Source organism: Brevundimonas sp. NPDC092305, assembly GCF_044755415.1.
Classification (GTDB): domain Bacteria; phylum Pseudomonadota; class Alphaproteobacteria; order Caulobacterales; family Caulobacteraceae; genus Brevundimonas.
The window spans coordinates 1,221,603-1,442,745 of the sequence record NZ_JBIVQY010000001.1 but is presented as its reverse complement, the minus strand read 5'-3'; the positions used below and the strand labels follow the sequence as shown (position 1 = coordinate 1,442,745).

At 66.9% G+C, this 221,143-nt stretch carries 221 protein-coding genes, 3 tRNA genes, 1 other RNA gene and 4 pseudogenes (2 of these 229 only partly in view); 123 read left to right on the top strand and 106 right to left on the bottom strand.

What is annotated here, in order from left to right:
* Window positions 1-459 carry the 3' portion of a hypothetical protein gene (locus tag ACIQC9_RS07210; protein WP_400613914.1) on the top strand. Its footprint begins 132 nt before the window's first position, so the window shows 459 of its 591 coding nt (coding positions 133-591); its start codon lies beyond the left edge, outside the window; it ends in the stop codon at window positions 457-459.
* Here the strand turns inward: ACIQC9_RS07210 and tgt are convergent.
* Window positions 453-1,574, bottom strand: a complete 1,122-nt coding sequence (gene tgt / locus ACIQC9_RS07205) for a tRNA guanosine(34) transglycosylase Tgt (protein ID WP_400615413.1) — start codon at window positions 1,572-1,574, stop codon at window positions 453-455. The genes ACIQC9_RS07210 and tgt overlap by 7 nt on opposite strands.
* A complete protein-coding gene (gene queA, locus ACIQC9_RS07200; RefSeq protein ID WP_400613912.1) occupies window positions 1,571-2,659 on the bottom strand; it encodes a tRNA preQ1(34) S-adenosylmethionine ribosyltransferase-isomerase QueA in 1,089 nt (362 codons plus the stop codon). Before queA ends, tgt begins: the two co-directional genes overlap by 4 nt.
* 103 nt (window positions 2,660-2,762) lie before the next feature.
* Between queA and ACIQC9_RS07195 the strand changes: the two genes are divergently transcribed.
* From ACIQC9_RS07195 to ACIQC9_RS07180, 4 genes are all read left to right on the top strand, one after another.
* Window positions 2,763-3,176 carry a hypothetical protein gene (locus ACIQC9_RS07195; RefSeq protein WP_400613909.1) on the top strand — a complete coding sequence of 138 codons (414 nt, stop codon included), beginning with the start codon at window positions 2,763-2,765 and terminating at the stop codon, window positions 3,174-3,176.
* A gap of 55 nt (window positions 3,177-3,231) precedes the next feature.
* Entirely contained in the window at window positions 3,232-3,702 is a 471-nt protein-coding gene (locus ACIQC9_RS07190) for a hypothetical protein (protein ID WP_400613907.1), read from the top strand.
* Between the two features lie 45 nt (window positions 3,703-3,747).
* Complete coding sequence (locus ACIQC9_RS07185; RefSeq protein WP_400613905.1) at window positions 3,748-5,418, top strand: lysine--tRNA ligase; 1,671 nt, start codon at window positions 3,748-3,750, stop codon at window positions 5,416-5,418.
* Between the two features lie 104 nt (window positions 5,419-5,522).
* Window positions 5,523-6,005, top strand: coding sequence for an SH3 domain-containing protein (locus ACIQC9_RS07180; protein ID WP_400613903.1), 483 nt, complete (start codon window positions 5,523-5,525; stop codon window positions 6,003-6,005).
* A gap of 55 nt (window positions 6,006-6,060) precedes the next feature.
* Here the strand turns inward: ACIQC9_RS07180 and ACIQC9_RS07175 are convergent, their stop codons facing one another.
* From ACIQC9_RS07175 to ACIQC9_RS07155, 5 genes are all read right to left on the bottom strand, one after another.
* The gene (locus tag ACIQC9_RS07175) at window positions 6,061-6,690 is read right to left on the bottom strand and encodes a helix-turn-helix transcriptional regulator (protein ID WP_400613901.1); all 630 of its coding nucleotides are present in this window, start codon (window positions 6,688-6,690) and stop codon (window positions 6,061-6,063) included.
* A gap of 52 nt (window positions 6,691-6,742) precedes the next feature.
* Entirely contained in the window at window positions 6,743-7,171 is a 429-nt protein-coding gene (locus tag ACIQC9_RS07170) for a hypothetical protein (RefSeq protein ID WP_400613899.1), read from the bottom strand.
* An 89-nt stretch (window positions 7,172-7,260) separates the two neighbouring features.
* Window positions 7,261-7,593 carry a hypothetical protein gene (locus ACIQC9_RS07165; protein WP_400613897.1) on the bottom strand — a complete coding sequence of 111 codons (333 nt, stop codon included), beginning with the start codon at window positions 7,591-7,593 and terminating at the stop codon, window positions 7,261-7,263.
* Between the two features lie 117 nt (window positions 7,594-7,710).
* A complete protein-coding gene (locus ACIQC9_RS07160) occupies window positions 7,711-8,109 on the bottom strand; it encodes a PaaI family thioesterase (protein ID WP_400613895.1) in 399 nt (132 codons plus the stop codon).
* Window positions 8,106-8,585 (bottom strand): PaaI family thioesterase, encoded by a 480-nt coding sequence (locus tag ACIQC9_RS07155; RefSeq protein WP_400613893.1) that lies wholly within the window; start codon window positions 8,583-8,585, stop codon window positions 8,106-8,108. Before ACIQC9_RS07155 ends, ACIQC9_RS07160 begins: the two co-directional genes overlap by 4 nt.
* A 49-nt stretch (window positions 8,586-8,634) precedes the next feature.
* Here ACIQC9_RS07155 and ACIQC9_RS07150 point away from each other — a divergent pair, with 49 nt between their 5' ends.
* Window positions 8,635-9,672 (top strand): ligase-associated DNA damage response exonuclease, encoded by a 1,038-nt coding sequence (locus ACIQC9_RS07150; RefSeq protein WP_400613891.1) that lies wholly within the window; start codon window positions 8,635-8,637, stop codon window positions 9,670-9,672.
* Here ACIQC9_RS07150 and ACIQC9_RS07145 read toward each other — a convergent pair.
* Window positions 9,651-11,282, bottom strand: coding sequence for a response regulator (locus tag ACIQC9_RS07145; protein WP_400613889.1), 1,632 nt, complete (start codon window positions 11,280-11,282; stop codon window positions 9,651-9,653). The genes ACIQC9_RS07150 and ACIQC9_RS07145 overlap by 22 nt on opposite strands.
* 193 nt (window positions 11,283-11,475) lie before the next feature.
* Between ACIQC9_RS07145 and queC the strand changes: the two genes are divergently transcribed.
* From queC to ACIQC9_RS07130, 3 genes are read left to right on the top strand one after another with little or no spacing between them, the layout of a single operon-like run.
* Window positions 11,476-12,195: a 7-cyano-7-deazaguanine synthase QueC gene (gene queC / locus ACIQC9_RS07140; protein WP_400613887.1), complete on the top strand. Its 720-nt coding sequence runs from the start codon at window positions 11,476-11,478 to the stop codon at window positions 12,193-12,195.
* Complete coding sequence (queE, locus tag ACIQC9_RS07135; protein ID WP_400615410.1) at window positions 12,192-12,827, top strand: 7-carboxy-7-deazaguanine synthase; 636 nt, start codon at window positions 12,192-12,194, stop codon at window positions 12,825-12,827. The genes queC and queE overlap by 4 nt, the downstream gene beginning before the upstream one ends.
* Window positions 12,827-13,195 carry a 6-pyruvoyl trahydropterin synthase family protein gene (locus ACIQC9_RS07130; RefSeq protein WP_400613885.1) on the top strand — a complete coding sequence of 123 codons (369 nt, stop codon included), beginning with the start codon at window positions 12,827-12,829 and terminating at the stop codon, window positions 13,193-13,195. Before queE ends, ACIQC9_RS07130 begins: the two co-directional genes overlap by 1 nt.
* On the opposite strand, the gene ACIQC9_RS07125 is transcribed toward ACIQC9_RS07130, so the two are convergent.
* Window positions 13,196-13,465 carry a hypothetical protein gene (locus ACIQC9_RS07125; RefSeq protein WP_400613883.1) on the bottom strand — a complete coding sequence of 90 codons (270 nt, stop codon included), beginning with the start codon at window positions 13,463-13,465 and terminating at the stop codon, window positions 13,196-13,198.
* Window positions 13,466-13,623: 158 nt separating this feature from the next.
* Here ACIQC9_RS07125 and ACIQC9_RS07120 point away from each other — a divergent pair, with 158 nt between their 5' ends.
* Complete coding sequence (locus tag ACIQC9_RS07120; RefSeq protein WP_400613881.1) at window positions 13,624-15,264, top strand: tyrosine-type recombinase/integrase; 1,641 nt, start codon at window positions 13,624-13,626, stop codon at window positions 15,262-15,264.
* Between the two features lie 120 nt (window positions 15,265-15,384).
* On the opposite strand, the gene ACIQC9_RS07115 is transcribed toward ACIQC9_RS07120, so the two are convergent.
* A complete protein-coding gene (locus ACIQC9_RS07115; protein WP_400613879.1) occupies window positions 15,385-16,116 on the bottom strand; it encodes a hypothetical protein in 732 nt (243 codons plus the stop codon).
* Between the two features lie 446 nt (window positions 16,117-16,562).
* On the opposite strand from ACIQC9_RS07115, the gene ACIQC9_RS07110 reads away from it, so the two are divergent.
* From ACIQC9_RS07110 to ACIQC9_RS07100, 3 genes are all read left to right on the top strand, one after another.
* Complete coding sequence (locus ACIQC9_RS07110; RefSeq protein WP_400613876.1) at window positions 16,563-17,954, top strand: TIR domain-containing protein; 1,392 nt, start codon at window positions 16,563-16,565, stop codon at window positions 17,952-17,954.
* Window positions 17,954-19,054 (top strand): AAA family ATPase, encoded by a 1,101-nt coding sequence (locus ACIQC9_RS07105; protein ID WP_400613874.1) that lies wholly within the window; start codon window positions 17,954-17,956, stop codon window positions 19,052-19,054. Before ACIQC9_RS07110 ends, ACIQC9_RS07105 begins: the two co-directional genes overlap by 1 nt.
* A gap of 161 nt (window positions 19,055-19,215) precedes the next feature.
* Complete coding sequence (locus tag ACIQC9_RS07100; RefSeq protein ID WP_400613872.1) at window positions 19,216-21,384, top strand: hypothetical protein; 2,169 nt, start codon at window positions 19,216-19,218, stop codon at window positions 21,382-21,384.
* 79 nt (window positions 21,385-21,463) lie between these two features.
* Here ACIQC9_RS07100 and ACIQC9_RS07095 read toward each other — a convergent pair whose 3' ends face one another.
* From ACIQC9_RS07095 to ACIQC9_RS07055, 9 genes and pseudogenes are all read right to left on the bottom strand, one after another.
* Window positions 21,464-21,898, bottom strand: coding sequence for a TIR domain-containing protein (locus ACIQC9_RS07095; protein ID WP_400613870.1), 435 nt, complete (start codon window positions 21,896-21,898; stop codon window positions 21,464-21,466).
* A 3-nt stretch (window positions 21,899-21,901) separates the two neighbouring features.
* Window positions 21,902-23,062 carry a S8 family peptidase gene (locus ACIQC9_RS07090; protein ID WP_400613868.1) on the bottom strand — a complete coding sequence of 387 codons (1,161 nt, stop codon included), beginning with the start codon at window positions 23,060-23,062 and terminating at the stop codon, window positions 21,902-21,904.
* An 8-nt stretch (window positions 23,063-23,070) separates the two neighbouring features.
* The gene (locus ACIQC9_RS07085; protein WP_400613867.1) at window positions 23,071-24,060 is read right to left on the bottom strand and encodes a caspase domain-containing protein; all 990 of its coding nucleotides are present in this window, start codon (window positions 24,058-24,060) and stop codon (window positions 23,071-23,073) included.
* Entirely contained in the window at window positions 24,057-24,446 is a 390-nt protein-coding gene (locus ACIQC9_RS07080) for a TIR domain-containing protein (protein WP_400613865.1), read from the bottom strand. Before ACIQC9_RS07080 ends, ACIQC9_RS07085 begins: the two co-directional genes overlap by 4 nt.
* A 10-nt stretch (window positions 24,447-24,456) precedes the next feature.
* The gene (locus ACIQC9_RS07075) at window positions 24,457-24,870 is read right to left on the bottom strand and encodes a hypothetical protein (protein ID WP_400613863.1); all 414 of its coding nucleotides are present in this window, start codon (window positions 24,868-24,870) and stop codon (window positions 24,457-24,459) included.
* Window positions 24,871-24,968: 98 nt separating this feature from the next.
* Window positions 24,969-25,445 (bottom strand): toll/interleukin-1 receptor domain-containing protein, encoded by a 477-nt coding sequence (locus ACIQC9_RS07070; protein ID WP_400613861.1) that lies wholly within the window; start codon window positions 25,443-25,445, stop codon window positions 24,969-24,971.
* Between the two features lie 497 nt (window positions 25,446-25,942).
* Window positions 25,943-26,833, bottom strand: a complete 891-nt coding sequence (locus ACIQC9_RS07065; RefSeq protein ID WP_400615408.1) for a YadA C-terminal domain-containing protein — start codon at window positions 26,831-26,833, stop codon at window positions 25,943-25,945.
* A gap of 18 nt (window positions 26,834-26,851) precedes the next feature.
* Window positions 26,852-27,163, bottom strand: a pseudogene (locus ACIQC9_RS07060) (hypothetical protein); the annotation flags it as partial.
* Between the two features lie 1,099 nt (window positions 27,164-28,262).
* Window positions 28,263-29,174: a nuclear transport factor 2 family protein gene (locus tag ACIQC9_RS07055; RefSeq protein WP_400613858.1), complete on the bottom strand. Its 912-nt coding sequence runs from the start codon at window positions 29,172-29,174 to the stop codon at window positions 28,263-28,265.
* A gap of 129 nt (window positions 29,175-29,303) precedes the next feature.
* Between ACIQC9_RS07055 and ACIQC9_RS07050 the strand changes: the two are divergent.
* The 3 genes and pseudogenes from ACIQC9_RS07050 to ACIQC9_RS07040 all read left to right on the top strand — a co-directional run.
* Window positions 29,304-29,881, top strand: a pseudogene (locus ACIQC9_RS07050) (carboxypeptidase); the annotation flags it as partial.
* A gap of 215 nt (window positions 29,882-30,096) precedes the next feature.
* Entirely contained in the window at window positions 30,097-31,383 is a 1,287-nt protein-coding gene (locus ACIQC9_RS07045; RefSeq protein ID WP_400613856.1) for an erythromycin esterase family protein, read from the top strand.
* 42 nt (window positions 31,384-31,425) lie between these two features.
* On the top strand, window positions 31,426-32,505 hold the full coding sequence (locus tag ACIQC9_RS07040) for a hypothetical protein (protein ID WP_400613853.1): 1,080 nt from the start codon (window positions 31,426-31,428) through the stop codon (window positions 32,503-32,505).
* Window positions 32,506-32,565: 60 nt separating this feature from the next.
* On the opposite strand, the gene ACIQC9_RS07035 is transcribed toward ACIQC9_RS07040, so the two are convergent.
* Both ACIQC9_RS07035 and ACIQC9_RS07030 read right to left on the bottom strand, forming a co-directional pair.
* Entirely contained in the window at window positions 32,566-34,491 is a 1,926-nt protein-coding gene (locus ACIQC9_RS07035; protein WP_400613851.1) for a hypothetical protein, read from the bottom strand.
* 29 nt (window positions 34,492-34,520) lie between these two features.
* The gene (locus ACIQC9_RS07030) at window positions 34,521-35,489 is read right to left on the bottom strand and encodes a hypothetical protein (RefSeq protein WP_400613849.1); all 969 of its coding nucleotides are present in this window, start codon (window positions 35,487-35,489) and stop codon (window positions 34,521-34,523) included.
* 113 nt (window positions 35,490-35,602) lie between these two features.
* Between ACIQC9_RS07030 and ACIQC9_RS07025 the strand changes: the two genes are divergently transcribed.
* Window positions 35,603-36,505: a dihydrodipicolinate synthase family protein gene (locus ACIQC9_RS07025; protein ID WP_400613846.1), complete on the top strand. Its 903-nt coding sequence runs from the start codon at window positions 35,603-35,605 to the stop codon at window positions 36,503-36,505.
* 89 nt (window positions 36,506-36,594) lie between these two features.
* On the opposite strand, the gene ACIQC9_RS07020 is transcribed toward ACIQC9_RS07025, so the two are convergent.
* Window positions 36,595-37,098, bottom strand: coding sequence for a cytochrome C (locus ACIQC9_RS07020; RefSeq protein ID WP_400613844.1), 504 nt, complete (start codon window positions 37,096-37,098; stop codon window positions 36,595-36,597).
* Window positions 37,099-37,578: 480 nt separating this feature from the next.
* On the opposite strand from ACIQC9_RS07020, the gene ACIQC9_RS07015 reads away from it, so the two are divergent.
* Window positions 37,579-40,710, top strand: a complete 3,132-nt coding sequence (locus ACIQC9_RS07015) for a TonB-dependent receptor domain-containing protein (RefSeq protein WP_400613842.1) — start codon at window positions 37,579-37,581, stop codon at window positions 40,708-40,710.
* A 291-nt stretch (window positions 40,711-41,001) separates the two neighbouring features.
* Window positions 41,002-42,588 (top strand): glycosyl hydrolase family 18 protein, encoded by a 1,587-nt coding sequence (locus tag ACIQC9_RS07010; RefSeq protein WP_400613840.1) that lies wholly within the window; start codon window positions 41,002-41,004, stop codon window positions 42,586-42,588.
* Between the two features lie 143 nt (window positions 42,589-42,731).
* On the opposite strand, the gene ACIQC9_RS07005 is transcribed toward ACIQC9_RS07010, so the two are convergent.
* Window positions 42,732-43,769, bottom strand: coding sequence for a hypothetical protein (locus tag ACIQC9_RS07005; protein WP_400613838.1), 1,038 nt, complete (start codon window positions 43,767-43,769; stop codon window positions 42,732-42,734).
* Window positions 43,770-43,904: 135 nt separating this feature from the next.
* Here ACIQC9_RS07005 and ACIQC9_RS07000 point away from each other — a divergent pair, with 135 nt between their 5' ends.
* The 7 genes from ACIQC9_RS07000 to ACIQC9_RS06970 all read left to right on the top strand — a co-directional run bounded on the left by ACIQC9_RS07000 (window position 43,905) and on the right by ACIQC9_RS06970 (window position 56,935).
* Complete coding sequence (locus ACIQC9_RS07000; protein WP_400613836.1) at window positions 43,905-45,026, top strand: sensor histidine kinase; 1,122 nt, start codon at window positions 43,905-43,907, stop codon at window positions 45,024-45,026.
* Complete coding sequence (locus ACIQC9_RS06995) at window positions 45,026-45,808, top strand: LytR/AlgR family response regulator transcription factor (protein WP_400613834.1); 783 nt, start codon at window positions 45,026-45,028, stop codon at window positions 45,806-45,808. Before ACIQC9_RS07000 ends, ACIQC9_RS06995 begins: the two co-directional genes overlap by 1 nt.
* Before the next feature lie 363 nt (window positions 45,809-46,171).
* On the top strand, window positions 46,172-46,519 hold the full coding sequence (locus ACIQC9_RS06990; protein ID WP_400613832.1) for a hypothetical protein: 348 nt from the start codon (window positions 46,172-46,174) through the stop codon (window positions 46,517-46,519).
* A gap of 6 nt (window positions 46,520-46,525) precedes the next feature.
* The gene (locus ACIQC9_RS06985) at window positions 46,526-47,206 is read left to right on the top strand and encodes a hypothetical protein (protein WP_400613830.1); all 681 of its coding nucleotides are present in this window, start codon (window positions 46,526-46,528) and stop codon (window positions 47,204-47,206) included.
* Window positions 47,207-47,375: 169 nt separating this feature from the next.
* Window positions 47,376-54,668, top strand: a complete 7,293-nt coding sequence (locus ACIQC9_RS06980) for an autotransporter domain-containing protein (RefSeq protein ID WP_400613828.1) — start codon at window positions 47,376-47,378, stop codon at window positions 54,666-54,668.
* A 132-nt stretch (window positions 54,669-54,800) separates the two neighbouring features.
* Window positions 54,801-56,336 carry an alpha/beta hydrolase gene (locus tag ACIQC9_RS06975; protein WP_400613825.1) on the top strand — a complete coding sequence of 512 codons (1,536 nt, stop codon included), beginning with the start codon at window positions 54,801-54,803 and terminating at the stop codon, window positions 56,334-56,336.
* A 176-nt stretch (window positions 56,337-56,512) separates the two neighbouring features.
* Window positions 56,513-56,935 carry a hypothetical protein gene (locus ACIQC9_RS06970; RefSeq protein ID WP_400613822.1) on the top strand — a complete coding sequence of 141 codons (423 nt, stop codon included), beginning with the start codon at window positions 56,513-56,515 and terminating at the stop codon, window positions 56,933-56,935.
* A 120-nt stretch (window positions 56,936-57,055) separates the two neighbouring features.
* Here ACIQC9_RS06970 and ACIQC9_RS06965 read toward each other — a convergent pair whose 3' ends face one another.
* Both ACIQC9_RS06965 and ACIQC9_RS06960 read right to left on the bottom strand, forming a co-directional pair.
* Entirely contained in the window at window positions 57,056-57,724 is a 669-nt protein-coding gene (locus ACIQC9_RS06965; protein WP_400613820.1) for a hypothetical protein, read from the bottom strand.
* Window positions 57,725-57,867: 143 nt separating this feature from the next.
* On the bottom strand, window positions 57,868-58,701 hold the full coding sequence (locus ACIQC9_RS06960) for a LytR/AlgR family response regulator transcription factor (RefSeq protein WP_400613819.1): 834 nt from the start codon (window positions 58,699-58,701) through the stop codon (window positions 57,868-57,870).
* 368 nt (window positions 58,702-59,069) lie between these two features.
* Between ACIQC9_RS06960 and ACIQC9_RS06955 the strand changes: the two genes are divergently transcribed.
* On the top strand, window positions 59,070-59,822 hold the full coding sequence (locus tag ACIQC9_RS06955) for a response regulator transcription factor (RefSeq protein ID WP_400613817.1): 753 nt from the start codon (window positions 59,070-59,072) through the stop codon (window positions 59,820-59,822).
* 20 nt (window positions 59,823-59,842) lie between these two features.
* On the opposite strand, the gene ACIQC9_RS06950 is transcribed toward ACIQC9_RS06955, so the two are convergent.
* A complete protein-coding gene (locus tag ACIQC9_RS06950; RefSeq protein ID WP_400613815.1) occupies window positions 59,843-60,988 on the bottom strand; it encodes a patatin-like phospholipase family protein in 1,146 nt (381 codons plus the stop codon).
* 232 nt (window positions 60,989-61,220) lie between these two features.
* Between ACIQC9_RS06950 and ACIQC9_RS06945 the strand changes: the two genes are divergently transcribed.
* The 9 genes and pseudogenes from ACIQC9_RS06945 (at window position 61,221) to ACIQC9_RS06905 (ending at window position 68,744) form a co-directional block, all read left to right on the top strand.
* Window positions 61,221-61,421 (top strand): hypothetical protein, encoded by a 201-nt coding sequence (locus ACIQC9_RS06945; RefSeq protein WP_400613813.1) that lies wholly within the window; start codon window positions 61,221-61,223, stop codon window positions 61,419-61,421.
* Window positions 61,418-62,047: a hypothetical protein gene (locus ACIQC9_RS06940; RefSeq protein ID WP_400613811.1), complete on the top strand. Its 630-nt coding sequence runs from the start codon at window positions 61,418-61,420 to the stop codon at window positions 62,045-62,047. The genes ACIQC9_RS06945 and ACIQC9_RS06940 overlap by 4 nt, the downstream gene beginning before the upstream one ends.
* A 140-nt stretch (window positions 62,048-62,187) precedes the next feature.
* On the top strand, window positions 62,188-63,180 hold the full coding sequence (locus ACIQC9_RS06935) for a hypothetical protein (protein ID WP_400613809.1): 993 nt from the start codon (window positions 62,188-62,190) through the stop codon (window positions 63,178-63,180).
* Window positions 63,181-63,248: 68 nt separating this feature from the next.
* Window positions 63,249-63,794, top strand: coding sequence for a hypothetical protein (locus ACIQC9_RS06930; protein WP_400613806.1), 546 nt, complete (start codon window positions 63,249-63,251; stop codon window positions 63,792-63,794).
* A 142-nt stretch (window positions 63,795-63,936) separates the two neighbouring features.
* Window positions 63,937-64,515, top strand: a complete 579-nt coding sequence (locus ACIQC9_RS06925) for a hypothetical protein (RefSeq protein ID WP_400613804.1) — start codon at window positions 63,937-63,939, stop codon at window positions 64,513-64,515.
* Between the two features lie 57 nt (window positions 64,516-64,572).
* Window positions 64,573-65,415, top strand: a complete 843-nt coding sequence (locus ACIQC9_RS06920) for a LytR/AlgR family response regulator transcription factor (protein WP_400613802.1) — start codon at window positions 64,573-64,575, stop codon at window positions 65,413-65,415.
* 117 nt (window positions 65,416-65,532) lie between these two features.
* Complete coding sequence (locus tag ACIQC9_RS06915; protein ID WP_400613800.1) at window positions 65,533-66,231, top strand: hypothetical protein; 699 nt, start codon at window positions 65,533-65,535, stop codon at window positions 66,229-66,231.
* A gap of 147 nt (window positions 66,232-66,378) precedes the next feature.
* A pseudogene (locus tag ACIQC9_RS06910) lies at window positions 66,379-67,065 on the top strand (FAD/NAD(P)-binding protein); the annotation flags it as partial.
* 1,175 nt (window positions 67,066-68,240) lie between these two features.
* Complete coding sequence (locus ACIQC9_RS06905; RefSeq protein WP_400613797.1) at window positions 68,241-68,744, top strand: DUF1543 domain-containing protein; 504 nt, start codon at window positions 68,241-68,243, stop codon at window positions 68,742-68,744.
* A 323-nt stretch (window positions 68,745-69,067) separates the two neighbouring features.
* Here ACIQC9_RS06905 and ACIQC9_RS06900 read toward each other — a convergent pair whose 3' ends face one another.
* Window positions 69,068-69,733 carry a hypothetical protein gene (locus tag ACIQC9_RS06900; RefSeq protein WP_400613795.1) on the bottom strand — a complete coding sequence of 222 codons (666 nt, stop codon included), beginning with the start codon at window positions 69,731-69,733 and terminating at the stop codon, window positions 69,068-69,070.
* Between the two features lie 273 nt (window positions 69,734-70,006).
* Between ACIQC9_RS06900 and ACIQC9_RS06895 the strand changes: the two genes are divergently transcribed.
* From ACIQC9_RS06895 to ACIQC9_RS06830, 14 genes are all read left to right on the top strand, one after another.
* Entirely contained in the window at window positions 70,007-70,456 is a 450-nt protein-coding gene (locus ACIQC9_RS06895) for a LexA family protein (protein WP_400613794.1), read from the top strand.
* 2 nt (window positions 70,457-70,458) lie between these two features.
* Window positions 70,459-71,730, top strand: a complete 1,272-nt coding sequence (locus ACIQC9_RS06890; RefSeq protein ID WP_400613792.1) for a Y-family DNA polymerase — start codon at window positions 70,459-70,461, stop codon at window positions 71,728-71,730.
* Window positions 71,731-72,083: 353 nt separating this feature from the next.
* Window positions 72,084-72,449: a helix-turn-helix domain-containing protein gene (locus ACIQC9_RS06885; protein ID WP_400613790.1), complete on the top strand. Its 366-nt coding sequence runs from the start codon at window positions 72,084-72,086 to the stop codon at window positions 72,447-72,449.
* Between the two features lie 80 nt (window positions 72,450-72,529).
* Window positions 72,530-73,204, top strand: coding sequence for a DNA repair protein RadC (radC, locus tag ACIQC9_RS06880; protein WP_400613788.1), 675 nt, complete (start codon window positions 72,530-72,532; stop codon window positions 73,202-73,204).
* Between the two features lies 1 nt (window position 73,205).
* Window positions 73,206-74,129 carry a toprim domain-containing protein gene (locus ACIQC9_RS06875; RefSeq protein WP_400613786.1) on the top strand — a complete coding sequence of 308 codons (924 nt, stop codon included), beginning with the start codon at window positions 73,206-73,208 and terminating at the stop codon, window positions 74,127-74,129.
* A gap of 51 nt (window positions 74,130-74,180) precedes the next feature.
* Window positions 74,181-76,274 (top strand): ParB N-terminal domain-containing protein, encoded by a 2,094-nt coding sequence (locus ACIQC9_RS06870; RefSeq protein WP_400613784.1) that lies wholly within the window; start codon window positions 74,181-74,183, stop codon window positions 76,272-76,274.
* 119 nt (window positions 76,275-76,393) lie between these two features.
* Window positions 76,394-76,777 carry a single-stranded DNA-binding protein gene (locus ACIQC9_RS06865; RefSeq protein ID WP_400613782.1) on the top strand — a complete coding sequence of 128 codons (384 nt, stop codon included), beginning with the start codon at window positions 76,394-76,396 and terminating at the stop codon, window positions 76,775-76,777.
* A gap of 37 nt (window positions 76,778-76,814) precedes the next feature.
* Window positions 76,815-77,234, top strand: coding sequence for a single-stranded DNA-binding protein (locus ACIQC9_RS06860; RefSeq protein ID WP_400613779.1), 420 nt, complete (start codon window positions 76,815-76,817; stop codon window positions 77,232-77,234).
* A 114-nt stretch (window positions 77,235-77,348) separates the two neighbouring features.
* Window positions 77,349-77,825 (top strand): GcrA family cell cycle regulator, encoded by a 477-nt coding sequence (locus ACIQC9_RS06855; protein ID WP_400613777.1) that lies wholly within the window; start codon window positions 77,349-77,351, stop codon window positions 77,823-77,825.
* Between the two features lie 388 nt (window positions 77,826-78,213).
* Complete coding sequence (locus ACIQC9_RS06850; protein ID WP_400613775.1) at window positions 78,214-79,023, top strand: DUF2493 domain-containing protein; 810 nt, start codon at window positions 78,214-78,216, stop codon at window positions 79,021-79,023.
* A 409-nt stretch (window positions 79,024-79,432) separates the two neighbouring features.
* Window positions 79,433-80,572 (top strand): DUF3363 domain-containing protein, encoded by a 1,140-nt coding sequence (locus ACIQC9_RS06845; protein WP_400613773.1) that lies wholly within the window; start codon window positions 79,433-79,435, stop codon window positions 80,570-80,572.
* A gap of 559 nt (window positions 80,573-81,131) precedes the next feature.
* Window positions 81,132-81,551 carry a GreA/GreB family elongation factor gene (locus ACIQC9_RS06840; RefSeq protein WP_400613771.1) on the top strand — a complete coding sequence of 140 codons (420 nt, stop codon included), beginning with the start codon at window positions 81,132-81,134 and terminating at the stop codon, window positions 81,549-81,551.
* Window positions 81,532-82,122 (top strand): hypothetical protein, encoded by a 591-nt coding sequence (locus ACIQC9_RS06835; protein ID WP_400613769.1) that lies wholly within the window; start codon window positions 81,532-81,534, stop codon window positions 82,120-82,122. Before ACIQC9_RS06840 ends, ACIQC9_RS06835 begins: the two co-directional genes overlap by 20 nt.
* Before the next feature lie 326 nt (window positions 82,123-82,448).
* A complete protein-coding gene (locus ACIQC9_RS06830; RefSeq protein WP_400613767.1) occupies window positions 82,449-84,047 on the top strand; it encodes an FMN-binding glutamate synthase family protein in 1,599 nt (532 codons plus the stop codon).
* Window positions 84,048-84,138: 91 nt separating this feature from the next.
* Here ACIQC9_RS06830 and sigJ read toward each other — a convergent pair whose 3' ends face one another.
* Window positions 84,139-85,005 carry an RNA polymerase sigma factor SigJ gene (sigJ, locus tag ACIQC9_RS06825; protein ID WP_400613765.1) on the bottom strand — a complete coding sequence of 289 codons (867 nt, stop codon included), beginning with the start codon at window positions 85,003-85,005 and terminating at the stop codon, window positions 84,139-84,141.
* Between the two features lie 156 nt (window positions 85,006-85,161).
* Between sigJ and ACIQC9_RS06820 the strand changes: the two genes are divergently transcribed.
* On the top strand, window positions 85,162-85,617 hold the full coding sequence (locus ACIQC9_RS06820) for a carboxymuconolactone decarboxylase family protein (protein ID WP_400613762.1): 456 nt from the start codon (window positions 85,162-85,164) through the stop codon (window positions 85,615-85,617).
* Window positions 85,618-85,794: 177 nt separating this feature from the next.
* Window positions 85,795-86,448: an alpha/beta fold hydrolase gene (locus tag ACIQC9_RS06815; protein ID WP_400613760.1), complete on the top strand. Its 654-nt coding sequence runs from the start codon at window positions 85,795-85,797 to the stop codon at window positions 86,446-86,448.
* 48 nt (window positions 86,449-86,496) lie between these two features.
* Here the strand turns inward: ACIQC9_RS06815 and ACIQC9_RS06810 are convergent, their stop codons facing one another.
* The 9 genes from ACIQC9_RS06810 to ACIQC9_RS06770 form a co-directional block, all read right to left on the bottom strand.
* Window positions 86,497-86,826, bottom strand: coding sequence for a YnfA family protein (locus tag ACIQC9_RS06810; protein ID WP_400613758.1), 330 nt, complete (start codon window positions 86,824-86,826; stop codon window positions 86,497-86,499).
* Window positions 86,827-87,639: 813 nt separating this feature from the next.
* The gene (locus ACIQC9_RS06805; protein WP_400613756.1) at window positions 87,640-88,284 is read right to left on the bottom strand and encodes a methyltransferase family protein; all 645 of its coding nucleotides are present in this window, start codon (window positions 88,282-88,284) and stop codon (window positions 87,640-87,642) included.
* Between the two features lie 586 nt (window positions 88,285-88,870).
* Window positions 88,871-89,179 carry a hypothetical protein gene (locus tag ACIQC9_RS06800; RefSeq protein WP_400613754.1) on the bottom strand — a complete coding sequence of 103 codons (309 nt, stop codon included), beginning with the start codon at window positions 89,177-89,179 and terminating at the stop codon, window positions 88,871-88,873.
* 302 nt (window positions 89,180-89,481) lie between these two features.
* On the bottom strand, window positions 89,482-89,922 hold the full coding sequence (locus ACIQC9_RS06795) for a hypothetical protein (protein WP_400613752.1): 441 nt from the start codon (window positions 89,920-89,922) through the stop codon (window positions 89,482-89,484).
* Complete coding sequence (locus tag ACIQC9_RS06790) at window positions 89,922-90,200, bottom strand: hypothetical protein (RefSeq protein WP_400613750.1); 279 nt, start codon at window positions 90,198-90,200, stop codon at window positions 89,922-89,924. Before ACIQC9_RS06790 ends, ACIQC9_RS06795 begins: the two co-directional genes overlap by 1 nt.
* A gap of 287 nt (window positions 90,201-90,487) precedes the next feature.
* A complete protein-coding gene (locus ACIQC9_RS06785; protein WP_400613748.1) occupies window positions 90,488-91,285 on the bottom strand; it encodes a hypothetical protein in 798 nt (265 codons plus the stop codon).
* 38 nt (window positions 91,286-91,323) lie between these two features.
* Window positions 91,324-91,806, bottom strand: a complete 483-nt coding sequence (locus tag ACIQC9_RS06780) for a hypothetical protein (protein WP_400613746.1) — start codon at window positions 91,804-91,806, stop codon at window positions 91,324-91,326.
* Window positions 91,807-92,936: 1,130 nt separating this feature from the next.
* Window positions 92,937-93,791 carry a hypothetical protein gene (locus ACIQC9_RS06775; RefSeq protein WP_400613743.1) on the bottom strand — a complete coding sequence of 285 codons (855 nt, stop codon included), beginning with the start codon at window positions 93,789-93,791 and terminating at the stop codon, window positions 92,937-92,939.
* Between the two features lie 75 nt (window positions 93,792-93,866).
* Window positions 93,867-94,955, bottom strand: a complete 1,089-nt coding sequence (locus ACIQC9_RS06770) for a helix-turn-helix transcriptional regulator (RefSeq protein ID WP_400613742.1) — start codon at window positions 94,953-94,955, stop codon at window positions 93,867-93,869.
* Window positions 94,956-95,203: 248 nt separating this feature from the next.
* Here ACIQC9_RS06770 and ACIQC9_RS06765 point away from each other — a divergent pair, with 248 nt between their 5' ends.
* From ACIQC9_RS06765 to ACIQC9_RS06750, 4 genes and pseudogenes are all read left to right on the top strand, one after another.
* Window positions 95,204-95,629, top strand: a complete 426-nt coding sequence (locus ACIQC9_RS06765) for an OmpA family protein (RefSeq protein ID WP_400613740.1) — start codon at window positions 95,204-95,206, stop codon at window positions 95,627-95,629.
* A gap of 264 nt (window positions 95,630-95,893) precedes the next feature.
* Window positions 95,894-96,355, top strand: a complete 462-nt coding sequence (locus ACIQC9_RS06760; protein ID WP_400613738.1) for a hypothetical protein — start codon at window positions 95,894-95,896, stop codon at window positions 96,353-96,355.
* A 1-nt stretch (window position 96,356) separates the two neighbouring features.
* The gene (locus tag ACIQC9_RS06755) at window positions 96,357-96,611 is read left to right on the top strand and encodes a hypothetical protein (protein WP_400613736.1); all 255 of its coding nucleotides are present in this window, start codon (window positions 96,357-96,359) and stop codon (window positions 96,609-96,611) included.
* A gap of 21 nt (window positions 96,612-96,632) precedes the next feature.
* Window positions 96,633-96,869 (top strand): annotated as a pseudogene (locus ACIQC9_RS06750) (OmpA family protein); the annotation flags it as partial.
* Window positions 96,870-96,977: 108 nt separating this feature from the next.
* On the opposite strand, the gene ACIQC9_RS06745 reads toward ACIQC9_RS06750, so the two are convergent.
* Window positions 96,978-101,657 (bottom strand): hypothetical protein, encoded by a 4,680-nt coding sequence (locus ACIQC9_RS06745; protein ID WP_400613733.1) that lies wholly within the window; start codon window positions 101,655-101,657, stop codon window positions 96,978-96,980.
* Window positions 101,658-102,072: 415 nt separating this feature from the next.
* On the opposite strand from ACIQC9_RS06745, the gene ACIQC9_RS06740 reads away from it, so the two are divergent.
* Window positions 102,073-102,282 carry a helix-turn-helix domain-containing protein gene (locus tag ACIQC9_RS06740; RefSeq protein ID WP_400613731.1) on the top strand — a complete coding sequence of 70 codons (210 nt, stop codon included), beginning with the start codon at window positions 102,073-102,075 and terminating at the stop codon, window positions 102,280-102,282.
* Between the two features lie 15 nt (window positions 102,283-102,297).
* On the opposite strand, the gene ACIQC9_RS06735 is transcribed toward ACIQC9_RS06740, so the two are convergent.
* Entirely contained in the window at window positions 102,298-102,501 is a 204-nt protein-coding gene (locus ACIQC9_RS06735; protein ID WP_400613729.1) for a helix-turn-helix domain-containing protein, read from the bottom strand.
* 58 nt (window positions 102,502-102,559) lie between these two features.
* Between ACIQC9_RS06735 and ACIQC9_RS06730 the strand changes: the two genes are divergently transcribed.
* From ACIQC9_RS06730 to ACIQC9_RS06710, 5 genes are all read left to right on the top strand, one after another.
* Window positions 102,560-103,108, top strand: coding sequence for an RNA polymerase sigma factor (locus ACIQC9_RS06730; RefSeq protein ID WP_400613726.1), 549 nt, complete (start codon window positions 102,560-102,562; stop codon window positions 103,106-103,108).
* Between the two features lie 13 nt (window positions 103,109-103,121).
* Window positions 103,122-104,090 (top strand): FecR family protein, encoded by a 969-nt coding sequence (locus ACIQC9_RS06725; protein ID WP_400613724.1) that lies wholly within the window; start codon window positions 103,122-103,124, stop codon window positions 104,088-104,090.
* A gap of 80 nt (window positions 104,091-104,170) precedes the next feature.
* A complete protein-coding gene (locus tag ACIQC9_RS06720) occupies window positions 104,171-107,104 on the top strand; it encodes a TonB-dependent receptor domain-containing protein (protein WP_400613722.1) in 2,934 nt (977 codons plus the stop codon).
* A gap of 21 nt (window positions 107,105-107,125) precedes the next feature.
* A complete protein-coding gene (locus ACIQC9_RS06715) occupies window positions 107,126-108,685 on the top strand; it encodes a hypothetical protein (protein ID WP_400613720.1) in 1,560 nt (519 codons plus the stop codon).
* Between the two features lie 64 nt (window positions 108,686-108,749).
* Window positions 108,750-109,610 carry an alpha/beta hydrolase family protein gene (locus ACIQC9_RS06710; RefSeq protein WP_400613718.1) on the top strand — a complete coding sequence of 287 codons (861 nt, stop codon included), beginning with the start codon at window positions 108,750-108,752 and terminating at the stop codon, window positions 109,608-109,610.
* Here ACIQC9_RS06710 and ACIQC9_RS06705 read toward each other — a convergent pair.
* The 4 genes from ACIQC9_RS06705 to ACIQC9_RS06690 all read right to left on the bottom strand — a co-directional run bounded on the left by ACIQC9_RS06705 (window position 109,543) and on the right by ACIQC9_RS06690 (window position 113,043).
* Entirely contained in the window at window positions 109,543-111,297 is a 1,755-nt protein-coding gene (locus ACIQC9_RS06705) for an asparagine synthase-related protein (RefSeq protein ID WP_400613717.1), read from the bottom strand. The genes ACIQC9_RS06710 and ACIQC9_RS06705 overlap by 68 nt on opposite strands.
* 1 nt (window position 111,298) lies before the next feature.
* Window positions 111,299-111,943, bottom strand: coding sequence for a lasso peptide biosynthesis B2 protein (locus tag ACIQC9_RS06700; protein ID WP_400613716.1), 645 nt, complete (start codon window positions 111,941-111,943; stop codon window positions 111,299-111,301).
* Between the two features lie 418 nt (window positions 111,944-112,361).
* A complete protein-coding gene (locus ACIQC9_RS06695; RefSeq protein WP_400613715.1) occupies window positions 112,362-112,484 on the bottom strand; it encodes a hypothetical protein in 123 nt (40 codons plus the stop codon).
* 97 nt (window positions 112,485-112,581) lie between these two features.
* Window positions 112,582-113,043: a helix-turn-helix domain-containing protein gene (locus tag ACIQC9_RS06690; protein WP_400613712.1), complete on the bottom strand. Its 462-nt coding sequence runs from the start codon at window positions 113,041-113,043 to the stop codon at window positions 112,582-112,584.
* A 250-nt stretch (window positions 113,044-113,293) separates the two neighbouring features.
* Between ACIQC9_RS06690 and ACIQC9_RS06685 the strand changes: the two genes are divergently transcribed.
* Genes ACIQC9_RS06685 through trbB form a run of 4 tightly spaced genes read left to right on the top strand, consistent with a single transcriptional unit; the run spans window position 113,294 to window position 117,152 of the window.
* Window positions 113,294-113,917 carry a hypothetical protein gene (locus ACIQC9_RS06685; protein WP_400613710.1) on the top strand — a complete coding sequence of 208 codons (624 nt, stop codon included), beginning with the start codon at window positions 113,294-113,296 and terminating at the stop codon, window positions 113,915-113,917.
* A complete protein-coding gene (locus ACIQC9_RS06680) occupies window positions 113,904-115,793 on the top strand; it encodes a type IV secretory system conjugative DNA transfer family protein (protein WP_400613708.1) in 1,890 nt (629 codons plus the stop codon). Before ACIQC9_RS06685 ends, ACIQC9_RS06680 begins: the two co-directional genes overlap by 14 nt.
* Window positions 115,780-116,205, top strand: coding sequence for a hypothetical protein (locus tag ACIQC9_RS06675; RefSeq protein ID WP_400613706.1), 426 nt, complete (start codon window positions 115,780-115,782; stop codon window positions 116,203-116,205). Before ACIQC9_RS06680 ends, ACIQC9_RS06675 begins: the two co-directional genes overlap by 14 nt.
* Window positions 116,202-117,152 carry a P-type conjugative transfer ATPase TrbB gene (trbB, locus tag ACIQC9_RS06670; RefSeq protein WP_400613704.1) on the top strand — a complete coding sequence of 317 codons (951 nt, stop codon included), beginning with the start codon at window positions 116,202-116,204 and terminating at the stop codon, window positions 117,150-117,152. Before ACIQC9_RS06675 ends, trbB begins: the two co-directional genes overlap by 4 nt.
* A gap of 313 nt (window positions 117,153-117,465) precedes the next feature.
* Here trbB and ACIQC9_RS06665 read toward each other — a convergent pair whose 3' ends face one another.
* The 3 genes from ACIQC9_RS06665 to ACIQC9_RS06655 form a co-directional block, all read right to left on the bottom strand.
* On the bottom strand, window positions 117,466-118,092 hold the full coding sequence (locus tag ACIQC9_RS06665) for a hypothetical protein (RefSeq protein WP_400613702.1): 627 nt from the start codon (window positions 118,090-118,092) through the stop codon (window positions 117,466-117,468).
* Between the two features lie 64 nt (window positions 118,093-118,156).
* A complete protein-coding gene (locus ACIQC9_RS06660; protein ID WP_400613699.1) occupies window positions 118,157-118,504 on the bottom strand; it encodes a hypothetical protein in 348 nt (115 codons plus the stop codon).
* A 31-nt stretch (window positions 118,505-118,535) separates the two neighbouring features.
* Complete coding sequence (locus ACIQC9_RS06655; RefSeq protein ID WP_400613697.1) at window positions 118,536-119,036, bottom strand: hypothetical protein; 501 nt, start codon at window positions 119,034-119,036, stop codon at window positions 118,536-118,538.
* A gap of 170 nt (window positions 119,037-119,206) precedes the next feature.
* On the opposite strand from ACIQC9_RS06655, the gene ACIQC9_RS06650 reads away from it, so the two are divergent.
* On the top strand, window positions 119,207-120,658 hold the full coding sequence (locus tag ACIQC9_RS06650) for a hypothetical protein (RefSeq protein WP_400613695.1): 1,452 nt from the start codon (window positions 119,207-119,209) through the stop codon (window positions 120,656-120,658).
* Here ACIQC9_RS06650 and ACIQC9_RS06645 read toward each other — a convergent pair whose 3' ends face one another.
* Window positions 120,659-122,257, bottom strand: coding sequence for a hypothetical protein (locus tag ACIQC9_RS06645; protein WP_400613693.1), 1,599 nt, complete (start codon window positions 122,255-122,257; stop codon window positions 120,659-120,661).
* 269 nt (window positions 122,258-122,526) lie between these two features.
* Here ACIQC9_RS06645 and ACIQC9_RS06640 point away from each other — a divergent pair, with 269 nt between their 5' ends.
* Window positions 122,527-124,173: a DNA cytosine methyltransferase gene (locus tag ACIQC9_RS06640; protein WP_400613691.1), complete on the top strand. Its 1,647-nt coding sequence runs from the start codon at window positions 122,527-122,529 to the stop codon at window positions 124,171-124,173.
* Here the strand turns inward: ACIQC9_RS06640 and ACIQC9_RS06635 are convergent.
* On the bottom strand, window positions 124,170-124,787 hold the full coding sequence (locus ACIQC9_RS06635; protein WP_400613689.1) for a BglII/BstYI family type II restriction endonuclease: 618 nt from the start codon (window positions 124,785-124,787) through the stop codon (window positions 124,170-124,172). The genes ACIQC9_RS06640 and ACIQC9_RS06635 overlap by 4 nt on opposite strands.
* Before the next feature lie 71 nt (window positions 124,788-124,858).
* Between ACIQC9_RS06635 and ACIQC9_RS06630 the strand changes: the two genes are divergently transcribed.
* The gene (locus ACIQC9_RS06630) at window positions 124,859-125,668 is read left to right on the top strand and encodes a BglII/BstYI family type II restriction endonuclease (protein WP_400613687.1); all 810 of its coding nucleotides are present in this window, start codon (window positions 124,859-124,861) and stop codon (window positions 125,666-125,668) included.
* Window positions 125,669-126,004: 336 nt separating this feature from the next.
* Here the strand turns inward: ACIQC9_RS06630 and ACIQC9_RS06625 are convergent, their stop codons facing one another.
* The gene (locus ACIQC9_RS06625) at window positions 126,005-128,098 is read right to left on the bottom strand and encodes a P-loop NTPase fold protein (RefSeq protein ID WP_400613684.1); all 2,094 of its coding nucleotides are present in this window, start codon (window positions 128,096-128,098) and stop codon (window positions 126,005-126,007) included.
* 466 nt (window positions 128,099-128,564) lie between these two features.
* Between ACIQC9_RS06625 and ACIQC9_RS06620 the strand changes: the two genes are divergently transcribed.
* The 12 genes from ACIQC9_RS06620 to ACIQC9_RS06565 all read left to right on the top strand — a co-directional run bounded on the left by ACIQC9_RS06620 (window position 128,565) and on the right by ACIQC9_RS06565 (window position 138,747).
* Window positions 128,565-128,885: a TrbC/VirB2 family protein gene (locus ACIQC9_RS06620; RefSeq protein WP_400613681.1), complete on the top strand. Its 321-nt coding sequence runs from the start codon at window positions 128,565-128,567 to the stop codon at window positions 128,883-128,885.
* Window positions 128,885-129,160: a VirB3 family type IV secretion system protein gene (locus ACIQC9_RS06615; RefSeq protein ID WP_400613679.1), complete on the top strand. Its 276-nt coding sequence runs from the start codon at window positions 128,885-128,887 to the stop codon at window positions 129,158-129,160. The genes ACIQC9_RS06620 and ACIQC9_RS06615 overlap by 1 nt, the downstream gene beginning before the upstream one ends.
* Window position 129,161: 1 nt before the next feature.
* Window positions 129,162-131,720, top strand: coding sequence for a conjugal transfer protein TrbE (gene trbE, locus ACIQC9_RS06610; protein WP_400613677.1), 2,559 nt, complete (start codon window positions 129,162-129,164; stop codon window positions 131,718-131,720).
* Window positions 131,665-132,285, top strand: a complete 621-nt coding sequence (locus ACIQC9_RS06605; RefSeq protein ID WP_400613675.1) for a conjugal transfer protein TrbJ — start codon at window positions 131,665-131,667, stop codon at window positions 132,283-132,285. Before trbE ends, ACIQC9_RS06605 begins: the two co-directional genes overlap by 56 nt.
* A gap of 12 nt (window positions 132,286-132,297) precedes the next feature.
* Window positions 132,298-133,701 (top strand): P-type conjugative transfer protein TrbL, encoded by a 1,404-nt coding sequence (trbL, locus tag ACIQC9_RS06600; RefSeq protein ID WP_400613673.1) that lies wholly within the window; start codon window positions 132,298-132,300, stop codon window positions 133,699-133,701.
* A complete protein-coding gene (gene trbF / locus ACIQC9_RS06595) occupies window positions 133,702-134,385 on the top strand; it encodes a conjugal transfer protein TrbF (protein ID WP_400613671.1) in 684 nt (227 codons plus the stop codon).
* Complete coding sequence (trbG, locus tag ACIQC9_RS06590; RefSeq protein WP_400613669.1) at window positions 134,364-135,377, top strand: P-type conjugative transfer protein TrbG; 1,014 nt, start codon at window positions 134,364-134,366, stop codon at window positions 135,375-135,377. Before trbF ends, trbG begins: the two co-directional genes overlap by 22 nt.
* Window positions 135,374-136,522 carry a TrbI/VirB10 family protein gene (locus ACIQC9_RS06585; RefSeq protein ID WP_400613667.1) on the top strand — a complete coding sequence of 383 codons (1,149 nt, stop codon included), beginning with the start codon at window positions 135,374-135,376 and terminating at the stop codon, window positions 136,520-136,522. Before trbG ends, ACIQC9_RS06585 begins: the two co-directional genes overlap by 4 nt.
* Window positions 136,519-137,022 (top strand): S26 family signal peptidase, encoded by a 504-nt coding sequence (locus ACIQC9_RS06580; protein WP_400613665.1) that lies wholly within the window; start codon window positions 136,519-136,521, stop codon window positions 137,020-137,022. Before ACIQC9_RS06585 ends, ACIQC9_RS06580 begins: the two co-directional genes overlap by 4 nt.
* A complete protein-coding gene (locus ACIQC9_RS06575; RefSeq protein WP_400613663.1) occupies window positions 137,016-137,615 on the top strand; it encodes a lytic transglycosylase domain-containing protein in 600 nt (199 codons plus the stop codon). Before ACIQC9_RS06580 ends, ACIQC9_RS06575 begins: the two co-directional genes overlap by 7 nt.
* Window positions 137,616-137,892: 277 nt before the next feature.
* Window positions 137,893-138,312: a helix-turn-helix transcriptional regulator gene (locus ACIQC9_RS06570; RefSeq protein WP_400613661.1), complete on the top strand. Its 420-nt coding sequence runs from the start codon at window positions 137,893-137,895 to the stop codon at window positions 138,310-138,312.
* A 78-nt stretch (window positions 138,313-138,390) separates the two neighbouring features.
* Complete coding sequence (locus ACIQC9_RS06565; RefSeq protein WP_400613660.1) at window positions 138,391-138,747, top strand: hypothetical protein; 357 nt, start codon at window positions 138,391-138,393, stop codon at window positions 138,745-138,747.
* 210 nt (window positions 138,748-138,957) lie between these two features.
* On the opposite strand, the gene ACIQC9_RS06560 is transcribed toward ACIQC9_RS06565, so the two are convergent.
* Genes ACIQC9_RS06560 through ACIQC9_RS06545 form a run of 4 tightly spaced genes read right to left on the bottom strand, consistent with a single transcriptional unit; the run spans window position 138,958 to window position 140,929 of the window.
* The gene (locus ACIQC9_RS06560) at window positions 138,958-139,593 is read right to left on the bottom strand and encodes a DUF1353 domain-containing protein (RefSeq protein WP_400613658.1); all 636 of its coding nucleotides are present in this window, start codon (window positions 139,591-139,593) and stop codon (window positions 138,958-138,960) included.
* A gap of 10 nt (window positions 139,594-139,603) precedes the next feature.
* Window positions 139,604-139,912 carry an excalibur calcium-binding domain-containing protein gene (locus tag ACIQC9_RS06555; RefSeq protein WP_400613655.1) on the bottom strand — a complete coding sequence of 103 codons (309 nt, stop codon included), beginning with the start codon at window positions 139,910-139,912 and terminating at the stop codon, window positions 139,604-139,606.
* A 2-nt stretch (window positions 139,913-139,914) separates the two neighbouring features.
* Window positions 139,915-140,148, bottom strand: coding sequence for a hypothetical protein (locus tag ACIQC9_RS06550; RefSeq protein ID WP_400613654.1), 234 nt, complete (start codon window positions 140,146-140,148; stop codon window positions 139,915-139,917).
* 55 nt (window positions 140,149-140,203) lie between these two features.
* Entirely contained in the window at window positions 140,204-140,929 is a 726-nt protein-coding gene (locus ACIQC9_RS06545) for a hypothetical protein (protein ID WP_400613652.1), read from the bottom strand.
* Window positions 140,930-141,459: 530 nt separating this feature from the next.
* Between ACIQC9_RS06545 and ACIQC9_RS06540 the strand changes: the two genes are divergently transcribed.
* Both ACIQC9_RS06540 and ACIQC9_RS06535 read left to right on the top strand, forming a co-directional pair.
* On the top strand, window positions 141,460-141,993 hold the full coding sequence (locus ACIQC9_RS06540; RefSeq protein ID WP_400613650.1) for a hypothetical protein: 534 nt from the start codon (window positions 141,460-141,462) through the stop codon (window positions 141,991-141,993).
* A complete protein-coding gene (locus ACIQC9_RS06535) occupies window positions 141,990-143,345 on the top strand; it encodes a class I SAM-dependent DNA methyltransferase (RefSeq protein ID WP_400613648.1) in 1,356 nt (451 codons plus the stop codon). The genes ACIQC9_RS06540 and ACIQC9_RS06535 overlap by 4 nt, the downstream gene beginning before the upstream one ends.
* Before the next feature lie 205 nt (window positions 143,346-143,550).
* Here ACIQC9_RS06535 and ACIQC9_RS06530 read toward each other — a convergent pair.
* Both ACIQC9_RS06530 and ACIQC9_RS06525 read right to left on the bottom strand, forming a co-directional pair.
* Window positions 143,551-143,627 (bottom strand) — tRNA-Val (locus ACIQC9_RS06530).
* Window positions 143,628-143,641: 14 nt separating this feature from the next.
* Window positions 143,642-146,950 (bottom strand): autotransporter outer membrane beta-barrel domain-containing protein, encoded by a 3,309-nt coding sequence (locus ACIQC9_RS06525; RefSeq protein WP_400613646.1) that lies wholly within the window; start codon window positions 146,948-146,950, stop codon window positions 143,642-143,644.
* 200 nt (window positions 146,951-147,150) lie between these two features.
* Between ACIQC9_RS06525 and ACIQC9_RS06520 the strand changes: the two genes are divergently transcribed.
* From ACIQC9_RS06520 to ACIQC9_RS06505, 4 genes are all read left to right on the top strand, one after another.
* Window positions 147,151-148,041 (top strand): SPFH domain-containing protein, encoded by an 891-nt coding sequence (locus ACIQC9_RS06520; RefSeq protein ID WP_400613644.1) that lies wholly within the window; start codon window positions 147,151-147,153, stop codon window positions 148,039-148,041.
* Window positions 148,042-148,073: 32 nt separating this feature from the next.
* The gene (locus tag ACIQC9_RS06515; RefSeq protein ID WP_400613642.1) at window positions 148,074-148,229 is read left to right on the top strand and encodes a hypothetical protein; all 156 of its coding nucleotides are present in this window, start codon (window positions 148,074-148,076) and stop codon (window positions 148,227-148,229) included.
* A gap of 133 nt (window positions 148,230-148,362) precedes the next feature.
* Entirely contained in the window at window positions 148,363-149,613 is a 1,251-nt protein-coding gene (locus ACIQC9_RS06510) for a glycosyltransferase (RefSeq protein WP_400615406.1), read from the top strand.
* A 53-nt stretch (window positions 149,614-149,666) separates the two neighbouring features.
* Window positions 149,667-150,179 (top strand): SixA phosphatase family protein, encoded by a 513-nt coding sequence (locus ACIQC9_RS06505; RefSeq protein ID WP_400613640.1) that lies wholly within the window; start codon window positions 149,667-149,669, stop codon window positions 150,177-150,179.
* Window positions 150,180-150,197: 18 nt separating this feature from the next.
* Here ACIQC9_RS06505 and ACIQC9_RS06500 read toward each other — a convergent pair whose 3' ends face one another.
* From ACIQC9_RS06500 to ACIQC9_RS06485, 4 genes are read right to left on the bottom strand one after another with little or no spacing between them, the layout of a single operon-like run.
* On the bottom strand, window positions 150,198-151,019 hold the full coding sequence (locus ACIQC9_RS06500) for a hypothetical protein (RefSeq protein WP_400613637.1): 822 nt from the start codon (window positions 151,017-151,019) through the stop codon (window positions 150,198-150,200).
* Between the two features lie 32 nt (window positions 151,020-151,051).
* Window positions 151,052-153,166, bottom strand: coding sequence for a DNA topoisomerase IV subunit B (locus ACIQC9_RS06495; protein ID WP_400613635.1), 2,115 nt, complete (start codon window positions 153,164-153,166; stop codon window positions 151,052-151,054).
* Complete coding sequence (locus ACIQC9_RS06490) at window positions 153,132-154,478, bottom strand: O-antigen ligase family protein (RefSeq protein ID WP_400613632.1); 1,347 nt, start codon at window positions 154,476-154,478, stop codon at window positions 153,132-153,134. Before ACIQC9_RS06490 ends, ACIQC9_RS06495 begins: the two co-directional genes overlap by 35 nt.
* Window positions 154,479-154,536: 58 nt before the next feature.
* A complete protein-coding gene (locus ACIQC9_RS06485; RefSeq protein ID WP_400613630.1) occupies window positions 154,537-156,855 on the bottom strand; it encodes an ATP-dependent helicase in 2,319 nt (772 codons plus the stop codon).
* Between the two features lie 115 nt (window positions 156,856-156,970).
* Here ACIQC9_RS06485 and ACIQC9_RS06480 point away from each other — a divergent pair, with 115 nt between their 5' ends.
* Both ACIQC9_RS06480 and ACIQC9_RS06475 read left to right on the top strand, forming a co-directional pair.
* Window positions 156,971-157,168 carry a hypothetical protein gene (locus tag ACIQC9_RS06480; RefSeq protein WP_400613628.1) on the top strand — a complete coding sequence of 66 codons (198 nt, stop codon included), beginning with the start codon at window positions 156,971-156,973 and terminating at the stop codon, window positions 157,166-157,168.
* Window positions 157,169-157,171: 3 nt separating this feature from the next.
* Window positions 157,172-157,492, top strand: a complete 321-nt coding sequence (locus ACIQC9_RS06475) for a hypothetical protein (protein ID WP_400613626.1) — start codon at window positions 157,172-157,174, stop codon at window positions 157,490-157,492.
* Here ACIQC9_RS06475 and ACIQC9_RS06470 read toward each other — a convergent pair whose 3' ends face one another.
* Genes ACIQC9_RS06470 through ACIQC9_RS06460 form a run of 3 tightly spaced genes read right to left on the bottom strand, consistent with a single transcriptional unit; the run spans window position 157,493 to window position 158,919 of the window.
* Entirely contained in the window at window positions 157,493-158,209 is a 717-nt protein-coding gene (locus ACIQC9_RS06470) for an SIMPL domain-containing protein (RefSeq protein ID WP_400613625.1), read from the bottom strand.
* Between the two features lie 42 nt (window positions 158,210-158,251).
* Window positions 158,252-158,494 carry a ribbon-helix-helix domain-containing protein gene (locus ACIQC9_RS06465; protein ID WP_400613623.1) on the bottom strand — a complete coding sequence of 81 codons (243 nt, stop codon included), beginning with the start codon at window positions 158,492-158,494 and terminating at the stop codon, window positions 158,252-158,254.
* On the bottom strand, window positions 158,491-158,919 hold the full coding sequence (locus ACIQC9_RS06460; RefSeq protein ID WP_400613621.1) for a YbaY family lipoprotein: 429 nt from the start codon (window positions 158,917-158,919) through the stop codon (window positions 158,491-158,493). The genes ACIQC9_RS06465 and ACIQC9_RS06460 overlap by 4 nt, the downstream gene beginning before the upstream one ends.
* A 147-nt stretch (window positions 158,920-159,066) precedes the next feature.
* On the opposite strand from ACIQC9_RS06460, the gene ACIQC9_RS06455 reads away from it, so the two are divergent.
* On the top strand, window positions 159,067-159,999 hold the full coding sequence (locus tag ACIQC9_RS06455) for a DMT family transporter (RefSeq protein ID WP_400613619.1): 933 nt from the start codon (window positions 159,067-159,069) through the stop codon (window positions 159,997-159,999).
* Here ACIQC9_RS06455 and ACIQC9_RS06450 read toward each other — a convergent pair.
* Complete coding sequence (locus ACIQC9_RS06450) at window positions 159,996-160,175, bottom strand: DUF4169 family protein (protein WP_400613617.1); 180 nt, start codon at window positions 160,173-160,175, stop codon at window positions 159,996-159,998. The genes ACIQC9_RS06455 and ACIQC9_RS06450 overlap by 4 nt on opposite strands.
* Before the next feature lie 74 nt (window positions 160,176-160,249).
* On the opposite strand from ACIQC9_RS06450, the gene ACIQC9_RS06445 reads away from it, so the two are divergent.
* Window positions 160,250-160,483: a DUF2171 domain-containing protein gene (locus ACIQC9_RS06445; RefSeq protein WP_400613615.1), complete on the top strand. Its 234-nt coding sequence runs from the start codon at window positions 160,250-160,252 to the stop codon at window positions 160,481-160,483.
* Between the two features lie 54 nt (window positions 160,484-160,537).
* On the opposite strand, the gene ACIQC9_RS06440 is transcribed toward ACIQC9_RS06445, so the two are convergent.
* The 3 genes from ACIQC9_RS06440 to fumC are packed head-to-tail and all read right to left on the bottom strand — an operon-like array spanning window position 160,538 to window position 163,798.
* Window positions 160,538-161,617: an alpha/beta hydrolase gene (locus tag ACIQC9_RS06440; protein WP_400613612.1), complete on the bottom strand. Its 1,080-nt coding sequence runs from the start codon at window positions 161,615-161,617 to the stop codon at window positions 160,538-160,540.
* A 49-nt stretch (window positions 161,618-161,666) separates the two neighbouring features.
* Window positions 161,667-162,407: an AAA family ATPase gene (locus ACIQC9_RS06435; protein ID WP_400613610.1), complete on the bottom strand. Its 741-nt coding sequence runs from the start codon at window positions 162,405-162,407 to the stop codon at window positions 161,667-161,669.
* Between the two features lie 2 nt (window positions 162,408-162,409).
* Window positions 162,410-163,798 (bottom strand): class II fumarate hydratase, encoded by a 1,389-nt coding sequence (gene fumC, locus ACIQC9_RS06430; protein ID WP_400613608.1) that lies wholly within the window; start codon window positions 163,796-163,798, stop codon window positions 162,410-162,412.
* An 84-nt stretch (window positions 163,799-163,882) separates the two neighbouring features.
* Here fumC and ACIQC9_RS06425 point away from each other — a divergent pair, with 84 nt between their 5' ends.
* A complete protein-coding gene (locus ACIQC9_RS06425; RefSeq protein WP_400613606.1) occupies window positions 163,883-164,500 on the top strand; it encodes a peptidylprolyl isomerase in 618 nt (205 codons plus the stop codon).
* Window positions 164,497-164,850 (top strand): RusA family crossover junction endodeoxyribonuclease, encoded by a 354-nt coding sequence (locus ACIQC9_RS06420; RefSeq protein WP_400613604.1) that lies wholly within the window; start codon window positions 164,497-164,499, stop codon window positions 164,848-164,850. The genes ACIQC9_RS06425 and ACIQC9_RS06420 overlap by 4 nt, the downstream gene beginning before the upstream one ends.
* Here ACIQC9_RS06420 and ACIQC9_RS06415 read toward each other — a convergent pair.
* Window positions 164,847-165,599: a C13 family peptidase gene (locus ACIQC9_RS06415; protein ID WP_400613602.1), complete on the bottom strand. Its 753-nt coding sequence runs from the start codon at window positions 165,597-165,599 to the stop codon at window positions 164,847-164,849. The genes ACIQC9_RS06420 and ACIQC9_RS06415 overlap by 4 nt on opposite strands.
* Before the next feature lie 48 nt (window positions 165,600-165,647).
* Complete coding sequence (locus ACIQC9_RS06410; protein ID WP_400613598.1) at window positions 165,648-166,139, bottom strand: SspB family protein; 492 nt, start codon at window positions 166,137-166,139, stop codon at window positions 165,648-165,650.
* Between the two features lie 142 nt (window positions 166,140-166,281).
* Between ACIQC9_RS06410 and ACIQC9_RS06405 the strand changes: the two genes are divergently transcribed.
* Window positions 166,282-167,376 (top strand): exo-alpha-sialidase, encoded by a 1,095-nt coding sequence (locus tag ACIQC9_RS06405; protein WP_400613596.1) that lies wholly within the window; start codon window positions 166,282-166,284, stop codon window positions 167,374-167,376.
* A 4-nt stretch (window positions 167,377-167,380) separates the two neighbouring features.
* Here the strand turns inward: ACIQC9_RS06405 and ssrA are convergent.
* The 3 genes from ssrA to miaA form a co-directional block, all read right to left on the bottom strand.
* Window positions 167,381-167,741: a transfer-messenger RNA gene (ssrA, locus tag ACIQC9_RS06400) on the bottom strand.
* A gap of 3 nt (window positions 167,742-167,744) precedes the next feature.
* Entirely contained in the window at window positions 167,745-167,993 is a 249-nt protein-coding gene (locus tag ACIQC9_RS06395) for a hypothetical protein (RefSeq protein ID WP_400613594.1), read from the bottom strand.
* Between the two features lie 88 nt (window positions 167,994-168,081).
* Window positions 168,082-168,951: a tRNA (adenosine(37)-N6)-dimethylallyltransferase MiaA gene (gene miaA / locus ACIQC9_RS06390; RefSeq protein ID WP_400613592.1), complete on the bottom strand. Its 870-nt coding sequence runs from the start codon at window positions 168,949-168,951 to the stop codon at window positions 168,082-168,084.
* A gap of 71 nt (window positions 168,952-169,022) precedes the next feature.
* Between miaA and ACIQC9_RS06385 the strand changes: the two genes are divergently transcribed.
* Entirely contained in the window at window positions 169,023-170,087 is a 1,065-nt protein-coding gene (locus ACIQC9_RS06385; protein ID WP_400613590.1) for an Mrp/NBP35 family ATP-binding protein, read from the top strand.
* Window positions 170,088-170,147: 60 nt separating this feature from the next.
* Complete coding sequence (locus ACIQC9_RS06380) at window positions 170,148-171,239, top strand: NADH:flavin oxidoreductase (RefSeq protein WP_400613588.1); 1,092 nt, start codon at window positions 170,148-170,150, stop codon at window positions 171,237-171,239.
* Window positions 171,240-171,277: 38 nt separating this feature from the next.
* Here the strand turns inward: ACIQC9_RS06380 and ACIQC9_RS06375 are convergent, their stop codons facing one another.
* From ACIQC9_RS06375 to ACIQC9_RS06345, 7 genes are all read right to left on the bottom strand, one after another.
* Window positions 171,278-171,598 (bottom strand): YbjQ family protein, encoded by a 321-nt coding sequence (locus ACIQC9_RS06375; protein ID WP_400613586.1) that lies wholly within the window; start codon window positions 171,596-171,598, stop codon window positions 171,278-171,280.
* Between the two features lie 13 nt (window positions 171,599-171,611).
* The gene (locus ACIQC9_RS06370) at window positions 171,612-172,127 is read right to left on the bottom strand and encodes a dihydrofolate reductase (RefSeq protein WP_400613584.1); all 516 of its coding nucleotides are present in this window, start codon (window positions 172,125-172,127) and stop codon (window positions 171,612-171,614) included.
* Window positions 172,124-172,423, bottom strand: a complete 300-nt coding sequence (locus tag ACIQC9_RS06365) for a phosphoribosyl-ATP pyrophosphohydrolase (protein WP_400613581.1) — start codon at window positions 172,421-172,423, stop codon at window positions 172,124-172,126. The genes ACIQC9_RS06370 and ACIQC9_RS06365 overlap by 4 nt, the downstream gene beginning before the upstream one ends.
* 2 nt (window positions 172,424-172,425) lie before the next feature.
* Complete coding sequence (locus tag ACIQC9_RS06360) at window positions 172,426-173,280, bottom strand: alpha/beta hydrolase family protein (RefSeq protein WP_400613578.1); 855 nt, start codon at window positions 173,278-173,280, stop codon at window positions 172,426-172,428.
* A 21-nt stretch (window positions 173,281-173,301) separates the two neighbouring features.
* Window positions 173,302-174,147 carry a thymidylate synthase gene (locus tag ACIQC9_RS06355; protein WP_400613575.1) on the bottom strand — a complete coding sequence of 282 codons (846 nt, stop codon included), beginning with the start codon at window positions 174,145-174,147 and terminating at the stop codon, window positions 173,302-173,304.
* 82 nt (window positions 174,148-174,229) lie between these two features.
* Window positions 174,230-174,484, bottom strand: coding sequence for a hypothetical protein (locus ACIQC9_RS06350; RefSeq protein WP_400613573.1), 255 nt, complete (start codon window positions 174,482-174,484; stop codon window positions 174,230-174,232).
* Window positions 174,485-174,487: 3 nt separating this feature from the next.
* Window positions 174,488-175,036, bottom strand: a complete 549-nt coding sequence (locus tag ACIQC9_RS06345) for a DUF924 family protein (protein ID WP_400613570.1) — start codon at window positions 175,034-175,036, stop codon at window positions 174,488-174,490.
* Between ACIQC9_RS06345 and ilvC the strand changes: the two genes are divergently transcribed.
* Window positions 175,035-176,084, top strand: coding sequence for a ketol-acid reductoisomerase (ilvC, locus tag ACIQC9_RS06340; protein ID WP_400613567.1), 1,050 nt, complete (start codon window positions 175,035-175,037; stop codon window positions 176,082-176,084). The two genes, ACIQC9_RS06345 and ilvC, sit on opposite strands and share 2 nt — an antisense overlap.
* 11 nt (window positions 176,085-176,095) lie before the next feature.
* Here ilvC and ACIQC9_RS06335 read toward each other — a convergent pair.
* Window positions 176,096-176,172 (bottom strand) — tRNA-Pro (locus tag ACIQC9_RS06335).
* 154 nt (window positions 176,173-176,326) lie between these two features.
* On the opposite strand from ACIQC9_RS06335, the gene ACIQC9_RS06330 reads away from it, so the two are divergent.
* Window positions 176,327-176,400 (top strand) — tRNA-Gln (locus ACIQC9_RS06330).
* Window positions 176,401-176,511: 111 nt separating this feature from the next.
* Here ACIQC9_RS06330 and ACIQC9_RS06325 read toward each other — a convergent pair.
* Both ACIQC9_RS06325 and ACIQC9_RS06320 read right to left on the bottom strand, forming a co-directional pair.
* A complete protein-coding gene (locus ACIQC9_RS06325; protein ID WP_400613565.1) occupies window positions 176,512-176,739 on the bottom strand; it encodes a hypothetical protein in 228 nt (75 codons plus the stop codon).
* 100 nt (window positions 176,740-176,839) lie between these two features.
* Window positions 176,840-177,334: a sensor histidine kinase gene (locus tag ACIQC9_RS06320; RefSeq protein WP_400613564.1), complete on the bottom strand. Its 495-nt coding sequence runs from the start codon at window positions 177,332-177,334 to the stop codon at window positions 176,840-176,842.
* Between the two features lie 243 nt (window positions 177,335-177,577).
* Here ACIQC9_RS06320 and ACIQC9_RS06315 point away from each other — a divergent pair, with 243 nt between their 5' ends.
* A complete protein-coding gene (locus ACIQC9_RS06315; RefSeq protein ID WP_400613562.1) occupies window positions 177,578-178,033 on the top strand; it encodes a response regulator in 456 nt (151 codons plus the stop codon).
* A gap of 24 nt (window positions 178,034-178,057) precedes the next feature.
* Here ACIQC9_RS06315 and ACIQC9_RS06310 read toward each other — a convergent pair whose 3' ends face one another.
* From ACIQC9_RS06310 to ACIQC9_RS06300, 3 genes are read right to left on the bottom strand one after another with little or no spacing between them, the layout of a single operon-like run.
* Window positions 178,058-179,386 (bottom strand): hypothetical protein, encoded by a 1,329-nt coding sequence (locus ACIQC9_RS06310; RefSeq protein WP_400613560.1) that lies wholly within the window; start codon window positions 179,384-179,386, stop codon window positions 178,058-178,060.
* A gap of 58 nt (window positions 179,387-179,444) precedes the next feature.
* Window positions 179,445-179,768: a hypothetical protein gene (locus ACIQC9_RS06305; RefSeq protein WP_400613557.1), complete on the bottom strand. Its 324-nt coding sequence runs from the start codon at window positions 179,766-179,768 to the stop codon at window positions 179,445-179,447.
* A 36-nt stretch (window positions 179,769-179,804) separates the two neighbouring features.
* Window positions 179,805-180,356: a GNAT family N-acetyltransferase gene (locus ACIQC9_RS06300; RefSeq protein ID WP_400613555.1), complete on the bottom strand. Its 552-nt coding sequence runs from the start codon at window positions 180,354-180,356 to the stop codon at window positions 179,805-179,807.
* Window positions 180,357-180,436: 80 nt separating this feature from the next.
* Between ACIQC9_RS06300 and ACIQC9_RS06295 the strand changes: the two genes are divergently transcribed.
* Window positions 180,437-180,901, top strand: a complete 465-nt coding sequence (locus tag ACIQC9_RS06295) for a DUF1036 domain-containing protein (RefSeq protein WP_400613553.1) — start codon at window positions 180,437-180,439, stop codon at window positions 180,899-180,901.
* Between the two features lie 11 nt (window positions 180,902-180,912).
* On the opposite strand, the gene ACIQC9_RS06290 is transcribed toward ACIQC9_RS06295, so the two are convergent.
* Entirely contained in the window at window positions 180,913-183,141 is a 2,229-nt protein-coding gene (locus ACIQC9_RS06290; protein ID WP_400613551.1) for a S9 family peptidase, read from the bottom strand.
* Window positions 183,142-183,210: 69 nt separating this feature from the next.
* On the opposite strand from ACIQC9_RS06290, the gene ACIQC9_RS06285 reads away from it, so the two are divergent.
* Window positions 183,211-184,014, top strand: a complete 804-nt coding sequence (locus tag ACIQC9_RS06285) for a trypsin-like serine peptidase (RefSeq protein ID WP_400613548.1) — start codon at window positions 183,211-183,213, stop codon at window positions 184,012-184,014.
* Here the strand turns inward: ACIQC9_RS06285 and ACIQC9_RS06280 are convergent.
* Window positions 184,011-185,795 (bottom strand): acyl-CoA dehydrogenase, encoded by a 1,785-nt coding sequence (locus tag ACIQC9_RS06280; protein ID WP_400613546.1) that lies wholly within the window; start codon window positions 185,793-185,795, stop codon window positions 184,011-184,013. The two genes, ACIQC9_RS06285 and ACIQC9_RS06280, sit on opposite strands and share 4 nt — an antisense overlap.
* 98 nt (window positions 185,796-185,893) lie before the next feature.
* Here ACIQC9_RS06280 and ACIQC9_RS06275 point away from each other — a divergent pair, with 98 nt between their 5' ends.
* Together ACIQC9_RS06275 and ACIQC9_RS06270 are read left to right on the top strand one after the other, a co-directional pair.
* Entirely contained in the window at window positions 185,894-186,451 is a 558-nt protein-coding gene (locus ACIQC9_RS06275; RefSeq protein ID WP_400613544.1) for a cytochrome b, read from the top strand.
* Window positions 186,448-187,365, top strand: coding sequence for an L-threonylcarbamoyladenylate synthase (locus tag ACIQC9_RS06270; RefSeq protein WP_400613542.1), 918 nt, complete (start codon window positions 186,448-186,450; stop codon window positions 187,363-187,365). The genes ACIQC9_RS06275 and ACIQC9_RS06270 overlap by 4 nt, the downstream gene beginning before the upstream one ends.
* A gap of 7 nt (window positions 187,366-187,372) precedes the next feature.
* On the opposite strand, the gene ACIQC9_RS06265 is transcribed toward ACIQC9_RS06270, so the two are convergent.
* The 4 genes from ACIQC9_RS06265 to ACIQC9_RS06250 form a co-directional block, all read right to left on the bottom strand.
* Window positions 187,373-188,413: a patatin-like phospholipase family protein gene (locus ACIQC9_RS06265; protein WP_400613540.1), complete on the bottom strand. Its 1,041-nt coding sequence runs from the start codon at window positions 188,411-188,413 to the stop codon at window positions 187,373-187,375.
* Between the two features lie 19 nt (window positions 188,414-188,432).
* Window positions 188,433-189,278 (bottom strand): 3-hydroxybutyrate dehydrogenase, encoded by an 846-nt coding sequence (locus tag ACIQC9_RS06260; protein WP_400613538.1) that lies wholly within the window; start codon window positions 189,276-189,278, stop codon window positions 188,433-188,435.
* A 78-nt stretch (window positions 189,279-189,356) separates the two neighbouring features.
* Window positions 189,357-190,127 carry a peroxide stress protein YaaA gene (gene yaaA, locus ACIQC9_RS06255; RefSeq protein ID WP_400613535.1) on the bottom strand — a complete coding sequence of 257 codons (771 nt, stop codon included), beginning with the start codon at window positions 190,125-190,127 and terminating at the stop codon, window positions 189,357-189,359.
* A 54-nt stretch (window positions 190,128-190,181) separates the two neighbouring features.
* Entirely contained in the window at window positions 190,182-191,009 is an 828-nt protein-coding gene (locus ACIQC9_RS06250) for an NAD(P)H-hydrate dehydratase (protein ID WP_400613532.1), read from the bottom strand.
* A 123-nt stretch (window positions 191,010-191,132) separates the two neighbouring features.
* Here ACIQC9_RS06250 and ACIQC9_RS06245 point away from each other — a divergent pair, with 123 nt between their 5' ends.
* Both ACIQC9_RS06245 and glnA read left to right on the top strand, forming a co-directional pair.
* Window positions 191,133-191,471: a P-II family nitrogen regulator gene (locus ACIQC9_RS06245; protein ID WP_400613530.1), complete on the top strand. Its 339-nt coding sequence runs from the start codon at window positions 191,133-191,135 to the stop codon at window positions 191,469-191,471.
* A gap of 71 nt (window positions 191,472-191,542) precedes the next feature.
* Entirely contained in the window at window positions 191,543-192,949 is a 1,407-nt protein-coding gene (gene glnA, locus ACIQC9_RS06240) for a type I glutamate--ammonia ligase (RefSeq protein ID WP_400613528.1), read from the top strand.
* 75 nt (window positions 192,950-193,024) lie between these two features.
* On the opposite strand, the gene ACIQC9_RS06235 is transcribed toward glnA, so the two are convergent.
* From ACIQC9_RS06235 to ACIQC9_RS06220, 4 genes are all read right to left on the bottom strand, one after another.
* On the bottom strand, window positions 193,025-194,023 hold the full coding sequence (locus ACIQC9_RS06235; protein ID WP_400613526.1) for a hypothetical protein: 999 nt from the start codon (window positions 194,021-194,023) through the stop codon (window positions 193,025-193,027).
* 69 nt (window positions 194,024-194,092) lie between these two features.
* Window positions 194,093-194,977: a twin-arginine translocase subunit TatC gene (gene tatC / locus ACIQC9_RS06230; protein ID WP_400613523.1), complete on the bottom strand. Its 885-nt coding sequence runs from the start codon at window positions 194,975-194,977 to the stop codon at window positions 194,093-194,095.
* Window positions 194,974-195,498, bottom strand: coding sequence for a Sec-independent protein translocase protein TatB (gene tatB, locus ACIQC9_RS06225; protein ID WP_400613520.1), 525 nt, complete (start codon window positions 195,496-195,498; stop codon window positions 194,974-194,976). Before tatB ends, tatC begins: the two co-directional genes overlap by 4 nt.
* A gap of 28 nt (window positions 195,499-195,526) precedes the next feature.
* The gene (locus ACIQC9_RS06220; RefSeq protein WP_400613518.1) at window positions 195,527-195,745 is read right to left on the bottom strand and encodes a twin-arginine translocase TatA/TatE family subunit; all 219 of its coding nucleotides are present in this window, start codon (window positions 195,743-195,745) and stop codon (window positions 195,527-195,529) included.
* Between the two features lie 105 nt (window positions 195,746-195,850).
* Between ACIQC9_RS06220 and rnhA the strand changes: the two genes are divergently transcribed.
* Window positions 195,851-196,291, top strand: a complete 441-nt coding sequence (rnhA, locus tag ACIQC9_RS06215) for a ribonuclease HI (RefSeq protein WP_400613516.1) — start codon at window positions 195,851-195,853, stop codon at window positions 196,289-196,291.
* Here the strand turns inward: rnhA and ACIQC9_RS06210 are convergent.
* From ACIQC9_RS06210 to ACIQC9_RS06200, 3 genes are all read right to left on the bottom strand, one after another.
* Entirely contained in the window at window positions 196,288-196,743 is a 456-nt protein-coding gene (locus ACIQC9_RS06210) for an NfeD family protein (protein ID WP_400613514.1), read from the bottom strand. The genes rnhA and ACIQC9_RS06210 overlap by 4 nt on opposite strands.
* A 4-nt stretch (window positions 196,744-196,747) precedes the next feature.
* On the bottom strand, window positions 196,748-197,716 hold the full coding sequence (locus tag ACIQC9_RS06205; protein ID WP_400613512.1) for an SPFH domain-containing protein: 969 nt from the start codon (window positions 197,714-197,716) through the stop codon (window positions 196,748-196,750).
* 68 nt (window positions 197,717-197,784) lie between these two features.
* Complete coding sequence (locus ACIQC9_RS06200) at window positions 197,785-198,207, bottom strand: NUDIX hydrolase (RefSeq protein WP_400613510.1); 423 nt, start codon at window positions 198,205-198,207, stop codon at window positions 197,785-197,787.
* Window positions 198,208-198,262: 55 nt separating this feature from the next.
* Here ACIQC9_RS06200 and ACIQC9_RS06195 point away from each other — a divergent pair, with 55 nt between their 5' ends.
* The 10 genes from ACIQC9_RS06195 (at window position 198,263) to ACIQC9_RS06150 (ending at window position 206,894) form a co-directional block, all read left to right on the top strand.
* Window positions 198,263-199,669, top strand: coding sequence for an FAD-binding oxidoreductase (locus ACIQC9_RS06195; protein WP_400613508.1), 1,407 nt, complete (start codon window positions 198,263-198,265; stop codon window positions 199,667-199,669).
* Between the two features lie 83 nt (window positions 199,670-199,752).
* Window positions 199,753-200,028: a hypothetical protein gene (locus ACIQC9_RS06190; protein WP_400613506.1), complete on the top strand. Its 276-nt coding sequence runs from the start codon at window positions 199,753-199,755 to the stop codon at window positions 200,026-200,028.
* 79 nt (window positions 200,029-200,107) lie between these two features.
* On the top strand, window positions 200,108-201,052 hold the full coding sequence (gene fabD, locus ACIQC9_RS06185; protein WP_400613503.1) for an ACP S-malonyltransferase: 945 nt from the start codon (window positions 200,108-200,110) through the stop codon (window positions 201,050-201,052).
* 19 nt (window positions 201,053-201,071) lie between these two features.
* A complete protein-coding gene (gene fabG, locus ACIQC9_RS06180; protein WP_400613501.1) occupies window positions 201,072-201,812 on the top strand; it encodes a 3-oxoacyl-[acyl-carrier-protein] reductase in 741 nt (246 codons plus the stop codon).
* 172 nt (window positions 201,813-201,984) lie between these two features.
* Window positions 201,985-202,224, top strand: coding sequence for an acyl carrier protein (locus ACIQC9_RS06175; protein ID WP_105564338.1), 240 nt, complete (start codon window positions 201,985-201,987; stop codon window positions 202,222-202,224).
* Window positions 202,225-202,333: 109 nt separating this feature from the next.
* Window positions 202,334-203,614, top strand: coding sequence for a beta-ketoacyl-ACP synthase II (gene fabF / locus ACIQC9_RS06170; RefSeq protein WP_400613499.1), 1,281 nt, complete (start codon window positions 202,334-202,336; stop codon window positions 203,612-203,614).
* Entirely contained in the window at window positions 203,615-204,799 is a 1,185-nt protein-coding gene (mltG, locus tag ACIQC9_RS06165; protein ID WP_400613497.1) for an endolytic transglycosylase MltG, read from the top strand.
* Window positions 204,800-204,813: 14 nt separating this feature from the next.
* The gene (locus tag ACIQC9_RS06160; protein ID WP_400615404.1) at window positions 204,814-205,680 is read left to right on the top strand and encodes a YicC/YloC family endoribonuclease; all 867 of its coding nucleotides are present in this window, start codon (window positions 204,814-204,816) and stop codon (window positions 205,678-205,680) included.
* On the top strand, window positions 205,670-206,311 hold the full coding sequence (gmk, locus tag ACIQC9_RS06155) for a guanylate kinase (RefSeq protein ID WP_400613495.1): 642 nt from the start codon (window positions 205,670-205,672) through the stop codon (window positions 206,309-206,311). Before ACIQC9_RS06160 ends, gmk begins: the two co-directional genes overlap by 11 nt.
* A 64-nt stretch (window positions 206,312-206,375) precedes the next feature.
* Window positions 206,376-206,894: a hypothetical protein gene (locus ACIQC9_RS06150; protein WP_400613493.1), complete on the top strand. Its 519-nt coding sequence runs from the start codon at window positions 206,376-206,378 to the stop codon at window positions 206,892-206,894.
* Here the strand turns inward: ACIQC9_RS06150 and rsmA are convergent.
* From rsmA to ACIQC9_RS06120, 6 genes are all read right to left on the bottom strand, one after another.
* Window positions 206,888-207,709 (bottom strand): 16S rRNA (adenine(1518)-N(6)/adenine(1519)-N(6))-dimethyltransferase RsmA, encoded by an 822-nt coding sequence (rsmA, locus tag ACIQC9_RS06145; RefSeq protein WP_400613491.1) that lies wholly within the window; start codon window positions 207,707-207,709, stop codon window positions 206,888-206,890. The genes ACIQC9_RS06150 and rsmA overlap by 7 nt on opposite strands.
* Window positions 207,710-207,718: 9 nt before the next feature.
* Window positions 207,719-208,720: a 4-hydroxythreonine-4-phosphate dehydrogenase PdxA gene (gene pdxA / locus ACIQC9_RS06140; protein ID WP_400613489.1), complete on the bottom strand. Its 1,002-nt coding sequence runs from the start codon at window positions 208,718-208,720 to the stop codon at window positions 207,719-207,721.
* On the bottom strand, window positions 208,717-210,075 hold the full coding sequence (locus ACIQC9_RS06135) for a peptidylprolyl isomerase (RefSeq protein ID WP_400613487.1): 1,359 nt from the start codon (window positions 210,073-210,075) through the stop codon (window positions 208,717-208,719). The genes pdxA and ACIQC9_RS06135 overlap by 4 nt, the downstream gene beginning before the upstream one ends.
* A gap of 75 nt (window positions 210,076-210,150) precedes the next feature.
* A complete protein-coding gene (locus ACIQC9_RS06130) occupies window positions 210,151-212,589 on the bottom strand; it encodes an LPS-assembly protein LptD (RefSeq protein WP_400613485.1) in 2,439 nt (812 codons plus the stop codon).
* A gap of 44 nt (window positions 212,590-212,633) precedes the next feature.
* A complete protein-coding gene (locus tag ACIQC9_RS06125) occupies window positions 212,634-213,758 on the bottom strand; it encodes an LptF/LptG family permease (RefSeq protein ID WP_400613483.1) in 1,125 nt (374 codons plus the stop codon).
* The gene (locus ACIQC9_RS06120) at window positions 213,755-214,891 is read right to left on the bottom strand and encodes an LptF/LptG family permease (RefSeq protein ID WP_400613481.1); all 1,137 of its coding nucleotides are present in this window, start codon (window positions 214,889-214,891) and stop codon (window positions 213,755-213,757) included. The genes ACIQC9_RS06125 and ACIQC9_RS06120 overlap by 4 nt, the downstream gene beginning before the upstream one ends.
* A 133-nt stretch (window positions 214,892-215,024) precedes the next feature.
* On the opposite strand from ACIQC9_RS06120, the gene ACIQC9_RS06115 reads away from it, so the two are divergent.
* The 5 genes from ACIQC9_RS06115 (at window position 215,025) to ACIQC9_RS06095 (ending at window position 217,887) form a co-directional block, all read left to right on the top strand.
* Window positions 215,025-216,500 (top strand): leucyl aminopeptidase, encoded by a 1,476-nt coding sequence (locus tag ACIQC9_RS06115; protein ID WP_400613479.1) that lies wholly within the window; start codon window positions 215,025-215,027, stop codon window positions 216,498-216,500.
* Window positions 216,500-216,961: a DNA polymerase III subunit chi gene (locus ACIQC9_RS06110; RefSeq protein ID WP_400613477.1), complete on the top strand. Its 462-nt coding sequence runs from the start codon at window positions 216,500-216,502 to the stop codon at window positions 216,959-216,961. The genes ACIQC9_RS06115 and ACIQC9_RS06110 overlap by 1 nt, the downstream gene beginning before the upstream one ends.
* A 155-nt stretch (window positions 216,962-217,116) precedes the next feature.
* The gene (locus ACIQC9_RS06105) at window positions 217,117-217,287 is read left to right on the top strand and encodes a hypothetical protein (protein ID WP_400613475.1); all 171 of its coding nucleotides are present in this window, start codon (window positions 217,117-217,119) and stop codon (window positions 217,285-217,287) included.
* 22 nt (window positions 217,288-217,309) lie between these two features.
* The gene (locus ACIQC9_RS06100; protein WP_400613473.1) at window positions 217,310-217,603 is read left to right on the top strand and encodes an I78 family peptidase inhibitor; all 294 of its coding nucleotides are present in this window, start codon (window positions 217,310-217,312) and stop codon (window positions 217,601-217,603) included.
* Window positions 217,600-217,887, top strand: coding sequence for a hemolysin (locus tag ACIQC9_RS06095; protein WP_400613472.1), 288 nt, complete (start codon window positions 217,600-217,602; stop codon window positions 217,885-217,887). Before ACIQC9_RS06100 ends, ACIQC9_RS06095 begins: the two co-directional genes overlap by 4 nt.
* On the opposite strand, the gene ACIQC9_RS06090 is transcribed toward ACIQC9_RS06095, so the two are convergent.
* On the bottom strand, window positions 217,888-218,145 hold the full coding sequence (locus ACIQC9_RS06090; RefSeq protein ID WP_400613470.1) for a DUF2164 domain-containing protein: 258 nt from the start codon (window positions 218,143-218,145) through the stop codon (window positions 217,888-217,890). It lies immediately after the preceding gene.
* Window positions 218,142-220,028: an ABC-F family ATP-binding cassette domain-containing protein gene (locus ACIQC9_RS06085; protein WP_400613468.1), complete on the bottom strand. Its 1,887-nt coding sequence runs from the start codon at window positions 220,026-220,028 to the stop codon at window positions 218,142-218,144. Before ACIQC9_RS06085 ends, ACIQC9_RS06090 begins: the two co-directional genes overlap by 4 nt.
* A gap of 81 nt (window positions 220,029-220,109) precedes the next feature.
* Between ACIQC9_RS06085 and ndk the strand changes: the two genes are divergently transcribed.
* Window positions 220,110-220,529, top strand: a complete 420-nt coding sequence (gene ndk, locus ACIQC9_RS06080; protein ID WP_400613466.1) for a nucleoside-diphosphate kinase — start codon at window positions 220,110-220,112, stop codon at window positions 220,527-220,529.
* A gap of 105 nt (window positions 220,530-220,634) precedes the next feature.
* Complete coding sequence (locus tag ACIQC9_RS06075; protein ID WP_400613464.1) at window positions 220,635-220,844, top strand: glycine zipper 2TM domain-containing protein; 210 nt, start codon at window positions 220,635-220,637, stop codon at window positions 220,842-220,844.
* 68 nt (window positions 220,845-220,912) lie between these two features.
* Here ACIQC9_RS06075 and ACIQC9_RS06070 read toward each other — a convergent pair whose 3' ends face one another.
* Window positions 220,913-221,143 carry the final stretch of a M13 family metallopeptidase gene (locus ACIQC9_RS06070; RefSeq protein ID WP_400613462.1) on the bottom strand. 1,830 nt of this gene lie beyond the right edge of the window, so the window shows 231 of its 2,061 coding nt (coding positions 1,831-2,061); its start codon lies beyond the right edge, outside the window — the gene reads right to left on this strand; its stop codon occupies window positions 220,913-220,915.

Below are 221,143 nucleotides of genomic sequence, written 5' to 3'. Positions count from 1 at the left end.
CCGCCCGTGCTTCTGGCGGCGGCCAGCGATCCCTATGGCTCGCGCAATATGGGACGGTGCGAGAGCATCGCCCGCGAGGTCTACGATCTGAATGATGCGCTGGGCCCCGACATGGACGAGCCGGCCGAACCCGATGCGGCGTGGGGCGACAGGGTGGCGGGCGCGGCGGGCGAGCTGTCTGTCGGCCTGCTCATCGACACCGCGGTCGATTTTCTGCCGGTCCGCGACTGGGTTCGTCAGCTGTCAGGCGCAGAACGCCACGATCAGGCGGTAAAGGGCGCGATCCAGAACGGTCGCGTGCGTCGCGCCTTCCTGAAGGGGTCGGGCATGCGCATGAACTGCCTCCCGCCGGCCGCGCCCAGCTGGTTCGAGCCTCGCGAGGCGGAAACGCGGTACCAGCCCATACGACGCGAACCTCCGCCGCCGCGGCACGTCCGGCCGCCATGGGCGCGCTACTGACTGTTCGAAACGTGCCGGGCGTGGAACTCACGACGGAACTGGTCGAACCGGCCGTGGGCGATGGCGTCCCGCATGGCCGCCGTCAGCGCCTGGAAGAAGGCGATGTTGTGCCAGCTGAGCAGGATCTTGCCGAGAATCTCGTCCGTCCGGATCAGGTGATGCAGATAGGCCTTCGAATATTCCTGTGAGGCGGGGCAGGGGACCTCGGCGTCCAGCGCCGACTGATCCTCGGCGAACCGGGCGTTCTTCAGGTTCAGCGGCCCGTCCCAGGTCCAGGCCTGACCGTGCCGGCCCGCCCGGGTGGGCAGCACGCAGTCGAACATGTCTACGCCACGCCAGACGGCTTCCACCAGATCCACCGGCTTGCCGACGCCCATCAGATAGCGGGGCCGGTCTGCGGGCAGCATGTCAGGGGCGTAGTCCAGCACCTCGCACATCGCTTGATGGCCTTCGCCCACGGCCAGACCGCCGATGGCGTAACCGTCGAAGCCGAGCTCCTGCATACGCTCGGAGGACTCGCGGCGCAGGTTTTCGAAGGTCGATCCCTGCTGGATGCCGAACAGCGCCTGCGTCTCGCGCGTGCCGAAGGCGTCCTTCGATCGCTTGGCCCAGCGCGCCGACAGCTCCATGCCTTCGCGCGCGCGCTTCTCCTCGGCAGGCCAGGCGACGCATTCGTCCAACTGCATCACAATGTCCGAGCCGATTCGGTCGGCCTGGATCTCGATCGACCGCTCCGGCGTCAGGACATGCTTTGATCCGTCGACGTGGCTGGAGAAGGTCACGGCCTCCTCCGTCAGCTTCGAGATGCCTGACAGGGACATCACCTGAAAGCCGCCGCTGTCCGTCAGGATGGGCTTCTCCCAGTGCATGAACTTGTGCAGCCCACCCAGCCGCTCCATTCGCTCCGGCCCCGGCCGCAGCATCAGGTGGTAGGTGTTGCCCAGAAGGATATCCGCGCCGGTCTGTTTGACCTGATCCACGGTCATCGCCTTGACCGTCGCGGCGGTGCCCACCGGCATGAAGGCAGGCGTGCGGATATCGCCGCGAGGAGTCTTCAGCACGCCGGTGCGCGCGCGGCCGTCGGTGGCGGAGATGTCGAAGGGAAAGGGCATCAGGCGGCGCGGAATAGCAGGCTGCCGTCCCCGTAGGAATAGAACCGGTAGCCGTCCGCGATGGCGTGGGCGTAGGCGGCCTTCATGGTATCCAGCCCGGCAAAGGCGCTGACCAGCATGAACAGGGTCGACTTCGGCAGGTGGAAGTTGGTCATCAGCACGTCGGCTGCACGGAAGCGGTAGCCCGGCGTGATGAAGATGGCCGTGTCGCCATGGAAGGGCCCGACCACGCCGTCCTCGCCCGTCGCGCTCTCCAGCAGACGCAGCGAGGTGGTCCCGACGCAGACGATCCGGCCGCCAGCGGCGTGGACTGCGTTCAGGGCGTCGGCGATGTCTGTGGAGACCTCGCCCCATTCCGAATGCATCTTGTGATCGGCGGTGTCGTCCGCCTTGACCGGCAGGAAGGTGCCCGCGCCGACGTGCAGGGTGACAGCGTGGGTCGAGACGCCTTTCGCGCGGATCGCTTGCAGCAGGGCGGGTGTGAAGTGCAGCCCCGCCGTCGGCGCGGCGACTGAACCGTCGTGCTCGGCGAAGACCGTCTGGTAGTCCGACCGGTCGCGGTCGTCCTCGGCCCGCCTGGCGGCGATATAGGGGGGCAGGGGCATGACGCCCACATCGCGGATCGCGTCGTCGAGCGCCGGGCCAGAGAGATCGAACCGAAGGGTCACCAGCCCGTCCTCGCCCTTGGCGGCCACGGTCGCATCGAGACGGCCCAGCTCACAGGCGCCGCCGACGGCGGCTCCGAACCTGATCCGGTCGCCAGCCTTGATGCGCTTGCCGGGCTTCATGAACGCAGACCAGACATCCGGCGCATCACGATGGTGCAGGGTGGCCTCGACCTCGACGGACAGTGTGTCGCCCTCGGCCCCGATCCGCTGACGAGCACCAGACAGGCGGGCGGGGATCACACGCGTGTCGTTGAACACCAGCGCGTCGCCGGGCTGCAGGAACTCCGGCAGGTCGCGGATCACACGGTCTTCGAGACCGTCGCCACGAACGACGAGCAGGCGCGCGGAATCCCGCGGCTCGGCGGGTCTCAGCGCGATGCGGTCGTCCGGCAGGTCGAAGTCGAAATCGGCGGTCTTCATCAGGCGGCGCAAAGGCCACGGTCATGAGGCGCGGTCAAGGCAGGGCGTCGGTGAGACCATATGCCAGCCTGACGACGGGCCTCTCCGCTGCCATCTACACCCTATGAAACTGATCACCGGCCTTGCCGCCTCCGCCCTGTTCGTCCTCGTCGCGGGTTGCGAGGACGCCGTTTCCACCCTGCAGGAGATCGAGGACACCGCCGCCAAGGCCTCGGCCACCGCGACCGAGCTCAACGATCGGTCGGAGCAAATCCAGCAAGCGGTCAATGATCCTGTCGGCGCCTTGCGCGGGGCGGTGACTGCCAATCTGACCAGAATGCCGACCAATCAGCCGGGTATCTATGTGCTGACCGACCTGCAGACCGGATGTCAGTTCCTGGCGACCTACGAGACCGATGGAACGACCGTCGCCTCGGTTGCGCCGAGGGTCGAGCCGGCGGCGGGCGGCGGGACGCGTCAGCTCTGCATCGCCATCCCCGGAGCCGCTCAGAATGAGGGGGCGCAAGCGGAAGGCTGAGACCGGGCGTCAAGCGGAGCCGTGAACCGAAACCTATGCGGCGGGTTGGGCGGGAATGAAAGCCTTCGATCTTCTGCCCTCCGCCCTTATCGGCGCCGTCGCCAGCGCCCGATCCATGACACCAATGGCGGCTCTGGCCGGCGCGCATCTGGCCCGACGGAAGACGCCCGGTACGTTGCGTCTGCTGACGCATCCGGTGTTTACGGGCGGCGCCCTGTTCATGGGCGCAGGGGAGTTGTTCGGCGACAAGATGAAGTCCGCGCCGGACCGCACCGTCTTTCTCGGCCTGCTGGCCCGGGTCATGAGCGCCGGCATCGCAGGCGCGGCCCTGGCGCCGAAGGGGCGTGAGCGGCTAGGGGCGGGGCTGGCCATCGGAACCGCCGTTCCTCTGGCCTATCTGACCCTCGCGGGCCGCAAGCGGGCCATGAGCGAGATGGGTCAGACGAAGAGCGGGTTGATCGAGGACGCCCTCATCGTCGCGGCCGGGATAGCCGTCGTCGTATGGGCCACAGAACGGCGCCGCTAGCCCCCTGCGTTGACCAAGCGGCCGTGACGCGGCAAAGCCTGCGCCATGCTGCAAAACCTTGAAACCCTCGCGCGCGACGCCCGGTCGTGGCCGTTTGAACAGGCCCGCAATCTTCTGAACCATGTTCTGAAGAAGCGTCTGTCGGACGCCGAGCGTGAAGCGGCCAAGCTGCTGATCGACGCCGGCAGGACGGACGAGGCGCTGGCGACGTTCGAGGCGCTGCGGAAGCCGGTCGTGCTGGAGACGGGCTACGGGCCGTCCGGCCTGCCGCACATGGGCACGTTCGGCGAGGTGGCGCGCACGACTATGGTGCGTAACGCCTTCCGCGCCCTGACCGGCGACCATTGGCCGACGCGGCTGGTGGCCTTCTCGGACGACATGGACGGGCTGAGGAAGGTGCCGGAGGGCATCCCCAATCCGGAGATGCTGGTCGAGGACCTGCACAAGCCGTTGACGGTGGTGCGCGATCCGTTCGGGACGCATGACAGCTTCGGCGCGCACAACAACGCGCGGCTGCGGGCCTTCCTCGACAGCTTCGGCTTCGAGTACGAGTTCCTGTCGTCCACCGAACAGTATCGTTCAGGACGGTTCGACGAGGTGCTGCTGCGCCTGCTGGAGCGGTTTGACGCGGTGCAGGCGATCATGCTGCCGACGCTGGGGCCGGAGCGGCGCGAGACCTATTCGCCGTTCCTGCCGATCAGCCCGGTCACCGGCCATGTGCTGCAGGTGCCGACGCTGGAGCGGAACGTCGAGAAGGGTACGATCGTGTTCGACGACCCAGCCGGCGGACGGACCGAGGTTCCGGTGACCGGCGGCCATGTGAAGCTGCAGTGGAAGCCGGACTGGGCAATGCGCTGGACGGCGCTGGACGTCGACTACGAGATGTCGGGCAAGGATCTGATCGAGAGCGTGCGCGAAAGCTCCAAGGTCTGCCGTGCGCTAGGCGGCGTTCCGCCCGAGGGGTTCAACTACGAGCTCTTCCTCGACATCGAGGGCAAGAAGATATCGAAGTCCAAGGGCAATGGCCTGACGATGGACGAATGGCTTCGCTACGGCACGCCGGAGTCGCTGAGCTGGTACATGTTCCAGTCGCCGAAGTCGGCCAAGAGCCTGCACTTCAACGTCATTCCGCGGGCGATCGACGACTATCTCAGCTTTATCGACCAGTTCCAGACCCAGGAGCCGGGCAAGCAGATCGACAACGCCGTCTGGTCGATCCACGCCGGCGCGCCGCCCAGGGTAGCGTCGCCCGTGTCGTTCAGCCTGTTGCTGAACCTCGTCGGCGTCGCCAACGCGTCGTCGAAGGACCAGCTCTGGGCCTATATGGGCAAGTACCTGCCCGAGGCGACGCCGCAGACCGAGCCGACGCTCGACCGGCTGATGGGCCATGCGCTGAATTACTACGAAGATTTTGTTCGACCCTCGAAATCTTACCGCCTGCCCGATGAGAAGGAGACGGCCGCCCTGCTGGATCTGGCCGGACGGCTGAAGGCGCTGCCTGCGGATACAACCGATGGCGAACTCATCCAGAACGAGGTCTATGCGGTCGGAAAAGCCCATGAGTTCGAGCCCCTGCGGGCATGGTTCGGGGCGCTTTACGAAGTGCTGCTGGGCGCATCGCAGGGTCCGCGGTTCGGGTCGTTCGCGGCCATCTATGGGCTGCCGCAGACGATCGAGCTGATCGAGCGGGGCGCGCGTGGCGATCTCGCGGCCTGATTTGTAATCTAGATGAACTGAATATAACGGCGCCGCCACGGGAGCTTCAGCTTGGCCCGGGCATTCTGCATGGCATCGACCAACTCGATGACAGGAGATGAGCCATGTCGAAGATGAAATTCACCACCGCTATCGCCGCAGCCGCTGCGCTGGCTTCGCTTGCACCCGCCGCCATTCCGACCATGGCCATGGCGCAGTCGAACGGCATCACCAGCTGTGACGCCCCCGGCGGTCGTCAGCAGACTGGAGCCCTGATCGGCGCGGTTCTGGGCGGCGTTGTGGGTTCGAACCTCGCCCGCAACGAGCGCACCATCGGCACCGTCGTCGGCGCTGGCGCCGGCGCTGCGGCCGGTTCGTACATCGGCTGTAACCAGCAGCGCGCCCGTCAGAATGCCTCGTATAACTATGACGACGGCAGCCAGCTGCGGGCCATGTCCAACCTGAACGTCCGTTCGGGTCCGGGCACCAACTACCGGGTCGTCAGCCGTCTGTCGGCCGGCCAGCCCTTCAGCGCCACGAACTCGCAAGGCGAATGGGTGCAGATCGCGGGTGGCGGCTGGGTCAACGCCCGCTACGTCACGCGCTAAACACGGCTTTGCCGGAGTTGAAAGGCCGCCCTTCGGGGCGGCCTTTTGCGTGGGGCTACTGGCTGACCCAGAGGATACGGCTCATCCAGTCGATGTCGCGCCGGGCGAGTATGCGCGGTTCATACGCCGGGTTGATCGAGGCCAGCGTCACGCTTCTCGCACTTATGGCGGCGATCTCCTTGGCGAGGGTTTCGCCGGTGGTGGTTCGCACCACGACGCGATCGCCGCGGCGCACGTTGACGATGTCGCGATCCACCAGCACACGGTCGCCGGCGCGGTAGAGCGGCGCCATCGAGTCGCCGCTGATTGTCAGGCTGAACAGGGTGTCCTTGGGGCGGGGCAGATCGGTCTGATCCCAGCCATCCCCGGTCGGCAGACCCGCGTCGTCAAAGAATCCGTCCTGTCCCGCCTGCGCCAGACCTAGCAGGGGCGCGGTCGACGGACGTTCCGGCGCGTCCTGCGCCAGTTCCGCGAAGTCGGCCAGCGACAGCCCGGTGACGTCGAGAACCCGTGTCAGGCTTTCCGTCGATGGCCAACGGGGACGCTCACCGGGACCAAGGCGTTTGGACGGGTTGAAGCTGGTCGCATCCAGTCCAGCGCGCCTGGCAAGGCCAGAGGCGCTCAGGCCCTCACGTCGGGCGAGGCCATCGATGGCCTTCCAGATCTGGGCATGGGTGAGAGGCAAGAGGCGGTATCCCGGCGATTCGGCCGAGCCTAGAACCTCTGCCTAGGAATATCTACCTGTCCTGCGACGCGATCCGGTTCTCTTGCCAGACCCAGAACGTTCCGATGCCCAAGGCCAGCAGGGTGCCGTACTGGGTGATGTTCAGGACCGTGTAAAAGGCATCGGTGGTCGGAGAGACCACGAAACGGTTCATGGCGTGGCTGGCGACGGCCAGCGCCTGCAGGGCTGTCGCCCAGACCACCCATGTGGACCGACGCCAGCAGAGAGCGATGTAGACGATCAGCAGAACGCAATCGATCGCGAATAGAGCCCAGGGGAAGACGGACGGGGTGGCCTGAAGCTGCACCACGAGCGACGCCAGCCAGGCAAGCACATAGCTGCCCGCGAAGGTGCGCTCGGTTGCTCCGCCCTTCCAGAAGGCGAAGGCGCAGATGGAGATCGCGAAAAGCGCTCCGATCTGAGCGGCCAGACTGAAAAACATAGAAAAACCCCCGCGCCTGTCGACGCGAGGGTCATCATGAACGTGCTTGGCCGATTTCGGAAGTTCCGAGCTCGACTATTACGCCGAATTCAGGCGACGCGGAGTTGGCCGGTCGGCTGCTCCGGGCGGTCGCCCTTGTTGATCGGGCCGGCGGCGAAGACGCCGTAGCCGAGGCGGCGATGATCCTTGGCCATCTCGGTGTGGCACTCGACCACGGCCTGACGGGCGGCGCTGAGAGCGGCGATCGCTTCCATGGCCTTGGCCTGCGAGGCAGTGCAGGCGACGGGCGAGACGCCCAGCTGCGAACGGGCGCCGATCATCGATTGCACCAGCGTAGTCGCGCGCACGATGGCTTCGTCGACAGCTTGTTCGGTCGCATTGAGGTCGCCAGCGACGTGGGCGATGACTTCAGCCTGAACCACGAGATTATCCCCTTACAAAACTAGGTAAGCGGTGCCTTAACACATTAACCAGAGGGTCGGCAAGGTTTTGTTCACCATGTAGTTGCACCTTTCGTTAACTACTCGCCTGTTCGGCGATCACGAATCTCCATCGGCCATCTGGAAGTGGGCGGTCATGGTCGCGATCGGCTGCGCCGGATCGGCCTGCCAGGCCTCGATCGAGACATGGGCGACGCGACGACCGGCCCGACTGATGCTGGCGCGGGCGTGGACCTCCACCGGTCGTCCCGGCCGCAGGTAGGAGATGGTCACATTGATTGGCCGTGGAGGCGTTGCGCGAGGGAAGGCCGTCGCGACCTGGGCCATCGCGGTCAGCTCCAGCATCGCCGCCGTCGCCCCGCCATGCAGTTTGGGTGGAAAGGGGTTGCCGATCAGGTGATCGGAAAACGGCATGGTGACGGTCAGGACGCCGTCCCGCTCGGCCGCCGTCAGTCCGAGAAAACGCGCATACGGAATGCTGGCCAGATAAGCGCTCACAGGCCGCCCTCCCTAGTCTCGCCGGCCAGCATGTAGCTGCCCTGCGCCGCCGCCACGGGGTTGGACGCCTCGTCTTCGAAGGCCCACGCCCGCACGAAGGCGATCGACCGGGTCAGGCGATAGCAGCGCGCCTCGGCGATCAGGCCGCGGCGGGGCAGGGCCGGACGCATGTAGTCGACGCGCAGATCCAGCGTGGCGATGCTCTCGAACCGATCCAGCTTCGTCCACACGGCCAGTCCGCCCGCATGATCCAGCAGGGCGGTCACCAGACCGCCGGCCAGCACCTCGCTGTGCGCATCGCCTGCCAGATCGTCTCGCCAAGGTACGCGCAATCGGACTCGATCGCCGTCGACGCCGTCAAAGGCGAAACCCAGCGCATGGGTGTGGGCCGCGGCCGAGGCGAGCTGCGGCATAAGGTCGGAAATCTGTGGAGTGCTCATCCCGGCAACATCGGCCGCACCGGCGACGCGACGCAAGCGCGGCTCGTGCGTTTCCGAAATTCCGCATGAGGCCCATATCCAGATCATGATCCGCTTCGAGGACCTTCTCAGGCCCACGCCCGCCGGCCTCTACTGCCCACCCGGCGACTTCTACGTCGATCCGGTCAGGCCGGTGGACCGGGCGGTGATTACCCACGGCCACTCGGATCACGCGCGTCCGGGCCATGGCGCCGTTCTCGCCACGCCCCAGACCCTCGGGATCATGGCCGAGCGCTATGGCGAGGAGTTCACCGGCCGCCGTCAGTCGTCAGCCTATGGCGAACTGGCCTCGCACAATGGCGTGGAGATCACGCTTGTCCCCGCGGGGCATGTACTCGGCTCGGCCCAGGCCGTCATCCGTTGGAAGGGCGTCACCATGACGGTGTCCGGCGACTACAAGCGTCGTCGCGATCCGACCTGCGTTCCGTTCGAGCCGGTGAAGAGCCACGTCTTCATATCCGAGGCGACGTTCGGCCTGCCGGTCTTCAATCATCCACCAGACGGCGAGGAGATCGGCCGCCTCGTCCAGTCCCTGCGCCAGTTTCCCGAGCGGGCTCACCTGGTCGGCGCCTATGCGCTGGGCAAGGCGCAGAGGGTGATCCGCTTGTTGCGGGAGGCCGGCTGGGACAGGCCGATCTATGTCCACGGCGCGCTGGAGCGGCTCAACAGGCTCTATGAACGCGAGGAAGTTGAGCTGGGGCCTCTCAGTCCCGCCACGGGCCTGAAGGCCAATGCCTTGGGCGGCGAAGTGGTGATCGCGCCTCCGTCGGCCACGCAGGACCGCTGGGCGCGCCGTTTCGCCGATCCTGTACTGGCCTTCGCCTCAGGCTGGATGGGTGTTCGGGCTCGCGCACGTCAGCGAGGCGTGGAGTTGCCGCTGGTGCTTTCGGACCACGCGGACTGGACGGAGTTGACCGACACCTTCACCGAGCTGACGCCAGAGGAGATCTGGATCACGCACGGTCGCGAGGAAGGACTGTTGCGCTGGTGCGAGCTCAGGGGCCAGAAGGCCCGGGCGCTGCGACTGGTCGGTTATGACGAGGAAGACGACGAGGTCGAGGATCAGGCGACCGAGCGGGCCTGACCATCTGTGTCCACGCCGGCTTCCGCAGCAGCGGCCGCCTGCTCCAGCGCGGCATTCATCGCCATGCGCAGGCGTTCCGGCTTGATCGGCTTCTCGACGACCGCGGCCATCCCGATGGACATGTAACGCCTGGCGTCCTCCGGATCCGCATTGGCGGTCAGGGCGACGATCGGGATGGCGTTGACGGGACCCTCAAGCGCCCGAATGGCCTGGGTCGCCTGAACGCCGTCCATGCGGGGCATCTTGATGTCCATCAGGATCATGTCGAAGCGGCGTTCCTGCACGACCTGAAGGGCTTCAAGCCCGTCTTCGGCGGTTTCCGAGGTGCAGCCGAACATCTCGCATAGCGCCTGGGCGACCACGCGGTTGGTGGCGTTGTCGTCGACGATCAGCACATGCGGCGCGGCGCTGAGATCCAGATCCGTCAGCGTCTCGACGTTCGAAGGCTGGGCGGGCTCCATGTCAACGCGCTCGACGTCCAGATCGAACGAGAAGGTCGCGCCCCGGCCCGGGTTGTTCTCGGCCCAGATGCGTCCCTGCATCCGGTCCACGACCTGCCGACAGATCGACAGGCCGAGGCCCGCGCCGTCGGGGCCCGAGCCGTGCACGAACGGCTCGAAGATTTCATCCACCCGATTGCCGTCCACGCCGGGTCCGTCATCCCGCACGCGGGCTTCCAGCGCAATGCGATCGCCCTTGGCGACGGCCTTGAGGCTGGCCTCGACCACGCCGTTGCGGGCGAACTTCAGGGCATTGCCGATCAGGTTGTTGAAGACCTGCTTGATCCGGACCCCGTCCACGAGGGCGGCCAGCTCCGTGTCGCCTTCGTAGCCCACCATCAGGGTGATGTTGTCCTGTGAGGCACGGGGCGCCCACATGGCCTGGACTTCGTCCATGAGCGCGCGCAAGGGCGTGGGTTGCGGCGTCAGCTCCAGCTCGCCCGCCTCGGCGCGGGAGAGGTCCAGTGCGTCCTGAAGGATCCGCAGAAGGGTCTCGGAAGACTCGACGATTGTGGTGACATGCGCTTGGGCCTGAACGTTGAGCGGCTGTCGACGCAGCAGTTCGGCGACGGCCAGGACGCCGTTCATCGGCGTGCGCAGCTCGTGGCTCATGATGGCGAGGAACTGGCTCTTGGCGCGGGCGGCCATCAGGGCCTGCGTACGGGTGTCCGTCAGCACGCGCGCCTGCTCGGCCAGCTCTTCATTCTGGCGACGCTGACGATCGTTCACCGCCTGCAGCAGGGAGACGGCCGTTCCGACCCCGTGATAGCGACCCTGCCGGGTCACGATGAACCCTCGCATCAAGGCGCCGGGCCCGCTCTTCAACAGGGTGTCGCAGAAGGCGTCGATCGATACGCCGGCCTCGACCACCGCGGGCTCGGCGTCCATCAGATGGATGATCGGGCGTTTGGCGTAGAGGGAGTGACCGAATGCGCCGGCGATTTTCAGCAGGAAGGCGTTGCGTTCGATAAGACCGACTGGCCTGTCACCCTCGACGACGGGGATGACCAGAGTGTCGGGTTCGCGTTCGAAACGCGCGAAGATCTCTTCGCCCAGCGCGTTCGGAGAAGCGGGTGTAGCGCGCTCCGTTAAGGCTTCGATCGTCGGCATACCGGCCGGCACTCCACTGGGACCTGTGGACAGATGACGGAAAGCGCTTGAGGAAGGGTTAAAGTGCAGGAACCGCCGTTTTTCGGCCGTTTTTGAATCCTGTCGCAGCGTGGTGTAGAAGGCCCGCCCGTCGGTTCGCCGGCCCCATCCCTTTGTGCATGCGCGCGTCCGACCGGGCGACCGCAGGTTTGTCATGACCGAAATCGGCCTGAACCCCGCTGCGACCTCGGCTCTCGTCCTGTTTTCGGGCGGGCAGGACAGCGCCACCTGCCTGGCCTGGGCGCTGCAACGGTTCGCCCGGGTGGAGACTGTTGGCTTCGACTATGGCCAGCGTCATGCGGTCGAGATGCAGGCGCGTCTGGACGTACGAGAGGGTATGATGAAGGTCCTGCCGCAGTGGGCGGACCGGCTGGGTCCGGACCACGTCGTGGACCTGACCGGCTACGGCCGTATCGCCGAGAGTGCGCTGACCGCCGACCGGGCGATCGAGATGGATGCGCGCGGCCTGCCGACCACCTTCGTTCCGGGGCGCAACCTCGTCTTCCTGACCTGCGCCGCCGCACTGGCGGATCGTCGTGGGCTGGAGGTGCTGGTCGGCGGCATGTGCGAGACCGATTACTCGGGCTATCCAGATTGCCGCCGCGACACGATCGAAGCCATGGCGCGCGCGCTCAGCCTCGGTCTGGACAAGCTGGTCGTCATCGACACGCCGCTGATGAGCCTGACGAAGGCGCAGACCTGGGAACTGGCCGACACGATCGGCGGACAGCCGCTGGTCGATCTGATCGTGGACGCCTCGCATACCTGCTACCGCGGGGATCGCGAGCACCGGCATGTCTGGGGCTATGGCTGCGGCGACTGCCCGGCCTGCGAACTGCGGGCGGCGGGATATGCGGAATGGGTCGCCGGATGACCTATTCGGCCAAGGAAGTCTTTCTGACGGTGCAGGGGGAGGGTGGTCAGGCCGGCCGCCCGGCGGTTTTCCTGCGATTCGCCGGCTGCAATCTGTGGAATGGGCTGGAGCGGGACCGCGCGACGGCCGTCTGCACCTTCTGCGACACCGACTTCGTCGGCGTGGACGGCGATGGCGGCGGCAAGTTCGCGACCGCTGATCTTCTGGCTGACCATGTCGCTTCCTTGTGGCGGGGGCGCGAGGGCGATCCCCGTCTGGTCGTCTGCACAGGCGGGGAGCCCCTGCTGCAGCTGGACGCCCCCCTGATCGAGGCCCTGCATTCGCGCGGCTTCGAGATCGCCATCGAAAGCAACGGCACGCTGGAAGCGCCCACCGGCATCGACTGGATCTGCATCAGCCCGAAGGCCGATGCGCCCGTGCTCCAGACCGCAGGGCAGGAGCTGAAGCTGGTTTTCCCGCAGGCCAGGGCCATGCCCGACCGGTTCGAACACCTCGATTTCGAGCGTTTCTGGCTCCAGCCCATGGATGGTCCGGATCAGGCGGCCAACACCGCCGCCGCCATCGAATACTGCCTGACGCACCCGCAGTGGCGGCTCAGCGTCCAGACCCACAAATACATCGGCGTCCGCTAATGCCCGTCTTCGAGATCACCAAACAGGCCACCTTCGACGCGGCCCACCACTTCCCCAACGAGCCGGAGGGCAGCATCTATCGCCGTGTCCACGGCCATTCGTTCACGGTGGAAGCGACGGTGCGCGGTGAAACGCTGGATCCGGTCCACGGCTGGGTCGCCGACCTTGGCGCGCTGGATACGGCGCTGAAGGCGGCTGCCGAACAGCTGGATCACGGCATGCTGAATGATCACGCCGGGCTGGAGCTGCCCAGCCTTGAGAACCTGTGCCTGTGGTTCGCCAGTGAGCTGAAGCCGGAATGGCCCGGCCTGTGCCGCATCCAGGTGGCGCGGCCGACCATCAACGAGCGTTGCGTTCTCAGTTTTTAGTCAGCAAGCCCGGCCCTGTCGCTGGCGTTGCTCGCAGCGGCGTTGTTCGCGTTCCCATTCGCGCTTTTCGCGCTCGGATTTCGCCTTGGTCTCGGCATCCGATGTGGTGACGGCGTCCACGCCCGCGCCGATCACGGCGCCGGTCGCCTTGACGCCCGTGCCCACGACCGCGCCGGCTGTTCCCACCACAGCGCCGACGATGCAGCCCTGAAGCATCAGGGCTCCCGCGATTGCGGCGGAAAAGGCGGCGATGCGCTCGAGGTTCAACATGGACGGCTCTCCCGACACATCAGGATTACGGAACGGGGCGGGTGGTGGGCGGCGAGGGGTTCGAACCCCCGAACCCCTCGGTGTAAATCGCCCTAGAGTTGTTTCCGGGCATTTCTGCCTATTTCCGGTATCTAGTAAACTCATGAATTAAAATAGAAATGTGTTTCACGACTATTCAGCGGTTTTCGCCAGACATTGTCCTGAAAATCCCTCTGGCGTTGCATTTTCGCTCACCTCTGGTAGGTATTCGCTGCCTGAAAAATGGGGATGTGACGTTGGCCAGCTCAGCGAAGCTCAACACCGATCGCCAGCTGGCTGCTCTCCGTCCGGACGACCGTGCGCGGGACCATAACATCGTTGGAAGTCCCGGGTTGACCCTACGGGTCTACAACTCCGGCGCCAAGCAGTTCGAGCTGCGATACACCGGGCTTAACGGCTCCCGTCGTCGACTTCTTCTTGGCGTCTACCCTGACCTGTCCCTGGCGCTTGCTCGCAAGAAGGCGGCCGCTGCGCGGGTGCAGATCGTTGAGGGGCGCGACCCCGCGGAGGAACGCCAGCTGGAGCGGCAGCGTGCTCGCACAGACGAAACACTCGATGAATTGGCCGAGGAGTATTGGGAGGCTGCGAAGGTCGGGCTCCATGGCGGCCGCAAACGGCCCAAGCGGGCGATAACGATCGAAAACGAGAGGAGCATCTGGAGAAACCACATCACGAAACCGCTGGGGCGGATGCGCTACCGCGAACTCCGCCGCGCCGGGGTCAAGGTGTTCGTCCGATCGCTCGTCGTCGACAAAAAGCTCGCAGCCGGCAGCGTGGCGTCCATCGCGGGGCTGCTCCAGTCGGTCCTGAACTACGCCGTCCTCGAAGAAAAGCTGGAGGCGAACCCCGTCGCCGGTCTGGCGCGACCGCTGGCCATGGTCTCGCGGGACCGGATGTTCGATGACGCTGGTCTTAAGGTGATCTGGGATGCCGCGATAACCGCCGAAACGCCGCTCACGGACGAGGAGATCAGGAAAAACGTCGCGCGACCGGAGCCCGTGACCGGACTGGCGATGCAATTGCTCATGCTCACGCTCACGCGGCGAAACGAGGTCGCCGGAGCCATGAAATGCGAGGTTGATCTTTCGGCCGGGCAATGGACCATCCCGACCGCGCGGGCGAAGGCGAAACACATCCACGTCGTGCCGCTCACGCAGGAGGTTCGCGAGGTATTCGCGAAGGCCTTCGCCCTCGATCCGGCGAGCCCTTTCGTCTTCCCGTCAGCCCATGTCGCGGACCAGCACATCGAGACCCGAGCGATCACCCGGGCTTTCGCCCGGATTTGCACGAGGACCAGGATGCCCCAGCGGTCGCCGCACGACGTGCGGCGTACCGGGGCGACAGCGCTGACCGGTCGATACGGGGTCAGCCGGTTCATTGTCGGCCTCGTGCTCGGGCATACGCCGAACGACGGGGCGGCGGTGACGGCCGTGTACGACCGCCACACCTACTTGCCGGAAAAGCTCGCGGCGCTGACGGCATGGGCAAACCATCTGACGGGCAAGTCCGTCACGCCGATGGGAGACCAATCCACCGTCGAGGGAGCGGTCAGGACGGCGGATCTGACGCCGGCGAAACAAGAGGCCCACGAGCTGGTTCGCCGAGGCGATCTGCACCAAGCCGTCCTTCTTCTCGGCATGAAGGCGGCGCGGCGCTCCGACGCCTCAGAGGTGCATCTGGAGATTCTGACCCGCGCGGGACTGGATTACGCCGGTCGCGGCGATGTCTCCGAACTGCAGCGCTGGATCGACGGCTTTTGATACTGGTCGCTTCAGCCTCATCTTCAACGGGGTGAACGCCGTCAGCTGCGTATCGATCGCGGCCTGATCGCGGAAGTTTGCTCTTCGACAAGAATCGACGCGCGGAGCGTCGTTGGCGAGCTAGAGGGGAACCGGTTCGACTGCAACAGCATACGTGGCGCCCCCGGAGAAGGACTGCAATTGCTCGCCGACAGTCGGCATTCGCCCCGAGCTTAGCCGGAACCTGAAGGAGGACCTCAGTGCGCGTTGAAGCACCGTATCGTAGGTCACTGTGATCGTGAGATGCGCCACGTGTTGCCGGCCAGTGACCTTTGCGACGTTGTAGCTGATAGCGTCCAGCACCCATCGGCGCATGAGGGCGGTCGAGAGCGTGAGGGTTTCGGCCTCCGCCTTTGCCAGCGAAACGATAAGCTGTTCTTCGTGAAGAGCGGTGGGGGCGAGGCGAGGGTGGGCGCTCTCCCATCGGAGCCCAGCCGGCCCCGCGAAGCACTTTCTCGGGAGCTTCCCGACGCTCTCGACCAAAAGGATTTCAGCCGCCAGCGGAGGCTCCTGAAGGTCTAACTCTAAGTGAACAAGGAGATTCAGCGCCGGACCGTTGCCGTGGTTCTCGAGGGCGAACGCGTTGTTGCGATCAGACATGGCGTCATAACCGTTTCCCATGTCGAAATAGTAGGCGAGGTCTCCACGCTGCGGCGTGATGGTGAGAACCGGCGCGCTGGCGAGCTCTCGAGCCCGCTCCATCTCCTTGGCGGAAAGAGCTGCGCTTCGCGCGCTAAGGGCGGCGAAGATGGCCGCCGCTGCAGTGGCTACTGCGCTGACCAACTGGACCAGGGTTTCGATGGGCGGCGTCATGGCAGAGCCTCAAAACTGGTCAGGATCGTGGATTGACCCGCTTCGAGTATAAATCCGGGTCCGTCTTGCTCGACACGAATTCCCGATCGGTTTTCCTCGTAGGTACCCGGTTGAGCCAAAACAGGCATTGGCAGGGTCAAGACAGGCTAGATCACATCTAACCGCAGCGGCGATGCGCCATTGGCGATGGCCCGACAGTCGCTGGAGTTGGCGACACCACGTGCGAAGGGTGAGAGCTCATGGTTGTCCTTCCAAGGGTCGTCATCCGCGCCTTCGGGTCTTCAAATCGCGGCGGATCGCCGGGCGAACTGCGTTTTGCGGTCATTTCGCCCTTCCATTAACCACCAACCCGTTCTCTGGCGGTCCATACGGTCTTCAACCTGCGACAACCACAGCCTGCTTTTCGTGCGGGATAGAATGTGTATTGGGTGGCGAGGGGAGGGGCCATGACAGGACTCAGCGCGTACGTCTTCATTTCGCATGCGAGTGCGGACAACGCCCGGCTGCGTCCGGTCGTCATGGCCCTCCTCGAGGCGGGCGTGCCCCTGTGGATCGACAAGCCGGAGGACGCCGGCCTCGACCTCGCGCCGGTTCATTTCGTCGGGTCGATCAGCAAGGCCGACCGATGGACCTCCGTCGTCGATCAGGCGATCGCTCGGAGCTGCGCCATGTTGGTCTTCCCGTCCGCCGCGGCCGCGCGAGCCCGGGAGGTCCGGCGGGAAACCGAGCGTGGGCTGGCGATGATGGAGCAGAATCCGGAGCGTTACTGCGTCTTGCCAGCATTTCTCGACCGGGCGGACGAGGCGTTCGACCGCGCGCTGACAGGCGGCGTTCAGGGATTCAACGCTTGGGTGGAGGCTGACGGGTCAGGCCTCTATCGGATCGCGCCCGCGGCGGAAGGGGACGTCGCCCGCCTCGCCCGATATCTCAGCGACAGGGTCCGGGCGGCTGACGCTCGATCGACGGCCCCCCTGGGCGGGAGCCCACTCCCCGCGGAGTATCACATCCCCTATCTGGTGGACCGGTTCCAGCAACGCGACGTCGCCGCTGCGTCGATCCGAAGACATTCATCCCCAATCCTCGTCGTACGGGGGCGGCCGGAGGACGAGCTCGGGCGCTTTTCGAGCACCACTCTGGTGCGCCGTGTGCTTCCGGAAATCGCACACGCAGTGTGTTCGGCCGAAAGCCTGCAGATACTTCGTGTTCGGTGGCCGACGGCGTCTCTCGATGACACTCAGGCGTTTGCGGAGGGCCTTCTGTCGACCTTGGGCGAGCGGTTCCAGCTCGATAGTCGACGTCTGCGGCTCGGAGGTCGCGAAGATGGCGTGGACGAACGTTGCCGGCGACTAGCGGCGTCGTTCGCGGAAAACGGAATCTGCCGCGTCGTCGCCGCGCGCAGAACACTTGCGCCGGGGGACAAGGCTGGCGCGGCGGCCGCAGTCCGGGCGTGGAACGACTTCTGGAACACCTTCCCGCTCGATGTGGCCAACGCCGCATCGCTCACGCTTCTCCCCGTGCTGGAGATCGTGCTCGATCCGGCCCAAGCGTGCTCCACCGGCTGGCTGGAGCGGCTCAAGGCCTCACTGAAGAAGACTCCGGATCCGGCTGCAGGCTCTGGTCTGTGCATCGTCCCGGAGTTGGGCAATGTGACCACCCTATGCGCCCGGGAATGGGTCGAGACCGACGTCCTGTTCGCCGATCAGCCGGAAGGCGTCCGAGGCCGGATGGCCGATGACTTCGCAGGTCTGTTCGCGACCGATCGAGCCGAGGGCGCCATGCCGATGAAAGCCTGGGCGACCGTCGCGTCGCCCATTCTATTGAACGCAGGGTATGTGTGATGAGCGATGAAGACAGTTCCCGCTTTCTGGATTTCTACAGAGGATCCGGCGTCGCGCGCGGCGAAGACTTCCCCATTCGGTCGCTGGAGGTCAGCGAAACCCTGATCGCCGCCCAGACCCGTCCCGAGGGATACCGACTCGGCGGCTCACCTCGCGGTCAGGCGATCATTACCGCAGTAAACGTGGCCTTGGCCCTTCGAACGCCTCTCTTGGTCTCGGGCGAACCCGGGTCCGGCAAGACCCAGCTCGGCTATGCGATCGCTTGGGAGCTCGGCCGTCCCGAACCGCTGAAGTTCACGACCAAATCCACCAGCGTAGCCCGAGACATCCTCTATGAGTACGACGCGGTCCGGCACTTCCGGGCAAGCCAAACCGGCGCGGTCGTCGATGTCCGCGATTATATCAACTACGCCCCTCTCGGGTTGGCGATCCTGCTTGGTTCGCCCCTCGCCACCCGCCGCCATTTCCTTTCGCCCGCGGTCTTCGAAGAGTCTCATGATGCTGATCTTCTGCCCGTACAGGCGGAGCTTCATCGGTTGCTGCGAGCCGAGGCGCCGCGCCAGGCCGTAGTTATCATCGACGAAATCGACAAGGCGCCGCGGGATTTTCCCAACGACCTGCTCGACGAGCTGAATACCCTCGGGTTCCGTATTCCCGAGCTGCAGGGCCTCCAGACGCCCCAGCTCGAGGTCGGGCTGCGGCCGATCGTTCTGGTGACCACCAACGGCGAACGAGCCTTGCCGGACGCTTTCCTGAGACGCTGCGCCTACATCCACATGACCTATCCGACCGGCGAGGAGCTGGACGATATCCTGATGTCGCGGCTCGGCGGGGTCTTCGACGAGGGCTCGATCTTCCGGCGCGACGTGCGGATCCTTTTCGAACGAATTCGCGAAGCCGACGAGATGCAGAAGCCGCCGGGCATCGCTGAACTTATTCAGTTTCTTCAGGCCACTGCGGCGCTCGGGGCGGATCCGAACCGGTCGCTCGCGGACCAGAGGATGATAGCCCTCGACGCGGCCCCGCTCCTGGCGAAATCCCAGGGTGACCAGGCTATTCTGATCGATGCGATCGCATCGGTGCCTCCGGCGCGTCGCTAGCCCCGCTCATGACGTCCACGGACTATGAGCGTTATTATGATGACGCCCTCGCAGCCTGGGCTTCGTCGACGGGGCGCGCGGCCCACGCGCTCAGTCGCGGACTGTTGCAGAATATCGAGGCCAGCGGGTTTGTCCTTGGACTGGACGGTCGTCTCCGCGTCATGGCCATCCTCGCCGAACTTGAAGCTGGCGGGCAGGGGACGAGTTCCCGGATCCTCTGCGATCACATCGCGCCCCTGATCGTTCGGGACCCTGATGGACGGGACCGCCTGCAGGCCGTGGTCGATCGGTGGTGGCGCGCTTCGGTCGGCCATCCCGAGACCTTCGGGCGAATCCATCCGCTGCGGTTATTTCTGAACAGGATGTTCCGATCGCGGGTGCAGCGATGGGTGTTCATCTTTCAGCTGTTCATGACCGGGATCGCCGGCGTCGGGATTGCGGTCGGGCTGCTTGGGGAGGCGTGGACACGGGTGAACGTCGCCGACGGAGTGGTCGCCGGTCAGGGCGGCGACGCGCCACGGGTCGCCCTCGACCAGGCGCCATCCGTAGCGACCCTTCTGAGCGGGGAGACGCCCGTACCGGTGTTGACCGCGGCCGCCGCCATGGGCGTGCTCTCACTCGGCTGGGCGGCGACAATCCTCCTGCGACGATCCGGTCTACGCCGGGGGCGCCGGGCTGACCGATCTCGGCTGACAGAGCTTTATCTAGACAGCGCAGGGGCGCGGCTCGAAGCGAGACGACTCGACAGGGTGGCCGACCGATTCCGGACCCCGGGCCTGGGACCCTCCCGGATCGACGTGCCGGCCAGCGTGATGGCGAGCGCGCGCGCGGCGGGTGTCTTCACCGTCGTCGAGCGTATAGGCAGGTCGCTGCCGGACTACACGATCCTGATCGACAGGCGGTCCGGACTGGACCATGCGGCTCGGTGGGCCGAGGCGGTGTCGGACGCGTTGGCGCGCGCCGGGCTCGGCGTCAGGCGATACTTTTTCGAAGGCGCGCCCGACCGCGTGCGCGATGACAGGGGTGGTCGGCCGGCGGCCTTACGGACCCTCCGAATCTCCGAGGAGGAGCGGCTCATCCTGTTTGGGGACGGTGTTGATCTCGCGTCAGCGCTCGGCCCGCGCTGGTTCGAGGGACTGGATCCGTGGGAGCGACGCGTTTTTATCGATTCCAGCCAGGCGGGCGTCGGGGGCGCGATCGGGATCCGATCCGAGGCCGGACCAGACGAGGGCGCGAGCGCGCCGGCGACGCTCGGAGGTCTGGCAGAGGCCGCTCGCCAGCTCGCTAGTGATGTCGCGCCCGGAAACCTGCGAGGCGGCGGAGCGAAACGCTGCCCTTTGCCGCCCTTCCTGTTTAGCGATCGCGCGGGACTGACGACCGACACGCCGCCATCGCCTGAGGATCTTGATCGTCTCGATCGCGAGCTGGCGTCCTGGCTCGGGCCGGCCACCTATCGCTGGCTATGCGCCTGTGCGGTCTATCCGACGATCCATCCCGATCTCACCGCGTCGCTCGGAAGATTGCTGCAGGACCACTTGGGCCGACCCGTGAGTTTGTCGACCGGAGCGGGTCGGCTGAATGGACTTCCATGGCTGCGCGTAGGCGACATGCCGGACTGGCTGCGGGTCCGGCTGATCGGCCGCCTCGGCGCCGGCGACAGCACGATTATTCGGGCCTGTATCCGGCGGATGCTCGACGGACTGCGTCGCGGACCCGGAACTGCAGGGCCCGCCGGCGTACGGTTCGGTCGCCCCGATCAGGATGGCGTCCATTCGGACCGACCGTTCATCGAGTTTATGGCGCGCCGGGTGCAACACCCCGATCGACCGTCCCTGGCCGCCACGCGCGCGCTTGGCGCCCTGCTCGCGCCGCTCGGGCTCGGTCGCGACGATCGGCGTTGGCGGGCCGCCATTTTCGGACTTGGCGCCGCGGGCGCGATCGGCGCGGGAGCCGGTTTCGTCTGGGCGAGGGACATCGCCGGCGCACCTGGCCTGCTATTCGCCGCCATTCTGGGATCGGCCGCCATCGGGCTGCTCGCCTTCACCGCGGCCATGATCAGCGCGCTCTACGCTGGAACCCTAGAGCTGGAGGAGAGCCTGAAGGCCTTCATCGACGAGATCGCGGCCGCGATAGCCCGGCTGAGGAAGCGCTCGGGCGGGCGACGGGGGTGGGCCTCGCAAGTGATATGGGTCATTGAGGCGGCCTTCGGTCACGCTGCCGACCGAGCCGACCGGGACACGCGGGTCCGGATATTTCTCGTTCACATCATGTTTGCGGTCGTGTTTATCCTGATCGCTTTGGCCGCGACAATGGCCGCCCTGGTCGACTAGCCACAACGGGCTCTTCTGGACGTCTTTGGACAGCGAGGGCGCGCCGGACGTGGCGACCTGCGGAGCACTGACCAAGCGGTCAGCGATCGCGAAACAGCCGCCAGATCCCGGAGGCCACGGAGGCCGCCCTCCAACCCACGATCGTGGCGGCCGCCTGGCTTACGACCGTCGACGTCCGTCGGGCGCCGCGCAGATCGACCGCAAGGATCGGTTTACCAAGAGCCTCCGCCAGTTCGATCTCGACCTGCATCCAAGGGCTGAGAGACGCGTAGATCCCCGTCGGGATCACGACGACATGACAGCGGGCGATTTTCGACTTGAGTCTGCGGCTGAGCGCCGCTCCGCTGCGGACGCCGGGTATGCGGCGTTCCCGGGACACGGAATGATCGCAGAAGAGCAGCCGCGCGCGACCGGCGCGCCAGTCCGTCTCCCTCAGCCAGCGCCTCAGGGTTTCGTAGTGATGGCTGTGCCGCCACGAATGACTGATGAACACATGAATGCGATGTTCGACCATGCGTCAGACGGGGGCGAGCAGACGCCCTTGTCCCAGGTCGGCGCCGTCCACGCCGGCGACGAATCCGTCGGTCCGGGTCGTGCTGATCAGGCGCGCCGCGATCATTTTTCCCGTCGGCCGCGTGGGGCCGGCCAGAAGCGACTGCAGCCACAGGGCGGCCACCCCCGCAGCATGAGGCCCCGCCATGCTGGTCCCGCTCATGGCCACGAGGCCGCCGCCGGGTTCGGCGGACACGATGTCCACGCCCGGGGCGACCAGGACGGGCTGACTGTTGGAGAAGGTCGCGATGTCGTATCCGCCGGCGCCCGGGCCGAAGGCGCCGACGGAAACCACGTCGGCGGCGGCGGCGGGGAGGGAGGCGGCGATGCGATGGTCAGGTCGCTGGTCCCTCCGGCTCTCGTTGCCGGCGGCCGCGATCACGACCGGCGAGGCGCCGAACGGCGCATTCGCCTTGATGATTGCCATGAGGGCGTCGAACATCCGCAGGTTCTCGCGGTAGGCCTCAAGCGCGACCGAGGTGGCAAGATCGATCGGCCAGCCGTCAGCGACCAGTCGGTTGACCATTCCGGGGAAGTCGAAGCCGAGGGACATCGAAACCACTTGGGCACCCGCCCCCATCGCCCAATGGAGGGCGTCGAACACCATGTCGGATCCGCCCTTTCCGTCGTCGCCAAGAACCTTGCCGACCAACGCGCGGCCGACACCGCGCGCCACGCCGATCCGTCGACCCTCCACGTCCCGTCCAAAGATCGTTCCTGCGCAATGGGTGCCGTGACCGTGGACATCTCCATCCCCGTGTCCGGTGAAGTCGCGCTCGATCAGTTCGACGCCCTGGAAGGCGGGATGCCGGCGGTCGATCCCGGTGTCTAGGACGGCGACGGTCGCGCCCTCGCCGGAATAGCGGGTGGCGTCGGCCCCGATCGCGGCCAGACCCCAGCTGTCGCCGGCGGCGGAAGATGAGGCCGCGAGCGGCGCGATCAGACGCGTCGGCATGACCGGCGCCACCGCCCGGACCGTCGGGTCGCGCCGGATATCCGCGACCGCGGCCGGCGGGAAAGCCTCAACAAGGAGACGCAGGTCGGACGACGGTGCTGCGGCGTTGCGGACGCCTACGGCAACGCCCGACGGCTGTGAATTGGTCTGAAGAACAATGTAGCGGGTCACGGAGGATCCTAGAGCCTGCGGGTTTCAGCGAGTTTTCGGTAATGGGCTCCGAGCGCGGTCAGTCGGCAGCCGGCCGAATGCATCGCGGCGTAGTACATGTGGTCCGCGCCCTCCGGCACGACCAGACCGTGACGATTGCAGGCCTGGAGCTCCTTGAAGATCCGCACCTTGTCCGGGTCCACGGCGATGTGATCGTACTCCGGCGCGTTGCGGCGATCCTCCTCGAAGGACGGATCGAGCGCGTAGGTGGCGGCGCGATCGGGGAAATACTCCGGGAGCCGCCGTAAGACATCCATGGGCACCTTGGGCGCGACCTGTCTCAGGGTGATGAAGGTCTGGACGTTGGCCTTGTAGATCGGGCGCTGCTCCCAGGGACCGAGGGTCTGGTCGACGTGGGAATACAGCGCCGCAGGGGTGATGTTGCCGCAGATGTCCGAACAACCGCCCTGCAGGCCGTCCAGGAGGATGTCGGTGAACAGGCCGTGCCGCACCCCGTCTTCCGCCTCGCCCTCGCGATGGCTGGCGGTCAGGATGGTGACCCCGGTGCCGATCACCGACGGAGAGCCCGCCGCCAGCCCGGGGATCTCGCCAGCGTAGCCGGAATGGCAGCAGTCCAGAATGATCACCGTGGACTTGATGCGCGGATAGGCGTCATTGGCCAGACCTAGGACTTCGGCGAGGGACAGGCCCCAGGCGCCGCGGCGCCCATCCTGGCTGACGATGTAGCCGGCGTTGGTCTCTGGGTTGATCAGGCCGTGACCGGCGAAATACAGGACTGCGGTTTCGGCCTCGGCCTTGAACAGATCGGCGACGGCGACGCTGAGCGCGGCGCTGTCCACATCCTGGTCCGCGCTCGTCAGGCTGCGAACGGAAAAGTTTGGCGACCCGTCGCCGTTGCTCTCCAGAAGCTGCGCCACGGCCACGGCGTCATTGACGCAACCGCGCAAGGGGCGCTCCGCATAGGCGTCGATGCCGATTACAAGGGCGCGTTTGGTCATCGTCCGCCCCCGACGAGGATCTTCAGGTTATCCCAGGTCCAGTTGTAGATCTGGTCTTCGGCCTTAGCGGCTATTGGCTTGATGCACGTCTTGCCGCTGTAGCCGTTCAGCAGAAAGTAGGGGACGCCCTCGTCCTGCGCGATCCGGAGCTCCGCGCTCACGCCAGCGGCCGTATTGGTATGCTCGCCGCAGATGACGCAGACGACATCCACCGCCTTGATGCGGGTCCTGGCCTTGGCCTTCCAGTTTTCGTCGATGTGCTCCTTGATCGACCAGTCGGCCAACTCAAACGGGCTGTCCGAATTCCTCGCCTGGCCGACGAGGAACACCTTCAGTGTCTCGTCGTGATCGTAGTCGAAACTGATGAAGACCTTTGTCTTGGCCAAGGCTGCCTCGTTAGGGTGACGCGCGCGTCGTTCGGGTGATGGGATTGAGGTGAAGGAAGGGAATGCCGTGGTTCCGGGCATGGTCGGCGATGTCTCCGACGCCGCCGCGGCCCGCCGCAGGTTCCCCGTCCCAGACCAGGATAAGCAGATCGCTCCGGTTGGCCACATGGAGGCCGGCCTCAAGGAAGGCGGTTTCGGGGTCCACCGCCCCGGCGAGCTGGATGGGCTGCGAGTGGTCCAGCAGCCGGCGATAGGCTTTGAGACCGTCACCGGTGAAGAAGCGGTCGTAGTCCGGCAGGGGAATGATTGCGGTGACCGGAATTCCCGCGCCAAGACAGGCTTTGGCGAAGAGCTGGTCGCTTCCGACGGCCAGACTGGTCAGGGCTTCGGTGAAGGGGCCACGGCTCTTGATCGCGTCGATCATGGCGGACCGGGTCCAGTCCCAGTCGAGGCCCGGTCTCTGCTGATGGCCGCTGACCCCTACCCGGCGTCGAGCGGTCACCGTGGCGGTTCGCGTCTGGATCATTGGCGGAGGGCGCGGCGCAGGTCCGCATAGAAGTCGCTGGCGACTTGCCTGCGCGCGACGCTCTCGCTCAGCAGGATCAACTTGCGCCGGAGGCTCAGGTCGGCCGCCTTCGAGATGCGGGCATACTCGTCCAGCTCCGCGTCGGTCCGCATGTATGGCCATTTACGCAGGAACTCCGGCGGCACGGCGTTTTGTCCGGAGTAGGTGGCGAGAGGATAGTTTTTCTCAGTCGCCACCCCGACTTCCCAAGGCACCCATTGTGACGCCAGTGTCGCCGGCAGTACGACCGCGAGCAACTGCGTGCAGTCCGCCATCCGGCTACGGATATGATCGGCCAGATCCTCGCCGCGGGCGAACAGGCCGTCGGCCACGTCCAGATAGCAGGCGATGTCGTGGCGTTCCCTGAGCCTGCGCGCGATGTTCTCGCTCAGCCCCGAGTCCGCCTTCTGGTGCGAGATGAAGACCTTGACCATGTGAAACCTGTGCACTTCCGCCGAAGCGATACCGCGCCTCCGACTTTAGCCACGCCTAGCCCAGAAAGCAGCTTCATGGCGAGTAGATTTCTTCACGCATGTATCTAAGATTGTGCAAATCGTCAGGAGACCGGGCCGAAGTTGCAGGGCCCAAGCACAGACAGGGCGAAGTGTGGACGTCGCGACGCCCTGCAACCTCGCGTCGATGGGACAATCAAATTGCCTTAGGGTTGTTTCGGGGCGGTTCACCCGCGAACTCTGGCCTGTTTGGAGCGTACCAGACCCCGCTCTTCGCCATGACACGCCGACTCAGCGTTGCGGCGGTGGTCGTGCTTGGTCTCCATTTTGCGAGCTCTTACGGATTCATAGTCATCTGACGCGGACGTCGTCGACCAATGAGACTGAGCCGGCTCGCTGTCTTTCAAAGGGGGGAAGACGGGGGCCGGGAGGCCCCGCCGCGCCTAGCGCGACAGGGTCCTCGATCGTCTGGCGTCCGATCAGAAGTTGATTCCAACACCGACTGCGCCGCCCGAGCCGCCCCGGTCGGCGAAGCTCGCCGAGCCGCGGAAACTGATCCGGCCCGAAGCCAGACGGTGCGACACGCCGATGGACATGGCCGATTCGCCACGCCAGTGGCCCAGGCCGGCACCGATGGTGGTGCCGCCCGGTTCGAAGGCCTGCGGAATGGTCGCCGCCGCCATGGCGGCCGCCGTGCCGGAACTGGCGAAGGCGCGCATCTCTTCCGTGCCGCCGCCGGTGATGCCGGCAATCTGTTCATCGATATAGGCCTTCGCTTGATCCAAGGTCCGGACGTCGCCCGCGTCGGCATAGGTGCGTGCGACGCTCAGGGTGTTGGCGTCCCCCTGATCGGCGTAAGTGCGCGCCGAGGTCAGGGCTTGAGTGGCGGCCGCGTCCGAATGGGCGTTAGCTGAAGCCAGGGTGCGTACATCAGCCTCATCGGCGTATGAACGCGCAGAGCCTAGCGTCTGTGCGGCGCTGGTGTCGGTGTACGTCCGGGCAGACGAGAGGGTGCGTGCAGCGGCTTCGTCGGCGTAGGTGCGGGCCGTGGTCAGGGTCTGCGTGGCCGTAGTGTCCGTGTAGGCCCGCGCGGATGTCAGGGTCCGGGTAGACGCGTCATCAGTGTAGGACTGAGCGGAGGCGAGGGTCCGGGTCGCTGACGTGTCGGCGTAGTCTTGCGCCGACGTAAGAAGATCGGCCGTCGCCCGGTCTGTGTAGGTTTGCGCGGAGGTCAGGATGCCGTTAACGGCGGTGTCGGTGTAGGCTTTGGCCGTGGCGGTGGCGGTGTCGATGCGACCGTTCATCTGCCCGACGGTGGCGGCGTCTGTGGGAGCGACGCCGTCGGAGAGATTCACGAGGCGTCGTGTCATCCCGATCTTACCGAAAGAAACCGTATATTCTTCCGTGGCTTGGCTTTCTCGGCCGATAGCTACGCTGTTCTCTGCCTCCGCTAGAGCCCCGAGCCCTAATGCAACGGCCGATCCTGCAGCGGATGAGCTGGCGCCGATTGCTACTGATCCATCGGCAGCCTGTGCGTTAAGACCGACGGCAGTAGATGCGGTGCCGCCAGCATTGGCGAAAGCGCCGACCGCAGTCGTGCCGAGACCGGTTGCGCTCGCCTGGAGACCACAACTCAGCGAGTAGTCTGCAGAAGTGTTTGTCGTGCAGGCGACCTGCGCAGCCGCAGTTGTCGATCCCATAACAAGGCCCACCAGAGTGAACCCGAGTGAAAACGTGAGTTTCATTGAACTGTCCCAAAGAGCCGGGGGACTACAGGCCACAGCTGTCGCCGCCACACAGGTGCGATGAACCGGGCGAAATGGCGACGACGTTTCTGCAACTTGCCCGGTCTGAATTCCGCCGCGTCCCGTAGGTCGTCGCGCTTCAGTTCCTTCAGTTGAAGGTGGCGCAATCGGATGGGCGGAACGGATCAGTTTCGGCTCCGACGGCAGAGGGGTGCAACCGCCTCAAGCGATGCTGGCGGAACCGCCGTCGGGAGCGGACGACGAGCGGCTTAGAGCTCATCCTCGCCATCCGTCCGGCCCCACGCAGCGAGTTCGACGAGCACGCGTGCCGGAAGGAGTCTCAAGTTCGCGGTTCCACGCCTGTTTCGTCGCATTTCCATCTCTTCGCTTCCTGTCGCCGCGCGCCGACTGCCTGCGGGCGCGGGCGCCCTCATAGCGGCCGCTCGAGATCCGCATCGATATCAGAGCGCGCCATGTCACGTCCCCGTACATCTCCCCCTTCTGCCGCCGCCCATTGCGCCGCACTCCCGACGAGCAAGGCGAATCCGGGCGCGTGAACACCTTCACCAACACGTCGTCCGGCATCGTCAGAGCCAACGCCGGCGGGCTTACGGGCGGCCTGTACGGACGGGGCTTCCGGCTTCGGAGCGGCGCGGATCATCAGCGACCGGACGGTTCGCGTCGGCAACGCGGGCCTGATTGAAGCGACGAGGCCTGGGTCTATCGCGGAGACGGCCCAAGGCGTGAGCGGTGTCGGGTCGGCCAGTTTCGTCCTGAACGATACGGGCGTGGTCGGAGGCGGGGCGACACCGTCGTCGCTAAAGGCGAGGACGCGAGCGACGAGACGCTCCGCAGCGAGCGCGGCCATGCTGGATGTTCGGTTCTCTGCATAAGGATTTGCGGTCACGGCGAACTCGAAACATCGAGAGAGGTCAAGGTCGCCATGTGTGAAACGTCAGCCGGCTGAGGCAGCACCGACGGCCCCGGCTGAGCTCTATCAAACCTCCCGACCGCACTCGATACGTCTCATTCGCGGAGAGAGGGGGTTGGGGCGTCACGGGTTGGGAGAAACCGGAACCAGTTGGGCCAGCACGATTTTCCAGCCCGCCTCCTGGCTCTGCCACAGTCGAACATAATAACCTTGGCGCGCCTGACCGTCACGGGTCCAGACGGCCTTTCCATAGGTCCAGACCAGGTCCCCATACGTGGAAGCGCCACCGCCTTCGGTCGGACCGAAGCGAAAGGTCGAGGGCCACGCGTTTAGCGCTTGGGCGAACGCGTCCCTTCCAATCGCAGGCGGTTGGGACGCGACATAAAGGCGGCCGTTATCGGCCAGCTGGGCGAGGTGGGCCGCCCTTTGATCGGTCACGGCAGCCCTCGCGAGTTCGGCCTCCAGTTCCCGCACGGCGTTCATTGCGCCTTCGGACGCAAGCGGCGCGGTGTCCGTCGGGCCTGGCCGGAGCACCTGGATCAAACCCGGGCCCGGCGGCAGAATCACCGGCTCACTTTCCTGTCCCGGAACATTGGCCGCGCTGGCGACCGAGCCGCCGTCGTAGACCCACTTCCACGATCCGTCGGTCTGTTCTTTCCAGATGGTGAAGTAGTGCCCGCTGCGGCGACCGGCGACCTGAACGCCGCCGGTGGTGAAGCCCAGCTCACCCGAGCGCGAGATCCCGGCGGAGGTCGGCCACCACTCCAGCAGCGGCTCGTCGGCGGGACGAGGCGTCCCGGGCGGGTAGGCGTCGGGCACGCGCTGCACGCCCTGCGGGCCGATGACGATCGCTTCGGGCGCCGCCCATGTGTTGAAGCTGGCAGCTATGCCCAGGCGCGCCCCGTCGGCGGCGAAGGCCCGCTCCGCCGCGATGACAGGCGCGGCATTAGGGGTCTGGGCGAGAGCAGGTGATGTGACCGCGAAGACGGGCAGGGTGAGCAGGGCAAGTCGGTGCATGGCGATCTCCGTCGCCATGCTGCTCACACCTTCTCGCAGACCGCCATCACGTCGCGACGGATATTCGTCGAGTCGAGCCTTAATCGCCGCGCGTCCTCAAGACAGCTTCATCGCCATGGGCTCCGGAACCTCGTGAGGGGGCGTCCGCCCGTCTACGGCTCACACTCGACCCTGACGCTGGAGCGGCCAGAGGCCTACTGGGTGCCGTCGTACCGGCCGGACATCATCGAGCGGCTGCGGGCGCACGGCGTAACGATGGAGACTCTGGCGGAACCGCGGGTCGTGAACGTGGAGATGCTGAAACTCGACGACCCGAAGCTGGCGACGCGCGCCAACGAGGGCTACGTCCAGATATCGGTCACGCAGGTGACGCGGGAGACGCGTGACTGGACCTTCCCGACCGGCTCGGTGCGGGTGCGACCGATCAGCCGCTGGGCGACATCGTGGTGCTGCTGCTGGAGCCGCAGTCTAGCGAGAGCTTCTTCGCCTGGGGAATGTTCCCCGAGGTGCTGAGCCGGGTCGAATACATCGAGGGCTATGCAATCGCGCCGTTGGCCGAACGCATGCTGGCGGCGGATCCGGCGTTGAAGGCCGAGTTCGAGGCGAAGCTGGCGGCGGACCCGGATTTCGCGGCCAACGGTGATGCGCGATTGCAGTGGTTCTACGAACGGACGCCGTTCTATGATGACCGCTATCGGCTGTACCCGATCGGGCGGGAGGGGTGATGAGCGGAACTCGCCCTTAGCTTCGGGAATGGTTTCTCGTCCTGTCCGCGAGCGCCTTGTGCCAGTTCGGTCATATGGCGGCGACATGCGTCCCTGCCTTGCCTGGGTCTTCGGCTGGACTGGCCCTATTGAGCGCCCGTCGCAATCTGGTCGCCTGAGGCTTGCTATCACGACCGGCGCTCATTTCGATCCACTCAAATCTTGAGGAGCTTACGATGTTTCGCCTGACAGGTGTCGCCCTCGGCCTGTGCCTAAGTCTAATCGCAACGTCGTGTTCGGCTGTCGAACTCTCCTCGTGGCTCTCGCGACACGCTATAGCCCTAGAGTCGGTGGAGCCTGGTCGCGGCGGTCGCGATCTGTCCGCGCTTGCCGCCCTCATTGGGGAACGACGGGTTGTGGCGGTCGGCGAAGCCGCCCATGGCGCGCACGAGATTTTCGCGTTCAAACACCGTCTCTTCCGGTATCTCGTAGAAACTGCGGGCTTCAAGGTCATGGCGTTCGAAATGAGCTACGCCGAGGGGGCGGCGATCGATCGCTATGTCCAGGGTGGTCAAGGGAATCCCCGGGCCCTTCTTGCCAGTCAGAGACTCTGGCCGTGGCGAACAGAGGAGATCGTTTCGCTGGTCGAGTGGATGCGGTTCTACAATCTGTCGGCTCCGGCGGACAGGCGGCTGTCTTTTCACGGTGTCGACTCGGGCAACGGCATGGCGCTGGGCCTTCCGATACTGATCCGAGACTTCGCTGAAAGACGGGAAGACGTCGGTGACCTCGTCGCCTTGAAAGACCTTGTCGAGGGTCCCGCGGCGCGGGACCAGGAACGCGCGCTGGCTCTCTTTGATCGGATCGCAGCCCGGATCGATGCGCCGGCTTCGACGGTGACCGCCTCGGAGCGCGCCCACAGGCTTAAGCTTCTTCGGACGGCGCGTCAGAACTACGAATACTACTTCGTCGACATCGTCTACGAGGTCAGGGACAGGCACATGGCGGATAATCTCGTTGCGCTTGTCGACGACAGGGAAGGGGGCGCGAACAAGGTCTTTTTCTGGGGACATAACGCTCATGTCAGCAGGGATTCCCATCACTACCGTTATCTGGGCGATGAGATCGACTGGCGGAAGGTGAAGCCGGCGGGCGCCCATCTGTCCGCAAGGTTCGGAGATGATCTGTTCGTGATCGGCAGCGAGTTCCTCTCGGGCGATACGCTCGCGCCCCGCCGTTCGGCAGACGGTCAGATCGCCTCGATCGAGCCGTTCAGGGTGCCGCCCGCGCCCGCGGGGTCTTTGCCGGCCGTTCTCGGGGCTATCGAATCGGGGTCCGTCATTGTCCCGATACGTCACCCCACGGAGATTATCCCGCTCGCGATGCGAACCCCGATTGATGCTGACAGCTACGGCGGCGCCATGCCCGGCGAAGAGCGAAGCCTGGTCCCGACGGTGTTGTCCGATAGCTATGACGCACTGGTCGTGCTGAAGACCATATCACCCAGCCATCCACTGGACTGAGCGCCTTTGCCGGGAAGCGTCGGACATCATCCTGATAAAACCTTGGTCGCCGGCATTCTTCAGTCGAGACCATCAACGATCGATCGGCGTCTGGTCCGGTCTCGCGCAATCAGACTTCGACTGGAGACGTCCATGGTCTGCCGACGTACATTCCTCAGCGCCGCCGGTGCTTCGGCTGTCATCCCGATAGCTCCGCCGTCGTCTGCCCATTCCGGAGGCGCCGGCTCTCTTAAACTGAGGTTCGTCTCCAATTCCTTGGCGGATTATCTGCACCTGCTCTTCTTCCGCGCCGCCAAACCGCGGCTGCCGGCCTTCACCGCCCCGGGTTTCGAGACCGCCCCGACGCTAGACAGCCTCGTAGCTGTCCCAGAGCTCGTGGCGGCCGCCGGCCTGCGGGAGTACCGCGAGCTTGCGCCGTTCGTTTCCGAGACGTTCGCGGCGTTGCCTCAAGCCCGTATATTGTGCCCCAAGCCCCTCATCCTGTCCTACCGCGCCTCCCCGCCAACCTTGTCGGATGTATTGGCAGTCATCAGCGCCGGAGAGCCTTGGTACGAAGCGTTCGGGACCTACTGGCAGGCTGGGGTAAAGCCTGTCGTAGAAGCCCAGATCGCGGCCTGGCGACGTCAGAACGACGCGGGCCGCCCGCTCGATGGATTGCTCAGGATGCACAGGCTCCCGCTCCGTGCAGATGGACTGGTCCTGGCCGCCATGCCGTTTCATCCCGCAGGCAGCGCCAACTATACGCCGGCCGGGGTCTACACAGGGCTCTTCCGGACGCCCGATCTCGGTCGGGTGCTTGGCCATGAGGCCAGTCATCTTCTCTGGAGCAAGGCCGTCGGCACGGACTGGAAGAGCCATCCGCTCGCGCCGTCGGTCCGGGCGAGGTTCGAGCCCGCAGATGTCGACGTCGAGGAGACGATGTGCCTGCTTGTCCAGACCCGGTTGTCGCAGGACATCGGCGTGCAGCCATCGGACTATCGTGTGTCGTCAGACCTTGAGGCCGGTCTGCAGCGCGATCTCATGATCGCCCTAGAGCGGGACTGGACAGATTATCTCTCGGACGCCGGTCGGTGGCCTAACCTCATAGATTATGTTCTCGATACCGCGTCGACATTAACTTGAGGCCACGGACCAGCACCGTCAGGGTGCTGGTTACGGGTTTCGGCGTGACGTGGGTCGATCTCAGAACGCCGTCGACAAGGAGAGTCGGAAGGCTCTGCGCGGGGCCCGGTCCAGTGTTTCGGACGTCTGTGCGACCCAGACATTCTGATCGAACAGATTGGTCAGGCGCGCACGAACCGTCACCGCCCTGTCCCCAACTTCGACTTCGGACCTCAGACCCAGGTCGACTGACACGGTCGCCGGGGTTCGAAGCGTGTCGAGAGACCTCAGCCGGCGGTCGGACGCATAGACGACCTGTCCGTCCAGCGACAGGTTCGGTGACCACGGGGTCCGCCAGGTCAAGGCCGTCATCGCGCGGAAGTCCGGTACGCCCGTCGCTTCGGACGACCAGTCCCCGCGATCAACCGGTTCACCGCTTCGGCGGGCGTCGATCCAGGTCATGCCGGCGACAACCCGGAGGTCGTCCGTCAGCGATCCCGTGAGGGAGAATTCGGTTCCGGCGTGCTTTAGCTGGCCGATCAGACGGTAGGCGCCGGCCTGGTCGTAGCCTGCCGCCGGCTTGTCGATCTCGAAGGCCGACGCGATCAGGGTCAGCCCGTCCGTCAGCCGTCCGCGCAGCCCGATTTCCTTTTGGGTCGAAAGGCCGGCCTCCAGAATCTCGCCGCGATTGACCGCCGCGTTCGGGGCCACCCCGGATTCTTCCAGCCCCCGCGTCAGGGTCGCAAAGCCGGTCCACCGTTCGCCTGCGCCATAGATGACCGAGCCGTGATAGAGCCACGGATCATCGCCGCCTTTCGAAACCGCACTGTCCGCGAACACCGAACGTCGATAGCGGGTCTTCTGCACTTCCGCTCTCCAGCGGAGTGGGCCGAAATCGCTTTCGATCCCGACGGCGCCCGTGAGCTGGGTGACGACGTCCGCCGTGCCGGGAACGGAATCCGGAAGGGGCGGGAGTGGCGCGGACTGGACGCCGTCATCGAGAACGACGTCGCCAAGGGAGATCACCGACGCCGGCCCGTATTCGCTCCGGGTCTTGCGCGCGCGCACCTCTGCGTAGGCGCGCAGACGGGTTGTGAGGTCCCAATCCACGCCGCCTGACCCGGACGAGGAGGCGTTGATCCGGGGTCGATTTGAAACGGTCTGTCCCCGGGCGATCCGATCCGGCCCGACGGTGAGGAGGGTATAGTCCGACGCATCAAGCTCGAGCCGGGAGTATACGACGGAGCCCCGTAACCGCATCCCGGGCGCCGCGGCCGCGTCTCCGATCAGGCCGGCGACAAGATCGCGCCCGTCGTGATCGCTCCAGGCCGGAACGTAGCGCTTCGGGTGTCGCAAGGCGCCGGGGAGGACGTTGTCATCGAGCTTCACGCCGTAGCTACCCTCCAGGTCGAACACATTCATCGAGGCGAAGCCCTTGAGGCTGCCGGCGCCGGTGACGCGTTCAACAACGGTTCCGAGACGTTTCGACCGCGACGACAGCCCGGAAGACGACTCTCCGTCGAAATACTGCCCGCCAACGGACGCGCCGGTGGTTCCGTCTGCGGATTGCGCGGACAGGGTAAGGCTCGACAATGTGCCGCCGTACTCAAGCCGGGCGGCTTCCGCCGACACGGCGGGCTGGGTCAACGGCGAGCGGAGCCGGTAGTTCACCACGCCGGACGGCGCGGCGAAGTCGGTGTCGAGAGCATTGAGTCCGATCTGCGTGAAGACTCCGGCGAGAACGGGGTCGACGAAATTCGCCGATTTGACGAAGTAGGCGCCGTCCAGACGGAAATTGCCGGCGTCCTGCAGATTGAAGCCGCGGACCTGACTGTCGCTGTACAGACCGATCTGTTCGGTGCCGATCCGGACGCCGAAGGCGTCACCGGCCGCGGTCGACGCCCGGGTGTCCGCCGGGGTCGGCGCGGACTGGGCGAGCGCCGGGGGGGCCAGGCAGAAGGCGGCGAGGCCGACGAGGCCGGACAGGGGGGAATTGGACGGGATCATCGACGCCTCGGTCAGAACGGGGCGGCCTCTCACAACGAGCGGCGGCGCGAAAATGGCCGGACCCGGGCCGCCGGTCCAGACTGCGACGAAACGTCGAGGCCGAGACGAGACGCACGGCACGCGCCCGGCGGACGGCGCAACGACCGATCGGGTTTGCGAAAGGCCGAGGCTAGCGGGCCCGGACAGGCGGTGAGGCGGTCAGGGGCGCGCCGGGTGAATATCGGGCCTTGAAGGCGACCCGGATCATACGACACGGTCACGCCGCGCTCGACGAGGGCCTCGGGCGCGCTAAGGGGCATCGCCCCGCACCGCCGGGCGTCCGGGTCCTGCACGCAGCGCCAGCTCTCGCCGCCCGACCTGACGAAGGCCAAGCCGGAGGTCCGGTCGGCGGGCAGGTGCTTGATCATCGAGTCGACAGGCGGGGACATGGACGAAAACCCGCGGCGATCGGCGTGACCCAATCCGGTGAGGGCGACGACGAGGCCAGCGCCCCTGTCCTGTCGCGCGGCGATCAGATGGTGCGCCATGCCGGCTTCGCGGGCGGCGCTGGTGCCCGGCTGATCGATGGGCGCGTCGAAGGCGACCAGTGTCACGTCACGGCCTGCGGCGCGCCAGCGCCGGACGTCCTCGATCAGAGCCAGCATGGCGGCGCTGAACCGGGGGTCGGTTTCCCAGGCCGGGGTCGCGGTCAGGGCGTCGCGCGCCTCCTCGCCCCCGTCGGAAGCCAGATTGGCGTCAAGGGCGGTCTGCATGGCGGCGGGGTGCTCCACCCCGACGAGCACCGGCCGTCCGTCCTTGAGGGACGCGCAGGCGATCGCGGAAAAGGCGGCGGGCAGTTCGACCGTGCCGTGCGTTTCGCCGACGATCAGATAGTCGGTGCGGGCGAGCGGCACGATGTCTTCAAGACCGGGCATCGGGTCGCACAGGCCGTCGGGCGCAGCGGGCGCCTGGACGCCATCGCCGAGCGCGAGAAGGAGCGGAATGAGGACTGGGATCATGCTCTCATCCAATGACGGGCATGGCGCTTCAGCCGTAGCGGTTTGCGATCGGAATGCGACGAACCGGTCGCCGGGACGCCCGACGCGTGACGGACCGTGATAGACGGCGGACCATGACCCTGTTCACCGGACTGTCAGCCTTCCCGATCACGCCGGCTAACTGCGAAGGCGATCTGATCCCGGGGGACCTTGCAAGACTTGTCGCACGGGCGTCCGCGGCCGGCGTCGACTCCATCGGCCTGCTGGGCAGCACCGGGTCCTACATGTATCTCGACCGGACCCAGCGGCGACGCGCGGTCTCAATCGCGCGGGAAACGGCCGGGACGACGCCGCTTATCGTCGGGGTCGGCGCCCTGCGGACGGACGATGCGGCCGCCTTCGCAAGGGACGCCGCGCAGGAGGGCGCTGCGGGCCTGCTTCTGGCGCCGGTGAGCTATATGCCGCTCAGCGAAGCGGAGGTATTCGCCCATTTCGAGACGGTCGCCGCAGAAACGGGCCTCCCGGTCTGCATCTACAGCAATCCGGTGACCACGGGGTTCACCTTCAGCCCGGACTTCGTCGGGCGGCTGTCGGCGATACCCGGCGTTTCCGCCGTCAAACTCCCGATGCCCGGGGACGGAAACGTCGCTGCCGACCTCGCCCGCTACAGGCACGCCGCGCCCGATCTGTCGATCGGTTACAGCGGAGACTGGGGCGGCAAGGCGGCCCTCCTGGCGGGCGCGGACTGCTGGTACAGCGTGCTGGGCGGCCTGCTTCCCGAGCTCGCCGTGGCTCTGGCCGCGGCGGCGCGGACCGGCGACGCGATCCAGGCCGAGCGCCTCGACCTGCGCCTTTCCGCTCTGTGGTCCCTCTGGCGGACCCATGGAAGTCTCCGCATCGTCTACGCCATGGCCCGGATGCTCGACCTGACCGACGCCGATCCCCCGCGGCCGATCGCGCCGCCGGATGCCGAAACCCTGGAGCGGGTGAGGTCGACCTTGCAGGCTGTCCTGGCGCGGGCTGGGGCGGGCTGTTGATCGGCTGGGTCCGCGCGGGCCCGGACGCTGAAACGGGACCGACCGCCCTCGTCACCCCGAAACTCTCATGGAGCCAAGGCCTCCTCCGGTCAGGGCGTCTTCGCCGCCGGCAGTCCTTCCGGTCGGGGCGGGAGCGGCGCGGGCGCAGGCTGACCCGCGTCGCCCGGGAGGGACCGGATGTAGCGGTAGACGGCGCGCTTGTCGGCTTCGGACATCTGGCGGACGCTGGGCCAGGGCATGGGCGGCAGGCTCGTCCCGGTGTCGAGCAGTTGAACCCATTCGTCCTCCGACCGCTCGGCGACCGTAAGGCGCAGGTTCTTGCCGAAGCTCGTGCCCCAAGGGCCAGAGTGTGGTTCTGAGCTTCCCTTGAGCCATTCCGCCTCAGCCGGCCGGGCGCCGCCGGAGCGGGCATAGCCCGCCGTGTGGCAGTCATTGCAACCGCCGACCACCACCAGATACCGGCCAGCCTCGAGGTCGGACGCGGCGACCACGTGGGCCGCGGTCGGACCCTCTTGCTCGGAGAGGGCGGGTCGGCAGCCCGCCACCAGGATGACCGCCACCAAAAGCGCGCCGGCTAGAATGACCTTGTTCATGCGGAAGGTCCCCCAAAACGGCGCCATGAGGGACGAACCACCCGGTCCCGTCAACCGGTGGAGAGTGGTGATCCCCGTTTGATCCCACACCAGCGCAGGCCGCCGGCCTGATCGCTCGCGCCGCCGGAGCCAGGCCGCGCGCGAGGCGGAGAGGCGCGGGCGCCGGTCGTCGCTTTTTCGTCGATCCGCAGCCCGACGGTCGAACCTCGGCAGCACGGCCTGCCCACATCGGCGACAGCTCGATGAAAGATGCTCCGGCGTCGGGGGAAGGGGCGTCGCGCCCCGGCGATCTGTCCAAGTCGATACCCGGCGCCCGGGTTCGTCCGGTCGAGTCAAACCCGGCGGCGTCACCAGCCTGATCGTCGGGGAGGTGAGGAGCGTCTGCGAGGAGGATTCTGGCGTGTGCCAGGACGGCGCCGGCGACGGCGGATCAACAGGGGCTGTTCGACAATGTCGTCGGGGCCAAGTGGGAGACTAAGTTTGAACAAGACCAGCAATCGCCGGCGCCTCATGGCGTCGTCATTCTTCGGGGCGGCAGCCGTCCTCTCGGCGGCGGCCCTGCCGCCCGCCCTGCTCGTCGCGCCGACCGCAGCGTTTGCGCAGGACTACACCAGCGGGGCGCTGACCGGATCGGTCCAGGACGTGTCCGGCGCACCGGTGGCTTCGGCGTCCGTCGCGGTGCGGTCCGTGTCGCAGGGCTTCACGCGCAGCGCGACCACGAACGCCGACGGCCAGTTCAGGTTCGCGCTCCTTCCGGCGGGCGATTACCAGGTGACGGTCACGGCCGACGGCGTTCCCCCCTACGAGGACACCGTTCGGGTCAACGCAGGCGCGGAGTCGGGCTTCACCTTCACGGTCGGCGCGTCTGACGCCACGTCCATCGACGATATCGTCGTGGTCGGAACGCGCGCCAATCTCGACTTCACCCAGACCACCAAGGGTCTGACCATCGATGTCGAGGAGCTGTCGTCTCGCGTGCCGGTGGCTCGCGACGCGACGTCCATCTCCCTCCTGTCGCCATCCGTCGTGACCGGCACGGGCAGCGCGGCGTTCCAGAACCTTCCGTCGATCGGCGGATCGACGGTCGCCGAGAACGCCTACTACGTGAACGGCCTGAACATCACCAACTTCGACACCTATGTCGGCGGCGCGACCGTTCCGTTCGATTTCTATCGGACCATCGAAACCAAAACCGGCGGTTACCCCGCCGAGTACGGACGCGCGACGGGCGGCGTGGTGAACGCGGTGACCAAGTCGGGCACCAACGATCTGATGATCGCCTTGCACGGGGACTTCGCGCCGGCCAGCCTCTCCAGCCACTCGCCGGACAGCGACACCTATTCGATCGGCTATGTCCCCGGCGCCTACACGGAAAGCTCGGTTGAGGAGCTGACCGTCGAGATCGGCGGACCGATCATCCGCGACCGCCTGTTCGCCTACGGCCTGTATCAGGCGCGGGACGTATCGGACCAGTATGCCCTGGACTCGACCTACACCGAACGGGAATCGGACGACCCGTTCTGGGGCGTGAAGCTGGATGGCTACCTCGCCGAGGGCCACCACCTCGAATACACCTACTTCAACACCGAAAGCACACGGACCGTCTCGGCCTACGCCTTCAACCGCGACACCGGGGCCATCGGCGCGGCGGCGCCCCTGTCCTACAATCTGCGCGGCGGCGAGAACTACATCGCCAAATATACCGGAACGCTCACCGACTGGCTGACGATTTCGGCGGCGTATGGCGTCAGCGACACCGAAACCTCCACGGTTCCGGAAGACACGACCAGTCCGCGTATCACCGACTCGCGCTTCCAGAACGATCCCACCAATCCGAGGTCGCCCTTCATCTCGAGCGCGCAGAAGGTCGCCGGCAGCAACCAGCAGACGGCGAAGCGGGAATTCTATCGTGTCGACGCCGACATGTATTTCGACTTCCTCGGCGAGCACCATGTCCGCATGGGTCTCGATCAGGAGAACAATACGCTAAACCATGTCAGCGACCTGAACGGCGGCCGCATCTACAACCTGCGTCGCGGGGCCGGGGTGGACGTCGGCTACGGCGTCCCGCTCGGCCAGGACTTCGTTCAGGTGCAGTACCAGCGTCTGGGCGGGCTCGACATCGATAGCGAGAACAAGTCCTACTACATCCAGGATTCCTGGGATGTGACGGACAATTTCTCGCTTCAGCTCGGCCTGCGCTACGACGACTTCCTCGTCCAAGGCCTCTCTGAGGAAAACAGCTTCGATCTGTCCGGCAACTGGGGGCCGCGGATCGGATTCACCTGGGATCCGTTCGGAAACGGCGACGACAAGGTCTACGGCAACTTCGGCCGGTATTTTGTTCCGCCGGCGTCGAACCTCGCCTACCGCGGCGCCGACTTTGGCTTCAGCGAATATTTCCTGATCCCCAATGGTCAGGCCGAAGGCGTCGTCCCGACCCTCGGCGCGCAGATCACTGCCGCAACCAACCCGACTATTGCTGACACCTACAATATCGTCGCCTGCCCCGAGGGCGGCTTCGGGACAGCCGGCGTCGAGGGCTGCACGGTCACCTTGGGCCGCGGCATCGCGGAACGGGCCTTCTCCAAGACGTCGCAACAGCTGGAGGCAACGAACGAGGAGGAGCTGATCCTGGGCTACACCCGCCGGGTGGACGACTCCTGGACCATCGGCGCCGCGCTGACCTACCGCCGCCTGAACAAGGTGTCGGAGGACATCACCCTCGATCAGTTCGTCGTCCAGTACTGCGAGGACAACGGCTATGACGTCGCGGCGTGCGAAGCGCGCTGGGACGGGTCGTGGCAGTATGTCGTCATCAATCCGGGCGAGGATATCGACATCTACACCCGCGGGGCCCTGCCGGGCGACGCCAATCCGACCTGTTTCGGAGCGGTCGCGGGCACGCCCGAGCTGACCAACTGTGGAACGCTGATCCACCTGACCGCGGAAGAACTCGGCTATGAAAAGCCCGAACGGGAATATCTCGGCCTCGAGCTGAATTTCGAACGCGCCTGGGACGGCAAGTGGGGGCTCCAGGGCTCCTATGTGCTGTCGAAGTCCGAAGGCAACTATGAAGGCACGGTCCTGTCCGACAACGGGCAGGCGGACGCCGGCAGCACCATCCTGTTCGACTACCCCGGGCTGGCGGACTACCAGTACGGCCTGTTGCCGAACCACCGCGCCCACCAGTTCAAGATCTTCGGCTCCTACCAGCTGCTCGACAATCTCCTCATCGGAGCGAACGCGTCGATCATCTCGCCGCAGAAATACAGCTGTCTCGGCGTTCACCCGGACGACCAGGGCGCGGCCAACTATGGTGCGGCCGCCCGGTTCTGCGCCGGGACGCCGGCCCCGCGTGGATCTCTGATCGAATCCGACTGGATCAAGAAGGTCGATCTGACGCTCAGCTACACCGTGCCCGAGATGTCGTGGATGCCGGGCGAACTTGTGCTCCGGGCCTCCGTCTTCAACCTGTTCAACGAAAAGGGGATCACCCAGCTCGACGAGGTCTATGACGAGGACGGCGCGACGCCCCTCCCGACCTACGGCGCGGCGCTCGCCTACCAGCAGCCCCGCTACGTGCGCTTCGGCTTCGATCTACAGTTCTAACCCCGAGAACGTGTAGGACATGGACGGCGGCGGTCTGAGGACCGCCGCCGTTTTGTTTGGCGGTGAGCAGTCCGGCGAGGATCATCACTGCTGTTGATCGGCCCGGGCCTGACAGGCGCCTCATGCGGGGAGCCCGGACCGTGCACCGCGGGATTCACGACGCCCGGCGCTCTCGGCCGATGGACCTCGTCGCAACCTCGTCGCCCCACGCCCGCCAGTTTGCGACGGATCGGGCTCGCCCGCGAGCGCGCGGGGGCCCAAAAAAACAGCGCATGTCCAGGCGCTAAAGGCATGGCGCTGACGTCTGTTGAGGTTCCCATGGTCCCGAGGTTCGCCCTCATCGTCGCGCTGTCCCTCCTGGCGGCTTGTGGAGGGGGAGGCGGCGGCGGAAAGGCCGATCCCGGCGGCGGCGACCCGTCGCCGGTCGCCGTGAGCGTGACGCCGGCGTCAATTTCCCTCACCGCTACGAGCGGCCGGCAGTTCAGCTGTGTTGTCACCGGTTCGACCCAGACGGGATGCACCTGGTCGGTCATCGAAGCCGGCGGAGGCCTGATCACGACGGCCGGGCTCTATACGGCGCCCGGAACGCCTGGCGTCTATCACGTGCAGGCCAGGAGCGTCGCGGACCCGGCCAGGACCGCAACCGCCGAGGTGACGGTGACGGCGGCGCCCGCCGCAAAGCCCTGGGTCACCGGGTACTACGTCGGCTATTACTGGGACTGGGATCTCGCCCAGCCGCCCCAGTCTCTCGACATGTCGGCCATGACCCATCTCGTCCTCGGCAGGGTCGCGCCCGGGTCGGGGTCGCTGGGGGGCGCGGCAGGCGCGCTGGTCCTGGGCGGCGGCCAGTCGTTTCATGGCGAAGGGCGGGCCCCGGACGGGAGCGGCCGCGACGTGGAGGACTATATGGTCGCCCGCGCGCACGCCGCCGGCACGAAGGTGCTGCTGATGCTCGGCGGCGACGGCGACGACGGAAAGGGCTTCCTGCGATCGACCACCGACGCCCTGCGTCCCACCTTCGTTCGTCGGGTCGTCGACTATCTGGTCGAGCACGACTACGACGGGGTCGACGTCGACTGGGAGAACGAACTCGACGGAAACTCCGGCATGGGCGTGACGGCGGAAGAAGCCCGCCGCCGGCTCAAGGCGCTTCTTTCGGAGTTGCGGCTGGAAGCGGCGTCACGCGAGCGATATCGGGGCCTGGAGCGGCGTTTGCTGATCACCCATCCCGGTTATCCCGAGAACATCAACTTCCTCCTGCCGGGCGGCAAGGTGGAGCCCTGGAAGGTGGAGGTCGCCGCCCTGGTCGATCAGTACAACCTGATGAGTTACGGCGTCGGGACGGCGTTCAACGGCGCCGAATGGGAATCCTGGTTCAGCGGGCCCATCTTTGGCGCGGGCCCCAATCGCCCGATCGATCTGGACAGCAGCATCAGGGCCTATGTCGCGTCCGGCGTGCCCCGCGGCAAGCTGGGCGTCGGAATCGGCTTCTACGGCATGTATTACGGGCCCTCGATCACCGGCCCGCGTCAGGACACCAACCGGAACGACATCTGGAACTTCGACGACAACGCGCTCGCCTGGTTCGAGCTGGTGCGGAAGGGCTATCTGTCCCATGGGCAGTATCACTGGGACGCCGAGGCGCGGGTGGGCTACCGGACCTATGGTCCTGGCGGTTATGTCCCGGCGAACGACCCCGCCTCCGATCCTGCCGGTTTCCTGACCTATGAGGACGAACGCTCGATCGCGGCCAAGGGCGCCTGGGTGCGGGAGACCGGCCTTGGCGGAACCATCATCTGGACGGTCAACTACGGCTATGACGTCTCGACCGGGGGGAACCCGCTGCTCGCCGCGACGAAGACGGCGTTTTTGCAGTAGGGGCGCTCGCTCCGGGACCGCGGGCCGGTGTTGGCCCCCGGCTCCGACGCCGACGCCCCGTAGGCGGGCCGAAATCGCGGGTAGACGACGGTTGACTCCGGTACGCCGCGCGCGAACGCGATGCGGGCCCGCCGGACCTCGCCTCAGCCGAACGCCTTGACCAGCGAACCGGCCCCGACCCCGGCGCGCCAGTCGGTGCGAGGTCCGGCCGAGAGCCAGGAGCCGATCGTCGTTCGCAGGATGGGATGGGTCCTGGAGGGATCGCCGCGGCTCAGGGGGGCGCCGTCGGCCGCGAGCGCCGCCAGCACGGCGCCGTCGGTGACGTCCAGATGACCCATTCCGGGCAGGCGGAGGGCTCGGGCCGCGGGGCTGCCCCGCGAGATGTTCCCCCAGACCCTGGCGCGCCGCTCGTCAGCGGACGCCGGCTCATCCGGATTTTCCCCGACAAGGTAGAGCATGGGTTTGCCGGGCGAGGCGTCCGCCGCCGCGCCGAGATAGTCGCCGTCGATATTGACCGCCGAGCGCGCCGCCGGATGGGCGAGCGCAAGCACGGCGGCGGCCCCGCCGATCGAGTGGCCGATCAGGTCCGCCCCGGGAGTCTCGATGTCTGACCGGGTCGCCGGCGCGACCGCGCCCAGTCCGTCGAGGACCGCCGCGATCTCGTCCGCTGCCGTCCGCGCGCGCGGGCCGTCGCCCCGGGGGGAGCCGAGGGGGTTGAGTCCGATGACGATCCTGCCGTGGCTGGCCATGTCTTCGATCAGCAGTCGATAGTCCCGCGACCCGAAGGTCGCGCCCGGCTGGAACACCGCCACGGGGAAGCGGTCGTCCGCGGGTGCGCCGGTCCAAGCGCCGTGGGCCGGCGCCGCGACGAGGGCCTCGCCGACCGAGGCCCCGAACCGTCGGCGCAGGCGCTCCGCATAGGCGTCCGGCAACACCTCGGTGTCCGCGTTCGCCTGGCCGTTCATCGCCGGCCGCCAGATCCAGGCGTCGACGCCGTTGATCCGCGTTTCGGCCAGGAAGAGCGACCAGGGGCCGGACGGGCGGCGACCCTGGAAAAGCGTGACGAGCGCGTCGGCCTCTCCCGCGGGCGGCGCGTCTGGCCGGCGACCGCAGCCGCCCAGCAGCGCCGCCATCCCGAGCACCGTCGCGCGGCGTGAAGGCCTGTCGAGATTGTGATCCATGGTCCGCTATCGCCGGGCGCTCGCCGCATATCGAACGGCAGTCGACGAATTTTCTGCGAACCGTCCGGGGCGGCGTCCAGAGGCGGGCCGGTGATGGTAGAGAGGGGCGTCAAAACTCTCGAGATGGGGCGTCGCGTGCGCAGCGCAGAACCAGACAGTCATCACGTCGGCGCCGCCCCGGAAAGCCGGGAGGCCCTGAGGCTGGCGATGCTGCTGTGGTCGGGCAGCATCGTGCTCGGCGCCGTCAGCGTAACGCTGAACCAGGCCGTGACGACCGGCGCGGGACCGCAGCTGTCGGACGCTTGGAAATACGTCTGGATGGCGTCGACCCTGGTCCTCGCAATACCCCTGTCGCTGGGTCTGTTCCGGCTCGTCATCCTGCTCGCGGGACTGCGCACCTTTCCGCGTGTTCTCGTCGTCGCGCCGTTCGTCCTGATCGCCGCCGTCCTCCAGGCCGTCTTCGACCACGAAATCGGAGCCGTTCTCGGGAGGCTGGCCGGCGCGGCGCCGTTTCGGCCCCTGTTCAGCCCGGCGCTCATCTTGAACGTGAACAGCTATCTCGGCCTCTATGCGCTCTATGTCTGTCTGATCGAACTGGTGACCATGCGCGCGCGCGCGCAGAGGTCCGCCCTGAGAGAGGCGGAGGCCCGGGACCTCGCGCGCAAGGCGCAGCTGGATCTCCTGTGGTTTCAGCTCAACCCCCATTTCCTGTTCAACACGCTGAACAACATCATTTCGCTGGTCGTCACGGCCAAGCCCGCGCGGGCGACCGCCATGCTGCGACGCCTGTCCACCTATCTCCGGGCGACCCTTGATCTTCACGGGAGCGCGATGCTGTCGCTGGAGCGCGAGATGGAGGCGGTGGAGGCCTACATCGAGATCGAGGCCGTGCGGTTCGACGGCGCCCTCGCCCTGGACATCGACTATCCCGCAGCGCTCCGACAGGCGACCGTCCCCGCCTTGATCCTTCTGCCGATCGTCGAGAACGCTGTAAAATACGCCGCCGCGCCTTCGGGTGGGGACAGCCGGATCGCCATCACCGCCGGCCGGACGGCGACCGGTCTGTGGATCGAGGTCCTGGACACAGGCCGCGCCCCGGGCGTCGCCGCGATCGAGTCCGGAACCGGACTGGGCCTGCGCAATGTCCGGGAACGGCTTTCCGCGCAATACGGGGATGCGGCGCGTCTCGAGGCGGGTCCGTCGGGTCCCGGTTTCCGCGTCCGGCTGGAGACGCCGCTTCAGGGAAGGGGGGACTGATGCGAGCCCTGATCGTGGACGATGAACCGCCGGCGCGCGAGTTGCTGCGCTCCCTGCTTGAGGCGTCGCCCGGCGTCGAGGTGGTCGGCGCCGCGCGCAGCGCGGAGGAGGCGGATGCCGCCATCGCCGCGCTTCAACCCGACGTCGTCTTTCTCGACATCCAGATGCCGGGCCAGAGCGGCGTGGACCTCGCCCGAAGCCTTGAGGGCGCTCACCCCGCCGCGGTCGTCTTCGTCACCGCCTACGATCAGTACGCGCTCGAGGCCTTCGACGTCTCCGCCGTTGACTACCTCCTCAAGCCGATCGACCCCGAGCGGCTGGCGGTTTCCCTCCGGCGGGCGAGGCGGTGGACGGGACGAGCCGGGGACGGCCCGCGAAGGTCCGAGGACGCCGCCAGTCCGGCCGCGGGCTGGACGACCGGGGTGTGGGTGCAGAAGCGCCACGGCCAGGTCCGGCTGTCGGTCGAGGACATCGACTGGATCGAGGCCGCGCGCGACTATGTTCTCCTGCACACCCAGCGCCAGTCCCATATGCTGCGGGCGACCATGGACACGCTCCAGGCGACGCTCGATCCGGACGTCATGATGCGGATCAGCCGGTCGAACTTCGTCAACCGACGCTCGATCCGCAGTTTCCACGAACACGGCAAGCGCAATCTGGTCGTCGTGCTGGAAGACGGAACGGGCTTGCGGGTCGGGTCGACCTACCATCGCCAGATCTGGCGCCGCCTGGTCAGGGACGGATCGCCCGGCGAGGGACGCGCGCGATCAGACCAGGGTTAGGGCGGTTTCGCGGCGCGCAGGGACGGCCCGCAGAAACCCGGTCGCTGAGCGCTTTCCAGGCAAGCGGAGCGGGTGCAGCACTCGACATCAGGCGCGTCAGCATCAGTTCGCCTCCGGCGTCCAATGCCGACCGACCCGGACCGGGCCGGCGGCGAGGCGCCGGACTGGTCTCCGGAACGCGCCGCGCAACCCCTTCAAGGACCCGTCATGGCATCCGGTCTCATTCTTCTCGCGGCGGTCGCTGTCCTCGGCTTTCCTGGCGCCGCTCAGGACGCGCCAACCGCGGGCGCACCCTCCGCTGCGCCCGCCCCGGACGTTCCGTTCGAAGTCGTCCGGCGGGGGGACGGGGAGCTCTCGTGCGACGTGCTCATCGCGGAGATCAATTCGCTCAACGCCGAGGTCCAGGCCCTCCAGATGCGGATGACCTTGATGGGCTCCGACCTCAGCCAGTCCGCCATGGCCGCGACGCGCCGACCCGCCGCGGCGGGCGGCGGTCTGACCGGAGCGCTCACGAGCTTCATCCCCGGAGGCTCTCTCGTCTCCGGGGCCGCGACCATGATGCGGCAGCAGGCCCAGCAGGCGGCGGCCCAGCGTCAGCAGCAGCAGATCATGGACGGCGCCGCCTCCCTGACGGAATCCATGACGGCCATGGCGCCCATGGCGAACCGGGCCGCCCACCTGTCCGAGATCGCCCGCGACAAGCGCTGCTGAAGACGCATGTCGCCCTATATCCGCACGACCGCGGATCCCGCTGTTTCGGCCCGGTTCAATGTCTCGCCCGGCTGGGCGGCCGGCTGCGCGGAGATGGTGTTCGCAGACGAACCGGCGGCGATCATCACCCTGTCGCCCGATCGTACCGCGCGGGTGTTGACGGCGCGGTGGGGCATGCCCACGCCGGGACGGGAAGTCCGGACCCGGGCGATCCAACGCGCCTATCGCGATCGCGTTCGACTGACCGACGCGGAGTTCGAGCAGTTCGCCGCCAACGAACCCGATCCGGGGGTCGGCTTCATCGATGCGAGCGCCTTTGTCTGGCGTCCCCATCTGGAGCCGCGCGGTCGCTGCGTAGTGCCGTTCTCGGCGCTCGGGGCGCTGAGGCCGGACGCCCTGCCTGAACCCGCGGATGACTATGTCCGGCCCGCCGCCGGTTCCGTCGGCTATCTCGGCGGGGTCTTCGAACAGGGATGGCGGGGCGTCCGCCGCGCGGATCGGGGACGGGAGACGCTGGACCTGTTCGCCCTCGTGAGCGTCGAGCGGATCGTCCAGGCGGACCTCGCCCGCCGACGCTTCACGCCCATCGTCCTGAAGAACGACGAGGAGGTCGCCGCCTGGCTGACCGCCCCGTGGTCAAGGGCGAAGGCGCTGCGCCGCGCGCCTGCGGAGATGCTGCCCGCCTGAGATCGCGCCGGCCCGAGGCGACCTCGCCGCGCGCCGGACCGCTTCGCGGAAAATCCGTCGCGCGGCCGGACACATCTGGGGCGGTTCGCGGCATGGGCAGCATTCAACGCCATCCCTCCGTCGAGTCGGACCGGATGGCTCACGATTTCACGTCTGGAACGAGCCGAACATGCGCAAGACCAAAGCCGCCCAATCTCCCGTCCGCAACAAGGGCCGCGCCCGGTTGCTCACCAGCGTCGCCGCCTTGGCCGTGGTCACGGCGACGCCGGCGCTGGCGCAGCAGGTCGTTCTCAACGAGGGCGAGACTGTTCAGGGGAACGTGGATCTTAGCCCGTTCAAGAACCTCGTTGTCGACATCTCACGGATGAACGGCAGCACGGGCGAACTCAATCTGGGCGAGTTCGAGGGCCGGCAGAAGCTGCTCGACGGCCAGATCGAGAGCAATACCGGCGAGAACGACCTCTGGCTGCGGGCGACAGGCGCCCAGACCCGAAACATCGTCTTCGGGACGCTGGCTGACAATCGCACCCGCCAGTTTCCGACCGCCGGCGGATTCACGTTCGAAAGCGTGGTTTATGAAGCGTCTGGCGATGACGCAGTTCTCACGCTGCAGAACAAGGCCCGCTCGGCCGACAATCCACTCCACGCCCTGAGGTACGATCCCCTGTTGCTGGCGGGGGAGGGAACGATCATCCTGGACTTCGCCCTGCAGGCGGACCAGGCCGATCCCAACGCACCCGACCGCGCCATCACCGTCGTCTCCGCGAACGGCGAGAGGACGCTCGACGTTATCGTGAACAACCGGATCGACAGCAACACCGGTGTCAACGCACAGGGCCAACTTGATCCGGACATCGGGCTGATTGACGTTCGGCAGGCCGAGCGCCTGACCTTCGCTGAGGGTGCGAACGTCAGCGGGGGTCTGGCGACCCTCGTACTGGCCGGTGAGGCTGACGTGAATATCGATTATGGGGCTCGGCTTTCGATCAAGCAGCCGAACCAGCAGGGGAGCCACGCGGGGCGCATCATCAGAACATCGGGCACGGTCCGCAACGCCGGCGTCCTTGACGCGCGCGCCAACGACCGGACGCCCGATCTTCCGAACCGCATCGGCGACCGTGGCGTGGGCGTCTTCATGGAGGGCGCTGAGTTCTACAACATCCTCACTGAAGGCGAGAACCTCGTTGGCCAGGTGCTCGGCGGTCAGGCGGCCGTCGTTTCCTCAACCGGCGACAACTACGTCTACAACGTCGGCAAGATGGATGCGGTGAACGGGGCCGCAATCTTCTCGGTCGACGGCTCGATCGTGGTTCGTAACGCGATCCACAAACACGCCAACGGCACGACCCGGGCGGGCGAGATCGACGGCGGCGGTCTGAGCGGCGATAAGGTCGCCTTCCAGGACATCGGCTACAGTCAGGATCTGGTCGTCAACTCCGGAATAATGAATGGCGACGTGTTGCTCGGCGAGGGGTCGGACACCTTCCTCTATACCGAGGCGACCAATGGCGTGACGCAACTGATCGACGGCGGCGATGGAAACACCGACGCCTACGGTCGCTCGGTGTCAGCCAGTGGCGTGGTGACGTTCGCGAACGATCTCAACACTGGCGACGTCCAGAACTTCGAACTGCATGGCGTCGAGCTGAACGGCTCCGGTCTTGAGGTGACGCTCGAGGGCGCGAACGGCGAGGTCCTGACAGACGGGATCAAGGTTCTGGGCCGAGGAATCCTTAATAACCGCGCTCGGATTGCTGACACCAAACCCGAGGGCGTCGGCTTGTTCTTTGAACGGTTCAACCAGCTCGAGACCGACATCGACTTCACGAACTTCGCTGATGTGTCCGCCGAGGGGATCGGGCTCATCTCGCAGAACGGCTTGAGCAGTTTCCGGAATGCAGCCGGAACGATCTCCGGTGCATTCGCGGGGGTGGGGATCGTACATGAGTATACAGGATCGCTGTTCAACTTCGTCAATGAAGGGGTGATTGCGTCCAGTGAGGGTTACGGCGACGCTGGCGGAGGCTTGGTGTTCCTCGCATCCGGGTCCGACCTGCCGGCTGGGCAGACGCACATCGCTGCTCTGAGAAACTCCGGGACGATCCGGGACACTCACAACGCCGCCGATCCCACCCTTGTGTCGTCTCGGGCGGTGCATCTCTATGGCGACGTTGAGGGTGGACTGACGACTTTCGACAACACCGGGCTCATCGAGACGACCGGAGCCGGCGGTGTGGGCGTCGTTGCGCGCTACATGAACCTCCAGTTCACCAACAGCGGCACGATCCAGGCCCTCGGCGTCGGGGGGGGCGGCCTGATGATAAGCGATCTCGACGTCACGGACAGAACGACGGTCCTCGTAAACACCGCATCTGGCAAGATCAGCGCCAGTGCCGGGGGAAGCACCGGCGGTCGGGACGGTCGCGCTTTCAGTTTCGGGGTGGGTGCGAGAGACCTTTCCAACAACGCGCTGTTCAGATTCGATAACGCGGGACAGGTCGAGGCGATGGGCTCCAACTCCATCGCCGTAGCGGCCATCGGCATCGGGGATGGGTCCTCCGCGCATTTCACCTTGAACAATTCGGGCGTGATCCGGGGCGGCGACGACACCCTCGTCGCCGAGGGTGAAGAGGTGGGCGACAATCACCTCGGTCTCTATTCAACGATCGGCGACGTTGACGACGACCGGACTGTCGCCGGCGCCATCCAGACCTGGCGGACGACCGATATCATCCGGAACGAAGGGACGATCATCGGATCGATCGATCTCCACTGGGGCGAGGATCGGTTCGAGCATTACGGCGAACTCGACGGCGATCTTCGGATGGGCGACGAGAATGACACCCTCGTGCTCGGAGACGGCACGATCGCCGCGGGTCATCGCGCGTCGGGCGGGGATGGCGACGACGTCATCCTGGCCGATATGTCGCTGAACGTCGACCGCCTGATCGACGCGGTCCAGTTCAGCAACTTCGAGTTCGTGCGTCGGCTCGACGGTGAACGCGGTTCAGGCAAGCTGTTCCTGAAAGGAGCCTTCGATGTCGAAACATTGAACCTCGACGACATCACGATCCACATCGCCCAAGGCGATACAGTGGAGACGGAAGGCGACTACACCTTTACCGGGGGCGACAACGCGGAGTCGATCGTCAATGCGGGCCGGATCGAGGGCCTCGTCATCCTGGAAGGCGGAGACGACACGATCGATAACAGCGGCGTCATTCGCGCGCTCACGATGGACGACGGCGATGACAGGCTGACCAACCGCGTCGGCGCCACAATATCGTCTTCGGTATCGATGGGTGAGGGCGACAACGTCTTCGTCAACGATGGCTACGTGGGCCTCGGCGTCGGGTTCGGCGACGGGAACGACACCTTCATCAACAGCGGAACCGTTCAGCGAGGGGGCGTCGATCTCGGCGGTGGGGACGACCGGTTTGAATTGGTCGGCGACGGCAAGGTGTTCGGCGGCGTCACGGCAGGGGACGGCATCGACACCTTCGTCTTCCGCCTGAAGGACAACGTAGGCACGCTGCCCAGCGGCTTCCGCGACTTCGAGTCCTTCGAGGCCTACGGGCCCGGCACGCTTCGCGTCATTCTGGACCAGGATTACGACACCCTTCGTGTGCGTGAGCGCGCCAATCTCGAGCTGACCAACGCCGCCAACTACCGCGTGAAGTACGTCGAGGGCGACGACAGCGCGCAAACCGTGACCATCGATTCCGGGTTCACCGGCGCCGTCAAACTGTTCGGAGGCAATGACACCCTGGAGATGAGCCTGAATGGTCTCCTGAGCGGTGACCTCGACGGCGGCGACGGCGTCGATGTCCTGCGCCTGAACCTGACCGGCGCGTCCTCGATCGGCGCCCTGTTCAACTTCGAAACCGTAGAGGTGACCGGGAGCTCGCCCCTTACGCTGACGGGCGAGATGGATGAGGAGTCATCGATCCTGTTCGACGGCTCGGACAACGAGTTCATCATCGCAGAGAACGCGGTGTTCAAGGGCAAGGCTGACGGCGGCGCGGGGACCAACACGCTGCGGGTCGCGACGGGTTCGGCGAACAGCCGCACTATCGTCTCGGGGCAGCTGGTTAACTTCCAGCAGGTCTTCACGGACGGCGCCGGCACTCTCGCTTTCAACGGCGGCACCTATGACCTCGCCTCGTTCGAGGCCACGGGCGGCAGCGTGTCTGTGGGCGCTGGCACGACGTTCGGCGCCCGCGCCGGCGGTATCCGGTTCACGGGCAATGTCGACAATCGGTTCACCCTCGAGCACGGCGGTCGCCTGACCAGCCAGGTCGACGGCGGCGACGGCGACAAGGATGTGCTCGCCTTCTCGCAAAATGAAGGCGAGACCCAGAAGGTCAGCGCCGTGGATGCGGTGAACTTCGAGATTCTGGCCGCCTCCGGCGAAGGGCAGCTGCAGATCGACCGTGACTTCGCGATCCGCGAGGTGCAGCTCGAGGGCGGCAATATCCAGGTGATGAAGGACGTCACCCTGACCGCCCAGGTTCTGGGCGGTGCCGGTGACGACACCTTCGACAACGCCGGCAAGGTTGACGGCGATATCCTGCTCGGCGACGGCGACGACACCTATGTCGCCCGCACCGGCAGCTCGGCGACCGGCCGCATCGACGGCGGCGTGGGCGGCAACGACACCGTCGTCTACAGCTTGGTCGACGGCGCCGGATCGCTGCTGGACGATGTGGTCAACTTCGAGTCGCTCGGCGTCTATGGCGCCGGCACCCTGACCCTCGACATGCAGGCGGGCGAGCACTGGAACAGCGTCACCCTGATGGAGGGCGCCAATCTGGACCTGCGCTCGTCGGGCGGCACCATCGACCAGATCGAGGGCGACGGCAGTGACCAGACGGTCACCATCGACGGCGCCCTGACCGGCGGCGTGGACATGGGCGGCGGGAACGACACCCTGAACCTGAGCCTCGGCGGCGTCCTGTCCGGCGATCTGGACGGCGGGTCGGGCGACGGCGACGTCCTGAATCTCGCCCTGACCGCGGCCTCGCGCATCAACGGCATGTACAACTTCGAGACCGCCAACATCACGGGCGGCTACGCCCTGACGCTCGGCGGAGCCCTGGGGACGAGCCAGCGCATCAACTTCGACGGCTCGGATGACGAGCTGATCATCAGCGAAGGCGCCGTGTTCGAGGGAACGGTCGACGGCGGCGAGGGGCAGAACCTCCTGCGCGTCCAGTCCGGCGCGGCCCAGAGCCGCACAGTGGTGGCCTCCCAGATCCTGAACTTCCAGGACTTGATCTCCGAAGGCGCCGGCCTGCTGGCGCTGACCGGCGGAAGCTACGACTTCGACTCCGTAACCGTGGACGGCGGCTCGCTGGAACTGGGCGCCAACACGGTGCTGGCGTCCAAGACGGGCGTGACCTTCGATGGCGCGGACAACCGTATGGTTCTGGGCGCAGGATCGAGGGTCGAAGGCGGGATCAACGCGGGCGCCGGCGATGACGTGCTGGAGATGACCCAGGCGTCGGGTCAGGTCCGGACCTGGAGCACCCTGCAGGCGACCGGCTTCGAACGCCTTGAGAGCTCCGGCGCCGGCGAGCTGCGCTTCGACATCGACGCGGCGTTCGTTAACGGCGTCAGCCTGAACGGCGGCATGACGACGGTCGCCCAGGCCGCGACCCTGACCGCGGATGTGACAGGCAGCGAGGCGGCGGAAACCTTCGCCATCCTCGGCGTGCTGAACGGCGACCTGGATCTCGGCGGCGGCGACGATCGGCTGATCTTCTCGGCCAATGGCTCGGGCCTGCGGTCGGGCGGGGACGGCTCCGACACCTTGGAGTTCCGCGGCGTCGGGTCCGCCGTCGTCGATTACGACGCCAGCCTCTGGACGGGCTTCGACAAGCTGGCCGTCTCCGGCGGCACCCTGTCGATGACGGGCGAGTCGAGCTGGGACGGTCTGTCCCTGACCGGCGGCCGTCTCGTCGGTCAGGCCGGGTCCGTGATCACCTCGGCCAGCGCGATCGAGGTCGGCGCCGGTTCGGTGTTCGGCTCGGCCGGCACGGTCAACGGAGACATCAATGTCCGAGGGACCCTGTCGCCCGGCGCCTCGCCCGGCACGATGACGGTCAATGGCGACGTGGCCTTCTTCAAAGGGTCCAACCTGCTGATGGAGCTGTCGCCGCAGGCCAGCGACCTGCTGAAGATCAACGGCGAGATGAACATCGCTGACGGCGCGACGATCGACATCACCGGCGTCCTGCCCAGCACGCCCGGTCAGGTGCTCGACCTGATCGTCGCCAGCGACGGCATCAACGGCCGCTTCACGACGATCAACAAGTCGCAGAGCGTGTTCGGCTTCGTCTCGCAGAACGGCAAGAAGCTGCAGATCCGCGGCGAGTTCCAGAACGACGGCGCTTTCGGCTCCAACGCCCAGGCCAGCATCGACTACGCCAACGCCGTGCTCGGCTCGGGTCAGGCCGTGCAGACCTATACGGCGGCGGTGCCGGTGCTCGTGGACGCCAACGGCGTGTCGAACGCCGCAGCCTTTGCCCAGCTGACGCCGGAAGCCTACGGCAGCGCCATGGCGATGCAAACCGAGACGGCGCTGTCGGGCGTCGAGGCGGGCCGCTCCCTGCTGGCGGAAAGCCCCCGTCAGGCCGGCAAGTTCGCCTTCGCCCGCGGCTACGGCGCCTCGACCGAACTTGACGGTCGGGCCGGCACGGGTGCGGCTTCGGCCGACATCGATCTGGGCGCGGCCTACGCCGGGGTCGGTTACGTCTCCGAACTGGGCGGCGTGGTCGGCGGCTTCATCGGCTTCACCAACAGTGAACAGAACCTGCGAGATCTGGGCGCGGAGACGAAGGCCGACGGCATGATCGCCGGCGCCTTCCTGGGCGGCGAACTCGGCGGCGTCCGCATGGGCGCGCAGATGACCTATGAGCGCTCGGATGCGGAAACGACCCGCATGATCTCGGCTGCGGGCGGATCGGCCAGGGGCGAATACGACATGGAGTCGGTCGCGATCGACGCCAGCATGTCGTATCCGATCCAGGTCTCGGGCTGGACGGTCGCGCCGACGGTCGGCGCGACCTGGGTCTCGGCCGGCCGTGATGCGGTCAATGAAGCCGGCGCGACCAGCTTCGGTCTGGCTGTCGACCAGGATCGCAGCGACACCCTGTTCACCGACATCGGGATTCGCGCCTCGACGGTGATGGCGCTCGGCGACGCCGCCGTGACACCGTTCGCCGAGATCGGCGTCCGCACCATCCAGAACGACGGCGGTGAACTGGTCACTGGCACACTCAAGGGCGTCACCGGCTTCGAGATGAATGTCGACGGCGTGCGTCGCGACCGGTCGGTCGCCCGCGTGGCTGCCGGCGCCAGCTACGACCTTGGCACGGTCCGCTTCGATGCGGGCTACACCGGCGAGTTCGGAGACGCCTCGCGGCACACCTTCGGAGCGGGCGTCGCCGTTCGCTTCTAGGATCGCCGCAAGGGGCAGGGGGCGCGGCGCCGGGACTATCCGGCGTCGCGTTTCCGCCGAACCGGCCGGTCCATCATCCGATCCGGTCGCGCGAGGCGGCAGGGTCCAACACCGCCTTCAGGAGTGAGACCCGTGTTTCATCACCCCCGCATCGCCATTCTCGGCCTCGGTCTGGGCCTCATCGCCTCGCCGGCGATCTCACAGCAGTCCCGACCCCGCATCGAGGTCCAGGCGCCGGGCGAACTGGGCAGCGGCCGCGTCCTGCTGTTCGCGCAACGGATCGAGGCGGGGGAAACCGAGCCGCCCAAGTCGGTTTCGGCGGATCCGTTCGTCCACAAACAGAATTTCGTCGCCGCCCGGGAGATTCCGGGGCTCGCGGCCGGGGCTCGCATCGGACTGGATGGCGATGATCAGGCCTATCCCGCGTCGATGAGCGCCCTGGCGCCCGGAGATTACTGGGTCCAGGCCGTCCTGGATCGGGATCATGACTACGCCTATCGCGGCGCGCCGACCGGAGACGACGTGGTCTCGCCGGTCCAGCGCATTACACTGCCGACGTCGGGCGCCGCGCCCGTCCTGACGCTGTCCACGACGGTTCCGACCTGGCCGCTTTGGGAAAGCGCGCGGGGCCCGATGTTCAGCGCCGAGGATCGCGCGGTCGTCGACCAGCGGATCAAGCCGTTCGAATTCGTCAGCCCGACCCTCAGCGCCTTCCATGGTCGACCCATCACGATGCGCGGCCTGGTGGTCACGCCCGTCGGCTACGACGAAGGCTCGGACACCTATCCCGTGGTCTATTTCACCCACGGTTTCGCGGCGGGCATGGAGTCCCTCGGCGACAGCGCGGTCGGCGTCCTGACCGCCACGCATGCGGGTCGTTTGCCGCCGATGATCTGGGTCATGCTGGACCAGAGTGGACCGTTCGGAACCCATGAGTTCGCCGACAGCGTCAACACCGGACCATGGGCGACTGCCCTGACCCGTGAGCTGATCCCGGATATCGAGGCGCGCCACCGGACCGACGGACGGGCGGAGAGCCGCTTCCTGATGGGCCACTCCTCCGGAGGCTGGGCGATGCTGTGGCTGCAGGTCAACCACCCGGACCTGTTCGGCGGCGCCTGGATCAGCGCACCCGATGTCACCGATTTCACCGACTATCTCGGCGTGGACATCACCCGGCCGGAGGCGCGGGTGGTCTCGGAGATGGGCCGGATGGAGGCCGTCCTCGGCGACTACGGCGGTCAGGCGTCGTCGTTCGAAGCCGTCTTCTCGCCCCGCGGCGCCGACGGTCGTCCGATGCCCCTCTATGATCGCGCGACCGGAGCCGTCGATCCGCAAGTCGCGCGCTACTGGCGCGAGCGCTGGGACGTTTCCCAGCGGGTCCGGACCGGCTGGGTTCCGGAGCGGCTGGATAATCGCCTCCACGTCTGGGTCGGCGCGAACGACCAATTCGGCCTCGACCGATCCGTGCGCCGGCTCGAGGCGGCCGTGACGGCGGTCGGGGGCCGGGCGGACTTCACCTACCTGCCGGGGAAGGGTCACTTCGACCTGTACGCGGACGGCGGCGACCGGTGGGCGTTGCGTCGGATCATGGCCTGGCAGATGTGGAAACGGGCCCGGCCGAATTCACCGCTGGCCGATCCCGTGGCAACGCCGCCGGCGTCCTGAGGATCGGCCGTCCGTTCCTGAGGGCCGCGACAGGCGATCCGGGCGGATTGCGCGAAAGGGGGGCCGACGCGCTGCGATCCAAGCGCCTCAGCGAGCCATCCCGCAGACATTTCGTCGACGCGGCCTCGCATGTCCGCGGCGCCGCGGCATCATGGCCGTCCATAGGAGATTACCTCATGAGACTGACCTGTACCGCGGTCTGCGCCGCACTGTCCGTGGCCGCGGCCGCATCGCCGACCCAGGCCCAAAGCTTTCTCGATACGCTCGCCCGGCGCGCCGCCGCGGCGACGAGCGACGCCGTCTCGGCAGCGGCTCAGGGTGTGCGCAGATCGTCGGCTCCCGTCGCCGATGCGTCGGCTGGTTCCACCGCCATCCCTCCCGAGCGCCGGCCCGATAGCCGATCGTCCGGCCCGCGATCGAACCGCGCGACCCGGGACACAGCGCCCGAGGCGGAAGGGATGGAGGGGCTGTCCGAAGACGCGCGGTTGCGGGCGTGCACGGCGCGCTATCCTCTCGACGGTCTCGTCCACCCGGAGCGCGAAAACCGCGCGGCGCAGTTCTATGCCTGCATGGGACCGGGCTGGGGCGAAGGGGGCTGATCCAGAGCCGTCGCCCAGACGCTGAAAGGCGCCCGGATCGGTCCGGGCGCCTCTTTTTTGGATCGGTGCGTACGCCCGGGGCGCCAAAACGGGCGGGCGTCAGCGCTGCCGTCGACGCCGTCAGACCAGTTCGTGCCAGTTATCGCCGGGCTTGCAGATCAGGCCGACCCGCTCGACGTGCTCGTCGCCGCGATCGCCGGTCCAGCGGAGCTGCTTGCAGGGCCAAGGCCCGATGGCCCGGTCGCTGGTCACAGTGATGGCGTAGCGCGTGCCGGTGTGCGACCCCGTCCAGGTCAGGGCCTCGCCGACCCCGAGCGCGCCGAGCCGGTTCTCGAGTTGGTAGTTGCCCACCCCGATGCCCCGGACCTCGTGGCGCGGCCAGGAGTCGAAGTTGAAGCCGCCCTCGCAACTGGCGCAGGCGTAGCGACCGATCTGATCGAAGGAACCCTTGGCGTTTTTCTCTGCGTCGGAGAAGCGAAGCTGGCCGGGCCGACGGATGTCGGCGGAATAGTTCAGGGGGCGGGGCGCGGGGAAGTCCGCCGGAAGGCCGCCGGCGGCTGCGGGCGCCTGGGGGGCGGACGCGGACGGAGCCGCTGACGCAGCGGCGGCGGGGCGCGCCGACGCGGGCGGCCGGGGTGCGGTGGCCGCGGTCACGGCGCGCCCGACCACGGCCTGGGCCGCCTGTTCAGCGGCCCTCCGGGCAAGGCCGCCAAGGAAATCTTGGGCGGCGACGGGCTGCGGGGACGCAATGAGTAGCAGGGCGATGACGCCCGGGGTTGACCGGTTCATGGGACCTCCTTGATGAGAGGTTCGTCCTAGGCGAATGCCGCGGCAGCGGCCCGGAACGCTCGATCAATGCCGGGCGAGACGACCAATGTGCGACGAAAAGCGGGTCCGGGACCGCGGGCGGACTGAACGCCGTCCGGCAGGGCTCAGGAGGTCGCCACGCCGCTCAGCCGGGCCTCCGCCTGGCGAACGAACTTGCCGCCGACCTTCACGGCAGCGCCATTCGAGAGCACGGCCACGGAGCCGGACGAACCCTGCCGCTGCAGACGACGGACGGCGCCGGTGCGCACGAAGGCGGACCGGCTGACCCGAAGAAACATGTCCGGGTCGAGCTGCTGCTCCAGCGCGTCCATGGTGGAGCGCAGGATATGCGCGGCGGTCGGGGTCTGGAGCAGGACGTAGTCCCGGGCGGCTTCGATCCAGTCGATCGTCTCTGCGGCGACCCAGACCGTTCCGCGGGCCTGCTGGATCCAGAACCCCTGAAGGCCTCGCGTCGGCGGCGCGGGGACCGGCTCCGGCGCGGGGCGGCCGGCCTTGCGCACCCGCGCCTTGTCCAGCGCCATGCGGAGTCGCTCTTCCTCGACGGGTTTGAGCAGATAGTCGATCACGTCGAGATCGTAGGCATTGAGGGCGAACTGGTCGAAGGCGGTGATGAAGACCAGATCGACGGCGGCCTGGGCGCGCAGCGTATGGGCGAGGCGCAGGCCGCCCTGTCGCGGCATGCGGATGTCGGAGAGGACCACATCGGGCTTGAGCGCGTCGACCATGGCGCTCGCCTCGTCGCCGTCACCGGCGCGTCCCACCACCGTTACGTCGGTCATGGGGGCGAGGATGGCCTCGAGCAGGTCGAGGGCCAGCGGCTCGTCGTCCACGAGCAGGACGCGCAGCATCGGCCCGGACGTCGGATCGGTTCGGTGCGACAGGGTCATCGAATGATGAAAGCCGATCCCGCGGCTCCTGTCCTGTGAAAATCCGGTCATGGCGATGTAATCCGCAGGCAATGCAGCATCGGGGTGGGGGCTGGGAAGCGCGACCGCCCAGTCTGTCGTAATTCTGTCGATCGGCGGCGATGTCATCGCAGACCGGGAGCGGTCGGACACCATTCAAGGGATAGGACGGTCGTCGTCCGCGATCCGGCCCTGGTCGCGGCGGCTTCCGGCGGCCGGGCCTCACACCCCGAGGGGCGGCCGCCGGTCTTCGCCCTGGTCGCTGGGGGGAGGTTGGGCGCCGGCGCCGGGGCCGGATTACCGGTTTCGTCGCATTTTGGTCGCCCTGCGGACGCGCGACCGAAACGCCCGCGCGGCCAAACTGTAATCCCCGTTACACCGGTCCCCAAACGGAGATCGCCATGTTCGACACCCTGCCATCGCGAAGCGCAGCCGCCCGGCCGGCCCCGCCCACGCTCTCTCCCGAAGCCCCCGTGGCGCTCTTCCTCGGCGAAGCCGCGAGCCAGGCCCGGATGGAGCGGGCCTGCGAGGACGCCAATCTCGCCATCGCTCATGCCGAAACCCTCCCGGAGGCGATCAGACATCTCAGGGGCGGGCGGGTCGCCGTCGTTCTGCTCGGAGGGCTCGCCGGGGGACAGGTTGATTTCTCGGCCTGTCACGAGCTGTCGCGCCTGCGCGCCGCCCCGGTCATGGTGCTCGCGGACCGCGACAATCCGACCGATCGAATCCTGGCGCTCGAACTCGGGGCCGACGACTGGGCCCCGGCGGACTGCTGTGATCGCGAGATGGCCGCCCGCCTCAAGGCGGTGTTGCGCCGGGGCGAACACCAACCGCCGGCCATGGGCGTCGAGGAGGTCGGCGTCTGCGGCTGGCGCCTCAACCGCGCGACGGGGGAGGGCCGCCATGAAGACGGCGCCCGGACCATCCTGTCGCGCGCCGAGCTGCTGCTGCTTAATCTCTTCGTTCGCAACGCCGGTCGGGTGCTGACCCGCGCGGATCTTCGGGCCGCCTTCGGCGACGAGTACGCGGCGGACGAGCGTGGCATGACGGTCAGCGTGTTCCGGCTGAGGCGCAAGCTTGAACGGGGCGATGAGATCATCCGCACGATCCGCTCGGTGGGCTACGTCATGGACGCCGCCGTCGTCCGGCTCTGAGGACAGGCGACTGGTCCCGGTCATACGGGTTCAGACTTCGCGGCCGCTTTCCAGCCCCCGTGGTCGCGAACAGAGGCCCGGCCGTGCCGGAACAGGGCCACCATCCGGTCCCGATCGAAATCGAAAGGTCGGTCCGCCCCGTACGGACCGGACGTAGTGACCGAAAGCTCCAGACCGTTGAGCTGGGCGAACTGGCGGGTCGCGATGAGGCTCAGCCGGGTCGCCGCGTTCAGCATGGCCTCAAGAGCGCGGCCGATCAGGGACACATTGCTGTAGGGCTCGATCCGGAAAGCCTCCTCCGGCGAGCCATTGACGATCACCCAGATGCGTCCGGGGGCTGCGAGATCGTCCGGCCTGAACAGGGCTTGCCCTCCGTCAAGAACGGTTTCGGGCGCCACGAAGAAGTTGGCGGTCAGGCGGCCGTCGGCGTGAACTTCCCGGATCAGGCCGGTCTTCGTCTCGAGCGTAATCGGCACGGGAGCGAAGGCGCCGGGGACGCTGGAGGCGGCGGTCAGGATGTCGATGAACAGGTCACGGGCGTCGGGCCGGCCGGACGCGGCCAGCGCGCCCAGATCCCAGATCACCTGCTCGCGCGTATCCATACTCGTGGTGGCCACATAGAGACGCCGGCCCTCCCGGTGGCCGCGGGCCACCTCATCGAGCAGGCGGTCGTCGACCGCCCGCGACACCAGCGCGCGGAGCGGCCCGGTCTGGTAGAGTCCCGGCTGGATCACCGCGCCCGCCCAGCGGGGCTTGAGCAGATGTTCGGTTCTCCCGTCGGTGAAGGCGGCCTCCAGATCCGCATCTCGGGAGGCGCCGATAAAAGCCCAGGGCGCCATCAGGGCGCCGATGCTGACGCCGGTGACGACCTCGAACACCGGCCGGTCGCCCCGCTCGCTCCAGCCGACCAGCACGCCAGCCCCGTAGGCGCCGTTGGCGCCGCCGGAAGACAGGGCGAGCAGGTCGAAGGCGCCGTCAGTCGGCGCGGCGGCGGCCGCCGTCACCTCCGCGACGAAGCGCGCACGGTCTCGCGCCGCGCCGCTTTCCAACCTGAACACCGGGCTGGCGTCGTGAAGGGCGTCCCGGCTGTAGGCGGCGCGTCCGACCGATTGACAGCCGGCGACCAAAAGGGCGGCGGCGAGCGCCGCCGGCAGCAGCCGGGTCATGGGTCCTCCGTCGTCCTGTCGCGGGCCAACTACCCGCGACTCCGAGGCTGTCGATCGTGGTTGCGACGGAATTTCTGCGAAGAGACATGCGACGGGGAGGGCTCGCCCGTCGCAAACCGGTCGGTTCGTCGCGGGAAGCGCGCCTCGTCCGACAGAATGCTGGAGACCGCGTCCTGAGGCGGACCCCCAAGGCGGTGACGCGCCTCATGACCCGGAGGAGGCGGACCAACCAATGCATCAGAGGCTCATCGACTACCTCGGCGGCGTCGCCGTCGGGACTGGCCTCGGCGCCTTGGGGGGGCTCTGCCTCGGAGACCCGGCCGGCGGCGCGCTTGTGGGGGGCGTGACAGGCGTCTTTCTGGGCGCCGCGGTCCGCGCCTGGCGTACGCGTGACCAACGCGAGAGCTACGAGGATCGGGGATTGTCCGAATGACGCCTGTTCCGGCCGCGCTCGCCCTGGTGATCGCCGTTTTCCAGGCGGCCGGCCCGTCTCCCATGGGGGAGGATCTGATCGGTCGTCGCGCCGCCCACGGCGAAGCCGACCTGATCCGGCGTGGCTTCATCAACGTCGATGGCGAAACGGCGGAGGCGGCCGTGCGAACCTGGTGGAGCCGGGACGAGCCCGCCGCCTGCCTGGTGGTCGACACAAGGGATGGCCGGTACGCGGCCGTGTCCGCCGCCCCGGTTCAAGCGTGTATCGAACGCAGGAAGGAGGTCGGTCGCCATGAGGGGGCGCCTGACGTCCGCACGATCCGGTTCGCGCCGGGCGCCGCGTCCGGTCGCGAGACGGGCGTGCTGGGTCCATCGGATCGGGCGCGATACCGGATCGCCGTGCGCCGGGGTCAGACCATCACGATTGACCTGTCCTGTGACGCGGCGTGCGGCTTCGAACTGTCGGCGCCGGATTCAAGCGACGTGATGCACCGGGGACCTGCGCCGGCCGGCGGCCTCCGGACCGTGGCGCCGCTGACGGGGCCATATGCGCTGGATGTTTACAGGCGCGACGCATCCGGTGACGCGCCCATGGGCTTCACCCTTCAGATCGCTGTCGAACCCTGACCGGGGAGCAGACCGCCCTTTTTTCGGCGGTTTCAGGCTCGTTCGTCGAAAACTCGTCGCTTCGCATGGGTCTTCGACGATCCAGGCTCGCCCGTGGCGCCGCGCCGGGTACGTCGGGTCGAAACGAAAGTCACCTGACCATGGCCACACGCGCCCTTCCTCTCGCCGCCTTCATGATCCTCGGCGCCGGCCTGACCGCCTGCGGCGACGGGGACGCCGTTGACGAACAGGCGGACAACGCCGTCATCGAGGCGCGTCCGAGCGTCGACCCCGCGCGGGTGATCGAGGGCGTCGTCCATGCGCCGGACGGCGTCGATCTGGCGGGCGCCCGCGCCTTCGCCTGCCTGACGCCGCAGGAAACCTGCCTGCAGGACGCCCAGGCCGATGTGACCGTGAAAGACGGCGTGGGCCGCTACAGGATCATCGTGCCGGTCGCCGGCGACTATCATGTGATGATCTGGAAGGACGCCGACGGGGACGAGGCGGCGGAACCGGGCGACGTCCAGGCCTTCGCCAACAACATGGAGCCCGTGGCGTCGGGCCAGATGCTGTCGCCGATGACGGCCTTCCTGCGCCAGGACGGCGAGATGACCACCAATCTCGGCGGCGCGCCGATGGGCGCGGCGGCCGAGCTGGCCGAGTCAGCCCGGACGGTGCGGACCCTGAATCTGGCGGGCCGGTGGAGCCAGTCGTCCTCGGGCAGCGAGCTCGTCTGGGGTCCGGAGATCAAGATCCAGCCAGCCATCTCGACCTCCGGCTTCGGGACCGATCTTGGCGGGACATTCGGGCCGGGGTCCCAGACCAACACCACCATCGTCTATTCCTACAAACCGATGCAGGTGAGCCGCCGGATGACGCTGACCGTTCAGTCGGACGGACGCTTCCACTGGGTCGCCGAACAGGAGCGTCGGCAGGGGAACTGCCGCTCCGTCCGTCAGGAAAAGTTCGGACGCATCGCCGAGGACGGGGATCGGGTGACGTTCGTCGTCGCCGACGCCCGTCAGAGCTGCGGCGGCGGCCGCGCGGAGGCAATGGACGCCAAGCCCGAGACCTTCAGCCTGTCCCGCAGCGGCGGCGCCTTGCGACTGAGCGGCGACAAGGGCGTCGACTGGACATTCCGGCCTGCCGCCTGAGCCCGAGCCTGCCGGGTTCGGCTGAGCTGCTCGCCCCGACATTTAATCCTCTAAGCCACGGACACGCCATGACACGTCTCCCGTCCGCCCTCGCGGCCCTCGCGATTCTTGCCGCCTCGCCCTGCGCGGCGCAGTCCGGTGATCTGACCGGGACCTGGGCCCACGCCGGAACCCAGTCCGAGCTCGTGATCCGCTCCAGCATTCAGCAACGCGGCTACAGCATGCCGGGCGATTTCAGCGTGGGCGGCTCCATGGGGCCGGGATCGGCGACCAATATGGTCATCTCGACCACCCCGACCCCGACCATGGTGCGCCGGGAGATGGCCCTCATCATCCAGGCCGACGGCCGGTTCAGCTGGATCAGCGAAAAAAGTTACGCCGAAGGATCCTCATGCAGGATCCAGGTCCGACAGGACAAACTGGGTCGGGTCAGCGCGGCCGGGAGCCAGGTCACCTTCGCCATCGATCGGGGTTCGGAGAGCGCGACCCGCTGCAACGGTCAGACCAGCCGCAGCGACCGCTCCGGCCGGTCGGAGACCTACCGTCTGACCCGCTCCGGGAACCAGCTGCGGGTGAGCGACGGGACCGTCACCTGGACCTTCAACCGGCAATGATGAGCTTCATCCGGACCGGATCCGGCGTGTCCGCAATCTCGATTTAAAAGGTATACCAATGCGTCTGATCCCCCTCGCCTTCGCGGCCATCCTCGCCCTGACCGCGCTTCCCGGTCAGCCCGCCGTGGGGAAAGAGCCTCCCGTGACCCAGGCGAGCCGGAAATCGGCCGGTCCCGGCCTCGGCAACTCCACGGCGCCTCTGGTGGGCGATCCCTTCGAGTTGCCGGACGGCATTGAGCTGGAGACACCGATCCTCGCCTATTCGCCGGAAGATCCCATCGACTGCGACGAGAAGTATCCGGAGGACGGCACACCGGCCGCCAACGGCAGCGCGGTCACACTGTGCCTCGCGTTCCGGAACACCACCGGGCGAACCGTGGAAGTGAGGCTTCCGCCGGGCCTGACCTTCAGGGCCCTGAGCGACAAGGTGCAAAGCGGGTTCGTGGTCCAGTGGGTCACGATCCGCATTCCTCCCGGCGAGCGGTTCGTGTCTCCCGTGCACACGCACTGTCTGAACCAGAACCGCAACACCTCGCGCCGCAACGACGAATTTGAACTTGGGCCCGTGCTCGACCTTCCCGGGTTTGACCGCCTGATTGAGGCGCTGGGGGATAAGGTCGTGCCGCGGCGACATGTGGCCACCGTGCAGTTCGCGGTCACGAGGCTGTCGAATGGCGAAACGGTGCCGGCCGAAACCTGGGCCCAGCTCGAGGCGCTCTGATTGGGACCGGCGGGAGCAGCACGCCATCTGCGCCAAGGGGCGACATCCGGTGGTGACGTGAGCCGGGCGCCGCCCCGGGCGGAGATCCGGAACGGACAGGGCGGCACGCCCGCAGGGGTGTTCCGTCCCTGCGCGAGCGAGACCCTGAAGTTCCTCGTCGTGGCCGCTGATCCCGAAGCGCGAGAGCAACTTCGCCGGACCGTTCTGGATGTCTATCCGGCCGTCCACGTCGTCCTATCGGATCGCCGACATGGGCTGGAGGCGATCCGCAGTCATAACCCGGACATCGTCCTGCTCGACGCGTTGGAACCCGTCGACCTGGCGCGGGTGCGTGACCGACGGTCCGCGATCCTGCTGCGCCCCGAGTTGATCGTCGTGAGCCCGGACAAGGCGCTGCTGGAGGACGCGTTCGAGTGCGACGCCGCAGGGTATGTCCAGCAGCCCGTTCGCATGGACAGGCTGCGGGCGGCTGTCGACCGTGCCCGTGACCGACTTGACTTGCGCCGACGCGCGGCCGGGATGCTGGAGGCGGAGCGTGACGCATCGACGCTTGCGGAGGAGGGGGCCTGGGTGATCAGTCGGGGCGGCCGCATCTGGCTGGCCTGGCGCCGGGTCGAACGGCTGGAGGCGGCGGGAGATTACGTAGTGCTCCATACGGGCGGGGAACCCCTCACGCACCGGGCGACGGTGGCGGAGATGGCGGCGCCGCTGGAGGCCGCGGGTCTGATCCGCATCCATCGCTCGACCATGGTCCGGCCTGAACGGATTGCGCGGGTTGTCCGGTCCGGGCGGGTTCTGATCGCGATTCTGACCGACGGTTCGCCCCATCGCGTCGGGGAAAAATACCGGCAGGATTTCCGCGAGACGCTCGGTCTGCCCCGCAGGGTGGTCAAGGCGTGATCGGCGGGTGCGGCGAGGCGGGCGCCAGGACGGTCGGCAGAATGTTCGTCGATGAAGCCGCCCGCCCATGTCCGAAGAGGACCAGGGTGTGCGAGCGAACTCCTGAGGAACGACGACATGCGTGGCAATATAGCGGTATTGGTGCTGACGGGCGCACTGATCGTGGGTCCGGCTTCGGCGCAGGACTGGCTGACCGGGATCGCGCGCAGCGCGGCCCAGTCGGCCGCCCAATCCCTGACGAACCGCGCGGTGGGGGCGGTCGCCGGCGCGACCGCGGGTCCCGCAACGCCGTCCCGGGGATCTGCAGGACCGACGACGGCCGCGCACAACGCCCTGGCGGACATGTATGACGCCGACGGCAACTGGATCTATCGTGCCCGGCCCGGAGGTCAGCAGGGCTACGATGGCGAGCCGGTCTGGCGGAGCGCCGCTGAATGCGCGGCCCTGAATCACCTGTATGATGTAAAGTCCGCCGAGCTCCAGGCCTGGCTGATCTCGGTCGGCTACCCTGTTTCAGACTCCGAAGTGGACGGCGCTCGCCAGGCAGAGGCGGCTCAGCGGATAATCAGCAAGTTTCGGGACCTCGGTCTGATGCGTCTGCGGATCGACCAGGCCGGTTCCGATGTGGAGAGCCGGTTCGACGAGGAGATGCGCCGTCAGGTCGCCGTGTTCCGTGCGATGGACTGGAGCGTCGGGGACCGGCCTTTCCAGACCCGGGCCAACCGCTGCGACGGCTATTACAACTCGCTCAGCGGTCTCAGGTACAACATGCAGAACGGCAGGGGCGACGGGTCGCGCGCGGCGCCGTGGCGTTAGGCCGCATGCCGGTTCGCGCGAAGGCCAGGCCGGTTCTCTCCACATCTGACTGCATGCAAGGCCGCGATCGTGCGACGCCTGATCCGGGCGCCGTCATGCGCGCTTGTCCGGATCGGGTGAGTCCGACGCGGCGAGGGCTGAGGGCTGATGTGTCAGATCGGTCGGGCGGATGATGCGTATCAGGACGATCTTCGTGAACGCGGACGGGCGGCCTACGCGGCGCGCCGTCATGCGGGTTTCCGAGCGGCGCAGGTGATCTTCAACAGAGATATCAGGAGGGTGTGTCACTCACCCGACTTTGGATCGGAAAGCCGGTCCGCGGGTTGCAGACCCGCAATGTCATCGATCGCTTTTGTCGGCGCGGGTCCGACGACCCTCTATGCCCTGAACGCCCTTCTCGCCCACGGCGTCCGGGACGCGCGCATCACCGTGTTCGAGGCCCAGGCGACCGCAGGGCTGGGCACGCCCTATCGCCCCGGCTGGAACGACCCGGCCATGCTGTCGAACATCGCCAGCGCGGAAATCCCGCCGCTGACCGAAACCCTGCTCGGATGGCTGCAGTCCCAGCCGCCCGAGGGTCTGGCGGCGATGGGGGTGGACATCGCCGGGATCGACGACCGCGCCTTCGTGCCTCGGATCGTCCTGGGCCGCTATTTCGAGCGTCAGTTCGCCAGGATGGTGGACCGCGCTGCGGTGCACGGCGTGCGGATCGAGGTGCGGACGGGATGCCGCGTCGTCGACGTCGTCAACCGCACGGACGGGATGGAGTTGACGCTGTCGTCGTCGCCGCATGGGGCGACGAGCCAGGCGCTGTTCGACCATGTCGTTCTCGCCACCGGGCACCAGTGGCCGTCCCGGCAGGAGGTGCGGCCGGGCTATTTCGCCAGCCCCTGGCCGGCGACGGCTCTGGCGGGGATCGGGCCCACCGAGATCGGGATCCGCGGCTCCTCGCTGACCGCTATCGACGCCGCGGTCGCCCTGGCCGGGTCGCACGGCGCCTTCGTACGCCGGAATGGTGAGCTGTCCTACGCGCCCGATCCGGGCACGGAGGGGTTTCATCTGACGATGATGTCGCGCAAGGGCCTGCTGCCGGAGGCGGACTTCTATTTCCCGCTGCCGCACGGGCCGCTGGAGGTCTGCACCGAGGCGGCCATCGCGGACCTGGTTGCGAAGGGCGCGCCGGATCTGCTGGACGCGGCGTTCGACCTGTTCCGGCGCGAACTGCAGGCGGTCGATCCCGACTATGTACTGGGGACCGGTCTGGCCGAGGCCACGCTGGAACAGTTCGGGGAGGCCTATTTCGCAGCACGCGCCGGCACGGACCCGTTCGACTGGGCGCGCGCCAACCTGGCCGAGGCCCGGGCGAACCATGCGACCCGGACGACGGTGGCCTGGCGGGACGCGATCCTGCGCATGCACGAGGTGGTGGCCGCGATCGTGCCCCATCTCGACGGCGCGGCCTTCCAGAGATTCAGCCGCCACTTCAAGCCGGTGTTCGTCGACGCCTACGGCGCGGTGCCGCATGAATCGGTCGAGCGGATGCTGGCGCTTCATGACGCGGGCAAACTCAGTCTGCTGGCGGTCGGCGACGACTACCGGATCGACACCCACTGTCCGGAGGGGGGCGCGCGGCTGATCCAGGGCGGGGCGAGCCGACATTTCCCTGTCTTCATCGAGGCGACCGGCCAGAGGCCGCTGGGGGCGATCCAGTTCCCTTTCCTGTCGCTGATCGAACAGGGGATCGTCCGCGACGCGTGGTCGCAAAACGCGGACGGAAGCTCGCGGGGCATCGTCATCGACGACGTCTTCCATCCGGTGAGCGAAGGGCTGGCCGCCGACCGGCTGTTCTGCCTGAGCCTGCCGTTCATCATGGGCCGACACCCCTTCGTCCAGGGCATTACCAGTTCGCATGAAATGGGCGAGATCGTCGGCAAGGAACTGGCGCGGGTCGTTGAGGCGCGCGCGTCCGCGGTCGACAGACTCCAGGACGTGGCCTAGACCGCCGGACGATGAAACTGTTCGCGATCTACATCGGCGGCGAGCATCCCGCCGCCAATATCGAGGTTCACGACATCCGGTTTGTGGTCGCCGAAACCGTCGAGGGGACCCACGCTGCGCTCCAGGCGCAGTGGTGGGGCAAGCCGGGGACGCTGCACATCGACTGCTGGTCGGAGATCGTCCGGGCGGACGGCTATGAGGTGTCGCTGCGGCCGGAGCCCTTCGAGGGACCGGAGAGGCTCTACTACGTCAATCTCGGCGGCTATGACGGCGTGGCCTTCGCCGAACAGCACCGCAACGTCTTCGTCGTCGCCGATGATCTCTCGGCGGCCAAGTCGCGGGCGATCAGGCTGGCGGCCGGTTGGAAGGACGCCCACCGCGACGACATGTACGAGGCCGAGCAGGCCTTCGCCCTGGATTCAGTGACAGAGGGCGAGCGGCTGTACGTCCATCTGACGCCGAGCGCGCTGGCGGGCGATCCGGCCTTCACCTGTCGATACACGCCGATCCGCTGACGCGGGTTCACGGCGCGGGGCGAACGTCCGGCAGGCGCGGCGAAGGGGCTGCCCTCCTGATGACAGGGCGGCGAGGCGATTGGCGTACACGTCGCGAGCGCCGCGAACGGGGTCGCGCCGCCGCGGGGGTGTGACGGGCCTGTCTTCGAGACGGACTGGTCAGCACAGGGGCGCCAGGCGATCGGACCAGACGCTCCGGTCCTGCGTGGCCGCCGAACGGTCGCCGCGACCTCTCCCGGCGACCGGGCCCGTCGTCGCCCGCAAGGCCGAGCGCACGCATCACTCCCGTGAGAGAGCGGACCCACGCGAGGCCGCGCGGCGCATCAGTCGACGTCGAACGGACGTCCGCGGTCCCCGAGCAGGACCCAGCCCGCCCGGGTGGGCCAATAGCCCGCGCGGCCGCGCCGCTCCGCATGCCCGGTCACGACCAGCTTCTCGCTGGCGCCGCGGACCTCGGTCCGGGTGTCGTCCACGATGTCGAGGAGGGCCTCGATTCGCTCTGCGTCTGTCATGGCGGCGAAAGTACAGGTTCCGCCAGCCAGAGAAAGCGTCGCGGCGCCGTCCCGTTGCGGGTGCGCCGGCATGCAGCGCTGCGCGCCGAACGGCCGCTCGTCGCCATTCGACTCGACGGACCCGTCGGATGCGCCGGGATGGCTGATCGCGCCGCCTCCCGGGTTCCGCATCGGCAGGAAGAACAGCGAAGCCGGAGGCCAGGCATGCGGCGTGCCATCGCTCGCAGGAGACGCCGCTCTCCCCCAGGTATTCCTCAAAGAGGTGGATGAAACCTTTCGTGTTCCGTTTTTGTTCTTGTCGCCGGAGCGGGTGACGACATAGGAGTCGGCCCGCCCGGCTGGCGCGGGAGGATCAGATGTCGAACTTAGGGATCGGACGAACAGTGGGGGATGGTGTTGCGAGGATCTGGGATGGATGGCGAGCTCGCGTGCTCGCATGTCCGCCGGAGGAAAACGCCGCGGTCCCTGCTTGACCATGTCCCTGTTCTGCAAGCCGCGCATCGCGCGTGAGGACCTGCCGCCGCCGACAGGCCGCCGTCTCATCGTGCGATGTCTTTCGCCGGGCTGCGGTCATGCCGCCTTGATCGATCAGCGCCGCGTCTTCGGGTCTTCGCGTGACTGGCCGCCGACGGGGCGCTCCAACCGGTTCCGCTGTGTCTGCGGGGGCCGGGAGAGCCACGTCGACTACACGCGTCACGCCCACGCCCGCGAGGGGACCGTTCATCCCGACGCGCTGCGGCTCTGGTTCTGATGGCCGATCCCGCCCTGTTTTTCCTCGGCCTCGCCCGCCTCTCCGACGGGCGCAGCGTGCCGATCTTCGGCGCACGCCTGTGCGCCGGCTTTCCGTCCCCCGCCGACGACTATCTGGAAGAGGCGCTCGATCCGGCCCGTCTCATCGTGACCAATCCGGCCTCCACCTTCATGTGGCGGGTGTCCGGGACCAGCATGATCAGGGAGGGGATCAACGACGGCGACTATGTCGTGGTCGATCGGAGTCTCGTCGCCAGGGCCGGCGACGTCGTGGTGGCCATCATCGACGGCCTGCCCAGCGCCAAGAAGGTTGTTCGTCTCAAGGGCGGGCGCCTCGCCCTGGACTTCGCCGACGCGGCCGGCACGCGCCTGATGCTCGACGAAGCCTCGGAAGCGCTGGTCTGGGGCGTCGTCTGCTGGTCCCTCACGGCCCATCGTCCGGCCCGCTGAGCATGGGACAGGCCAGCGATCGCGTCTTCGCCCTGTCGGACGGCAACAGCTTCTACTGCAGCTGCGAACGGGTCTTCGAGCCGGCGCTCGAGGGGCGGGCGCTTATCGTTCTCTCCAACAACGACGGTTGCGCGATCGCCCGAACGCCGGAAGCGAAGGCCCTCGGCATCCGGATGGGCGATCCCTGGTTCAGGGTCCGCGACCGGGCGACGGCGGCCGGGGTGGTGGCGCGGTCCTCGAACTATGCGCTCTACGGCGACATGAGCCGACGGGTGAACGACGTCTACCGGACTTTTGCCCCGGACGTCGAGATCTACTCCATCGACGAGAGCTTTCTGGACTTCAGCGACGCGGCCCGCCCGGCCGCCCTGGCGCGCGAGATGCGGGCGACGGTGCGGCGCTGGACCGGCATTCCCACCTGCGTGGGGCTCGGCCCCACCCGCACCCTGGCCAAGGTGGCCAATCACATCGCCAAACGCTTCCCGGACCTCGGCGGCGTCTGCGACCTGACGGATCCGGCGACGCGCGGCGGCTGGCTGGCGCGGGTCGGGGTCGCCGATGTCTGGGGGGTGGGACCGGCCTCGACGACCCGGCTGCGCGCCCAGGGAATCGAGACCGCCGACCAACTGGCCGCGCTCGATCCGCGGGCGGTCCGGCCCCTGCTGACCGTGGTCGGGGAGCGGCTGGTCCGGGAGTTGAACGGCGTCCTGTGCGCCGATCTCGAAACGACGCCGCCCCGGCGCAAGGGCATGGCGGTGACCCGATCTTTCGGCCGTCCGGTGACCGACCTGGCGGAGATGCAGGAGGCCGTCGCCGCCTATGCGACGCGGGTGGGGGAGAAACTTCGTCGCCACGGCCTGCTCACCCGACGCCTCACCGTCTTTTTTCACACCAGTCCCTTCGCCGACGGGCCGGCCCGGTCGGTCAGCGGACTGGCGACGCTGCGCGAACCCACCTCGGATACGCTCGAGCTGGTGCAGGCCGCCGTCGGCGCGGTCCGGCGCCTGTGGCGCCCGGGGTTCCGCTACGCCAAGGCCGGGATCGTCCTCGACGAACTGGTTCCGCCGGAGGGCGCGCCCCGCGCCCTGATCGAGCCGGCGGATCCCCGGCGGGAGGCGCTGATGGCGGCGCTGGATCATGTGAACGGCCGGTTCGGCCGCGGCGCCCTGGCGCCGGCGCGGGCCGGACTGCGCAGGGCCTGGGCGCTGAAGGCGGAGATGCGGAGCCCGGCCTACACGACCCGGCTTCCGGACATCCCCGTGCTCCGCTGCTGAGCGCGCCGACTCCGCATTCAACGACCGCCATGAAGGCTCCGCCCATGATCCGGTCCGCAGGACACGCAGCCCATGTCGATGACCGGGCCGCCGCCCGCGCCGCTGTCCAAGACGCCGCCCAGGCCATGTTCGTTGCTGGGGACGGCGGTCCGTGCATGATCGCTACAGATTGTCGAAGACCCGGCAGGCCGCCCTTGCGGGGGGCGAGCCCGGGACGCCCGGCATCCGCAACGCCGCAGGCCGGACGGCCGCCCTCGCGGGCTTGACGCCGCCGCCGGCCGGACGGGCGGATCAGCGATCCACGAGGACTTGCCGCGAGTTGGCGGGGGGGCGGCGGCCTGATAGGCAGGTCCATGACCAGAGGATCAAAAGCCCCCCGCACCGAGACCGACGTCGCCTTCGACAAGGAGGTCGGACATCGTATCCGCGCGGCCCGTCTGGCGAGCCGCATGACCCAGACCGATCTGGCGAAGGCGGCCGGGGTCACCTTCCAGCAGATGCAGAAATACGAGAAGGGCGTGAACCGGGTCGCCGCGAGCCGGCTGGCGTCCATAGGCGCCGCGCTCGGGGTCCAACCCTCGCATTTCCTTGACGCCGGCTCCGAGGCGGCGGCGGCGCCCGCGGACGCGCAGCGCGTGATGGTGCTTTATGGGCGCTGCAGCGACGCCCAGAAGAGCATGGTGCGCCAGCTGCTGGAATCCATGGCCGCGAAGGGCTGAGCCCGGCGTCCCGGGGCCTCCCGGAGGGCAGGTAAGGGCGGGGGACGGGTGCTCCGATCGGGAGCGCCAGGACGCCCGCCATGTCACCACGTCTCCACCGCGCCGCCGCGGCTCCGACTGAAGCCGCCTTCGATCCCGTCGATCCGGAGCCGTCCGCCTTCGACGATACCCGCCTGCTGGCTGTGATCCTCTCCGGCGGCTCCGCTGCGGGGGCCACGCTTGCCGCCGCCCTTACGGCGCGCTTCGGCAGCCTCGGGGCGGTCCTGGCCGCCGACGCCGGGGAGCTCGGCCGGGCCGGAGCCGGTCCGGCCGAGGTTCGCCGTCTCGGGTGTCTGCGGGAAGCGGCTGTCCGCTGCGCGCGTGAAGCGCTCCGGGACCGCCCTGTGATCTCCTCGTGGAGCCAGCTGCTCGCCTACGTGAGAACCGCGCTCGCGAACCTGCCCAGGGAGGAATTCCGGGCGCTCTTCCTCGACAAGCGCAATGTGCTGATCCGTGAGGAATTGACGGCGTCAGGCACGATCGATCATGCGCCCGTCTATCCGCGGGAGCTGGTCCGCCGCGCGCTCGAACTCTCCGCCTCCGCGATGATCCTGGTCCACAACCACCCCTCGGGTGACCCGACGCCCTCGACGGCCGATATCGACATGACCCGCAAGGTCATCGAGGCGGCCCGCGTTTTCGACATCCAGGTTCATGACCATCTGATCGTCGGCCGGCACGGCACGGCCAGCTTCAAATCCCTGGGACTGATCTAACATGGCCTCGCTCCACGCCATCGTCGACGCCCTCGGCGGAGAGGTCTGGGACGGCGGGCGACGCGCCGCGGTTCGCGCGCCCGGCCACAGCCCGCGCGACCGCTCGGTCGCCCTTATGCTGTCCGGCGACCGGGTGGTGATCCACGCCTTCGGGGGGACCGACTGGCGCGAGGTCAGCCTCCATTTGCGCGATCTCGGCCTCATTGACTCCGGCGGCCGGCTCACGGGCGCTGGCTCTTCGGCGTTCTGGCCGTCGCCGCCAGCCCCGCCTGCGCGGCCCGATCGGCTGGACCGCGTTCGAGCGGCGCGCATGCTCTGGGACGAGGCCAGGCCGCTGCGGCCGGGCAGCGCCGCCCTCGCGCATCTGGTTCTGCGCCTCGGAGCCATGGACGCGGCGGCGCCGGACAACCTGCGTCATCATCCAGGGGCGCCCGTCTCGGTCTTCGGCGTCCGCACGCGCCGCCTGCAGGCCCTGATCGCCCGCATCTGCGACGCGGCCGGGGCGCTGACGGCGGTCGAGATCGTCTACCTTCGGCCCGACGGCCGCGCCGCGACCGAGCTGCGGTTGCCGCGCAAGACGGTGGGGGTGGTGCCGCCGGGATCCGCCGTCCGGCTCTGGCCGGCCGCGCCGGACCTTCTGGTTGGCGAAGGGGTGATGACGACCCTCTCGGCGTCGCGCCGGTTCGGCCTGCCGGGCTGGGCGCTTCTCTCGGCCGGCAGTCTGGCGCGTTGGGTTTCACCGCCCGAAGTCCGTCGCGTTCTGATCGCGGCGGATCGGGGTCGCGCGGGGGAAGCCGCGGCGGGCGCGCTGCGGGACCGGCTATCGTCCCGGGGAGTCGCGGCCGACGTCGTCCTGCCTCCGCCGGGGGCCGGCGACTGGAACGACATGGCCGTGGCGCAGCGAAGGGAGGAGGAAGGGCGGTGAGGGGCGCCGGCGCGCACGGGGATAGGCCCCACGGCCGGCGGGAACCTCACCATGACCAGAACCGCCAGGGCCTCTCGCCCGAACGCCCACGCCTCCGCCCCGAAGCCCGCGCCGCCGGTCTCCATCCGCAGACGGGAGACGACCGCCCGTCTCGGTGATATCGACATCGCGCCGGAGAACCTCCGCGCCGGCGAGCCGGCCGACGATCAGGTGCCGCAGCTCGCCGCAACCATCAGGGCCGCGGGCCTGTTGCAGCCGCCGACCGCCCGGCCCGGGCGGAAGGGCGAGGCGCCCTGGATGTTGCTGGATGGGCGGCGCCGTCTGCTGGCGCTCCGCCTGCTGCGCGACGCGGGCGAGATCACCGACGACCATCAGGTGGGGCTCTTCGTCGAGACGGACCGGGCGCGGCAGGCTGCGGCCGCCGTGCTGACCAACACGGCCGCGCCAGTCCATGTGGCCGACATCATCGCCGCCATCGGCCGCATGCTGAAAGCCCGGCTGGGCGTGGCGCAGATTTGCGCCGCGCTCGGCTATGCGGAGGTCGAGATCCGCAGGCTCGCGGCCCTGTCCGCGCTTCCCCCCGAGGCGCTCGAGGCGCTCAGGATCGGGCGGCTGACCCTGAAACAGACGCGGCTGCTGGCCCGGCTGAGCGACAGGGGGGAACAGACGGAGCTCGCGCTGGCCGCCCTGGACGGGCAGGGGTTCCCGGACTGGCGCCTGCACGAACGGCTTGATCGGGACCGGGTGACGGCGACTGACGCGCGCTGCCGCCTGGTCGATCCCGAACGCTACGCCGCCGCCGGCGGCCGGCTTGAAGCTGACCTGTTCGGCGAGCGGCCGCCGGTCCTGCTCGATCCCGAGGTGTTGACCACGGCCTGGATGGACCGCGTACGCGCCGTGGCCGAGGTCTTCGAGGGGCGTGGCTTCACCGTTCATGTGTCGGCGGGCGACGCACCCGAGCGTCCTGTGGACCTGGAGGCCGTCGGCTGGGGCTATGGCGCCGGCCTGACTGCCGAGGAGGCCTTGGCTTGGCGCGAGGCGCGAGACGCCCACAGCATGGCGGTGGAGGAAATCGCGGACCTCTCGAGCGCGGATGAGGTGAGTGTCCGGCTCACTGAACTGGTCGAGGCGCGTATCGCGCGCGATCAGGCCGCCGTCGGCGGCCGCGCGGTCACGACGATTGTCCTGACGCCGTCGGCCCGGACAGGCCTCGACATCGAATGCTGGACGCCCGTCGAGCCGTCGGTTGAGCCGGACGACGACGATGAAGACGGGGACGCCGCCGCCGCTCTTGTCTCGCAGTTCAGCCGGCCGACGTCCCGCTCGCCGGTGCTCACGCTGCCGAGCCCGGATGTCGGGAGCGCGGGCCACGCCCTCCACGCCCTGCGGACCGAAGTGGCGACGCGCGGTCTGGCCCGGGCGCTCGCCGATCGTCCCGACATCGCCCTGACGGCGCTCCTCGCGCGGATGTTCACAAGCCTCGTTCTCGAGCAGCACCGCTCGCCGGAGGACGCGGTTCTCGGCGTGATCCTGAAGCCGTTCCAGCCCGGCGGAGCCCGGGTGATCGAGTCTCTCGACGGCGATGTGCTCGCGCGTCTTGAAGAGCGCCGGCTCGCCTGGGACGCCTCGGGGCTCACGGTCGCCGCTTGGCTGCAGGGTCTGGACGCGGAGGACCGCATGCGATTGCTCGGCGAGCTCGTTGCGGTGACCGTGGACGTTCGTGAGGCGCGCACGACCGGCCTTCGGACCCCGGCGCGCGCGGCGGCCGCCGAGCTGGCGACCCTGTGCGCGGCGGACATCACGGCGCACTGGACGCCGGACGCCGCCTTCCTGCAGGCCCACGGCAAAACCGAGCTCGTCGAGATGCTCGAGGCCATGGGCGCACCCGATCCCGGTGCGCACAAGCTGAAGAAGGCTGAGCTCGTGGCGCGGGTCGAAGCCGCGGCGTCCGCCAGGCGCTGGGCGCCGAGCGGTCTGGACTGGGCGCTGCTTCTGGCCGGCGACGATGCGCCGAACGCCGACAAGGTCGCGGACGGTGACGACGACTGCGCCGACCCCTCCGACGAGGGAGAGGGCGACGACGAGACGGGCGCGTTCGAAGTGACGCCGTCCGGGGTGGCGGAGCTCCAACGGCCGCCGACCTGATCCGGATGAAAACCGGGCGCGGCGAAGGCCGCGTCCGGAATCCGGGAGGAAGGGACGGGGAGGGTGAGGCGTGACGGGAAGAGGGACTTCCGGCGACCTCAGGACCACGGAGACTGACAATGCAGACCATGGTGTTCACCGGGCGGCTCGCCGCCGCCCCGCAGATCAGCCCGGACTTCGGCAAGGCGGTGTTCCGCCTGATCGAGAAACGGGGAACCGACGCCGTCGGCAAGGACCGTCTGGTCGGCGTCAACTGCATCAGCTGGGCGAAGGGGCTGAACGAGAAGGTCATCGCCCGGGGCATGGCGCAGGGCGGCGAGGTGGTCGTCATCGGCGCCTTCGTCGACACCGCCTACACCGCCGCCGACGGCACGGAACGCACGGCCAAGGAGCTGGTGGTCGACCGGCTCACGGTGCTCGACTGGGTCGAGCGGCCGGAGGTCCGGCCCCAGGGGGATCGCGCCGACGCGCCGAAGACCGGCCGCACGGCCAAGGCCGCCTGAGTCAGTGATCCTGATTCCCTTTGAACGGAGACTTGTCATGCAGACCCTGATCCTCGACGGCTTTCTGGTCGCCGCGCCATCTATCCTCTCGGCGCAGGGGAGCGGCCGCAAACGCGCGACCTTCCGCGTTCTGGAGACCACCCGCTTCCGTCGCGCCGACGGCTCGTCGGGCGAACGCACCACCGGTTTCAACTGCATCTGCTTCAACGAGGCCACGACCGAGAACTACATCGCGCCCTTCGCGCGGAAGGGCACGCGGGTGGTGATCCAGGGCCACGTCGAGAACGACAGTTGGACCGGCAAGGACGGCGTGGAGCACTTCGATCTCCGTCTGATCGTCGGCGACGTCCGGCTGAAGAACCGGAAGGACTCCGAACAGACGGCGGTCTCCGACGACGCCGCGTCCGTGCAGGAACCGGCCGGCGGTCACGAGGCTCCGGACGACATTCCGTTCTAGGCCTCGCCGGTCAAGCGTTCAAAGGCCCGACGCCTCGGCGTCGGGCCTTTCGTATGGAGCGAGGGGGAAGGGCGGAGGCGGGTGGACCGATGGGGTTTGGGAGGAGCGTCTCCGATGACCACCTATGACTGGACGACAGACGTCGTCGACCGCATGACAGCGCTGTGGCTGGACGGCCTGTCCGCCGGGGCGATCGCCCTATCTCTGGGCGCGGGCATGACCCGCAGCGCGGTCCTGGGCAAGCTGCACCGGCTTGGCGTGCAACGGCTTGAGCCGGCCCGGCCGAAGCGCCTGGCGGCTACGCCTGGATCGGCGCCGGGCGCGGAGCGCGACCGCGCGGCTTCGGCGCCGGGTCCGGCGCCGACGGCGCGACCGGCGCCGGAGCCCTCCAACCTGTCGCCCCTGGCCACCTTGCTATACGTGCGGCGGGGCGAATGTCGATGGCCCCTTGGAGATCCCGGACAGGGAGATCTGGCGGTCTGCGGCCGCATTGTGAGCAGGGGCGCCTATTGCGCCTGTCACGCCGCGATGTCGTATCGCGGGCGACGGCCCATCAACCTGCTCGAACTGGCCGGCTTGTCTGACGCCTAGGCCCGTCCGGGCTTCACGCCGGCCGCCCGCCTGCCACTCGGCGCGCGGCGCCGAACGGCGTGCCCGACCGAGGGTCGGGCACATCCCCCACACAACGCCCTCCGATTTCGTCACGTCACCCCGGAAGTCAACGGCTTCGCCGTTCCCCTCCACGGCCCGCGAGAGGCGGTCCGCTCCGGTGACTGCCGAGGCCCCGACGTGGCGAGAACCGGGGTCGTTGCGCATGGGGCGCAGTCGACATTCCAGATCAGGATTTGGTTCAATGCCACACTCGACTTCCTCCGCTTCGCGTCACCCCCACGCCTTCGCCGAACGCTTTTCAGCCTACGTCGACAGCGCCTCGGAATTGCCGTCAGACGACGCCTTGGTTCATCTCGGGCGCGCCCTCATGACGGAGCTTCTGGACGCCATCGCGGACACCGCGCTGGAGGACGTCCAAACGATCCTGGCCGAAGCCCTGATCGGCGCCTTCCATTCGGCGGCCGGCCGGATCGAACGCGACGCCGACAAGGCTCGGGACCGGATGCGGCTCCTCGACCGTGACTTCGACGGGTCGGAAGCCGCGGATGTCGAACTGCAGGAGGCGACCGCGAAAGCGAGGTCCGGGGACGCGGCGCAGCAGGCCGTGGAAATGATCCGGGATGCGGCGTCCGAAACCTGGACCGTGGCCTCGGGAGAAGTCTGGACGGCATGGCGCGGCAGCCGGCGAGGGACCTTCCTCAGCGCCGCCCAGATCGAGGCCAAGCTGGCCATTCGGGCGATCCGGGACGCGCGCTCGGAAAGCAGCCAACCGGGTGGTCCGATCGTCGCCTTCAGGGGCGCGCCTACGGCCGACAGCCCGGAGGACGCGAGCCGGATTTTCGATGCGCTCAACTGGGCGCTCAGGGCGTGGCCGGACATGGCTCTGGCGACGACCGGAGCCAAGGGCTCGGAGAAGCTCGCCATCAAATGGTCCCGGCAGAAAGGGGTGAAGCTGGTGCTCGCCCGGGCCGACTTCGACGCACACGGCAAGGCCGCACCCTTCCGGGCCAACGACGAGCTGCTGGCGCTTGAGCCGACCTGTTGCCTCACCCTGGTGAAGTCTCTGGACGAGAGCCGGGCAGGTCAGGACCGACCATTTGGACCGGCGCTCAACTTCGCGCAGAGAGCGATGGAAGCCGGCCTTCGGCATCAGCCCATCAAGGTCCGCGCCGCCTGAGACACGCCGGAACGCAAAGACCCGCTCGGCTTCGGTCGGGCGGGTTTACTCATGTTGATGAGGGCCAATTGACGTTCGGGACCGGTCGCGTCGGCAAGGTCGGCGGGCGCTTGCGGAGATGCGCGGGGACTGGCGAAGTGCGGCGGGAAATCTCAAAAAGGGGGCGGAGGGCAAGATAAAAGGAGGTTTCTGGCGCTTCGTCGTTCTCCTAGCATCACAGGCACTTAGTGGGTGGGAGCGGTCGGCGGCGAGACTTGCCGAGAGTTGAGGCCGACCGTTCCCACCGGATGGCGGAGGGTCATCGCAGATGCTGGTGCGGGAAGGTCTGGAAGACCGACTAAACGGGGGCCGGAGGTTCGACTCCGACGGCCTACACGGGCACTTGCCGACGGCGCTCAAATCCGACCGCGTGAGTGTCCGCAACGGCATGATGAAGCGGCTGGCGAGCTCGCGATCGTTCGCTCTTGGAGACCGGGCCGGCGTGCTTCGCGCGGCCCAGAACCGGTCCGACCGGCCCTTCCGCCTGGACGTTCGGCAGCGGGTCATCGTCAAGGCCCTAGTCTGCCGGCACGGGGGCAAGGGCGCGGATCGCGCGGCGGCGCTCGCCAAACACGTCGCCTATCTGGGTCGCTCCGGAGCGGGTGTGGAAGGCGCGCGGCCGGAGTTCTTTGATCGGCGGATCGACGGCGTCGATCCGGTCGATGAGACGGGCTCGTGGTCAGCGGACCGGCACCACTTCCGCTTCATCATCTCGCCGGAGCACGGGGACCGGATTGCCGATCTCAAGGGATATGTGAGGGACGTTATGGGTCGGGTTTCCGCGGACTTGGGAGAGCCGGGATTGCAATGGGTGGCGACCTGCCATTTCGACACGGACCAGCCGCATGCGCATGTGCTCGTCAGCGGCAAACGAAGCGACGGACGGGACCTCGTCATCCCTCGCGACTACATGGGGTACGGCTTCCGTGCGCGGGCGTCGGAGGTCGCCCAGGAACGGCTGGGGGACCTGTCCCGCATCGATGCCGAGAAGCGGGTGTGGAAGGAGACTGAAGCCAACCGGTTCACCGGGTTCGACCGTCGACTGCTCGCGGCGGTCGACGGGCACGGTCTCGTTGCGGACGGCGTAGGCGGGCCTGACGCCTGGTCGGCGCTGACCCGGGGCCGGCTGAGGCACCTGGAGCAGTTAGGGCTGGCCCGGAGGGCGGGCGTCCGATTCCGCCTCAACCCGGAGCTGGAGATCAAGCTCCGGACACTGCAGGCGCGGGGCGATATCATCAGAACCATGAATGCGCGACGGCTCGAGGCCGGGCGAGAGGTCAAACCGCTTGGGGTCGATCCCGTGCGGGGCGTCGTGGCGAAGGCGGGGTTCCATGATGAGCTCGGCGTCGCGCCCTGGGTGATCGTAAAGGCAGGGGACGGGGTGGAGCATTACGCCCGGCTGGCGGCCGGCAGCCTCCTGCCGGCTCGGGGCGCCGTTGTGCAGCTTACGCCTCTGCAGAATGGATTGGCGCAGTTGTCTAGGGGAAGGGGAGGCGACCTGAGTCTTTAGGTGTGGTCGCTGCGATTGTGTAAGGTTCGGCTGGCTCGACCGTTGTTGACTCTTTGGCGACTTTCGGAGAGTCCGCTTTTAGATTCTGTTCTGGCCCATGTGCCGCATGGCTCCGCCTTCGTTTATCTTCCGCATCACCACCGGCCCTAGCTGAGGCGGGAAGCGAAGTAAGGATGCTTGGCCGGATGCGCATGCGGCAGCCTCTCGCCGCCCGAGGTGTTGTGGAACGATCAAATGTTCGGCGGCGGGTGAAGAGTTGACCGAACATGCGCAAAAGCGCACACTCGGTGTCGTAATGTGGAAATGCGCCGTACATACGCGGAATACGCTTCACGCAGGACGTTTCGTCGGAGGCGTCTAGCCCCAAACTCGTATTGAGCGAACGCTCAGGGTTTGGGGACTACTTTCTCGCGCGATTTTCAGAGTGAACGTCAGCTCGGTAACGCTGACGGCATGATGTCGCGCTTGCGAATTCTTTCTCTCATTCAGTCAGCCCCTGCGCCGCTCAGTGCGGTCATGGCGTGCCGCGTTTCGGCCGCAGGCGACAAGGACGTTCGTTATGACAAAGACCCGGTCAAAAGCGATCAGAAAGCCTCGGCTTCTGATCACCACCCAGGACCACGCAATCCTCGCCGCGATGATTGGCAGCGCGCCGACGTCGGCCGCGGCGATGTTGCTCGAGGATGAGCTCGACCGGGCCGTGATGGTGGACGAGACCTCGAATACGCGACCCTTCTGCCGGATCGGCAGTTGGGTCACCTACGAAGACCACAGCAGCGCGCAAATCCGTGAAATCCGACTGGTCCTGCCGGCGGACGCCGATATCGACAAGCGCTGGGTTTCGATCCTCAGCCTGGTCGGCGCCTCTCTGCTCGGCCTGGCTGTCGGGGCCGAGTTCGGCTGGATCGACGACAAGGGTCGACCGCACCGGCTGAAGGTTCTGGACGTGGTGAATTCTCATGACGCGCATGCGAACTAGCGACGCGATGTTGCTGGAGGCCGCCGCGTCAGAAGCGATAAGCGCGGCGTGGTGGGAGCGAGTCGATCTGGAAACCCGCCGCCCCGGCGAAGGTCACACCGAACTGATCTTGGGCAAGGCGGCCGAACTTGCGTTCTCCCCCATTGGCCGGGACCAGCTGATATCCCTCGCGCTGGAGAAGGGCGTTCGCGATCCTGGCGTCCCCGAACCGCTGATCGAGACTAGTGTGCCGTCTGCGGAGCGGGCGGTGATCGCGAAGCGTGTTTTCCGGCATGCCCCGCACCGCACTTCGGAAACCGAGGCTCTGGTCGTCAGGATCGAGGAACGGAATGCGCGGCGGCTCGGCCGTGACACGCGCTACGACCTCCTCCCGCAACGGATGCGCCAGGAGGCCATTCTCCAAGAGCTTCTGTGGGATCATCCCGCCATTCCTGCCGGTGACGAAGTCCGCCTTGCGATGCTCTGCTCGGTCCCAAAACTGCTTGAACGCGTCGAGGCGCTCTCGGGCGATTGGCCTTGGCGGATCCTGACCCGATGGGTCGCGCCCTTCGTCGGCAGAGGCGCGTCATGAGAGGACGACACAACATTGTCGGCACAGAGGTCGGCCGTCCAAGACCGCCATTCTATGCAAGCAGCCTTTCGAAGCTTCAGGTCACACGGCCTTCCTCTACCAAGCGCTGGATCGTCCTTTCATTGCTGGCTGCGAGCTTGCTCGGCCTCCTTGTCGCAGGTCGATTGACCTGAGCCTGCGCATCGGACCGCCGGTTCCTCAGACCTGTCCGCCGGCTGGACGCGCGGCTGCGACGATCCCGAAAGGCCTGCCAACTTCTCTTGCCGGTGTGGGCGTCATTTTGGCGAGGCCCACAGTAGGTCTCTGCACCGAGTTCGGAGTTTCTCGTGTCATTCATTCGCTTTGCTCCTCTCGCGGCATGCCTGACTTCAGTGCTGCTGGTCATCCCGGCGCTTCCCGCCCCTTGGGCCTGGGCTGGTCTCGCCTTGGCGGCGGTCCTGTCTGCGCTCGGACTTTACGACCTGGGCCAGCCGGCGCATTCCGTCCGACGCAACTACCCGCTTGTGGGCCGGCTTCGTTGGTTTTTCGAGGATATTCGGCCTGGCATCAGGCAATATCTCTTTGAAGACGAGCACGAGGAGACGCCGTTTTCTCGTAGCCAGCGCTCGCTTGTGTATGCGCGCGCCAAAAATGAAGTCAGCGACCGTCCGTTCGGCACACTGCTGGACGTGTACGAGAATGGCTACGAATTTATCGCTCACTCCACCAGACCAGTCCCCGCAGCGGATCCCGGCTCTTTCCGGGTTTCGATCGGCGGCGAGGCCTGTCGGCAACCTTACTCTGCTTCAATCTTCAATATCTCCGCCATGAGCTTTGGGGCCCTGAGCGCCAACGCCATCCGCGCGCTCAACAAGGGCGCGAAGCTTGGGGGGTTCGCTCATGACACGGGCGAAGGCTCCATCAGCCCCTATCACCGCGAGCACGGCGGCGACCTCATCTGGGAGATCGGGAGCGGCTACTTCGGATGTCGAGACGACCTAGGCCGGTTCGATCCACGCCGGTTCGCCGAGCAAGCCGCTGATCCCCAAGTTCGCATGATTGAGTTGAAGATCAGCCAAGGCGCCAAGCCTGGTAAAGGGGGGATTCTGCCTGGCGAAAAGGTCACCCCCGAGATCGCGCTCACACGCGGCATTCCCGTCGGCCTCGATTGTATCTCGCCGCCAGGACATTCGGCCTTTAGCACGCCGCTGGAGCTCGTTCATTTCATCGCTCGACTGCGCGAGTTGTCCGGCGGCAAGCCGGTCGGGTTCAAACTATGCGTGGGTCAGCCTTGGGAATTCATGGGCATTGTGAAGGCGATGCTCGAGACGAGCATTCTTCCCGACTACATCGTCGTCGATGGCGCTGAGGGAGGGACGGGAGCAGCACCCCTTGAATTTGCAGACCATTTGGGCATGCCGCTTCGCGAGAGTCTGCTCTTCGTCCACAACACCCTCGTGGGCGCGGGCCTGCGCGACCAGATCAGGATCGGTGCCGCCGGCAAGATCGTCAGCGCCTTCGATATCGCCACTGTCATGGCGCTCGGCGCTGACTGGACCAATGCGGGACGCGGCTTTATGTTCGCCATCGGCTGCATCCAGTCCCTCTCGTGCCACACGAACCAGTGTCCCACCGGCGTTGCCACTCAGGATCCCATGCGTCAGCGAGCGCTTGTCGTAAGCGACAAGGCCGAGCGCGTGCACAACTTCCATCGAAACACTCTGCTGGCCCTGTCCGAGATGATCGCTGCAGCAGGCCTTGATCATCCGAGTCGGCTTGGGCCCCATCATCTCGTCCGTCGCGTCAGTCTGACCGAGATCAGACTGTTCTCTCAGTTGCATATCTTCCTTGAGAGGGGGGAATTATTGGCGGGCAACTCTGACCGGGACTTCTATGGCGCGGCATGGCGTCTCGCCCGGGCGGACAGCTTCGCCGTCGCGACCTAGGCGATGCCTATCGCTGTCGACAATCTCGAAGGTCCGCTGGTGGTCTTCGGGCGGATGTCCGGCTCTGGCGCGATCCAGCCTCGCCGCTGGGCTAGCCCGCTGTGATGTGCGCCAGCTTGTCCGGATTACGTACGATGTAGATCGCGCAAACCCGCCCATCCGCGACATCGAGGGCAGTCGTCTGCAGACGTCCGTCCGGATTGTAGCTGATGTAGCCGGGCAGACCGTCGATGATCGCCGTGCGAATAAGGGTCGGGCGCCGTTCGGCATCGCCAGAAACGTGGCTGAACAGGCGTAGGGCGTTGTCGGCGCCACGGACGATGTTGCGAAACGCAGACACCCTGCCGCCGCCGTCGGTGTGGATTTCGACGTCCCGGGCGAGAAGCCCCGCAAGCGATCCAGTGTCTCCGCTATGGGCGGCCGCGAAGAATGCGCGCGCTATCCGGTCGGCGGCGGCCGTATCGAGTGGATAGCGGCTCCGCTCGGCCTTAACGTTCTTGCGGGCGCGAGACGCCAACTGCCGTACTGCGGCTGGCTCGCGGTCCAGGGTCACGGCGATATCGTTGAGCGGCACCTCGAAGACGTCGTGCAGGAGGAAGGCCGCGCGCTCGAGCGGGGAAAGGCGCTCCATTGCGAGCATCAGGGTCACCGTGACGTCGTCGGCGATCGTCTCCACCGGATCGACGGCGTCTACCAGAGGATCGGGGAGCCAAGGTCCGACGTAGGCCTCGCGACGCGCTCTCGCTGACTTCAGCCGGTCGAGACACTGGCGAGTGATAATGCGATTGAGATAGGCGGGCGGGCTGTCGACACCGATACTTACGCCCGCCCAACGCAGCCAGCCGTCCTGGACGACGTCCTCGGCCTCGCTGATCGAGCCGAGCATTCGGTAGGCGAGGCGAAGCAGTCGAGGGCGCTCCGCCTCGAAGATTTCTGTTCTCGTGTCTGTCGGCGTCATCGCGCAGCGATCCTTATGGACGTCGAAGGGATGACGAGAGAGCGTTCCGCAGTGTGACGTGCCCGCCTTGAAGTCCGTCAGATGTCACAGGCTGACGAGCTGCCTCGTCAAGACCCCGTAGCGCCGATGATCGGCGCAGATGACGGAGACATCCATATGACGACCGATACCCGCCTGACTTGGCACGCCGTCGCCCCGGAGGGCGCGAAGGCGTTTTACGGCGTACATCATTATATCATGGCCGGCACGAGCCTCGCTGAAGAGCTGATCCATCTCGTGTTTTTGCGCGTGTCGCAGATCAATGGCTGCGCTCACTGCATCGACCTCCATACCCGAGACCTCCTGAAGACCATGCCGATCGACAAGGTCGTCTTGGTCTCGGTATGGGCAGAAGTCCCGCACCTGTTCCCGCCGACGTATCGAGCAGCGCTGGCTTGGGCAGAGGAAGTCACTCGCGTCAGCGAGACCCACGCCTCACACGAGGCCTATGCTGCGGCCGTTGCGGCGTTCGAACCGAAGGAATTAGTGGACCTGACCATCACGATCGCCGCGATGAATGCATTCAATCGGCTAGGGGCACCATTCCGCCTGCCGGTGAAAGCGCAACCCTGATGGACACCGCGGAGTCCCCGACGGGCTCCGCACGTCGCTCAATGTCGCGTTGTTGCCGATGGGCGGATGTCGGCTGCTGGCGCAGCGCTGACCTAAGTCGCCCTAGGCGTAGGCAAGTCTGCAACGGGCGGTTAGTGGGCCTTGGCTTTCAGTGTCGGGCTGGGGATAGTTTCGGTCATGGACATTATTCTCGTTCCCGGTTTCATGCTGGACGCTGACATGTGGTCAGAGGTCCGCCCGTCACTTGAGGCTATGGGCCGAGTAGTGGACGCTGATACCTCTCGGGACGCCACGGTCGAACAGATGGCGCACCGAGCCCTGTCAATGTCGAGCGGTCCGCTCGCGGTCGTGGGGTTTTCGATGGGCGGCTATGTCGCTCGCGCGATGGCCTATGAAGCGCCGGAGCGCGTTTGCGCATTGGCCCTAATCGGAAGTTCATCGCGGGGTCAACCGGCACCCCCGCCTTCAGAGATCACGAACCGATTTGGCAGTTTGAGTGTGAAAGCGGTGTCCCGCTCGCTCCACCCCGATCATGCCACTCCGGACCTCATTGATCGGGTCCGCGCTATGAGCGCACGCTTGGGACATGAAGTGTTCCAGCCCCAATCGCGTATGGAGAGGTTTGATGACACTGACCGGCTTGGCGAAATCAGCTGCCCCACGATCGTTATGGCGGCGCTTGAAGACAAGCTCAGGAGTATCGACGAGAGCAGGGTTCTCCAGGAGAAAATCAGACGCTCGACCCTGACGATCGTCGAGCATTGCGGGCATTTGATCCCAATGGAGCAACCAGCGGAGGTCGTGAACGCGATCCGCCAGCTTATCCGCTGATGTCCGCAATGGAGTCAGTAGGAGACCGCTGGCTAAGGGTGGGACGACCTACGCAGATCGGGGGCCCCAGAGAATGATACCAGCGCCCATGAGGCACACGGCGGTACCCAAGACGTCCCAACGGTCGGGCCGGACGCCCTCAGCGACCCAGAGCCAGATCACGGCGGCGGCGATGTAGATGCCGCCGTAGGTCGCATAGCTTCGACCGGCGTGCTCCGCATCAACAAGCGTGAGCAGGTAGGCAAACAAGGCGAGCGACAGGAGACCAGGCACAAGCCACCAAGCGGATTTGCCCAGTTTTAACCAAGCCCAGAACGCGAAGCACCCGGCGATCTCGGCGACCGCTGCCCCTACGAATGCAAGCAAGCTGACTTTCATGCAGTCCTCGGGTTGATCGCGCGGGCTATCTTCCGCAACCCTAGTCACCAGATCATGCTAACGTCCGCAATGGGTGGGAAGCGGGTGTGGGTAGCCGCAGTAGACATTCAGCGTTAGTCTCCGAACACGCCCAGCTCCTCGGCGTGGAGCCCCCATGAAAAAGTCGCGGCTGGTCGTCGGTGTCGATGTGCCTTGGGTCACGAGTTGGACCGCAGAGCCAGTCATTGGCGTGCGCCCCTGCTCCACGGTGCAGGCTCGACCGGCGTTGATCCAGGTCGAGAACCCGGGTTATGGGCAGCCTCAGTACTCCAAAAACCATCTCGTGCGGCAGAGGCGTTCGGTGTTGGAGATGCTGTGTCCGATGTGCGGACAACCGACGCATCAAGACGACCGATGGACCCAGGTAGCGCGTGTTGTTTCGGCGGGCCAACTTCGCCGGTCTGGAAAGGCGCCTGAACTCGCACGATCCATTGCAGACAGGCAACTGCTAGTCGACGCCGGGTCGATCGCACCCCTTCACAATGCTTGTGTCGAGCGCTCGCTTGCTCACTGCCCTCATCTCAAGGCAGATCCACACGTCAACGTCATGCGGTTTCCCGCTCGATGGGCCTGGCTGCCGTTGTTGATAGAGGCGTCGCCTGTGGTGGAGTCGGTCGCCACGCCAGCGGTTGGCGGCGCCATTCTCGTCATCACGTTCCTGCAGCTCGTTGGCATCACGTCTCGCGTGGATCGAGACTGGCGATTCAGGAAAGCGGATCGTCGGGCGCCGTCAAGACTTCCGGAGAGGTGAGCTTAACGCTGGTTAGCTATACGTCAGGGCACATAGATCAGCGCCCGGACCCAACCAATATGTTGCAATAGCTCCAGCCCCTCAAAGAGCGGGAACGCCAAGAGCATCACCAGTCCATCCCGCAGTGTCAGTAGAAAGAAGCGAGGGCGCACTTCGATTGTTTCTTGGTCCCGCCACCTCGAGAAGTTCGGCCAAAAGCGTGGAGTCCGGGCGACGTAGACGCGATAGCGGTCGCCAAACGTGCCAGTTAACCAAGTCTCCTCGCGCCGAACTGTCGTTGCAAACACGAGTACCGCGATCAAAACGAAGAGGGCGGCGACTGTCAGGCTGCCCGACTGGGCTCCCATCCCGAAAGCGCCAATGAAGCTGAAGACATAGAGTGGATTGCGACTGATCGAGTACGGTCCCTGATCGACTATCTCTGCTTTCTTGCGTCCCCCATTATATAAGGAACACCAAGCCCGACCGACGATGCAGACTGCCATCGCAGCCATGCCGACAGCCTCAAGCCCCTCGTGGAGGGGGGTCTCACCACCAACTGTCTGACTGAACGCAACGAGAGCGACGATGCCGAGGATAGCGGCCAGAAGGACTGCTTTTCGGATGAGCTGAACACGACGAAGGTCCGGCGTCTGAGCGAGCGACATAGGGATGTAGCGTTGCCTCATGAGGGTCGGCGCTTGATCGGCGGCCCAACAGCTAAGTGCTCACTGTGTCACGGTTGGAGGCATGGAGAGAAGCGGAATGTCTGCTTAGGTTCGGAAGCAGCCATTGCCTGATCTGAGACCAATGTCTTGAAAGCGGTCACAAGCGAATGACCGCTCCTGGCGCGGTGCTGAACCTCCACACAGCGGCCGAGGGCCGACAGAGAAGAGTGGGCAGCGAATGCGGTTCCGGTGATCATCTTTCGTGCGGAGTTGAGCGATCCAAGGTTTTCATGACACCCTCTCATGTGGGAAGGGCTCATGCATTTTCGGAACGCGCCGTGGGCGCTCTTGGCCCTAGCGCCAGCGATTATACTCGCGTTTTTGCCGTCATTTTTCGGCGACCTCGCAAGTGCGAGTCTTGCGTTTAATGCTCAGTGACTGACCGCAACAGCGTGGCTTACGTTGTGTCGGTGAGATGGCGAGGCCGGCGATGGCATAAACTGGTCGGCCGTCCGCTTCTCACGTAGAGTAACTCAGCGGCAATGGTCCACAGGCCGAAGATGTTTTGTGGAGAATCCGACAATGCAAGGCGCCGGTTCTGAGCGGCCTAGTCTTCGATCGAGAGACCGTGACGCTTGTTGTAGTCGATCCGGGTCGAACGGGCGACGTTACCCAACTTCACCTGCTCGACGATCCAAAGGCCCATATCTTTCCCGTCCTGGCGCACAAGGTCGGCGCCGGCTTTCTGCAGGCGGCTCAGATGAACCGCGGCGCCGTAGTTCGCCGCTGACATCCACTGGAGCGACTCGTCCACCTCCTGCGGACTTAGCGGCGTCGCACGTTCTGAAGGTCCCTGCATATATCGCTCGAGATGGTCCTGAATCACAGCGAGCGCGTCGTCTAATGAATGGGTCATGGGGTCCAATATACCGGAAGCGGAAGCCAGCTTGGGACTTCGGGGGTTGCACGATCATGTAGGTGGCCCTCGGGACGCGAACCTTGACGGCGTCTGCGGTTCGGGATCGCCTTTGGCGTGCGCTTGCACAAGCGTGGTGCGGGTCTGAAGATCGTCGAGCGCGCAAGCCGCCTCGACATTCTCGCCCGCGTGCGATCCGTCGTTCCAAGATATGCGATCAACCCAATGTCAAAGTGTTCTACCCATGTCTGATGCCTGATCCCTAGCGGTCTGCCGGTGTCCATGACGCCGGGGTGCCGAGGTCAGTCCCAGCGGTAGAGCCGAAGGCTATATGCACACCGGGCTGCACTACAGTCAGCCATCTTCGTCTGTATCCGATAAACGCCGGGTGCATCCGTACCGAGATCGAGGACTGGCTCATCATCAGGTCCCAGGTCCGACGCGACCGTCACGCCTGAACTGTTGATAGCTGTCAGGTCCAGATCGACACAGTTTTCATCGCACAGCCCGATAAGAGCATACCTTCCGCCGGCTTCGATCGGGACAAACACCTCGTTCTGGCCAGTGTTGGGAAGAAAACCGTCGACGGCGCGCATGCGGGTAAACGCGGTGCCCTCCTGTCTGAGCTTGGCCTCAAGTTCCCCATAGAGCCTCAAGATCAGGGCGGAGCCAGTCTGGGCGAACACCGGGCTTGCCAAACTCACGCTCGCCGCAGCGGCTATGGTTATCACGGCGCGGTACACTATCTTTCCTTTCGCGTGACGACGTTGTGGCCGTCACCGGCGGCCTTGGCGAAATTGCCCAGCCGGACCTGCTCCACGGTCCAGCCGTCCATGTCCTTGTCGTCGTCACGGTGGAGGTTGACGCCAGCCGCCCTCAGGCGGCTCAGCAGCACCGCGGCCCCATAGTTGCAGGACGTGAGAAGCCCCAGGGCCACTTGGATCTGCTCGTGCGACATCGGCGCTCCGCGCTCGGGTGGCGACGCCATCCAGACCTCGAGATGGTCAAGAAAGACGTCCATCGCGGCTGTCAGCCCAGAATCCAGTCCCGCATCGTCTCCGCTGGCGTGACTGTCACCCGTCATAGCGCCCCCCACAAACAGAGATCGCCGACCGTCCGTCGCCGCGCGCTGGGCACCCCTGTTGCCTGGACCTGTCCCACGCATGCGTCGGGATGCGGAGTCCAGCGTTGGTGAATCGCCCTGACGCGAACAGGCGGGTTCGAAGCGGACGTGGTCTGAATCCCGTAAAAGCAGCGGGAACGGCGCCATCTGCGGGCGTTTCCTGTCCTGTTAATCGATCCATTCGTCTAGTCGACCCTGAAGACCGCGACGCCAGCCCGGCAGGTCGGTCTGGCGCAACTCGCCATCACGCCCGTAATGGTGATCTGCGGAGCGACGCCCTGTTCGAGTCCGAACCCCACACGTGCGACGTCTCCGAAAGCGTCGTCCCGCGTGATTTCCCCATCCGGGCCGCGGACGATCAGGTCGAAATCACGGCAGTTCTCGTCACAAACGCCGAGAACCGAGTAGCGCCCGCCTGCGGGAACCGTGACAGTCCAGTCCTCGGATGCGCCCTGACGCAGAGACATCCGGGTTTCGTCCCGCCGTCGCGCATACACGCCGACGGCAGCGTAATCGTTAGCGTACCAGTCCAGCTCCTCGACAATCAGGCTTTCCCCGGTCGACGGAGGGCCGTCCGCTTCCACCGTGAGCGTGTAGGCGCCCTCGGCGGTCTTGTCGTAATCCAGCACCGCGATCGTAAAACGTTGTCCGCTCGCATAGATGTTGAAGGCCGCGTCGGTTCCGCCTGCACTGTCGTCGTCCGTACCCGAGCCTTCGCGAAACGGCACGCAGGACTCCCCTTGCCCGATGACGAGAAACGCGTCGAGGTCGGAGGATTGCGCAATGATCCGGGCATGTCGGCCCTTCTCCGTGGCAAACCGATAGCAGTCATGTCGTATGCCATCGACTAGGACGGGGTCGCTCGCCGAGATGCGGCCTGTCAGGGACTCTCCGATCCGGATCGGCGTGGCGGTCTGCGCAAATCCGACTGCGGGTGCGAACAGGGTCGCAGCGACTGCGGCCGCCAACAGGGTCTTGCTCAAAAGAAGCTCCAATCTTCGGCGCAGGCGCGAACCGGCGTCTAGCGTTCATCGCTCGTAGTTGCGTAGGTCGCGATCTCGATCATTCGATAGGTGGGACTGTCGTTACGGCAGGCGGCGCCCACGAGCCGAGCCGGCTGCCCGTTCTCCCTGATCTCGCCGAAGAGGGCGGATCGGTCCTGGGCGCAGAGGCGGCGCCTCTGACCGTCGATACGCCGGTTCAGGGGGATTTCGGCCGGCCAGAAGTCAGGATCCCAGCCGCGGCAGGCGTCCCGCCAGGCCGCCTCGAGGCGCTCGGCGTCCGGACCGGCGAGCCGCCCTTCGCTGGGCGGATAGTTTCGATCGTCCATGGACCGATCCGCCGGCGGCTGGGCCTTCTCCCATGCGACCCATTCGGCCGAGCCGCGCTGGACGTCCGGCCCCGGCGGAGGCGGAGGCGTGGCGGGCGGCCCGCCCAACACCTGTCTCCAGACCCACCACTCGCCGTCATTGTCGCGCCAGACGACGGAGCGGTGATCTGTCACGTAACCTCCGCCCGGAACCATGCGTGTTCGGATAATCACCGGAGAGGTCTCAGCTGGTCTATGAGACGCCCAGCCCGGGATTTTCACGGCGTCGATCATCCTCTGGGCGATCACGTCGGCGGTTGGGGGTCCGCCACGCGCGGCGCGGCGAGCGTCCGCGGCACGGTCCCGTTCGAACTGCCGAGCCATCGCCCGAACATCGACATCACGAACGGCTGGACACTCAGCCTGCGGCGGCCTGGCGTCGAGTGGTGTCGCAGACTGGGCCAGAGCGAGAGGTGCGGGGAGCAGCAGGTGGACGGCAGCCAGACCTGCCGCCAACACGACCGTGCGGCGACCAAGGCCTGTGACGGACCGGCCTCCCCAAGTCTCAGGGCGGGCGGTCGCAGGCGCTGAGAGCGATGCCCGACAGCAGCGAAGCGCGCTCAGTACCGGTCGCCGCGTCACGATGGGCTGCCGCACGATCGAGTTGGGCGGGGCTGTGAAGTGTCGTCAGCAAACATCCGCTGGTTCGACCCGTCCCGGCGATCCTCTACGAGCCAGCGACCCGTCTCGCCCGGAGCCGCCGACGTCACCCTGTAGGAGTAGACGAGACTGACACCTTCGCGTGAGGGCGTCCCTTCGGCGGTGAAGAACGCGCCGGTCTCTGCGCCGCCCTTCGTGTCCTCGATCCTTGCCGCCAGCTCTCCGTCCGCACCCATGATTTCGAGGACAGCGTCGAACTCGGACGATGAGACGCTCAGCCAGATTCGCTGGCCTTGGGCGATCTGCGTCTCGCTCAGATGAGTCCATCGGCCCTGCAAATCGAGACGATCCGAACAATCCCTTCCCAGATCACCCCGAATGCCGATGCCATTCGCAAGAGGTGGTGGATTGTAAGGCAGAGACGGCGGCGCCGGTGGCGGGTCCTGGGCCCAGATTAGGACTACGGCGAGGATTGATAGCATCGGCATTTGGGGCGTGTCGCAGACAGGCTGATTCCGTTTGGTGTCGAGGTTAGCCTACCTGTGAAAGCCCGGCCGCGGCCTCTCCATTATTGTATAGGCCGACTGCTCGGCTCGTCCCGAGGCGGGGTGGTTGACGAAATCATCTGCCCGTCGTCGAGCAGCCTTTGGACGCGGTTCCCGGCGCTACGTCCCCTCTTGACCGAATAGCCTGTAGACGAGTTGGGGAGAGGCCGGACCTTCCGGCGCGGGTGTCGCCGCACAGACCATGCGGCGCCGGTGATCCACGGACGCGCTGAAATCCTCACGGGTGTCGTCCGGCGCTTCCGTCGCAAGGAGGTCTCCTTCGTCGTTTAGGCGTTCAATCGAAACGAGTTCACCGCGCAGGGTCTGACAGTCGACCCGTCGCTCGATGCGGCGGATCGCTTCCGGGGCATCCGACAGCGGCAGCACCAGCAGGGTCTGGTAGGTCCGGGTTTCGCCCTCGATCCGGATCGAGCCGAGGTCCAGCAGGTTAGGTTCCGGATTGGCCGGCGCCACCGCAACGACGGGAATGGTCAGCGTCTGTTGTGGTAGGTCGCGAATCTGCTCCGGCGTCATGGCGAACGGCGGGTCGGCGTCTATCGCCGCCACGGCGAGGCGACGTTGGCCCTCCGCCTCGGGCAGTCGCCCGGACGCCGCGTACGCCTGGGAGAGCACGGCGTGGAAGTCCGCTGGTATGGTGATGGTGTGGTGCTGGAAGCCGACAAGGGGTTCCATGAGGGCGACCGCATCGGCCGGGCGGCCCAGGCGCTCGAGAGCGACAGCCCGTGCGACCACGAAGAATCGCTGATCAAGGCCATCGTGCCGGTTTGCCTCGCTGACGGCCAACTGTTCGGCGCACCTCGCCGTTTCGGAATCGCCGGCCTGACTGAACCGGATCAGATGCGCGGCCCCTTCGGCCGGGTTTGCGCCAGCAAGCCTTGCGGACATCCCGGTCGGACAGGGCGCGGGCGCCAGGCCCGCCGCCCCCAGTCCAAAGGCCATGATTGCCCCGATCATCCGCAACCCCTTGCTGGTTCGAGCGGTTCACCGCCGCCGCATATTTACGCAGATCATCCTCGATGAAGTCCAGCCTCAGAGGCGCGTGAGAAGGGCCACAAGCTCGATCTGGCTGTTCACCTCGCACTTCTCATAGATGCGCCGGATGTGGGTGCGGATCGTCCCGATCCCGACCTCCAGGCCTTCTGCTATCGCCTGGGGGCCAAGTCCTTCGGCCAAACGCGCAGCGACCACGGCTTCGGCCGCGGTCAGCCCGAACAGATCCCGGGCGATCGAGGCTCGCCGGGCTTCTGCAATGGGGGCCGATCGAACGATCAGCAGGGCCGCGCCGCGATGACGCAAGGCGTAGGCGGCTGGCGCGGGATGAACCTCCACGATGAGGGGGTCGACGCCGTTTCTGGTCCTCAGGATCACGGGGCGCTGGGGCGGCGGGCCAAGCCTCTCCGGCGATGCCGCGACGGAAATCGCCTTATTCAGTTGAGCAGAGTCCTTATCTCGCGCCGCGCTGACGGAGCCGCGTCTCGCGAGCAGGCGCGTGTCTTTTGACAGAAAATCGTCGGCCAGCGCGGACCTGTCGAGAATCCGCCCATGCCGATCACAAACGATCACGACGACGGACAAGGCGTCGATCAGACTGAAGGCCAGGCGCCAGCCCTGGGCGCCGACCGCGAGTTGTGTCCGGACAGCCGCGCGGGCGTGCGGCGCGACGGCGGCGAACGCGCGCTTCTGATCGGCGGTCACATTCCCTTGCGCCGCGTTGCGCATCAGAGCCATGCCGACAAGGAGCCCATCGCGTCTCAGCAGGGGAGACAGGCAACCGAAGGCCAGATCGTATCGCTCCAGCCAGCGTCCATAGTCGCGATGAAGGCGCGCATCTTCGGCGCTCGAAAACGCGGTCTCGTCCAGAACTGCGAGCTCGGGGGCGGACATTCCGACCCGTACGCGGGAGTTGACCCGGGGGTCAGCCCCTCCGGACAGGACAAACTCCTCCGCCGCCTCGGGCGGCAACCCCATGACCCAATTGAAGGGGACGGCGGCGTCCTCGCCGAACCCCACGAGCTGAGCGCCCATCGAGCCGGTGAGATCGGCCACCGCCGTCAGCGCATCGAGCCAGGACCTCTCGCCGAAGCCCGCGTCTTGGACGGCGTCGATCGCAGAGCGCACTTCCGCTTCCGTCAACTATCCCCCGAAGGCCAGGCCTGCCGCCCCTGGAGCGCACTTTAACGGCGTCTTCTCAGTCTCTACAAATTTGAAGACGCGCGACGCTAAGGCGAACGGCAGCCTGCTGTCTGCTGACGTTGGGGAGGGGTCATGGCTTCAAGAGCTGCGACGCGTCGGTCGATGATCTCGGCGAGGCTGCTGATCAAAGAGTGGTCAGCGGTGCGCGTTGGTGACAGATAAGGCGAATGAGGATGAACAGACTGATTTTGGCCGCGGCAGCCGCAACGCTCGTGGCGGCGACAGCGGCTCCGGTGACTGCGCAGCAAGAGGCCCGCGTCACCATGCTTTTCGAAACCGACAGCGACGCGATCACGCCCCAGGCGCGTGCTCAGATCGCGGCGTTCGCGCGCAACCACCGTGGCGCGCCTGACGACAGCGTGAGGGTCGAGGGGCACGCCACCCTGGCCGAGTCCTACGAGAACTCGTCCGGATATGCTGTAGGGCTCGCGCAGCGTCGGGCCGGCAATGTTCGATCGGTTCTGGTCGAAGAAGGCTTGCGGCCCGAAGCGATCGTGATCGCCACCTTCGGAGCGACCCGCCCCCTTGGGAACACCCCGGCCGCGTCACCGCGGAATCGCCGCGTTGAGCTGTTCATGTCCAACGGCGCCGGCTGGTGATTGGCCTGCTTGAGCAGTGTGTCCCGTCAGCAAGAGTGGAGAGGGGAACGTATAGACCGGTACGGCTAGGCAAGCGGCGCGCTGAAATCTGCGCAGCTATCGGGAAGACGGGAAGCGGGGACCGGAGTTTGACGCTCACCAGGAAATGAGATCCGGGCGCATGCGGCGGACCGGCCCGCCCTGCCGCAATTCACGCGTTCGCGGGTCGGGATGACGCTCGCTGGTCCGTCGGTCAGAAGATGAGGCCACCGTCTGGGGATTTTGATGTCTATTGCGATTGCTCTCGCGGTGATGGTCGCTCAGGCGCCTCCGGCGCCCACCGTGACGCTTCTGCAGCTACCCGCGGAGACCCTCTCCGTCGAAGGGCACGCCGCGAACCGCGACGTCCTGTCCCGGCTTCAACCGGCGTATGTGCGCATTCTGCCGAGTCGGCTTGAAACGAGCGAGCTTCAGAGCTGCTGGACCCAGGCGGCGGCTACAGAAGGCTGCATGTCGCGCGTGCTGGAGCGCATGGGATCGGCGGCCGGGGAAATCGTCGTGACGTCCTGGGAAAAGGACGGCCATTTACACTGGCTCTGCGTCGGCGAAGGCGTGAGACCGTTCAGCGCAAAAGAACAGCGGGTGGTGTTGGGACCGCTGGGCGATCTTTATAGAGACGGTGAAAGCTCGGTTTTGCATCGCGCGGCCGGCTGCATGACCTACGCGGCCCATCAGAGCGGCTGGTAACGTGATCGCTCGGACGCAAGCCGCAAGGCTTCCAACCTTCCTGAAACGTGCGCGGACTTCTTCGCTCCTCTTGGGTGTGATCGTTCTTCTGGCCGCCGGCAACGCCGTGGCGCTGCAATCCTCGCCCAACGCCCCAGGGCACGCAGACCAAGATCTCTCCGCCTTCGACCAGCTGGACCGCGTCGTGTATTTTGACCTGGACAGCGCTGAAGTGCGCCCCGAGGCCGCGCCAAAACTGAATGCTCAGGCAAGGTGACTCCTACACAATCCTTCGGCGGCTGTGCGGATCGAAGGCAATACGGACCAACGCGGATCACACCACTACAACTTGGCACTTGGAACCCGCCGCGCTCAAGCTGTACGCGATTATCTGATCAATCGCGGCGTCGCGCCCACCCGGATCGAGACCGTCACCTTCGGCGAGGAGCGGCCGACCGCCGAGGGTTCGGGGGACGACGCTTCGGCGCGGAACCGCAACACATACACTGTCATCATACCTATTCAGGTGCGCTGAATGTCGGCTTCAACAAGTCTTGTCGGCAAAGGGTCGAGAGCGAACGTGCAAATCTGATGCCGGCCGAATGCCCGCTTCCTAGCCGCGCTTCAATGTCCGCTGCTGGCGCTAATCCGACCGCCGGCCACCTCGCGCGGACTGTCGGGGTTCGAGCGTGACAGGGGCCTCGAGGTAGATTTCCGACGGTACGGGTCCGCCCATCAGGCTGGCCTCGCGTTTCGTCTTCCATCTACCGACGCGTCGCTTGATCTGTTCCCGGAAGGTAGGGGCAAACCGCCCGGCCCGCTCTACCACGGCGGGGTCTGGCCGGGGCCAGTGTCGTGACCTTCCGTCGATGATCTTGGCCATCAGGATGCTGTATCGCCAGACATCGGCCGGCCGTTCGGCCTCGCCCATGCGATCGCGCCAGGTTCGCGCCCAGCGGTTGCGGTCATAGGCGAAGCGGGCGGCCTCGACCGCCTTGCCGATCACGCCCCCGGCGTCCCTGAATGTCTCGAACGCGCGGTCAGCGACATCCGACTCCAGGCTGAAGCCGAGAACCATCAGCCCTCTCGCGATCCGCATCGGGCGTTCGTCCGCAAGGCATGCCTCGGCATAGGCATCGAGTTCATCCTGACGGCCGGCGTCGAGCGCCGCCTGAACCTCGATGGCGATGGCATGATCGGTGCCGGCGGCGTCGAGCCGGGAGCGGCGAAGGGTCACGAGATCGGGGGTGTCGGCGCTCCGCCAGATCGCCTCCGCATGCAGCGAAACAGCCGCCAAACCGAACTTGAGCCTCAGGTAGGGCTCGACGGAGTCGAGGCGCAGAAACAGGTCTCGGGCCATTGCGCCGTCCCGGGCGCTGAGCGCGCGGGCGAGCAACAGGCCGATGTTCGCGACGGCGGGAAGCAGGCGGCCCGGGGCACCGAGGATCGCCCGCGCCATCGTCATGGCCTGCGCCGGATCATGCTCGACCATCGCGTCCGCGCATTCGAACCCGACGTTCTCGATGACGAGACGCGCATCCTCCTTCGACAAGGCCTTCTCGAAGGACCCGAACGCCGCCCAAGCCTTCCGCTGCTCGGCCTCGAACTCGTCGTCGGTCTGGTCGAGGGTTCGGGCGAACGCCTTCAACCCTCCGGCGCGGGGCTCCTCGTCGCTGAGCGAGAAGCGCGGTGGCTCCCCCTGGGGCGTTTCGGTCCGGTCCGCAGGCTGTTCGACGGCGGGCGGGCGCTCCGGGGGGGCGGCCAGAAGCACCACGGCCACTGCCCCGAAGAGGCGGCGGGCGATCGCGTCCCGAACGCCGGCGCCGAAGCAGGCGAGCAGGTGCTTCAAGTGACCGGGCGCGAGACGATCGACGATCGCTTCCGGCGCCGACACGCCCTGTTCGGCGGCGCGGATCAAGGCCCACGATCCGAACCAGATCTCGTAGAAGTCCTTGCGCTTGTCGAGAGCCTGGGCGGACCATCCGGTCGCCACGAAGAGGCCGAGCCGTCCGGCCTCCCCGGCGCTCGCCACCATGCCAAGAGCGAGAGCGCGGACGAGGCGCTTTGGGTGGGCGAGAAGGTCGTCGATGATCGACCAGGACGCCGGGGATAGGGCGATGCCGACTTGTCGCGCATAGACGAGCGCGAGGGAGATCTGCGATTCCTCGCCGCCCCCCGCTGCGGCGTCGAGCCACGCGTCCAGCCGCTCGGGGCGACAGGGCGCGAAGACGTCCTGAAGCGTGGTGAGATAGGTGCCCGTGGGCGGCAGGCTCGAGAGCAGCTCGACCTGGGCGTCCCCTTCGAGATGGGGCAGGAGCATCAGCAGGGCGTACTGGGACATCAGCCAGAGGTCCCGGTCGGGTCTGGTCTCGTAGTCGGAACGGGCGAGCGAGATTGCGAGGGCCCGGAGGCGTTCGAGACCGTCGGAATCAAAGGCGGCCGAAGCCGGGCGCATCGATGTCACGGCGATCCGATTGTCCTCCGGCGGGCGGTCCAGAACGGCATTCAGGATTCGGCGTTGCGCGGCGATCGCCTGCTCGGGGGCAAACCGCGCCAGCGCCGGTCCGGCGTCCTCGAGGAAGCGATCCGCTTGCCCCACCCATCGCCCGCTGCTGACCTTGTCGACCTCAAGCGCGTCGAGCTCCGTCAGGACCCGGGCCAGGTCGCCCTCCTGCACGGATCCGGGGTCGCACGGGTCCGAAGGGCTGTAATCCTCCACCAGCCTCCATCCCTCGCGGCGTTCGCGATCGGCTGTCAGTTCTTCGACAAGAACCGCCTCTTCCTCCGCGTCCCCGAGCGTCGAGGTCCCGCGCAGGACCTCGACCCGCGTCCACTTCAGGGTCTCGGACGCATCGTCCCCGTTCAGTCGCTGGAGCGCCGCGAGAAGAGCGGTCCGCGTCTCGGCCCAGTCGGCCCCATTGAAGCGCAAAAGCGCGCGGTAGTCATCGGACGCGTCGTGCAGGCTTGAATGCAGGCACAGGGTGTAGGCGCAGGCGACGAGAGCGTCGGCAAAGTCTTCGAGCGGCATGCCGGCGAGAAGCGCCAGGGCGGCCCGATGAAGATCCGACGGATCGACCGCGTCGTCACGCGTGAGAGTGGCGAGAAAGGCGCGCTCGACAGGCGGGAGGTGCTCGAGTTTCCGTGACAGCTTGGCGGCGCTGGTCTCGACCTGGGTGGCGTGGGCTTGGGGATCGTCGGCTCTGCGCTGGAAGACCGAAAGCGACGGCTCCAGCGAATAGGTCCGGAGCCAGGTCTGGATTTCCGGCGCCATGACGCCCCAGCATTCAGGTCGGTCACGGACTTCGCGCAAGGCCGCCAGCACCCAGTCCTTGTTGAACGCCGCGCCCTCGCGGACCACGAGTGTCCGCAGGGCCTGGACGGCGGCCGACGGGATGTGACGGACGATCCCGACGAAGGCGGGGTAGAGGCTGTCGGCGATATTCTGCAGCGAGACCAGCCCCACGATCAGGGCGCTTCGAATGGTGTCGCTGACCCGATCGTCGATGCTGGCGGCCAGCAGGGCGGAGAAGACGGCGTCGCCCGTCTTGTCCAGGGCCGCGATCGGATCGACGACGCCGCCAAGCGCCTCGCCAACGTCGCGGCCGTTCCGTTCCGCCCGCTGCAGCGACTTCACGAGGGAGAAGCCAAGCGCGAGAGACAAGCCCTCATCGCTGAGGGTGTACTGGGTGGGGTCTTCCGGAAGGGGGCGGAAGAAATGCTCGGCGGTCACCGCCGCCAGCTCGGGCGTGAGCTCGTACCCGACGGCGCCGGGCGCCGCTTGGTCAAAGACCAGCTGATCCTCCCGCTTCTGGGTGAGCATGCGGTCGGTCACTTCCTGGGCGTGTCGGGCCAACCGCTTCACGAACTGGTCGACGGGTTCGGGCGTGGCTCCGTCCTGGGCTCCGACCCGAATGTGCTCGAACAACAGGCGGTCGATGGTCAGTTCGGCGAATGTGGTGATCGCGCCGGCGGCGAGCAGGTCGAAGGCGATGCCGAGAAGCCGGGGGTTGCGCAGTCGATCCCGGACCGTCGCCGATAGATCCTCCGCGTCGATCCCGTGCTCCTCGAGAATGGCCAGGAGCTCCGGCTCCGACCATTCGGGAACCCGGACCGTCGTGACCGGAGCCGCGAGCGCGCCCCGGACGTGATCGGCAAAGAATCCTTGTCGAGCGGAGATCGCGACGACCCCTCCGTGGTCGGCGGCGAACCCGGACGCCTTCGCCAGCCAGCGCGGCCAGTCGAGTCCCGGATTTTCGTTCAGCCCGTCCATGAACAGGATGAAGCGGGGCGGCTCTCCCGCGAGACGAGGCGTCCAGTTTTCGATCCTAGCTTTCCACCGCTCCCGGACGGCATCGCTTTCCAAGTCCTCCGTCTGTTCGACGAAGCGGCTGATCACGAAGGGCAGAACCTGTCCGAACGGTGTCGACGGCGCCAGCGAACGGGCGGGGACAAGGGCGGTGAGCGGGGGCTCCGCCATGTCCAGCCAGGCTTGGGCGAACAGCCACGACTTTCCATGACCCTCCCGGCCGAGGAGGGCGACGACCTCGCCGTTGAGGGCGTTCATGAGGGCGGACTGCACCTCGGTGGACAGGTCGGTCCGATCCCGGGTGGGCAGAGAGTAGCTCGCACCCGGCGCCAGGCCTTGACCGAACCGCAGGCGCGCTGCGTGGCGGTCTTCGAAGGCCGTCCGCAGGAAGGCGCGATTGGCGCGGACCCCGTTAGGAAGCGCCAGCGAGGGCTCCCGCAACAGCGCGGACAGTTGGGCGGCGGCCTCCGCGAAGCCCTCCCGGTCGCCCAGAGCGCCGAGGGCGATCCGGGCCCGGTCGATCAGACCGGCCTCGACCTTCGCACCGAGGAGGAAACGCAGCGTCTCCGTCGGCGCCATGGCGCAGGCCAGGGCAAGCGGCGGAAGCGGAGACGCATCGGGCCAGTCCAGCATGAGGACGCCGACCCCGAGTCGGTGGGCGCCAACAGTCAGGGTGTCCGCGAGCTGCGTCCCGACCTCGACGGTGGCGCCGAGAATCCACAGATGGGGCGGCGTCGCGGCCGCGCCGACACGAAAGACCTTGGTGAACACCTGGTCGTCGGGGATCTTCGCGTCGTAGCGCTTGGCCTCGAACGCCACCGCGCCGAGCGTCGCGCCGTCCTTGCCGTTCTGGAGGCCGGAGCGCGCCAGACGAAAATCCTGGCCCGAAATCTTCGTCAGTACGACCGCGAGCAGGCCTTCGAAGCCCCCGGCACCCGAGGGCTTCAGGGCCTTCACGGCCCGCTTCAGGCCGTCGAGGTCCGAAGTCGAAGAATTTGTGTCGGCACGCTGGGCCATGCCAGATTCTTACCAGCGGATACGCGCGCTGCATTCGGAAAAACGTCCCATGTCCAGGGCGTTGATGAGTGTGGTGAAGGCGGAGCCAAACATCACCTTGAAGTCAGCCGTGATGGCGGATGACTTCAGGTCCCGATCGCATCGGCGCAGGCCTACCCGGCGTGGCTGGTCCTGTAGACGAGCGACCTGACGCTTCGTGACACCCCAAAGGCCGAACGTCATCTTTCGGGCAGGGTGTCTATGTCCGGTGCTGGCGCGTTGGAGACCTCATACGGTCGATTTGGTCGCAGATCCGCTGTCGTGACCCGGTGAGCAAGCCACGAGCAACGATAGTAAACGCGTGAGAGTTTCGAGCAGTATGTGACTAGCAGTATAGCACCTTTAACGCGGGAGCCATTCCACCGACCCATCACACATGGATTGGAGGTTGGTCCTAGGTCGCAACATTTTAAAGCTGCGCAACGCGCGCGGCTGGACCCAAGCTGACCTCGCAGGCGAAGCTAACCTCTCAGTTCGGTTTGTAGGTGGCGTCGAACGAGCCGAGGAAAACCCGACCTTGGACGTTCTGATTCAACTCGCAAGTGCGTTTACCGTGCCGCTCGGAGCGTTGTTCGAGCACTCGTAGCGTTCCAACTTTTGGTCAGCGAAAAAGAGCGGCGGGTGGTTCTTCGAGTGCTTCCGCGATGGCGATGATAGTCTCAAGGCTTGGGTTTTCTTCCCCGCGCTCAACGCCAGCCAAATATCGAAGCGACAGATCGGCCTCACCCGCCAAGACCTGCTGAGACCACTTTTTGGCGGTCCGGAGACGCAAAACGTTGGTGCCGACGCGGCTCTTCCAATCCATGTCGCATGGGTGGTTTGCTCAGCATCATTCGGAAAGGTGCTATACAGCTAGCAGTATATTGCTCATTCTGGTCGCGGTGATTTGTTCTTCGGGAACACCTAGCGTGACGAACAGCCTAGAGCACAGCACAGACGAGCGGAGGGACTGGCTCGATCTGCTCCACCGACGGTACGGCGCCTGGTTCCGCGAGCGTCTGGTGAGGCGCTATGGGGCGCAGGACGCCGACGACGTGTTCCAGGAGACGTGGTTCCGGATTTCGCGGCTGTGCTCCGAAGGACAGATTCGATCGCCGAAAGGCTTCCTCATGACGGTGGCCTCCAATGTCGCGTTCGGCCGGCGGGCCAGCCACGATCGGCAGGCGCGTATGGTCGGCGAGGTCAGCCGGCTGGATGGCTGGGGCGTGCAGGAAAGCGGCCAGGAGGAAGCTCTTCTCGCGCGCCAGATCGTCATGAGCTTGCCGCAACCCCTGCGCGATGTTTTTGTGCTATCGAGGGTCGGCGGTTTGACGAACGTGCAGATCGCCGAACAACTCGGAATCAGCCCGAAGACGGTTGAGTGGCGCATGACCAAGGCTCTGGCCCATTGCGCAGCCCAGCTTCGACGGTAGCGATGGTGGCGCCATGAGCAACCCGACCAAACGGGTTGAACCTGCTGAGTTGGAGGCCGCCGCCTGGCATGCGCGCCTCGGCGCGCCCCGCGTGCCGCCCGAGACCATTGAAGCCTTCTTCGCCTGGCGACAGGCGCCGGCGAACGCCGAGGCCTACCGGCGCGTCGAACAGGCCTGGACCAAGACGGACGGCCTGGCGGGTGACCCGGTGATCGCCGACGCGTTAAACGCCGCGCTCTCGAGGCGGCCGAAGGCCGGACGCCAGGCCTTCATGAAGCCGGTGCTCGGCGGCGCCTTGGCGCTTGCAGCCATGGCGGCGCTGGCCGGGGCCTGGACGTGGGCGCAGGGGAGGGGGGTCTATGCGACCTCCATCGGCGAGCAGAGGACGGTCCAGCTCGCCGACGGGTCGTCCGTCCGCCTCGATACGGGCTCGAAGGTACGTGTGCGGTTCACCGGGGATCGGCGGACGGTGGAGCTCGAGACCGGGCAAGCCTTGTTCACCGTGGCCCATGACACCGCACGTCCGTTCACGGTCGTGGCGGGTGAGACCCGGGTCACGGCAGTCGGGACGGTGTTCGATGTCCGGCACGCCGGCGACGGGATTAAAGTCACCCTGGTGTCCGGCGCGGTCGATGTCTTGCCCGGCGAGGGAGCAGGGAGGTCCCGGTTGAGCGCGGGGCAGCAGGCGCGGGTCGGCGACGGCGCAGTGCGGCTGGCGGCCGTGGATACGGCCGTCGAGACGAGCTGGGCGGATGGCAGGGTGGTGTTCCGGGATACGCCCCTCCAGGAGGCTGTGACCGAGGTGAACCGCTATCTCACCGACCCCATCGTTCTGGATGCGCCGGCGATGGCGCGCGAAAGCGTCAACGGGGTGTTCAAGACGGGGGACCGGGACGCCTTCGTCTCTGCGGCGACCGAGGCGCTCGGACTGACGGCGTCACCCGGTGCGGACGGCGCCGTTCGTCTGTCGGCTGAAAAATAATTGAGCCGGAGCTCCGGGGCCGCCCTGACGTCCGGTGGTCCTGTTCCTGACGCCGTGTCGCGTCGGGAGGGGTCCGCCACATGAATCGCCTGAATCTTCTGTCCTGCAGCGCGCTGGTCGCCTGCGTCGCCGCCATCAGTCCCTCGGCCTGCGCACAGGAAGCGCGCGCGTTCAACATCCCCGCGGGCCCGCTGGGCGATGCGCTCAACGCCTACGCCACCCAGTCAGACCAGCAGATCCTTTTCTCCAGTTCGCTGGTTGAAGGCCTTCGCACACAGGGTTTGCGCGGGCGCTATGCGCCGGCGGATGCGCTGAACCGTCTGCTGGCGGGTACGGGCCTGTCCGGACGGGAGACTCGGCCGGGCGTGATAGTGCTGCGGCGGGCGGAGGCGGCGGAGGCGCCGGTCGCGGCCAACCTGGACGACGTGATCGTGACCGGCACCCTGCTGAGGTCCTCCGGCGACCTCGCATCGCCGGTGATCGTGCTGGACCGGGACGCGCTGGACCGGCGCGGGCTGGGGACCGTCGCGGAGATTCTGGTGGATATTCCGCAGAACTATGCCGGCTCGGCGACGTCGGTCGTCCAGGCGACGAGCTCGGATAACGGCGGGTCGAACCAGGTGTTCTCGACAGGCGTCAATCTGCGGGGGCTCGGGCCGGCCTCGACCCTGACCCTGATCAATGGTCGTCGTCTGGCCGGGACGGGCTCGCGGGCGGAGTTCGCGGACATCTCCGCCCTGCCGTCGGCCGCAGTCGAGCGTGTGGATGTCCTTCTCGACGGCGCATCGGCCTTGTACGGGGCCGACGCCATCGCCGGTGTCGTCAACGTCATCATGCGAAAGCGTGTCGACGGCGCGGAAAGCCGCGTCCGGGTCGCGGCGGCGCGCGGCGGCGGGGAGTCCGTCATCGCCTCCCATCTGATGGGGCAGGACTGGGAGACGGGCTCGGCGTACATCTCCTACGAATACGAGCACACCAACGGCCTGAGCTCCCTGGACCGCGACTACACCCGGGATGGAGACCTGCGGCCGTTCGGGGGATCGGACCGGCGAGCGTTCAACAGCTTTCCCGGCAACATCGTTTCGTTCAACGCGGCGACCGGGAGCTACACCTCCCTGTTCGCCATCCGGCCGGACGCGAGCGGCAGCGCCCGGACTGCGGCGGACTTCGCCCCCGGAGCCGCGAACCTGCAGACCCTGAGCCAGGGCGTGGGGCTCGTGCCGGACCTGGAGCGACACAGCGCCTACGCCCGGTTCAGCCAGTCCGTCGGGGACCGGCTGGACCTGACGGGAGACGTCCGGTGGAGCCGGCGCGTCAACGAAAACCTGCAGACGCCAATCTCCGGCGTGTTCACCGTGAGCCGCGCCAATCCCTTCTTCGTGTCGCCGACCGGCGCCGCCTCGCACACGATCGGCTACTCGTTCGCGGGCGACCTGGGCCTGCCCCGTCAGCACACCCGGGCGGAAAGCGTCGCCGTGACCTTCGGCGGCGTCTATCGGTTCATGGACGCCTGGTCGCTCGACGCCTATGTCACCGGCGCCGAGGAGCGGTCGTCCCCCGGAAGTACGAACCGGGTGAACACCCGTTTCCTCGCGGAGGCGCTGGGCAACATCCCGGACGACCCCGCCACGCCCTACCGGGCGGCGGTCGACGGCTACTTCAACATGTTCGGCGACGGGACCGTGAACGGTCGCGCCGTTCTGGACTTCATCAGCCAGGGGATGTCCCGCTCCTACAGCCGGAGCCGGGCGACCTCGGCCAATGTCCTCGCCCAGGGGCCGGTCCTGAGCCTGCCCGGCGGAGAGGTTATGATCGCGGTGGGGGCCCAGTCCCGCGATGAATTCTACGAGACCCGCAACGTCGCCCTGACGTCGACGGTGGCGCCGCAGTACTCCTCGACCCCGAGGCGGGGCCGCTCCATCTCGGCCGTCTTCGCCGAGGCGCGGGTCCCCCTGGTCGGTCCGGACAACGCCGTCCCGGGCGTCCGCTCACTCGATCTGTCGGTGGCCGGTCGATACGAGGAGTACAGCGACTTCGGGTCCACGACGAACCCCAAGGTGGGGCTGGTGTGGTCGCCGATCGAGGGGCTGGGCGTGCGGGCGTCCTGGGGGACGTCCTTTCGCGCCGGGGCCCTGGCGCAGTTGGCGGACGCCCAGAGCGCCTCGCCCCTCTTCCTCAGCCGGGCGGACGGATCGCGGCCCCTGACGCTGTCGCTGGGCGGCGGCAACCCGGACCTTGAGCCGGAGACCTCCGAGACCCTGACGCTCGGCATCGACTACCGGCCCAGCGGGGGCGCTTCGGTGAGCTTCAACGCTTTCGACACCCGGTTCACGGACCGCATCGCCCGGCCGGTCAGCGAGAACATCAACGGCGCGTTGACGGACCCGGCCCTGGCGAACTTCGTGACCTTCATCAATCCCGCGGCCAATCCGGCCGATCTCGCGCTGATCCAGAGCTATTCCGGATTTCTGGGTTTCTCAACCCTGTATCCGCTGACCACCTATGCGGCCATCATCGACTCGCGCTGGGTGAACACCGGCGCGGTGCGGGTAAAGGGGATCGACCTGTCCGGACGGGTCCCGCTGTCCTTCGCCGGCGGCAGGCTCACCCTCGACGGGTCGGCCTCCTATCTGCTCGACTACGACACCCAGTCGACGCCGACGGCGCCGGTCAGATCCGTCGTCGGCCTGATCGGCTTCCCGTCGCGGCTGCGCGCGAGGGCCGGGGCCGTCTGGGCGCGGGGCGATTTCGACGTCGGCGCCCACTGGACGCATGTCCATGCCTATGAGGATCGTCTGGGCGCGGCGATCGACGCCTCGAACCTTGTGGATGCCCGGATCAACTGGTCGCCGACGCTTCACGGGCGCGGGGGGATGCGACTGACCCTCGCCGTTGAAAACCTGTTCGACGAGGATCCGCCCTTCTACAACGGCCCGCTCGGGTTCGGTTTCGACGGCGGCCAGGCCAGTCCGATGGGGCGCACCGTCTCGTTCCAGATCAGCAAACGCTGGTGAGGGCGGGGCATGACCAGGCTGATGAGACCCCTCGCCGGGGCGCTGCTGGCGCTCGTCGTTCTCGCAGGCGGCGCGGCGGCGAGAGAAGACGGACCGCAACGTGACATCACTCCCCGCGACGTCACCGAGCTCGAAGCCTTCGGACGAGCGGCCGTCTCTCCGGATGGGCGCTGGGCGGTTTATGAGAAGCGCGGACCGTATGACACGGCGAGCCGCTTCGACCTCGGCGAACGGGTCACCTGGACGATCACCGACCTGTTCATCGTGGATCTCACGGAAACGGCCCCGACGCCTGAAGTGCTGCTGCCGGGGGAGGGGCCGGGCCTGCTCCGGGTCGCCTGGTCGCCGGACAGTCGACGACTCCTGATCGCGCGTCGGCAGGGCGAGATTTACGAATACGGGGTCGTGACGCTGGCGGATCGCTCTGTCCGATGGACCGGGCTCACTCCGGACTTCAGCCGGACAAGCGCGACCGCGGAGTGGGTCTCGGCCGAGGCCGTGGCGCTCTCGATCCGGCCGGATCACAGCCTGCCGGAAATCCTCAAAGACTTCGGGGGCGCCCAGGCGCGGATGACCGGGAACTGGAGACGCAGCGCTGAAGGGCGCGACGTCTCGCGCCAGGTCCTGGATGCGCGGGCCGGCCGGGTGACGACGGAAACCCCCACCCCCCAGGGCGCGCTGGTCCTGCTCGATGTTCGCGACGGCAGGGTCCGTGAGCTGGCCGGGGGCGTCATCGCCGACTTCGCGGCCTCACCGGACGGCCGACGCGTCGCCGTGGTCAGATCGGCCGAGCCGGTGCCGGTGACGGGCCCTCTGGTGCAGCTGGAATCGGCCAACCGGGCCCGGCTTTCGCTGGTCGACATCGCAACGGGCCAAACCTCCAGCCCGCTCGACGGATGGGACATCGGCTACAGCCTGCTGCGCTGGTCTCCGGACTCAACGTCTGTTCTGGTCTGGGCGAGGCAAGACGGGGAGGCCTGGTCCGACGGCCGATTGATGCAGGTCGGCTTCGGCGGCGCCGCGGCCCTGGACCTTGCAGGGCTGACCCCCGGTGAGGATGCCCAGACGGTCGCCTATGTCCGCGCCGACTGGATCGGCGACCGTCCCGTTATTTATGCGCGGTCTGAGCACGGCGTCCGTTACGACTGGTATCTGTTGGGCGGCGCTGCGCCGGCCGTGAATCTGACGCAGTCCCTGCGTGCGGCGCCGGCCCGCATTCTGAACGCCGCTCCAGACGCCCTGCGCGTGATCGCCGACGGCGGCGTGTGGAGCATCGGGGCAGGGGGCGCTCGCCGCCTGACACCGGAAGGCCAGATGCTGGTTGCGGCTACGCCCGGCGACAGGGATCTCACCCGGCGCGCGGGGGTACAACGAGGCGCCGCGGCGGGGTTGGACGCCGATCAGCAATGCGGAGGGGGCCAGTCTTGTTCTGTCGGACGGCGCCGATCTTCAGGTTCTGGGCGGCGAGAACGACGACGCTCGGGTCTTGGCGACCTCTCCGGCGCACGCCCTGGTTCTCGAAAGGGTCGGGCTGGAGGAAACGCTCTGGCTGCGGCGCGGCGGTGCAAGTGTTCGGATTGACGCGGTCAACTCCACGAAACGGGATATCCGGCTGATCGAACCGGTTCCGATCAGGCATCCAGGCGTGAACGGGGCGGAGGTCACGGACTGGCTCTATCTTCCCCCCGGCCGGGCCGCCGGCGATCTGCGAGGCCTGATCGTCCAGGTCTACCCGGGCCAGGGCGGCCCGGACGGATGGTACGGGCCGGACGCTCAGGCCTATGGCATCCGGCCGAACGTCCTCGCCGGGGCCGGGTTCGCGGTTCTTTCGCCAACCTCGCCCCGGGACGCGCCGGCGGCGACGAGAGGCGACGAGTTTGCGCGGGTCGTCGATCTGGCTGTGGACGCGGCGCTGGCGGCCCATCCGGAACTGCCGGCTGACCGGATAGGCGTCCTGGGCCACAGCTTCGGCGGCTATATGGCCTTGGAGATTGCGGTGAGGAGCACCCGGTACAAATCCTACGTCGCCTCGTCCGGCCTCTACGACATGATCGGCATGTGGGGGGAGACCAGTCCTTCCGCACGTCCCAATCCGGAAGAGAGGATGATCTACCGCATGACCCAGGCCTTCATGGAGAGCGGGCAGGGGCTGATCGGCGGGACGCCTTGGGAGGCGCCCGATCTCTATCTCGCAAACAGCCCGTTCATGCGTGCGGGGGACGTTTCGGCCCCGGTGCTTCTGCTGACGGCCGATATGGACTTCATTCCGATGAGCCAGACCGAGATGATGTTCAGCGCCCTCTATCGGGAGGGCAAGACGGCCCGGATGGTCACCTACTGGGGTGAACACCACGCGCCGTTCTCGCCGGCGAACATCCGGGACCGGTATCAGGAGATCTTCGACTGGTTCGACGAGACCCTGCCGGCAGGCCCGACGTTCAGGGCGACGGCGCCAGCCGTCGTTCCCAAGCCCGAACCCAGGACTCGAACGCCGCCGCCACCATGATCGGCGTGTAGGCGCCATGCCAGGCGAGACTCTCGCGGGTAAGACAGGCCTCGGCGGCGATGGGATCGATGATCCCCATCGCGGCCAGCCGTCCTTCGATCAGCCAGGGCCGCAACACGGGCAGGCTGTCGAAGATGAAGCGTCCGTAGACCCTGGTCATGTCGCCCTTGGACCGGCGGTCGAGAATCTGCGCCGGGAGCCGATCCGAGAAGGCGCGGCGCGCCAGGCCGCGTTCACGGCCGCCAAGGGTGAGGACGGACGTCGGGAGGGACAGGCAGGCCTCGATCACGGGCTGGGCGCAGAGCGGATTGCGGACATCGACGGCGTCCGTGAGCGTCGACGGCCCATGTCGGGCGACATTGTCGATCACGCCGGCGACGTGGGCGGCCTTGGCCGGTCCGAACCTCGTCCAGTCCTCGATCCAGGGATGGAGAGGGAGGGGGGCGTCGGGGCTGGTGAGGACCGGATGGCGACGTCGTGGCCGGGTCGGGCCGGTCTTCCGATAGGCGAAGGCCCTTGAGAGAAAGGTCCAGATCGAGACCTCGTTGGCCGTCGCGAGTTCGGCCATGTCTGGCGACCACAGGGCCTTCCATGGCCGCCGGAGCCATTCGTCGACGAAGATGTTGGCGCCCGCGCGGTTGAACAGGATGGAGTCGCCGCCGCGGCCAGTCATCAGGGCCGTCATGCCCGCCGCCTGCAGTCGCCTGACCCAGTCTTGGTCATGCGCGCGGTCCATGCCGTTCAGGCCCGGCCGGAAATCCGGCGACAGGCTTTCGAGCCCCGCCTGTGTCGCCGCTCCCGCAGCATGCGGAGCCAGTGTCCGCGCGATGGAGAGCCTGGCGGCGAGGGCGTCGACGTAGGACCGTTCATCGGCTTCGGGCGTCGCGCCATAGGCGTTCAACCAGAGCCCGACCCCGCAACCCGCGTGCACGAGACCTGCGGCGATGATGCTGGAATCGAGACCTCCGGAGACTTCGCAGGCGAGGGGGCCCGGCAGCCCGCCGAGACCGGAGACGGCTTCGTCGACGGCGTCCCGCAGGTCTTGCGCCGCCTGCTCGGCGGACGGCGCGGGGCCGAGGCTTGTCCGGGCGAAGTCGCCGGGGCTCCACAGGGGCGTCGCCGGGTTGTCGAGCGGGAAGGGCTGGAGGACGCCGGGCAGGAGCGCTTTGGGACCGTCAAGCAGAAGCGGCCCGATCCCGGAGAGCGGATCGCGGATCGCGTCGGCGACCTTCCGGGGGTCGATCCGCCACTTCGGCCGGAGCCGTTCGATCAACCAGTCTTCCACGGCCGAGCACGCCACGGTCAGGCCGCCGTCGACCCATGTTATGCACTCCAGGGCGCCGGACGGATCGCGAAGCAGCGCCTCCGGGTCGCCCTTCGGACCGAAGCGAATCCCGACGTATCGTCCCCAAATCCGCGCGAGCAGCTTGCGTTCATAGGCGAAGAGGTCGCCGACGCCGGTCGCCGGCAGGCGAGGCGAGCGCCGGTCGAACACATCGCCGATCAGGGTCCAGGCGCCGATCCGGCGGTGGCCGGGCGGGTGCGGGCCGCGGACGGCCAGCCAGGCGTGGCTGTTCAATTCGCTGACCTGCATGCCGTGCCCCGCCGCCCGCGCCGCCAGTTCGCTCGACAGGTCGGCGGCCCGGCGGTCGTCCCGGCCCCGGGCGACGATGATGAAGGCGCCCATGTCAGACCCGCATGATCGGCGTGAACTGAGAGGCGCGCGCAAGGCGGTCGCCGACGAGCAGATCGCCGATCTGTAGCCAGCAATGGGCGGCGAACGGCCAGGTGCGGACCCCGAAGATCCAGTCCGTCGTGACGCCTTGCGATGCGAGATAAGCCCTTAACAGAAAGGCGCGTTGCAGGCACTCGCCTTCGAAGGGGATCCACGTCCGCGCGATACGGGCCGCCCCCACCAGCCGACTTAACCGGGCCTCGTCATACGGGGCGGGACCGCGGATCGGGTGGGCGATGTTGACGAGCTCGCGCAGTCGCTTGCCGCGAAATTTCAGGGTGGCGGACGAGAGAACGATGGCGGCCCGCCCTATGTCCTGTGCGGGCGGCCGGGGGTCCGCCTCGACCTCACGGCGCGGGGGAGGGATCGGGCGGTCGGCGGGCCCGACGGGGCCTTCGACCGCAAGGCCGGTCGCGATCAGTTCGGACCTGATGTGGTCGTCAGCGGGGGACAGGCCGCCCCGGCCGTCCAGCCGGACCGCCTCGGCGGCGTCGAACAGGCCGTCGTATCGGTCATTGACGAGGTCGAGCACGACGATGTCCTCGTCGGCCCGGGCCATGAAGATATCCGGCGCACATCGCAGGGGACGTTGATCCATTGCACGCTCCGACGGGCTAGCCGTGTGGGTTGCGGGATGAGGCGGGCGGCCGGGGACCCGGCCGCCCGCGAGCGCATCAGCCGACAGGGGGATATTCGCTGTCGTTGAAGAACATCTCCGACCAGTCCCCACCCATGCCGTCGCGGGTCAGGGCGCCGGCGCCGCCGAAGCGGACGCGCACGATCTTCGTCTTCATCTCCGTCTCCTTGGTTGGTCGCCACGAGGGTGGCGGGAGCACTGAGCGCCGGGCGCGCGCGGGAATGAAGCTATATCCGACGTATATTCATCGGCCCCTGCCGGCGCCCTTGGCCGCGGGCGTCTTCCGATCGCCGCATGCAAGAAACCCCGGCGGAGCCCCGCCGGGGTTTCAGGCACAGACCTGGGGCGATCGGGTCCGGCCCGATCGCCGGCAGGCTCTTCAGCCGGCGGGCGGCCGCTCGCTGTCGTTGGCCAGCACCTCGGTATACTGGCCGCCGATGCCGTCGCGGGTCAGCGCGCGGGCGCTGCCGAAGCTGACGCGGGTCAGGATGGTCGTCTTCATCTCGGTCTCCTCGGGTTTGATCGCCACGGATGTGGCCCGTCGAGGGAGCGCCCGGGGAGGGCGGCATGGAAGCTATATCTGACGGATATTCAGAGCATCAGCGGCCGGGCCCAGGCCGGCGCGCCGTGAGATCGCGGCGGCCCCTGGCAAGCCAGTCGTCGGCCGGATCCGACGCGAGGGCCTGATCGGAGATGCCGTCGAACAGGGCGGCTACGGCGCTGACAAGGCCGCGGGTCTCGAGGTCCGAAACGCGGTCGCCGATCGCCCTGTCCAGGTTCTGGACGGCGACGATGAGGACGGTGGCGAGCATATTGTCCGCGGCGTTCAGGGCGAACCGGGGCGAGCCGATCATGACAGCCAGCAGGACGGCGTGCGGGTCGCTCCCTGTCGCGTGGCCGAAACGATGGATGTGGTCGAGGTTGAGGCGCGTGGAGCCGGCTTCGAAGCGTTGGTAGGTCCTCAGCGAGATGTTCATCCCGGCCGCGACCTGCCGGCTGGACAGGCCTCGTGACTTGCGGACGAGTTTGACGGCGACCGAGAGCAGTTGACCGTCACGCAAAGACTCACCCGTACCTCGCGGCATCCGCAACCCCTTCCGGCGCCGATCGTGATGCGCGAATGCCGACCGATCAAGCTGCAACCTGACGGTGCGGCTGTTATCGCGAAGATGGCGACATAAAGTGGCGCGTCCTGACGCGGATCACGGCGCAGACGGCGACATTTTGAGACGCCCACGGATCGAATCGAACGCTTCGGCTGGCGGGATTCCGAGGCGTCGCCGATGCTTCCGGGGACTGACGGAGACGGACGTGACCCGTAGACGCGATCCCTTCATGCAGGCCCTGGAGAGCCTTCGCTCGCGCGCCGAGCAGGGTGTCTATGTGCCGGGCACGCCGGTCGTCATCATGGATGAAGCCCGCAGGTTGAACCTGTCGACCACGCCCGTGCGCGAAGCCCTGGTCTGGCTGTGCGGCTACGGTCTGGTCGAGCGCTCGCCCATGGGCGGGTTTCTGGCGCCGCGCCTTGATCCGGCCATCGTCCGCGACCGTTTCGCCTTCAGGCTCCAGTGCGTGCTCAACAGTCTGAGCCGGTCGGGCCATAGCCCGGCGCGCGAGCAGGGTCTGGGCGGGTCCGACCCCTCGGGCGCCGATCTCGCCGCACAGATGCTGAGAGCCGTGCGGGGCACGGGAAACGCCGCACTGACCGACGCCTATGGACGCGTCTGTCGCCAGTTGATCCAGCTGGTTCCGGCGGAGGCGCGGCTGTTCCCGGACCTCGCCGAGGAGGAGGCGAACGTCGTCCGGATGTTCGAGACCGCGGACGACGGCCTGCCGGACGCGCTCGGACACTACCACCGCCGCCGGATCGAAGCGGCGCCCTTGCTCATCCTTGAGGCCGAGGCGGCGCGGAGTACAACCGATGACCCCGGCTGAGGTGCGAGCCAAGCTGGTCGGACTCGTCCTCGGGGGAGCCGTAGGGCTCACGGCCGCGACCCAGGCCTTCGCCTGGAGCTACGCCTTCGCTCCGGCGCTCGGGCCGGCGTTTCGAACGCGGCACGTCGCCGTCTACCCGCCGTGGTCGATCCTCGTCTGGCGGCTCCGGTTCGGCGAGGAGGCGGGAGCGGTCACGGGGAGAACCTCGCCCCTGATCCTGATCGGCATGGTCGCCGGCCTGGGCGTGGCGTCCCTGACGACCGGAGGACAGACGGCGAGGGTCCGGGGCTGGGGCGGTCCAAGAGAGGCGCGGGCCGCGGGACTGACGGCGGAGGGCGGGGCCGTGATCGGCGAGCTCGACGGCCGCATCTTGGCCACCCTGGACCTGCGGCCCACCCTGGTGACGGGCGGGACCCGGAGCGGCAAGGGCAGGGGCCATGTGGTGCCCACGCTTCTCTCATGGGGCGGTAGTGCGCTCGTTCATGATCCAAAGGGAGAGCTGTGGCGCGAGACAGCCGGGTGGCGGAGCGGCTTCTCCCACGCCTTCTTCTTCAATCCCCGCGATCCGGCGTCGGCACGCTGGAATCCGCTGGCCGAGATCCAGCCCGGACCCGGCGAACTGGCGGGGGTTCAACGCCTGACAGCCGTCCTGTCCGATCCGGGCGGAGCCCGCGACGACGAGGCCATCTGGGACAGGGCCGCCTCCGAGATCCTCGAGGCCGTGATCCTGCATGTTCTGTATGCGGCGGCCGACGAGGATAAATCCCTCCTCAAGGTCCGGGAGCTGCTCGCCGATCTCGACGACGCCGCCGAGACGATGCTCAAGACGCTTCATACCGTCGACGCGGGCGGCAAGCCGGTCGTGCATCCGTTTATCCGTACGGCGGTGAAGGGTTATTCGGCCATGCACGACCGGTTCCGGACCTCGGTCCAGGGCACGGCCCGGTCCTATCTGAAATGGCTGGCGGGCGAGGATCTGGAGCGGGTGCTTTCGGCGTCCGACTTCAGCATGGGCGATCTCATGTGCGCCGGGGCGCCGGTGTCGCTCTACGTTCAGGTCGCGCCCGCCGACGCAAGCGCCCTGCGCCCGCTGATCCGACTGCTGTTCTACGCGGCCGCCCAGTCCCTGACGGCGCACGAGACGACCGACGCGCTGGGCGCCGCGAAGATGCATCGCCTGCTGATGGTGATGGACGAATTCCCGCTGCTCGGCCGGCTCGCCTTCTTCGAGAAGAGCCTGCGTCTGATGTCCGGCTTCGGCATAAAGGCGATGTTCGTCGCCCAGAGCCTCAATGACATCGTCGAGACCTATGGTCCGCACAACACCATCCTGGACAACTGCGCCGTCTACACCGCCTTCTCGGCGCTCGACCCGCTGACGCAGGACAAGGTCTCGAAACTGACGGGTACGGTGCTGGAGACGCGCGTCAGTCGAAGTTCTGCTGCCGGATTAGGGTCAGGACGAAGCTCGGTGTCCCGGTCCACGATCGAGCGGCCCCTGCTGGAGCCCGGCGAGATCCGGTCCCTGCCGGACGACCAGCAGCTGGTCTTCGTGGCGGGCCAGAAGCCGCTGCGGACGCGCAAGCTGAAATACGACCGACGTCAGCCGTTCAGGGACCGGGCGAAACTGCCGCCGCCCGATCAGGCGGTCCGGATAGATGGTCCTCCGACGCGACCGCATCTCTGGGCCGGAATCCGCGCCAGGGGCGAGGATCCGGAGGCGAGCCTCCCGTTGTTCAAGGAAGCCAGAGCCGCCATGGACGACAAGAAGGTGGCGGAGCTGATCGCCGAGACCTTCACCGACGCCACGCGTCAGATGGCCGCCCAGAAGGCGGTGTACGATCATCTTCAGGGAAAAATCGATGGCAAGGGCTAGCGCGCCGGCGAACCGGGTCCAGGTGTATCTGACCGACCAGAAGCTGTTCGCGGCGCTGAACCGGGAGGCGCGGGCGGCGCGCGTTCCGCTCAGTCAGGCGGCGGGGCAGGCGATCTCGCGCGGGCTGATGCGCAATCCGCGCGCCGATCCGGAAGATCGGATGCAGATGCTGGAGCGGTCGCTTCGGGATCACATGCGATCGACGGCGAGGGACATGCAGATCGTCCAGGAGTTGCTGATCGAGGTGGCTCGCGCCTTCTTCCTGCGGCTTCCTGATGTGATCGCGGACCAGGACCCGACGGTTCAGGCCGCGGTCGACATCCGGATAGAGCGTCTCCTCGACGCGACCGCCTCAAGGATCGTGGCGGGCAGCCGCGACCGGCGGTCCGATCCGGAGACGGGCGCGTCTTGACCCATCCCATCGTGGCCGAACGCAAGCTGGAGGCCCTGCGCCATGCCCTGGGGCCGGTTGTGCTGGAGGCGCTGCTCGAACCCGCCGTGGTGGAGATCATGGCCAATCCGGACGGGCGGGTGATCCTGGACCGGAGCGGGGAGGGGCGCAGGGATACGGGGACGATCCTTTCGGCCGAGGCGCGGGAGCGGTCGGTGCGGCTGATCGCCGACTACATGGGCGAGAGCGTCGCGCGCGAGACCCCTTGCCTCGCCGGCGTCCTGCCATCGACCGGTGAACGGTTCCAGGGGCTGATGCCGCCTCTGGTGGCGCAGGCCGCCTTCTCGATCCGGAAGCGGCCGGCGGTGATCTGGACGCTGGACGATTACGTCCGGGACGGGGTGATGACTCCTGGACAGGCGGAGGCCCTGCGGCTGGCAGGGACCGAGCGGCGCAACATCCTTATCTCCGGCGGAACGGGGTCAGGGAAAACGACCTTGGCGAACGCCGTGCTCGCCGATACGGCCTACGCACGGGACAGGGTGTTCCTGATTGAAGATACCTCCGAGTTGCAGTGTTCGGCCTGGGACGTGGTCGCTGTGCTGACCCGGCGCGAGCCGGCGCTCGGCGTCGCCGATCTGGTTCGGTCGGCGCTCCGGATGCGACCGGACCGGATCGTCGTCGGCGAAATGCGGGACGGTGCGGCGGCGCTGGAAACGCTGAAAAGCTGGAACACCGGCCATCCCGGCGGGCTGTCGACGATCCACGCCAACTCCGGGGCCGACGTACCGCGGCGGCTCGAGGATCTGATCCTGGAGGTGTCGCCCGTTCCGCCTCGCCGCATGATCGCCCAAGCCGTCGAGCGGATCGTCCATATCACCCGGACAGCCGAGGGGCGGCGCGTCGAAGGCGTGTCGGCGATCCTCGGGCTTGAGGGTGATCGGTACACCTTGGCGAAGCTGGCCTGAGCCTTGATCCAGTCCCGTTCGGACGGATCATCGCTGACCACTCATTAGCGAGACATAAGTGCATTATATGTCTCGCTTATGATTGCTCTGTGATCCGACGTCTCGGTAAGATGCCCAAGTGCTCGCTGTGCGCCAGGGATGAGACGGGCATGGCGAAGGCGTCGACTGCGATCGACCGGCGCCCTCGCCTGAGTCCCCGTCGACGGCCGGTGACCATTATCGCCAAAGCCACGCGAAGAAGTGGATCCGGGATCAGTCGAGAATGTGAGCGTCGCCGCTCTCGCGTGACGGCGGTGTGCACAGGCGGCCTGTCTTACCCGGCGACCTGATCGAGCTCTAGCCAGACGGCGTTTTTGGCTCCAAGATCCTTCAGCATGGTCTTGAGGCTGTCCCGGTCGCCGAATGGACCAGGAGGCGTTTTTCGGCGGTCACCGATCTTGCATTCGAGCACGAGGTCGAAGAAGGCCGTTGAATCCATTGAGGCTGACACCCGCCTATCGACGTCGGTGGAGCGGATCACGCCGATGCCGGTCTTCCGGTAGAGCCATACGACGGATTCCTTTTTGGTCACGAGCCTCATACGCCGGCATTGCTCTCCCAGCTCGGTCCAGTCGCACCCTCGTTCTCGCTTGGCCTGGACCAGGACGCCCTTGGATGTCCGGTTTCCAGCTGCATCTTCGACGGAGAGGGCGAAGTAGAAATCCGTCCCGAGCGGCTTCTCAAGGCTTTTGCGCCCATGGGAGGTGATGGTCTCGGTGATCACCCGCACGCGGTAACCGCCGAGGCGTCGACCGTTGAAACGATCTTCGAGACGCTGTCCGATGCGGGACGTGATGTCTGGCTCTTCGACCAAGCCCTTCATGCGTTCGCGGACGAGATCATCCAGGGCCTTGGCGATGCTTCGTGAAACCTGAGCCCTGGCTTGCAAGTCTTCAATCATTTCGCTCACTCATCCGCGCGCCAGCGCTCAAGGTTCCGTCACAAGGGGTGCGAGGCGGCGGGGCCTAACTACGGTTCTGCTCGAGCAGCATGGGGAAGGGCAGGGCTTCCTTCCCCGTGATGAAAGCTGTGCCGTTGTTCGATTGTTTCACCACCCAGTGATAGGACCCATAGGTGTCGCCAGAGAGAATGAACGGCGGCAGCCACATGATCTGAATGTCGCCGTCGCCCTCCCATCCGGCGCGTTTGAAGCGGTCGGTCACCGCAGCGATCCAGGCTTCGGGGTTTTTGGGTGCGAAATGCTCGAAGTGTGCGAAGAACACGTCCGGAGACTGCAGGAAGTTCAAGTCGTCCAGGTGCTGATACTGATACACGCGGTAGCGTTCGACTTCGGTCACATCGACGAAAAGCATGGGTGTCTCCTTTAGGCGGACCCGGGAAGGGTCAGTCGCCCTTGTTCATTTGATTGATGGTGTCGAGAAGTCCGCGTGCGGCCTCGCGGTCTTTCTCCGAAGGTAGTGCCGTGGTCGGCGCCGACCCCAGGGTTCGTCCCAGCGCGAGCGTTCCATAGTCCCGTATCTTGATGACTCCGGTCGTCGGCGCTGCGCCCCAGCCGCTGATTTTCCGGTCTGTCAACCAGAACGGCGGGGGAGGCCTCTGGTCCACCTGCTGGTTCGTGAGATTGTCGAGGCGCTCCATGATGAGGAACCGGCCCGTCCGGCTGATGGCGAGGACGTGCCCGAACAGGGCCTGGACGGACTCGTTCTCAAGGGACCGGAATACGATGAACTCCGTCCAATTCGCCTCATGGGATTTGAGGCTCTCCTTGATGATCCAGCCCGGGTGGCCCTTGACCTCGTACGCAGCCCGGAAGTTGCCCGGGGAACCGACGGGGGCGCCTTTCAAAGCCTCGAATGACTCGTCTCGCTCGAAGTCTTCGATCATTGCAACCTCTTGTATGACGCCTCTTGGCGACACGCGCGACGCCGGACGGCGGAGGCGCGTCGCCTGTGGATGTGGGATTCAGCCGAAGCGCTGGCGCCCCCGCCACAAAGCACAGCTTTACAGCTAGCTGCAACTGTGTCTCCCTACCCGTAAGTTGTGCGGGGGCGAGCATGAACTGGACTTGGATCAGGCCGTTCGGCCTGCTTGCAGCCTTGGCTGCGGTCTCGGCCATGGCGCCGGCGCCGACATCGCCGCCGGTTAATCCAGGGGCGCAAGCAGGAGCCAGCGGGGAGATCAAGTGCTCGCGCCTGGCGGACAACAAGCGCTCGACCTGGAACCCGCAGGCGAACCGGGTCACCCTCGACTATCGTACCGATCTGCCGACGACGGCCCCGGCCACTTCAAGGCCTTGGCTTGGTTCGTACGAGACCGACTGGCAAGCCTATATGGCGTCGGTCCTCGCCGAAGTCCGAGCCTCGGGCGCGGACATCAGCGGGGGGCGAGTGAGGATGCCGCGGTCCGCGTCGTGGTGGGCCGCGCCCTGGATGGACTACGATACATCCGGTCGCGAGTACCTGAATGGACTGACCAAGGAACGCGGGCCTGACGCCGGCGACATCGGTCCCAACTCTCGCAAGGGCCCACAGGTCTGGGCGGTGGGATTTTATAATGCGGAGGGCGCGAGCGCCCTGCGCCAGGTCTATACGGATGCTTGCAATCCGACGGTTCCGGCCGATTGGGGGTTCGCCACCGGATCAATCAGTTTCAAATTTCTCTTCACAGACGCGACGGCGAAGGACGCGCCCTATCTGGACGGCGCGCCGGAGATCGACGGTGCGATCGACGCCCCGGGGTCGTCTTCGGCTCGCCTGCCTGTTGTTCGTCGCACCGTCCAGAAACTGCGCCTGATCCAGATGGACATCGCGGTCCGCGATCCGGCCAGCCCGACCGGCTGGGTCTTCGGCACCTACATCTGGAAAGGACGGCCAGGGCAGGGCGCCTTCGAAGGTCTTGTCCCGGTCGGCCTTCAATGGGGCAATGACCCGGGCAAGACGGCCGATCCGCTCGGTGGCTTCATCGACGCCAGGGAGACCCGTCTCAACGACGATCTGGCTGGCCACGTCTGGCAGGGGGCGGACGAGGTCTGGCCTCAGAGGCCTTTCCCGGGCTTCCAGGGCCGCCTCAACGGCCCTGCGGACAATCGGGTGTCGTCCTGTCTGTCCTGCCACGCCCTCGCCCAGTGGCCCAGATCGACCAACGGCCTCCTGACACGAACGCCCTGGGAGACGCTCGAACGTAGTCCGGAGGCGAGACGGGCTCTCGTGAGCGACTATATGCGGAACACCCGGAGCGGCGAGCTGGCTTTCCCTGACGAGGCCCGGAGTCGTCCGGGCTGGGGCGGCGCGCGGCCGCTCGACTATGCCCTTCAGGTCGAGTCCGGCATGTCCCGTCTCTGTTCGGCCTGTAAGCAGGGCGATCTCCCCGGCGCGACGCCAGCTGTCTGTCGCATCGAAGGGGCTCCCGCCTTCGCCTATGTACCGGAAGCCACCTGTCCGCGGGCCAGGAACGCCTTGTTCAAACTCTTCTCGAGACGGGACGAAACGCCTCTGGCGCGGCAATGATCAGAGCTCGACCCGGTGTTCGACGACGGTCCAGTTTGAGCCGTCGTAGACCAGTCTGACGTCCCCCCGGTCGGCGGCCGGACCGCCGGCGACAGGACAGATCAGGTCAAGAAAGTCCCTGACCTTGGCTTCCAGGGGGCGGCTGGTGAACAGAAGCTTCAGGCGACTGTCCTCTCGCGCCAGCGCGATGAACTTGGCGAAGGCCTCGGAAGGGCGATGCTTGTCATCCACCGCGTGCGACAGCAGGAGATAGGCGTCCTCGGTTTGATCGGCGAAGCCGGCCGCGACGAGGCATCGGTAGAAGTGGGCGTTGTGACCGCCGTGATGCGCCACCTGCACGACGTCGAGCCTTTTGATGCAGTCGAGGAGCCGCTGGTGGTACGGCGCGCGCGGCCTGGACGGTTTGAAATCGACGAAGCCGGCGTCCCCTGTGACGAGGATCGCCTGCTCCGCGTGATCAAAGCGCGTGACATAGCTAAGCTGGTTGCTGGGGGTGACGCCCTCCAGCGGCAGGTTCGCCTTCGTCAGCATCGCGCTGTATGAGCCCACGGGCAACCGGTCACGATGTTTGGCGACCAGGCCGTCCGACGGACCCAGCAGGGTGAGGACAGGCCCGTCTGATCGATCCCGATCGCTCGGGATGAAGCGCCGCCGGGAGGCTTTCCACACGAAACGGCGGGGCTCGCCGTCCGGGATGGTGGCGAACCGCATGTCGAAGCCGCGTGCGGTCAGGGCTTCCACGACGTCAAAGAGATGCACGGCGGTGATCGCGGCCTTGGCCTCGCTCTTGCGGATCAGCGCCAGCGACCGGTTGGCGGCCAGGTCGAACTCCTCATCCGTGAAGTAGACCCTGTCGCGATCGACCTGCACCACGTCCATGAGGTCGAGGCGGTCCAGCGCCTTCAGGCTCCCCAGCTGGACCGGACGACTGTCGAGGTCCTGCACATCCTCGTCGGCGTGGCAGGCGTCGCCGTCCGTCCCGGTCTTGTCTCCGCTGTCCTTCAGGTGCGCCTTGAACCAGGCGAGGGCGGGACCCTTCTTCAGTCGACCGGCGTCACTGAAAATGGACGCCGACGGCGGGAAAGGACTTTTTGTCTCCGGGGCCCGACCGGCCTTCCAGACAGAGTTGAGGATGGATCCGCGGACCTCGCTTGTCTCACGCTCCATCATCTCCAGCCGCTCGATCAAATCCGCCTTTTGGCGGAGATAGTCGTTGAGCACTCGCCGCTTGCCGGGCTTGGCGAACTGCATGGCGAGATAGTCGCCGTCGCGGTTTCGACTGCCCGACACGAGCCCGGCCGTGTCATTGGCGACGGGCGGAAGCCAGGCCTCTCCGATCGTGATGCGTTTGTCACGGATGATCGGCGGCAGGCCGATGAGGTGGTCGCCGTCATAGTGGGTGCCGATCAGAAGATCGATATGCAGTGTCCCGCCCGACTTGAAGCTCTCGACCGCGTCGGGGAGCTTGGTGAGAACCTTGTCGGAGGAATAGCCGGTGACTCCGCCATCGGCGAGGACCGTCACCGGGCCGGTTTCGGTCTCGAACTGCAAGAGAAGCGCCGCACCGAGGCTGACCTCGAACATGTCGACCTGGATCATCACGGCTCCCCTCGATCGACGCTGGATAGACGGCGGCGCCGGAGGATGCAATCTCAGGTGGGACCACATCGGCCCGGCGTCCGCCATACCCTGGCCGCCGGGTTTGGAAGCCTGGATCGACGTGGCCGGCGTGCGTCAAGGACGCTTCTCTGATCATCGTCCTTGATAAGTTCAATCCTGACCAACTTGGATCTTGCGGCGGGCGGCGAGTCCGCTAGACTGGCTGTTCACGAAATGATCTGGGCGCGAGTCGCGCCGGAGTAGGTGCTGTGCGCGCGATCGATCTATACGCCGGTATCGGAGGCTGGAGCCTCGGCTTGCGCCTGGCGGGCGTCGAGGTGGTCGCGTCCTACGAGTGGTGGCAGCCGGCGATCGATACGCATAACGGCAATCATGGCGGCGACCTCGTGACGACCGATGTGAGAGGGCTCCGAATGGAGACCTTGCCGACCGGAATCGATCTGGTCGTGGGCAGCCCGCCTTGCACCGAATTCTCGTATGCGAACCGGGGCGGGAGCGGTGATCTCGCGGAAGGCCTCAAGGACCTCGTGAGGTTTTTCGAGGTGGTCGAGCATGTGAGGCCGACCTGGTGGGCGATGGAGAACGTGCCTCGGGTGGCGGATTACATGCGTCAGGGGTTTGCGGATCCCAAGCACGCACTTTATCGGTTCCGCAACCTCAAGCCGCTGATCGAGGTCGTGGATTTCTCGGACTATGGCGCCGCCCAGGCGCGTCGACGCTGTATCGTATCCAACATTCCTCTGGCCCTGATCGACGCCTACAAGCCGATGCTGCCTCGGCGCACGCTCGGGGACGTCGTCCAGGCGCTCAACGCGGACGGTCCGGTGATCACCGATCCGATCTGGGGCGGGACGGTCGACGCCGACCAGCTCACAGAGATGGAGACCGAGCCGGCGCTGGTCGGCGAGGAGCTGCGTATGAACCGGGACGCCAAGGTTCACCATGCGGTCTACAACAACATGTCCTTTCCCGATCGTCTGGGAGAGCCGTCGCGGACCGTGACGGCGACCTGCACCCGGGTCTCGCGGGAGAGCATCGTCATCGAAGCGCCGAAGGCGCCAGGGTCCTACCGACGACTGACCATCAGGGAGCGAGCCAGTCTGCAGGGCTTTCCGATCAACTACCAATTCTACGCCCGCTCATTCGCGGAGAAGGCGAAGATGGTCGGCAACGCCATCCCGCCCACCTTCACCTATCTGCTGGCCTCGGCCGCCCGCGGCGTAGACGCCAGGACGTTCGGCGGCCTGACGACGGGCCCGGGAACCTTGCCTCTGCCCAAGGCCCTTCCCAAGCCGACCCCGCCGGAAAAGGCCGGGCGGAGCTATCCGGAAGACCGCTCGTTCAGGGCCGCAATCCCCGGGCTCAGGTTCAAGAGCGGGATGAGGTTCGAACTTTCGAACGGCTCGCGCCGCTCCGCCCCGGACTGGAAGGTTCGCTTCTTCTTCGGCGCGTCCAAGGACGTGCGTGAGGTCGAGCTGGACGGCGATGTCCTGGCCGAGCTTCGGGAGACGCTGCTTTCCCACCCGGCGTTCGACGAGGCCTGGAAGGCGCTGGACAATGCGGATCGCCGACTGGCCGATGCGAACGCCGCCACCCTTCAGGCCGCCTGGTCGCACAGGGGAGACGGTCACGATCCCTATGATGTCGTGGACACCCTCGCGGAAGTCGCCGCGGCCTTCATGGACGGGATCAATTTGTGGTCGGAGGAGGGGACGAACGCGGCCCTGGCGGAGATTTACGTCCTGAACGTCGCGGCGGGCGATGATGAACCGTCCAGGACTCCCGGCGGAGCGAAGCTGTGTCGCAACGCCAAGGCGATCCTGGCGGGCCTGATCGTGGGCGACTGGTTCAACGTCGGTCGGTTCGCCGCGGTACGAAATAAGAAAGCCGCCTAGGCGGCGATTCCGAAGATCACCAGCGGAACCGGCGGCACGCCTCGCCCGCCACGCATGAGATTGTGCAGTTCCTTCTCGTAGCATGACGGGCCGGATGACATTTCGGCCTGGAGGGACTTCATGGGAAGGATTTCAACTCCGACGTCGATCTTGCCGGCGACGTAGAAGGCCAGGTGCTTCACGAAGAGGTCGTAGGCGACGAAAGCGTATTTTCCGAACTGGACCTCGACGGCGACCCGGTCCTTGACGAAGTCGGTCTGGTTGTAGGAGCGGATGGGTTCGAACCCGGCGTCGCGGATCACGGCCAGCTGGTCCTCAACGGAAAGGTCGATGATCCGCCGGTTCGTATCGGCGTCTTCACAGACGAAATAATCGGTCCGAACAGACCGCCAGGCGCCCGCGCAGGCGGCGAACCCTCTCTCCATGGCCTCATTCATCGCCTTTGGCGAGTAGAGGGTCCGACCTAACTTGGTCTTCTCCAGCGATTCCTTGGTCCGGCAGGCTTCGGCGTCCACGTCGGTGATCACCTGCCGCAATTCGCCCAGCAGAAGCGGTTGCCGGGCTTCCAGGAACTCAAGGCCGTTCAAGTGGGAATAGGTTTTGACGATTTGCACGCAATGTCCTCGGCCCCCGCGCAAGCCTGCGACTCACGCTAGGTACCGGCGACACTACGGGATTGTGAGCGATGTTCGAGGCGTTGATCCAGCGGGGCTATCAGGTGGAGTTCCACTCCCATGCCCGCGCCATCCTCGCCGCCGACTTTCCCGGTGCGGGTGAAGAGCTTGAGCAGGCGCTGCTCGCGGCGACTATTCCCATTGAGGAGATCATCGCTGGCGGGGGCGGCGAGGCGAAGGGCACCCAGCGTCTGCGCAACGCCCTGAATGCTTTGGGCTGGCCCAAGACCGAATTCGTCGTCGAGCGCATCGTCAACGGAGTACGCCGCGAGAGCCAGTCCCACATCGTCGATCATGTCCGTCAGATGGAGGGCGGTGAACGGGTGGCGCTTGAGATTGAATGGAACAACAAGGACCCGTTCTTTGATCGCGATCTCGAGAACTTCAAACGGCTGCACGCTGACGGGGCGATCTCGATCGGCGTCGTGGTGACCCGGGGCAGGTCCTTGCATGAGGGCATGCGGGGTCTGGTCCGGCGCTTTCTCGACGAGCGCGAGATCGAGGCCTTCGCGGATATGGAGGAGTGGGGCTACGAGCCGACCTCGCGTCAGAAGAAGGCGATCATGAAGCGGGTGACTCGCAAGAGGAACCCGCTGACGTTCCGCGAAGCGTTCACGGCGCAATTCGTCTCCGACAAGTTCGGCGAGGCCACGACGCATTGGCGCAAGCTCGAGGACCGGATGCAGCGGGGCGTGGGCAATCCCTGTCCGATGGTGCTGATCGGACTGCCCAACACCATCGTCACCTTCCACGAGGGCAAGGCGGCCCTGGCCGAGGTCGTGGCCGCCCAAGCGGCCGCCGAAGAGGACGACGAGGTCTGAGCCTCCGCCCAGGCGGGCTTGGCTGGGCGAACTCCGTATCAACTCGCCTCGTTTGCGGACCAGCGTCTCACTCGGGCTTCACCTTTCGTGATCAGATCGTCGACGAAGCCAGGCGGAGGGTTGGGCAGCAGCCGGTCGCCGAAGCGATCGATATCGAAGCGGCTGAAGACAGCTTCTGTTAGAGCTTGGGCGTCGTCGGCGGGCCACCAGGATTGAAGGGCGTCTCCGAGAGAAGGCCAACCTTCACGAGGTTCGGGACCCAACAGGGCGCGACCGATATTTGTAGAGCGCCGACGGGACGGGCGCGAAGCCGTGGAAAACGCGTCGACCGCCATCTTAGAGCCTGCGCGGCCCGAGATTGACCTTCATCCGCGCTTCCGGCACGACCTCGTAGGTCCGGCCGGCCTCGCGGGCCTTGTGGAAGGCCTCGCGAACATCGTCCGGAATACGCGAATCTCGCATTCTCACCTCGATCCAATCCATGAACCGGACCCATCCAACCAGGGCGTCCACGGTTTCCGGCTCGCTGAAGGTCGAGCCGCCATAGAATATCCGGGCGAGGCGATCGATATGCGCCCCGCCCTGGTTCACCAGGGCGCTCCGCATTGCGGTCGTCCAGTCCGCCCTCAGCATGAGAAGCAGCGGATACTGGTCGGCGATCGCTCCCAGCAATACACCCTCATCCAGGGCGCGGGCCCACGACTGGGTCGCCTGGCGCACCTCGTTCTCGATCTGGGTCGCATCTACGAACCAGCCGGCGCCGCCGTCATGTCTGGCCCCCAAGGCCCCATGGACAAACAATTGCTGGTGGAGCCAGCGCGCCGTCAGGGAACGGTCACCGGCGCGCCGCAGCGTTTGATGAATGGTCAGCGCCTTGTTCCTCAGATCGGGCCGACGCCGGACGGCGTTCAGCAGCATCCTCGACAGGGCGTCGGCGAGATCGCGCTTGAGTCCGAAATGGATATCCTCAGTGGGGCCGTCTTCGTCGAGGAACCGGGAAACGCCGGTCCAGAAGCCGAGGTCGTTCTCACCGGCGCGGGCCGGATAGAGGGCGTCGAGCCGATCCATTAGCGGGCCGACCGCGTCGTCGCTGATCGCCTTTTGAAAATGAGCCTGCACAGCCTCGGCTGGGAGGGTGAGCAGGGTCTCCGCCGACTCGCGATCGCTTTCTCCGGGAAGGGCCCCGAGGCGAAGCGCCGTCAGCAGGTTTCGACGAAGGCCGACGGCGTCGGAGGGCAGATCATCGGTCGAGACCTGACCGCTGAGCGCGGGGAACAGTCTGACCAGAAGGCGCTGCGCGGCCTCATCGCCTTCGGCCATGCTCGTCGCCGCCGCCGGTTGTCGTTGCGCCCGTCGGGCGTTCTCCCCGAAGCTCAGCGGATCGACCACATAGCCCTCGGGATTTCGCCGGATCAGCTCGACAGTGCGGGGCGTCTTTACGGTCAAGGCGGCCAGGCCGAGCACATCGGCGAGATCGACCTCTTGCAGCAGCATGCCCGCGAGGGCGTGATAGGCCCCGACCATCCGTTTGATGTCTCGCGGGGTCGAGGCCAGGTCCGGCACGATCACCTCGATGATCCGATCATGATCGCCGGGGCGCAGGTCCTCGGTCTTGACGCCCAGAAGCTGGTGGACCCTGGTGATCTCGATGCGGATCAGCTGAACAAGCTCGGCTGGCAGAAGGATGGGCAGGGGGATCGGCAGTTGGACGATCTTCTCAAGGTAGGATCGACCGCGTCCGTGAGGATCGTTTGGCGCGCCGGCGAGCGCTTCGGCCACCCGCTGCGCGTCATAGGCCAGAAGGTAGGAGATATTCGGGAAGTCTGCGACCGACCGGATCAACTGGGCCATGGTTCGAACCTCGCCGTCCTCGACGCGATCCAGCTCATCGATGAGAACCACAACGGGCGCCTTGACCTTCTCCATGGCCGTGACGACCGCCTTGCGCGCAGCGGCGAGAGAGCCGTCCTTTCGGGTCAGACGGGCCGCGCCCGACGCGGCGCCCTTCAAGAGCTTGCCCCAGCCGGGCAAGACCAGGTCCACGGCCGGAGCAAGATGCCCGGCGTAACCGTCGATCGCGCTGGCCACCTCGCTGAGGGCGTCCGATCCGGACTTCTTCAGATTGAAGGCGGCCGCGAGTTCGTGGAGGAAGGCGGCGATGAGATCGTCACGACCCGAGATCAGCCACGGATCGAAACGGACGACGACGGTATTCGCCTGACGGCGACGCAGCTCGGACTCCACCAAATTCAGGATGGAGGATTTGCCGCTTCCCCATGAACCGGTGATCCCGATAACCACGCCTGTGGCGCGCTGTGTCGCCGGGGCTACAAGCGCGTCTGCTACGCGTCCGACAAAGCCGCGCCGCTCAAGACGGTCTTCCGCCGCGGTCTCGATAGGGCGCTCGACCTGTCCGAGGGGGATATCCATGACGCCTCTTCAACCGTGAATGGCTGCAACTCGCCGTCGTTCGTCCGCACTGTCAAGCTGACAGAAGGGACGTTTCGACGCTGGGTTCCGGGCCGCGGCGGCCACATCGAAGAGCCTCGCGGGGTCAATCAGCGCACTGATGTGAAAAAGAGGCTCATCAGGTCGAAGATGGCGAGGTGAGGGCGGGTCGACCGGCTCGCTTCGCGCCTATTGGTACGCATTGTGGCGACTTTGTCGGAAGGCGTCTCTCGCGGGGATAGCAAAGAGTTGCCGCAAGTCGTTCAAGGGTCAAAACGAGTTGTATTCTTGGTGCGGCAAAGTCCGCCTTTAGAAGTCGTAGTGACACTTACAAAAGTCATCAGTAACTCTCAAAAATTTATTAGCCATAAGCTGTTGACATTCTGTGGATGGATGCGCTTGCAATGAGTCGAAGCGCGGCGGACCGCGCTGAAACGAGGGGTTTCAGATGCAAGCGAGACTTGGGCGCCGCCTGTTCGGCGCGACGATGACGTGCGGCCTGATGCTGGCCGGGCCGGTTCTGGCCGGCGGGTCGGGCATGCCCTGGGAAGGGCCGCTCCAGCAGGTGGTGGAATCCATCACCGGGCCGGTGGTCCAAGCCGCGGCCGTGGTGGCGGTCGTTCTGTTCGGGGCGGGGATCGCCATGAGCGAGAACGGCTCGTCCATGCGGCGCGGGCTGGGCATCATGTTCGGCCTGTCGATCGCCTTCGCCGCCTCGACCTTCTTCCTGGACTTCTTTGGCTTCGCCGGCGGGGCGGAGATCGCCTGATGACTGACTCCGCGATGGAACGTCGGGAGGGCTACGACCTGCCGGTCGCCCAGGCTTTGGCGGAGCCGGTCCTGATGGCGGGCATGCCGCGGGACTATGCGATCGCCATGGGGACGATCGCCGTGGTGCTGGGCCTGGCGCTGCGGATTTGGTGGCTGGGGCTTCTGTGGTGGGCGGTCGCCCATGCGATCGGCCTGTGGGCGGCGCGGTCGGACCGGCGCTTCTTCGACGTGCTGCGGCGTCATCTGGCGCTGCCCGGGCATCTGGACGCCTGAGATGCGTTTTCTCGACGAATACCGGAGGACGCCGTCGTGTCTGGCGGACCACCTGCCCTGGGCGGCCCTGGTGGCGCCGGGCGTGGTGCTCAACAAGGACGGGTCCTTCCTGACCGCCTTCCGCTTTCGCGGGCCGGATCTGGAGTCCTCGACCGAGGACGAGTTGATGGCCGTGCGGGCGCGGCTGAACAACGCCCTGAAACGGCTCGGGACGGGCTGGTGCGTCCACATGGAGGCGCGCCGTCGACCCGCCTCGCCCTATCCGGAGAGCGCGTTCGATCTCGAGGCGGCCTGGCTGCTGGACGTCGAACGGCGCGAGCGGTTCGAGGCGGCGGATCCGGCGTTCGAGACGGACTATCGCCTGAGCCTGACCTGGCTGCCGCCCGCCGACGATACGCGCCGGATGGAACGGTGGCTGTTCAACGGACGCGAGACGGGCGCGCGTGACTGGTCGCTGTCGCTCCAGGCTTTCGGGCGGGAGGCGGGGAAGGTCGAGGACCTGCTCGCCGACGCCCTGCCGGAGATCGAGCGCCTGGACGACGACGCCCTGCTGACCTGGCTGCACGACTGCATCTCGACGCGGGCCTTCGCGGTGCGGACGCCGGAGACGCCGATGTTCCTCGACGCCTTACTGGCGGACGACGACCTGACCGGCGGGGTGGAGCCGCGGCTGGGCGGCGAGTTCCTCAAGGTGGTCTCGGTCCGCGGCCTGCCGTCGGCGACGCGGCCGGGACTGCTGGATGCGCTGGGGACCTTGCCGTTCGAGTACCGCTGGACGGCGCGCTGGCTGGGTCTCGACAAGGTCGAGGCCGAGACGGAGATCGTCAGGCTGCGCAAGCGCTGGTTCGCCAAGCGCAAGGGGGTCGGCGCCCTGCTGCGCGAGGCCGTCACCCGGGAGGAGGTCCCCCTCATCGACACCGACGCCGCCTCCAAGGCGGAGGAGTGCGACGGCGCGTTGGCAGCCTTGGGGGCCGAGGCCTGCGCCTTCGGCTATCTGACGATGACCGTCACGGTGCTGGACAAGACCGAGGCGGGGGCGGCGGCCAGGGCGAGGGTGATCGAGGGCGCGCTGAACGCCCAGGGGCTGGTGGCGCGGGTCGAGGATCTGAATGCGGTCGAGGCCTGGCTCGGGTCGCTGCCGGGCGAGGGCTACGCCGATATTCGGCGGCCTCTGGTCTCCACGCTGAACCTGGCCGACCTCCTGCCGGTCTCGGCGGTCTGGGCCGGACCGGCGGGGGACGCCTGCCTGGGTGGGCCGCCTTTGGCCACGGCCCGGACCACGGGCTCGACGCCGTTCCGCATGGCGCTGTACGTCGGCGATGTAGGGCACGCCATGGTGGTCGGGCCGACGGGTTCGGGCAAGAGCGCCCTGCTGTCCTTCCTGGCCTTGCAGTGGTTCCGCTATCCCGACGCGCGGGTGGTCTTCTTCGACAAGGGACGCTCGGCGCGGGCGGCGACGCTCGCCGTCGGCGGACGCTGGCGGGCGCTGGAGCCGGGCGCGCGCTTCTCCCTGCAGCCTCTGGCGCGGATCGACCGCGAGACCGAGCGGGCCTGGGCGGCGGAATGGCTCTGCGAAGCCGTGCGGCTGGCCGGTCTGGAGCCGGTACCGCGCGTGCGGGAAGAAATCTGGGCGGCCCTGTCGGGTCTGGCCGAGGCGCCGGTCGAACAGAGGACCCTGACCCTGTTCTGCGCCCTGGTGCAGCACAGGGCGGTGGCGGCCGCGCTCGAGCCGCTGACGCTGAAGGGCCCGCACGGCGCCCTGCTCGACGGAGAGGCGGAGACGCTTGAGCCGTCTCGCTTCGACACCTTCGAACTGGAAAGCCTGATGGCCGCGCCCTCGGCTGTGGCGCCGGTGCTCTCGGCCCTGTTCCATGAGCTGGAGCTGGGGTTCGACGGGCGACCGACGCTGCTGGTGCTGGACGAGGCCTGGTTGTTCCTCGGCGAGACGGGGTTCGCGGCGCGGATCCGGGAGTGGCTCAAGACCCTGCGCAAGAAGCGTGTGGCGGTGGTGTTCGCCACCCAGAGCCTCGACGACGTGGTTTCCTCGTCGATCGCCTCGACCCTGATCGAGAGCTGCCCGACCCAGGTCTTCCTGCCCAATCCGCGGGCGCTGGAGCCGGGATCGGCGGATCTCTACCGGATCTTCGGCCTCAACCGGCGGCAGCTGGAGCTGATCGCCTTCGCCACGCCCAAGCGCGCCTACTACTGGCGCCAGCCGCGGGGCCGCAGGCTCATCGACCTGCGTCTGACCGGCGTGGCCCTGGCCCTGTGCGGCTCCGGGTCTCCCGAGGACCAGGCCCTCATCGACGCCATCCTGGAGACGACGCCTGACGGGGGCTTCGCCCGTCAATTCCTCAAAGCCAAGGGAGTGCAGAATGTCGATCCCGTCTTTGACGCCTTCGTTCCGGCGATCGCCGCGGAGCAGGAGCCTGCGGGTCATCGCCGCCGGGCTGCTGATCCTGGGTCTGGCGAGCGCCCCGACGCCCGCACCGGCCCAGCAGGTGGTGTTCGATCCGAGAAACCATCTCGAGAACGCCCTACAGGCGGCGCGCCAGCTTGAGAGCCTGGCCAATGAGGCGCGCAGCCTGGCGGCCTCGCCCTACAGCCATCTGAGCGGGACCAGCCAGAGCCTCAGGGACATGGCCGAGCTGGCGCGAACGGCGCGGGGCGCGGCGACCACGGTCAGCGGTCTGGAGCGGCAGTTCCGCAGCCTCTACCCCGAGGACGTGTCGGGCGCCGATGTTCTGGAGTTGATCGAGCAGGGCCAGGCGCGGACCGTCCACGCCCGCCGCACGGCGGAGGACGTCGCCCGCGCCGCCGCCGAGCTGGAACGGCTGGGAGAGGGTCGGGACCGGCGGCTCTCGGGCGCGCTGTCTGCGAGCGAGTCGGCGACTGGCCAGACGGCGGCGATCCAGTCGACCAACCAGCTGCTGGCGGTGCTCGCCGAGGATCTGGCGGCCCTGCGCACCATCACCCTCGCCCAGTCGCGTCTGCTGGCGGACGCCGCCGCGCGGGAGGCCGCGCAGCAGGCCTCGGGAGAGGCCGGCCGGCGTCAGCGCTGGCGCGGGCGTGCGTCCGCGCCCGCAGCGCCGCGGTTCGACCCGCTCTCCCACGCGCGGGACTGAGGGAGGATCGGCATGACGGTCGGGGTCGAAACGCCGAATGAGCTGATGGTGGTGTTCTCGGACACCGTCTCTGCGGGCTTCGACGCCCTGCAGGGCCCGGTCAACGGCGTCTTCGGCCTGATGATCGCGCTCGTGGTGGCGCTGACCGGCATCCAGTGGGCCCTGTCGACCAACCGGGAGGTGCTGGCGTCCGGCTTCATGAAGATCCTGCTGATCGGCGCCTTCGCCTGGCTGATCAACGACTGGCAGCGGCTTTCCGAGACCCTCTACGCCGGCTTCATCGAACTGGGGCTGACGGCGGGCGGCGGGTCGATCGGCCGGGAGGAGTTCCTGAACCCCGGCGCGGTGCTCGCCCAGGGCTGGGAGATCGTCAAGGCGCTCGGCGAGACTCCGGCGCCCGTCGACGATCCGCTCGATGTGATCGGCAATCTGACCGACGCCCTCATCCTCGGCCTGGCCATGATCGGCATCATGCTGGCCTTCGCGGTCCTGGCGCTGCAGATCATCGTCTCCCTGCTGGAGTTCAAGATCGTCACCCTGGGCGGCTTCGTGCTCCTGCCGTTCGGAATCTGGAACAAGTCCGCCTTTCTGGCGGAACGGCCGCTCGGCTACGTCGTCTCCTCGGGGCTCAAGGTGCTCGCCCTCGCGATCGTGGTCTCCGGCGCGCGGACCATCTTCGACCAGCTGCAGCCGTCAGCCAATCCGGATATCTACGAGGCGCTGAGTATTCTGGTGGCGGCGCTCCTGCTGGCCATGCTGGCGGTGTTCATTCCCAATCTGGCGTCGGCCCTCGTCACGGGCGGCCCGGCGCTGGGCGCCGGCGCGGCCGTGACCGGCGCCCTGGCGGTAGGCGGCGCCGGTGCGCTCGCCGGGGCCGGACTCCTGGCCGCGGGCGGCGCGGCGGCGCGGCTGGCCGGACCGGCGAGAGCCGCGGCCGGCGCCGGGTCGGGCCGCCCGACGACCCCCGGACCTCTCATGACGCCGCCGACAGCGGGCGGCCGTGGGCCGGGACCATCCACGCCTTCGCCCTCGAACGACAATCCGACACCGCGTGGCGGGGGCGGGGGAGCCGCGCCGGCGAACCGCGCCTCCGGTTCCGCGAGCCTGGCTGAGCCCGCCGTTGCATGGACCGACACGCCAGCGGCCAGGCCCGGGAGCGCGGACGGCGAAACCCCGGAGATGACGACGGGGCTTGGGCCCCAGCGCCGGCCGGCCGCGACGATCGCCGCCGAACGGGAGGCTGCGCGCCGGGACTTCCATCGCGCGGCGTCGCGAACCGCCGGGAGCGCTCCGGGCGCCGGCGGCCAGTCGCCCGTCCTGCGCGCCTTCTTCATCGCCAATGCGGGACGGGGTCTGCTGCCCTCGTCCGAGACCAGCGGCGTCCTCAATCCGAACCTCAAGACCGAGGAGAGCTGAATGCATCCCTTCTTCAGACCGCGCCGGGTTCTCGCCTCGGCCCCGGAGTCCACGCCCTACCACAGGGCGGGCCAGGTCTGGGACGACCGCATGGGTCTGTCGCTCGCCCACGCCCGCAACTGGCGGCGGATGGCCCTGGCCAATCTGGCGCTGGCCGGGTTCCTGGGGGCGGGCTGGTGGGTTCAGGCCGAGCGGGCCGTGGTCAAACCCTTCGTGGTCGAGGTGTCCGACTGGGGCGAGACCCAGAGGATCACGGCGCTCGACGGACGCTATGAGCCCACCCAGGCCCAGGTGGGCCACGCCCTGGCCGGGTGGATCCGGGACGTCCGGTCCAAGTCGATCGATCCGATCGTGTTGCGCCAGAATTGGCTGCGGGCCTACGACCTGACGACGCCGAAGGCGGCCGGCTTCCTCAACGCCTGGGCCCAGGCCCACGACCCGTTCGGCGAGATCGGGCGGGAGGCGATCAACGTCGAGGTGCTGAACGTCGTGCGGCGGTCCGACCGGACCTACGACCTGCAGTGGCGCGAGACCCGGTTCGTCAATGGCCAGCAGGCGGGCGCCGAGCGATGGCGCGCCCTGATCACCACCACCCGTCAGCCGCCCCGCACCGAGGCCGAGCTGATGAAGAACCCCCTTGGACTGAAGATCGAGGACATCTCATGGACGCCCGACGCTTCCTGATGCTGGCCGCGAGCGCGACGCTCGCCGCCTGTTCGACCACGCCGGACAAGGTCGGTCCTGCCGAGCTCACTGAACCAGTCATCGCGAGCACCGGGATCGAGACATCCCCGGCGGCCGACCCCGAACCTGAACCCGAGCGGTCGGCGACGGAAATCCCGTACCGGCCGGGCCCGGCGCCCGGGGCGCCGGCCATGCCGACGCCGATACCGCCTCCCAACGCGGCGACCGCGCCGGTCCTCAGCGGCCGGCGGGCGATCGCGGCGGCCAATGCGGCGGCGCGGGCTCCGTCCCGCGAGGACGACTTCGTCGGCGGGGTGCAGCTGTTCGCCTGGTCGCCCGGCCGGGTGTTCGAGGTCTGGGCCGCGCCCATGCGCGTGACGACCCTGAGCCTGGGCGCCGGCGAGGTGCTGGTGGCCAAGGCGGCGGGCGACACGGTCCGCTGGCAGATCGGGGAGGCGGTGTCCGGCGAGGGCGCGTCGTTGCGGACCCACGTCCTGCTCAAACCGCTGGAGCGGGGGCTCGAGACCAACCTCGTGCTGACGACCAACAGGCGTGTGTATCTCATTGATCTCAGGAGCGGATCATCGGACGCGTTCAACACCGCCGTGGCGTGGGACGAGGAGGCGCTGACCCCAGGAGCCGCGCCCGTCGCCCAGGCGTCGCAGCCTGCGGTCCCGACGCTCGTGGCCCTCCCGGAGGGCGAGCTGGACGCGCGCTACCGGATCGAGGCGGGTCGTCGCCGGCCGGCGTGGACCCCGACCTCGGTGTTCAACGACGGCCTGCGCACCTTCATCACCTTCGCGCCGGATCTGCAGACGGCGGAGGCGCCCGTGCTGTTCGTCATCGGAGCCGACGGCCAGGCCCAGATGGTCAACTACCGCCAGGCGGGAGGCCTCTTCGTCGTGGATCGAGTCTTCGATCGGGCGGAACTGCGGCTCGGCGACCGGAGGCCCCGGGTGGTCCGGCTCGTGCGTCTCGGAGGCGCGTCATGACCGCGGTGGACCCCGAAACCGGACCGCCCGTCGCGCCCAAGGCGCCGCCGCCGCTGATGGGGCGGGCCGAGCGGCCGACCGCCGTGCGCCTCCGGGGCGGGGTGGTGAAGGCGATCGTGGCCGGGGGCGCCGTCCTGCTGTCGGGATCACTGGCCTGGGCCTTCGTGGTCCAGCCGGAACTGCGGGCCGAGGCCCGTGAACGCAAGGCCGAGAGCCGGCCGGAGACCGGGCGGGGCGCCGTTCGCCCGGCGGAGACGGTGACGGACCAGCCCGCCAGCTATGATCGCCTGCCGCCGCCCAAGGGGATGACGGAGGCGCCGGAGGTCGCCGGGGAGGCCGGAACTGCTTGGACCCGGGAGGCGCCGTCAGCCTGGCGCGAGCCGACGACCCGAACCGATGCGGTTAGGCCGGCCGGGCCGCGACCGGGGGATCTCGCGCGGACCTCTGGCCTGTTCTTCGCGGCTTCCCCCGGCGCGGCCTCTCCGGCGCGGGCGCCGGCGGCTGCTGCGCCTCAGAGCCGTGCGACGGGGATCGCGGACGGGGTCTACAATCCGCACGCCCTGGTCGGTCCCGTCTCGCCGTTCGAGCTCAAGGCGGGGGCGATCGTGTCCGCGGCCTTGCTGACGGCGGTGGACACAAGTCGGGAAGGGCCTGTGGTCGCCATGGTCACCCAGAACGTCTTCGACACCGTGACCGGGCGTCATCTGCTCCTTCCGCAGGGAACGCGGTTGATCGGGGTCTCCGGCGGCGACGGCGTCTATGGCGAACGGCGGGCCTTCGTGACCTGGGAGCGGTTGATCCTGCCCAACGGCCGCAGCCTGCAGCTTTCGGAAGCCGGCGTGGATGCGCAGGGCGCGGTCGGGGTGCGCGGGCAGGTGGACCGCCGGTTGCTGCAGATGCTCGGCGCGGTCGTCCTGTCCGGCGCGGTCACGACGCTCGGCCAGATCGCGCGGGATAACGACCGGGCCGGGTCGGGCTCGCTGCTGGGCGACGTCGGGGATGCGGCGGCCATCGAAGGCTCGCGGATCGGCGGCCGTCTGGTCGACCGGGAGCTGGAGGTGAGGCCCTCCATCCGCTTGCGCCCCGGCGCGCCGGTCAATGTGCTGATCACCCGCGACCTTATCCTGGAGCCCTATGCGTCATGACCGTTTCCCTGAACTGGCCGGTCGCGGCCCTGGCCGGAGCGGCGCTGCTCACAGGCGCGGCCTCGGCGTCGGACAAAATCCCGCCGGCCGCGCTGATCAACGAAAGCCCGAGCCTGCCCAGAGGCGCCTATGCCCGGGTCCCGGGCGGACAGGTCGAGCCCGGATCCATCGTGGCGATCCCGCAGCCGCCGTCGACGCGTCCCTATCTGGAAAGCCTCGGAATGCCGGCGAACAACCTGCTGCTCAAACGGGTGGCGGCCGTGGGCGGCGAGTCGGTCTGTGTCCGGGACGGTCTCGTCGAGACGCCGCGACGCCGGGTGATGGCGCGGATCCGCGACCGACGAGGGGTGGGGCTGCCGGCGTGGCGGGGCTGCCGCGTGCTGGTGAGGGACGAGCTGTTCCTGCTCGGCGACACGCCGGGCAGCTACGACAGTCGCTATTTCGGGCCAGTGTCCCGCCGGAACGTCGCCGGCGTTTATCGGGAGGTTGTGACATGGTGAAATCTGGCATGATCGCGCTGGTCCTGTGCGCCGGCGGACCGGCGTCGGCCCAGGAGGTGGACTGGCGACGGGCGGGCGGAGACCTGTTCGGGGCGAAGGAACCGCTTGCCGAGGCGGTGGTGGATGCGCCGACTGAACCGGCGCGACTGGAGCCTCTGTCGCAGCCCTACCAGAGGCTCGTCGATCAGGCGGCCGAGGCTCACGGGCTGGATCCGAAGCTGTTGCACGCTCTCGTCGCCACCGAGAGCGCTTACCGGACCGACGCGGTGTCGCCGGCCGGTGCGGCGGGTCTGACCCAGCTGATGCCGGCGACGGCGCTGGACCTTGGGGTGCGGGACCGGTTCGATCCCGACCAGAACTTGAGGGGAGGGGCCGACTACCTCGCCCGGCAGCTCCGGCGGTTCGGCGATCTGAGGCTGGCCCTGGCGGCCTACAACGCGGGGCCGGGCCGCGTCGCCCGACTTGGGCGGATACCCGACATTCAGGAAACCCGCCAATATGTTGATGCGGTTATAGAATGTTACTTGGCTCTGACCGCCGGGAGGGCTGTGACGAACTCCCGCCAGTGCCGTCCTGCGGAGGCGCGGCTGTGATCGAGGCGACGGCGATCGACGAGGGTGAGGTCCTGCTCACCCGCGCAGAGGCGTCGGCCTTTCTGTGTGGGCTGGGCGTGAGGCTGAAGCCGGCCACGCTCGCACGGCTGTGGTCCGCCGGGTCCAGCGGACCGCCCTGTCGTCATATCCGCTCCCGACCCTTCTATCCCCGCCATCTCCTGGAGGCTTGGGGGCGGGCCCAGATCAGCGAGGTTCGGACCGGCGCGCCCCCGGCGGCCCGGCCGAGCCGGATGGGCGGCGGGCAGAGGGCTCGGCCATGAGCTGGCAGATCGCGGGCGAGCCGATTGAGTCCGGCGGACGGGACGATCGGCTTCTGCAATGGAGCGCGGTTCGGGACATCGCCGGTATCAGCCGGACGACGGCCTGGCGTATGCAGCAGACCGGCGACTTCCCCCGTCCGGTGCCGATCTCTCCGAACCGGGTGGCTTGGTGGGAGAGCGAGCTCAATGCGTGGAAGGCCAGCCGGAACATCGCACCCCACATTCGGCCCAAGCCCTTTAAACCGCCGCGTGCGCCGCGGCTGATTGTGACAGGCCGCTCCCGCCGTCCGGACCGGGCGGAGCCGCAGGCGCCGCAGATCGAGCCGCCGCCGCAGCCGCCGTCTACGCCGCCGCAGTCGCGCCGTCGCGGGCGCAAGTCCGCGGCGCCCCCGAACCAGATCGATTTCGGGTTTTAGGAGCGGCCGGCGGCTTGACGCGATCCGACGTCGACCCAAATGAACCCGCGTCATAGCCGGGAATGAGGGCAGGGAAGGATGTGCACAGTAGTCGTGGAACCGGTTCAGGGCGGCTGGACCGTCAACGTCGAGGGTGTCGACAATCCCATGGTCTTCCGCAGCGGCCGGGCGGCGGAGCGGGCGGGCCGGGACCTCGCGCTGAAGATGGCCCATGAGAGCAGGTCGGTCCGGCTGGAACTGCGCCTGAGAGGCGGGGCCGTCGCCGCCCGCTTCCTCGTCCTTGCACCGACGCGGGACAACGACGAGCCGCTTTTGGTGGAGACGCCCGCGATCAGGGACCGTGAGACACCGTCGACAGACGGCTGGAGCGCCGAATTGGCGAAGGAATCCGCGGCGCCCACGTCGGTTTGCCCGGCTGACATCGTGACGCCGTGACGAGAGCCCCGCCTCGGTCTCTGTTGGAGCGAGGCGGGGCGAGCGCCGAATCCGAAAAGGCGCTCGGCGAACCGAGCCCCCCGGCTCGTAAGGCTCCTAGGAAAGAGGAATCCATCGACAGGGTTCCTTTTGAAACATCCCTGAGCGCAGCGACGCTCGCGCTTGACGCCGGTGCTGGGCACGAGCCCGGCAATCCCGTGATTTAGTGGATCAGGCGCGCGGCCAAGTGTGGGATCCGTGCTTGTCGATAAAGGTCCTCGCTTCCCGTCGGGCGGTGATCTCGTTGCACCGGTTGACCCGGGCGACTACCGCTGAGCGCGGCTTGGCGAAGGGTGGGCTCACGGGGCCGGCGCCGTCCTTCGACCAGAACCGCTCGTCCCATTCGGAGGCGTTGCCGTAGGACCGGCCGCCGCCGACCGTTACGCCGATCCATTTGGTCCAGCGATCCGTGGCCGTTACGCCCTGCTCGGCCAGGGCGTAGCGGAAGAGGTCATCCGCCCAGGCCTTTCGGCCCGGCTCGCCAACGGCATAGAGCCAGTCGTGAACGATGGCGGCCTCGATGCTGTCGCCGTATTGTTCGAGAACCCGACCGAGCCCGTCCGGCACCGAAGCGAAATCCGTGACATAACCTGCTGGCACGATGATAACCTCGCCGGTGGGTGGATAGCAGTACAGCAGATCGGCGGCGAGAACGGACGCCCGGTTCCCGCCGATCCGTTGATCCCGGAGCAGGATCTGGACCAGACCCGGCTCGCCGACCTCCATGGCGGCGGAGACGTAGTGCGGGCTGCATCCCGTCAGGAGGACGAGCAGCGCCATCGAGGCCAGGGTCAGGAGCCGCGTCAAGGCGCCCGCCCTACCGTTCGCAGCCGACGCCGTCACGGTCCCGATCAAGATGGGGGCCGTAACCGGGATCTCCGCGGCGAACGGGCGCCGCACCGGCGGCGCGCGCCTCGCTGCAGTTGGCGAAGGCTTCGGATCGCGGCCGGGTCAGCAGCGGCTGCGGGCGTGAGCCGCCGGCCCGGTCGGCCCTGTGGCAATGGTAGCCGCCGTTTTTCCGGTCGTTGTGACAGCCGTTCTTGTCCAGACCACCCGGGTGAGCAGCGGTCAGGGCAGGCACGGCCAGAACAGCGAGGGCTGCGGCGAACGTGGCGAGGCGAGGCATGTTCAGAACGGGCTGTAGGATGAGGCGGATGTCGAAATGCCCAAGGCCTGCTCGTCCTGCGCTGTGATTGAAAGGACCGCGGCCCCGAGACACGCGATGAAGACGAGGACGGCGAGACCTCCGGCGCTGCGGCGGCTCTCCTTCGGGGCTGTGATCGCTCTCTGGACGAACTCCAGCGCCTTCACGACGAGGTAGAAGGCGAACATGTACGTCAGGATCTGCAGCATTCCGACCATGGGCGCTCCACTGGCGACTGCGGGGGCCGATCCGGGCGGACCGGCCGGTCAGGTGTTACCGGGTTTTCGAGATATCGAAGGCGAAGTCGAAACGCTCGCCATTCACCTCGACGAGGAATCGGGTCGGGAGAACGCCGCTGTCGGGCACCGCCACGCGGTCGGCGATCACCTGTCCGCCGTACGAGGCGTCCGGGTCGATCGTCGTGGTCTGCAGCACCGATCCGCCGAGGCTGATCAGCGTGTTGTCGAGATTAGCGCTGATGTTGTTCATCTGCGCGGCCGTGGACGCGCTGGCGACGGAGGCCGCGACGGCCTGCGCCGCGTAATTTGTCGCCGTGGTGGTATAGGTCCCGTAGGGCGTGGTCGTCGTCCTCCGGTATGTCGGGCCCGAGGCTGCGGCCGCCGCCGCGACCCCGCCGGCGATCGCCGTCAAGACGAGGGCGGTCGTGGCGTCGTTCTTGGCCATCCGCTCCAGCTCGGCGTAGGTGAATACGCGGACCGGCGCGCCGCCAGCTTCCACGGAAACGTTCTCGACGCCGAAGTTGAAGGCGGCTTCGCTGCGATTGTAGACGGCGACCGAATAGACGAGACGGTCCTTGTCCCCGAGACCGTGCGGCGTGACCTGGACTGAGGCGCTCGAACCCTCGGCCAACGTCGAGGCGACGCCCTGGACGTAACGGACGCTCTGGCCAGGCCCCGGACGCGGGGTTGCGGTGTCGGTGGTGGCGCACGCGCCGAGCATGGCGGCCGAACATACGGCCGCAGTCATCTGTCTGAACATGGATAGCCCCAATCCTCCACAACCGCGCGGAGGCCCGATTTCGTCGTTATCATAACCGCGACGAGAGTCCAGACCTCTGGTTGAGTCTGTTGGCGAGACGAATACCTCATGGTCGACATCGAGCTTCCGGGCCCCGGAGGCCGCCCGCGGCGCCGTGAGGTCCGAAGCCCGGTGGCGGGCGCCCGTCGCGTGCAGACTCTCTGCGAGCTGGGAATGCAGCCTGCGAAGAGCTTCGCGCCCGTGTCGCAGATCGTGACACGGCCTGCACGGCGACCGGATCGCGTCAGGGCCGGCGGCGGATCGCCCAGATCAACGCGGCGCAGGCGCTGATCAGGCCGGCGAGGGCCCCGACGGCGACGGTGAAATCAGTGAGGTCCATCATAGTCTCGATGTTGTAGGGTGAAAACGCGGTGAAGCCCTGCACAGTTAACGGCCTCGGTCTTGCGTGGCAAGCGTTTGCACCCTACAAATTCAAAATGGACAGACGGGCGACCCTTGGCGACGCTTGCGAACGTATTTTCGCAGGCCGCATGACCTCACGAATCCGCGCGGGCGATGATGATCTCAGAGTCATCGGCGTTCGTGACATCGGCGCCGTCCTCAGCCCGCCAGACGCGCTTGAGATCGGGCGCGGCCTGAACGCGGAGGATGCGCGCGGCCAGATGGTCGCCGCCGGAGATATAATCCTGTCGTCCCGGGGAGCGGTGCGGTCGGCGGTCGTAGAGGAGGGCCACAAGGGCGCGGTCGCGGGCGTGAACACGGTCGTGGTACGCCCATGGTCGAAGTCGGCTGCACCCGTGCTGACAGCCTATCTACGTCATCCCCGCACCGTCGCGGCGCTTCTGGCCGGCTTTTCGGGGTCCACAGTTCCGGGCTTCAGCCTGGACACGCTTCGGGCCCTGCCGCTCGATCTACCGGACGACGAGACCGTCGCCGGGATGTCTCGCATGATCGCGGCCGCCTACCGGTACCATGACGCCATGCTCGAGGCCGCGCAGGCGCGTCTGACCCTGGCGCTTGATCTCGTTGTCCAGAACCTGACGCCGCTGGATGATCCGGCATGACGTCGCCGCCATTTGATATCCAGGCGTCGGTGTTTGGCCTTGCCGACAAGCTCAGGGGTCTCGATCGGCTGGCGGCGGGCCGGCATGTCGCCAATCTAGCGGCTCTTGGCGTCCTCTCGGCAACGGACGGGAAGCCCTCACCACGATGGTCAGACGTGCGCAACGCTGCCGTGCACTACGGCGATCACGAGAGCTTGGCCGATCATCTGTACGCGCTGAGCCGGGAGGTCGAACGCGACCATGCAGCGCTCCGAAATATCTTCTCTCATACGCTTACGCCGGATATCCTTCAGGCGGGCGGAACGCTGCCCCAGCTCGTCGCCTTGGCGGGCATGGTCGTCGAGCAATACGCTCCGGCGCGAGACCGGTTCGAGGCGTGGTACGACGCGGTCATCTCGCTGGGTAGCAGCGCCGGTCGTCAGACCGGCGACATCCAGACGCCAAAAAACCTGGCGCGACTGATGGTGGAGCTTGCCGAGATCCAGCCAGGGATGTCGGTGCTGGATCCGGCGTGCGGCGCGGGCGAGACCCTCCGCGAAGCGGCGCAGTTGCAGCGATCCGCCGATCTTTTCGGTCAGGAGATCAGCGCGCTCGGTCTCGCCATCGCGACCCTGCGGCTGTTTCTCCTGAGGCAGGGCGCCTGTCTCCAGCTAGGCGACGCGATCCGTGCGCCGGCCCGCTGGCCGGGCCGGTCGGCGACATTCGATCGTGTGATCTGCGACCCGCCCTATGGGCTGGCCGTGGCGCCGGGGTATGACCTCCAGCTTCGGCATCAGTTTCAGCACGTTCGCTCGCGTCGGAGCGAGGCCTGGTTCCTGCAGCTCTGCCTCGAGAGTCTCAACCCGGAGGGGCGCGCCGTCATTCTGCTACCTCTCGGCTTTCTCGCTCGCAAATCAGAGGCGGCGTACTGGTCTGAGCTCGTAGAAGCAGGGCGTCTGGAAGGCGTGATTTCCCTGCCCTCAGGGGTCATCCCCGGAACGGATATCCCGGCTGCCCTCGTCATCGTGCGAGGCTCGGATTCGAAACGGGAGAAAGTGACCTTTGTTGACGCCAGCTATCTCATCGAAAGCGGCAAGAGGGCGACGCAGAGGCTGACGACCGAACAGGTTGAAGGTCTGGTCAGCCTGTATCGGGACCCAGGCGATCCGATGCGAGCGGCGATCGTTCCGTCTGAAGATGTCGTGAGGCAGGGCGGAGAGGTGCAGCCCAAAGCCTGGATCACATCGCCGGAAATGGATTGGCCAGCGCCCTCCGACCTCTACCGGAAGGCCTTGGAAGCTGAAGCGCTGGCGGCTAGCGCGCGGTCCGAGCTCGATGAGCTCATGGTTTTGTTTAAGCTACGCGCACCTTGATCACCCGCAGCCCGCCAGAGCCCGGCGGAAGGACGCTGTCGGCAGAAATTCGTTCAGGCGGTTTCAGCACGCATCAGGCCAGACCAGGCCGACGAAGGCGGCGTGATTGTCCCACTAGCGCCCCACCAACTCGCCGGTAATAAATAATCCATCCCGGTACGGATCAATACAAGAAGACAACTTATTGATCTTAATGAGGAAAAGTTGGTGGGCGGCGAGGGGTTCGAACCCCCGACCCCCTCGGTGTAAACGAGGTGCTCTGACCAGCTGAGCTAGCCGCCCATCCGCGCCGTATTCTAGAACCGGAAGCTGGCCCGCAGGAACAGCATATACCGGACGTAGTCGTCGATCATCTCGGCGTCCGCGCTGACCGACAGCATGCCCAGCTCGTTGCCCACGTTCAGACGGAAGCCGACCAGCGGTCCGCCGCCCTCGATGGTGTCGCCCGCGAGCACGAAGTCGCCGCCGCCCGAACGGAAGCGCGCGATCGTCTCGCCCGGATCGACCGAGATGTTCTGACGCCAGCCGACCCGAAGCTCGGGTTTCAGCCAGCTGTCCTGACCCATGGCCATGCCGAAGTTGATCGCCGCCGTGGCCGAGAACAGGTGGCCTTCGCGGTCGTCGATCTCCAGATCGAAGCCGTCCCCGCCGCCTTCCTCGATATGGCCGTCTTCGCTCAGGCCGAAATACTCGGTGTAGATCTCGGGGCGGATGCTGAACCGGCCGAAGGTGCGCTCGTAAGAGGCCCCCGCCGCCGCAGCGAGAGTAAAGCCGTTCCAGCTGGATTCGTTCGACAGGTTCAGGCCGCCGCCCACAAACCGGCGCTCGGATTCGAACGTGGCGTAACCCGCCGCCGCCCGCGCCCACGTCGTCCAGTGCTGGCCTTGGGCGCGCCAGTAAAGGCCCAGCTCCAGCAGGTTGGCGGACAGGACTTCCTCAGCCTCGGCTTCGGGGTCTTCAAGGTCCGACGAGGTGAAGGCGACCGACAGGCCGACGGCTCCAAGGCCGGTGCCGCGCTCGACGCCGCCCGCTACGCCGAAACCTTCCGAGCGGAAGCCATAGGTGTCGGTCTTGTCCTTGTCGGCGTAGAAATTGATTTCCTGCACCCAGGCGCTGGTCTCGCCCGGCGCGGCCGAGGCGTTACGGCCCGTAAGCGCGCGCGTGACCGCGTCCACACCCGACGCCAGCGACAGCAGCGGGCCGCCGGAGTGGTCGGGCAGGAGCTGTTCGTACAGGTTGATGAAGTCGTCGCGGTTCGTCTGGGACAGGAAGACGTTGCGAATGTCCGTGGCGTCCGTAGCGCCGATCGCGCCGTAGAAGGCGTCGAACATCGAGGCTTCAACAGGGATCAGGTCCGCTTCGGCCGCGGTGCGGCGACGCACGTCGGCATAGACGAGGGCGTTCGCCTGATCGGCGCCCGCCGTCACGACGTAGAGATAGGGCGAGTTGTTCTGGATCTGGTCCAGATCGATCGTGCCGAAGTTCAGCGTCCCGGCGTCGACCAGCGTGAAGCGGCCGGCGGTCTGAAGCAGCGAGTTGAAGCGAACGCCGAGACCTGCGCCGTTCGCGAAAGTCGCGTTACCGGTCACGTTGAAGCCGCCGACCGTTCCGGCCGTCGGGTCGATGTTGACCAGCAGATTGCCGTCCGCCCCGACGTTCAGACTGGAGATCGTCGTCGCCGTGGTCTGCTGGGCCAGCAGGGAGCCGTTGGACACGTTGATGTCCAGCAGGCCATCGGAGTCGGTGATCGCGCCGGCGACGCTGGCTCCGCCGCTGATCAGCAGACGGTCGGCTCCGGCGCCGAAGGACATGTTGCCGATGATGACGCCGTTGCGGATATCGAGCGTATCCGCGCCCGAACCCAGGTTCACATCACCGAAGATGCGCGGCTCGCTGGCGTCCGGCACACCGTCGCCGTCGGAATCCGGGTTGCCGCTCGTAGGCGTCGAAGCCACACCGGTTTGAACCAGGCTGAAGCCGGTTGTGTTGGCGCTGACATCGATCGCAGTGGCTGTGCCGCTGATTTTCCCATCGGCGTCAGCACCAAGGAGGGCGACGATGGAGCCAGTGTTGTTGAGCGTGGCGAGCGTTCCGCTGGAGTCACGGATGGCCGTAATGCTGGCCAGACCGCCAGTGGCGTTGGCGGTGATAAAGCCCGAGTTATCCAGTTGCGGCAGGTTGGCGCCGGCATCGATCTGGAGCGCGGTGGGCCAGTTGGCCGCAACGCCGAGCACAGTAGCGACCGAGATGGTGCCGCTGTTGGAGAGAATCGGCGTCGATCCGCCGGCGCCGAAACGCAGCGCGGTCGCATCTGCGGCGCGGGAGGTGGCGCTGATCGTGCCTTCGTTGCGCACGCCGCCGGCGATAGTGACCGTCTGGCCCGCCATGCCGCCGATCGTCACACCTTGAGCAGCGACACCGTCATAGATGCCGGTCCCTGCGACCTGACCGCGGTTGATGAAGCCGTAGGCGGAGTTCCCCGTCCCGACCGCACCGAGCGAGATCGATTCCGTCGTCGAACCGATCTGGATCGCCGGCGCGCCGCCAAAGCTCTGGATGCTGGCGATGCCTTCGGAGGCGTCCGGAATGCCGTCGCCGTCACGATCTGAATCGTTCCGGTTGATGGTGCCGTCGCCGTCGTCGTCCTCGTCGCCGTTCTTGACGCTGTCGCCGTCGTCATCGCCCTCAAGGCCGTTCACGTAGGTCGGACCGGCGTCGAGCAGCAGTCCGCGCGCGACATTGCCGGAGACTCGCAGCGCCGGGCCGCCTTGCAGCAAATCGTCAGCGTCGAGTTCGTCAACGAACAGAAGCGCCTCTTCGTTGTCCTTGTTCTCAACGAACCCGTCCGGACGATCGGCCGGGCGGGTCGTGTAGCGATAGCCGGTCGAGGTGATGCTGGAGTGAATCTTCAGTCCGCCGCCGATGTCGCCGTCCACGGCGACGCCCACCGCGTTCGCGCCACGGGCGCTGATGCCGCCGGTCAGGTCGACATTGCCGGTGACGTCGCCGTTCAGCCGGATGCCGTAGGTATTGTCGCCAACCACGGTCACGGCGCCCAGAGACTGGATGTTGCCGACCAGACCAGTCTCAAGCGAGATGCCCGCCGAGTTGTTGCCGCGTACGTTGATGCTGCCCGTCGCCTCGGTCAGCAGATTGCCCGTCATCACGCCGGGCCCGACGATGCGGACACCGTAGCGGTCCGAGCCGTTGGCGAATTGACCGTCCGCGTCGCCATCATTGTCGACGTCCAGATCGGTCGAAGAGGTGATGTCGTCCGTGATCGTGATTCCGCCGCCGACGATGACGTTGGCGGTATTGCCGCCGTTGACGAGGATGCCGGTCGATCCGTTGGCGGCGTTCGCCATGCTGATCGCACTACCGCTGTCGAGGTCGACGGAGTGGCTTGAGTTCACCGTCAGCGCGACGCCGCTTGTTACGTTGATCGCGCCGCCAGAGGCGAGGCGGATCGTGTCCGGACCGGTGCCGGTCGCGTTCGCCGTCGTGATCGGTGTCGTGCGGGCGGTCGAGATCACGACCTCGGCGGCGGCTCCGGAAGCGACCATCAGGGGAGCGATCGCTACAGCGGTCGCGAGCAGAATACGCATTCGGAAAGATAACCCCGTGGACGATACGCGCAGAGACGCCAGCGGTCCTCTAACAGGGACCATAAAGGCATGCCTCAAGTTTCTCGAATTTGAGGCGAATGCAAGGCGACTTAGCCGTCAGGCGTCGCTTCGCGCAAGCGGGGCTATTGCCAGGATAGAAATCAAAGTGATATCACATTCATATCGACCTGGAGGGATTGATGACTACGACCCATTCGCTATCCACCGAACGCCCGGCCAATACGGCCAATGGCATCCTGATGCTGCTGATCGGCCTTGCTCTCATGATCGTGGGCCCGGTCTCGATCGCGCAAGACCCGGATAATATCGTGATGGTCGTCTCGGGAATTCTTCTGGCCGTGGTCGGCCTGTTCCTGCTGTGCGGCCTTTACGCTCTCCAGCCGAACGAGGGCACGGCGATCCTGCTGTTCGGTGAATACAAGGGCACCGATCGAAAAACCGGCCTGCGCTGGGTCCTGCCTTGGTACAGCCGCAAGAAGATCAGCCTGCGCGTCCGGAACCTGACCAGCGACAAGCTGAAGGTGAACGACAAGCGCGGCAGCCCGATCGAGATCGCCGCCAATGTCGTCTGGCGCGTGGAGGATTCGGCCCAGGCCCTGTTCGACGTCGATGACTATCAGGCTTTCGTGAACATCCAGGTGGACACGGCCCTGCGCGACATCGCGTCCCATTACGCCTACGACCACGGCGACGAATCGGATGTTCCGGAGATGACCCTGCGCGCCGACGCCGAGGACGTGGCGGGTCGCCTTCGCGATGAGCTGGTCGGCCGCGTCAAGGTCGCGGGGGTCGCGGTCGACGAGGCCCGTCTGGCGCACCTCGCCTACGCCCCGGAGATCGCCGGCGCGATGTTGAAGCGCCAGCAGGCCGAGGCTGTTCTTTCCGCCCGCCGCCTGATCGTGAAGGGCGCTGTCGGCATGGTTGAGAATGCGCTGGCTGACCTGAACGAGCGCGGCGTCGTCGATCTGGACGAGGATCGCAAGGCGGCCATGGTCTCCAACCTGCTGGTCGTGCTCTGCGCCGATCGCGAGGCCCAGCCCGTCGTGAACACCGGCACCCTGTACGGCTGATCATGGCCGGCAAGCCCCGGAAACCCTTTCTGATGCGCGCCTCACCGGGCGTCATGGCGGCGGTCGAGAAATTGGCCGCCGCCGAGCTGCGTTCGGTCAACGCCCAGGTCGAGGTCCTGCTGCGTGAGGCCCTCGCCAGACGGGGACTGACCGCCACGGATGATGCTCCGGAATCGGACGACGCTTGAGCTTGGCCGCGACGCGGCGTAGGGCGCGCTGATGGTCAAGTCGCATATGTCCAAGGTCCGTAAGGCCCGTCGCATCCAGAAGCGCGTTCGACGCGTTGGGCCTACCGGCATCAGCGCCACGGAGCGGGAACTCATGAACCTGGCGGGACTGGAAGTTCAGGAGGGCGAGCTCCGCCTTATTCCCGGCTGGGACGAGGAGGTCTCCGAAACCCTGCGCGCCACCAAACAGGCCGCCGAGGACGGACGCCCGCGCTTCGTCGACACCACCATGCTGTTCGCGCCCAAGTCGGGCGGGGTGAAGCGCTATCTGCTTTCCAAGAAGGCGTGGCTCGAAACCAACCGACCGGGCGTCGCCCATTCGCTGGTCGTTCCCGGCGCCCATCACAGGGCCGGCGAGGACGGCATCGTCCAGCTTCACGCGACGAAGCTGCCGTTCGGCGACGGCTATCGCTGGCCAACCTCGGTGCGTCGCTGGGCCGCCTGGGTCGCTTCGCTGAATCCGTCGCTGATCGAGGCTGGCGATCCCTATACGCCGGGGCAGGGCGCGCTGGAGGCTGGTCAGCGGGCGGGATGTCCGGTCGTCGGCTTTTGTCACTCCGACCCCGCGGGCCTCGCGGCGCTGCACTTCGGCGAATGGGCCAAGAAGCCGGTCGAGAAGCGCTGGGCCCGCCTGTTCGGCCAGTTCGACCGCGTCGTCTCTCCCAGCCGCTATATCGCCCGTCGTCTGGAAGAGGCCGGCATCAAGGACATCGTCATTCAGCCGCTGGGCGTCGAGGTGGACACCTTCCGACCCGATCGCCGCGACCGCGACTGGCTGCTCAAGAAGTTGAACCTGCCGGCCTCGGCGCGCTTGCTGGTCTTCGCCGGCCGCCCGGCGCGCGAAAAGAACATCGATGTGCTGATCGAGGCGGTCCAGAAGCTGGGCGATCCCTATCATCTGATCCTGATCGGGGCAGGGCAGGGGCTGCCGGCCGAGGACCGCGTGATCTCGCTGCCCTACGAGCCGAACCCGAAGGCCGTCTCCAAGATCATCGCCAGCTGCGACGCCTTCGTGCACGCCAATGACAAGGAGCCCTTCGGCCTGATCGTGCTGGAGGCCATGGCCTGCGGCCGCCCCGTCGTTGGGGTCAACTCCGGCGGCGTCAAAGAAACGGTCGATTCCACCGTCGGCCAGCTCGCCGAGGTCGCCGAACCCGCCGCCTACGCCGCCGCGGTAGAGGCTCTCTTCGCCCGTGATATCGAGGCCCTCGGCGCCGCCGCCCGCGAGCGCGCCGTGAGCCGTTTCGCCTGGAACCGCGTGTTCGAGGACCTGTGCATGACCTACGCCGACGTCAGCGGCCAGCGAGCCTTTGTAGAGCCGGCGGGAGACTGGGCCGAACACTGACGCTCGACAGGCCCGGGACGCCCCGTCAATCTCGACAAAAAGAGGGGATCGCCATGAAACGCCTGCTGCTCGCCGCCACCCTGTCCGTGCTGTCCGCCACCTCCGCCGCGGCCCAGACTGTCATTCTGGTCCGCCATGCCGAGAAGGCGGATCAGAGCAGCGATCCGGTCCTTTCCGCCGCCGGTGAAGACCGCGCCCGCGCGCTGGCCGCCGACCTGCCCGACGCCAGCATGGACTTGGTCATCGTGACGCCATTGCAGCGCACACGCATGACCGCTGCGCCCACGGCGTCAGCCAACCACATCACCCCGACCGAGATCGGCTTCGACGGCGGCGCCGCAGCCCACGTCGCCGCCGTGGTCGAACGCGTCCGCGCCCAGCCCGCCGACTCGACCGTTCTGGTCGTCGGCCACAGCAACACCATTCCCCTGATCGTGCGCGGCCTCGGCGCTCAATCGGCCGACATGGCGGATTGCGAGTACGACCGTCTGACCGTCGTGGTTCTGGGCGACGGCTCGCCGGTGACCATCAACAGCCGCTACGGCCTGCCGTCGACTTGCGAGTAACGCCGGCGGTCGGGTCGGCTACTTGTTGACCAGATCGGTGATGTCGCTCACTCGGGCGCCGCCGATCGAAAAGTATTTATCGCCTGCCATGACGACGATCGTCACCTGGTTCTGGATCGACAGGAAAACCTGTGTCTCCACCGGGCCCCTCGACACGATCTGGCTGGTCATCAGCATCGCGTCTCTCTGATTTCTTGGTGGGCGATCAAGGAAGAGGCAGGTGTTGCTTAACTGATCGCGGCGGATCACCGAGCCGCCATCGGCGCTGATGCGGAACCGGTAGTGGCCGCCCATGGGCAGGCGACCGTCGTCCGGTGTCGGTGTCAGAAGCCAGACCAGCCAGTCGTCGCCATCGGGGTCGCGCATGATGACCGAGTTCATGTGACGCGAGCATCTGAGCCGTCCGATGTTTGCCGACGCTGTTACGACGGCGCGCGCCTGAGCGAGCTCCTGCGGCGTCAGCGCCGTCTCGGCCGCGGGCGTGACCGTTGGCGGCAGGCGGCCTTGAACGAAAACCTTCCAGCCGGGAATGGGATCAGGATCGCCCTGCCGGTAGAAATGGACGACGTGCCCGTCGCCTTCGGGCATGACCAGCCAGCCCCGGACGGTCCTCAGTTCATCTTCGCTGATCGCCGCCCGAAGCGCATCGGTCGCAAGCCATGCGGCGGTGTCGAAATCATATATCCTTTCACCGACAGCCGAGACCTTGGCCACAGGCCATTCTTCAATCGGAACAGGCGTCGGCGCGGCTTCTCTGCCTCCCGCAGACCGCCCTGCCTGCGCCATGCAGGGCGTGGAGATCACCAGAGACGCGGCGATGAAAAGAGGCGCGAAGCGCATGAACAGCTCCCGGTTGCCCGAACAGCGTAACGTCACACGTCCAGATCGGCCACCGCGAAACGCGCATTGTCCTGGATGAAGCGGTAGCGCTCCTCGGCCTTCTTGCCCATCAGCCGCTCGACCAGATCCTCGATCTCGGCCTCGTCCGACGGCAGGTCGATCTTGGCGAGGGTCCGCTTCTTCGGATCCATGGTGGTCTCCTTCAGCTGGGAGGCCATCATCTCGCCCAAGCCCTTGAACCGGCCGATCTCGGTCTTCTTCCCTTTGAAGGTCGTGGCCAAAAGTTCATCGCGGTGGGCGTCGTCGCGGGCGTATTCGGACAGGGCGCCGGACTGGATGCGGTAGAGCGGGGGCAAGGCCATGAACAGGCGGCCCTGACGGATCGTCTCGGGCATCGAGCGATAGAAAAAGGTGATCAGCAGCGCCGCGATGTGCGCCCCGTCCACGTCGGCGTCGGTCATGATGACGATCCGCTCGTAGCGCAGGTCGTCGATGTTGAAGCGCGCGCCCGGCTGGACGCCCAGCGCCAGCGCCAGATCGGACAGTTCCACGTTGGCGCGCAGCTTGTCCGCCGTGGCCGACGCGACGTTCAGGATCTTGCCACGCAGCGGCAGGATGGCCTGCGTCGTCCGGTCCCGCGCCTGCTTGGCAGAGCCGCCGGCCGAGTCGCCCTCGACGATGAACAGCTCTGTCCCCTCGGCCGACTGGCGCGAACAGTCGGACAGCTTGCCCGGCAGGCGCAGTTTGCGCGTGGCGGCGGCGCGCTGGACTTCCTTGTCCTTGCGCCGCTTCAGCCGATCCTCGGCCCGCTCGATGACGAAGCCCAGTAGGGTGTTCGCCTGCTTCGGGCTTTCGGTCAGCCAGTGATCCAGCGGGTCGCGCATCAGCTGCTCGACCAGCCTCGCGCCCTCCGGCGACGACAGGCGGTCCTTGGTCTGGCCCTGGAACTCGGGGTTGCGGATAAAGACGCTGATCAGGGCGCCGGCATTGGCGATGACGTCCTCGGCCGTGATCAGGTCGGCGCGCTTCTCCTTGATCAGCTCGCCATAGGCTTTCAGCCCCTTGACCAGCGCCGCCCGGAAACCGCTCTCATGCGTGCCGCCGTCCGGCGTCGAGACGGTGTTGCAATAGGAGCTGACAAAGCCGTCGGCGTCGCCGAATCCGATCGGCGACCAGGTCACGGCCCATTCGACCGCGCCGGCCTCGCCCTTGCGTTCGACGCGCCCGGCGAAGGTCGGGGTGACCGTCTCCAGTTCGCCGATCCGGTCCTTCAGTGCGTCGGCCAGACCGCCGGGGAAGTGCAGGGTGGCGCTTTCGGGCGTGGCGTCGGTGATCCGCTCCGCCGCGCAGGTCCATTTGATCTCGACGCCGCGGAACAGATAGGCCTTCGACCGCGCCATGCGGAACAGCCGCGCCGGCTTGAACGCCGCGCCGACGCCGAAGATTTCCTCGTCCGGATGGAAGCGGATCAGGGTGCCGTGCTTTTTCGACGGCTGCACCTGCTGGATCGGACCCAGCACATGGCCCTTTGAGAAAGACTGCTTCCACTCGAACCCGTCGCGCCACACGGTGACGTCCAGATGATCCGACAGGGCGTTGACGACCGACACGCCGACCCCGTGCAGGCCTCCAGAGGTCTCATAGGCCTTGCCCGAGAACTTACCGCCCGAGTGCAGCACGGTCATCACGACTTCCAGCGCCGACTTGCCGGGATGCTTGGGGTGAGGATCAACCGGGATGCCCCGACCGTCATCGAACACCGACAGGAAGCCGTCGGCGTCGAGTTCAACCTTGATGGTCTTCGCGTGCCGCGCCACCGCCTCGTCCATGGCGTTATCGAGGACTTCGGCGAACAGGTGGTGCAGCGCCCGCTCGTCGGTGCCGCCGATGTACATGCCGGGACGTTTGCGGACGGGCTCCAGCCCTTCCAGCACCTCGATCGACGAGGCGGAGTAGCCGCTTGCCGCCGCCAGCGGGGCGGGGGAGGGCGCGTCAGCCGGCTTCGGCGCGGGCGCGGGCGCGGGCGCGGGCTCTACCTTCGGTGCGACGGCCTGTGGCGTCAGCGCAGGCTCAGTCGCAGGCGTCGGCGCCGAGCCTTGCGGCTCGGGAATGTCATCGAACAGGGAAGGCGCGGCGTTGGGACCCATGTCGATACTGTGCTGCGATTCGGGGACCGGTCTGGTAGGCCCGCCGCGCCCTTGTCGCAAGCGGGACCGCCTCGGCTGTGGATGATGGCAGCATCGCCCGCGTCATCACCGCCATGAACAGCACCCACGGCAGGCTCTGGTGGGTCAGAAGTATCGATTCCGACAGGCTCAGCACGAAGAAGGCGGCGAGGAAGCCCATGGACCACCAGCCCTCGCGCTCGCCCGCCACACCGCACCTCAGCACGGTCACCAGCGTTGTGATCGCCATCATTGTTCCGACCATGAAGGCGCCGGGCCAACCCAGCTGAACCAGCAGGTCGATCCAGCCGTTGTGCGCGCTGGGCACCGGCCAGTGGGTCTCCATCCGCACCCAGGCCGCCGGCACCGACTCCCGACCCCAGAAGGCGCCGTAGCCATAGCCGGTCCACGGCCGCTCGGCGACCTTGCCCATCAGGGCCGACCAGATCTCCGTCCGCCCGGTCAGCGAAGGGTCCTTGCCCAGTGCTTCAAGGATAGCGACCGAATGCGTTTCCCACAGCCAGACGCCCGACCCCGCCAGCACAACCGCCGCCCAGATCGCCGCCACCGAGAAGGCCGGCCCGCCCTTCCTCAGCGTCCAGAACCCGCCGATCATCGACAGCCCGACCATCAGGCACAGCAGCGACGTCTTCGACTGGGTCGCCAGCACCAGCATGCTCGACAGCCCCAGCGCCGCGAGTGACACCAGACGGTATTTCTCCGACGTCAGGAAGGACGCCGCCGACGCCGTCGCGCCGATCACCATCACGGCGCCCATCTGGTTCTTCTCGTACCAGAGACCCCGCCACAGGCCGGCGTTGTCGAACTGGTGCACGCCGATCGAGGGGAAGGCGAAGACCATCACCAGACTGCCGACCGACATGACCAGCGCCCCGAACATCAGCATTCGCGGCAGATGCGGCCCGCGGAACGCCGCGCCCAGATACAGGGCGAACACCCCCGACAGCGCCAGTGCGATTACCCGTCGGCTCGTGACCTCATAGTCGATCGACCAGTATTTCGATGCGAACGTCAGGCCCACCAGCATCGCCAGCGCGATCGCCCCCGGCCACGCCCGCCAGACCCTGTCGATCCTGTACAGCGCCAGTCCGAGGATCGCCGCATAGGCTGGCAGCCACACCAGCCGCAGCACCGGGGTCTCTTCCTGCGTGGGCGCGAACACCGGCCCGATCAGCGCCCCGGTCAGCATCCCGACCAGCACGATGCAGATCGCATACTCCCACCATGTGGGAGCAGGCTCGCCCACGAGGGCTATCGAACGGGATTCGCGCACGCTCACAGGGTCGCGGGTCGGCGTTAACGAAGGGTTGGAGATGGTGTCGGCAGCAGGCTCACGCCTTCTCCACGAACGTATCGATCACCTTCTTCTCGCCGGCCTTCTCGAATGCAACCACCAGCTTGTTGCCCTCGATCGCGGTGATCGCGCCGTAGCCGAACTTCTGGTGAAACACGCGCTCGCCGCGAGTCCAGGCGCCCGAGGCCTTCGGGTCGGCCGTAGCAACCAGCCGGCCGTCGCCCTCGATCAGCGTATGGCGCGCAGGCCGCGCGCTGGGCGCCTGACCGGCGGTGAACGACTGCGCCCGCTTCCAGCCCGGTGACGAATAGCCCGAGCCGAAGGTCGGCATTTCGTCCCAGCGGCTTTTGGCGTCCTTCATCCCCGGCGTGGCGCCATAGTATCCCGTGTCGGACTGCGCCTCGACGTGATCGAACGGCAGTTCGTCCACAAATCGGCTGGGCAACTGGGAGGTCCAGCGGCCATAGACCAGCCGGTTGGCCGCGAACGAAATCCGCGCATCCAACTTGGCCCGCGTCACGCCGACGTACGCGAGCCGGCGCTCTTCCTCGAGACCCTTCTCGCCCTTCTCGTCGATGCTGCGCTGGGACGGGAAGACGCCTTCCTCCCAGCCCGGCAGGAAGACCAACGGGAACTCCAGCCCCTTGGCCCCATGCAGGGTCATGACCTGCACCGAGTCCGCGCTCTCGCCCCGGTCCAGATCCATGACCAGCGAGACGTGTTCCAGATAGGCCGTCAGGCTATCGAACTGCTGCATCGACTGGGTCAGTTCCTTGAGGTTATCCAGTCGCGCCGGGCCGGATGCGCGGTCGGCCTTCTGCATGTCGGTGTAGCCGCTTTCCTCGAGCACGGCCTCCGTCAGCTCCCAGTGCTTCATCGTCTGGCCCTGATCGCGCCAGCGGTCGATGTCGCGCACGAACAGGCTCAGCGCCGTCCGCGTCCGGGCCTGAAGCTCGTCCGAGGTGATCAACTCGCGCACCGCCGCCATGGCCGACACCCCGTTCACCCGCGCGATGTGCAGGATCTTCTGCACGCTGGTGTCGCCGATGCCGCGCTTGGGCACATTGACGATCCGCTCGAAGGCCAGATCGTCGTCCTCGGAGAGGATCAGCCGCAGATAAGCGTGGGCATCCCGGATTTCGGCCCGTTCGAAGAAGCGCGGGCCGCCAATCACCGTGTAGGGGATGGCCAGCATGACGAAGCGCTCCTCGAACGCCCGCATCTGGAACGAGGCCCGCACCAGCACCGCCATGTCCTTGTAGGCTACGCCGGTCCGCCGCGCCGTCTCGATCTCGTCGGCGATCAGGCGCGCTTCGGCTTCGCCGTCCCAGACCCCGCGCACGCGCACCTTGTCGCCGGTTGAGTCCTCGGTCCACAGCGTCTTGCCCAGCCGCCCCTTGTTGGCGCTGATCAGGCCCGAGGCCGCGCCCAGAATATGCTGGGTCGAGCGGTAGTTCCGCTCCAGCCGGATCACTTTCGCGCCCGGAAAATCCCGCTCGAACCGCAGGATGTTGTCCACCTCCGCGCCGCGCCAGCCATAGATCGACTGGTCATCGTCGCCTACGCAGCAGACGTTGCCGGTCGACGAGGTCAGCAGCCGTAGCCACAGGTACTGGGCGACGTTGGTGTCCTGATACTCGTCGACCAGAATGTAGCGGAACCGCCGCCGATATTCCTCAGCAATATCGGCATGCTGCGACAGAATGGTCAGGTTGTGCAGAAGCAGGTCGCCGAAATCGCACGCGTTCAAGCTGACCAGCCGCGCCTGATAGGCCGCGTAGAGCCCGTGCCCCTTGCCGTTGGCGAAATCCTCCGACGGCGGCAGCTTCTCCGGCGTCCAGCCCCGGTTCTTCCAGTGGTCGATCAGCCCGCTCAGCGACCGCGGCGTCCACCGTTTGGTGTCCAGATTGGCGGCTTCGAGCAGTTGTTTGCACACCCGCTCCTGATCGTCCGTATCGAGGATGGTAAAGGTCGACTTCAACCCCACCAGCTCCGCATGCCGCCGCAGGATCTGCGCCGCCACCGAGTGGAAGGTGCCCAGCCAGCGCAGCCCCTCGGCCGACGGCCCGATCAGATGGGTGATCCGCTCGCGCATCTCGCGCGCTGCCTTGTTGGTGAAGGTGACCGCCAGCAGCTCCCACGGTCGCGCCCGCCCGGTTGCGAGGATATGCGCCAGCCGGGTCGTCAGCACCCGCGTCTTGCCGGTGCCGGCCCCCGCAAGCACCAGCACGGGTCCTTCGACGGTCTCGACCGCCTCACGCTGCTCGGGGTTCAGGCCTGACAGATAGTCATGCGTCGGAGCGGGCGGCCGGGCCCGGGCGAGGTCGGAGATGCGGGGAGGCGAGGGATCAGTCATCGGATTCGGGAGAACATAAGGAGACCGGCCGCCGTTGTCAGCCGCGCCGTGCGGAACCCTAACGGCCACGCTACCGTTTGGTCGCCCGACGGGGGCCTTCAGGAGGAACGTCAACATGGCCGAGAACACCAGCAGCAGCGGCGGCGGCAACGCCGGCCTCGCTTTCATCGTCGGCGGCATCGTCGTGGTCGTGGCGGTGATCGCCTACTTCGTCTTCGCGCGCGGAGGCATGTCGCCAGAGACCAAGGACGTGAACGTCGACGTCAACCTGCCCGAGGTCTCCGCTCCAGCCGTGCCGGGCAAGGAGGGCTGATCCATGACCGATCCGAACGTACCGCCGCCCGAGCGGCCCGAGGTCGTGCACCATACGACGATCAACAACCCGGCCCCGCAAAAGAGCGGGGGTGGCGGTTTTCTGGCCTTCATGATCGGCGGCCTGCTGGTCGTGGTGGCGATCATCGCCTTCGTGGTCTGGAACAACGGCGGCGCTGCGCCTGACGCGCGCGAGACCAATGTCGACGTCAATATCGACGTGCCCCAGCCGAAGCTGCCCGATCTGCCGGAGCCCAAGCTGCCGGATATGCCGAACGTCGAGCCGCCGTCGGTTCCCCAGCCGGCTCCCGCGCCGGCGAACTGATTACCGCAGCCGGTAGCTGATCGTGGTCACGACCCGGACCTTCTTGTCCGGGCTCTGGGCTTCGTCGCCGATCTCGTCACGCGCCAGAATCTCGAACGACCCCTGTGTCGCCTGACGGATCGGCCCCAGCGGCGCGCCGGAATCCTTGGCGAACTGCTCGGCGCCCGATCGTGCGGACGCCGTGGCCTGCGCGATCATCTCGGGCCGCACCTCGTTCAGCTTTGTGAAGACATAGGTCGGACCGGAGAAGTCCTGCAGCACCACGCCCTGCCGGACCAGATCGTTGAGCGCGCGCGTCGTTCGCTGCACCCGCGCCACATCCGTGGTCCGCACGATCACCGTCTGGGCGAGGATGAAGCGCGGACCGCCGTTCTGATTGCTGTATTCGCGGGATTGAGTGTCAGCGACTTCCAGCCGGCCTAGCGCAACCGCTTCCGCCGGATAGCCTTGTGCGGTCAGGAACTGTCGCACGATGCCGAGGTCGCCGTCGATCCGCGCTTGTACATCGGCCAGCACGTCTCCGGACGCGGTGAAGCGCAGCGGCAGCAACGCCAGATCGGCCTCGACATTGCGTTCAGCCAGACCCCGAACCGTCACTGACCGATCGCCCACGCGCGCATTGACGACGCCCTGTCCGATAAGCGCGCCGCCGCCGATCAATCCGATCGCCAGAAGCCCGCCGGACACCGCCGCCGGGATCAGTCTGTCCTTGTCCATATCGAGCCTCCGGCGCCGACAATGCGCTCGATATGGTGGCTGTCAATCTGACGGAACCTGTCGAAGAAAACTGCGATCCCCGCCCGCCCACGAAAGGGCCAGAAGGCGACAGGCGCTGGCCAGCGGGGTACGTCCCCGGGTCTCGTCTATCCGCTTCATCAGACCGGCGTGCGACAGCGCCGCCTCCGCCCCGATCGTGTCCAGCACCGTCCAGAACTCAGGTTCCAGCGCGACAGAGGTCGCGTGGCCGGACAGGGAGACGGAACGTTTGACCAGACCGCTCACGGACGCGCGGACACCATGACGATATCCACCTCGTTCCGGGCGCCTTGGGTCAGGACCACATAGCGGGTGTCGGTGACGAAGCGCAGGCCGCCCTCGGCGTCCCGTATCTCGGCCCGGGCTGCATAGGTATGGCGCGGATCGACCTGCGAGCGCGGAAAGCCCAGCGTCGCCTCGTAGGGCGGGCCTCTGCCGTCCAGCGTCTCCGTATGCTCGGCCAGCACCTCCGCCGGCGCATCGGCGCGGCTGACGTCCTCGATCCGCACCTTGAACACGTGTCCGGGCGTCAGCAGGATCCGTTCCCGATAGGTTGCTGTGACTTTCACAACGGCCATGCCATGCCCCGCCTCGACGGGCGCGGCAGGCTCGACCGGCGCGCAGGCCGCAAGGGTCAGGCCGAGGGGCAGGACGATCGGGGAAATCCGCATGGCCGTCTCCAGTGCTGGCGCCAGTCTAGCAGAAGCCGGCGTCGCGGCCACGCTGCCGCCAGCGCACTGGCGGCTACAAGCCCGACTTATGGCGCACGGCCGAAAACCCGGCTTGTCCCGCGCGACGACGCGGTCCATCCCAAGCCCATGACCAATCCGACCGAAACCAGCCCCGTCGCCCGCCCGCGGATGTCGCGGACGACCCTGCTGGGGATCGTCGGCGTCGTCATCTGCGCGATGATCTGGGGCACGACCTGGTACGCGATTACGCTTCAGCTCGGCACGGTCGACACGATCGCCTCGATCGTCTGGCGCTTCGGCCTCGCCGCGATCGTGCTGTTCATCGTCTGTCTCGTGACGCGCCAGAACTTGCGCCTGACCCCCGCCCAGCATCTGGCCGCGTTGGGGCAGGGGGCTTTCGCCTTCTCGGTCAGCTATACCTTCACCTACGCCGCCGAGGGCCACGTCGCCTCGGCCATCGTAGCGGTGACCTTCGCCGCCCTGACGCTAATCAATCTGATCCTGTTCCGGCTGATCGTGCGCCAGAAGGCGGCGGCGGCCTCGTGGGGCGGGGCGATCCTCGGCGTTATCGGCGTTTCCGTGCTGACCGGCGGCGAAATCCTGAAGGCCGGCTTCGACAACAAGGCCGCGCTCGGCGTCGCCTTCGCTCTGATCGCCACGACCGCGTCCGCCTTCGGCAACCTGTTCGCATGGCGAGGCCAGCGCGAAGGTTCGGCAGCGATCCCCTCGACCGCGTGGGCCATGGCCTATGGCACGGGCCTGCTGGCGATCTACGGTTTGGTGACCGGTGTGCACTTCAGCTTCGACCCGACCCCGACCTATCTGGGCTCGCTGCTCTATCTGTCGATCTTCGGATCGGTGATCGCATTCGGGCTCTACTTCACCATCGCCCGCACTATCGGTTACGCCATGGCCAGCTACATCTCGGCCCTGACCCCGCCCATAGCCATGCTGGTGTCGGTCATCTTCGAGGACGCCCGCTTCGGCTGGACCGCCTTGGTCGGCCTGCTGCTGGTGCTGTCAGGACAGGCTCTGCTGATCCGGGCGCCAAAGACCTAATCGTCCTCGCGCTTCGCTCCGTCCAGCAGGGCGTCCAGCCGGGCCTTTTCCGCCTCGGCATGGGTCTTCTCTACCTTGGTCCGGCCGTGCGCTGCCCGATTGTTGGCGGCGTCCGTTTTGGCGGCGGCCTTGTCACGCGCCTTGCGCGCGCGATTCAGGTTGACGATCTCGCCCATTTCACCGGCCTCCGACGAAACCCCTGTCGCCTCGGCACGTTGATTGTCCAACGCCACCTGACAGGAGAAACACGATGGTAGACGTCTCGCTCATCAAGGAACACCTCGAAGTCGTCGGCTCGGACGGCGAACACGTCGGCCGCGTCGACCATGTGCTGGGCGACCAGATTGAACTGGCCAAGCTGGATCTCGCCGGCGGCTTCAAGCACCACCTGATCCCGGTCAGCTGGGTCGATCACGTGGACGAGCATGTGCACCTGAACGTGACCAAGGACGACGCCAAAGCGCGCTGGACCGAAAAGCACTAGTCCGAACCGCACCTTTGCAAGGGCCTCGCCATCACCGGCGGGGCCCTTCGCATATCAGGCGTCCGGGTTATCCGGCGCGACGGGCCGAGGCGGTTGCGCCGACTTGATCCCCGTCTCCTGACCCAGCCGCCACGCCCGCGACCGCTCTATCCATTTGCGGTTGGGGATCTCCTCCAGCAGCCGATCCTCCATCACCGCCGACATGTCGTCCGCCAGCGCCTGGCTGCGGATATAGTAGCTGTGCTCGACGAAGGGATCGGCGTCGCCCGCCACCACCCGACAGTCCACCAGCTCGACCTTCTTCGGCAACAGATCCACCAGTCGCGGCCCGTCCGACCCCAGCCGGTCGGGATTGGCCTTGGTCTTGTCCGAGATGGTCAGACCCTTGTCGTTCGGATTGAAATAGACGGTCACCTGTCGCCCGATGCGCGGCAGCAGGCGCAGCTTGTCGTCATGCTCGAAACAGTCGTCGTCCTCGTCCGGCGCGGCCATCAGGATCTGGTCGAACAGGCGCGTCAGGCTGCTGCTGTCCTTATGCAGCAGCGATTGAAGGGCGTTGCGCAGCACATAGTTGCCCATGCTGTGCGCCAGCAGGTGCACCCGCCGTTGGCAGTAGTCCTCGGCGTTCAGCGCCAGCACAAAGTCGCGGAACTTCAGGAAGGCACGCGCGATCGCCGGCCCTGAGACCCGCGCATCCTCCCGGTCGCTGTAATAGGACATCCACGGCACTGCCGAGCCGTCCGACGGCCAGCTGAACACCACGATGTTCAGCGGGTGGTCGCCGACCGTCACGCTCTGGGCCAAGAGCGCGCCGGCCTGCAGCGCGCCGGTGAAGCTGACGTTGAAGCCATGGATGAACACCAGGGTGTCGCACCGTGGCCCCTTGGCCATCGCCTGCCGCAGGTCCTCCATGAACTGCCCGCCGCCGGTCTTGCGGATGTCCGGCTCGTCCAGAATGTCGGGGTAGACGTGCAGCGTCTCCAGCGACGGCGACTTCGGGTCAGGCCTGAAGTCCGCATAACCGAACCTCAGCGCCGCGACGCCGTCCGGATTGAAGCCCTTTCCAAAGACTTCTTTCTTGTTCTGCGGCTGATGGTTCCGGTTGGTCGCGAAGAACACACGCACGTTCGCCATGCCGCCCTCCCTCGATGAGGCTCGACCTTAGCGCGAAACGGTGACGGTTTCACTCTTCGTCGGACATCAGGACATCCAGATATGTGTGCGGCCGGTTCAGGAACCCCCGGGTCACCTGATAGTGCTCGGTGTCTTCCCAGGCGATCCGCTCCAGACCGTGCGGCGAGGCCTGATAAATCCACGCGTCCGGGTAGCCGAGGAGGATCGGCGAGTGAGTGGCGATGATGAACTGCGATTGCTTCATCACCAGCTCATGCAGGCGCGCCAGAAAAGAGAGTTGACGCGATGGGGACAGGGCGGCTTCGGGCTCGTCGAGAATGTACAGGCCGTCACCGACAAACCGGTTGTCGAACAAGGCGAAGAAGCTTTCCCCATGCGATTGCTCGTGCAGCTTGCGGTCGCCGTAGCGCGCACCGCGAACTTCGGGGTCTTCCAGATAGCTGGCGGTGGTGAAGAAGCTTTCAGCCCTCAGGAAATAGCCGTCAGCCGCCTTTCTGGCCGGCCGGATGGGGCGCACAAACCGGTGTAGCTCGGAGTGCGACCCACGTGTCGAGTAATGATGATCCCTCGACCCGCCCTCGGCGTTGAACCCCCACGCCACGCCGAGGGCCTCGATCAGCGTCGACTTCCCTGACCCGTTTTCCCCGACAAGGAAGGTCACGCGCGGATGGAAAGCCAGCGTGTCCAGTGACCGCAGCACCGGCAGGTTGAACGGATAAACTCCGTCATCCCACCCCTCGCGCCGCTCGAACCGCGCCTCCAGCCAATAGGGCTTGTCGAGCGCAGCCATCCTCAGCCCGGCGAGATCATGTTTTCCGGCCGCACGTACTGATCGAACTCCTCGTTCGTCAGATAGCCGCCCCCGACCGCCTCATCACGCAGCGTGGTCCCGTTCTTGTGCGCCGTCTTCGCGATCTTGGCGCAGGCGTCATAGCCCAGCCGGCCGTTCAGGGCGGTGACAAGCATCAGCGAGTTCTCGAGACCGCGTTTGATGTTGTCCTCGCGCGGCTCGATGCCGACGACACAGTTGTCGGTGAAGCTGATGGCGGCGTCGGCCATCAGGCGGACGGACTGCAGGAAGTTGTAGGCCATCACCGGGTTGAAGACGTTCAGCTCGAAATGCCCCTGCGAGCCGGCGAAGGTCACGGCCGCGTGGTTGCCGAACACCTGAACGCAGACCTGCGTCAGAGCCTCGCACTGGGTCGGATTGACCTTGCCCGGCATGATCGAGCTGCCCGGTTCGTTTTCCGGCAGGGCCAGTTCGCCAAGACCCGAGCGCGGGCCGGAGCCGAGGAAGCGGATGTCGTTGGCGATCTTGAACAGGCTGGCGGCGACCGTGTTGATCGCACCGTGGCTGAAGACCATGGCGTCGTGGGCGGCCAGCGCCTCGAACTTGTTTGGCGCGGTGGTGAAGGGCAGGCCGGTGATGCCAGCGATCTGTTCGGCAACCTTCTCGGCGAACCCGACCGGGGCGTTCAGGCCGGTGCCGACGGCGGTGCCGCCCTGCGCCAGCTCCATCAGTTTCGGCAGGGTCTGCTCGATCCGCTCGATGCCGTTGGCCACCTGCTGCGCATAGCCGCCGAACTCTTGCCCGAGCGTCAGCGGCGTGGCGTCCTGCGTATGCGTTCGGCCGATCTTGATGATGGGAGCCCAGGCGTCCGACTTGGCTTTGAGCGCCGCGTGCAGGTGCTTCAACGCCGGCAGCAGGTCGTTCACCACCTGCTCGGCGCAGGCGACGTGCATGGCCGTCGGATAGGTGTCGTTCGACGACTGGCTCATGTTGACGTGGTCGTTCGGGTGGACCGGCGCCTTGGTTCCCATCTGGCCGCCCAGCATCTCGATCGCCCGGTTCGAAATCACTTCGTTGGCGTTCATGTTCGACTGGGTGCCCGAGCCCGTCTGCCAGACCACCAGCGGGAAGTGATCGTTCAGCCTGCCTTCGATGACTTCGTTGGCGGCATCGACGATGGCCTTGCCCAGCGCCGGGTCCAGCTTGCCCAGCGCCATATTGGTCTCTGCCGCGGCACGCTTGACGATGCCCAGCGCCCGCACGATCGGCAGGGGCTGCTTTTCCCAGCCGATCCTGAAGTTTCCGAGGCTCCGCTGCGCCTGCGCGCCCCAGTAGCGGTCAGAGGCGACCTCGATGGGGCCGAAGGTGTCGGTTTCGGTGCGGTTGGTCATGGCGGAACTGGCTCGTCAGGCGTGGCGGGAGGGTGCGCGGCGGTGTAGCACCTGAGAACCGGTGTGCAAGAACAGGAGCCCGCCATGATCTTCGCAGCGCTGGCCGCGGTCGCCAGCCTTTCAGCCGCGTCCCAACCTGCGGACCTTCCCCCGGTGCTCGTCGTCATCCACTCGGCCGAAGGGGACATCACCCTGGCGCTCGATGTCGACAACGCGCCGACAACCACCTGCAACTTCCTCAAGTACATCGATGCCGGCCGATACCGGAATGCGCGGTTCTTCCGCACCGTGGTGCGCGAGACCAATGACAACCCCAATCCGATCGACGTCATCCAGGCGGAGACGACGGCGGGCAGCGACGACCCCGGATTCGGCTCGATCCCGCTTGAACGCACACGGGACACTGGCCTGAAACACCTTGCGGGGACCATATCGATGGCCCGCGACGGACCGGACACCGCCACCTCCAGCTTCTTTCTGGTCACGCAGGATACGCCCAGCCTCGACTTCGGCGGCGGTCGTAATCCGGACGGCGAAGGCTTCGCCGCCTTTGGCCGCATCACCCAAGGGCTGGACGTCGCCCGTAGAATTCAGCGTCAGGCCGCCGTCGCTGAACAACTGACCTTGCCGGTCGCTATCGCCGACATCGAAAGGCTCGGCCCCGTACCGGCCATCTGCACCGCCTTCGAGCCGGCTCAGTGACGCAGGGCTGGACCGGCACGGGCAAGGTCCGCGCCCGCGAGACCGGTGATGTGGTCGAGATCACGATCGAGGGCCTGACCACCCAGGCCAAATACTACAAGCCGCTGGTCTATGAGTTCATGCGCAAGGAGTGGACCTCGCGCCCGTCGTACGGCGACTATGTCGTCGAGATCGTGATGGAGCACATCGGCGACCCACCGTGGATGGACCTCGACAACCTCGCCAAGGCCCTGCTCGACGCCATCAAGGGCTATCTGTTTCATGACGACGCGCAGGTCGCGCGATTGCTGGTCGAACGGCGCGAGGGCGAACGCGAGCGGATTACGATCCGGGTGTTCCCGAGACGCTAGCCCATTCGGTCGAACCGCAGTGTCGGCAGGCGCAGCTGCATCTCCGAACCCACGAACAGCTGCGGCTCCGAAGGCAGTTCGATGTCCGCCTCGGTCTCCCGCCGGGTAACGCACGCCTTTGTTTTCGCCGCCAGATCGAGGAAGTCCGAAGACACCGGCAGGCTCTCGATCACGCACCCGTCGAACCACGGATAGGTCTCGTTCGCGCCACAGCCGAACGACGTCCGGTCGCGTCGCGCCGCCGTCAGGATCATCCGGTTCGGCGCCTGCAACGCCCCCATGAAGGTCCCGGAGAAACATGCGGATATAACGACAACCGTCGGGCGGGCTCCACACCAGCGCCGGACCAGTTGTGACATGTCCAGCGGGCTTATCGTGGCGTCAGGACCGAACACAATTCCTTCCGGGGACCCGTGGGACGTGAAGTACAGAAGACATCCGTTCTGGTTGGCCTGCGCCGCCGCCGTCACGCCTTGAAGCGCGTCCATTGCGCTTGTCGGATCGGGAACGTCCGGCCTCAGGGAATAATCCACCATCCCCGCCCGCGGAAATCCTGCGGCGAGGAGGCCCGCCGTCACATCACGCCGCGCGTTGTCGAAAGCCTGTATCGGCTGCCCGCCCCCACGCCAGTCGGCCGCGATCACGGCGGTGGTCCAGCCGTCGAAGCGACGGGTCTGGGCGCACGCCGGCGCGCCCATCGCGAGCATCATCAGAAGAACGAACAGGCCCCGACCCATCTTCATCCCCATGATCGACCTACCGGGAATGTTAGCCTGTGCAGCGGAGCTGGGAAGGGGTCACTTCTTGCGGAATTGATCCAGCGAAACGACCTTCGGGCCTTCATCGCCTGACGGCGGAGGCGGCGCCTCGGCGGGTTCGGTCGCGGCGATCTCCGCCGCGATCTCATCAACTGTCGCCGGCGGTTCGAACTGCAGCAGGAATTGCACCGACGGATCGTAGAAGCGCGTCACCGCCGTATAGGGCAGGGCGAGGACCTTGGGCATGCCGCCGAACTTGAGCATGACCGAGAAGCGCGCGGCCTCGACCTTCAGGTCCCAGTACTGGTGCTGCAGCACAACCGTCATTTCGTCCGGATATTTGGCGAGGATATCCGGGGGGACGCTGACGCCGGGAGCCCGGGTCTTGAAGGTGATGTAGAAATGGTGCGCGCCGGGAATGCCGTCGGGCAAGGCCGCACGATCCAGCGCCGACCGGACCACGCCGCGCAGGGCGTCCTGCGCCAGCTGCTCGTAGTTCATCTCGTCGACGGGGGGCGTCTCTTCGGCCATGGGCGTCCTGCTGTTCAGGCGAGGGTTTAGCCTTGCAAGAAGGCGGGCGAAAGAGACGAACGCGGTAAAAGGCCACGGGCTTCGCGGTTTGACCTGCCGACCCGGCCGTCGAACACTGGTCGCCTCGTTCAAGGGAATCTGCATGACCGATCTCAACCGTCGCGCCCTTGGGTCCGTTCTCGCTCTCGGCACCCTCACCACGACCGGCGCGGCCGCTCGTGCGCAATCCCCGGCGGTCCAGCGTTCGGCCTTCATCTATGAGACGGCGCCCTATCCCCAGTGCCACGCCTCGACGATCGTCCAGACTGCTGACGAAGCCATGGCCGCCGCATGGTTCGGCGGCACCCATGAGAAGCATCCGGACGTCTGCATCTGGTTCTCCCGGTTCGAGAATGGCCGCTGGGCTGAGCCGGTGGAGGTCGCGGACGGCGTCCAGTCCGACGGCTCACGCCACCCGACGTGGAATCCCGTGCTGTTCCAGCCACCCGGGGCGCCGTTGCAGTTGTTCTACAAGGTCGGCCCGAATCCGTTCTCGTGGTGGGGCATGGTCATCACCTCGACCGACAGCGGCCGAACATGGTCCGCGCCTCGGCGTCTGCCTGAAAGGGTGCTCGGACCGATCAAGAACAAACCCGTCCTGCTCGCCAACGGCGTCTGGCTGTCGCCGTCCAGCACCGAGGCCGGGGAGGGGGTGGGCGCCGACGCCGGCGCGGGGTGGCGTCTCCATTTCGAACGCAGCGAAGACCAAGGTGCGACCTGGTCTCTGTCCGCTGCCGTCGCTTCACCGCTCAACATCGACGCCATCCAGCCCAGCGTGCTGGTCCATCCGGACGGTGTGGTTCAAGCCATCGCCCGGACCCGACAGGGCGCGCTTGCGTCAACGTGGTCGCGGGATGGAGGCAGGACGTGGTCGCCGCTGGGCGCGATCGATCTGCCCAATCCCAACTCCGGGACGGACGCCGTCACTCTGAAGGATGGCCGTCACCTGCTGATCTACAACCACTCGGCCCATGCTGTCGCGACGCCCGGCAAGGGCCCGCGCTGGCCCCTGAACCTCGCCCTATCGGATGATGGCGTGACCTGGCGTAACGTGTTGACGCTCGAGAGCGAACCCGTGCCCGCTGGCTATGCCTATCCGGCCATTATTCAGGCAAACGACGGCCTCGTGCACATGACCTGGACGCACGACCGCCGGCGCATCCGGCATGCGGTGGTCGATCCGTCGAAGCTTGTATGAGGGAAGTGGAGGGCTTCTGTTGCCAGGCGCCCTCCGGGCCCCGCCTGAGGATCTGAACCCCCAGGACTTAGTTCGGAATTACCGGAACCGCATTACGCGGCGACGGCGTATTCCCCAGCGAAGTTATCGTTCGCAGTTAGAAAATGACCCGATACGGTGGGTCAGGACGAGCGAAAGCAATCCTCTTTACACGTCCGTCGATGCTAGTCGGCCCCGCACCGCCCGCCGATACACGGGAGGATATGGTGGAGCCGCCGGGAATCGCACCCGGGTCCGGTCCGCTTATTACAGGCGCGTTTATCGCCATAGTCCGGGCGAACCCGGACACGCGGAATATAGGGAAGAGAGGTCAGAAAGGGAAGACGGACCTACGTCTGCTCATCCGGCGTACCGCCGGTTTCACGGATCCGATCGAGATTGCGCTCTGCGTTATCGCGCCGACGAAGACGCTCCCGTTCCGTCATGCAGACAGTCTGGGTGCGGTTGGAGCCGAGCACCTGTTCACGGCGGCAGACCCGGCGTGTGCTGTTTTCCGTACCGGCGGTGCTGCGCTCGACGGTCGGGGCCGGCGTCGCCTGCGTTGTCAGGACCAGTGAAGACAGGAGTGCGACCAGCATGCTTTTACCTCTCGATGTTCTTCAAAGAGATATCATGCAGCCTCGGGTTGGCAAATGTCCTTTCTGTAATCCTCGGGTGAACCGGGCGTCAGGGCGAGGCTCGCGGCCAGTCCGGAGTCTGGTTGCGGAACCAGGTCAGCTGGCGCTTGGCGTAGTTGCGGGTCGCTTGCCGCGTCGCCTCGATCGCCTGCTCAAGCGAGGTCTCGCCGGCCAGATGTGCGCCAAATTCACGCACCCCGACCGCCTTCATCGCTGGCAGGTCCGGATCGAGGCCGCGTGATATCAGCGCCTTGACCTCGTCGAGCGCGCCAGCCTCGACCATCCGCGACACGCGCAGGTCGCAGTTTGCATAGAGCGTAGCCCGGTCAGGTTCGACGACCCGTCCCGTCCACGAGCCGGGCGGCAGGAGCGGGGTGGTCTCGTCCGCCCAGTCGCTGAGGGCCCGGCCCGTGTGCTCGGCCACGGCCATGGCGCGGATCAGCCGCTGTCGGTCGCCCGCTTCGATGCGCGCCTCAGCCCGCGAATCCAGCCTGGCCAGTCGGCGTCGGAACTCAATCTCGCCCTCTGCATCCAGAGCCGCGCCTGAGGCGTCCCGAGCCGCGACCGGCACCTGAGGAATGTCGGCCAACCCCTTGGTCAGGGCCGTGAAATACAGTCCCGTCCCACCGACGATCAGCACTGGCCGCCCGTCCAGCCCGGCCAATTCCGCTATAGCCGCCCGGCTCCAGCGACCGACCGACCACGCTTCAGCCGCATCCGCGACGCCGTAGAGGCGATGGTCCGCCGCCGCCTCGTCTCCGCGCGATGGCCGGGCGCTCAGCACCCGCAGATCGGCATACAACTGCTGACTGTCAGCATTCAGGATCACCGCCCCCGTCCGCTGCGCCATCTCCAGCGCCAGTGCGGATTTCCCCGACGCGGTCGGACCGGCGATGAGGGTGATCAGGGGCTCGGACACATGCAGGCTCGCGCGGCGGACCATCCGGCGATAGAACGCAGCCCTCCCGCCCGCAACCCACCGGATACGCCTTGCCAGACCGCGCCGCCGTCCTCGCCGCCCTCGATGCGATCCCCGACCCGAAGTCAGGGAAGGGCCTGGCCGCCGCCGGTCTGGTGCAGGGTCTGGTCGTCGCCGAGGATCGCGCCGGCTTCGTGCTGGAGGTCGCGCCGTCGGACACCGCCCTCTACGCCCCTGTCCGCGACGCCGCCGAGGCCGCCCTGAAGGCGCTGCCCGGCATCGCGCGCGTCTCCGTCGTGCTGACCGCCCAGACCGCGCCGCCCGCAGGCCGCAAGGCCTCGCTTTCGCCCCAGGCCGTTGATCAGGGTCGGCCGAAAGCCCCGGTCCCTACCGACCGTCCCGCCCACGTCCGTCGCGTGCTCGCCGTCGCTTCGGGCAAGGGCGGGGTCGGCAAGTCCACCGTCGCCGTCAACCTCGCCGCCGCACTCGCCGCTCAGGGCTTTTCCGTGGGCGTACTGGATGCCGACGTCCACGGTCCCTCCATCCCGACCATGCTCGGCCTTTCGGGCCAGCCGGAATACGTCGACGGCGCCATCGTCCCGCATACGGCGCACGGGCTGCGGGCGATGTCCGTCGGCCTGCTGACCAAGGCGAACGACGCCATGATCTGGCGCGGACCGATGGCATCGCAGGCCCTGACCCAGATGCTGACCCAGACCCGCTGGGGCACGGAGGCCCACCCGCTGGATGTTCTCGTCGTCGACCTGCCGCCCGGCACCGGCGACGTGCAATTGACCCTCATCCAGAAGACACCGCTCGACGGCGTCGTCATCGTAACCACGCCTCAAGAGGTCGCGCTCGCGGACGCCCGCCGCGCCCACGCCCTTTTTCAGAAGGTCGGCGTGCCGACCGTGGGTCTGATCGAGAACATGAGCGGCGACGTTTTTGGTCGAGGCGGGGGAGAGGCCGAGGCCGCGCGACTGTCCATTCCTTATCTGGGCGATCTTCCGCTCGACGCCGCCGTTCGGGAAGGCGGCGACTGCGGGGCCCCGGTGGTCATCGCCCGCAAGGACCAGCCCGTCGCGCACCGTTTCGCCGAGTTCGCGGCCGCGGTCGCAAAAAATCTGCGGCTATAGGGTTTTCAAAGGCAACCTGAACCGCCACCTCTGCGGTTCCAGTCTTGCCCGGAGAGCCGCATGCCCGTCGACGCCCTGTTCCGTCCCTTCACGATCAAGGGCCTGACCCTTCCGAACCGTTTCGTCATGGCTCCCATGACCCGGTCATTCTCACCGGACGGAATCCCGGGTGAGGGCGTCCCCGGCTATTACCGCCGGCGCGCCGAGGGCGGCGTCGGTCTGATCGTGACCGAGGGCACGGTGGTGGATCGCCCCGCGGCCCGCAATGACGCCGCCGTTCCCGTCTTCCACGGCGAGGCCATTCCCGAATGGTCGAAGGTCGTGTCCGAGGTCCACGCCGCCGGCGGCCTGATCGCGCCCCAGATCTGGCATGTGGGCTCGGCGCGCGGAACGGGCGAGCAGTGGAGCCCGCTCGGGCGTGTCGACAGTCCATCCGGGCTCGTGGCCCCTGACAAGCCGAAGTACGAGGCCATGACCGACGAGGACATCGCCGATACGATCGCCGCCTTCGGTCGCTCAGCCCGACATGCGCGGGAACTCGGGTTCGATGCGATCGAAATTCACGGCGCCCACGGCTACTTGATAGACCAATTCTTCTGGAGGGGCACCAATATCCGGGGGGATAGCTGGGGTGGCCAGACCATCAGGGATCGCGCCCGCTTCGGCGCCGAGGTGGTCAAGGCCGTGCGAGAGGGCATCGGCCCGGACATGCCCCTCATCCTGCGTCTGTCGCAGTGGAAATCCCAGGACTACACCGTCAAGAACGCCCGGACGCCGGACGAGCTCGAAGCGTGGCTGACCCCGCTGTCCGACGCCGGCGTCGACGTTTTCCATTGTTCGCAACGCCGCTTCTGGGAGCCGGAGTTCGACGGTTCCGACCTCAACTTCGCCGGGTGGGCGAAGAAGGTCATCGGCAAGCCGACCATCACCGTCGGATCCGTGGGGCTCAACAGCGAGTTCTTCGGCGCCTTCCGCGGCGAGAGCTCGGAAGCCGCGTCCCTCGACAGGCTGGTCGAGCGTCTGGAACGGGAAGAGTTCGATCTCGTCGCCGTCGGCCGTGCGCTGCTGCACGACCCCAACTGGGTCAGCAAGGTGCGCGACAGCCAGCCGGTAGAGGGCTACGACCGCGCATCCCTGATGAGCCTGACCTGATCGCCGTCTTCTGACGGGAAGGGGCGGTTCGGGGGTGTTTACTCGCGCTCGGCCACCACGGCCGTGCCGTATGCCAGCACCTCGGTCGTCCCCGGCATGATCTCGTTGGCCTCATAGCGCATGGCGACCACGGCGTTCGCGCCCATGTCCTGTGCGTGTTTGACCAACTCGTCGTAGGCCTCTTCCCGCGCCGCTTCGGCCAGCTTCACATAGGCTCCGACGCGTCCGCCCAGCATAGACTGGAACCCGCCGACGGCGTCCGAGATCACGTTGCGCGACCGAACGGTGATGCCGCGCACCAGCCCCAGAACCCGCGTCACCCGGTGCCCGGGGATGTCGTTGGACGTCACGATTAGCATGGCGGTCTCCTGTCTATCGCCGTTGCAGAACCCGGAAGGTGAAGGCGTGGTCGTCCTTCTCGCCGGCCGGGTGGCTCTCGGACTCGACCTCGTCAAAGGCCGCCTCGTCGAACGTGGGGAAGACTGCATCGCCTTCGACCTCGGCGTCCACCTCCGTAATGTAAAGCCGGCGCGCCCGAGGCAGGGTTGCGGCGAAGACCGCCGTCCCGCCTATGACGCAGATCTCGTCCACGCCGTCATCCTCGGCCTGTTCGCGTGCGATCTCGATGGCCTCGTCCAGCGTCAGGCAGGCGACCGCCCCCGTCGGCTCGAACGACTCATCCTTGCTCAGCACCAGGTTCAGCCGGCCGGGAAGGGGCTTCAGCGGCAGGCTGTCCCACGTCTTGCGCCCCATGATGCAGGGCTTGCCCATCGTCACGGCCTTGAACCGCTGCAGATCGCTGCGCAGCCGCCACGGCAGGTCGCCGTCACGACCGATGACGCCATTCCGGGCGCGGGCGACGACGAGGGCGATCACGGGCATGCTCACGAGGTCTTCTCCAGCCAGTGCAGCCACTTGCGCTGCATTGCGGTCTCAAGATCGATCCCCGCCCGATCGCAATAGATCAGCAGCATCCCCAGCACATCCGCCGCCTCATCGCCCAGCTTGCCGGCGTCCGCGTCGCCCCGCGCCCGTCCGCTCATCCGCAAATGCTCGGCCGTCAGCTCGCCCAGCTCCTCTTGAAGCTTCAGCAGAGCCCAGTCACGATCCCGTTCGATGCCGTGCTCGGCGGCGTAGATGTCCGAGATGCGCAGAACGTCCGCGGTCAGGTCAGACAGTTTCATGATCAGCGCCGCTCGATCGTGACGCCGGTCGCGTTCAGCGCCTGTAGCCGGTCCTTCGCGGTCGCATCGCCCAGCGCGTACGCGTCGAGAAACGCCTCGGTCGCCTCGGTCAGGGCGCTGAACTGCGCCTCGTCGGCCCGGCCAACCAGTTCGTGGTCCGCGCCGGCAAAGATCATCAACGTCTTGTCCCCGGTCGCGCTGCGATCGAACGGCGTGCGGTGCTGGGTCCAGTCCGTCACATAGCCGGGCACCAGATCCTGATCGCCGGTGATCAACAGCAGCGGCGTGTTCAGTGCGCCATAGGTGTCGGGCGTCACTACGCCCGGCAGGTCGCCCGCCGTGGAGAAGGCGATCACGCCGCGCACGTCCGGATCGCCCAGCGGTCCGGCTGCCGTCAGGGCGCCGCCCTCGATCAGCGACATCAACGAACCGAACGAGTGTCCGGCAGCGATGATCGGCTTGCCGGCATGGGCGACCTTTACGAATCCCCGTGCCACACCCAGATCAATCAGCCGCGTCCGGAAGGCGTCTCGGTTGTCATACCGGTCGTGCTCCGGGTGCCTCAGCGAGTCGACGTGCAGGGGCGCCACGATCGTGAACCCATGCGCAGCCCATGCGGACAGGATGCGGTCATAGGCGGCGGGCGCGCCGTTGAAGCCGTGGCTGAACACCACGACGCCCTTCTCTTCCGCCGCGGGCCAGATGCTGAGATCGACCGATCGGCCATCGGCCGTAGGCAGGGTGATGTGCTGCACATGATCGGCGTGCGCCGCGGGCGCCGGCTGGACCTGCGCAAGGCTGTGGGTTGCGGGCGCGGTCGCCAGCACAAGGCCCGCGAGCAGGATGGACAGGCGCATCGATATCTCCGGAAGAGGCCGTCAGACCGCCACGACGGCCTTGATGTGAGGCCATGGCTCATAGCCCGTCAGGACGAAATCGCTGAGCTCATAGGCGAACAGGTCGTCTCGCGGCGCGATCGTCATCGTCGGCAGGGCCAACGGTTCGCGGCTCAGCTGCAGCTCGGCCTGCTCGAGGTGGTTCAGATACAGGTGGGCGTCGCCGAAGGTGTGCACGAACTCGCCGGGTTTCAGCCCGACGACCTGCGCGATCATCATGGTCAGCAGCGCGTAGGAGGCGATGTTGAACGGCACGCCGAGGAAGATGTCGGCCGAGCGCTGGTAGAGCTGGCAGCTCAGCTTTCCGTCCGCCACGAAGAACTGGAACAGGCAGTGACAGGGCGGCAGGGCCATGTCGTCCACGTCCGCCGGGTTCCATGCCGACACGATGTGCCGCCGGCTGTTCGGATTGTTTTTCAGCCCATCGACCAGCTTTTCAATCTGGTCGATGACCCGGCCGTCGGGGGCGGCCCATGAGCGCCACTGCTTGCCGTACACGGGACCGAGCTCGCCCTCGGCGTCGGCCCATTCGTCCCAGATCTTGACGCCGTTTTCCTTCAGCCAGCCGATATTGGTCTCGCCGCGCAGGAACCACAGCAGTTCGACGATGATGCTGCGCAGGTGCAGCTTCTTGGTCGTCAGGACAGGAAAGCCCTTCGACAGATCGAACCGCATCTGCCGCCCGAACACACCGCGCGTGCCCGTGCCGGTCCGGTCGTCGCGAACGGCGCCGTTGTCGAGAATGTCGCGTAGCAGATCGAGATACTGCCGCTCGGGATGATCGGCCGGTGCAACCTGAATGGGGGCGATTATCGCGTGCGCGGTCATGTCCGACACAGTGCCTGATTCGGGCTGCAAACGCGTCTAGCGCCTGTGGAGCCGTCATCGTCTCTGTGGACGACCTCGCGGGTCAGCCCGGTCCGTCGCGATCCTTCCGCCGACGTTGCGCAATGCTCGCCCGATCCCTGACCACCCGCTCCCGCGCGGTCCCCAGCGGCCCGACTGCGGTCACCCGCCGCTTAACGCCCGGCTTGATCCGGCCATAGCGCTGGCGCGAGTAGGCCCGCGCGCAGTCCATACAGTGGCGATAGGTGCGGGCGGCGTAGGAGGCGTGCCAGTTGCGCCCCTCCTGCAGCGGGACGTGGCACTCGCGACAGCGATGCATGCGTCAGCCCCGGAATCCGTCCTTGTCCATGAAGGCCTGCTCGTCCGGCGTCGTCTCGCGGCCCAACGCCCGGTTCCGGTGCGGGAAGCGGCCGAAGCGGGCGACAACGCTGTGATGGTGCTCGGCCCACCGATCGTCGGCGGGCCGCTCCATGGCCTGGAACAGCGTCACCTGCCGGTCCTGCAGGGCCATGTCCTCGGCATGCTGCAACGGCAGATAGAAGAAGCGGCGCAGGTCGTTCTCCAGCATCTGGTCGTGACCCGCGTCCAGCGCCTGAATGGCGAAATGGCGGGCCAGCGGGTCTGTCGCGAACTGGTGCGCCGTGCCACGAAAGGTGTTGCGCGGAAACTGGTCCAGCAGGATCAACAGGGCCAGCGACCCCTCGGGCGTCTCCGCCCAGTGATCCAGCTCACGCCGCGCCGCCATCATATGCCCGTGCTCGAACCGCTGGCGGAACAGGTCGTCAAAGGCGTCGTCCTTGGCGAACCACATGGCGGGCCCGGCCTCTTTCCAGAAGCCGACGACGTCGGAAGGCTGTAGATCGGTGCTCATGACCGACCCAATACCCGCCCCGCTTCCCGCGTTCCATGACCGCGACTGCGACCTGTCCATCATAAGCGGCAAGCGCGTCGCCATCATCGGCTACGGCAGTCAGGGCCGGACCCACGCGCTGAACCTGAAGGACTCAGGCGTCACGGACATCGTGGTGGGCCTCAAGGCCGCCTCGCCGACCCGTGAGAAGGCCTTGGCCGACGGCTTCTCCGTCATGACCGTTGCAGAGGCCGTGCTCGAGGCCGACGTCGTCGCCGTCATGGTCTCCGACGAGGCGCACCGCGACCTGTGGCGCGACGAGCTGGAGCCGAACATCCGATCCGGCGCCGCCCTGATTTTCGCCCACGGACTGTCGGTCCGTTTCGGTCTGGTTCAGCCGCGCGCTGACCTCGACGTCATCCTCGCCTCGCCCAAGGGCATCGGCCCGCGCATCCGCGATCTCTATGTGGAAGGGCAGGGGGTCTTCGCCCTGTTCGGCGTGCATCAGGACGCGACCGGCGGCGCCCATGCGCTGGGTCTGTCCTACGCCGCCGCGCTGGGTTGCGGACGCAAGGGCATCCTCGAGACCACCTTCGCCGCCGAGTGCGAGAGCGACCTGTTCGGCGAGCAGGTGGTGCTGTGCGGCGGAACCGCCGAACTGGTCGACGCCGCCTTCATGAAACTGGTTGAGGCCGGCTACCCGCCCGAGGTCGCCTGGTTCGAGACCTTCTACGAGCTGAAGCTGGTCACCGACCTGATGTTCGAACGCGGCGTCGCCGGCGCCTTCGCCCGCATTTCCAACACCGCCGAATACGGCGCCTACCTGACCGGCCCGCGCATCATCGGCGAGCCCAGCCGCGCCGCCATGGACGAGGTCCTTGCCGAAGTCCGATCCGGCGCGTTCGTGTCAAAACTCATGGCCGATTACGACGCCGGCTCCCCCGATCTCCTCGCCCGCCGCAAGGCCTTGGGCGAGCGCACGATCGAGGCCGTGGGCCACCGTCTCAACTCTATCGCTGAAGATGGAAATCGGCGCTCAGGCAGCGAGCCCCCGAGGGGCGAACGCTAGCGCCAGAAAAATGGTCGGAGTGAGAGGATTCGAACCTCCGACCCCTGCGTCCCGAACGCAGTGCTCTACCAGGCTGAGCCACACTCCGACATGAGGAGGGGGCTTATAGCGACGGGTTTTCACCCCCGCAAGCGCCGTTTCCTCGTGTTTGAAAATAGTGTCGAAAGCGGGTGTTGCATCCCGCGAAACCTTGGCGTATTCGACCGCCTCCCCGCCGCAGGGCGGGTGTACGCCGGTCCTGCTGGGGAATGGTGTAATGGTAACACTACGGTTTTTGGTACCGTCATTCTAGGTTCGAGTCCTAGTTCCCCAGCCATCCGCTCATCGGGCATCCGAAAACCTTGGCCCTCATCGGGCGCTCCCCGCGCGCAAACAAAAGGCCCGCCGGCGAACCGGCGGGCCTTTGCGTTCTTGCGAGCGTCTGAGCTTAGTCGCTCTCGGAATCGTCGTCCGAGATGGTGACCGCAGCAGCCACGAGGATGGCGCCGCCGATAACCAGCACGGCGATCGGGATGCCGGCAAACTCGCTCGACTCACCCGTCGAGGCGCCGATGCGGTCGCCGACGCGGGCGACAGCGGTGTTGTTCTGAGCGGCGGCGGCCTGACCGGCCACCAGCAGCAGACCAGCCGTCACGGCTGCGATGGTCTTCTTCACGTCGTTAGCTCCTGAATCGATAAAGCGGATAGGCGTGGCCTACACCGACCCGCTCGCACAATACGGTGTAGGTTCTATGAAAGTGGATGGGCGGTGGAGGTTAGTGGGCCGACTGTTGCCCGGAGGCCTCAATCGGCAGGCGCACCCGTACGCCCACGCCCTGACCCGGTGCGGCTTCGATGCTCATCGATCCGCCCAGATGCTCGACCAACCCCTGAACGAGCGACAGGCCCTCGCCGGGCTCCGGCTGTTCTGCGCCGACACCCGAATCCCGCACCACCAGACTGACGCCGCCGACCGCGCGTGAGAAGGCGACCGCGATCGTGCCACGCCGTCCGTCCGGGAAGGCGTGGCGCACGGCGTTCGAGATCAGCTCATGCGTGATGATCGCCAAGGGCAGGACGTGGCTGTCCGGCACCATGGCCGCCTGGCCCCGGAACTCCAGCTTCACCGGCCGCCCTTCACAGGCGCGGCTCCAGAAGGCGGCCACGTCATCAAGATAGGCGGCGAAATCCATGGGGCCGTCGGCGGTTACGCGTCGGCTGATCAGTTCGATCGCCGCGGTGACATCGCTCAGCCAGGTGAGATGCCGCACGCTCTGCGGATCCCTGGCCGCGCGCAGCCGAATACCGACCAACGTCTGCAACAGCTGGTACCCGCCAAGCAGGCGTCGTTGCAGTTCAACAAGATGCTCTTGGTTGGCCGTGGCCATAATTCCCCCAGCAATGGAAATCGGGATTGTTCCTAGACCAGCCTGAACCAAGTCGCCAGTCGTGCGTTTGGACTGTCCGCTAACCGACACAGACGTTAAGTGTCCCGGTTTGCTGGGGGAGTTTGAGTGTCGGTTACACCGGACCTGCGGGTCATGATTGTCGAAGACCAGGCCTTGCTGGCCATGGAGCTCGAACTCGTCATCGGCGAAGCCGGTTGCGACGTGGTCGGCTGCGCCATGGACAAGGCGAGCGCCTTCGCTATCGCGGACCGCGAGCGACCGGATCTCGCCCTCATCGACGTCAATCTTCTGGACGGGATGACGGGGCCGCAGATCGCCCAGAAGCTGGTGAGCGACTACGGGGCCGCCGTCGTGTTCCTGACCGCCAACCCCGAACAGATACCCGATGGCTTCGCAGGCGCGCTCGGCGCCGTATCCAAGCCTTTCGACGAGCAGACGATTCGCGCCGTGGTGAGTTTCGCCCGGCAGTTCATCCTGCACCGTACTCTCGGCGAGCCGCCGCGAAAGTTTCGTCTTGCGCCGTGGCTGACGACGCCGCCGGACGACATCGCGCCGCACTGAACCTCAGCACGGCGCGACGCGGCTCTACTGGATTTTCAATCGGGCGAAGATCATGCCGCCATTCGGGCTGTCGCCATACAGCGGCTCCAGAGCGTGCGGCACGCGGTTGAAGGCATAGAGGCCGCCCAGGCCTAATCGGATGTTGGCCGCCAGGCGCCAGTCGTGAACGACGCCGATCGACGCCTTGGTGACGGCATACAGGTCTCCGTGTCCTCCGCCTGCGCCGGGTACCAGCTCATCCGTCTGGATGCGCTCCGCTCGCCCGAACAGGGTCCAACGGTCGTCAGCACTGACCGCGCTCTCCAGCAGCCACCCATCCTTCGATTCGCTGTGATCGTTCGTCTTGCGGCCCCAGGCGAGGGTTGAGGACCACCAGCCGGCGCCGAGGCGACGGGTGTGAATCGCGCTGGCCGACCACTTGGTTTCGTCCTCGTCAGGCTCCAGCTGTTCTGGCGCCGACACGTCTGCATACGAAGCCTGCAGCGACCATTCCGGCGAGGGGTTCCACGATCCCCGAACCGCCCAGCTGTCCAGACGCGGCGGGTCGAAGTCATACCGGTCCTGATCGGGTTCGCGCCCCTTGAAGGCCGACGCCTCGATCTTGAACGCGTCTCTCGCCCATCCCAGCGTGGTCACGCCGAAAACGATGTGGGTCGAGTCCAGCCAGTGGTGGGTGATCGGCGCCTCCGGGCTGTCCATGGCGCTCATGCGGTGCATGAAGGCGGGCGGGCCGAAGGCGGGTTCGCCGGGGTAGCCGATGTAGGCGAAGACGGTGTCGCGATCAGTGACGGGGCGGGCGTAGCTGGCCGACAGCTCCATCACCAGCTCGTGCGGGTGCTGGCGATCCACCAGCGGATTGACCCCGTCCGCCGTCTCGCCCGCGGCCAGCAGCAGGGGATAGCCGTCCTTGCCGATGAACGGATCGGGGCTGAGCATGGCGCGAAGGTTCAGCGCGGATCCGTCATCGAACCGGCGGAGCGCGGAGCCCATGACCATGCCGCTGACGAAGGTCTTGTCGTCTCCCCGTGGACCGGATTGCCAGTTCTGCACAAGATTGAGCTGGGCGTGCCCCATCAGCATCCAGTCGCCGCGCATGGCATGCAGGCCGCCATGCTCTGACCGATCGGGCTGCCAGCTGGTCCCCGAGCCGTCGCGGGTCATGGGCCAGGGGCCGAGCGGGCTGGCCATGACCGGATCCGCGTCAGGCTGCGGCGCAGCCGTCATTCGATGCGCCGAATGGGGATCAGGGGCCTGGGACTGGGGAAGGGTGTGATGTTGATGGTCCTGCGCCATCGCCGGCAGGGCGAGGACAAGCAGGGATGCGCCGGCGAGGGGCGCGACGAAGCGGGCCATGAGAGGCTCCTTTGATGGCTGTTGATCGAACGCCGGCGCAAGGCCGGCCGTGGGTCGATCAGCCTCGTGGAGGCATGGGCTCGGGCGCGGGCGCGCGGCCATTCAGAGACGATGCCAGCGTAGGCTGAGGCAAGGTCGGAGTTTCCGCGGTTCCGTCTGACGTCAGCAGGGGCAGGGACGCCGTCACGCACATTGCGCAACAGGCCATGGCTTTCATCGTCTTGCCCGGCGCCTCGTCCTGTCCTCCATGATCGCCATGCGTCATGGCCGCCTCGTGACACGGCGGCGTCGACGGGGAAGCGACAGCGACCGCCGCCGCGCCCAGCGTCAGGGTCGCGAGGGCGCCCAGCAGGATCAGCAATGACCGGATCAGATGCGGCATGCCGCTGATCTAGGCCTCCCCGTCGCCCGCCTCAAGTCACGAGCCCGACAGGTCGAGCCCGTCGCCATGCGGCGGACCGGCGTCCGGGGACAGATCCAGCTGCATCACCATGACGTCGAGCCATCGGTCGAACTTCCAGCCGGCGTCGCGCCACACGCCCGCATCGGTGAAGCCCAGGGCGCGGTGAAGGGCCAGCGACGCCTCGCTGGTGTCGCTCTGGCTGATTACGCCCATCACATGACGCAGACCCAGCGCCCGGGCCTCGCCGATCAGTGCGTTCAGCAGTGCACGGCCAACGCCCTGTCCCTGCATGCCGGGCGCCACATAGATCGAGTTCTCGGCTGCGTAACGATAGGCCGCCCGGGTTCTGAACGGCCCCAGATAGGCGTAGCCCGCGAACACGCCGTCGACCTCGGCCACGATCCACGGCAGGCCATAGCCCTTCACCGTGGCGAATCTCCGGCCCATCTCGATCTGCGATGGCGGTTCCAGCTCAAAGGTGGCCGTGCCGTCCAGAACCTCCCGCGCGTACAGCGCGCTGATGGCCTTCAGGTCGGTTTCCACGGCGTCGCGCAGGCTGACAGTCATCGGCGTTTCCTTGTCAGCGTTCGTCAGTGGCGCTTCCGACGATCGTCGTTATCCTGAATACGGCTCAGCTGGAGGGGATCATGAAACAGCACGTCGTCATAGCCATAGTTGCGGCTGTCGCCACATCGCCCGGCATTGCGTCGGCGCAGTCGAAGCCGGGCATGGGCGGTGGAAAGCAGGCCGCCCCGACGTCCACTGTCGACCTGCGCGCCTGTAACCGCAGTGGTCGAAGCGCGAGCGTAGCAGTGTCCTATGTCGAGATTGGAACGAGTCAGTTCGTCAATCGCGGCTGGTACGATGTCGCGGCCGGATCGTGCGTCGACCTGCCCTCGACAGACAACGCCAACTTCTATTTCTACGCCGACGCCACGGACGGATCGGGCCGCCGGTGGCAGGGCGGCCACACTCTCTGTGTCGAGTATCCCGGCCCCTATACTTTCTATTCGACCGGCGGCACGGAATGCGCGGCGGGGCAGGAGGTTCGCAACTTCGTCGCGGCTCACGCCGACGAGCCGGGTCCCTGGATCTGGAACCTCGACCCGTAGGCGCAGGCCGATCAGGCCTGCTCCCAGCCCTTCTGCACGGCCCAGACGGCGAAGGCGTAGTTGACCGCCAGCTCCTTCAGATAGTCGAAGCGGCCGGAGGCTCCGCCGTGGCCGGCCTCCATGTTGATCTTCAGCAGGATCGGCTTGCCCGACGTCGTCGCGGGCCGCAGCTTCGCGACCCACTTCTCCGGCTCCCAGTAGGTGACGCGGGGATCCGACAGGCCGCCGGTCGCCAGCACGGCCGGATAGTCCTGGGCCGAGACCTGATCGTACGGGCTGTAACTCATCATGTAGTCGTAGGCTGCGGCGTCCTCTATGGGATTGCCCCACTCGGGCCATTCCGGCGGGGTCAGCGGCAGTGAGGTGTCGCTCATGGTGTTGATGACGTCCACGAAGGGCACGTCGCCGATGACGCCAGCCCACAGGTCGGGGCGCATGTTGTTGATCGCACCCATCAGCATGCCGCCGGCCGAGCCGCCATGCGCCACGATGTTCCCGGCCTTGGTGAAGTTGCGCGAGATCAGATGTTCGGCGGCGGCGATGAAGTCCGTGAAGGTGTTCTTCTTGGTCATCCGCCGGGCCGACAGGAACCAGTTCCAGCCCTTGTCCGAGCCGCCCCGGATGTGGGCAATGGCGTAGATGAAGCCGCGATCAACCAGCGACAGCCGATTGGTCGAGAAACTGGCGCCCATGGGAATGCCGTAGCTTCCGTAGCCATAGAGCAGTAGGGGTGCGGTCCCGTCGACCGGCGTCGACTTGCGACGCAGGACAGTGACCGGGACCAGCTGTCCGTCAGCGACAGGCGCGTTCAGGCGCTCGACGACATAGTCCGCCGGATCGTGCCCGGACGGTACCTCCTGCACCTTGCGCAGGGTCCGCTCGCGGGTCTTCAGGTCGTAGTCGTAGGTCGAGGTCGGCGTGGACGGCGAGTTGTAGCCGTACCGCATGACCGTGGTGTCGAACTCTGATGCGCCGCCCAGCGACAGGCTGTAAGCGGGCTCGTCGACGGCGATCTCGTGTTCCTGACCGGCTCGGTCGCGGATGACGATGCGGGTGTTGGCCTCCGCGCGCTCCTGACGGCCGATGAAGTCCTTCACCAGCGAGACGCCCTCGATATAGCGGCCGGGCGTATGCGGGATCAGGTCTTTCCAGTTCGCCTTGCCCGGCGTGGCGGTCGGGGCCTCGCAGACCTTGAAGTCGACCGAGTCGTCCGCGTTTGTGTGAATGACCCAGCGATCGCCCCAGTGATCGGCGTCGTATTTGCGCGCCACCTCGCGGGGCTCCAGCACCTTCGGCTCGAGGGTGGGCGTGTCGCCGGGGACGTAGCGGGTCTCGGAGGTCTCCTGATTGTTGATCGAGATGACGACGAAGCGATCGTCAGCCGTACGACCGACGCCGATGAACATGCCGTCGTCGGTTTCGTCATAGACGAGGGTCGTCTCGCCGCCGCGTGCGGGGCGCCGGAATATCTTGTCCGGCCGGCCGTTGTCGTCGCGGTTGGTCCAGAAGATCCACTGGCTGTCCGGCGAGAAGGTGAAATTGCCGGTCGCCGATCCGATGGGATCCGGCAGTACTTCACCCGTCGCCAGATCCTTGACGAAGATGTTGTGGACCTCCGAGCCCTGCGCGTCCTCGGCGTAGGCGAACAGGGCGTGGTCGGGGCTGTGCTCGGTGGCCGAGACTTCCGAATAGGCCTTGCCCTTGGCCAGTTCATTGGCGTCCAGCAGTAGCTGAGGCGTCGGGGCGACGATGAAGTTTTTGGTCAACGGCTGGCCGTCGACCATCCACGTACCCTGACGTTCGACGCGCATATAGCGGGGGTGTTGATCGCCGGTCTTGTACTCGACGTAGTATTCCCACTCGCCGTCGGGGGCCGGAACGGAGCTGTCGGCCTCCTTGATGCGGCCCTTCATCTCGTCGAACATCTGGGCCTGCATCGGCAGGGTCGAGGCCATCATGGCCTCGCGATAGGCGTTCTCGGCCGTCAGATGCTCCTTTACGTCCGCCTTGATCAGGGTCGGGTCGCGCAAGACCGCCTGCCAGTTGTCGTCCTTCATCCACTGATAGTCGTCGGTCCGGGTGCGCCCCAGCTGCTCGATCGTGACGGGGATCTTTTTCGCCACGGGCGGGACGGGACGGGTCTGGGGCATTGAGGTTCCGGAAGAGGTTCTGGCTTGGACGGGCAGGGCGGTGGCCGCGAGAGCGGCGGCGGAGGTGGCGATCAGGTCGCGGCGGTTCATGGGTCTAACTCCCCCGAGCGTGTTTCGGCCGGACCTTGTGCGCGCCGATGCGCGGCGTCAAATGACTCCATGGTTATGCAGGATATGCCGCCCGAGCCGCCCGCCGCTGAAAGCTGGGGCGCGCCGGAATGGGACCTGACGCTGGGGCTGATCGCCGCGACGGTTCAGATCGACCAGCCGTCCACGCCGGGCCAGCGCACGGTCGGGACGGGCTTCCTGATCGACGCGCCGAAGCCGGATGGTTCGCCGCGAACAGTTCTGGTCACCGCCGCCCACGTGCTGGAGCGGATGACTGATCCGCAGGCGCGCATCGGCTGGCGCGTGGCCCTCGCCGACGGCGCGTGGCGGTTCGCGCCCGAACCCCTGACCATCCGCGACGCCGGCGGCGTGGCCCTCTGGATGAAGCATGCCGAGCGCGATGTCGCGGTGATGGAGGTGACGGCGCCAGAGGCCTTCGCGCGGGCGGCCATTCCGCTGGACTGGCTGGCCGATGCGCGGGCCTTCGACCAGTGGCAGGTCCGGCCGGGCGATGAGTTGCTGACGCTGGGCTATCCGCACGGTCTGTCGTCGAACCGGGCCGGCTTTCCGATCCTGCGGGTCGGACGGGTCAGTTCGTGGCCGCTGACGCCGATCTCCGCCTTCCCGACCTTCCTGCTCGACTTCGCGGTCTCGCAGGGCAACTCGGGCGGGCCGGTGTTCTGGACGCCGAGCGCCCGGCGCAGGCCTGATGCGCCCGTGCCCGATCACCCCTTCATCGCCGGGGTGCTGGTGCAGGAGGTGCAGGGCGGCGGCGAGGGTCTCGACCTCGGCGTCGTCGCGCATGCGGAATACGTCCGCGAGACGATCGCCATGCTGGATGCGGTCAGCCCCTAGCCGGCCAGCACGTCCGCCGACATCCGCTCCAGCAGGGCGCCGCCCTGACCGATGGCGGCAAGACGGCTCGAGGCGTGGCCCAGCACGTTCGCCGCATAGACCTCGTAAAGCGCGATCTTGCCCTCCAACCACGCCGCGTCGCCCTGACCCGCATCCAGCTCCGCCCGGGCCCAAAGCGCCGCCTTGGCCAGCATCCAGCCGCCGGTGACGTCGCCCAGCAGTTTCAGATAGGCGTCCGCCCCGGCGAGCACGTCGGCGGCCCGGGCCGGATCGGACTTGGCGTCGAGCAGCCAGAGCGTCGCGTCCTCCACGGCCTCGACAGCCGCCGCGAAACGCTCGACGGGTTTGCCGGAATAAAGACGGTGCAGCTTCGCCAGCGTGGTCTTCATGTCCGCGATAAGGTCACGGGCCGCCTGTCCGCCGTCCTGACTAAGCTTGCGGCCGACCAGATCCATGGCCTGGATGCCGTTGGTGCCCTCGTAGATCGGGGCGATGCGGGCGTCGCGATAGAACTGGGCCGCGCCCGTCTCCTCGATGAAGCCCATGCCGCCATGGATCTGGACGCCGAGCGAGGCGACCTCGCAGCCGACATCGGTGGACCACGCTTTGGCGATCGGGGTGAACAGGTCCTCGCGACCCTTCCACGCCTTGCGGGCGGCCTCATCCGGCGCATGCTTCGCCATGTCCGCCGCCACACCGCAGGACAGGCAGATGGCGCGCGCGGCGGCGATCTTCGCCTTCATCACCGAGAGGGTCCGGCGCACGTCGGGATGATCGATGATCGGGCTGTTCGACTGGCCGCTCCACACGCTGCGGCCCTGACGACGCTCCTGCGCATAGGCCAGCGCATGCTGGTAGGCGCGCTCGGCGATGCCGACGCCTTCGACGCCGACGGCGAGGCGGGCGGCGTTCATCATGACGAACATGTGGGCGAGGCCCTCGTTCGGCCGCCCGACCAGTTCCGCGGTCGCGCCCTCGTAACTCATCACGCAGGTAGGCGAGGCGTGGATGCCCAGCTTGTGCTCGACGCCCACGGGCCGGAAGCTGTTCCGCTCGCCCAGCGTCCCGTCCGCGTTCACCGCGAACTTGGAGGCGAGGAAGAGGCTGATGCCCTTCGGTCCCGGCGGCGCGTCGGGCAGGCGGGCCAGCACCATGTGGACGATGTTGTCCGTCGCGTCGTGGTCGCCCCAGGTGATGAAGATCTTCTGGCCGCGAAGCTCATAGGTCCCGTCGCCTTTCGGGGTCGCCGTGGCGGTCAGTGCGCCGAGGTCAGAGCCGGCGTGCGGCTCGGTCAGCACCATCGCCCCGGTCCATTCGCCCGACACCAGCCGCGGCAGGTAGGTCGACTTCTGATGCGCGTTCCCGACCTGCTCGAGCGCCTCAATGGATGCAAGGGACAGCATGGGACACAGACCGAACGCCATGTTGGCGGCGTGCACGGTCTCATAGGCCGCCAGCTCCAGCGCCTTGGGCAAGGCCTGTCCGCCGGCCTCGGCGTTGGCGGTCAGGCCGGTCCAGCCGCCCTCGGCGAACTGGCGATAGGCGTCCGCGAAGCCCGGCGCAGCGGTGACCGACCCGTTGGCGTATTTCGCCCCGGCCAGATCGCCCGGCCGGTTCAGCGGCGCCAGCACCTCTTCCGAAAACTGGCCCGCCGCCTCCAGCACCGCGCCCATCAGCTCGGCGTCATAGTCGGGGAAGGCCCCGGTGGCGGCGACCTGATCAAGGCCTGCCACGGCCTGAAGGGTGAAGGCGAGGTCGCGGATCGGGGCGCGGTAGGTCATCGAAAATCTCCTCACCGGTTCATGCCGCCTTGCCGCAGGGTGAGGCAAGCGACTTGGCGCGGGACGCACGGTGGGACAAGTTGTAAGGCGACGCACCGATGGAGCAGACCTTGGCCGAACCCCGCAACCGATACTCGACCGTCTCGCTCGTCCTGCACTGGGTAGTCGCGACGATGGTCCTCTGTCAGGTCCTGCTGATCACGGTGCACGAGGCGCAGGAGGGGCCGGATCCCTTCGTCGGCCTGCACAAGGCGGGCGGTGTGACCATTCTGGTGCTCACCCTGATCCGCATCCTGTGGCTGTTGGCCAATCCTGCGATCGCCCTGCCGGACCGCATGCCGCGCTGGGAGAAGTTGTTCGCCCGCGCGACCCATGTGCTGTTCTATGTTGCCTTGATCGTCATCCCGCTGACCGGCTGGCTGGCGTCGTCGGCGGGCGGGCGCGAGTTCACCTGGTACGGCCTGTTCCAATGGCCGCTGCTGCCCATCGGCGGCGGCCGCGATACGGCGCGCGACCTGATGGATCTGCACGAGATCGCCGTGAAGGGGCTGTACGTGCTCATCTTCCTGCATGTGGCGGGCGCCCTGAAGCACCAGTTCATCGACCGGGACAATGTGCTGCACCGGATGATCCCGATCATCCCGCGCCGGCCGTGAGCGCGTCCGAACACCAGGCGGCGGAGGCGCTGGCCCGTGGCGAATTGGTGCTGCTGCCGACGGAGACCGTTTACGGGTTGGCCGCGGACGCCGGCGATGCGAGGGCGGTGGCCGCGATCTTCGAGGCCAAGGGCCGGCCTCGCTTCAATCCCCTGATCGCCCACGTCGCCGATGCGACCGAGGCTGAGGCCATCGCTGTCTTCGACGGTCCTGCCCGCCGGCTGGCCGAGGCTTTCTGGCCCGGCCCCCTGACCATCGTCGCCCCGGTGCGGGACCGCGAGCGGGTCTGCGATCTGGCCCGCGCCGGTCTGGACAGCGTCGCTGTCCGCGTTCCCGGCCATGCCCGCGCCCGCGCCGTAATCTCCGCCTTCGGCCGCCCGGTCGTCGCGCCTTCGGCCAACCGCTCGGGACGGCCCAGCCCCACCACCTTCGCCGACGCCGTTGAAGAGACCGGCTTCGCCGCCGCCGCCGCTGTCGACGGCGGCCCCTGCGCAGTCGGCGTCGAAAGCACGGTGGTGTCGGTGTTGGACGGCCGCGTCGCCGTCCTGCGCCCCGGCGCCGTGACCCGTGAGGAGATCGAGGCGCTTATCGGCCCGCTGGACAGCGGCGGCGAGGGCCATCGCTCCCCCGGCCGCATGGCCGTTCACTACGCCCCAGATTCGCCTGTGCGGATCAACGCCGAGGCCGCAGGCGAGGGCGAAATCCTTCTCGGCTTCGGCCCCCATGTGGGCGACTCTCGCTGGAGTCTCAGTCCGACCGGAGACCTGCGAGAGGCGGCAGCGAATCTGTTCCGTCGGTTCCGCGAGGCGGATCGCGAAAAGCCTGCAGGCATCGCTGTGTCGCCGGTGCCGGCGGAAGGGCTGGGGGAGGCGATCAATGATCGGCTCAGGCGCGCTGCGGGGTTCGTCGGATAAGCTGGCGCTACAAAAACCGCGCCCTGACATCCACGCTCGACCGCTCTCCCACGGCGTCGAAGCAGGTCTCCAGCCAGACCTCCGCCGCCTCGCGGCCGTAACCCTTGAGGCGGTTCAGGAAGGTCCATTCCGTATCGAACTTGGAGCCCAGAGACAGTGAGCCGAGCCAGCGGTCGCTCTCGATGGCGTGCATGCGGATGGCCTCGGCGCGGTGACGGCCGTCGGGCTTCAGCCGGCCATCGGCGATCAGGGACTGGAGCAGGGCGAAGGCTCGCAGTTCGGCGACCAATGGGGCGTTGAAGACGATCTCGTTCAGCCGGTCCATGATCTCGCCGGCCGCACGCGGCGCCTCCTCGCGAACGAAGGGGTTCAGCGGCAGGATCAGGACATCGTCCGGCGTGTCCGGATGGATCAGCGGCCACAGCGCCGGGTTGGCGAGATAACCGCCGTCCCAGTAAGGCTCGCCGTCGATCTCGACCGCCTGAAACAGGTGGGGCAGGCAGGCCGAGGCCAGCAGCACCTTCGGGCTGATCTCTGCTGTCCTGAAGAGGCGGGCCCGCGCCTGTTTCACTGCCGTGGCCGAGATGAACATGGCGATCGACGAGGCCCGCACCGCCTCAAAGTCGATGGCGGCGTCGAGCACGCGCTCCAGCGGGTTCAGGTTGAACGGATTGAACTGGTAGGGGCTCATCGACAGGGCGAGGTTCTCACCCGTGCGCCACAGGCCGGTGTCCTTCAGCCAGCCCGGCGTCAGGGCCGAGCTCCAGATCGCGGAATCGCCGAAGACGTTGCGGCCGCCCGACTGGTTGACCTCGCGCCAGAGCAGGTCCAGCTGCTTTCGCGCGCCCTCGGCGCCACCGGTCTCCAGCCCTGAAACCAGCGCCGCGGCGTTCATCGCGCCTGCGGAGGCGGCGGTGACGGCGCGGATGTCGAGTCTGTCGTCTTCCAGCAGACGGTCCAGCACGCCCCACTGGAACGCGCCGTGCGCGCCGCCGCCTTGTAAGGCCAGGCTGACGGGGCGTCGGGGAGGGGAGGCCTTTCGTGTCACCGTCGGCCCCGTTTCATCGCTATTGCGCCGTCCAGCCGCCGTCGATCGCGAAGGACGCTCCGTTGGCCGACGCGCCGAGGTCGCTGACCAGATAGAGCATCATGCCGACCAGTTGGTCCGTGGTGACGAACTGCTTGGTCGGCTGGGCGGCGAGGATGACATCCTCGACGACCTTTTCCTTGCTGATGCCCCGCGCCCGCGCCTGATCGGCGATCTGGGACTGGACCAGCGGGGTCTCGACGTAGCCGGGGCATATGGCGTTGCAGGTGATCCCGTCGCGCGCGACCTCCAGCGCCACCGTCTTGGTGAAGCCGATGACGCCATGCTTGGCCGCGACGTAGGCGGACTTGAACGGGCTGGCGACCAGACCGTGGGCCGAGGCGATGTTGACGATCCGGCCTCGCCCTTGCGCCTTCATGATCGGGATCGCGGCCCGGGTGGCGTAAAAAGTCGAGGACAGATTGATGGCGATGATCTGTTCCCACTTGTCCGAGGGGAACTTCTCCACCGCCTCGACGTGCTGCACCCCGGCGTTGTTGATCAGGATGTCGACCCGGCCAAGCTCGTGCCGGCCATAGGCGACCATGTCCGCCACCTCGTCGCCGCGCATCATATTGGCGGCGTGATACCGGACGCGAACCCCGCAGCTGGCCTCCAGCTCGGACCGGGTGCGCTCGATCTCGGAGGGATCGCCCAACCCGTTCAGCACTACGTCGCCGCCCCGCGCGGCGATGCCGCGGGCCATCGCCAGACCGATGCCGGACGTCGAACCCGAGATCACCGCCACCTGACCCTTCAGGTCGCCGATGTCGCGGAACGCTTCGGTTCCGGTCACGTCGTCTCCACGCTTGGGCCACTTGAACATCGTCGTCTTATCCTGGGATGTTACGCGCCGGTTGAAACCGGTTCTCAGCCTTAGCCTTACGCCCGGCTCGCGTCAGGCTCAAGAATTTCCCGACCTGATGAATATCCAGTCCGTTTCGGTCGAGGTGGCCTTGTCGAAGCGATAGCCGTCGCGGTCGAACGCCTTCAGTTGCTCGGACTCTTCGATCCGCTCGTCGATCGCGAACCGCGCCATCGCCCCGCGCGCCTTCTTGGCGAAGAAGGAGATAATGCGCCGATCGCCGGCCTTGTCCTCATAGAACTGCGGCGTGACCACGCGCAGCTTCAGGGCGCGCGCGTCGACCGCGCCGAAATATTCCTGGCTGGCGAGGTTCACCAGCGTCTGGTCGGGCTGGCCGTCCGCGTCGGCGTTCAGCTGCTTCGAGATGCGGTCGCCCCAGAAGTCGTAGAGGCTGGAACCTCGCCGCGTCTTCAGTCGCGTCCCCATTTCCAGCCGATAGGGCTGGATGCGGTCCAGAGGCCGGAGCAGGCCGTAGAGACCGGACAGGATGCGTAGATGATCCTGCGCCCAATCCAGATCGGCCTTGCCCAGATCACGCGCCATCAGGCCCTGATAGACATCGCCCGCGAAGGCGAAGGCGGCCTGTACGCCCTCGTCACGCGCGTCCGGATCGAAGGCGCGGAAGCGGGCCTGATTCAGCTTGGCCAGATCGTCAGATATGCTCATAAGCCGGCGCAGGTCGGCCTGGGTCTGGCGTCGGGCGGTCTTGATCAGCGACGTCGTGTCTTCAGGGAAGCGCGCGTGTGTGGCGTCGACGCCTTCGACTTCGGTGAAATCCAGACGCTTGGCGGGGGACAGGACGATCAGCATGGAGGCCCTGTTAGGCCGCTTCGACGACGATTTGAACCGGGCCCGGCGTCGCGGTCAGACGCGCGCTGCGTACAACTCTGCGAGAACTGCGGGCAGGGCCTTTGGCAGGTCGTCCGCCGTCAGACCCGGCCCGAACCGCGCTGCGGCCTCGGCGTGAATCCAGGCGGCGGCGCGGGCGGCGTCGAAACTGTCCATCCGCTGGGCGGCCAGACCTGCGATCATCCCCGCCAGCACATCACCGCTGCCGGCGGTCGCCAGCCACGGCGAGCCGTTCGGATTGATCGCAAGGCGCCCGTCCGGCGCCGCGATGACCGTCTCACGGCCCTTCAGCACAACGACCGCGCCGCTGCGCCTTGCAGCCTCCGCAGCAGCGGCTTCCCGTCCGCGTTCGAGCAGGCCCGGGAACAGCCGCCTGAACTCACCCTCGTGCGGCGTCAGCACGTCGTCGCGATCAAGCGAGGCGAACAAATCACCCGGCAGATCCTCGAACGAGGTCAGGGCGTCTGCATCCACCACCAGCGCCGCGCCCGTTTCGGCAAGCGCCCGGACGTTCATCATCGTGCCGTCGCCCACGCCCGCGGCCGGACCGATCACCACGGCGTCCATGTCGCGCGCTCCGTGGGCGAGGCTCTCCGGTGAATGAAACACCTCAAGCATGATCGCCTCGATCGCCGGCGCGATGATCGGCGCCGCATCGGGCGGGCAGAAGACGCGCACCACCCCCGCGCCGATCCTCAACCCGGCGCGGGCGGCCAGCCTAGCTGCGCCCGTGTGCAAAGCACGACCTGACACCACACCCAGCCTTCCCCGGGCATGCTTGTGCGCATCCGGGCCGGGCCAGGGCAGGGCTTCCCGCCAGTCGGTCAAATCGTGCGAGCCCATGGCGAGGCTTCTCCGTTCACGGATGGCGTCAGACAGCGAAAAACGCTTGCCTTATTGTGCAATGCAATGTCCCTTGCTTTCCCGAGCGCGCGGCCGGACCAACCGCCGCCCTTGGGATCGCCGATGAAGAAGATTGAAGCTGTCATCAAGCCCTTCAAGCTGGATGAGGTGAAGGAGGCCCTGCAGGATGCGGGGGTCCAGGGCATGACCGTGCTGGAGGCCAAGGGATACGGCCGCCAGAAGGGCCACTCGGAACTGTATCGCGGAGCGGAATACGTCATCGACTTCCTGCCCAAGATCAAGATCGAGGTGGTGGTTCCCGACGATCTGGCCGCATCGGTGATCGAGGCGATCCAGACCGCAGCTCACACAGGCAAGATCGGCGACGGCAAGATCTTCATCTCCGAGGTCCTTGACGTTATCCGCATCCGCACCGGCGAGACGGGGGCCCAGGCCGTCTGATCGCAAATCCACCGGCCGCCCGACAGGGCGGCCGTTTCCTGTCCTCCCCCAGAAGAAACGGACCCTCGAGAATGAGCGCCAAGAAAATCCTTTCGGAGATCAAGGAGAAGGACGTTCAGTACGTCGACCTCCGTTTCACCGACACCAAGGGGCGTATGCAGCACGTCACCTTCGACATCGATCTGGTCGATGAGGAGTTCCTGGAAGAGGGAACGATGTTCGATGGTTCCTCGATCGCCGGCTGGAAAGCAATCAACGAGTCCGACATGCTGCTGAAGCCGGACCTGAACGGCTACTGGATCGACCCGTTCTACCAGCAGACCACGCTGTTCCTGTTCTGCGACGTGCTGAACCCCGACACCAACGAGCCCTACAACCGCGACAGCCGCTCGATGGCCAAGAAGGCGCTGGCCTATGTCCAGTCCTCGGGCGTGGGCGACACCGTTTTCTTCGGCCCGGAAGCCGAGTTCTTCATCTTCGACGACGTGCGCTGGTCCACCCAGCCGCACGACACCGGCTACACCTATGACTCGATCGAGCTGCCGGCCAACACAGGCGCCGAATACTCGGAAGGCAACATGGGTCACCGCCCGGGGCCGAAGGGCGGCTATTTCCCGGTCAACCCGACCGACAGCGCCCAGGACCTGCGCGGCGAAATGCTGGGCGTCATGCGCGACCTGGGCATGCAGCCCGAGAAGCACCACCACGAGGTCGCCCCGGCGCAGCACGAGCTGGGCCTGAAGTTCAGCGACCTGCTGACCATGGCTGACCGCCTGCAGCTCTATAAGTACGTCATCCACAACGTCGCCGCCGCCTACGGCAAGTCGGCGACCTTCATGGCCAAACCGACCTTCGGCGACAACGGCTCCGGCATGCACGTGCACCAGTCGATCTGGCGCGACGGCAAACCGCTGTTCGCCGGCGACAAGTACGCCGGCCTGTCGGACCTTTGTCTGTGGTACATCGGCGGCATCATCAAGCACGCCAAGGCCATCAACGCCTTCGCCAACTCGACGACCAACTCCTACAAGCGTCTGGTCCCGGGCTACGAAGCCCCGGTGAAGCTGGCCTATTCGGCCCGCAACCGCTCGGCCTCGATCCGTATTCCGTGGGTGTCCTCGCCGAAGGCCAAGCGCATCGAAGCCCGCTTCCCGGATCCGATGGGCAACCCCTATCTGACATTCGTGGCCCTGCTGATGGCCGGCCTCGACGGTATCGAGAACCGCATCGATCCGGGCGCTCCGGCCGACAAGAACCTGTACGATCTGCCGCCGGAAGAGCGCGGCTCGATCCCCGAGGTTTCCGGGTCCCTGCGTGAGGCCCTCGAGGCGCTCGACAAGGATCGCGCCTTCCTCAAGAAGGGCGGCGTCATGGATGACGACTTCATCGACAGCTACATCGAGCTGAAGATGGAAGAGGTGATGCGCCTGCAACTGCACCCGCACCCGGTCGAGTTCGACATGTACTACAGCTGCTGATCGACAGGGGGATCTGACGATCGACAGAGGGCGCCGGGCGAGAGACCGTCCGGCGCCTTTCTCGTTTGGGTGGGCTCAGGCCGCCAGCTTGGCGATAAGCGGCTGTAGCGCCTCGTCGGTCTCGGGCGCCAGTTCGTTCAAAAAGGAGATCAAGGCGCGTTCGTTGTCGTCGAAGACGCCGTCCCGCCCGATCCGGTCGACTAACCAGCGGGCCTCCAGAGCATCCACCGGAGCGGCGGTGGAGGCAGCACGGGTTCGGCTGTCTAGACGCTCGGCGAAAACGTCTTCGTCAGGCGAAAGCCCTTGGCGGAGCAGTCCCGGAAGTGCGATCAGCATCCGATTCCGTGCTTGGTTTGCGGTCTTGGGCATACCGCCCGTGCGATTCCAGAAGCCCGCCCAAATGCCGTCTTCCGGATTGGCCAGCCAGCGCTCCCGGCGCAGAGCTTCCTCACGTCCCGGAGGAGCCCAACCAGCAGCGGCGGTGACGGCGTTGGCTACTGCGCGCATGAAGAAGTCGGTCCATGACGGATCATTGGCCGCGCCACGGGTGGCGTCATTCAGGTCGAACAGGGCGTCTGCCTCTTCCCGCGATATAGCCAGACGACCCGGACCAGATGGGGCGAACATCAGTCGGCGCATTCGCTCGACCTCTTCGCTGCTGATCACGCCATCGTTCTCGACCACCGATCGGGTGACCAGTCGCAGTCCGAAAGCCGCCAGCGACGCCGGCGCAGAATCGGTCTGTTCGAGCACGCGGACGACCAGTTCCAGCTCGGTGGCGTCCCGCACCCGCCGATCCGTCTCGATGCGGGCGATCAGCCAATCCGCCTGCGCTTCGGTGACATACCCGGCGGGCTCCTGTTGCCGCACGAGCCAGTCAGTCAGAGCTTCAAGGAAGAAGGCGCGCCACGCAGGCGTGCGCTGCTCCGTTCCTTCGTCGATGCGGAACAGGGCCTCGACCTCATCGGGGGTTACGGTGACCTCTCCGAAAACGGCCCGGCGCAGCGCCAGGACATCGTCGTCGGTCACCTCGCCGCGCGCGGTGAGATCATTGCAAAGGTCTGTCAGACTCATGGTTCAAGCCCCGGTTTCGCGCCGAGGATGCACACGCAGCGTTACGCTTGGGCTAACGAGCGCAGGCGGTCAGGCAGCCACCGCGTCTTCGGTCTTCTTGCGCCGCAGCTCGATCAGGCGAACGCACCAGATTGAGACCTCGTAGAGCAGGCACAACGGCACGGCGAGCATCAGCTGGCTGATCGGATCAGGCGGCGTCACGACGGCGGCGACCACGACCACGGCCACGATGGCGTACCGACGACCCTCGGCCATCAGCTTCGACGAGATGATGCCGGCGAGACCCAGCAGGGTCATGACGATCGGCAGCTGGAAACAGAGGCCGAACGCCAGCAGCAGGGCTGTAACGAGGTTCAGATACTCGGAAATCTTCGGAAGCAGGGCGACCGAAACGCCTTCGCCTGTGACCTGCTGGCCCAGCGAGAACCACATGACGAAGGGCAGCATGACGAAATAGACCAGCGCGGCACCCAGCATGAACAGCAGGGGCGCGGCGATCAGAAACGGCAGGAACGCGCCCTTCTCATTACGATAGAGACCCGGCGCCACGAATTTGTAGAGCTGCCAGGCCAGAACCGGGAAAGCCACCACAATCGCGCCGAAGCCGGCGATCTTCATCTTGGTGAAAAGCTGCTCCAGCGGGGCGGTGGCGATCAGCTGGACCGCCTCCTGTCCGCCGGCCGGGATCGGCTTGAGCCAGGCCGTAACGGCGATCAGGTCGAAGGGGTTCACATGGTGGCCGGTTCCGGCCGACGCCGCATGCATGGCGGCCGCCGCCTGGAAGGGATGGATCAGAATCAACTGGATATCGGCGGCGAAGTAGAAGCACCCGAAGAAGGCGAGAATGAAGGCGATGACGCAGACTACGAGCCGCGATCGCAGCTCGATCAGGTGGTCCATCAGGGGCGCGCGCGACGCCTCGATCTCGGCTTCGTCGCGATCGACGCGGCTCATGATTTCACCGCCGTCTTGCGAGGCGCGCGAGGCTTGGCGGCGGCAGCTTTTGCGGTCGTCGCTTTCGCCTTCGCAGGCTTGGCAGCGCTCTTCGCCGCCACCTTGGCGCGAGGCTTCCGCGTTTTAACGGTTGCGGGTTCGGCCGGCGCTTCGACCGTCGTCGCGGCAGGGTCGGGCCATTCATCGGGTGCAGGCAAAGGCTTCGGCGTATCCAGCAGCGGCCGGTTGAGGTCGTCGCTGATGCTGCGGAAGGTCGCGTCCGCGTCAGGGCCGAGCGGCATCATGTTGGTCTGGCCGCGACGCAGGGCCTCGACCTCCTTACGCAGGTCGTCGAGCTCCGACTGACGCGCCATCTCGTCGAAGCTGGAGCGAAACTCGTTCGCCATGTTGCGCGCCTTGGCGACCATCTTGCCCAGCTTGTTCAAAAGCGCAGGCAGACGCTCGGGCCCTACGACAAGCAGGGCCACGATAGCGATCACCAGATATTCAGCGCCCCCGATGCCGGGGCCCAGACCACCCATCCGTCAGTCTCCGGACTCGCCCCGGCGACTAGCGCTTCAGCTGTTCTTTTTCTTCGTCCGTATGGGGCAGGGCGCCCGCCCGCTCGTCATGCGGCTTGGACTCGTCGGTGTCCTTCAGGCCGTCCTTGAACGCCTTCACGCCCTTGGCCGCATCGCCCATCAGTCCCGAAAGTTTGCCCCGGCCGCCGAACAGCAGCAGGACGATCACGGCGACGATGGCCCAGTGCCAGATGCTCATTGAGCCCACGACGGTCTCTCCTCGTTCGGGCCGATGCGCGGCCCGGTCAAACATTCACGCCGCATATAGGCCGTTCGGTGGCGCGACGCCAAGCAAACCATTACGACCGCGCCCATGAGTCACGTGATCATCCACACCGACGGCGCCTGTCGCGGCAATCCGGGCCCCGGAGGCTGGGGCGCCGTGCTGCAGACGGGGCAGGGTCATGAGAAGGAACTGTGGGGCGGCGAGCCCCTGACGACCAACAACCGCATGGAACTGATGGCGGCGATTCAGGCGCTCGAGGCGCTGACTCGCCCGTGCCGCGTCGACCTGCACACCGACAGCAAATACGTGATGACCGGCATTACCGAATGGATTCGTGGCTGGAAGGCGCGCGGCTGGAAGACGGCCGACAAAAAGCCGGTCAAGAACGACGACCTGTGGAAACGCCTCGACGAGGCCCGCAGCCGGCACGATGTGAAATGGCACTGGGTCAAGGGTCACGCCGGCCATGAGCTGAACGAGCGGGCCGACGGCCTGGCGAATCGCGGGATCGACGAACTGCCTCGCTAGGCTGGGCGCACCTTCAGCTTCGGTCCGTCGATCGACTCGACCACCACGCTTTCACCGGCCAGCGGCGCGGCTCCGTCGATCTCGGCGACCCATTCGGCGCCCGAGACGAATACCCGGCCGCGCCCGTCGACGAAGGCCTGAACCACCTGAGCGCGCTGGCCGACCAGCCGGCCGTCACGGGCGTTGATGTCGGGGCTGTCGCCGGGGTTCACGCGCTGGATCAGGCGACGCGACAGCAGGGTCGCGGCGAGGGTCAGTACGGCGAACAACACCGTCTCGCCCCAGAAGCCCAGCGGCGCAAAGGCGGCGACCACCGCCGTCACGCCCGCCGCCACCGCCGGCCACAGCAGCCACTCGGTCGAGAAGGCCGCCTCGACGGCCAGCAGCAAGACGCCGATCGCGAGCCAGATCCAGAAGGGTTGGGCCGAATGCAGGTCGATCAGGGCGTCCATGGGCCTACTCCGTGCGGGGCGTTGAGGTGCGGGGCGGACGCGGCGGCGTAGCGCGCGGCGCGTTCTGCTGGTCCTTGGCCAGGCCCACCAGCTGGCCGACGCCGGCCAGGGTCCCGACAAGCGCGCCCATTTCGGCCGGCACGATGACGGTCTTCTGCTGCGGGCTGCGGGCGAGTTCGGCGAAGGCCTCGACGTATTTCTGGGCGACGAAGTAGTTGATCGCATTCACGTCGCCGCGGGCGATGGCTTCCGACACCATGGCGGTGGCCTTGGCTTCGGCCTCGGCTTCACGCTCGCGGGCCTCGGCGTCGCGGAAGGCGGCTTCGCGGCGGCCTTCAGCTTCCAGAATGGCGGCCTGCTTGGCGCCCTCGGCGCGCGTGATGGCGGCCTGCTTCTCGCCGTCCGCCTCTGTGACGACGGCGCGGCGTTCGCGTTCGGCCTTCATCTGACGCGCCATTGCGTTGGTGATGTCGGTCGGCGGCGTCAGATCCTTGATCTCGATCCGGTTGGCCTTGACGCCCCAGGGCTCGGTCGCCGCGTCGATGACCTGCAGCAGGCGGGTGTTGATCGAGTCACGCTGAGACAGCACTTCGTCCAGCTCCATCGAGCCGACCACGGTCCGCAAGTTGGTCATGCAGAGCTGGGCGATGGCGTAGGGCAGGTTGTCGACGCGATAGGCGGCGCGGGCAGCGTCCATCACCTGGATGAAGACGATGCCGTCGACCTTCACCACGGCATTGTCCTTGGTGATGACCTCCTGCGTCGGGACGTCCAACACCTGTTCCATCATATTCATGCGGCGACCGATCCGTTCGACGAACGGAGTCAGGATGCTGATGCCGGGGCCCAGCGTCCGGGTATATTTGCCGAAGCGTTCCACAGTGAATTCACGGCCTTGCGGCACGATCTTCACCACGCTGAACAGCAGGACGAAGGCCAGTACGACCAGAACGATGATGGCGACGTAACTCATGCAAGCCTCTCTTTCCCGCCAAGGTTAGCAGGCGGCCGGACCTGCGCCATAAAAACCGGACAGGCCGATCATGAACTCGCTGTAATGATTTCGATGGCCTGGCGAATGATGCGCCGGGTTTCGGCCCAGTCGACCATGCCCATCGCCTTTTCAACCGGTACGAAACGGGCGTCGCTGGCGTCGTCTCCGGCGACCGGTTCGCCGCTCTTCCAACGCGCGGCGTAGTCGATCAACACATAATGCCGGCCCGCTTCCGGGAAAAGGCCGTCGACCACGTCGATCAGACCGACCAGTTCCGCCTCCACGCCCGTCTCCTCGCGCAACTCCCGCAGGGCGGCGTCCACGGCTCGCTCGCCCGGCTCGATCCGGCCGCCGGGCAGGCTCCATTCGCCCAGCCGCGGCGGTGCGCCCCGGCGGATCAGCAGCACCTCGTCGCCGCGCAGGCAAACGACGCCGACGGCGGGAACGGGGGCGGGCAGGGTCGCGGTCATTGCCGAACCCTAGCTTGGCCCTTCCGCCGCGCCCATGACTTTGACACAACAGGGTATGACCTCCCCGTCACCCCAGGCTCTCGACGCCCTCAAGGCCGCCCTTGGCGACGGCGGCTGGACCGACGATCCCCAGCTGATCGCCCCCTGGCTGACGGAATGGCGCAATCGCTGGACGGGCCACACGCCGCTGATGCTGACGCCCCGGTCGACCGAAGAGGTCGCGCGAGCGGTCAGGATCTGCGCCGAGCACCGCGTGCCGATTATCCCGCAGGGGGGCGGCACCGGCCTCGTCGGAGGGCAGATCCCTTATGGCGAGGTGCTGATTTCGCTACGGAAAATGCGGGCGATCCGCGACGTCACACCTCTGGACGACGCCATGACAGTGGAGGCCGGTCTCACCCTGCTGGAAGCCCAGCAGGCAGCCTCGGCGGCAGGGCGCACGTTTCCGCTCAGTCTGGCGGCGGAAGGCAGCGCGACCATTGGCGGCGTGATCTCGACCAATGCGGGCGGCACACAGGTCGTCCGCTACGGCATGATGCGGGATCTGGTGCTGGGGATCGAGGCGGTGCTGCCCAGCGGAGAGGTGTTCAACGGCCTCAAGCGCCTGCGCAAGGACAACACCGGCTATGACCTGAAGCAGCTGCTGATCGGCGCCGAGGGCACGCTGGGCGTTGTCACGGCGGCGACCCTGAAGCTGTTTCCCGTCCTGCGCAGTCGCGCGGTCGCCATCGTCGGGCTCGAAGCCGCCGCCGCCTCCATTGAGCTTTTGGCCCGCGCCAAGGCCGAGACGGGCGGGGCGGTCGAGGCGTTCGAACTGATGAAGCGCCTTGGCATGGCGCTGGTCCTGAAGAACATCCCGGACACGCGCGAGCCGCTGGAGTCGACGCCGGAGTGGTATGTCCTGATCGAGATCGCCTCGGGCCAGCCCGGCGCGGCCGAGGCCCAGATGGAGCGGCTGCTAGAGGTCGCCTTTGAAGAAGGCCTGATCACAGACGCCGCCATCGCCCAGAACGACGCCCAGCGCGCCGCATTCTGGCGCCTGCGCGAGGAACATTCCGCCGGTCTTAAGCCCGAGGGCGGCGGCTGGAAGCACGATGTCTCGGTCCCGATCAGCCGGATCGCGGACTATATCGATGAGGCGACGGCGGCGGTTGAACGCTTCCATCCGGGCGCGCGCGTGTCGGTCTTCGGCCACGTCGGCGACGGCAACCTGCACTACGATGTCCTGCCCGGCGCGGGTCAGGACGTGGCGGCCTTCATCGGTCGCTGGAAAGAAGGCTCGCAGGTCATCCACGACGTCGTCGCCCGATATGACGGCTCGATCAGCGCCGAACACGGTCTGGGGCGGCTGAAGACGGAGGAAGCCATGCGCTACAAATCCGCCGTCGAAATCGAGACGATGCGGGCGATCCGACATGCCATGGATCCGCTGCGGATCATGAACCCGGCCGTACTCTTCTGACCTGTGGACGACCAGAACAAAAATAGAACAATGGTCTTGAAGCCGCGTGTTGTCGCAGCCTAGGCTGCGCGCAGGAGGCCCTCATGCGCGATATCCGCAGCGACTGGTACGAACCCCGCAATCCGGACGCCAACCCGCGCGGCCGGCTGATCATCCGGTGCCTCGCGCCCCGCTGTACCCATGCGGCACTGATGGACCCGCGTCCGGTTTTCGGTTCCCGGTCGAACTGGCCGGCGGCCGGGCGTTCGCAGCGTTTCCGATGTGTCTGCGGCGGACGTGAGAGCGAGGTCAGCTACACCGCCAACACCGCGCTTTCCAACGGCCCGATCTCGCAGGATGTCATCCGCCTTTGGGCCTGAGCGGGCGCGTCCGGCTTGCCCCTGCGGTCTGATCGGCTTACCGCTGCCCGCCTTGATTCACGGCAGCGGAGCCCCGTTCATGACCCTCGCCCTCCTGTTTCCCGGACAAGGCAGCCAGTCGGTCGGCATGGGCGCTGCTCTGGCTGACGCTTACGCCAGCGCCCGCGAGGTCTTCTCCGAGGTGGACGAGGCGCTGGGCCAGAAGCTGTCGCAGCTGATGCGCGAGGGCCCCGAGGATCAGCTGACGCTGACCGAGAACGCCCAGCCGGCATTGATGGCCGTTTCCGTCGCCGCGATGCGCGTGCTGAAGGCGGAGTTCGGGGTGGATGTGACGAAGGCGGCGTACGTGGCTGGTCACTCATTGGGCGAATATTCGGCCCTGTGCTCCGCCGGCGCGATCTCGCTGGCTGACACGGCGCGCCTGCTGAAGCTGCGCGGTCAGGCGATGCAGCGCGCCGTTCCCGTGGGGCAGGGGGCCATGGCTTCCCTGATCGGCCCTAGGACCGATCTGGCGCTGGCTGAAGAGGCCGCGAAGGCCGGTTCGGAAGTCGGCGTTTGCGTGGTCGCCAACGACAACAACAACGGCAATGTCGTCATCTCCGGCGACAAGGCCGCAGTGGACCGCGCGATCGAAAAGGCCAAGGAACTGGGCGCGCGGGCTATCCCGCTGAATGTATCGGCGCCGTTCCACTGCCCGCTGATGCAGCCGGCCGCCGATGAAATGGCTCAGGCTCTGGCGTCCGCGACCATCTCCGCGCCGGCAGTGCCGATTATCGCCAATGTGACCGCACGCCCGGAGAGCGACCCGGAGGTCCTGCGGCGTCTCCTTGTCGAACAGGTCACCGGTCGGGTCCGGTGGCGCGAGAGCATGGAATGGATGGCGGGCGAGGGCGGCGTGACCCGCTTCGTCGAGATCGGCTCGGGCAAGGTCCTGACCGGCATGGCCAAGCGGATCGCGCCAGACGCCGAAAGCCTGGCGCTGAACGCTCCGGAAGAGCTTGAAGCGTTCGCGAAGTCGCTCTGAGAGATCGAAGGAAGAAACCATGTTCAATCTGAGCGGAAAAACCGCGCTGGTCACCGGCGCAACCGGCGGAATCGGCGGCGCGATCGCCCGGGCGCTGCATGCGCAGGGCGCCGCAGTCGTTTTGTCCGGCACGCGTGAAGCGGTGCTGCAGGATCTGGCTGGTCAGCTGGGCGAGCGGGCTTTCGCCGCCGCCGCCAACCTGTCGGACGCGGAGTCCGTCGATGGCCTGATCGGCCGGGCCGAAGAGGCGGCGGGCGCGTCGCTGGACATTCTGGTCGCCAATGCAGGCATCACCAAGGACGGCCTGCTGATGCGGATGAAGGATGAGGATTTCTCCGACGTCATCAAGGTCAATCTGGAGAGCTACTTCCGCCTGTCCCGCGCGGCGGTGAAGGGCATGATGAAGCGCCGCACCGGCCGGATCATCGGCATCACCTCGGTGGTTGGCGTCACGGGCAACCCGGGCCAGACCAACTATGCCGCCTCCAAGGCCGGCATGATCGGCTTCTCCAAGGCGCTGGCCCAAGAGGTCGGTTCGCGGGGGATCACGGTGAATTGCATCGCCCCAGGCTTCATCGCCTCGCCTATGACCGATGTGCTGAATGACCAGCAGCGGGAGACAATCCTGAAAAACATTCCCGCCGGACGGCTGGGCGAAGGCTCGGAAATCGCGGCCGCCGCCGTCTATCTGTCATCCGATGAAGCCGCCTATGTGACGGGCCAGACCCTGCACGTGAATGGCGGCATGGCGATGATCTAGGATCGATCACAGCAGGTGACGCCTCTTCCCCAACGTCATGGCTGTGCTAAATGCGGTCGCAACCGCTTCGCCTGAGTCCCGTTATAGGCTTGCGCAAGCGGCGCCGTGATCCTACGGCAAGGTTTGAGACAAACGGCCGCCTACGGGCGGCGCTAGAAGGCAGAGACAGAACATGTCCGACACCCTGGAACGCGTCCGCAAGATCGTTATCGACCACCTGGACGCCGATCCGGACAAGGTCACCGAAAAGGCCAGCTTCATCGACGACCTGGGCGCTGATTCGCTCGACAACGTCGAACTGGTCATGGCCTTCGAGGAAGAATTCGACGTCGAGATTCCGGATGACGCCGCCGAGCACATCCAGACCGTTGGCGACGCCGTGAAGTTTATCGACGAGAAGCTGGCCGGCTGATCGCCGACCTGTTCAACGGCTTTGATGGCCGCCGTGACGCCCCTAGCGGGGCCGTCCGGCGGCCATTATTGTTTATGGCTTCGAATCCGAATGTGAAGGAGCGCGCCTGATGCGTCGCGTCGTCGTTACCGGTCTCGGTCTGCTGACCCCCCTCGGATGGGGCGTCGAGCATACCTGGAAGGGCATCCTCGAGGGCCGGTCGGGCATCGGGCCGATCACCAACTTCGACACCGAAGGCTACGGCTGCACGATCGCGGGCGAGATTCCGTCTGTCGACGGCCGGGGCGGCGGTGGGCCGGACGTTCCGGGCAGCTTCGACCCCGAAAAGGTCATGTCGCCCAAGGACCGCAAGCGGGTCGACGACTTCATCCTTTACGCCATCGCCGCGGCCGACGAGGCGCTGGCCGATGCGGGCTGGAAGCCCGAGAGCGAAGAGGACAGGGAACGCACCGGCGTCATCGTCGGCTCCGGCATTGGCGGCCTGGGCCCCATCGCGGAAACGGCTCTGGTCCTGAAGGAGCAGGGACCACGCCGGATCAGTCCGTTCTTCATTCCGATGTCGCTGATCAATCTCGGCAGCGGCCAGATCTCGATCCGCCACGGACTGAAGGGTCCGAACCATTCGGTTGTGACCGCCTGCGCCACCGGCGCCCATGCCATCGGCGACGCGGCCCGGATGATTGCGCTCGACGACGCGGACGTCATGGTTTGCGGCGGGGCGGAGAGCTCCATCGTGCCGATCGGCATCGCCGGCTTCCTCGCCTGCAAGGCCCTGTGCACCGCCTTCAACGACACGCCCGAGCAGGCCAGCCGTCCGTACGACAAGGACCACGCCGGCTTCATCATGGGCGAGGGGGCCGGGATCATGGTGCTGGAGGAGTACGAGCACGCGAAGGCCCGCGGCGCGAAGATTTACGCCGAGGTCGTCGGCTACGGCATGAGCGGCGACGCCTATCACATCACCGCCCCGTCCGAAGATGGCGAAGGCGGTCTGCGCGCCATGAAGGCAGCGCTGAAGCGGGCGGACCTGCAGCCGTCGGACCTCGACTACGTCAACGCCCACGGCACCTCGACCATGGCCGACTGGATCGAATTGCACGCTATCGAGAAGCTGGTGGGCGATCACGCGAAGGACCTCGCGGTCTCCTCGACCAAGTCGATGACCGGCCACCTGCTGGGCGCGGCCGGCGCGATCGAGTGCGTATTCAGCGTGCTGGCCATCCGCGACCAGATCGCGCCGCCGACCATCAATCTCGACAACCCTGAGGAAGAGACCGCGATCGACCTGGTTCCCCACAAGAGCAAACCGATGAAGATCGACGTGGCGATGTCGAACAGCTTCGGCTTTGGCGGCACCAATGCCTCGGTCATCTTCAAGAAGGTTGACTAGATGGCGCGCAAGCCGATCGGGACCGGACCGGCTCGCCCCTATCCCGCGCGATCGGGACGCATGACCGCCTTGCTGGCCGCCGGCGCGACCTTCGGCGGCTTTCTTCTGGTGGCCCTCATTGCGATCTGGGCGGTGCTTTACGCGCCCGGTCCATCGGCGCGATCCGGCGACACGACTATCGTGACGCTGCCCAGCGGCGCCGGTGTCAACGCTATCGGCGCCCAACTGAAAGCGTCAGGGGTTATCCGCTCAACGGATCTGTTTCGCGCCGCCGCAAGCCTGACCGGGGCCGACCGCCGGCTGCGAGCAGGAGAGTATGAGGTGCCATCGGGAACCTCGCTCAGCGGCGTAATCGCCCTGCTGGTCGACGGTAAGGTCGTGCGGCGCTTCGTGACCCTGCCCGAGGGTTGGTCGTCGGCGCAGGCGGTCGACATCCTGAACGCCGAAACCCTGCTGACCGGTACGATCGAGACAACACCCGATGAAGGTTCGCTGTGGCCGGAAACCTACGAAATTTCCCGTGGCGCGAGCCGCCAGTCGGTGATCGACCGCATGCGGCGCGCGCGCGATGACAATCTGGCCCGGCTATGGGCCCAGCGCGGTCCCGGCTCCGTTGTGCGCTCGCCCGAAGAGGCGATGATTCTGGCGTCCATCGTGGAAAAGGAAACGGGCGTGGCGTCCGAGCGGCCCCGCGTCGCTGCCGTCTTCTCAAATCGACTGCGCTCCGGCATGCGCCTGGAGAGCGATCCGACGATCGTCTACGGCATCACCCAGGGTCGGCCGCTCGGCCGGGGCATACGCGCGTCCGAACTGGCCGCCTCGACGCCGTACAATACCTATCAGATCGATGGCCTGCCGCCGACGCCGATCTCCAATCCGGGCGCGGCGTCCATCGCGGCCGTGTTGAACCCGCCCCGGACGCGCGACATCTTCTTCGTCGCCGACGGGACCGGCGGGCATGTCTTCGCCGAGACGTACGAGCAGCACCTCGCCAACGTCGCCCGCTGGCGCGCCATAGAGCGTCAGCGCGCGGGCCTGCCGCCTGAGGCCGTGGCTCCGGTGGCGCCCGGGATCTCGCCCGTTCCGAACGCCTCGCCGGACTCGGCCGCCACGGCGCCTGACGCCTATGTGGTGCCGCCCGGCGCCAAGGTGATCCGCGTCCCGCAAGCGGCGCCCGCCCAGTGAGCGCCATCTCGGGCATGACCGGTTTTGGTCGGGCGGACGGCGCAGCGGGCGACTGGAGCTGGTCTGTCGAGGCGCGCTCGGTCAACGGCCGGACACTTGAGCTGCGGTTTCGGGGCCCGCCCGGCTTCGACAACCTTGAACGGCTGGCGAAGGCGTCGGCACAGGCGCGACTGCAGCGTGGACAGGTAACTGTCGGCGTTCAGGCCCGCCGGACGGCCGCGGCCGATGCTGCGCTTCAGGTCAACGAAGCGGTTCTGGCTCGCTATCTCGAACTGGCCAACCAGCTGGCCGAGGACGGGTGCACGCCGCCGTCGGCGGATGGCCTTCTTGCCCTGCGCGGCGTCCTCGATGTGGCGGACGAGAATCAGGACCCGGACGCGCGAGCGGCTATCGAGACCCAGATCGCGGCGACCATCGATCAGGCGCTGGACGCGTTGAAGGCCTCTCGCGAACGGGAGGGCAGTCAGCTCGAACCGGTGATCGCCGGCTTTGTCGACCGCATCGAAACCCTCGTTGCTCAGGCCGAGACCGAGGCCGCCGCCCAGACCGACGCCATTCGCGAACGCTTCTCCCGCCGCATGACCGAACTGGCGCCGGACGCGCCTGGTCTGGAAGATCGCATCTTCCTCGAAGCCGCAGCGCTGGCGACCAAGGCGGATGTGCGCGAGGAGCTGGATCGGCTGGGCGCCCACGTGGCCTCGGCCCGCACCCTGTTGCAGCAACCCCCCGCCGGCCGAAAACTCGACTTCCTGATGCAGGAATTCATGAGGGAGGCGAACACCCTCTGCTCCAAATCGGCTACCACCGCGCTCACCGGAATCGGCCTCGAGCTGAAAGCCGTGATCGAACAGCTGCGCGAACAGGTCCAGAATGTCGAATGAACGCACGCCCCGCCGGGGCGTCCTCCTGATCGTCGCCAGCCCGTCGGGTGCGGGCAAGACCAGCCTGTGTCGCCGGCTGATGGCGGACCATGGCGGTCTGGAGCTGTCGATCTCGATGACCACCCGCGACATCCGTCCCGGTGAGGTCGCAGGCCGCGACTACCACTTCGTCAGCCACGAAGAATTCCAGCGCCTGATCGACGAAGACGCCTTCCTTGAATGGGCGGATGTGCACGGCAATCGCTACGGCAGCCCGCGCCCGCCGATCGACAAGGCTCTGGCCGAAGGTCGGGACGTGCTGTTCGACATCGACTGGCAGGGCGCCCGCGACATCGCGGAGAAATGCCCGGAAGACGCCGTTCGCGTGTTCATCCTGCCGCCCAGCCTGGAGGAACTTCGCCGCCGTCTGGTGACCCGGTCGCAGGACGCGGACGACGTGATCGAGCGCCGCATCCAGAACGCCAAGGGCGAGATCGAGCATTGCGACATGTTCGACTACGTCTTCGTCAACGATGACTTCGACCGGTCGTACGCCGAGCTGGCGCACATCTATCACGCGGAACGCAGCCGCCGGCGGCGGAACCTGTGGGTCGAAGGCTACCGATCGGCGCTGCTGAGCGAGCAGGTCTAGGGCAACCCTTTTCGGCGAGCGCCGTTCCTGCGGCATGACCTCATCGCCTGACCGGAAACGCTGGATGCCCGCAGTTCTCGCGGGCGGCGTCGCGACAGTCGCTGTAGCGGTCGTCACCAGCCTTGCACTGTCGGGCCATGCGCCTGTCCGGGCAGCGTCAGGCCAAGCCTTGCAGATTGCTTTCTTCCAGCCGCCCGAGCGGGAAATCACGCCCGGATCGGTGATGGATGTCGGCTCAGTCGTAGATGGCTATGAGCACCGGCCCCCGCCGCCGCCTTCGCCGCCATACGCTGAAACCGCGTGGCTCTACGAAGAGGCGCCCGCTGATCCCCATCTGATCGCGGCGCCGGCCCGACCTGAGGATGTCGCCAGTATCACGATCTACACGGCGGCATCGCAGAACAGCGGGGGAGACCGCCTTGCCTTCGGGTTTGACGCGCCGCGGCCGGACTATGGCGAGGCGCGTCGTCGGCGCGAGGCCGAGCGGGAGCAGCGGATGGCTGAACGCCGAGTTGCCGAGGACGCCGGTTATTCCGGAGCGGGACCGAGGCCGGATTTCCGTCGGGAAGACGCCTTCTACTGAGCCTGAGGCTCAAGGGCTGCGGCCAGACGAAGGAAGCCTGCGACATCCACTGTCTCGGCGCGCACATCGGGCTCGATCCCGGCAGCCTCGCATAGTGCGCCGCCCCCCAGCGTTTTGAGGCTGGATCTCAGCATCTTGCGCCGCTGTCCGAATGCGGCGGCGGTTACGCGCTCCAGCCGCTTTAGCATGGCGGGCTCCGGCGGGTTCGCCAGCGGGACCAGATGCACCACGGCGCTGGCCACCTTGGGCGGCGGCGTGAAGGCGGCGGCGGGCAGATGCATCACGATCCGCGCGTCCGCGGTCGCCTGAGCGATCACCGCCAGCCGGCCGTAGGCGTCGTCACCGACCTGCGCCACGACCCGCTCGGCGACCTCCTTCTGGAACATCAGCGTCAGGGCGTACGGACGCCACGGCCCGGTCAGCCATTTGATCAGCAGCGGCGTGCCGACGTTGTAGGGCAGGTTGGAAACCAGATGCGCCGGCCCGTCGACAAGTTCGGCCTCCCTGACTTTCAGGGCGTCGCCCTCGACGATCTTCAGACGGCCGGACCCGTCGTCTAGCTCCGACAACAGCGGAATGAAGCGGGGGTCCTTCTCGACCAGAACCACCTTGCCCGCATCGCTTTCCAGCAGGGCGCGGGTCAGGCCGCCCGGACCGGGGCCGACCTCGACCACGCAGCGGCCCTCAAAGGGGCCCGCAAGCCGCACGATTTTCCGGGTGACGTTGAGGTCGAGCAGGAAGTGCTGGCCGAAGCTCTTCTTCGCCGCCAGCCCATGGGCATCGAGGTGTTCGCGAAGGGTCGGAAGGTCGGTCACGGTCCGGCCTTAGCGCGCCGCGCGCGCCGCCGCCATCTCCGAAGCCAGACGGATGGCCGCGATCAGGCTGTCCGGGCGGGCGACGCCCTTGCCGGCGATATCGAAGCCCGTGCCGTGGTCGGGGGAAGTCCGGATGATCGGCAGGCCGAGACTGACGTTCACACCGCCCCAGAAGTCCAGCGTCTTCACCGGGATCAGGGCCTGATCGTGGTAGAGGCAGATGGCCGCGTCGTAGGTCTTGCGAGCCTCGTCATGGAACAGGGTATCGGCGGGCAGGGGGTCGGTGATGGCGACGCCCTCGGCGCGCAGGCTCTCGACGGCGGGGGTAAGAACCTCGATCTCCTGCAAGCCCAGCGCGCCGCCTTCGCCCGCATGCGGGTTCAGGCCAGCGAGCGCCAGGCGGGGCCGATCGATGCCGAAGTCCCGCTTCATCGCCTCGTGCACGACCCGCGCCGTGCGGATCACTCGCTCTTCGGTGACCAGTTCCGGCACCTCGGCGAGGGGAACATGGATGGTCACCAGACAGGCCCGCAGATCCCGGGCCGTCAGCATCATCACCGGTCCCCGCGTTCCCGCGAAGGGCGCGTCGGCGGTCAGTTCGGCGATGAACTCCGTATGGCCGGGAAACCGGAAGCCGGCGGCGTAAAGCGGCGCCTTGGCGATCGGAGCGGTGACAACGCCGGAGACGTCGCCGGACAGGGCAAGGCTGACGGCTTGTTCGATCCAGTCGGCGGTCACGCCCGCATTCGCAGGGTCCGGCCGCCCGGCGACCGGCGGCGACTTCACGGGAAGGTCCAGCACTGGCAGGGCGGTGGCGAACACATCCGAAGCGTCCGACGGGGCGGTGACGCTTCGGCACGGCACGCCTTGCGCCCGCATCAAGGTCAGATCGCCGATCACGACGAACGGCGCGCCGTCCTGCCTCAGAGCGGTCCAGGCCTTGGCGATGATCTCGGGACCCACGCCCGCTGGTTCGCCCATGGTCAGGGCCAGCGGGGCGGACCCGGTCATTGCTGCTTGTATTCGATCAGCGCGTCGTCGCGCAGGTCGCGCATGTAGCGACGGCCCAGCGTGGCGAGGTTCTGACGGAACAGCTGGTTCTCGACCGCGCGGACATCAGGAGCCTGCGGTCCGCCGGCGCGACGGCCGCAGACGGCGAGGAGATGCAGACCCAGCGGGGTGCGCACGGGTGAGCTGACCGAACCGACCTCGGCCGACCGCGCGACCTGCTGGAACTGGGGCGCCAGATTGGCCACATCGCTTTCGCCCAGATCGGAGCCGAGCAGGCCCTGTTCCGAGGTCGCCCGCGCCAGCATGGTGTCGCAGGTCAGCTGGGGCTTCAGGGCCTCCAGACGCGTGTTGGCGGCCGCGACCTGATCCGGCGACGCCGTTTCCGGCAGCTCGATCATGACCTGCTTCAACTGAACCAGATTGACCGCCGCGCCGTCGCGCTTGTCGCGCATGTACAGGATGTAGACGCCGCCCTCGACCGGGATCGGGCGCGACAGCTGGCCGACCGCCAGCTGGTCAAGCGCCGCCTGCAGGGCGGGCTGGACCGTGCCTTCGACAACCCAGCCGGCGTCGCCGCCGCGAGGGCCCGAGGGCGCGGCCGAGAATTGTTGGGCCACGGCCTGGAAGGGCGCGCCCTGAACCATCTGCTGGACCAGCTGGTTGGCCCCGTTCACGGCCGCCTGCTGGCCGCCGACGCGCGAGGCTTCCAGATAGATTTCGCCGATCAGGTACTGCTTCTTGGACGCGGCCTCGTTCAGCTGGCGCATGGCGGCGTCGACGGCCGAGCGGCTGACCCGCGCCCGCGACTGGAAGCGGCCGCCCACCAGCTGTTGCCAGCCGATCTGGGTGCGGATCTGTTCGCGCAGGGTCTGGGGGCGGATGCCGCCCTGTTCGAGGAAGCGCAGATAGTCCTGGGCGGTGATCCCCGCCTCTTGCGCCATCGCTCCGATTTCCTCGTCGACTTCCTGATCGGAAACCCGAAGGTCCTTGTAGTTGGCCAGCTCCTGAAGCTGCAGGCGCTCGTCGATCAGGTTGTTCAGCGCCTGACGCGAGATGGCCGGCAGGTTCTCCTGCGTCGGCTGGACCTGCGTCATGGCGATCAACAGCAGCATGCGCTGACGCAGGTCGAAGCCGGTGATGACGCTGTCGTTGACCGTAGCCAGAACGCCGTCGGACAGCTGGAACTCGGGCGCGGCGGCCGGGGCCTGCGCGGGCGCCTGTTCGGCGGCGGGGTTCAGCGAGCCTGCGGCCGCCGGCGCCGTCTGCGGCGTCGGCTGGGGCGCGGTCTGGGCGACCGCAGAGCCGGCCATGAGGGCGACCATCGCCACACTGGTCATGTAACGCATCAAACGCATGTCAGTCCTAGATTCCTCAAGCCGCCCGGCCGGTTGGCGAGCCGCTCACGCCCCGTTTGGCGTCCACAGTCGCCGTCAATATCCTGTACCGCCGAAAGTGGCGAGGGTTAGGCGCACATATGGGCCTTCGGAGGGGCCGGAAGGCCGTACGCTCGTGTTGTCGCGGCGCCACCCCAGTTCGATCCGCAGACATTCGTCGTCGAACAACAGTCCGATTTCGGATCGAACCAGGGCGCTGGGATCAGGCTGACCGGGGCGCGGCGTGCGCTCAAGGTCCGCAATGCCGGCGAAGGCGACGCCCCAGTTGCCGACGACGAACTGCTGGCCGGCCAACTGCAGGAACTCATAGTTCCGGTTGTTCGGGCCCGCGATCGGGTTGGAGCGGTCGATGATATAGCTGACCGTCGCTAGGTTACGCCGGCCCCAACGTCCGTCGACAGCGACCTCGGCGCGACGTACGTCGCCGCCCGAATCGATCGTGGCATGCCCCCAGCCGCGGAACTGGTCCGACGGGGAAAACGAGCCCTGCACCACCCAGTCCGAGGTGTCGGATCCGAGGCCCGACGGATCGTAGAGCTCGCTGGGCAGGTCGGGGGAAGGGACCAGGTACTCGGGCTCGGCGTCGCTGCGGATGCTGCGTCCGACGAACAGACTGGCCTGCCGGCCGCCTTCCCAGCGCAGGGTCGTGCGAGCGCCGGCCGTGAAGCGGAAGCCGCCTTCATAGAGGTCGTAGCCGGGGAAGCGGTCGATGCGGAACAGGGCGCTTTCGTCCAGTTCCAGCGTCTGGCTGTCCTCGATCGGGATGCGCGCATCCAGATCGGGCCGGGTCGAAGCGGACAGTTGACCCATCGGTTCGAGGATGACGTCCAGTCCGTCGAACCGCCGGATCAAGGGATAGGTTACGTCCACGCCCGCCGTGGCCCGGCCGCGCGTGATCGATTCGTTGTCGTAACCCAGCATCGGCGGCAGGTCCGACACCGAATACAGGTCGCCCCGCACATCGATGAACGGCTCCCACCGCACGCCGCCAGCCGAGATCAAGGCTCGCCGCCACTCCGCCTGACCGGACACGCGTCGGGTATCCACGCCGGGCAGGCCAGCCGTAGGTCCTGCGGGAATCAGCGGCGGTCGCAGAACCGGGCCGCCCACGAAGTCGTCGCGGGTGAGCGCCACGGCGGTGCCGCGCAATCTCAACCGTCCGCCAAGAATGGGGCTGTCCGGCTCCCACCGGGCCTCAATCAGCGGCGCGACGATAGGGAGGGCGTTGTCTCGCTCGAACACGTTCAGCGCCGGCGTCACCGGATCGAACTGCGCCACCCGAAGGCTCTGGATGCTGAATGCGGCGACCGAGATGTAGGACCGCTGGGTCTGGCGCTCGATATAGGCCTGACTGATCAGCCGGCGCTGGTCTCCGTAGTAGAGGCCGTTATCCTGATAGGGCGATCGCACGTCGTAGCGGTCGAACAGGGTCTTGTCCGACGTCCGCTCGGCCGTGAAGCCCCAGCGCCATGGCCCTTCCGGATCGAAGCGGCCATAGCCCAGCAGATAGCTGCGGTGGGTGTGGTCGCCGAACGGCACGTTGCTCTCCGCGTCGCCGTCGCCGTCCAGATCGAAGTCGCCGAAGTTTCGCTCGTAGGTGTAGCCGCCCCGAACCACGATCGTCCCGTCCGTGAAGCGCCGGCGCCATTGCAGGTTCAGCAGCGGCGCAACGTCGGTGTTGAACTGGGGGCTGATCAGCCAGTCCTCGGACGGGGAGACCACCTGGTAGTACGGCGTCTCGAGACTGAAGCCCCGCCCTTCGTCATAGCTGGGGATCGGCACGAGGAAACCGGACGCCCGCTCCACCGTAGGGTCCGGGTGGGCGAAGAAGGGCGTGTAGAACACCGGCACACCGCCCAGACGGAACACTGCATTCCGGTACAAGACGGCGCGCAACGCCTCGTCCTGCACGACCTTCTCGGCCTGGATCGAAATGCTCGGTTGCTTCGGATTGCCGTCTGCGTCGCAGATCGGGCAGGGGGTGAAGATGGCGTAGTTCAGCTCGTTGACGTTCTCGCTGCGCCTGACCGCCGTCGCCGCCATCAGGCTCGCCCCGTTGCGGAAGCGGGTTGCGAAGTCGACGGCGACGCCCGCCTTCAGGTCTGCGTCCAGCTCAAGCTGGCTGGCGAAGACGGTGTCGCCCTCCGCATTGGTCAGTTCCACCCGATCGGTGGCGGCGGCTGTGCGCCGGGTCAGATCGTAGCGGACCTCACCGGCCCGCAGCGTCGCGCCGCGGAAGCGGGCCAGTACGCGTTCGGCCGCGCCGCTGGCGATGATTACATCGCCCTCACGCGTCGCACTGTCTGCGTCGATGTAGACGGCGTCGGCCGCAAGTCCGTCGGACGGGGGCGGGGTTTGCGGCGCCGCGGTCTGGGCGTGAACCGGGCCCCAAATCGCAAGGGCTGACAGCGCAGCGGCGCCGTTCAGCAACCTGAAGCGCAGGGCTCCTGAATCTGCGCGGGGGTCACGCGGCATGTAGGCTCACTTGATCGTCGGTCGGGCGGGCGCGGACGGACCGATTAGCCGTCTTCGGTATAGAACAGCAAGGTGAAGGCGGCGAGCGCCGTCAACAAGGGCGGCAACCATGCGGCCAGCCACGGCGGAATGACTTCCGCCGAGCCGAAGGCGGACGCCGCCTGATTGACGAAGAAGAAGCCGAAACCCAGCACCACGGCAGCCGCGCTCATCTTAGCCAGATCCCCCAGTCGCATCAGGCGCAGCGAGAAGGCGGCGGCCAGAATCGACATGGCCGCAAACATCAGGGGCGTCGCCAGAAGTTGCTGCAGCCTGAGCCGGTAGGCGGTGGACGAGAAGCCGGCGTCGTTCACGCGCGTGATCTGGGCGGGCAGAGACCAGAAGGGCGTCGACTGCGGCCGGGCGAAGCGTTCGAACGCCTCGTCGTCCGCGAGGCTGGAAAGCAGGTCGAGGGTGGCGTAGCGCACCGCCCGCTGACCCGCCTGCGCGCCCACGGCATCTGTCAGCCGCCAGCGGCCATTGCTGAGCGTCGCCGTCGCCGCGTCGATCCGCTCGGAGAAGGTGCGAACGCCCGTGCCGTCGTTGGCGTAGACGAAGAAGCTGACGCCCAGCAGACGCCCGTTTGACCGGTCCTGTCGCTCGGCGCGGATCACCATCTGGCGGGCGTCGTCGCCCTCGCGCAGCCAGACCGCCTGCTGCGGCCCGGCGCCGGCGACAGAGCCGGAGAGGCGCGCCCGCTCGCGCTGGAACAGGCCATCCGCCCACGACGCGGCGGGACCCAGCGCCGTGACAGTGACAACGCCAAACAGGAAGGCCGCGCCCGCCGCCGGAAGCACGAACCTCCAGGCTGACACCCCTGCCGCGCGCATGGCGATCAGCTCGCTGCGCCGGTTCAGGGCCACGAAGGCTCCAAGCGTGCCGAACAGGAAGACGAACGGCAGAAGCTGCAGGATGACCTGCGGCGACTTCAGCAGCATCAACCCGAGAATGCGCACGCCCGACAGGTCGACGTCCGACCCGACGCCCCGCGAAATTTCCACGAAGTCGATCAGCATGATCAGCGCCGAGATCACGCCCAGCGCCACCAGCAGCGACCTCGCCTGCTGAACCAGCACGTAGCGCTCGATCCGACCGAGTCGAAGGCGCGGCACAGGGAGCAGCCGCCTCATGCGAACCTCGCCTTGAAGCGTTCATAGACCGGCCAGCTACGCCGACGTTTCGGTTTCAAGGCACGGAACAGCAGCTTCAGTGAGATCGCCGTCGCCGCGATCGGCAAGGCGTACTGCAGGATATTCAGCCACCCGTTCCACGCACTGGCGGCGACGATGGCGTAGCCCAGCACCCGGACGACGAGGAAGGCGCCCGCAGCCTTGGCGATGCGCAGGCTGTAGCCGGTCCGGCTGTAGGCGCCGCCGAGAATCGCAGTGAGCGCCATCGCCATGGCCACCAGTGCGTACAGCGGCGATGACAGGCGTGAATGAGCCTCTGCAGCCAGCTCTCCCGCCGACCCGACCTGCTGCAGGTCCTGCGGCGAGGGATCGAGCAACTGGGTCAGATACAGGTCCGACGGCTTGTAGCGAATCTGTTCGGTGACGTTCGTATAGGGCGACAGGTCGAAGACGTTGCGACTGAACGAGCCGTAGGTCAGCACGCCCCGGCTGGAGTAGCGGGTGGTCGAGCCGTTGATCATCGTCACGACCGGCAGGCCGTCGACCCGCTCGAACCGCGCCTCGGCCGCGTCCCAGGTGATCGCCTCGCCGTCGGGGCGGGGCAGGTAGATGAAGAGATTCTTCAGCAGGCCGCTCTGCTCGATCTGCTGCACATAGACCGTCAGCCCGTCCGGGCCCTGAACGAAGCGGCCTTCCTCGACAAGCAGGGCGGCGAGGTCGGTGCGGATGGCGAACGCCTGCGCCCGCGCCTCACGCTGGGCCCATGGCTGGAGAGTCGTGGTGGTGGCGAGCGTCGCCAGCGCAGCGATGACGGCGATCTTCACGGCGGGCCGGATCGCCTGCCAGCGGGTCACGCCAGACGCGAACACGGCCGTCAGCTCCTGCTCGCGCTGAAGACGGGTGAGAGCGATCAGCGCACCCACGAACAGGCCGATCGGCAGGATGACGGCCAACAGTTGCGGGACCGCCAGCAGGGTCAGCTTGATCATCACCCAGACGCTCTGGCCGCGTTCAACGATGACCTCAAGTTGATCGAGGCTCTGGCTCAGAATCCCGATTCCGGCCAGCGCGGCGCACGCGGCGATGACCGGCTTGGCGATCTGGCGGAAAAGATAGCCTTGAATCAGTGTCATGAAGGAACAGAAATCGCCCGTTGCAGGCGGCGGCGCGTGAGAGCATCTAATACACAGCCGATCGCGCCGGTGAAACCGCGCGCTGTCACCAACATGAAATGCGCCGGCCTCCATTCGCCGGCGGGAGCCGTACATGAAGATTGAGTTCGTCGCTTCCGCGACCGCCGCGGATGTTCTCGCCGTTCTGGTGCACGATGGCCGCAGCCTGTCTGGTACGGGCCCCCAACTGGATACGGCGACGCAGGGCGCGCTGACCAAGGCGATGACCAACAGCCGCTTCACCGGCGGTTCGAACAGCACCCTGCTGGTCGCCGCGCCCGCGGGCGTCGATGCAGACGTCATCGTGCTGACCGGCGCGGGACCGAAGGACAAGTTCGACGATCTGGCGCTCGAGGCCGCCGCCGGCGCCGCCTATCACGCGGTCAAGCTGTCGGGCGCGACCTCGCTGACGATCGACGCCTCGGCCCTCACCGTAGACCAGACAGCCCGTGCGGCCTTCGCCGCGCGTCTGGCCAGTTACCGGTTCCTCAAATATCGCACCACGCTGAAGCCGGAAAAGACGCCGTCGATCGAGACCATCCGGATCGCGGCCGCAGACCCGGAAGCGGCCCAAGCCGCCTATGCGACCTATGCAGCTGTCGCCGAGGCGGTCGAATTTTCCCGCGACCTCGTCGCCGAGCCGGCCAACGTCCTCTACCCCGAGGAATACGCCAAACGCGTCAAGGCGCTGGAGAAACTGGGCCTGGAGGTGGAGGTGCTGGGCGAGAAGGAGCTTGAGAAGCTCGGCTTCCGCACTCTCCTTGCCGTCGGTCAGGGCAGCGTGCGCGACAGCCAGGTGGTGATCATGAAGTGGAACGGCGGCGCCAAGGGCGACCAGCCGATCGCCTTCGTCGGCAAGGGCGTCTGCTTCGACACGGGCGGCATCTCGCTGAAGCCGGCCGACGGCATGGAAGACATGAAGTGGGACATGGGCGGTTCGGCCGCCGTGGTCGGCCTCATGCACGCTCTGGCCGGCCGCAAGGCGAGGGTGAACGCCGTCGGCGTCATCGGTCTGGTCGAGAACATGCCCGACGGAAACGCCCAGCGTCCGGGCGACGTGGTCGTGTCCCTGTCGGGCCAGACCGTCGAGGTGCTCAATACCGACGCAGAAGGCCGTCTCGTTCTGGCGGACTGCCTCTGGTACACCCAGGAGCGGTTCAAGCCGAAGTTCATGCTTGATCTGGCGACCTTGACGGGCGCCATGATCGTGGCGCTGGGTCTGGAATACGCCGGCGTCTTCTCGAACTCCGACGAGCTGGCGAACAACTTCCTCGCCGCCGGTCCCAAGGTCGGCGAGAACGCCTGGCGGATGCCGATCCCGACCTTCTACGAGCGCCACATCGACACGCCGATCGCCGACGTGAAGAACACCGGCAACGGCCGCGCCGGCGGTTCGATCACCGCCGCCCTGTTCCTCCAGCGCTTCACCAATGGCGTGCCGTGGGCGCACATCGACATCGCCCCGACCGCCTGGGTCAAGGACAGCCGCAATCCGACCGTGCCGGACGGCGCCGTGGGCTGGGGCGTGCGCACGCTCGACCGGATGGTGGCTGACAGCTACGAAGGCTGATGCCCGCCGACGGCCCCGAAATCTGGTTCTACCATCTGGAGCGCTCGTCGCTGGATCAGGTGCTGCCGGGGCTGCTGGAAAAGACGCGTGAGCGGGGGTGGCGGGCTTTGGTCCGCGCCTCCGCCTCGCACAAGCTCGATGACATCGACGAACGGCTGTGGACCTATCGGGACGACAGTTTCCTGGCCCATGGGCGGGACACTGAACCGAACGCTGGTCGGCAACCGATCCTGCTGAGTGAGGGTTTGGAGAACCCGACCGCCGCTCAGGCGCTGTTCATCGTGGACGACGCAGAGCTTGGCGATACGAAAGGGATCGAACGATGCTTCATCATCTTCGACGGTCGCGACGAGGTTTCGCTGACAGGCGCACGGGTGCGCTGGAAGACGCTGAAGGATGCCGGCGCCAACCTCGCCTACTGGAAACAGTCGCCAGAGGGACGCTGGGAAAAGGCGGCCTGATCGCGCTGACGGCGCTGGCGGCCTGCAACTCGACGACGGCGACCCCGGCCTCCGACGCCTCGGCGCCGCGCGCGGTGGAGGAAGCCCAGATCAGCCGGCCTGTCGGCGACCGCAACCCGTCAAACCCCACCGCCGATCTCTGCCGGGCCGGAGAAATGCAACATCTGGTGGGCAAGCCGAAATCCGACATCCCGGTGCCCGTCGATGTTGTGAACCGTCGCGTCACGTGCACAACCTGCCCGGTGACCGAGGACTATTCGCCCTATCGCCTGAACATCTTCTTCAACGCCCGGACCGAGATCATCGAACAGGTCCGGTGCGGCTAAGCCTTTAAGGGAGACGACGCCGATGAAGACGCTAGCTCTTGCCCTGACCGCCGCCGGCCTGATGGCCGCCTGCGCGCCCATGGACGATACAGGCGGAGCCACGCCGCCGCCGGAAGAGGGGGCCTCGCAGTGCAAGGCCGACCAGTACCAGCGGTTCGTCGGGCGCAACCGCTCCGAGCTGCCCGCCGCTCCGACTGGCGCCACGTGGCGCGTGACCTGCACGACCTGCCCGATGACTATGGACTTCAATCCCGAGCGGATGAACGTCCTCTATAATCAGCAAACCAACATCATCGAGCAGGTGCGTTGCGGATGAGACTGTCCAGTATTGCGTTCTCCGCCGCCGCGCTTTCGGTTCTGGCCCTGACGGCCTGCGCGCCGACGGCGGCTGCTCCGGGCGAGGATGGTCCCGTGCGGTGTCCGGCTGCTGACAATCAATCACTGGTTGGGACCAATGTCGCCGCGGTCAGCTTCCCGGCGGACGCCAATGTGCGCGTGGTCTGCACCACCTGTCCGACGACCAAGGACCTGCGGCCGGACCGGATGAACGTCCGTTTCGACCAGGCGACGGGCATCATCCGCACCGTCGACTGCGGCTGATCAGCGAAGGTCGCTGAGGCGCTCCAGCCCGTAGAGCGCCTCATCAAGGTCTTCAGCACGCGCGGCGACGATCGCGCGGGCGTCCGTAAGTGCGCGGTTGTAAAATACCGGACCGAGATCGGCGGCCAGACGGTCCAGCAGCATCTCAGCCTGCAGGCCGCCGATCTCAACGTCCAGTTCCTCCGCCAGAACGGCGCGAAGTCGGGCGGCGGCGGCCTGCCGGGCTTCACGGGACAGTTCCACGGCGGGCTTGTTCATGCGACCTCCGCCAGGGCTTCTTCGGCTTCAACCCATGCTGTCTCGGCGGCGTCGAGATCGGCCTGGGTCTTCGCCCGCGCGCGGGTCAGGCCTTCCAGTTTTTTCGGTTCGCTGACGGCGGCGTTGGCCAGATCGTCGTCGATTCGCGCGAGCTCGCCGGTCAGCTGCGCCATCCGCTCCTCGGCCTTCTTCACCGCGTGGCGCAGCGTCGAGGGGGATGGGCCGCCCTTCTTCGGTTCGGCTTTTTTCGTCGCTGGAGCAGGCGCTGCGGCGGGCTCCGGGTCATGCTTTACCTGCGAGGGCTTCATACCGGCCTGTTTGGCGCGATCCAGAACGAACTTCGCATAGTCGTCCATGTCGCCCTCGAACGGCTTCACCGTACCGTCGGCGGCCAGCCACAGCCGGTCGGCGACCAGTTCCATCAGCGACCGGTCGTGGGTGATCAGAATAACGGCGCCCGTGTACTCGTTCAGCGCATCCAGCAGGGCCCGACGGCTGTCGATGTCCAGGTGGTTCGTCGGTTCGTCGAGGATCAGGATGTGCGGCGAATCCATCGCCACCAGATTCAGCAGCAGGCGCGCGCGCTCTCCGCCCGACAGACTGGCGACGGTGGTCTCCTGCTTCTGGAAGGGCAGGCCGAACTGGGCGAGGCGGCTGCGGCGGCTGCTCTCGGACGCTTCCGGCATCGCCCGGCGGATGATCTCCAACGGCGTGTCGGTCGGGTCCATCGCCTCGATCTGATGCTGGTGGAACCAGCCCACCCGCATCTTGCCGTCGCGGTGGAATTCGCCGGTCTCGACGGTCAGGGCCTTGGCGATCAACTTGGCGAACGTCGACTTGCCCGCCCCGTTGACGCCCAGAAGGCCGATGCGGTCATCCAGATCCATGCGCAGGTTCAGGTTCTTCAGGATCGGCTTGCCGGGCTCATAGCCGACATTGGCTCGCTCCAGCCGGATCAGGGGCGGGGGCAGGGGGCGTTCGGGCGAGGGCAGGACGAAGGGCGCGACACGCTCCTCTGGTGGCAGTTCGATCCGCTCCATCTTCTCCAGCTTCTTGACCCGGCTCTGGGCCTGAGTGGCCTTGGACGCCTTGGCTTTGAAGCGGTCGATGAACTTCTGCAGGTGCGCGCGCTCCACCTCCTGCTTGGCCTGCGTTGCGCTCATCAGGCGCAGCTTCTCAGCTCGGGTCTTTTCGAACGTGTCGTAGTTGCCCGTGTAGAGGTCCAGCTTGCGGTTCGACAGGTGCAGGATGTGGGTGCAGACCTCGTTCAGCATTTCGCGGTCGTGCGAGATGATCAGGGCCGTCGCCGGATATTTCTTCAGCCGCGCCTCAAGCCACAGCGCGCCTTCCAGATCTAGATAGTTCGTCGGTTCGTCGAGCAGCAGCATGTCCGGCTCGGCGAACAGCGCCGCCGCCAGGGCCACCCGCATCCGCCAGCCGCCGGAGAAATGCGACATCGGGCGCTGGATGTCTTCCTGGCTGAAGCCGAGGCCGACGAGGATCTCAGAGGCGCGGGCCGGCGCGGCGTCGGCGTCGATCTCGATCAGACGGCCCCAGATCTCGCCCATCTCCTCCGGCTCGGCGGTTTCCAGCCGGGTCAACAGGTCGTGGCGTTCGGTGTCGGCTTCCAGAATGGTGTCCAGCACGCTGACCGGCGTGGCCGGGTGTTCCTGATCCACCGAGCCGATACGGGCGGTTTTCGGCAGCGACACCTCGTCGCCCCCGGCGACCAGTTCGCCGAGGATGACCTTGAACAGGGTCGACTTCCCGATGCCGTTGCGGCCCACCAGTCCGACCTTGGCGCCGGGAGGCAGGCTGACGGAGGCGTCGTCGAGGAACGATCGGCCCCATGCGTTCAGGGTCAGGCGGTTGATCTGGAGCATAAGAACTTACGAGGCTTGGAAGGCGGGGAGGGCGCGTCTATAAGCCCGCGACCTTCAATCTCCCAAACCAGAAGTCATCCCATGACCGAACGCACCTTCTCGATCATCAAGCCGGACGCGACCCGTCGCAACCTGACCGGCGCCATCAACGCCGTGATCGAGGGCGCTGGCCTGCGCATCGTGGCTCAGCGCCGCGTGAAGCTGACCGACGCGCAAGCCAAGAAATTCTATGAAGTTCACGCCGAACGTCCGTTCTACGGCGAGCTGGTCGGCCAGATGACCGCAGAGCCGGTCGTCGTTCAGGTGCTGGAAGGCCCCAACGCCGTCGCCGCCTATCGCGAAGTCATGGGCGCCACCAACCCGGAACAGGCCGCCGAGGGCACGATCCGCAAGCAGTTCGCCCTGTCGATCGGTGAAAACTCGGTCCACGGTTCGGACTCGATCGAGAACGCGGGCATCGAAATCGCCCAGTTCTTCACGGACGACCAGATCGTCGGCTGACGACCGGCCTCTTTTCAGAGGCTTGACCATAAAAGCGGCCTGCGTCCGGAACCGGACGCGGGCCGTTTCCGTTTCCGGTGCGTCTTTCTCCCCCGGAGCTTAAAAATGAAAACGATGCTGAAGTTCGCCCCCGCCGCCGTAGTCCTGACGCTGCTGGCCGCCTGTGGCTCGACCATGGAACAACGCGCCGCGACCGGCGCAATCGGCGGCGCCGTCGTCGGTCAGGCCGTCGGCGGCAACACCGGTTCGACCGTGGCGGGCGCTGCTGTCGGCGCCGTCGCCGGCGCAGCGACCACCCCACGCCGACCGCGCTAAATCCTGCTGACAAATGAAAACGGCCCCGGAGTTCGCTCCGGGGCCGTCGTCATGTCTGGACCTCTGCGTTACCAGATGCGAGCGCGGGCCTCGGGAGCCAGATACTGCTCGTCGCCCGGCTTGACGCCGAACGCCGCATACCAGGCGTCGATGTTCCGCACCGGCACTGCGGCGCGATACTGCGCGGGGGAGTGGGGATCGACCGTCACCTGCTGGCGCAGGGCCTCGTCGCGGATGTTCTGACGCCAGACCTGCGCCCAGCCCAGGAACACACGTTGATCGCCGGTCAGGCCGTTCAG

Excerpts from the sequence above, each read along its gene's own strand:
- ACIQC9_RS06680 (WP_400613708.1), top strand. The coding sequence starts at position 113,904 with ATGACCCCGGCTGAGGTGCGAGCCAAGCTGGTCGGACTCGTCCTCGGG.
- radC (WP_400613788.1), top strand. The coding sequence starts at position 72,530 with ATGTCACCACGTCTCCACCGCGCCGCCGCGGCTCCGACTGAAGCCGCC.
- ACIQC9_RS07075 (WP_400613863.1), bottom strand. The coding sequence starts at position 24,870 with ATGATCGACGCGATCAAGAGCCGTGGCCCCTTCACCGAAGCCCTGACC.
- ndk (WP_400613466.1), top strand. The coding sequence starts at position 220,110 with ATGACCGAACGCACCTTCTCGATCATCAAGCCGGACGCGACCCGTCGC.
- ACIQC9_RS07145 (WP_400613889.1), bottom strand. The coding sequence starts at position 11,282 with ATGCCGACGATCGAAGCCTTAACGGAGCGCGCTACACCCGCTTCTCCG.
- ACIQC9_RS06715 (WP_400613720.1), top strand. The coding sequence starts at position 107,126 with ATGAGACCCCTCGCCGGGGCGCTGCTGGCGCTCGTCGTTCTCGCAGGC.
- ACIQC9_RS06660 (WP_400613699.1), bottom strand. The coding sequence starts at position 118,504 with ATGCTTTTCGTCGATGTGACCGAAGTCGAACGCTACCGCGTGTATCAG.
- ACIQC9_RS06725 (WP_400613724.1), top strand. The coding sequence starts at position 103,122 with ATGAGCAACCCGACCAAACGGGTTGAACCTGCTGAGTTGGAGGCCGCC.
- ACIQC9_RS06235 (WP_400613526.1), bottom strand. The coding sequence starts at position 194,023 with ATGAGTCTGACAGACCTTTGCAATGATCTCACCGCGCGCGGCGAGGTG.
- ACIQC9_RS06815 (WP_400613760.1), top strand. The coding sequence starts at position 85,795 with ATGGACATTATTCTCGTTCCCGGTTTCATGCTGGACGCTGACATGTGG.
- ACIQC9_RS06130 (WP_400613485.1), bottom strand. The coding sequence starts at position 212,589 with ATGCCGCGTGACCCCCGCGCAGATTCAGGAGCCCTGCGCTTCAGGTTG.
- ACIQC9_RS06305 (WP_400613557.1), bottom strand. The coding sequence starts at position 179,768 with ATGCCGCATCTGATCCGGTCATTGCTGATCCTGCTGGGCGCCCTCGCG.
- ACIQC9_RS06860 (WP_400613779.1), top strand. The coding sequence starts at position 76,815 with ATGCAGACCCTGATCCTCGACGGCTTTCTGGTCGCCGCGCCATCTATC.
- ACIQC9_RS06290 (WP_400613551.1), bottom strand. The coding sequence starts at position 183,141 with ATGAACCGCCGCGACCTGATCGCCACCTCCGCCGCCGCTCTCGCGGCC.
- ACIQC9_RS06175 (WP_105564338.1), top strand. The coding sequence starts at position 201,985 with ATGTCCGACACCCTGGAACGCGTCCGCAAGATCGTTATCGACCACCTG.
- ACIQC9_RS06195 (WP_400613508.1), top strand. The coding sequence starts at position 198,263 with ATGACCTCCCCGTCACCCCAGGCTCTCGACGCCCTCAAGGCCGCCCTT.
- ACIQC9_RS06630 (WP_400613687.1), top strand. The coding sequence starts at position 124,859 with ATGTTCGAGGCGTTGATCCAGCGGGGCTATCAGGTGGAGTTCCACTCC.
- glnA (WP_400613528.1), top strand. The coding sequence starts at position 191,543 with ATGAGCGCCAAGAAAATCCTTTCGGAGATCAAGGAGAAGGACGTTCAG.
- ACIQC9_RS06475 (WP_400613626.1), top strand. The coding sequence starts at position 157,172 with ATGACCGATCCGAACGTACCGCCGCCCGAGCGGCCCGAGGTCGTGCAC.
- ACIQC9_RS06840 (WP_400613771.1), top strand. The coding sequence starts at position 81,132 with ATGACAAAGACCCGGTCAAAAGCGATCAGAAAGCCTCGGCTTCTGATC.
- ACIQC9_RS06745 (WP_400613733.1), bottom strand. The coding sequence starts at position 101,657 with ATGGCCCAGCGTGCCGACACAAATTCTTCGACTTCGGACCTCGACGGC.
- ACIQC9_RS06705 (WP_400613717.1), bottom strand. The coding sequence starts at position 111,297 with ATGGGCGCCTTCATCATCGTCGCCCGGGGCCGGGACGACCGCCGGGCC.
- tatC (WP_400613523.1), bottom strand. The coding sequence starts at position 194,977 with ATGAGCCGCGTCGATCGCGACGAAGCCGAGATCGAGGCGTCGCGCGCG.
- ACIQC9_RS06885 (WP_400613790.1), top strand. The coding sequence starts at position 72,084 with ATGACCAGAGGATCAAAAGCCCCCCGCACCGAGACCGACGTCGCCTTC.
- ilvC (WP_400613567.1), top strand. The coding sequence starts at position 175,035 with ATGACCGACCCAATACCCGCCCCGCTTCCCGCGTTCCATGACCGCGAC.
- ACIQC9_RS07170 (WP_400613899.1), bottom strand. The coding sequence starts at position 7,171 with ATGTTTTTCAGTCTGGCCGCTCAGATCGGAGCGCTTTTCGCGATCTCC.
- trbF (WP_400613671.1), top strand. The coding sequence starts at position 133,702 with ATGCATCCCTTCTTCAGACCGCGCCGGGTTCTCGCCTCGGCCCCGGAG.
- ACIQC9_RS06965 (WP_400613820.1), bottom strand. The coding sequence starts at position 57,724 with ATGAACCGGTCAACCCCGGGCGTCATCGCCCTGCTACTCATTGCGTCC.
- ACIQC9_RS07055 (WP_400613858.1), bottom strand. The coding sequence starts at position 29,174 with ATGGCGACGGAGATCGCCATGCACCGACTTGCCCTGCTCACCCTGCCC.
- ACIQC9_RS06875 (WP_400613786.1), top strand. The coding sequence starts at position 73,206 with ATGGCCTCGCTCCACGCCATCGTCGACGCCCTCGGCGGAGAGGTCTGG.
- ACIQC9_RS06525 (WP_400613646.1), bottom strand. The coding sequence starts at position 146,950 with ATGCGTATTCTGCTCGCGACCGCTGTAGCGATCGCTCCCCTGATGGTC.
- queA (WP_400613912.1), bottom strand. The coding sequence starts at position 2,659 with ATGAAGACCGCCGATTTCGACTTCGACCTGCCGGACGACCGCATCGCG.
- ACIQC9_RS06760 (WP_400613738.1), top strand. The coding sequence starts at position 95,894 with ATGTCTATTGCGATTGCTCTCGCGGTGATGGTCGCTCAGGCGCCTCCG.
- ACIQC9_RS06765 (WP_400613740.1), top strand. The coding sequence starts at position 95,204 with ATGAACAGACTGATTTTGGCCGCGGCAGCCGCAACGCTCGTGGCGGCG.
- ACIQC9_RS06695 (WP_400613715.1), bottom strand. The coding sequence starts at position 112,484 with ATGAAGACGACCATCCTGACCCGCGTCAGCTTCGGCAGCGCCCGCGCG.
- gmk (WP_400613495.1), top strand. The coding sequence starts at position 205,670 with ATGTCGAATGAACGCACGCCCCGCCGGGGCGTCCTCCTGATCGTCGCC.
- ACIQC9_RS07180 (WP_400613903.1), top strand. The coding sequence starts at position 5,523 with ATGTCGAAGATGAAATTCACCACCGCTATCGCCGCAGCCGCTGCGCTG.
- trbG (WP_400613669.1), top strand. The coding sequence starts at position 134,364 with ATGGACGCCCGACGCTTCCTGATGCTGGCCGCGAGCGCGACGCTCGCC.
- ACIQC9_RS06820 (WP_400613762.1), top strand. The coding sequence starts at position 85,162 with ATGACGACCGATACCCGCCTGACTTGGCACGCCGTCGCCCCGGAGGGC.
- trbE (WP_400613677.1), top strand. The coding sequence starts at position 129,162 with ATGCGTTTTCTCGACGAATACCGGAGGACGCCGTCGTGTCTGGCGGAC.
- ACIQC9_RS06250 (WP_400613532.1), bottom strand. The coding sequence starts at position 191,009 with ATGGGCTCGCACGATTTGACCGACTGGCGGGAAGCCCTGCCCTGGCCC.
- ACIQC9_RS06625 (WP_400613684.1), bottom strand. The coding sequence starts at position 128,098 with ATGGATATCCCCCTCGGACAGGTCGAGCGCCCTATCGAGACCGCGGCG.
- ACIQC9_RS06650 (WP_400613695.1), top strand. The coding sequence starts at position 119,207 with ATGAACTGGACTTGGATCAGGCCGTTCGGCCTGCTTGCAGCCTTGGCT.
- ACIQC9_RS06675 (WP_400613706.1), top strand. The coding sequence starts at position 115,780 with ATGGCAAGGGCTAGCGCGCCGGCGAACCGGGTCCAGGTGTATCTGACC.
- ACIQC9_RS06485 (WP_400613630.1), bottom strand. The coding sequence starts at position 156,855 with ATGACTGATCCCTCGCCTCCCCGCATCTCCGACCTCGCCCGGGCCCGG.
- ACIQC9_RS06110 (WP_400613477.1), top strand. The coding sequence starts at position 216,500 with ATGCCCGCCGACGGCCCCGAAATCTGGTTCTACCATCTGGAGCGCTCG.
- ACIQC9_RS06995 (WP_400613834.1), top strand. The coding sequence starts at position 45,026 with ATGCGAGCCCTGATCGTGGACGATGAACCGCCGGCGCGCGAGTTGCTG.
- ACIQC9_RS06150 (WP_400613493.1), top strand. The coding sequence starts at position 206,376 with ATGCCCGCAGTTCTCGCGGGCGGCGTCGCGACAGTCGCTGTAGCGGTC.
- ACIQC9_RS07105 (WP_400613874.1), top strand. The coding sequence starts at position 17,954 with ATGAGCGATGAAGACAGTTCCCGCTTTCTGGATTTCTACAGAGGATCC.
- ACIQC9_RS06210 (WP_400613514.1), bottom strand. The coding sequence starts at position 196,743 with ATGGACGCCCTGATCGACCTGCATTCGGCCCAACCCTTCTGGATCTGG.
- ACIQC9_RS07010 (WP_400613840.1), top strand. The coding sequence starts at position 41,002 with ATGGCGCTGACGTCTGTTGAGGTTCCCATGGTCCCGAGGTTCGCCCTC.
- ACIQC9_RS06470 (WP_400613625.1), bottom strand. The coding sequence starts at position 158,209 with ATGGACAAGGACAGACTGATCCCGGCGGCGGTGTCCGGCGGGCTTCTG.
- ACIQC9_RS07065 (WP_400615408.1), bottom strand. The coding sequence starts at position 26,833 with ATGACACGACGCCTCGTGAATCTCTCCGACGGCGTCGCTCCCACAGAC.
- ACIQC9_RS07085 (WP_400613867.1), bottom strand. The coding sequence starts at position 24,060 with ATGACCAAACGCGCCCTTGTAATCGGCATCGACGCCTATGCGGAGCGC.
- ACIQC9_RS06810 (WP_400613758.1), bottom strand. The coding sequence starts at position 86,826 with ATGAAAGTCAGCTTGCTTGCATTCGTAGGGGCAGCGGTCGCCGAGATC.
- ACIQC9_RS06350 (WP_400613573.1), bottom strand. The coding sequence starts at position 174,484 with ATGCATCGCTGTCGCGAGTGCCACGTCCCGCTGCAGGAGGGGCGCAAC.
- ACIQC9_RS06285 (WP_400613548.1), top strand. The coding sequence starts at position 183,211 with ATGGTTATGCAGGATATGCCGCCCGAGCCGCCCGCCGCTGAAAGCTGG.
- ACIQC9_RS06460 (WP_400613621.1), bottom strand. The coding sequence starts at position 158,919 with ATGCGGATTTCCCCGATCGTCCTGCCCCTCGGCCTGACCCTTGCGGCC.
- ACIQC9_RS06855 (WP_400613777.1), top strand. The coding sequence starts at position 77,349 with ATGACCACCTATGACTGGACGACAGACGTCGTCGACCGCATGACAGCG.
- ACIQC9_RS06190 (WP_400613506.1), top strand. The coding sequence starts at position 199,753 with ATGCGCGATATCCGCAGCGACTGGTACGAACCCCGCAATCCGGACGCC.
- mltG (WP_400613497.1), top strand. The coding sequence starts at position 203,615 with ATGGCGCGCAAGCCGATCGGGACCGGACCGGCTCGCCCCTATCCCGCG.
- ACIQC9_RS06940 (WP_400613811.1), top strand. The coding sequence starts at position 61,418 with ATGACGCCTGTTCCGGCCGCGCTCGCCCTGGTGATCGCCGTTTTCCAG.
- ACIQC9_RS07070 (WP_400613861.1), bottom strand. The coding sequence starts at position 25,445 with ATGGTCAAGGTCTTCATCTCGCACCAGAAGGCGGACTCGGGGCTGAGC.
- ACIQC9_RS07110 (WP_400613876.1), top strand. The coding sequence starts at position 16,563 with ATGACAGGACTCAGCGCGTACGTCTTCATTTCGCATGCGAGTGCGGAC.
- ACIQC9_RS06505 (WP_400613640.1), top strand. The coding sequence starts at position 149,667 with ATGAAACGCCTGCTGCTCGCCGCCACCCTGTCCGTGCTGTCCGCCACC.
- ACIQC9_RS06545 (WP_400613652.1), bottom strand. The coding sequence starts at position 140,929 with ATGTTCAGACAGATGACTGCGGCCGTATGTTCGGCCGCCATGCTCGGC.
- ACIQC9_RS06100 (WP_400613473.1), top strand. The coding sequence starts at position 217,310 with ATGAAGACGCTAGCTCTTGCCCTGACCGCCGCCGGCCTGATGGCCGCC.
- ACIQC9_RS06260 (WP_400613538.1), bottom strand. The coding sequence starts at position 189,278 with ATGTTCAAGTGGCCCAAGCGTGGAGACGACGTGACCGGAACCGAAGCG.
- ACIQC9_RS06620 (WP_400613681.1), top strand. The coding sequence starts at position 128,565 with ATGCAAGCGAGACTTGGGCGCCGCCTGTTCGGCGCGACGATGACGTGC.
- ACIQC9_RS06790 (WP_400613750.1), bottom strand. The coding sequence starts at position 90,200 with ATGGACGTCTTTCTTGACCATCTCGAGGTCTGGATGGCGTCGCCACCC.
- ACIQC9_RS06205 (WP_400613512.1), bottom strand. The coding sequence starts at position 197,716 with ATGAGTTACGTCGCCATCATCGTTCTGGTCGTACTGGCCTTCGTCCTG.
- ACIQC9_RS07150 (WP_400613891.1), top strand. The coding sequence starts at position 8,635 with ATGATCCGCTTCGAGGACCTTCTCAGGCCCACGCCCGCCGGCCTCTAC.
- ACIQC9_RS07190 (WP_400613907.1), top strand. The coding sequence starts at position 3,232 with ATGAAAGCCTTCGATCTTCTGCCCTCCGCCCTTATCGGCGCCGTCGCC.
- ACIQC9_RS06395 (WP_400613594.1), bottom strand. The coding sequence starts at position 167,993 with ATGCTGGTCGCACTCCTGTCTTCACTGGTCCTGACAACGCAGGCGACG.
- ACIQC9_RS06500 (WP_400613637.1), bottom strand. The coding sequence starts at position 151,019 with ATGCGCTTCGCGCCTCTTTTCATCGCCGCGTCTCTGGTGATCTCCACG.
- pdxA (WP_400613489.1), bottom strand. The coding sequence starts at position 208,720 with ATGACCGGGTCCGCCCCGCTGGCCCTGACCATGGGCGAACCAGCGGGC.
- ACIQC9_RS06310 (WP_400613560.1), bottom strand. The coding sequence starts at position 179,386 with ATGGCCCGCTTCGTCGCGCCCCTCGCCGGCGCATCCCTGCTTGTCCTC.
- ACIQC9_RS06895 (WP_400613794.1), top strand. The coding sequence starts at position 70,007 with ATGGCCGATCCCGCCCTGTTTTTCCTCGGCCTCGCCCGCCTCTCCGAC.
- tatB (WP_400613520.1), bottom strand. The coding sequence starts at position 195,498 with ATGGGTGGTCTGGGCCCCGGCATCGGGGGCGCTGAATATCTGGTGATC.
- ACIQC9_RS06495 (WP_400613635.1), bottom strand. The coding sequence starts at position 153,166 with ATGGGTCCCAACGCCGCGCCTTCCCTGTTCGATGACATTCCCGAGCCG.
- ACIQC9_RS07130 (WP_400613885.1), top strand. The coding sequence starts at position 12,827 with ATGCCCGTCTTCGAGATCACCAAACAGGCCACCTTCGACGCGGCCCAC.
- ACIQC9_RS07095 (WP_400613870.1), bottom strand. The coding sequence starts at position 21,898 with ATGGTCGAACATCGCATTCATGTGTTCATCAGTCATTCGTGGCGGCAC.
- ACIQC9_RS06945 (WP_400613813.1), top strand. The coding sequence starts at position 61,221 with ATGCATCAGAGGCTCATCGACTACCTCGGCGGCGTCGCCGTCGGGACT.
- ACIQC9_RS07185 (WP_400613905.1), top strand. The coding sequence starts at position 3,748 with ATGCTGCAAAACCTTGAAACCCTCGCGCGCGACGCCCGGTCGTGGCCG.
- ACIQC9_RS07045 (WP_400613856.1), top strand. The coding sequence starts at position 30,097 with ATGTTTCGCCTGACAGGTGTCGCCCTCGGCCTGTGCCTAAGTCTAATC.
- ACIQC9_RS06540 (WP_400613650.1), top strand. The coding sequence starts at position 141,460 with ATGACCTCACGAATCCGCGCGGGCGATGATGATCTCAGAGTCATCGGC.
- yaaA (WP_400613535.1), bottom strand. The coding sequence starts at position 190,127 with ATGCTGATCGTCCTGTCCCCCGCCAAGCGTCTGGATTTCACCGAAGTC.
- ACIQC9_RS06555 (WP_400613655.1), bottom strand. The coding sequence starts at position 139,912 with ATGCCTCGCCTCGCCACGTTCGCCGCAGCCCTCGCTGTTCTGGCCGTG.
- ACIQC9_RS06720 (WP_400613722.1), top strand. The coding sequence starts at position 104,171 with ATGAATCGCCTGAATCTTCTGTCCTGCAGCGCGCTGGTCGCCTGCGTC.
- ACIQC9_RS06775 (WP_400613743.1), bottom strand. The coding sequence starts at position 93,791 with ATGATCGGGGCAATCATGGCCTTTGGACTGGGGGCGGCGGGCCTGGCG.
- ACIQC9_RS07020 (WP_400613844.1), bottom strand. The coding sequence starts at position 37,098 with ATGAACAAGGTCATTCTAGCCGGCGCGCTTTTGGTGGCGGTCATCCTG.
- ACIQC9_RS06575 (WP_400613663.1), top strand. The coding sequence starts at position 137,016 with ATGGTGAAATCTGGCATGATCGCGCTGGTCCTGTGCGCCGGCGGACCG.
- ACIQC9_RS06095 (WP_400613472.1), top strand. The coding sequence starts at position 217,600 with ATGAGACTGTCCAGTATTGCGTTCTCCGCCGCCGCGCTTTCGGTTCTG.
- ACIQC9_RS06645 (WP_400613693.1), bottom strand. The coding sequence starts at position 122,257 with ATGATCCAGGTCGACATGTTCGAGGTCAGCCTCGGTGCGGCGCTTCTC.
- ACIQC9_RS07005 (WP_400613838.1), bottom strand. The coding sequence starts at position 43,769 with ATGGATCACAATCTCGACAGGCCTTCACGCCGCGCGACGGTGCTCGGG.
- sigJ (WP_400613765.1), bottom strand. The coding sequence starts at position 85,005 with ATGACGCCGACAGACACGAGAACAGAAATCTTCGAGGCGGAGCGCCCT.
- ACIQC9_RS06835 (WP_400613769.1), top strand. The coding sequence starts at position 81,532 with ATGACGCGCATGCGAACTAGCGACGCGATGTTGCTGGAGGCCGCCGCG.
- queE (WP_400615410.1), top strand. The coding sequence starts at position 12,192 with ATGACCTATTCGGCCAAGGAAGTCTTTCTGACGGTGCAGGGGGAGGGT.
- ACIQC9_RS06535 (WP_400613648.1), top strand. The coding sequence starts at position 141,990 with ATGACGTCGCCGCCATTTGATATCCAGGCGTCGGTGTTTGGCCTTGCC.
- ACIQC9_RS06295 (WP_400613553.1), top strand. The coding sequence starts at position 180,437 with ATGAAACAGCACGTCGTCATAGCCATAGTTGCGGCTGTCGCCACATCG.
- ACIQC9_RS06955 (WP_400613817.1), top strand. The coding sequence starts at position 59,070 with ATGTTCGACACCCTGCCATCGCGAAGCGCAGCCGCCCGGCCGGCCCCG.
- ACIQC9_RS06120 (WP_400613481.1), bottom strand. The coding sequence starts at position 214,891 with ATGACACTGATTCAAGGCTATCTTTTCCGCCAGATCGCCAAGCCGGTC.
- ACIQC9_RS06580 (WP_400613665.1), top strand. The coding sequence starts at position 136,519 with ATGACCGTTTCCCTGAACTGGCCGGTCGCGGCCCTGGCCGGAGCGGCG.
- ACIQC9_RS06930 (WP_400613806.1), top strand. The coding sequence starts at position 63,249 with ATGACACGTCTCCCGTCCGCCCTCGCGGCCCTCGCGATTCTTGCCGCC.
- ACIQC9_RS07025 (WP_400613846.1), top strand. The coding sequence starts at position 35,603 with ATGACCCTGTTCACCGGACTGTCAGCCTTCCCGATCACGCCGGCTAAC.
- ACIQC9_RS07195 (WP_400613909.1), top strand. The coding sequence starts at position 2,763 with ATGAAACTGATCACCGGCCTTGCCGCCTCCGCCCTGTTCGTCCTCGTC.
- ACIQC9_RS06510 (WP_400615406.1), top strand. The coding sequence starts at position 148,363 with ATGAACCTGGCGGGACTGGAAGTTCAGGAGGGCGAGCTCCGCCTTATT.
- ACIQC9_RS06360 (WP_400613578.1), bottom strand. The coding sequence starts at position 173,280 with ATGCGCCTGTCCATCCTGCTCGCGGGCCTTGTGCTGGCGACCGCGCCC.
- ACIQC9_RS06735 (WP_400613729.1), bottom strand. The coding sequence starts at position 102,501 with ATGGATTGGAAGAGCCGCGTCGGCACCAACGTTTTGCGTCTCCGGACC.
- rnhA (WP_400613516.1), top strand. The coding sequence starts at position 195,851 with ATGAGTCACGTGATCATCCACACCGACGGCGCCTGTCGCGGCAATCCG.
- ACIQC9_RS06805 (WP_400613756.1), bottom strand. The coding sequence starts at position 88,284 with ATGAGGCAACGCTACATCCCTATGTCGCTCGCTCAGACGCCGGACCTT.
- ACIQC9_RS06665 (WP_400613702.1), bottom strand. The coding sequence starts at position 118,092 with ATGATTGAAGACTTGCAAGCCAGGGCTCAGGTTTCACGAAGCATCGCC.
- ACIQC9_RS06135 (WP_400613487.1), bottom strand. The coding sequence starts at position 210,075 with ATGCGTTTGATGCGTTACATGACCAGTGTGGCGATGGTCGCCCTCATG.
- ACIQC9_RS06740 (WP_400613731.1), top strand. The coding sequence starts at position 102,073 with ATGGATTGGAGGTTGGTCCTAGGTCGCAACATTTTAAAGCTGCGCAAC.
- ACIQC9_RS06440 (WP_400613612.1), bottom strand. The coding sequence starts at position 161,617 with ATGGCGAACGTGCGTGTGTTCTTCGCGACCAACCGGAACCATCAGCCG.
- ACIQC9_RS06115 (WP_400613479.1), top strand. The coding sequence starts at position 215,025 with ATGAAGATTGAGTTCGTCGCTTCCGCGACCGCCGCGGATGTTCTCGCC.
- ACIQC9_RS06565 (WP_400613660.1), top strand. The coding sequence starts at position 138,391 with ATGTGCACAGTAGTCGTGGAACCGGTTCAGGGCGGCTGGACCGTCAAC.
- ACIQC9_RS07030 (WP_400613849.1), bottom strand. The coding sequence starts at position 35,489 with ATGATCCCAGTCCTCATTCCGCTCCTTCTCGCGCTCGGCGATGGCGTC.
- ACIQC9_RS06300 (WP_400613555.1), bottom strand. The coding sequence starts at position 180,356 with ATGACTGTCAGCCTGCGCGACGCCGTGGAAACCGACCTGAAGGCCATC.
- ACIQC9_RS06405 (WP_400613596.1), top strand. The coding sequence starts at position 166,282 with ATGACCGATCTCAACCGTCGCGCCCTTGGGTCCGTTCTCGCTCTCGGC.
- ACIQC9_RS06105 (WP_400613475.1), top strand. The coding sequence starts at position 217,117 with ATGCAACATCTGGTGGGCAAGCCGAAATCCGACATCCCGGTGCCCGTC.
- ACIQC9_RS06085 (WP_400613468.1), bottom strand. The coding sequence starts at position 220,028 with ATGCTCCAGATCAACCGCCTGACCCTGAACGCATGGGGCCGATCGTTC.
- ACIQC9_RS06275 (WP_400613544.1), top strand. The coding sequence starts at position 185,894 with ATGGAGCAGACCTTGGCCGAACCCCGCAACCGATACTCGACCGTCTCG.
- ACIQC9_RS06345 (WP_400613570.1), bottom strand. The coding sequence starts at position 175,036 with ATGAGCACCGATCTACAGCCTTCCGACGTCGTCGGCTTCTGGAAAGAG.
- ACIQC9_RS06425 (WP_400613606.1), top strand. The coding sequence starts at position 163,883 with ATGATCTTCGCAGCGCTGGCCGCGGTCGCCAGCCTTTCAGCCGCGTCC.
- ACIQC9_RS06850 (WP_400613775.1), top strand. The coding sequence starts at position 78,214 with ATGACGGAGCTTCTGGACGCCATCGCGGACACCGCGCTGGAGGACGTC.
- queC (WP_400613887.1), top strand. The coding sequence starts at position 11,476 with ATGACCGAAATCGGCCTGAACCCCGCTGCGACCTCGGCTCTCGTCCTG.
- ACIQC9_RS07115 (WP_400613879.1), bottom strand. The coding sequence starts at position 16,116 with ATGACGCCGCCCATCGAAACCCTGGTCCAGTTGGTCAGCGCAGTAGCC.
- ACIQC9_RS06515 (WP_400613642.1), top strand. The coding sequence starts at position 148,074 with ATGCGCGCCTCACCGGGCGTCATGGCGGCGGTCGAGAAATTGGCCGCC.
- trbL (WP_400613673.1), top strand. The coding sequence starts at position 132,298 with ATGACGGTCGGGGTCGAAACGCCGAATGAGCTGATGGTGGTGTTCTCG.
- ACIQC9_RS06865 (WP_400613782.1), top strand. The coding sequence starts at position 76,394 with ATGCAGACCATGGTGTTCACCGGGCGGCTCGCCGCCGCCCCGCAGATC.
- ACIQC9_RS06435 (WP_400613610.1), bottom strand. The coding sequence starts at position 162,407 with ATGGCTGCGCTCGACAAGCCCTATTGGCTGGAGGCGCGGTTCGAGCGG.
- ACIQC9_RS06800 (WP_400613754.1), bottom strand. The coding sequence starts at position 89,179 with ATGACCCATTCATTAGACGACGCGCTCGCTGTGATTCAGGACCATCTC.
- ACIQC9_RS06570 (WP_400613661.1), top strand. The coding sequence starts at position 137,893 with ATGAGCTGGCAGATCGCGGGCGAGCCGATTGAGTCCGGCGGACGGGAC.
- fabG (WP_400613501.1), top strand. The coding sequence starts at position 201,072 with ATGTTCAATCTGAGCGGAAAAACCGCGCTGGTCACCGGCGCAACCGGC.
- ACIQC9_RS06125 (WP_400613483.1), bottom strand. The coding sequence starts at position 213,758 with ATGAGGCGGCTGCTCCCTGTGCCGCGCCTTCGACTCGGTCGGATCGAG.
- ACIQC9_RS06985 (WP_400613830.1), top strand. The coding sequence starts at position 46,526 with ATGTCGCCCTATATCCGCACGACCGCGGATCCCGCTGTTTCGGCCCGG.
- ACIQC9_RS06970 (WP_400613822.1), top strand. The coding sequence starts at position 56,513 with ATGAGACTGACCTGTACCGCGGTCTGCGCCGCACTGTCCGTGGCCGCG.
- ACIQC9_RS06615 (WP_400613679.1), top strand. The coding sequence starts at position 128,885 with ATGACTGACTCCGCGATGGAACGTCGGGAGGGCTACGACCTGCCGGTC.
- ACIQC9_RS06375 (WP_400613586.1), bottom strand. The coding sequence starts at position 171,598 with ATGCTAATCGTGACGTCCAACGACATCCCCGGGCACCGGGTGACGCGG.
- ACIQC9_RS06200 (WP_400613510.1), bottom strand. The coding sequence starts at position 198,207 with ATGACCGCGACCCTGCCCGCCCCCGTTCCCGCCGTCGGCGTCGTTTGC.
- fabF (WP_400613499.1), top strand. The coding sequence starts at position 202,334 with ATGCGTCGCGTCGTCGTTACCGGTCTCGGTCTGCTGACCCCCCTCGGA.
- fumC (WP_400613608.1), bottom strand. The coding sequence starts at position 163,798 with ATGACCAACCGCACCGAAACCGACACCTTCGGCCCCATCGAGGTCGCC.
- ACIQC9_RS06950 (WP_400613815.1), bottom strand. The coding sequence starts at position 60,988 with ATGACCCGGCTGCTGCCGGCGGCGCTCGCCGCCGCCCTTTTGGTCGCC.
- ACIQC9_RS06480 (WP_400613628.1), top strand. The coding sequence starts at position 156,971 with ATGGCCGAGAACACCAGCAGCAGCGGCGGCGGCAACGCCGGCCTCGCT.
- ACIQC9_RS06075 (WP_400613464.1), top strand. The coding sequence starts at position 220,635 with ATGAAAACGATGCTGAAGTTCGCCCCCGCCGCCGTAGTCCTGACGCTG.
- ACIQC9_RS06160 (WP_400615404.1), top strand. The coding sequence starts at position 204,814 with ATGACCGGTTTTGGTCGGGCGGACGGCGCAGCGGGCGACTGGAGCTGG.
- ACIQC9_RS06455 (WP_400613619.1), top strand. The coding sequence starts at position 159,067 with ATGACCAATCCGACCGAAACCAGCCCCGTCGCCCGCCCGCGGATGTCG.
- ACIQC9_RS06520 (WP_400613644.1), top strand. The coding sequence starts at position 147,151 with ATGACTACGACCCATTCGCTATCCACCGAACGCCCGGCCAATACGGCC.
- ACIQC9_RS07035 (WP_400613851.1), bottom strand. The coding sequence starts at position 34,491 with ATGATCCCGTCCAATTCCCCCCTGTCCGGCCTCGTCGGCCTCGCCGCC.
- ACIQC9_RS06900 (WP_400613795.1), bottom strand. The coding sequence starts at position 69,733 with ATGGTCAAGCAGGGACCGCGGCGTTTTCCTCCGGCGGACATGCGAGCA.
- ACIQC9_RS06365 (WP_400613581.1), bottom strand. The coding sequence starts at position 172,423 with ATGAAACTGTCTGACCTGACCGCGGACGTTCTGCGCATCTCGGACATC.
- ACIQC9_RS06245 (WP_400613530.1), top strand. The coding sequence starts at position 191,133 with ATGAAGAAGATTGAAGCTGTCATCAAGCCCTTCAAGCTGGATGAGGTG.
- ACIQC9_RS06380 (WP_400613588.1), top strand. The coding sequence starts at position 170,148 with ATGCCCGTCGACGCCCTGTTCCGTCCCTTCACGATCAAGGGCCTGACC.
- fabD (WP_400613503.1), top strand. The coding sequence starts at position 200,108 with ATGACCCTCGCCCTCCTGTTTCCCGGACAAGGCAGCCAGTCGGTCGGC.
- ACIQC9_RS06870 (WP_400613784.1), top strand. The coding sequence starts at position 74,181 with ATGACCAGAACCGCCAGGGCCTCTCGCCCGAACGCCCACGCCTCCGCC.
- ACIQC9_RS06655 (WP_400613697.1), bottom strand. The coding sequence starts at position 119,036 with ATGATCGAAGACTTCGAGCGAGACGAGTCATTCGAGGCTTTGAAAGGC.
- ACIQC9_RS06915 (WP_400613800.1), top strand. The coding sequence starts at position 65,533 with ATGCGTGGCAATATAGCGGTATTGGTGCTGACGGGCGCACTGATCGTG.
- ACIQC9_RS07100 (WP_400613872.1), top strand. The coding sequence starts at position 19,216 with ATGGCCATCCTCGCCGAACTTGAAGCTGGCGGGCAGGGGACGAGTTCC.
- ACIQC9_RS06935 (WP_400613809.1), top strand. The coding sequence starts at position 62,188 with ATGGCCACACGCGCCCTTCCTCTCGCCGCCTTCATGATCCTCGGCGCC.
- ACIQC9_RS06905 (WP_400613797.1), top strand. The coding sequence starts at position 68,241 with ATGAAACTGTTCGCGATCTACATCGGCGGCGAGCATCCCGCCGCCAAT.
- ACIQC9_RS07125 (WP_400613883.1), bottom strand. The coding sequence starts at position 13,465 with ATGTTGAACCTCGAGCGCATCGCCGCCTTTTCCGCCGCAATCGCGGGA.
- ACIQC9_RS06960 (WP_400613819.1), bottom strand. The coding sequence starts at position 58,701 with ATGACCGGATTTTCACAGGACAGGAGCCGCGGGATCGGCTTTCATCAT.
- ACIQC9_RS06415 (WP_400613602.1), bottom strand. The coding sequence starts at position 165,599 with ATGGGGATGAAGATGGGTCGGGGCCTGTTCGTTCTTCTGATGATGCTC.
- ACIQC9_RS06280 (WP_400613546.1), bottom strand. The coding sequence starts at position 185,795 with ATGACCTACCGCGCCCCGATCCGCGACCTCGCCTTCACCCTTCAGGCC.
- ACIQC9_RS06090 (WP_400613470.1), bottom strand. The coding sequence starts at position 218,145 with ATGAACAAGCCCGCCGTGGAACTGTCCCGTGAAGCCCGGCAGGCCGCC.
- ACIQC9_RS06550 (WP_400613654.1), bottom strand. The coding sequence starts at position 140,148 with ATGGTCGGAATGCTGCAGATCCTGACGTACATGTTCGCCTTCTACCTC.
- ACIQC9_RS06980 (WP_400613828.1), top strand. The coding sequence starts at position 47,376 with ATGCGCAAGACCAAAGCCGCCCAATCTCCCGTCCGCAACAAGGGCCGC.
- ACIQC9_RS06355 (WP_400613575.1), bottom strand. The coding sequence starts at position 174,147 with ATGACCGCGCACGCGATAATCGCCCCCATTCAGGTTGCACCGGCCGAT.
- ACIQC9_RS07120 (WP_400613881.1), top strand. The coding sequence starts at position 13,624 with ATGTGTTTCACGACTATTCAGCGGTTTTCGCCAGACATTGTCCTGAAA.
- ACIQC9_RS06700 (WP_400613716.1), bottom strand. The coding sequence starts at position 111,943 with ATGGATCAACGTCCCCTGCGATGTGCGCCGGATATCTTCATGGCCCGG.
- ACIQC9_RS06585 (WP_400613667.1), top strand. The coding sequence starts at position 135,374 with ATGACCGCGGTGGACCCCGAAACCGGACCGCCCGTCGCGCCCAAGGCG.
- ACIQC9_RS06450 (WP_400613617.1), bottom strand. The coding sequence starts at position 160,175 with ATGGGCGAGATCGTCAACCTGAATCGCGCGCGCAAGGCGCGTGACAAG.
- ACIQC9_RS06890 (WP_400613792.1), top strand. The coding sequence starts at position 70,459 with ATGGGACAGGCCAGCGATCGCGTCTTCGCCCTGTCGGACGGCAACAGC.
- ACIQC9_RS06410 (WP_400613598.1), bottom strand. The coding sequence starts at position 166,139 with ATGGCCGAAGAGACGCCCCCCGTCGACGAGATGAACTACGAGCAGCTG.
- ACIQC9_RS06445 (WP_400613615.1), top strand. The coding sequence starts at position 160,250 with ATGGTAGACGTCTCGCTCATCAAGGAACACCTCGAAGTCGTCGGCTCG.